This is a genomic window from Acinetobacter larvae (assembly GCF_001704115.1).
Classification (GTDB): domain Bacteria; phylum Pseudomonadota; class Gammaproteobacteria; order Pseudomonadales; family Moraxellaceae; genus Acinetobacter; species Acinetobacter larvae.
This window is the reverse complement of record NZ_CP016895.1, coordinates 634,386-865,071: the sequence shown is the minus strand read 5'-3', so window position 1 is coordinate 865,071 and position 230,686 is coordinate 634,386. Positions and strand designations below refer to the sequence as shown.

General features: G+C 41.2%; 204 protein-coding genes, 10 tRNA genes, 2 pseudogenes and 1 riboswitch (2 of these 217 only partly in view). Of the genes and pseudogenes, 89 read left to right on the top strand and 127 right to left on the bottom strand.

Annotation, left to right across the window (positions count from 1 at the left end; translation table 11 throughout):
* The 20 genes from BFG52_RS03875 to BFG52_RS03780 form a co-directional block, all read right to left on the bottom strand.
* A protein-coding gene (locus tag BFG52_RS03875; protein ID WP_067552869.1) for a hypothetical protein crosses the window boundary here: on the bottom strand, nt 1–824 show its 5' portion. It extends 1,207 nt beyond the left edge of the window; the window shows 824 of its 2,031 coding nt (coding positions 1–824); it begins with the start codon at nt 822–824; its stop codon lies beyond the left edge, outside the window.
* On the bottom strand, nt 824–1,303 hold the full coding sequence (locus tag BFG52_RS03870; protein WP_067552867.1) for a hypothetical protein: 480 nt from the start codon (nt 1,301–1,303) through the stop codon (nt 824–826). The genes BFG52_RS03875 and BFG52_RS03870 overlap by 1 nt, the downstream gene beginning before the upstream one ends.
* On the bottom strand, nt 1,303–1,788 hold the full coding sequence (locus BFG52_RS03865; protein WP_067552865.1) for a hypothetical protein: 486 nt from the start codon (nt 1,786–1,788) through the stop codon (nt 1,303–1,305). Before BFG52_RS03865 ends, BFG52_RS03870 begins: the two co-directional genes overlap by 1 nt.
* Nucleotides 1,785–2,237 carry a GNAT family N-acetyltransferase gene (locus BFG52_RS03860; protein ID WP_067552863.1) on the bottom strand — a complete coding sequence of 151 codons (453 nt, stop codon included), beginning with the start codon at nt 2,235–2,237 and terminating at the stop codon, nt 1,785–1,787. Before BFG52_RS03860 ends, BFG52_RS03865 begins: the two co-directional genes overlap by 4 nt.
* A 2-nt stretch (nt 2,238–2,239) precedes the next feature.
* Complete coding sequence (locus BFG52_RS03855; protein WP_067552862.1) at nt 2,240–4,321, bottom strand: phage nozzle protein; 2,082 nt, start codon at nt 4,319–4,321, stop codon at nt 2,240–2,242.
* A complete protein-coding gene (locus BFG52_RS03850; RefSeq protein ID WP_067552860.1) occupies nt 4,321–4,884 on the bottom strand; it encodes a hypothetical protein in 564 nt (187 codons plus the stop codon). Before BFG52_RS03850 ends, BFG52_RS03855 begins: the two co-directional genes overlap by 1 nt.
* A gap of 61 nt (nt 4,885–4,945) precedes the next feature.
* Nucleotides 4,946–5,263: a hypothetical protein gene (locus BFG52_RS03845; protein ID WP_067552858.1), complete on the bottom strand. Its 318-nt coding sequence runs from the start codon at nt 5,261–5,263 to the stop codon at nt 4,946–4,948.
* Between the two features lie 67 nt (nt 5,264–5,330).
* Nucleotides 5,331–6,236, bottom strand: coding sequence for a phage capsid protein (locus BFG52_RS03840; protein ID WP_067552856.1), 906 nt, complete (start codon nt 6,234–6,236; stop codon nt 5,331–5,333).
* On the bottom strand, nt 6,236–6,895 hold the full coding sequence (locus tag BFG52_RS03835) for a hypothetical protein (protein WP_067552854.1): 660 nt from the start codon (nt 6,893–6,895) through the stop codon (nt 6,236–6,238). The genes BFG52_RS03840 and BFG52_RS03835 overlap by 1 nt, the downstream gene beginning before the upstream one ends.
* Complete coding sequence (locus BFG52_RS03830; RefSeq protein WP_067552852.1) at nt 6,888–7,181, bottom strand: Bbp19 family protein; 294 nt, start codon at nt 7,179–7,181, stop codon at nt 6,888–6,890. Before BFG52_RS03830 ends, BFG52_RS03835 begins: the two co-directional genes overlap by 8 nt.
* Nucleotides 7,178–8,818 carry a portal protein gene (locus tag BFG52_RS03825; RefSeq protein WP_067552850.1) on the bottom strand — a complete coding sequence of 547 codons (1,641 nt, stop codon included), beginning with the start codon at nt 8,816–8,818 and terminating at the stop codon, nt 7,178–7,180. The genes BFG52_RS03830 and BFG52_RS03825 overlap by 4 nt, the downstream gene beginning before the upstream one ends.
* On the bottom strand, nt 8,819–8,995 hold the full coding sequence (locus tag BFG52_RS17145; RefSeq protein WP_169817559.1) for a hypothetical protein: 177 nt from the start codon (nt 8,993–8,995) through the stop codon (nt 8,819–8,821).
* Nucleotides 8,995–9,252, bottom strand: coding sequence for a hypothetical protein (locus BFG52_RS03820; protein ID WP_067552848.1), 258 nt, complete (start codon nt 9,250–9,252; stop codon nt 8,995–8,997). The genes BFG52_RS17145 and BFG52_RS03820 overlap by 1 nt, the downstream gene beginning before the upstream one ends.
* A 299-nt stretch (nt 9,253–9,551) precedes the next feature.
* Nucleotides 9,552–10,142, bottom strand: coding sequence for a hypothetical protein (locus tag BFG52_RS03815; RefSeq protein WP_067552846.1), 591 nt, complete (start codon nt 10,140–10,142; stop codon nt 9,552–9,554).
* The gene (locus BFG52_RS03810) at nt 10,139–10,573 is read right to left on the bottom strand and encodes a hypothetical protein (RefSeq protein ID WP_067552844.1); all 435 of its coding nucleotides are present in this window, start codon (nt 10,571–10,573) and stop codon (nt 10,139–10,141) included. The genes BFG52_RS03815 and BFG52_RS03810 overlap by 4 nt, the downstream gene beginning before the upstream one ends.
* Nucleotides 10,574–10,589: 16 nt before the next feature.
* Nucleotides 10,590–11,009 carry a hypothetical protein gene (locus tag BFG52_RS03805; RefSeq protein WP_067559108.1) on the bottom strand — a complete coding sequence of 140 codons (420 nt, stop codon included), beginning with the start codon at nt 11,007–11,009 and terminating at the stop codon, nt 10,590–10,592.
* A gap of 100 nt (nt 11,010–11,109) precedes the next feature.
* Complete coding sequence (locus tag BFG52_RS03800; protein ID WP_067552842.1) at nt 11,110–11,718, bottom strand: hypothetical protein; 609 nt, start codon at nt 11,716–11,718, stop codon at nt 11,110–11,112.
* On the bottom strand, nt 11,711–12,679 hold the full coding sequence (locus BFG52_RS03795; protein WP_067552840.1) for a hypothetical protein: 969 nt from the start codon (nt 12,677–12,679) through the stop codon (nt 11,711–11,713). Before BFG52_RS03795 ends, BFG52_RS03800 begins: the two co-directional genes overlap by 8 nt.
* 283 nt (nt 12,680–12,962) lie before the next feature.
* On the bottom strand, nt 12,963–13,271 hold the full coding sequence (locus BFG52_RS03785) for a hypothetical protein (RefSeq protein WP_067552836.1): 309 nt from the start codon (nt 13,269–13,271) through the stop codon (nt 12,963–12,965).
* Nucleotides 13,272–13,280: 9 nt separating this feature from the next.
* Entirely contained in the window at nt 13,281–13,532 is a 252-nt protein-coding gene (locus tag BFG52_RS03780) for a helix-turn-helix domain-containing protein (protein WP_067559105.1), read from the bottom strand.
* 114 nt (nt 13,533–13,646) lie between these two features.
* On the opposite strand from BFG52_RS03780, the gene BFG52_RS03775 reads away from it, so the two are divergent.
* From BFG52_RS03775 to BFG52_RS16570, 3 genes are read left to right on the top strand one after another with little or no spacing between them, the layout of a single operon-like run.
* A complete protein-coding gene (locus tag BFG52_RS03775; RefSeq protein ID WP_067552834.1) occupies nt 13,647–14,105 on the top strand; it encodes a hypothetical protein in 459 nt (152 codons plus the stop codon).
* A 21-nt stretch (nt 14,106–14,126) separates the two neighbouring features.
* Nucleotides 14,127–14,750 carry a hypothetical protein gene (locus tag BFG52_RS17175; RefSeq protein WP_179946359.1) on the top strand — a complete coding sequence of 208 codons (624 nt, stop codon included), beginning with the start codon at nt 14,127–14,129 and terminating at the stop codon, nt 14,748–14,750.
* Between the two features lie 42 nt (nt 14,751–14,792).
* The gene (locus BFG52_RS16570) at nt 14,793–15,017 is read left to right on the top strand and encodes a KTSC domain-containing protein (RefSeq protein ID WP_323807459.1); all 225 of its coding nucleotides are present in this window, start codon (nt 14,793–14,795) and stop codon (nt 15,015–15,017) included.
* Here the strand turns inward: BFG52_RS16570 and BFG52_RS03765 are convergent.
* On the bottom strand, nt 14,983–15,171 hold the full coding sequence (locus BFG52_RS03765) for a hypothetical protein (protein ID WP_067552832.1): 189 nt from the start codon (nt 15,169–15,171) through the stop codon (nt 14,983–14,985). The genes BFG52_RS16570 and BFG52_RS03765 overlap by 35 nt on opposite strands.
* A 192-nt stretch (nt 15,172–15,363) precedes the next feature.
* Between BFG52_RS03765 and BFG52_RS03760 the strand changes: the two genes are divergently transcribed.
* The 5 genes from BFG52_RS03760 to BFG52_RS03740 are packed head-to-tail and all read left to right on the top strand — an operon-like array spanning nt 15,364 to nt 18,832.
* Nucleotides 15,364–15,615 carry a hypothetical protein gene (locus tag BFG52_RS03760; RefSeq protein ID WP_067552829.1) on the top strand — a complete coding sequence of 84 codons (252 nt, stop codon included), beginning with the start codon at nt 15,364–15,366 and terminating at the stop codon, nt 15,613–15,615.
* Nucleotides 15,599–16,531 (top strand): PD-(D/E)XK nuclease-like domain-containing protein, encoded by a 933-nt coding sequence (locus BFG52_RS03755; RefSeq protein WP_067552826.1) that lies wholly within the window; start codon nt 15,599–15,601, stop codon nt 16,529–16,531. Before BFG52_RS03760 ends, BFG52_RS03755 begins: the two co-directional genes overlap by 17 nt.
* Before the next feature lie 48 nt (nt 16,532–16,579).
* Nucleotides 16,580–18,187: a recombinase RecT gene (locus BFG52_RS03750; protein ID WP_067552823.1), complete on the top strand. Its 1,608-nt coding sequence runs from the start codon at nt 16,580–16,582 to the stop codon at nt 18,185–18,187.
* 46 nt (nt 18,188–18,233) lie between these two features.
* Nucleotides 18,234–18,569, top strand: coding sequence for a hypothetical protein (locus tag BFG52_RS03745; protein ID WP_081408610.1), 336 nt, complete (start codon nt 18,234–18,236; stop codon nt 18,567–18,569).
* Complete coding sequence (locus tag BFG52_RS03740; RefSeq protein ID WP_067552817.1) at nt 18,566–18,832, top strand: hypothetical protein; 267 nt, start codon at nt 18,566–18,568, stop codon at nt 18,830–18,832. Before BFG52_RS03745 ends, BFG52_RS03740 begins: the two co-directional genes overlap by 4 nt.
* A 92-nt stretch (nt 18,833–18,924) precedes the next feature.
* On the opposite strand, the gene BFG52_RS03735 is transcribed toward BFG52_RS03740, so the two are convergent.
* A tRNA-Arg gene (locus BFG52_RS03735) sits at nt 18,925–19,000 on the bottom strand.
* 186 nt (nt 19,001–19,186) lie between these two features.
* On the opposite strand from BFG52_RS03735, the gene BFG52_RS03730 reads away from it, so the two are divergent.
* From BFG52_RS03730 to BFG52_RS03715, 4 genes are read left to right on the top strand one after another with little or no spacing between them, the layout of a single operon-like run.
* Nucleotides 19,187–20,122, top strand: a complete 936-nt coding sequence (locus BFG52_RS03730) for an ABC transporter ATP-binding protein (RefSeq protein ID WP_067552814.1) — start codon at nt 19,187–19,189, stop codon at nt 20,120–20,122.
* Nucleotides 20,119–20,892, top strand: coding sequence for an ABC transporter permease (locus BFG52_RS03725; protein ID WP_067552811.1), 774 nt, complete (start codon nt 20,119–20,121; stop codon nt 20,890–20,892). The genes BFG52_RS03730 and BFG52_RS03725 overlap by 4 nt, the downstream gene beginning before the upstream one ends.
* Nucleotides 20,892–21,710: an NADPH-dependent 7-cyano-7-deazaguanine reductase QueF gene (gene queF / locus BFG52_RS03720; protein WP_067552808.1), complete on the top strand. Its 819-nt coding sequence runs from the start codon at nt 20,892–20,894 to the stop codon at nt 21,708–21,710. The genes BFG52_RS03725 and queF overlap by 1 nt, the downstream gene beginning before the upstream one ends.
* A gap of 25 nt (nt 21,711–21,735) precedes the next feature.
* A complete protein-coding gene (locus BFG52_RS03715) occupies nt 21,736–22,386 on the top strand; it encodes a hypothetical protein (RefSeq protein ID WP_067552805.1) in 651 nt (216 codons plus the stop codon).
* 128 nt (nt 22,387–22,514) lie between these two features.
* Here BFG52_RS03715 and BFG52_RS03710 read toward each other — a convergent pair whose 3' ends face one another.
* Nucleotides 22,515–23,261 carry an IS5 family transposase gene (locus BFG52_RS03710; protein ID WP_067552802.1) on the bottom strand — a complete coding sequence of 249 codons (747 nt, stop codon included), beginning with the start codon at nt 23,259–23,261 and terminating at the stop codon, nt 22,515–22,517.
* Between the two features lie 271 nt (nt 23,262–23,532).
* Here BFG52_RS03710 and rodA point away from each other — a divergent pair, with 271 nt between their 5' ends.
* The 4 genes from rodA (at nt 23,533) to BFG52_RS03690 (ending at nt 27,178) form a co-directional block, all read left to right on the top strand.
* Entirely contained in the window at nt 23,533–24,675 is a 1,143-nt protein-coding gene (gene rodA, locus BFG52_RS03705) for a rod shape-determining protein RodA (protein ID WP_067559103.1), read from the top strand.
* 17 nt (nt 24,676–24,692) lie between these two features.
* On the top strand, nt 24,693–25,694 hold the full coding sequence (gene mltB / locus BFG52_RS03700) for a lytic murein transglycosylase B (protein ID WP_067552799.1): 1,002 nt from the start codon (nt 24,693–24,695) through the stop codon (nt 25,692–25,694).
* A gap of 284 nt (nt 25,695–25,978) precedes the next feature.
* Nucleotides 25,979–26,590 carry a septal ring lytic transglycosylase RlpA family protein gene (locus tag BFG52_RS03695; RefSeq protein ID WP_067552796.1) on the top strand — a complete coding sequence of 204 codons (612 nt, stop codon included), beginning with the start codon at nt 25,979–25,981 and terminating at the stop codon, nt 26,588–26,590.
* 144 nt (nt 26,591–26,734) lie between these two features.
* Nucleotides 26,735–27,178, top strand: coding sequence for an Mpo1 family 2-hydroxy fatty acid dioxygenase (locus BFG52_RS03690; protein WP_067552794.1), 444 nt, complete (start codon nt 26,735–26,737; stop codon nt 27,176–27,178).
* 93 nt (nt 27,179–27,271) lie between these two features.
* Here the strand turns inward: BFG52_RS03690 and BFG52_RS03685 are convergent, their stop codons facing one another.
* The 4 genes from BFG52_RS03685 to BFG52_RS03670 all read right to left on the bottom strand — a co-directional run bounded on the left by BFG52_RS03685 (nt 27,272) and on the right by BFG52_RS03670 (nt 31,505).
* Nucleotides 27,272–28,156 carry a hypothetical protein gene (locus BFG52_RS03685; RefSeq protein WP_067552792.1) on the bottom strand — a complete coding sequence of 295 codons (885 nt, stop codon included), beginning with the start codon at nt 28,154–28,156 and terminating at the stop codon, nt 27,272–27,274.
* Between the two features lie 14 nt (nt 28,157–28,170).
* On the bottom strand, nt 28,171–29,226 hold the full coding sequence (locus BFG52_RS03680) for a GNAT family N-acetyltransferase (RefSeq protein ID WP_067552789.1): 1,056 nt from the start codon (nt 29,224–29,226) through the stop codon (nt 28,171–28,173).
* Between the two features lie 8 nt (nt 29,227–29,234).
* Nucleotides 29,235–30,614, bottom strand: a complete 1,380-nt coding sequence (locus BFG52_RS03675; protein WP_067552786.1) for an aspartate aminotransferase family protein — start codon at nt 30,612–30,614, stop codon at nt 29,235–29,237.
* A 120-nt stretch (nt 30,615–30,734) separates the two neighbouring features.
* Nucleotides 30,735–31,505 carry a MipA/OmpV family protein gene (locus BFG52_RS03670; protein ID WP_067552783.1) on the bottom strand — a complete coding sequence of 257 codons (771 nt, stop codon included), beginning with the start codon at nt 31,503–31,505 and terminating at the stop codon, nt 30,735–30,737.
* A 514-nt stretch (nt 31,506–32,019) separates the two neighbouring features.
* On the opposite strand from BFG52_RS03670, the gene BFG52_RS03665 reads away from it, so the two are divergent.
* The 4 genes from BFG52_RS03665 to BFG52_RS03650 are packed head-to-tail and all read left to right on the top strand — an operon-like array spanning nt 32,020 to nt 34,368.
* Nucleotides 32,020–32,736 (top strand): MtnX-like HAD-IB family phosphatase, encoded by a 717-nt coding sequence (locus tag BFG52_RS03665; protein WP_067552780.1) that lies wholly within the window; start codon nt 32,020–32,022, stop codon nt 32,734–32,736.
* Nucleotides 32,733–33,593 carry an alpha/beta hydrolase gene (locus BFG52_RS03660; protein WP_067552777.1) on the top strand — a complete coding sequence of 287 codons (861 nt, stop codon included), beginning with the start codon at nt 32,733–32,735 and terminating at the stop codon, nt 33,591–33,593. Before BFG52_RS03665 ends, BFG52_RS03660 begins: the two co-directional genes overlap by 4 nt.
* Nucleotides 33,590–33,952 (top strand): EamA family transporter, encoded by a 363-nt coding sequence (locus BFG52_RS03655; protein ID WP_067552774.1) that lies wholly within the window; start codon nt 33,590–33,592, stop codon nt 33,950–33,952. Before BFG52_RS03660 ends, BFG52_RS03655 begins: the two co-directional genes overlap by 4 nt.
* Nucleotides 33,949–34,368 carry a DMT family transporter gene (locus BFG52_RS03650; protein WP_067552771.1) on the top strand — a complete coding sequence of 140 codons (420 nt, stop codon included), beginning with the start codon at nt 33,949–33,951 and terminating at the stop codon, nt 34,366–34,368. Before BFG52_RS03655 ends, BFG52_RS03650 begins: the two co-directional genes overlap by 4 nt.
* An 8-nt stretch (nt 34,369–34,376) precedes the next feature.
* Here the strand turns inward: BFG52_RS03650 and BFG52_RS03645 are convergent, their stop codons facing one another.
* Both BFG52_RS03645 and BFG52_RS03640 read right to left on the bottom strand, forming a co-directional pair.
* Nucleotides 34,377–35,642 carry a haloacid dehalogenase-like hydrolase gene (locus BFG52_RS03645; RefSeq protein WP_157758065.1) on the bottom strand — a complete coding sequence of 422 codons (1,266 nt, stop codon included), beginning with the start codon at nt 35,640–35,642 and terminating at the stop codon, nt 34,377–34,379.
* A gap of 380 nt (nt 35,643–36,022) precedes the next feature.
* Complete coding sequence (locus tag BFG52_RS03640; RefSeq protein ID WP_067552768.1) at nt 36,023–36,487, bottom strand: Lrp/AsnC ligand binding domain-containing protein; 465 nt, start codon at nt 36,485–36,487, stop codon at nt 36,023–36,025.
* Between the two features lie 137 nt (nt 36,488–36,624).
* Here BFG52_RS03640 and BFG52_RS03635 point away from each other — a divergent pair, with 137 nt between their 5' ends.
* Nucleotides 36,625–37,884, top strand: coding sequence for a D-amino acid dehydrogenase (locus tag BFG52_RS03635; RefSeq protein WP_067552765.1), 1,260 nt, complete (start codon nt 36,625–36,627; stop codon nt 37,882–37,884).
* Nucleotides 37,885–37,967: 83 nt separating this feature from the next.
* Here the strand turns inward: BFG52_RS03635 and BFG52_RS03630 are convergent, their stop codons facing one another.
* From BFG52_RS03630 to nfuA, 4 genes are all read right to left on the bottom strand, one after another.
* Entirely contained in the window at nt 37,968–39,770 is a 1,803-nt protein-coding gene (locus tag BFG52_RS03630; protein ID WP_067552762.1) for an aminopeptidase P family protein, read from the bottom strand.
* 301 nt (nt 39,771–40,071) lie between these two features.
* Complete coding sequence (locus BFG52_RS03625; protein WP_067552759.1) at nt 40,072–41,589, bottom strand: peptide MFS transporter; 1,518 nt, start codon at nt 41,587–41,589, stop codon at nt 40,072–40,074.
* Between the two features lie 294 nt (nt 41,590–41,883).
* Nucleotides 41,884–44,046, bottom strand: a complete 2,163-nt coding sequence (locus BFG52_RS03620; RefSeq protein ID WP_067552755.1) for a TonB-dependent receptor domain-containing protein — start codon at nt 44,044–44,046, stop codon at nt 41,884–41,886.
* Between the two features lie 396 nt (nt 44,047–44,442).
* Nucleotides 44,443–45,081 carry a Fe-S biogenesis protein NfuA gene (gene nfuA / locus BFG52_RS03615; protein WP_067552752.1) on the bottom strand — a complete coding sequence of 213 codons (639 nt, stop codon included), beginning with the start codon at nt 45,079–45,081 and terminating at the stop codon, nt 44,443–44,445.
* A 155-nt stretch (nt 45,082–45,236) separates the two neighbouring features.
* Between nfuA and BFG52_RS03610 the strand changes: the two genes are divergently transcribed.
* Nucleotides 45,237–45,848: a rhomboid family intramembrane serine protease gene (locus BFG52_RS03610; RefSeq protein WP_067559096.1), complete on the top strand. Its 612-nt coding sequence runs from the start codon at nt 45,237–45,239 to the stop codon at nt 45,846–45,848.
* 135 nt (nt 45,849–45,983) lie between these two features.
* Complete coding sequence (locus tag BFG52_RS03605) at nt 45,984–47,501, top strand: hypothetical protein (protein WP_067552749.1); 1,518 nt, start codon at nt 45,984–45,986, stop codon at nt 47,499–47,501.
* A gap of 172 nt (nt 47,502–47,673) precedes the next feature.
* On the opposite strand, the gene BFG52_RS03600 is transcribed toward BFG52_RS03605, so the two are convergent.
* Complete coding sequence (locus BFG52_RS03600; protein ID WP_067552746.1) at nt 47,674–49,299, bottom strand: inorganic phosphate transporter; 1,626 nt, start codon at nt 49,297–49,299, stop codon at nt 47,674–47,676.
* A 591-nt stretch (nt 49,300–49,890) separates the two neighbouring features.
* On the opposite strand from BFG52_RS03600, the gene metH reads away from it, so the two are divergent.
* Nucleotides 49,891–53,586, top strand: coding sequence for a methionine synthase (metH, locus tag BFG52_RS03595; RefSeq protein ID WP_067552743.1), 3,696 nt, complete (start codon nt 49,891–49,893; stop codon nt 53,584–53,586).
* Between the two features lie 163 nt (nt 53,587–53,749).
* On the opposite strand, the gene pnuC is transcribed toward metH, so the two are convergent.
* The 9 genes from pnuC to BFG52_RS03550 all read right to left on the bottom strand — a co-directional run bounded on the left by pnuC (nt 53,750) and on the right by BFG52_RS03550 (nt 61,151).
* Nucleotides 53,750–54,316, bottom strand: a complete 567-nt coding sequence (pnuC, locus tag BFG52_RS03590; RefSeq protein ID WP_067552740.1) for a nicotinamide riboside transporter PnuC — start codon at nt 54,314–54,316, stop codon at nt 53,750–53,752.
* A 217-nt stretch (nt 54,317–54,533) separates the two neighbouring features.
* Nucleotides 54,534–55,733 (bottom strand): peptide antibiotic transporter SbmA, encoded by a 1,200-nt coding sequence (gene sbmA / locus BFG52_RS03585; RefSeq protein WP_067552737.1) that lies wholly within the window; start codon nt 55,731–55,733, stop codon nt 54,534–54,536.
* Nucleotides 55,734–56,694: 961 nt separating this feature from the next.
* Nucleotides 56,695–57,156, bottom strand: a complete 462-nt coding sequence (locus tag BFG52_RS03580; RefSeq protein ID WP_081408608.1) for a YybH family protein — start codon at nt 57,154–57,156, stop codon at nt 56,695–56,697.
* Nucleotides 57,157–57,673: 517 nt separating this feature from the next.
* Nucleotides 57,674–58,015: a zinc ribbon domain-containing protein YjdM gene (locus BFG52_RS03575; RefSeq protein WP_067552731.1), complete on the bottom strand. Its 342-nt coding sequence runs from the start codon at nt 58,013–58,015 to the stop codon at nt 57,674–57,676.
* Between the two features lie 103 nt (nt 58,016–58,118).
* Nucleotides 58,119–58,580 (bottom strand): GNAT family N-acetyltransferase, encoded by a 462-nt coding sequence (locus BFG52_RS03570; protein ID WP_067552728.1) that lies wholly within the window; start codon nt 58,578–58,580, stop codon nt 58,119–58,121.
* Nucleotides 58,568–59,110: a GNAT family N-acetyltransferase gene (locus BFG52_RS03565; protein WP_067552725.1), complete on the bottom strand. Its 543-nt coding sequence runs from the start codon at nt 59,108–59,110 to the stop codon at nt 58,568–58,570. The genes BFG52_RS03570 and BFG52_RS03565 overlap by 13 nt, the downstream gene beginning before the upstream one ends.
* A 147-nt stretch (nt 59,111–59,257) precedes the next feature.
* Nucleotides 59,258–59,659, bottom strand: a complete 402-nt coding sequence (locus BFG52_RS03560; RefSeq protein ID WP_067552722.1) for a ribonuclease E inhibitor RraB — start codon at nt 59,657–59,659, stop codon at nt 59,258–59,260.
* A 205-nt stretch (nt 59,660–59,864) separates the two neighbouring features.
* Nucleotides 59,865–60,530 carry an RluA family pseudouridine synthase gene (locus BFG52_RS03555; protein WP_067552719.1) on the bottom strand — a complete coding sequence of 222 codons (666 nt, stop codon included), beginning with the start codon at nt 60,528–60,530 and terminating at the stop codon, nt 59,865–59,867.
* A gap of 144 nt (nt 60,531–60,674) precedes the next feature.
* On the bottom strand, nt 60,675–61,151 hold the full coding sequence (locus BFG52_RS03550; protein WP_067552716.1) for a hypothetical protein: 477 nt from the start codon (nt 61,149–61,151) through the stop codon (nt 60,675–60,677).
* 316 nt (nt 61,152–61,467) lie between these two features.
* Here BFG52_RS03550 and BFG52_RS03545 point away from each other — a divergent pair, with 316 nt between their 5' ends.
* The gene (locus BFG52_RS03545; RefSeq protein WP_067552713.1) at nt 61,468–63,537 is read left to right on the top strand and encodes an OPT family oligopeptide transporter; all 2,070 of its coding nucleotides are present in this window, start codon (nt 61,468–61,470) and stop codon (nt 63,535–63,537) included.
* A 251-nt stretch (nt 63,538–63,788) separates the two neighbouring features.
* Here BFG52_RS03545 and BFG52_RS03540 read toward each other — a convergent pair whose 3' ends face one another.
* The gene (locus BFG52_RS03540) at nt 63,789–64,472 is read right to left on the bottom strand and encodes a hypothetical protein (RefSeq protein WP_407639240.1); all 684 of its coding nucleotides are present in this window, start codon (nt 64,470–64,472) and stop codon (nt 63,789–63,791) included.
* Between the two features lie 225 nt (nt 64,473–64,697).
* Nucleotides 64,698–67,295 (bottom strand): Fe/S-dependent 2-methylisocitrate dehydratase AcnD, encoded by a 2,598-nt coding sequence (acnD, locus tag BFG52_RS03535; protein WP_067559093.1) that lies wholly within the window; start codon nt 67,293–67,295, stop codon nt 64,698–64,700.
* 259 nt (nt 67,296–67,554) lie between these two features.
* Here acnD and ygfZ point away from each other — a divergent pair, with 259 nt between their 5' ends.
* The 4 genes from ygfZ (at nt 67,555) to BFG52_RS03515 (ending at nt 71,637) form a co-directional block, all read left to right on the top strand.
* Complete coding sequence (ygfZ, locus tag BFG52_RS03530; protein WP_067559077.1) at nt 67,555–68,280, top strand: CAF17-like 4Fe-4S cluster assembly/insertion protein YgfZ; 726 nt, start codon at nt 67,555–67,557, stop codon at nt 68,278–68,280.
* 254 nt (nt 68,281–68,534) lie between these two features.
* Entirely contained in the window at nt 68,535–69,257 is a 723-nt protein-coding gene (locus BFG52_RS03525; protein ID WP_067552708.1) for a DsbC family protein, read from the top strand.
* A gap of 526 nt (nt 69,258–69,783) precedes the next feature.
* Nucleotides 69,784–70,605 (top strand): tetratricopeptide repeat protein, encoded by an 822-nt coding sequence (locus tag BFG52_RS03520; RefSeq protein ID WP_067552705.1) that lies wholly within the window; start codon nt 69,784–69,786, stop codon nt 70,603–70,605.
* 252 nt (nt 70,606–70,857) lie between these two features.
* A complete protein-coding gene (locus BFG52_RS03515) occupies nt 70,858–71,637 on the top strand; it encodes a tetratricopeptide repeat protein (protein ID WP_067552702.1) in 780 nt (259 codons plus the stop codon).
* 120 nt (nt 71,638–71,757) lie between these two features.
* Here the strand turns inward: BFG52_RS03515 and BFG52_RS03510 are convergent, their stop codons facing one another.
* The gene (locus tag BFG52_RS03510; RefSeq protein WP_067552699.1) at nt 71,758–72,879 is read right to left on the bottom strand and encodes an NADH:flavin oxidoreductase/NADH oxidase; all 1,122 of its coding nucleotides are present in this window, start codon (nt 72,877–72,879) and stop codon (nt 71,758–71,760) included.
* 95 nt (nt 72,880–72,974) lie between these two features.
* Here BFG52_RS03510 and mutM point away from each other — a divergent pair, with 95 nt between their 5' ends.
* Nucleotides 72,975–73,838, top strand: coding sequence for a bifunctional DNA-formamidopyrimidine glycosylase/DNA-(apurinic or apyrimidinic site) lyase (mutM, locus tag BFG52_RS03505; RefSeq protein ID WP_067552696.1), 864 nt, complete (start codon nt 72,975–72,977; stop codon nt 73,836–73,838).
* Between the two features lie 28 nt (nt 73,839–73,866).
* On the top strand, nt 73,867–74,151 hold the full coding sequence (locus tag BFG52_RS03500; protein ID WP_067552693.1) for a peptidylprolyl isomerase: 285 nt from the start codon (nt 73,867–73,869) through the stop codon (nt 74,149–74,151).
* Between the two features lie 117 nt (nt 74,152–74,268).
* On the opposite strand, the gene mscL is transcribed toward BFG52_RS03500, so the two are convergent.
* The 7 genes from mscL to BFG52_RS03465 form a co-directional block, all read right to left on the bottom strand.
* Nucleotides 74,269–74,709 carry a large conductance mechanosensitive channel protein MscL gene (mscL, locus tag BFG52_RS03495; protein ID WP_067552690.1) on the bottom strand — a complete coding sequence of 147 codons (441 nt, stop codon included), beginning with the start codon at nt 74,707–74,709 and terminating at the stop codon, nt 74,269–74,271.
* Between the two features lie 315 nt (nt 74,710–75,024).
* Complete coding sequence (gene typA / locus BFG52_RS03490) at nt 75,025–76,863, bottom strand: translational GTPase TypA (protein ID WP_067559074.1); 1,839 nt, start codon at nt 76,861–76,863, stop codon at nt 75,025–75,027.
* A gap of 250 nt (nt 76,864–77,113) precedes the next feature.
* The gene (gene astE / locus BFG52_RS03485; protein WP_323807458.1) at nt 77,114–78,112 is read right to left on the bottom strand and encodes a succinylglutamate desuccinylase; all 999 of its coding nucleotides are present in this window, start codon (nt 78,110–78,112) and stop codon (nt 77,114–77,116) included.
* 62 nt (nt 78,113–78,174) lie between these two features.
* The gene (gene astB, locus BFG52_RS03480) at nt 78,175–79,518 is read right to left on the bottom strand and encodes an N-succinylarginine dihydrolase (protein ID WP_067552687.1); all 1,344 of its coding nucleotides are present in this window, start codon (nt 79,516–79,518) and stop codon (nt 78,175–78,177) included.
* Between the two features lie 62 nt (nt 79,519–79,580).
* Nucleotides 79,581–81,158, bottom strand: a complete 1,578-nt coding sequence (locus BFG52_RS03475; RefSeq protein WP_067552684.1) for a succinylglutamate-semialdehyde dehydrogenase — start codon at nt 81,156–81,158, stop codon at nt 79,581–79,583.
* A 130-nt stretch (nt 81,159–81,288) separates the two neighbouring features.
* On the bottom strand, nt 81,289–82,326 hold the full coding sequence (astA, locus tag BFG52_RS03470; protein ID WP_067552683.1) for an arginine N-succinyltransferase: 1,038 nt from the start codon (nt 82,324–82,326) through the stop codon (nt 81,289–81,291).
* Between the two features lie 67 nt (nt 82,327–82,393).
* A complete protein-coding gene (locus tag BFG52_RS03465) occupies nt 82,394–83,620 on the bottom strand; it encodes a bifunctional succinylornithine transaminase/acetylornithine transaminase (RefSeq protein WP_067552680.1) in 1,227 nt (408 codons plus the stop codon).
* Between the two features lie 528 nt (nt 83,621–84,148).
* Between BFG52_RS03465 and BFG52_RS03460 the strand changes: the two genes are divergently transcribed.
* Nucleotides 84,149–84,583, top strand: coding sequence for an Lrp/AsnC family transcriptional regulator (locus BFG52_RS03460; protein ID WP_067552677.1), 435 nt, complete (start codon nt 84,149–84,151; stop codon nt 84,581–84,583).
* 252 nt (nt 84,584–84,835) lie between these two features.
* On the opposite strand, the gene BFG52_RS03455 is transcribed toward BFG52_RS03460, so the two are convergent.
* Nucleotides 84,836–86,260 carry an Asp-tRNA(Asn)/Glu-tRNA(Gln) amidotransferase GatCAB subunit A gene (locus BFG52_RS03455; RefSeq protein ID WP_067552674.1) on the bottom strand — a complete coding sequence of 475 codons (1,425 nt, stop codon included), beginning with the start codon at nt 86,258–86,260 and terminating at the stop codon, nt 84,836–84,838.
* Complete coding sequence (locus BFG52_RS03450) at nt 86,250–86,432, bottom strand: hypothetical protein (RefSeq protein WP_067552671.1); 183 nt, start codon at nt 86,430–86,432, stop codon at nt 86,250–86,252. The genes BFG52_RS03455 and BFG52_RS03450 overlap by 11 nt, the downstream gene beginning before the upstream one ends.
* A gap of 569 nt (nt 86,433–87,001) precedes the next feature.
* On the opposite strand from BFG52_RS03450, the gene BFG52_RS03440 reads away from it, so the two are divergent.
* From BFG52_RS03440 to BFG52_RS03425, 4 genes are all read left to right on the top strand, one after another.
* Nucleotides 87,002–88,384 (top strand): uracil-xanthine permease family protein, encoded by a 1,383-nt coding sequence (locus BFG52_RS03440; protein ID WP_067552665.1) that lies wholly within the window; start codon nt 87,002–87,004, stop codon nt 88,382–88,384.
* Nucleotides 88,385–88,426: 42 nt separating this feature from the next.
* Nucleotides 88,427–89,446 (top strand): class I SAM-dependent methyltransferase, encoded by a 1,020-nt coding sequence (locus BFG52_RS03435; protein WP_067552662.1) that lies wholly within the window; start codon nt 88,427–88,429, stop codon nt 89,444–89,446.
* Between the two features lie 18 nt (nt 89,447–89,464).
* Nucleotides 89,465–90,940: an amino acid permease gene (locus BFG52_RS03430; RefSeq protein ID WP_067552659.1), complete on the top strand. Its 1,476-nt coding sequence runs from the start codon at nt 89,465–89,467 to the stop codon at nt 90,938–90,940.
* Nucleotides 90,941–91,266: 326 nt separating this feature from the next.
* Nucleotides 91,267–92,472 carry an RtcB family protein gene (locus BFG52_RS03425; protein WP_067552656.1) on the top strand — a complete coding sequence of 402 codons (1,206 nt, stop codon included), beginning with the start codon at nt 91,267–91,269 and terminating at the stop codon, nt 92,470–92,472.
* Nucleotides 92,473–92,641: 169 nt separating this feature from the next.
* On the opposite strand, the gene omp38 is transcribed toward BFG52_RS03425, so the two are convergent.
* Nucleotides 92,642–93,703: an outer membrane protein Omp38 gene (gene omp38, locus BFG52_RS03420; RefSeq protein ID WP_067552652.1), complete on the bottom strand. Its 1,062-nt coding sequence runs from the start codon at nt 93,701–93,703 to the stop codon at nt 92,642–92,644.
* 780 nt (nt 93,704–94,483) lie between these two features.
* On the opposite strand from omp38, the gene BFG52_RS03415 reads away from it, so the two are divergent.
* The gene (locus tag BFG52_RS03415; protein ID WP_081408607.1) at nt 94,484–95,047 is read left to right on the top strand and encodes a GspH/FimT family pseudopilin; all 564 of its coding nucleotides are present in this window, start codon (nt 94,484–94,486) and stop codon (nt 95,045–95,047) included.
* A gap of 277 nt (nt 95,048–95,324) precedes the next feature.
* Entirely contained in the window at nt 95,325–96,500 is a 1,176-nt protein-coding gene (locus BFG52_RS03410; protein WP_067552645.1) for a thiolase family protein, read from the top strand.
* Between the two features lie 69 nt (nt 96,501–96,569).
* On the opposite strand, the gene BFG52_RS03405 is transcribed toward BFG52_RS03410, so the two are convergent.
* The 6 genes from BFG52_RS03405 to BFG52_RS03380 form a co-directional block, all read right to left on the bottom strand.
* Nucleotides 96,570–97,055 carry a DUF934 domain-containing protein gene (locus BFG52_RS03405; protein ID WP_067552642.1) on the bottom strand — a complete coding sequence of 162 codons (486 nt, stop codon included), beginning with the start codon at nt 97,053–97,055 and terminating at the stop codon, nt 96,570–96,572.
* Nucleotides 97,048–98,691 (bottom strand): nitrite/sulfite reductase, encoded by a 1,644-nt coding sequence (locus BFG52_RS03400; RefSeq protein ID WP_067552639.1) that lies wholly within the window; start codon nt 98,689–98,691, stop codon nt 97,048–97,050. The genes BFG52_RS03405 and BFG52_RS03400 overlap by 8 nt, the downstream gene beginning before the upstream one ends.
* Nucleotides 98,692–99,028: 337 nt before the next feature.
* Nucleotides 99,029–99,538: a DUF1543 domain-containing protein gene (locus BFG52_RS03395; RefSeq protein ID WP_067559066.1), complete on the bottom strand. Its 510-nt coding sequence runs from the start codon at nt 99,536–99,538 to the stop codon at nt 99,029–99,031.
* Between the two features lie 200 nt (nt 99,539–99,738).
* The gene (trpB, locus tag BFG52_RS03390; RefSeq protein ID WP_067552637.1) at nt 99,739–100,968 is read right to left on the bottom strand and encodes a tryptophan synthase subunit beta; all 1,230 of its coding nucleotides are present in this window, start codon (nt 100,966–100,968) and stop codon (nt 99,739–99,741) included.
* A complete protein-coding gene (locus tag BFG52_RS03385) occupies nt 100,952–101,593 on the bottom strand; it encodes a phosphoribosylanthranilate isomerase (protein WP_067552634.1) in 642 nt (213 codons plus the stop codon). Before BFG52_RS03385 ends, trpB begins: the two co-directional genes overlap by 17 nt.
* 173 nt (nt 101,594–101,766) lie before the next feature.
* Nucleotides 101,767–103,599, bottom strand: a complete 1,833-nt coding sequence (locus BFG52_RS03380) for a TonB-dependent receptor domain-containing protein (RefSeq protein ID WP_067552631.1) — start codon at nt 103,597–103,599, stop codon at nt 101,767–101,769.
* A gap of 148 nt (nt 103,600–103,747) precedes the next feature.
* Nucleotides 103,748–103,927, bottom strand: a riboswitch (cobalamin riboswitch).
* Between the two features lie 209 nt (nt 103,928–104,136).
* Between BFG52_RS03380 and BFG52_RS03375 the strand changes: the two genes are divergently transcribed.
* The 5 genes from BFG52_RS03375 (at nt 104,137) to BFG52_RS03355 (ending at nt 109,632) form a co-directional block, all read left to right on the top strand.
* Nucleotides 104,137–104,985 carry a siderophore-interacting protein gene (locus BFG52_RS03375; RefSeq protein WP_081408606.1) on the top strand — a complete coding sequence of 283 codons (849 nt, stop codon included), beginning with the start codon at nt 104,137–104,139 and terminating at the stop codon, nt 104,983–104,985.
* Between the two features lie 266 nt (nt 104,986–105,251).
* Nucleotides 105,252–105,860 carry a cob(I)yrinic acid a,c-diamide adenosyltransferase gene (locus BFG52_RS03370; protein ID WP_067559064.1) on the top strand — a complete coding sequence of 203 codons (609 nt, stop codon included), beginning with the start codon at nt 105,252–105,254 and terminating at the stop codon, nt 105,858–105,860.
* Nucleotides 105,857–106,576, top strand: coding sequence for a glycerophosphodiester phosphodiesterase (locus tag BFG52_RS03365; protein ID WP_067552625.1), 720 nt, complete (start codon nt 105,857–105,859; stop codon nt 106,574–106,576). Before BFG52_RS03370 ends, BFG52_RS03365 begins: the two co-directional genes overlap by 4 nt.
* A 303-nt stretch (nt 106,577–106,879) precedes the next feature.
* Nucleotides 106,880–108,046 (top strand): acyl-CoA desaturase, encoded by a 1,167-nt coding sequence (locus BFG52_RS03360; RefSeq protein WP_067552622.1) that lies wholly within the window; start codon nt 106,880–106,882, stop codon nt 108,044–108,046.
* Between the two features lie 143 nt (nt 108,047–108,189).
* Nucleotides 108,190–109,632 (top strand): protein adenylyltransferase SelO, encoded by a 1,443-nt coding sequence (locus BFG52_RS03355; RefSeq protein WP_067552620.1) that lies wholly within the window; start codon nt 108,190–108,192, stop codon nt 109,630–109,632.
* Between the two features lie 553 nt (nt 109,633–110,185).
* Here the strand turns inward: BFG52_RS03355 and BFG52_RS03350 are convergent.
* Together BFG52_RS03350 and baeS are read right to left on the bottom strand one after the other, a co-directional pair.
* On the bottom strand, nt 110,186–110,872 hold the full coding sequence (locus BFG52_RS03350) for a response regulator (protein WP_067552617.1): 687 nt from the start codon (nt 110,870–110,872) through the stop codon (nt 110,186–110,188).
* A 167-nt stretch (nt 110,873–111,039) separates the two neighbouring features.
* Nucleotides 111,040–112,740 (bottom strand): sensor histidine kinase efflux regulator BaeS, encoded by a 1,701-nt coding sequence (gene baeS / locus BFG52_RS03345; RefSeq protein ID WP_067552614.1) that lies wholly within the window; start codon nt 112,738–112,740, stop codon nt 111,040–111,042.
* A 173-nt stretch (nt 112,741–112,913) separates the two neighbouring features.
* Here baeS and BFG52_RS03340 point away from each other — a divergent pair, with 173 nt between their 5' ends.
* The 5 genes from BFG52_RS03340 to BFG52_RS03320 all read left to right on the top strand — a co-directional run bounded on the left by BFG52_RS03340 (nt 112,914) and on the right by BFG52_RS03320 (nt 118,983).
* Entirely contained in the window at nt 112,914–113,474 is a 561-nt protein-coding gene (locus tag BFG52_RS03340; RefSeq protein WP_067552611.1) for a hypothetical protein, read from the top strand.
* Nucleotides 113,475–113,950: 476 nt separating this feature from the next.
* Nucleotides 113,951–115,753: an acyl-CoA dehydrogenase C-terminal domain-containing protein gene (locus tag BFG52_RS03335; protein WP_067552608.1), complete on the top strand. Its 1,803-nt coding sequence runs from the start codon at nt 113,951–113,953 to the stop codon at nt 115,751–115,753.
* Nucleotides 115,754–115,949: 196 nt separating this feature from the next.
* Nucleotides 115,950–117,731: an acyl-CoA dehydrogenase C-terminal domain-containing protein gene (locus tag BFG52_RS03330; RefSeq protein WP_067552605.1), complete on the top strand. Its 1,782-nt coding sequence runs from the start codon at nt 115,950–115,952 to the stop codon at nt 117,729–117,731.
* Between the two features lie 140 nt (nt 117,732–117,871).
* Complete coding sequence (locus tag BFG52_RS03325) at nt 117,872–118,369, top strand: phosphate-starvation-inducible protein PsiE (RefSeq protein WP_067552602.1); 498 nt, start codon at nt 117,872–117,874, stop codon at nt 118,367–118,369.
* Nucleotides 118,370–118,509: 140 nt separating this feature from the next.
* Nucleotides 118,510–118,983, top strand: coding sequence for a hypothetical protein (locus tag BFG52_RS03320; protein ID WP_067552599.1), 474 nt, complete (start codon nt 118,510–118,512; stop codon nt 118,981–118,983).
* 116 nt (nt 118,984–119,099) lie between these two features.
* Here the strand turns inward: BFG52_RS03320 and BFG52_RS03315 are convergent, their stop codons facing one another.
* Together BFG52_RS03315 and znuD are read right to left on the bottom strand one after the other, a co-directional pair.
* Entirely contained in the window at nt 119,100–120,563 is a 1,464-nt protein-coding gene (locus BFG52_RS03315) for a phospholipase D family protein (RefSeq protein ID WP_067552596.1), read from the bottom strand.
* 84 nt (nt 120,564–120,647) lie between these two features.
* Complete coding sequence (gene znuD / locus BFG52_RS03310; protein ID WP_067552593.1) at nt 120,648–122,747, bottom strand: zinc piracy TonB-dependent receptor ZnuD; 2,100 nt, start codon at nt 122,745–122,747, stop codon at nt 120,648–120,650.
* Nucleotides 122,748–123,322: 575 nt separating this feature from the next.
* Here znuD and BFG52_RS03305 point away from each other — a divergent pair.
* From BFG52_RS03305 to BFG52_RS03295, 4 genes are all read left to right on the top strand, one after another.
* The gene (locus BFG52_RS03305) at nt 123,323–124,108 is read left to right on the top strand and encodes a DUF4184 family protein (RefSeq protein ID WP_067552590.1); all 786 of its coding nucleotides are present in this window, start codon (nt 123,323–123,325) and stop codon (nt 124,106–124,108) included.
* A 147-nt stretch (nt 124,109–124,255) separates the two neighbouring features.
* Nucleotides 124,256–126,043 (top strand): aspartate--tRNA ligase, encoded by a 1,788-nt coding sequence (gene aspS / locus BFG52_RS03300; protein ID WP_067552587.1) that lies wholly within the window; start codon nt 124,256–124,258, stop codon nt 126,041–126,043.
* A 168-nt stretch (nt 126,044–126,211) separates the two neighbouring features.
* Nucleotides 126,212–126,433: a hypothetical protein gene (locus BFG52_RS16565; RefSeq protein WP_071890079.1), complete on the top strand. Its 222-nt coding sequence runs from the start codon at nt 126,212–126,214 to the stop codon at nt 126,431–126,433.
* A 29-nt stretch (nt 126,434–126,462) separates the two neighbouring features.
* Nucleotides 126,463–127,614, top strand: a complete 1,152-nt coding sequence (locus BFG52_RS03295; RefSeq protein ID WP_067552584.1) for a glycosyltransferase — start codon at nt 126,463–126,465, stop codon at nt 127,612–127,614.
* 194 nt (nt 127,615–127,808) lie between these two features.
* Here the strand turns inward: BFG52_RS03295 and wecB are convergent, their stop codons facing one another.
* The 4 genes from wecB to BFG52_RS17250 all read right to left on the bottom strand — a co-directional run bounded on the left by wecB (nt 127,809) and on the right by BFG52_RS17250 (nt 132,349).
* On the bottom strand, nt 127,809–128,942 hold the full coding sequence (wecB, locus tag BFG52_RS03290) for a non-hydrolyzing UDP-N-acetylglucosamine 2-epimerase (protein ID WP_067552581.1): 1,134 nt from the start codon (nt 128,940–128,942) through the stop codon (nt 127,809–127,811).
* Nucleotides 128,939–130,318 (bottom strand): glycosyltransferase family 2 protein, encoded by a 1,380-nt coding sequence (locus tag BFG52_RS03285; protein ID WP_067552578.1) that lies wholly within the window; start codon nt 130,316–130,318, stop codon nt 128,939–128,941. The genes wecB and BFG52_RS03285 overlap by 4 nt, the downstream gene beginning before the upstream one ends.
* On the bottom strand, nt 130,311–131,288 hold the full coding sequence (locus tag BFG52_RS03280; protein ID WP_067552575.1) for a glycosyltransferase: 978 nt from the start codon (nt 131,286–131,288) through the stop codon (nt 130,311–130,313). The genes BFG52_RS03285 and BFG52_RS03280 overlap by 8 nt, the downstream gene beginning before the upstream one ends.
* 884 nt (nt 131,289–132,172) lie before the next feature.
* Entirely contained in the window at nt 132,173–132,349 is a 177-nt protein-coding gene (locus tag BFG52_RS17250; RefSeq protein ID WP_228703849.1) for a hypothetical protein, read from the bottom strand.
* 85 nt (nt 132,350–132,434) lie between these two features.
* On the opposite strand from BFG52_RS17250, the gene BFG52_RS17425 reads away from it, so the two are divergent.
* Entirely contained in the window at nt 132,435–133,406 is a 972-nt protein-coding gene (locus tag BFG52_RS17425; RefSeq protein WP_323807464.1) for an O-antigen ligase family protein, read from the top strand.
* Nucleotides 133,407–133,454: 48 nt separating this feature from the next.
* Here BFG52_RS17425 and BFG52_RS03270 read toward each other — a convergent pair whose 3' ends face one another.
* Both BFG52_RS03270 and BFG52_RS03265 read right to left on the bottom strand, forming a co-directional pair.
* Nucleotides 133,455–133,967 carry a transposase family protein gene (locus BFG52_RS03270; protein ID WP_067552569.1) on the bottom strand — a complete coding sequence of 171 codons (513 nt, stop codon included), beginning with the start codon at nt 133,965–133,967 and terminating at the stop codon, nt 133,455–133,457.
* Nucleotides 133,900–134,304, bottom strand: coding sequence for a transposase family protein (locus BFG52_RS03265; protein WP_067552566.1), 405 nt, complete (start codon nt 134,302–134,304; stop codon nt 133,900–133,902). Before BFG52_RS03265 ends, BFG52_RS03270 begins: the two co-directional genes overlap by 68 nt.
* 854 nt (nt 134,305–135,158) lie before the next feature.
* Between BFG52_RS03265 and BFG52_RS03260 the strand changes: the two genes are divergently transcribed.
* Both BFG52_RS03260 and BFG52_RS03255 read left to right on the top strand, forming a co-directional pair.
* Nucleotides 135,159–136,127 carry a glycosyltransferase family 8 protein gene (locus BFG52_RS03260; RefSeq protein ID WP_067552562.1) on the top strand — a complete coding sequence of 323 codons (969 nt, stop codon included), beginning with the start codon at nt 135,159–135,161 and terminating at the stop codon, nt 136,125–136,127.
* A gap of 31 nt (nt 136,128–136,158) precedes the next feature.
* The gene (locus BFG52_RS03255; protein WP_323807463.1) at nt 136,159–137,046 is read left to right on the top strand and encodes a glucosamine inositolphosphorylceramide transferase family protein; all 888 of its coding nucleotides are present in this window, start codon (nt 136,159–136,161) and stop codon (nt 137,044–137,046) included.
* Between the two features lie 70 nt (nt 137,047–137,116).
* On the opposite strand, the gene BFG52_RS03250 is transcribed toward BFG52_RS03255, so the two are convergent.
* The 4 genes from BFG52_RS03250 to BFG52_RS03235 are packed head-to-tail and all read right to left on the bottom strand — an operon-like array spanning nt 137,117 to nt 140,712.
* Nucleotides 137,117–138,169 carry a glycosyltransferase gene (locus BFG52_RS03250; protein ID WP_067559063.1) on the bottom strand — a complete coding sequence of 351 codons (1,053 nt, stop codon included), beginning with the start codon at nt 138,167–138,169 and terminating at the stop codon, nt 137,117–137,119.
* Nucleotides 138,170–138,176: 7 nt separating this feature from the next.
* The gene (locus tag BFG52_RS03245; RefSeq protein ID WP_099092614.1) at nt 138,177–138,938 is read right to left on the bottom strand and encodes a glycosyltransferase family 2 protein; all 762 of its coding nucleotides are present in this window, start codon (nt 138,936–138,938) and stop codon (nt 138,177–138,179) included.
* On the bottom strand, nt 138,932–139,687 hold the full coding sequence (locus tag BFG52_RS03240) for a polysaccharide deacetylase family protein (protein WP_218921020.1): 756 nt from the start codon (nt 139,685–139,687) through the stop codon (nt 138,932–138,934). The genes BFG52_RS03245 and BFG52_RS03240 overlap by 7 nt, the downstream gene beginning before the upstream one ends.
* On the bottom strand, nt 139,687–140,712 hold the full coding sequence (locus tag BFG52_RS03235; RefSeq protein ID WP_067552550.1) for a glycosyltransferase family protein: 1,026 nt from the start codon (nt 140,710–140,712) through the stop codon (nt 139,687–139,689). Before BFG52_RS03235 ends, BFG52_RS03240 begins: the two co-directional genes overlap by 1 nt.
* Nucleotides 140,713–140,883: 171 nt before the next feature.
* Between BFG52_RS03235 and BFG52_RS03230 the strand changes: the two genes are divergently transcribed.
* Complete coding sequence (locus tag BFG52_RS03230) at nt 140,884–142,494, top strand: phosphoethanolamine transferase (RefSeq protein ID WP_228703800.1); 1,611 nt, start codon at nt 140,884–140,886, stop codon at nt 142,492–142,494.
* 91 nt (nt 142,495–142,585) lie between these two features.
* Here BFG52_RS03230 and BFG52_RS03225 read toward each other — a convergent pair whose 3' ends face one another.
* The 5 genes from BFG52_RS03225 to BFG52_RS17525 form a co-directional block, all read right to left on the bottom strand.
* Nucleotides 142,586–144,070: a phosphoethanolamine transferase gene (locus BFG52_RS03225; RefSeq protein ID WP_067552547.1), complete on the bottom strand. Its 1,485-nt coding sequence runs from the start codon at nt 144,068–144,070 to the stop codon at nt 142,586–142,588.
* A 48-nt stretch (nt 144,071–144,118) separates the two neighbouring features.
* Nucleotides 144,119–145,024: an ELM1/GtrOC1 family putative glycosyltransferase gene (locus tag BFG52_RS03220; RefSeq protein WP_067552544.1), complete on the bottom strand. Its 906-nt coding sequence runs from the start codon at nt 145,022–145,024 to the stop codon at nt 144,119–144,121.
* A gap of 117 nt (nt 145,025–145,141) precedes the next feature.
* Nucleotides 145,142–146,071, bottom strand: a complete 930-nt coding sequence (locus BFG52_RS03215) for a branched-chain amino acid transaminase (RefSeq protein WP_067552541.1) — start codon at nt 146,069–146,071, stop codon at nt 145,142–145,144.
* A gap of 26 nt (nt 146,072–146,097) precedes the next feature.
* Nucleotides 146,098–148,848, bottom strand: a complete 2,751-nt coding sequence (gene glnE / locus BFG52_RS03210) for a bifunctional [glutamate--ammonia ligase]-adenylyl-L-tyrosine phosphorylase/[glutamate--ammonia-ligase] adenylyltransferase (RefSeq protein WP_067552538.1) — start codon at nt 148,846–148,848, stop codon at nt 146,098–146,100.
* Between the two features lie 154 nt (nt 148,849–149,002).
* Nucleotides 149,003–149,251 (bottom strand): DUF7079 family protein, encoded by a 249-nt coding sequence (locus BFG52_RS17525; RefSeq protein WP_067552535.1) that lies wholly within the window; start codon nt 149,249–149,251, stop codon nt 149,003–149,005.
* A gap of 59 nt (nt 149,252–149,310) precedes the next feature.
* Between BFG52_RS17525 and BFG52_RS16745 the strand changes: the two genes are divergently transcribed.
* Nucleotides 149,311–150,443, top strand: a protein-coding gene (locus tag BFG52_RS16745; protein WP_228703799.1) for an IS3 family transposase whose coding sequence is annotated in 2 segments (ribosomal slippage) — nt 149,311–149,563 and nt 149,563–150,443 — 1,134 coding nt in all. Because the reading frame shifts where the segments join, the coding sequence is not laid out codon by codon here.
* Between the two features lie 17 nt (nt 150,444–150,460).
* Here the strand turns inward: BFG52_RS16745 and BFG52_RS03190 are convergent.
* Nucleotides 150,461–151,003, bottom strand: a complete 543-nt coding sequence (locus tag BFG52_RS03190) for an Arm DNA-binding domain-containing protein (RefSeq protein WP_071890076.1) — start codon at nt 151,001–151,003, stop codon at nt 150,461–150,463.
* 161 nt (nt 151,004–151,164) lie between these two features.
* Nucleotides 151,165–151,251: transfer RNA gene (locus tag BFG52_RS03185), tRNA-Leu, on the bottom strand.
* Nucleotides 151,252–151,435: 184 nt separating this feature from the next.
* Here BFG52_RS03185 and queA point away from each other — a divergent pair.
* Nucleotides 151,436–152,476 carry a tRNA preQ1(34) S-adenosylmethionine ribosyltransferase-isomerase QueA gene (queA, locus tag BFG52_RS03180; protein ID WP_067552526.1) on the top strand — a complete coding sequence of 347 codons (1,041 nt, stop codon included), beginning with the start codon at nt 151,436–151,438 and terminating at the stop codon, nt 152,474–152,476.
* Between the two features lie 262 nt (nt 152,477–152,738).
* Here the strand turns inward: queA and BFG52_RS03175 are convergent, their stop codons facing one another.
* Nucleotides 152,739–153,446, bottom strand: a complete 708-nt coding sequence (locus BFG52_RS03175; protein ID WP_067552523.1) for a GntR family transcriptional regulator — start codon at nt 153,444–153,446, stop codon at nt 152,739–152,741.
* Between the two features lie 23 nt (nt 153,447–153,469).
* Between BFG52_RS03175 and lhgO the strand changes: the two genes are divergently transcribed.
* The gene (lhgO, locus tag BFG52_RS03170; RefSeq protein WP_067552520.1) at nt 153,470–154,678 is read left to right on the top strand and encodes an L-2-hydroxyglutarate oxidase; all 1,209 of its coding nucleotides are present in this window, start codon (nt 153,470–153,472) and stop codon (nt 154,676–154,678) included.
* Between the two features lie 36 nt (nt 154,679–154,714).
* Complete coding sequence (locus BFG52_RS03165; protein ID WP_067552517.1) at nt 154,715–156,031, top strand: MFS transporter; 1,317 nt, start codon at nt 154,715–154,717, stop codon at nt 156,029–156,031.
* 204 nt (nt 156,032–156,235) lie between these two features.
* Here BFG52_RS03165 and lysM read toward each other — a convergent pair whose 3' ends face one another.
* From lysM to BFG52_RS03135, 6 genes are all read right to left on the bottom strand, one after another.
* Nucleotides 156,236–156,703, bottom strand: a complete 468-nt coding sequence (gene lysM, locus BFG52_RS03160) for a peptidoglycan-binding protein LysM (RefSeq protein WP_067552514.1) — start codon at nt 156,701–156,703, stop codon at nt 156,236–156,238.
* A gap of 248 nt (nt 156,704–156,951) precedes the next feature.
* Entirely contained in the window at nt 156,952–157,188 is a 237-nt protein-coding gene (gene acpP, locus BFG52_RS03155; protein ID WP_067552511.1) for an acyl carrier protein, read from the bottom strand.
* 88 nt (nt 157,189–157,276) lie between these two features.
* Nucleotides 157,277–158,011, bottom strand: coding sequence for a 3-oxoacyl-ACP reductase FabG (gene fabG / locus BFG52_RS03150; protein WP_067552508.1), 735 nt, complete (start codon nt 158,009–158,011; stop codon nt 157,277–157,279).
* Nucleotides 158,008–158,994, bottom strand: coding sequence for an ACP S-malonyltransferase (gene fabD / locus BFG52_RS03145; protein ID WP_067552505.1), 987 nt, complete (start codon nt 158,992–158,994; stop codon nt 158,008–158,010). Before fabD ends, fabG begins: the two co-directional genes overlap by 4 nt.
* Nucleotides 158,995–159,141: 147 nt before the next feature.
* Complete coding sequence (rpmF, locus tag BFG52_RS03140; protein WP_004723964.1) at nt 159,142–159,327, bottom strand: 50S ribosomal protein L32; 186 nt, start codon at nt 159,325–159,327, stop codon at nt 159,142–159,144.
* A gap of 74 nt (nt 159,328–159,401) precedes the next feature.
* Complete coding sequence (locus BFG52_RS03135) at nt 159,402–159,959, bottom strand: YceD family protein (RefSeq protein ID WP_067552502.1); 558 nt, start codon at nt 159,957–159,959, stop codon at nt 159,402–159,404.
* 97 nt (nt 159,960–160,056) lie between these two features.
* Between BFG52_RS03135 and BFG52_RS03130 the strand changes: the two genes are divergently transcribed.
* Together BFG52_RS03130 and BFG52_RS03125 are read left to right on the top strand one after the other, a co-directional pair.
* The gene (locus BFG52_RS03130) at nt 160,057–160,719 is read left to right on the top strand and encodes an elongation factor P hydroxylase (RefSeq protein WP_067552499.1); all 663 of its coding nucleotides are present in this window, start codon (nt 160,057–160,059) and stop codon (nt 160,717–160,719) included.
* Nucleotides 160,720–160,931: 212 nt separating this feature from the next.
* A complete protein-coding gene (locus tag BFG52_RS03125; protein ID WP_067559058.1) occupies nt 160,932–161,549 on the top strand; it encodes an L-threonylcarbamoyladenylate synthase in 618 nt (205 codons plus the stop codon).
* A gap of 194 nt (nt 161,550–161,743) precedes the next feature.
* Here the strand turns inward: BFG52_RS03125 and BFG52_RS03120 are convergent, their stop codons facing one another.
* Nucleotides 161,744–162,487, bottom strand: a complete 744-nt coding sequence (locus BFG52_RS03120; protein ID WP_071890073.1) for a GNAT family N-acetyltransferase — start codon at nt 162,485–162,487, stop codon at nt 161,744–161,746.
* A gap of 360 nt (nt 162,488–162,847) precedes the next feature.
* On the opposite strand from BFG52_RS03120, the gene BFG52_RS03110 reads away from it, so the two are divergent.
* Genes BFG52_RS03110 through rluB form a run of 3 tightly spaced genes read left to right on the top strand, consistent with a single transcriptional unit; the run spans nt 162,848 to nt 165,275 of the window.
* Entirely contained in the window at nt 162,848–163,639 is a 792-nt protein-coding gene (locus BFG52_RS03110; protein ID WP_067552493.1) for a segregation and condensation protein A, read from the top strand.
* A complete protein-coding gene (gene scpB, locus BFG52_RS03105; protein ID WP_067552490.1) occupies nt 163,636–164,226 on the top strand; it encodes an SMC-Scp complex subunit ScpB in 591 nt (196 codons plus the stop codon). The genes BFG52_RS03110 and scpB overlap by 4 nt, the downstream gene beginning before the upstream one ends.
* A 41-nt stretch (nt 164,227–164,267) precedes the next feature.
* Nucleotides 164,268–165,275: a 23S rRNA pseudouridine(2605) synthase RluB gene (gene rluB / locus BFG52_RS03100; RefSeq protein ID WP_071890071.1), complete on the top strand. Its 1,008-nt coding sequence runs from the start codon at nt 164,268–164,270 to the stop codon at nt 165,273–165,275.
* A gap of 134 nt (nt 165,276–165,409) precedes the next feature.
* Here rluB and bioD read toward each other — a convergent pair whose 3' ends face one another.
* The 5 genes from bioD to BFG52_RS03075 form a co-directional block, all read right to left on the bottom strand.
* Nucleotides 165,410–166,051, bottom strand: a complete 642-nt coding sequence (bioD, locus tag BFG52_RS03095) for a dethiobiotin synthase (RefSeq protein ID WP_067552487.1) — start codon at nt 166,049–166,051, stop codon at nt 165,410–165,412.
* Entirely contained in the window at nt 166,048–166,815 is a 768-nt protein-coding gene (gene bioC, locus BFG52_RS03090; RefSeq protein WP_067552484.1) for a malonyl-ACP O-methyltransferase BioC, read from the bottom strand. Before bioC ends, bioD begins: the two co-directional genes overlap by 4 nt.
* A complete protein-coding gene (locus BFG52_RS03085) occupies nt 166,812–167,981 on the bottom strand; it encodes an 8-amino-7-oxononanoate synthase (RefSeq protein ID WP_067552481.1) in 1,170 nt (389 codons plus the stop codon). The genes bioC and BFG52_RS03085 overlap by 4 nt, the downstream gene beginning before the upstream one ends.
* Nucleotides 167,981–169,264, bottom strand: coding sequence for an adenosylmethionine--8-amino-7-oxononanoate transaminase (bioA, locus tag BFG52_RS03080; RefSeq protein ID WP_067552477.1), 1,284 nt, complete (start codon nt 169,262–169,264; stop codon nt 167,981–167,983). Before bioA ends, BFG52_RS03085 begins: the two co-directional genes overlap by 1 nt.
* A gap of 123 nt (nt 169,265–169,387) precedes the next feature.
* Nucleotides 169,388–170,110 carry an alpha/beta hydrolase family protein gene (locus BFG52_RS03075; protein WP_067552474.1) on the bottom strand — a complete coding sequence of 241 codons (723 nt, stop codon included), beginning with the start codon at nt 170,108–170,110 and terminating at the stop codon, nt 169,388–169,390.
* 111 nt (nt 170,111–170,221) lie between these two features.
* On the opposite strand from BFG52_RS03075, the gene BFG52_RS03070 reads away from it, so the two are divergent.
* The 3 genes from BFG52_RS03070 to phoA (BFG52_RS03060) all read left to right on the top strand — a co-directional run bounded on the left by BFG52_RS03070 (nt 170,222) and on the right by phoA (BFG52_RS03060) (nt 174,381).
* On the top strand, nt 170,222–170,794 hold the full coding sequence (locus BFG52_RS03070; RefSeq protein ID WP_067552471.1) for a peroxiredoxin: 573 nt from the start codon (nt 170,222–170,224) through the stop codon (nt 170,792–170,794).
* 252 nt (nt 170,795–171,046) lie between these two features.
* Nucleotides 171,047–172,540, top strand: coding sequence for an alkaline phosphatase (phoA, locus tag BFG52_RS03065; protein ID WP_067552468.1), 1,494 nt, complete (start codon nt 171,047–171,049; stop codon nt 172,538–172,540).
* Between the two features lie 365 nt (nt 172,541–172,905).
* A complete protein-coding gene (gene phoA, locus BFG52_RS03060) occupies nt 172,906–174,381 on the top strand; it encodes an alkaline phosphatase (RefSeq protein ID WP_067552465.1) in 1,476 nt (491 codons plus the stop codon).
* A gap of 121 nt (nt 174,382–174,502) precedes the next feature.
* On the opposite strand, the gene ftn is transcribed toward phoA (BFG52_RS03060), so the two are convergent.
* The 6 genes from ftn to BFG52_RS03030 form a co-directional block, all read right to left on the bottom strand.
* Nucleotides 174,503–174,967 (bottom strand): heteropolymeric bacterioferritin subunit Ftn, encoded by a 465-nt coding sequence (gene ftn / locus BFG52_RS03055; protein WP_067552462.1) that lies wholly within the window; start codon nt 174,965–174,967, stop codon nt 174,503–174,505.
* Between the two features lie 348 nt (nt 174,968–175,315).
* Nucleotides 175,316–177,355 carry an NAD-dependent DNA ligase LigA gene (gene ligA / locus BFG52_RS03050; protein WP_067552459.1) on the bottom strand — a complete coding sequence of 680 codons (2,040 nt, stop codon included), beginning with the start codon at nt 177,353–177,355 and terminating at the stop codon, nt 175,316–175,318.
* Between the two features lie 133 nt (nt 177,356–177,488).
* Nucleotides 177,489–178,622: a cell division protein ZipA C-terminal FtsZ-binding domain-containing protein gene (locus BFG52_RS03045; RefSeq protein WP_067552456.1), complete on the bottom strand. Its 1,134-nt coding sequence runs from the start codon at nt 178,620–178,622 to the stop codon at nt 177,489–177,491.
* A 1-nt stretch (nt 178,623) separates the two neighbouring features.
* Nucleotides 178,624–182,076, bottom strand: coding sequence for a chromosome segregation protein SMC (gene smc / locus BFG52_RS03040; protein WP_067552453.1), 3,453 nt, complete (start codon nt 182,074–182,076; stop codon nt 178,624–178,626).
* A 10-nt stretch (nt 182,077–182,086) separates the two neighbouring features.
* Nucleotides 182,087–182,782 carry a GntR family transcriptional regulator gene (locus BFG52_RS03035; protein WP_067552450.1) on the bottom strand — a complete coding sequence of 232 codons (696 nt, stop codon included), beginning with the start codon at nt 182,780–182,782 and terminating at the stop codon, nt 182,087–182,089.
* 392 nt (nt 182,783–183,174) lie between these two features.
* Nucleotides 183,175–183,984 (bottom strand): sulfite exporter TauE/SafE family protein, encoded by an 810-nt coding sequence (locus tag BFG52_RS03030; RefSeq protein ID WP_067552447.1) that lies wholly within the window; start codon nt 183,982–183,984, stop codon nt 183,175–183,177.
* A 30-nt stretch (nt 183,985–184,014) separates the two neighbouring features.
* On the opposite strand from BFG52_RS03030, the gene BFG52_RS03025 reads away from it, so the two are divergent.
* Together BFG52_RS03025 and BFG52_RS03020 are read left to right on the top strand one after the other, a co-directional pair.
* Entirely contained in the window at nt 184,015–184,785 is a 771-nt protein-coding gene (locus BFG52_RS03025) for a biotin--[acetyl-CoA-carboxylase] ligase (RefSeq protein WP_067552445.1), read from the top strand.
* Nucleotides 184,786–184,797: 12 nt separating this feature from the next.
* Nucleotides 184,798–185,523: a type III pantothenate kinase gene (locus tag BFG52_RS03020; protein WP_067552443.1), complete on the top strand. Its 726-nt coding sequence runs from the start codon at nt 184,798–184,800 to the stop codon at nt 185,521–185,523.
* A gap of 148 nt (nt 185,524–185,671) precedes the next feature.
* Here the strand turns inward: BFG52_RS03020 and ffh are convergent, their stop codons facing one another.
* Nucleotides 185,672–187,075: a signal recognition particle protein gene (gene ffh / locus BFG52_RS03015; protein ID WP_067552441.1), complete on the bottom strand. Its 1,404-nt coding sequence runs from the start codon at nt 187,073–187,075 to the stop codon at nt 185,672–185,674.
* Nucleotides 187,076–187,219: 144 nt separating this feature from the next.
* On the opposite strand from ffh, the gene BFG52_RS03010 reads away from it, so the two are divergent.
* The gene (locus BFG52_RS03010; protein WP_067552438.1) at nt 187,220–188,035 is read left to right on the top strand and encodes a cytochrome C assembly family protein; all 816 of its coding nucleotides are present in this window, start codon (nt 187,220–187,222) and stop codon (nt 188,033–188,035) included.
* 101 nt (nt 188,036–188,136) lie between these two features.
* Nucleotides 188,137–189,078 carry a tRNA dihydrouridine synthase gene (locus BFG52_RS03005; protein WP_179946358.1) on the top strand — a complete coding sequence of 314 codons (942 nt, stop codon included), beginning with the start codon at nt 188,137–188,139 and terminating at the stop codon, nt 189,076–189,078.
* Between the two features lie 140 nt (nt 189,079–189,218).
* Here the strand turns inward: BFG52_RS03005 and BFG52_RS03000 are convergent, their stop codons facing one another.
* Together BFG52_RS03000 and BFG52_RS02995 are read right to left on the bottom strand one after the other, a co-directional pair.
* Nucleotides 189,219–191,651, bottom strand: a complete 2,433-nt coding sequence (locus tag BFG52_RS03000) for a TonB-dependent receptor (protein WP_067552433.1) — start codon at nt 191,649–191,651, stop codon at nt 189,219–189,221.
* Nucleotides 191,652–191,850: 199 nt separating this feature from the next.
* Nucleotides 191,851–192,309 (bottom strand): hypothetical protein, encoded by a 459-nt coding sequence (locus BFG52_RS02995; protein ID WP_067552430.1) that lies wholly within the window; start codon nt 192,307–192,309, stop codon nt 191,851–191,853.
* 670 nt (nt 192,310–192,979) lie between these two features.
* Between BFG52_RS02995 and pgaB the strand changes: the two genes are divergently transcribed.
* The 3 genes and pseudogenes from pgaB to pgaD form a co-directional block, all read left to right on the top strand.
* Nucleotides 192,980–194,995: a poly-beta-1,6-N-acetyl-D-glucosamine N-deacetylase PgaB gene (gene pgaB / locus BFG52_RS02990; RefSeq protein ID WP_407639232.1), complete on the top strand. Its 2,016-nt coding sequence runs from the start codon at nt 192,980–192,982 to the stop codon at nt 194,993–194,995.
* A gap of 8 nt (nt 194,996–195,003) precedes the next feature.
* Entirely contained in the window at nt 195,004–196,263 is a 1,260-nt protein-coding gene (gene pgaC / locus BFG52_RS02985; RefSeq protein ID WP_067552427.1) for a poly-beta-1,6-N-acetyl-D-glucosamine synthase, read from the top strand.
* A gap of 28 nt (nt 196,264–196,291) precedes the next feature.
* Nucleotides 196,292–196,702 (top strand): annotated as a pseudogene (gene pgaD / locus BFG52_RS02980) (poly-beta-1,6-N-acetyl-D-glucosamine biosynthesis protein PgaD); the annotation flags it as partial.
* Between the two features lie 214 nt (nt 196,703–196,916).
* Here the strand turns inward: pgaD and BFG52_RS02975 are convergent.
* Entirely contained in the window at nt 196,917–197,255 is a 339-nt protein-coding gene (locus tag BFG52_RS02975) for an FKBP-type peptidyl-prolyl cis-trans isomerase (RefSeq protein WP_067552421.1), read from the bottom strand.
* Nucleotides 197,256–197,325: 70 nt separating this feature from the next.
* Nucleotides 197,326–197,856, bottom strand: a complete 531-nt coding sequence (locus BFG52_RS02970; protein ID WP_067552418.1) for a YaeQ family protein — start codon at nt 197,854–197,856, stop codon at nt 197,326–197,328.
* A 779-nt stretch (nt 197,857–198,635) separates the two neighbouring features.
* Between BFG52_RS02970 and BFG52_RS02965 the strand changes: the two genes are divergently transcribed.
* On the top strand, nt 198,636–198,878 hold the full coding sequence (locus tag BFG52_RS02965; RefSeq protein WP_067552415.1) for a hypothetical protein: 243 nt from the start codon (nt 198,636–198,638) through the stop codon (nt 198,876–198,878).
* 160 nt (nt 198,879–199,038) lie between these two features.
* On the opposite strand, the gene BFG52_RS02960 is transcribed toward BFG52_RS02965, so the two are convergent.
* From BFG52_RS02960 to BFG52_RS02945, 4 genes are all read right to left on the bottom strand, one after another.
* Complete coding sequence (locus tag BFG52_RS02960) at nt 199,039–199,560, bottom strand: acyl-CoA thioesterase (RefSeq protein WP_067552412.1); 522 nt, start codon at nt 199,558–199,560, stop codon at nt 199,039–199,041.
* 148 nt (nt 199,561–199,708) lie between these two features.
* Nucleotides 199,709–200,650 carry a patatin-like phospholipase family protein gene (locus BFG52_RS02955; protein ID WP_067559049.1) on the bottom strand — a complete coding sequence of 314 codons (942 nt, stop codon included), beginning with the start codon at nt 200,648–200,650 and terminating at the stop codon, nt 199,709–199,711.
* A 275-nt stretch (nt 200,651–200,925) separates the two neighbouring features.
* Nucleotides 200,926–202,263 (bottom strand): DcaP family trimeric outer membrane transporter, encoded by a 1,338-nt coding sequence (locus BFG52_RS02950; RefSeq protein WP_067552409.1) that lies wholly within the window; start codon nt 202,261–202,263, stop codon nt 200,926–200,928.
* Nucleotides 202,264–202,685: 422 nt separating this feature from the next.
* Nucleotides 202,686–203,906 (bottom strand): multidrug effflux MFS transporter, encoded by a 1,221-nt coding sequence (locus tag BFG52_RS02945; protein ID WP_099092611.1) that lies wholly within the window; start codon nt 203,904–203,906, stop codon nt 202,686–202,688.
* A gap of 136 nt (nt 203,907–204,042) precedes the next feature.
* Between BFG52_RS02945 and yccS the strand changes: the two genes are divergently transcribed.
* The 5 genes and pseudogenes from yccS to BFG52_RS02920 form a co-directional block, all read left to right on the top strand.
* Nucleotides 204,043–206,217: a YccS family putative transporter gene (gene yccS / locus BFG52_RS02940; RefSeq protein WP_071890068.1), complete on the top strand. Its 2,175-nt coding sequence runs from the start codon at nt 204,043–204,045 to the stop codon at nt 206,215–206,217.
* A gap of 117 nt (nt 206,218–206,334) precedes the next feature.
* Nucleotides 206,335–206,895: an SdpI family protein gene (locus BFG52_RS02935; protein ID WP_067552403.1), complete on the top strand. Its 561-nt coding sequence runs from the start codon at nt 206,335–206,337 to the stop codon at nt 206,893–206,895.
* 160 nt (nt 206,896–207,055) lie between these two features.
* Complete coding sequence (locus BFG52_RS02930; RefSeq protein ID WP_067559044.1) at nt 207,056–209,782, top strand: PepSY domain-containing protein; 2,727 nt, start codon at nt 207,056–207,058, stop codon at nt 209,780–209,782.
* 105 nt (nt 209,783–209,887) lie between these two features.
* Entirely contained in the window at nt 209,888–211,429 is a 1,542-nt protein-coding gene (locus BFG52_RS02925; RefSeq protein WP_067552400.1) for an IS1182 family transposase, read from the top strand.
* A 174-nt stretch (nt 211,430–211,603) separates the two neighbouring features.
* Nucleotides 211,604–211,735: pseudogene (locus BFG52_RS02920) on the top strand (YdcF family protein); the annotation flags it as partial.
* Nucleotides 211,736–211,893: 158 nt separating this feature from the next.
* Here BFG52_RS02920 and BFG52_RS02915 read toward each other — a convergent pair.
* The 9 genes from BFG52_RS02915 to BFG52_RS02875 form a co-directional block, all read right to left on the bottom strand.
* Nucleotides 211,894–211,969 (bottom strand) — tRNA-Val (locus tag BFG52_RS02915).
* Between the two features lie 54 nt (nt 211,970–212,023).
* Nucleotides 212,024–212,100 (bottom strand) — tRNA-Asp (locus BFG52_RS02910).
* A gap of 46 nt (nt 212,101–212,146) precedes the next feature.
* Nucleotides 212,147–212,222 (bottom strand) — tRNA-Val (locus tag BFG52_RS02905).
* A 40-nt stretch (nt 212,223–212,262) separates the two neighbouring features.
* Nucleotides 212,263–212,339, bottom strand: a tRNA-Asp gene (locus tag BFG52_RS02900).
* Between the two features lie 48 nt (nt 212,340–212,387).
* Nucleotides 212,388–212,463: transfer RNA gene (locus BFG52_RS02895), tRNA-Val, on the bottom strand.
* A 25-nt stretch (nt 212,464–212,488) separates the two neighbouring features.
* A tRNA-Asp gene (locus tag BFG52_RS02890) sits at nt 212,489–212,565 on the bottom strand.
* Between the two features lie 49 nt (nt 212,566–212,614).
* A tRNA-Asp gene (locus BFG52_RS02885) sits at nt 212,615–212,691 on the bottom strand.
* A 29-nt stretch (nt 212,692–212,720) separates the two neighbouring features.
* Nucleotides 212,721–212,796: transfer RNA gene (locus tag BFG52_RS02880), tRNA-Val, on the bottom strand.
* A gap of 227 nt (nt 212,797–213,023) precedes the next feature.
* Nucleotides 213,024–213,419, bottom strand: a complete 396-nt coding sequence (locus tag BFG52_RS02875) for a YbaN family protein (RefSeq protein WP_067559042.1) — start codon at nt 213,417–213,419, stop codon at nt 213,024–213,026.
* A gap of 148 nt (nt 213,420–213,567) precedes the next feature.
* Here BFG52_RS02875 and BFG52_RS02870 point away from each other — a divergent pair, with 148 nt between their 5' ends.
* The 3 genes from BFG52_RS02870 to dapE all read left to right on the top strand — a co-directional run bounded on the left by BFG52_RS02870 (nt 213,568) and on the right by dapE (nt 216,251).
* Nucleotides 213,568–214,578: a DUF1853 family protein gene (locus BFG52_RS02870; protein WP_067552394.1), complete on the top strand. Its 1,011-nt coding sequence runs from the start codon at nt 213,568–213,570 to the stop codon at nt 214,576–214,578.
* 126 nt (nt 214,579–214,704) lie between these two features.
* Nucleotides 214,705–214,845: an entericidin A/B family lipoprotein gene (locus BFG52_RS02865; protein WP_067552391.1), complete on the top strand. Its 141-nt coding sequence runs from the start codon at nt 214,705–214,707 to the stop codon at nt 214,843–214,845.
* 269 nt (nt 214,846–215,114) lie between these two features.
* Nucleotides 215,115–216,251, top strand: coding sequence for a succinyl-diaminopimelate desuccinylase (gene dapE, locus BFG52_RS02860; protein WP_067552388.1), 1,137 nt, complete (start codon nt 215,115–215,117; stop codon nt 216,249–216,251).
* Nucleotides 216,252–216,379: 128 nt separating this feature from the next.
* Here dapE and BFG52_RS02855 read toward each other — a convergent pair whose 3' ends face one another.
* Nucleotides 216,380–216,751, bottom strand: coding sequence for a response regulator (locus BFG52_RS02855; RefSeq protein WP_067552385.1), 372 nt, complete (start codon nt 216,749–216,751; stop codon nt 216,380–216,382).
* A 374-nt stretch (nt 216,752–217,125) separates the two neighbouring features.
* On the opposite strand from BFG52_RS02855, the gene BFG52_RS02850 reads away from it, so the two are divergent.
* Nucleotides 217,126–218,853 carry a proline--tRNA ligase gene (locus BFG52_RS02850; RefSeq protein WP_067552382.1) on the top strand — a complete coding sequence of 576 codons (1,728 nt, stop codon included), beginning with the start codon at nt 217,126–217,128 and terminating at the stop codon, nt 218,851–218,853.
* A 170-nt stretch (nt 218,854–219,023) separates the two neighbouring features.
* Here BFG52_RS02850 and dcd read toward each other — a convergent pair whose 3' ends face one another.
* From dcd to BFG52_RS02830, 4 genes are all read right to left on the bottom strand, one after another.
* Entirely contained in the window at nt 219,024–219,593 is a 570-nt protein-coding gene (dcd, locus tag BFG52_RS02845; protein ID WP_067552379.1) for a dCTP deaminase, read from the bottom strand.
* Between the two features lie 272 nt (nt 219,594–219,865).
* Entirely contained in the window at nt 219,866–220,465 is a 600-nt protein-coding gene (locus tag BFG52_RS02840; RefSeq protein ID WP_067552376.1) for a LysE family translocator, read from the bottom strand.
* 386 nt (nt 220,466–220,851) lie between these two features.
* Nucleotides 220,852–222,075, bottom strand: coding sequence for an iron-sulfur cluster carrier protein ApbC (gene apbC / locus BFG52_RS02835; protein WP_067552373.1), 1,224 nt, complete (start codon nt 222,073–222,075; stop codon nt 220,852–220,854).
* A 251-nt stretch (nt 222,076–222,326) separates the two neighbouring features.
* A complete protein-coding gene (locus BFG52_RS02830) occupies nt 222,327–222,809 on the bottom strand; it encodes a hypothetical protein (protein ID WP_067552370.1) in 483 nt (160 codons plus the stop codon).
* Between the two features lie 454 nt (nt 222,810–223,263).
* Here BFG52_RS02830 and metG point away from each other — a divergent pair, with 454 nt between their 5' ends.
* On the top strand, nt 223,264–225,321 hold the full coding sequence (metG, locus tag BFG52_RS02825; protein WP_067552367.1) for a methionine--tRNA ligase: 2,058 nt from the start codon (nt 223,264–223,266) through the stop codon (nt 225,319–225,321).
* A gap of 152 nt (nt 225,322–225,473) precedes the next feature.
* On the opposite strand, the gene BFG52_RS02820 is transcribed toward metG, so the two are convergent.
* Complete coding sequence (locus tag BFG52_RS02820) at nt 225,474–226,154, bottom strand: DUF882 domain-containing protein (protein ID WP_067552365.1); 681 nt, start codon at nt 226,152–226,154, stop codon at nt 225,474–225,476.
* Nucleotides 226,155–226,165: 11 nt separating this feature from the next.
* On the bottom strand, nt 226,166–226,939 hold the full coding sequence (locus BFG52_RS02815; protein ID WP_067552363.1) for a class I SAM-dependent methyltransferase: 774 nt from the start codon (nt 226,937–226,939) through the stop codon (nt 226,166–226,168).
* 364 nt (nt 226,940–227,303) lie between these two features.
* Here BFG52_RS02815 and BFG52_RS02810 point away from each other — a divergent pair, with 364 nt between their 5' ends.
* The 3 genes in view from BFG52_RS02810 to BFG52_RS02800 are tightly spaced (at most 7 nt apart) and all read left to right on the top strand, a layout consistent with a single transcriptional unit that may run on beyond the window.
* Nucleotides 227,304–227,858: a TetR/AcrR family transcriptional regulator gene (locus tag BFG52_RS02810; protein ID WP_067552360.1), complete on the top strand. Its 555-nt coding sequence runs from the start codon at nt 227,304–227,306 to the stop codon at nt 227,856–227,858.
* Nucleotides 227,858–229,546 carry an MFS transporter gene (locus BFG52_RS02805; protein ID WP_067552357.1) on the top strand — a complete coding sequence of 563 codons (1,689 nt, stop codon included), beginning with the start codon at nt 227,858–227,860 and terminating at the stop codon, nt 229,544–229,546. The genes BFG52_RS02810 and BFG52_RS02805 overlap by 1 nt, the downstream gene beginning before the upstream one ends.
* 7 nt (nt 229,547–229,553) lie before the next feature.
* On the top strand, nt 229,554–230,686 hold the 5' portion of the coding sequence (locus BFG52_RS02800) for an HlyD family secretion protein (protein ID WP_081408601.1). Its footprint extends 103 nt past the window's final position; only the first 1,133 of its 1,236 coding nucleotides appear in the window; it begins with the start codon at nt 229,554–229,556; its stop codon lies beyond the right edge, outside the window.

Below are 230,686 nucleotides of genomic sequence, written 5' to 3'. Positions count from 1 at the left end.
TTTAAGCGCTTGTTTTCTTCAATTTCTTGGCGTTGCTGTAAAGTGCTAATCTTGCTAGAAATCGAAGCACTATAGCGCTGTACTTCCTGCCCACTTAAATATTTTTTCTCATTAAGTGATTCTTGAACTTTACGTAAATTATCAATGCTACCTGATGAAAAGGCACTCTCTATCCCTGATTCAACCTCAAGTTTATCTTGATCTGTTTCATAGTTGATCATGTACTGCTGCTTTTGAGCTTCTGGGATATTTGATGCTAGAAGCTTTTCGCCTAGCCATTGCTTACCCTCTGATCTGTCCATGCGAGTTGCGATGTTGTACGCACGATCCGCAAGCACAGCTTCTTTTTGATCAGCTGCTTTAAGCTGCAGCGGTAGAAAATTACCGATCTGCTTATTAACATTTTGCTGCCATTGCATCCGGTATTCATTTTCTGCATGTCCGGGAAGAGTTGGCATGAGCCGCTGGTACCGTTCATCGGACCATGCTTTAAAATCTTCTGCAGCTTTCTTCGCATCAAGCGCACCATTGCCCACTTGCTGCCGTAATTCTGCAACTTTATCGCTAAAATCTGTTGATAACACCTCATCAACTTTAAGCTGACCGTCACGCTTATCCAGTGAGTTTAAATAGAGTTCAAGATTCTTGGCTTGAACATCTAGTTTCTCTTGCTCACGATCATTCTTTTCTTTGACTTGCTGTGCAACGCCTGAAACGTTTTGCAATGCACCGGCAAGCATTTGACCGCTTTGATCTTGCGGCAAGTTAATCCGTTCGGCTTGTGTACGGGTTTCGCCGAAGTTCCCCATAGGAATACGTGCCATTATTTCCACCCCTTGCCAGTGTTAGCGGACTTCTTACTACTTAGTGCTGTAGATGATGAATTAGCGCTTTTAAATGATGTGGCTGTTGATGCGACATTCAATGCACCTGACAATGCGCCCATGTTTGCATTGCGCTTATATACATTTGATTCAGCCATTAGTCGATTCGACGAGTTAACGCCAGTTTGTCTAGCGACCTCCATATCATATTGACCGTCGCGTTCTATCTGATCGTTGATCGTGATCGCCGTACCCTCATTTACATCTAGTCCGTTCTCTGCTGCCGCCGCACGTGCTGCTGACTGCACTTTTTCCTTTTGTCGTCGTATGCGTTCAGCCTCGACACGACCCTGCGCTTTCTGTGCATCTGCATCTGCTTCGGCTTGTTTGCTCGCTGTTTTGTTTGATGTGTATGATGAATATCCGGCAATCGCCGCCCCTGCTGCAGCCGCAACGGCTGCTACTGCTGCCCATGACATTATTCAAACTCCTTAACTTTCTGAGGAAGCGATGCAAGGAATTGATCTATCTCTGAATCAGGAACAATTACTTGCTGTTCTATTTTTTCTAGGTCCGTTTCTTCAGTTGGATGCACTGTGATCCAGCTACTATCTTCGTGAAAATAACCAATGCGTTTAGTACCGGGCATAGACTTCAAAACTACTGGCGCTTGCAAAAACTCAATGCCATTTTCTGTTGCTACAGTAATTGAGCCTTTTATTAAAATATTCATGTGCTCAGTACGATGCATTTTGCTAACGACTAAAGTGCCTGCCACAGCATCCATCTGACGCATATAAACACCCGGTGCGAAATGATTCACAACTGGCACATCGATCAATTCTGCATTGTCTTGTATCTGCTGCTGTACATCGCGCACAACATCGATATACGACTGTTGCTGGATATCCCCAAAGATTTGCTGCAGTAGTTCCGTGTTATCGGGTTTAATAATTTCGCTCATCGATCTAGCTCCATATCAAATAACTGACCAAACTCACGAAATCCAAAACGCTCATACAATCGCAAGCATCCCTTGGTCTGAATTCCTGTTGTGGTACCGCACTGAATGCGTGAGGCATTCATGCCATGGGACCACTCGATTAGTGCATCGATTAAGAGCAACGGCGCACGTGTAGCGCGGTATTTAGGTTTGACATAAAAGACTTGCTCAAATGCGATCAAATCATCGTTAAACCAGTCTTTCGTAGTTGCACATACAATCCCACCAACAATGTTCTTATGCAGCTCTACAACAAAAATAGCGCCACTCTCGACAATGCTTTTTAGATTGTTTTCTAGTGCACCAACAACCAAAGTACGTTTTCTGTAGTTTGGCGCTTCTTTGATAAAGTCCTGCGCCATTTCAATTAAGTGCGGTAAATCCGCAAGCCCTGCTGTACGTAATTTCATAACTAACGCTCGTTAATTTGAATTGTCATAGACATAGCTTGCATGTGAAACGGCAAAGGTTTGTTGTGTAATATAAGCAGTTCCATTTTGAATAAATCATCCCAATCACCACCCTCATACATATGTCTTCCGGTGAATGGTTTGGGTGGAGAGAATCCGCCGTTAAATGTATAGAGCTGCAAGACTTGATTGTTGAAAATAGGCTCTTGTGTCTTGTGAAAATAAAAGGCTATGGCCGTTAATTTGGCTTTGTTTGATAGTGATGTAGCTGGTGCTTCGCTTAGCTCTGGCGGAAATAAACCGACAATCATATTGATTGGTCTGCCGATATTCAGTGATGCAGACTCGGTGCCATAATCTTTTAGATTTATCTTGTTATCTTCAAGTGAGAAATCCACTGAGTAATGCACATCATCAAAGCGTTGATAGATCGCAATGTCATTTAAAAATGAAAACTCAGTGTTATCTATTGTTGACTGTCCAGCATCTAGCAGGACTTTACGTTCGCAGTCCGTGAATGCATTAAATGAGATTTCTTCAAGTGTTATTGTTGACCCACGATCAATGAGGAAATAACAGTAATCAGAACCAAGTTCACTTGGTAGAGCGCAAACACTTAAAAGCTTGCCACCGAAATCATGGCGCGCCCAAGCAATCACTTCTTGTTCGCGATTGAATGTAATGCTTGCTGCTTTACCATCACCAAGAACCAGCCAGCACAAGCTTTGTGGCTCTTGCTGGTATGTAATTTCTTTAATGCCTTTGTGATTCTCACCGATATGGCTGGATAAGATGCTGATCTCAGGTGAGACCAGGCCATCTACTTCATAACGATAAGATAATGCACGCAAACGCTGACCGCCGCGCTGCACGAACAGCAGCTCATTACCAACGCGGCAAGGTCGTGTGTTATACGCTCCGTACGCTGTGTGCTCGTCTATCTGTACTGACGTTGGTGTTAATACCCCATCCGAACCCACTAAGAACTCTGCACCGCTTGTCAGCGTGATTAGGCCTTTTTGTGGTGCTAAAAATGCAATCGAATCAGATTGATCAGAAGATGAAACAACACTAAATGCGTCTGCATCCTCAGTTGTTTCTAAGAAATTTGTAGGATTGCCGGTGCGACTAAACCAAAGCTTGTTTGGAAATTTTTTAGTGTTAGCAAAGACAAGACGTTGCTTAAAGTACGAGCAGCATTTCGGGTAACCAAGCGCATCATTGAATGCCGATGTTTTTAACACCCAAGACTTTGCAATAGCTTGTACGACTGCAGTTAATTCGACAACAACTTCAGCCATAACCTTTGATGGCTCTACATACTCAACGATACGTGCATAGCCGCCATTGATCTGTACAATCGCGCCAACATGCTCCGGCTTGAATACATTGGCTTCCTCGTTTGTTGTGATAGCCCAGTCTTCTAAGTTTTCCGCCTTAGGCTCTACATTTTTATTATCGCGTAATGCTTTCCAGATCGCATTCGCGTAAACAACACGATCATCTTGAAAGTATGTTGTGGCTGCATTCCAATCAGGATAGTTAGATGCGATCAGAGAAATCTTTTCGCCGACATCCTTGCCCGATGGCGTCAATGCCACGTTTGGCGTTGAGACAACTTCATCGGTCGGCGGCACATCAAATTCCATCGCTTTGAATTGCCAGTTAGTAAAATCTTCTGAACACTCAAGAATGCTTACTTTGTACTCTTGATGCGTGAAGTACATTACATAACGCGAATGAACGTATTGCAGATCTGGAATAGCAGCAGCTTCGTACGATGTATTTAATGTGAATAATTGCTTATCGCTTTTCGGATCATAAACAATGATCTGTTTGGGTTTTAAGATGATTAAATACGCATTCTTGGTCGTTGAAACGAACGGAATTAAGCGAATTGCATCAGTAAATTGGCTGCGGTAAAACGTACCCGGTCTTTTCTTTACGCCTCCTTCAACAAGGGGAATTGCATTAAAAATCTGATTGGCACCATGGGCATACTGTGCAACATCGGTGCGAGTACTGAGCAACGGCGATAACTCACCGCTGCTGAAATTATTTTTTATAATCGAAATCTTAGCCATTAGTAGCGCACCCCAATCAGCTCAGATTGAAAATCGTCACTAAAGTTTTGGCTAGGCCGCTCTTGTCCGTTGATTGCGCGTGCTTGCTTCAACATCATTTGCACACGTTGCCAAGCGCTATCACCCTCAGCGTTGCTACCTGTTATCGCTTTGGCCAGCTTCGACGCAAGATAATCGATCATGCATTGGCGAAATAATGAATCCCAAGTCTGCTCGTTGTCGTTGTCATAAACATAGATCAGATTAATCAGATTTGTATTTGCCAGAATATGCCGATTCTCAATTTCAAATTCTTTGGTGCCAGCACTTACAAGACGCTCAAAGTCCGACGGCAATGCAAAAGCATGCGCGTAACCAAAGCTTGGATGTGTGACCACTGGTGATAGCTGTACACGCTTCTTAGCGCAGGACCACGGATGCATACGCAATAATGTGCGCCGTGTTGAATCGTAAAGAACTGCACAGCGCCGTGCATTTTCAGACTGATCGTCGAATGACAAAATAGACTTAGCACCGATCAAGTTCAGCGCTTCATTACATACTGATATTCTTGTTGCAATCATAATAAAAAACCTCGCTCATTTTCTTAAGCATGAGCGAGGTTTAGTTTCGATTTGTTGGGTGTTAGCGAGACTGCATTGGTGTATAGCCATCATCTGCTAGACATACAGATTCAACAACATCAAGATTAATTTGCTTAATAGTTTCTAGTAACTTCTCTCGCGCCTCATCGTAGATAGCACCATCGCCACCATGATCAATCATTACTTTAGATAAAAATTCACCTTTCTTAATTTGATATTCAAGCGGCAATTTATTACTTAAGAGTCGATCAGTATCAGCAGCTTTAGATTGCAATGCTTTAATATCAATGCCAACACATTTCTTACATTCACTATTCTTTCGCTGTTCATCCAATGCAATAGCATCTGCTCGGTTCATTTTAAAAATCCTTATATCTACGTTTGTTCGGTATGAAAAGCCCCACGCGAACGCAGGGCTATATGGATTATTGAGTTTTATAGTCGATCGCCACGACTTTCATTTCATTGGCACGGCCAGCACCGAATGAATGAACGCCCCCTACTTGCTTGATGTTTTTCTTGTCTGGACGAGTTGAAATATCAAAGCTAGTGATATCGGCATCACCGAAATGCACGGCTGTATTTGTGTACATCGCAATACGCTTCGTACCTTCTGCAGCACCTTTTTTGACTTTTTCGTACGGAATCCAGTTGAGGCCTAACCACTTGCCACTCACAGCACCTTCTTGCAACATTTTCACAGCCATGAAGTCCGCACTGGTTAATGTTGTGTCGCTCAAAATCATTTCGAGCATGTCAGATGTGTAAGTCACATTGATTGTTTCGCCGTTGTGTTCATCCACTTCGTTTGCACGGAAGATTGATTTTGCTTTAATCAATTGCTGTTTGAGCGATCCAAACGTAGATGTAACGATCTGAGAGGCTGGCAACTGCACAGTAGTCACTTCATCGGAGCCATCATCTTTGACAGTTTTGCGAGTGATACCACCGATTAATGCATTGTAAATAATCGCATCGATCTGACGATTACGAGCACTGAGTAAGTTCTTCATGTACTTATCAGTTGGAACTGCTTTCAACTTCGGCAAATCACGCGGTTCAATCGGGATAAATAAATCGTAGTCAGCCATTAGCGCCGTACGTACGCCAGTGTCTGGGATTGTCCATTCAGTATCGCCAAAGCGCTCACCCGACGGCTTCATTTCAACTTGACCCATGTCATTGATCGTGAATGATGCGCCTTCGATTTTTCCGCGATTATGAACTGTGCTTAAGAGTCGTGACTCATTCTGCATTGCTGCAACTTCGTACGAGTCATGAAACTGCTGTACAAACGCTGCAGTAATACGGTTTTGATTAACTGTCGGCATTAATTAGCCTCCTTGTATTGTTTGTTGTAGCTCTGTTGGACTTGAGCATAGACACGTGCATGGTCTGGATGCTTTTCATTCCAGTAGGCTTCTGATTTCATTAATTCTGAGACACTTTGTGCTGCGGTTTGCTGTGTGTTTTGAGGGGGGGTGTCTTCACTGAGTTGCTGGCCAAAGTAAGCAGCCATCTTTAAAACAAGCGGATTGTTACCAAACTCAGGACTATTCACTTCTTCGGCAGTTAGTACGCCGTTCTGAATAGCGTTATCAGCTGCAGCACGTGCAAAGCCAAAGTTCTGATCGGTATCAGCACCCCACACATCAGACATATGCTTGACACATGCTTCATTTTCTAAAGCGGCATTGGCTTGCATAAGTTCAGGAATTAACTGGTTGTATTCACTTAGGAGGAAATTAAGCCCCTTATTGTCCATACCAGCAGCACGTGCGCGCTCTAAGAACTCTTTGTTTTCATCAATAGACTTGAACTCGTCAAAATCAAACCCATCGACATTGACTTCGTAGCCGTCAATCGAATCAGGTGCTGTGCCCACTGGTTGCGGCTCGGCTGGCTCTTGTGGTTCATTCGGTGTTGGTTCACCACCAAGCAATGACTGTGGGTTGTTTTCTTCAACTGGTGTATTAAGTTCTTCACTCATCGTTTAATTCCTCTGTTTTGTAATTTGGATCATTCGCTTGATTGATCTTCGTTAAGATTAAATTCACTACAGATGCTTGCCCTGCGCGATAGCAAGACTCGCGCTCAGCATCTTGGCCACCGCGTACATAAGTTGACTTGCAGAAACGGGCAACTAAATCCTCAAGGACTTTTTGCCCGTTGGCATCGAAATCGAAAGCTAGGCGGTAATGCTCAGGTGTTGCTTGGCTGAACTGTTTACGCTTTACAAAGTTGCCCGTTTCTAAAACTTCCTCTTGTTCGCTCACTGCATCACCTTGCTACCCATTTGCTGTGCCATCTGCCCCTCAAGACCTTTAGCCATAGCTTGGCCAGCCATCTGTTGCATCTGTTGTTGTTGCTGTTCTTCCTGTTGTCGCTGTTGCGCTTCTGCTCGTTCTTTGCGTAGCTCTTGAACCTCGTTAGCACTACGCAGAATAGACGCAGGAACGCCGCGACCTTTGCCTGTGACCTGTGCCACAGCATCAAAGTTGACGTTATCTAAAACGGTTTGATCGATCTGCGCCGCACCAGCGATGCTTTCAATAAATTGCTCAGTTGCAATCACTTCATCAATACGCTGAGCACGCGCCATCGGTGACATAAACTTGAATGAAAGATTGCGACCTTGTAGCTCCTCTGGTGGAGCACCAAGAACACCAGAACGAAAGGCTAAGCCGAAGCATCGATCAAGAATAGGGATTAAATATTCAGCTTGGAAACGGCCATAGACTGGCCCCAATTGCTGTCGAATAATCTCAATCCGTGTATTGATCTCTGTTGCTGTCATTTGCTGCGTACCAATTGGCGGCAATTGATCAGCCATAAGCTTTTTGCGAATGCTACCCTGTAGCCCAGTTAACAGATATTCGGCTACTTGGAATGTAGTTCCATCGTCTAGGCGTTTCATTGAATCAACTGAATTTGCCACAATGACTTTGCGTGGACCAATTGAAACTGTATGCGGATTCAATACGCCGTCATCTTCTGCGATCCACATGCCACCCAGCGACAAATCAGCCGATTCAAGCGTACGACGCATCAATCGATTAGCCGACTTAGCATCAGGCAAAGCCATACTCATTTGACCATTGCCATACAAGCTATTTGGAATACGGCGCATGCGTGGTACCGCACAAGGGAACTCGTGATAACCACTCTCTTTGACTGTGTGCTTGTTTTGAATATCGATGTGATATGAAGCAAATGGCATATCTTTATTGATCTGGCCAGCACCTTTCGATTTACGCGGACAAATCACATGCAGCAAGCTAATCGCATCATTTGGGCTTTTCTCAGCACGATTCACGATAGATGGATGACAGTTATTTGCGCCATAGGTGTTTACCATGGCTTCCGCTGTCATCGTATGTTCTCGATAAATCGTATCGATCAAGCCGTCTGAACGAGTGGAGCCGATAAAACAACTACCAGGTGCCCACGACTCAAACACATAGCCGCCGCCTGCCTCGCGATCGATGTCGATATACAGCACACCCCATCCGGCCACGGTTACATCTGTGACGGTTTCAGGTGCTTCACTATCGAAATTGGCAGCATGAATATTGCGCCACATAAAATTACATACGTCTTCAAGCCAACGCTCACCGTCGGTCATATCTGTAGAGTCCAATCCGTCGGGAACAGCTTTAAACCATAGTGCATTGGCTGGCGTCACTCCCGACATAATCGACGCTACAAGCAATTGCACAGCTTCTGACGCTGTAGAATCAAACAGATCAGCACGCTGTGTTTCTCGCTCTTTACCGCTAAACGTTGGTCCACCGCTAAAAACTTGCTGGCGTTCCGGTGCGCCGTATTGATAGCACTCACGCCAGTGATTTTCATGCTGAGCACGCAATGATTTGAGCTGACTTAGACGACTGCATAACTGATCTGTATTCATCTATCCACCGCCTAATGTTGTCTTTTTCTGCGTTTGGTCTGCACTGGCCAAAACAGAGTTACTGCGTGTCCGATTGCGAAGTGCAGCTTTAGCATTGGATTTAATCGCTGCTTCCTCTGCAGCTTTCTTTGCATCACCCTCCGGGTCTTGCTTAACGATCTTTGGTTTACCACCCATTACACGATCTCCTGCGTCCAACCATTGGGACCTAATACAGTGCGATAGCGCACCGGCTCAGGCGCTTCTGTTTTGTTTGCCTGCGTCAGTTTGCGTTTGAGTGCTGCATTCTCTTTTGTGAGTTCTGCAATACGTGCAAGCAGCTCCGATTGATCATGTTGCTGATCCTGCGGCTGCTGTTCCGGTTGCTCTTGTTCTTGCAGCTCCGATTGATCAGGCTCAGGTGCGCCCGGTGTTTGAACTTTACGTGTAGCCATAAAAAAAGCCCCATCAGTTGTGATAGGGCTAGTATTGAATGCGGTCAGTTATGATTTGTTGGGTGATTTAGACTTAATATCGGTTCCACTATTTGGTGGAGGCGATGGTTTATGCTTGTTTTCAGGCTGAATGGTCATATAAACTACTCAGCTACCCACTTGTTTTTAAAGGTAAACATAAAATTTCGTTTTTAACTTGAAATGTGAAATTAGTTAAAGCAATAAAATAAAACCCTATCTAGTAATAGGGCTTTATCCTTATGTGTAAAAATCTAGTTTTTTTAGTAAATGATCATAATTCACTTTTTACTAGACTTGAAGCTGGTTTCATATAACGAATATTTGAACAAACTATCAATTAATAATTCAACATTTTCAACCTCAATTACGTTGATTTCATCATAACTCCTTCTACCATCCGAATAGAGATTTATACTATTAATGGTTTTTTTAATTTCACTCAATAAGTTAGATAAATCGTTTTCTAAAGCCTTATCATCTAATACTGATTTCAAAAATCGTGTTGATTTAGTGATCTGCCTATAAATTTCCTTAAATTCTAAAAAAATTTTTTCATCTACACGATGATCATTATGTATTTCTAAAGACCTCAACATCTCAACCTGAATCTCCGCCAGTCCAGACAATTGAATAATGCAATGTTTAGCCTCATTGGCTACCACCTCACTACCTTTTTGTCTGTTCCATTGGCTGAATATCCAAAGCATTGCAGCAATACTAACGAATGTTGCAAATGCTGACGTAAAACCCGCTACCGCTCCCCAATCCACGCTCCTCTCCCCACTAAGCTTGTCATAACCAGTAAGAAAACCACAAATTAACCCATAAGCTAATGTTAACCCAAGCACAGCAAAGTTCTTAAACTTCAATTTTCTATCTCACGATCTAATTCCCCCACTATTTGATCACAAAGCCCACCATCTTCAAAGATATCTAGCTGACCAACTTTGTACTGATACGCTCCCCACTCACCGATTAAAGGCACTCTTTGCACTCCCGTTTCTTGTTGCCAGAACATTACAAATGCATGGCCATTGTCGTAATTAGGTACACCACCGCGCGCCCATTCTGAGATTGTAGAAGCGCCCGACACGGGCAGGACATGAGCGATCTTTTCATGCGTCCAGCCCATCTTGCACAAGTCTAAAATCATGCGGTTAAAGTCAGGCCGCTTGTACTTGCTTAAACTCTTTCTGAATGCCCTTGTGCGCTTGTTTATCTCAAGTAAACGCGCGCGTGCGCGAGGGTCTTCGAGTGCAGCATGATCAACTCTCAATTCATCAACGTTAAATAATCCCATCAGACCCTCGCTCTTCTCAGAAATTCTCGTAATCCCAATTGTTATTTTTGCTATTCCATTTCACGGCGATGAATGGAATAGGATGCATTGAAGCTGCTACTTTGATCTTTACCCTGGCATCATCTTCCCAGTGTCCTTTGACCTCATGCGCCTCAAGTTCACCACTGGAACGTAAAACAATAAAATCAGGACTGTAAAAGGTCTTATCAGCGAGTCGAAATTTCATAGAATCAAATGCGTAATACAAAATCTCACCAGCAATTTTTAAGCTTTCTAAGTGCCCTGCGTATTTGCGTTCTGTTTGATTCATAACGCCTTGTTTAAGTCGACCTAGTACCCTTACATCACTTTTGCTTTTAGATGGCTGTACGGCGCTAATTTTGCGCTTATTGTGCTTATTCAAATGTGCTTCTAGCTCGTTTTCACTCATTCGCATCATAAATACCCCATTGCGTGATGTGTGGATTGGGTACCATTGGCAAAAATGAAAAAAATCAGCAGCAGAATTAGAGCGAGTACAAATTTATTTTGATCTTTCACGATAAATTCCCCCGATAAGCGCCTTTGATCTTCGCTGCCAGCTCTGGAGGACACGGCATACCCGATCTATTTCGCTCAGTAGTTTTTTGCTGCTTCACATCGTCACTGGTCTTTGGTTTAACCCACATAACCTGAGTGCAGTTGCGGGCTTTGGCTTGTCGTAGGTTGTACTCGTAAGTATCGATAAACGCTTTGTATGCAGCTTTTTGCCCCTGTCCGTTAAGAACCTCTGAAACTTCGCCTAGCGTCCGTTTTGCAAGTGTTGTGATTGGTTTTGAGCTGTCTTTTTTCCAATTTAATGCAAACGTCCAAGCCTGTTCTGCTGTCCACCAGTCACCATCCTGCAGACATAAAAATCTAAATCCTGGCAACGTCGGGCACCAACGCTCAGATCGCATCAACTTGATTCCGTTTTGCAGCTGCTCTGGTGTAATTCCATCAAGCACCAAACGAGTATTTTCAATCAGCAAATCCGCATCAGTCTTGCCGTGAACGCGTTCAAACTCAGAACCGTAAAGAGATTCCATCAGCCCTAAAATCTGCTGCGCAGCCTCAACTGGAAACGATATTTCAAACGCTTTCTGAAATTTCTCTAATTCAAACATCGCGGATCCCCTGTTGTGGTTTTAGGTATTTGCCAAATCGGCTTTGATTTTGTTTTTGAGGTTTTTCCGTCGACGCAGATTTGCGTTTTGCAGATTTCTCAAGCTCTGCAGCGGTTGGAGTTTTTTTCATCCAGTTCAACCAGATCGACATCCATTTTTGCGGCATGTGATTTGCTGCGCTAAGTGACCACTGCGCTAGTTTTTTTAACTCGGCAAAAATTTGCTCAGGACTGTGATCGGGAAAACTCGCTTTCGCTTGATCGATAAAATCGACTTGAGCCGGATATTTTTTGAAAAGCTCTTTCAGTGAAATCGGAGTGCGGTCGGTTGGGTGATACTCGATAAAATTCAGCTGACGATTTTCTTGCGCCGTGAATTTTTCTTGCGCGCTTTCTTCCTCCTCTTCTCTAATATCTAAAAAAGAATCTATTGATGCATCACTTACTGAAGCGCTAAACGGCTTTTCCGTATCACTTACTGAAGCGGACTGCTTCACTTTCAAAAGCGCTTCACTTATAGAAGCGCTTTCATTACTGATGCGGAGTGCTTTTATTACTGAAGCGCTAAACTCTTCAAAATAGTGCGCTAAGGATATTTCGTTGATCTCATATTTATTGCCAATTTTATTATTTTTCTCAGTGACGGTAATAACGCCAAACCAAACAAGCTCCTTAATCCCATTACTAACAGTTGCTGAACCCAGTTTGTTTGATCCCTTTAATTTTCCACCTTGTATTTGACGATGACTAACATGATCGGTTTCTTTTAACTGTCCATTTATCCACTCCTCAAGACGCTCATAAACGTTATGTGCCGCATCACTTAAGAATGGTCGTACCTCATTGCGATACAAGCGGCTCGACATTACATAGCCCTGCTTAAATCTGTCGCTATACATGCTTTTTGCCTCTTGTGATGTGGTTTGAGGCTTGGTAAAAGGAATAATCGTTGCTGCACTCATGCTGCTGTACTCCTCTCGTGATATGACTTAACAGTATTAACGCCTTTATTTTTATTTCGATTAGGTCTGTAACGCAGGTCATAACAGCACTTACAAGCTGCCTCATAGTAAATTTTTTCAGGTTGGTGCCTATTGCGATATGTGAAATAAAATTCGCTATCTAATGGCCAATATTCATTGCAGTGAATACAAAGCTTTTCCGTACCAAGCTCTGTCTCGATATATTTCGGCAACTTCTTAACAGTTGCATTTTGATGTGATACATTGGTCATCGGTGTTTACCTCATATCAATTCATTGGTATGACAAATCAAGCTCAACTGGTCGCACAGTTGAGCTTTTTTTGTGCCTGTGGTTTTTGGTCGTGGTGGTGGTGATAATTCAAAATTGGGCGGTGACACAGTACTCGTGGTAAGACACATAAGAGATGCGAGATGATTTAACCGTTCTTTTTCAGCGGATATTCGCACCATGTTATTTTCACGAATCAACTCAGATAGAGATTTACCTTCGACCTTAGCAATAGCTTCTAGAAAGTCTTTTTCTTCATATGAGCATCTATGTGTAATCGTAGTTAGATTTTTTTCAGACATTCGACCACCTCAAGACTTTACAAGTTCAAGCCAAATGTCTGACCAGTCATCAGGTCTAAGTTCTTTTCGAGTTATTTCGCCTGATGAAAAAACTTCAATTGCCGTACAAATTGACGGCTTAAATAAGCTAGCTTCTTTACCTGTATTTATTAGAGTTGCTTGTTTGGTTAAGTACCGAACGGATGTCTTACATTTTTCTGCTAAAGCCCTTTTTTCATCTGGATCAAGTCCCCTGAAATAAGTCACGAATTTACTGCTCATTTGAAACTCCAATACATTAACCACCCAAATATTACATTTTTGTATTTTTATTAGCAAGATTAAATACATTTTTGTGTTTATACATTTTTGTAATGCACTGATAGAATCAAACTCATGACTAAAGATATCGATCCAAATAAAGCAGCCTCGGATGCTCGCGCTGACCGCCTTAACTCTTGGGTGACCACTCACTACAGGAATCAGCAGGAATTTATTGAAAAATTTGGATTAAATCAGGGCGAAATATCCAATATCATTAAAAAGAAAAGAGTAATTGGTGAGAGAAAAGCTAGAAAACTTGAATCACAAACAGGTATGCCAGAAATGTATTTGGATGGCATTGAATCAGGTACTACTACCCGCACGACAACATTGTGCGATCCATCACCTGCCAGTATTAGGTATGCAAAATTTATGCATATTTGCCAAACAATCGATAACTTGGAGCAAGATAAGAAGTTATCTAATCAAGATATACAAATGATTGAATTTGTGATCAATCATGCAGAAACAGCACTAAATGATTTATTGGAAAAATATGTAAGACCCTCCTCGAAGAAGAGTGCATCTTAGAATTTTGGATTGAAAGGTGTTATGGAATTTATAATCGTTATTTGTTTGGTGGGTTTAGGGCTTTACTTTTTAAATCAAAACAAAAGTGAAAAAAAAGACCGAACAACCATTACTCATAAGAGGGTTATTAAAACTGATGATGGTGAAGTTCTCATTGAAAGAAAACAAACCATTGATACAGTGCAGACAAAATATACTACGAGCGATACTGCATCGAAGTTAATCTCTAATACCTTAGATTCTACAGTTGTAAACTCATCTTTACCGCAACCGCAACCGCAACCGCAACCGCAACCGCAACCGCAACCGCAACCGCAACCAGTACAGCAAGAGTTAATTATTGACTCAATAGAAAATGATCAAACTTCATTTATATTTGATGAAGGTGTAGATGAGAAAGCGTGCCCAAATTGTGAAAATACACTCCCTTATACATCATTTAGAAAGTCCACAAAACACGAAGATGGTGTGACGAAGTGGTGTATCTCTTGTTTAGATGCACCACGCGTACAAAAACAAAGCAACAAAAAATACTGCCCTAACTGTAAGAAAACAAGATTTAGAACTAGCTTTTACATTAATAGTAAGCGTGAAGATAGTTTAACCAAGTGGTGTAAAACATGTATGGATAAATCCAGAAAATAAGGACAAATAAACCTGCGAACCCGACGCAGACGTGCTGATCGGGTGGAGAAAGTAGTGGAAAGAAAATGTGTTTCGTCGAGCAACATACACTCTATAGGTTATGATGTGAGCTCATCTATACTAGAAGTTCAATTTTTAAATGGGAGTATCTATCAATACTTTAATGTACCCCAAAGTCTTTACTTGGGGCTGATGAGTGCTGCATCTCATGGTGAATATTTAGATGCTTATATTAAAAAAGCTGGTTATCGTTACGCTCGGCTTTAATCAGAGCTAAATTAATCAACTGTAAGGCTTCATTGGTATTTGTGATCCAAGTAACACCAGATTCAATATTATCGGTGACTGTTAGATTGTGCAGCGTGGTTAACTCGTGTTGTGCTGCCAATAATGCTTTTAAAATCACATCTTGATTATTCATAACAAACTCCAAACACCCCATCCCTATGATGGGTTTTCTTATATTTATTAAAACACATTAATGTATTTTATTTTTAAAATATTACATTTTTGTATTGATTAAAAAATACATTATTGTAATAATAATTCTCGTACCCAATAAAAAAGCCCCGCTGGTCTGGACAACTGAGGGGCTTAGTAACGAGGTTTTATTATGCATCAATCCAACTCAAACAGCAATTGTCAGCAGTTCGATGTTAAACGCTCTGCTATCGGCATATTGCGTCAAGAACCTACTGCAGCAGATTTCAAACCCAAGCAATCAAAATCGGGCTTAGTTGCTGCATCTCTTTTTATTATCGCTATCGCATTCTCATTCGCAGTCTTAAAAGGCTGCTCAGATGATGCTATGTGCTTCAAACACATAGCTACGTCAAAGGTGATCGATCATGAATACATTTGTTGATTTACCAATGCTTCAAGGTGCGAAACTCATTGAGAACATGAGCAATGATGAGTATCACGCACAAGCTGAATTTAGCAGTTCACAGCTTAAAGACATTCTACGTTCAGGTGCTCATTTCTATTCACACAACATCATCAAAGAGCATGAAAAAGAATCTAAAAAGCATTTAGATTTCGGCACATTGGCTCATACATTGTTCTTAGAGCCTGAGCAGTTTGATAATGAGTTTGTCGTTGTACCAGTAGATGCACCGCGCCGACCAACGGAAACAATGCTTAATGCTAAAAAGCCTTCCGAAGATACGCTTGCACGTATAGCTTTTTGGAATCAATTTGATGCTGAACATGGCGAAAAATTAATAATTAGTGCAGAGCAGCTAGACGGCGCTATGCGTATTGCAAACAACTTACGCACGCTTAGTACATTCCAATTCATGAGGAATGAGTACGGCATGGCCGAGGCAAGCATCTTCTTTACTGATCCTGTCTATGACTTGCAGCTACGTGTTCGCCCCGATTGGCATATCGCACCGTGTCGAAACTTCCCCAACGGTCTAATCATAGATGTAAAAACCTCCCGTGATGCACGCCCTTATGGTTTTTCAAAGCAATGCGGTGACTACGGATACGATCTATCTGCAGCAATGTACCGCGAGGGATTCCAGCAGTACTACGACACAGAAGATAAGCCCCCTTTTATCTTTCTAGTTGCTGAAAATGATGCCCCGTACAACGTTAAGCAATACAAAGCCTCTGATCTTTTATTGAGTGTTGGGGAGGCACGTTACAACAAAGCTAAGGCACTACTAGCAGAGTCGTTACTTATTGATGAATGGGATGGCTACAGCAAAGAGCTTGAAGATATTGGTTTACCTTCATACATGGCAAAGCAAGCTTTAGAACACGATTTTCACTGATTTTATTCATTTTAAGACCAAATTATTCATTTTAAGGAAATTTTATTCATGAACGTACAACTTCAAAATACGCAAAAAAACCCAGTAGCCTCATTTAATGCATTTATGCAGAAACACAAAAGCCAATTGGAAATGGCTTTGCCAAAGCACTTAAATGCGGATCGCATGGTTCGTTTAACTCTTACTGCATTCAGTCAAAATCCAGCACTACAGAAATGCGATCCTGTTTCAATTTTCGGAAGCATCATCACTGCTTCACAGTTGGGTCTTGAACCAGGTGTTAATGGTCAGGGCTATTTAATTCCTTACGGGAAAAAATGCAACTTTGTACCTGGGTGGAAAGGTCTTGTTGATCTAGCCAACCGTGGCGGTCGTTCATCGGTGTGGACTGGTGCAGTCTATGAGGGCGATGACTTCGATTATATGCTTGGCGATTCACCGTATTGTAAACACAAGCCATATGGCGAATTTGATGTAAATAAGCTTACCCATGTCTATGCGATTGGCCGCGTGAAAGATGCAGAAATGCCCGTTATTGAGGTGTGGCCAGTTAAACGTGTTGAGGCACATTTAAAGAAAAATAATAAAGTTGGCAATGCTCACTATGCTCTTGCTGACAATAAAAAGAACTTTGAAATGTACGCTCGTAAAGTAGCACTACTTCAAGTTTTAAAATACATGCCGCAGTCAATCGAACTCACTAATGCAATGGAAGTTACTCAAGCTGGTGAACAAGGCAAAAGCGTAACTATCGATGGTGATTGGGTTAGCGTAGATAATACCGATCAAGATGTTGACCAAAATCAAAATGTCCAAAATTCCACACAAAATGAGGTTCATGTTAATAACACCCAGCAGCAGGAAGTTGTTGGGCAAGAAGAAATATACTATCCACCCACTTTCGCACAAATTAAGCACGGTATTTTAAGTGCTAAATCCCCTGCTCATTTAGACGTAATGGAAGAACAGGTGATGGACCATGCAGAACGTGAAGAACGTAAACAACTCATGGTTTTAGTTAAAGCCCAATCTGAGAAGTTTAAAGCACCTGCTAAGGAGGCGACTCCAGTAAAAAAGCCTGAACCCAAAACGGAAGTTAAGCCAGTAAAAAAGGCAGAGCCTAAGGCAGAATCAAAACCTGATCAAGAATATCAAAATAAATTAAACAACTTGCTCGGTGATGTGGCTAGTGCTCAAACACCGGCAGAAGTAAAAGCTCAGACCAACTATACGAAGTCATGGACTGCTGAGCAGCGAAAACCGCTTGAAGAGGCTATCGAAAAACGACTAGCTGAACTTGAAGCTGCAAATCAAGAACTAAGCACTGAACAAATCAATGCTTGTAAAACATTAGATGAATTAATGGCTATGTTGCCACAACTCAAAAGGCTGCACGGCGAAAAAGGTCACGCACTTATGACGGCATGGGCTGCACGAAAAGAAATCGTTACACAGGGCGATATATTTAACGACTCTGTAGTAGATGCAGAGGTGGGTTTTGTGGATGGGGTAATTCTTCGTATTCAGAGTGCTAAAACTCAAAACGATATTAATGCAGAGTATATAGACCCAGCTATCGACGAACTTAGTGATCAAGATCGCCAGCGCATCGATCTAGCTGCACAAAAACGCGAATCAGAATTGATGCAAGGTTAAAAGATACGGCCATGTTTATGCATGGTCACAGTTAAGGGGGAAAATAATGGATATTCAAAAAGAACGTGCGGCTTTTGAAGAATTTGAATTTACGAAACGACCTTTCGCAAGCAGAAAAGTTCTTTTTCAAAAATATGATACAGCACGAATCGGTGATGGTAATGAAGGTAAATACTACTGTGCTGAAATGCAGGAGAAGTGGGAAATTTGGCAGCATCTCAAAGCCAGCGCCGTGCCAGAAGGTTTTGTGTTGGTGCCGAAAGAAATTCCTGACCACGTTGTGCAGCGCTTAGAGAATAGTTTGTATCACTGGGGAGATCTTACAAGGGATTACTTTACCCCCATTTATGAAATGATGATCGAAGCTGCGGAGGTCAAATGAGCGTAATGACTAACATGGGCAACTTTATAGTTGCTCTACCACCATCCGATATTTGGTTAACTGATGAACAAGCAGCAGAATTTCTAAATTATGAAAAAGGGTATTTCAAAGCTGCTATTATCTGCCTTAAAGATTTTCCCAAACCAAAGTTTGTGACTGAAACAATAAAAGGTAGAAGATGGAATCTGGGACAAGTATCAAAATGGTTAAATGAGCGACCAGATACACTAAAGAAAACACCGGGAAGACCTCGCAAAATTTAGCGGGGTTTTTTCTATATGAGGATAGAGTTTTTTATTAATTACGCCAATTTTACGCCAAACCCAATATAAGTCATTGATTTTATTAAAAGGTTTGGTGCGCTCAGCGGGACTCGAACCCACGCCACAGGCTTCGGAGACCTGTACTCTATCCAGTTGAGCTATGAGCGCATAAAACAATTCGCACATCATAGCAAAAAAAACAGCAAGGTAAAGCATTTATCCTTATACAGCACACATTGCTGCTCATGCTTTATACAATGTTCTAGTCTTGCAACGATTAGTCTCGGCAATTAAGCTTGGTTTCTGCAACAACTTGTTCCACAATACCCCCCAAATTCAATAGACGAGCTTTTCATGACTAATGCTTTGACATTAACGGATTTATCGAAAACGTATCGCAATGGATTTCAAGCATTAAAAGGAATCAACCTTCATGTTCCAGAGGGGGAATTCTATGCTTTACTCGGTCCGAACGGTGCTGGAAAATCGACGACAATCGGTATTATTAGTAGCTTAACCCGCAAAACCTCTGGTCAAGTTAAAATTTTTGATCATGATCTCGATACCCATCCTTCTAAAGCAAAACGTTGTTTAGGTGTCGTACCGCAAGAGTTTAACTTTGGTCATTTTGAAAAACCTTTCGATATTCTCGTTACTCAAGCTGGTTATTATGGGATTCCTGCGCACATTGCCAAAAAACGTGCTGAATACTATTTGGAAAAATTAGGGTTATGGGAAAAAGCACAAATTCAATCCCGAATGCTGTCGGGTGGTATGAAGCGTCGTCTGATGATTGCGCGTGCCATGATGCATGACCCAAAATTACTGATATTAGATGAACCGACTGCTGGCGTTGATATTGAATTACGACGTTCTATGTGGGATTTCCTCATTGAGATGAATACTCAAGGTACTTCTATTATTTTAACCACACATTATTTAGAAGAAGCTGAAATGCTCTGTCGACGTATTGCCATCATTGATCGCGGTACCATCAAAGAAGACACCAGTATGAAAGCTTTCTTAAATCAACTCAATGAAGAATCTTTTATTTTTGATTTAGCCAAGCCAATTGAGCCCTTACAGATCGAAATTATTGGTCTGACATTTAATCTCATCGACCCACTGACACTTGAAGTCACAATGGATAAATCACACCATTTAAATGATTTATTTTTATTATTCCAAGCACAGGGTATAGAAGTACGCAGTATGCGTAATAAATCGAACCGTTTAGAAGAGCTATTTGTCAAAATGGTTGAAAAAAATCTAGAGGATAGCGCGCCATGAATATGACCCAATTGCAAATTGCGCTTTGGACTCTGGTGCGTAAAGAAATTAGACGTTTCATGCGAATTTGGCCACAAACTTTACTCCCTCCCGCGATTACCATGAGCTTGTATTTTGTCATTTTTGGTAATTTAGTCGGTTCTCGTATTGGTCAGATGAGTGGCTTTAGCTATATGCAGTTTATTGTGCCTGGTTTGATTATGATGGCGATCATTACCAATAGCTATGCCAATGTATCCTCAAGCTTTTTTAGTGCAAAATTTCAAAAAAGTATTGAAGAACTCATTATGAGTCCAGTGCCCTTGCACCTCGTTCTTTGTGGTTATGTGATAGGTGGTGTTTGTCGAGGTGTTTTGGTTGGCATAATCGTTACAGCCATGAGTTGGTTTTTTGTCGATTTTACCATTCACAATCTTGCTGTCACAATTTATACCGTTATCATTACCGCATTATTATTTTCTTTAGGCGGCTTTATTAATGCTGTCTATGCTAAATCCTTCGATGATATCTCGATTATCCCAACTTTTGTATTGACACCATTGACCTATTTGGGTGGGGTATTTTATGCCATGACAGCATTGACCCCATTCTGGCAAAATTTGTCACTATTAAACCCAATTGTATATATGGTCAATGCCTTCCGTTATGGCATTTTGGGATATAGCGACGTTAATGTTAGTATTTCGCTTGGCGTGATCACGCTATGTTGTGCACTACTTTATGGTATTGCATATTATCTACTTTCTCGCGGTTCAGGAATGCACGAATAATGTCTGTAGAACACTCTTTATTAGGTAAAGATACGCAATACCCTACTGAATATCAGCCTGATATTTTATTTCCGATTGCACGTGCTCAATCACGTGCAGCATATGCAGAGATACCAGGCATTTATCAGGGTAAAGATTGGTGGCATATTTTCGAAATTTCTTGGCTGAATGCACAGGGTATCCCACAAGTTGCTATTGGTCGAATGTGTTTAGATGCATCTTCTGAGTTTTTAATTGAATCAAAATCACTTAAGCTATATTTTAATAGTTTAAACTTCACTCGATTTGATGCCCAACAAGATTTTGTTGCACGCGTTGAAAAAGATTTGTCTGCTGCGGCACAGAGTACGGTACAACTGGAACTCTATGCTGTTGATGCATTGCAATGCCATGAAGCGCAAGGGATTTGTCTGGATCAGCTCACTCCCCTTCAACTTTCAACACATCCCGATGCTAGCCTATTAAGACTTGATACTGAACATAATGGGCAGATCTCTGAACATCTTTTATATTCTCATTTATTACGTAGTAACTGCCCTGTTACAGGTCAACCCGATTGGGGAACGGTATTTATACGTTATAAAGGAGAAAAACCTTGTTATGACAGTATACTCGCCTATATTATTTCTTTTCGTCAGCATAGCGGCTTTCACGAACAGTGTGTAGAGCAAATCTATGCTGATCTTTGGCGGATGTTGCAGCCAGAACAGTTAATGGTTTATGCAGCATATACACGTCGCGGTGGTTTAGATATCAACCCCTGCCGTGTTTCAGATTTTGCATGGATGCCCAAACCAATACGTCTAGCGCGACAATAAAATCATAATTTTGAGGTAATTTGTTATGCCTTTTTTTGGCTTTATTCCATCTCAGGAATTACTAGACAATATACAAGCAGGTCTAGAAAATAAAAACTCAAATGAACCACTCTATCCCTTAAGAGACAAAACAGCATTATTGATTAACGATGAAATCATTGATGCAATTTTAACGGATATGATACGTCATTTTCCAGCCAGTGATCGTCGAGATACTGCAGAAAAACTCGCAGGCTATATTAAATCGACTGTTGCTGTTTTATTAAAACAGCTGCTGGGGAAAGCCACAAATACGGTGGTACAACAATCTATCACCTTTTCCGGTCAAAGCTTATTTCAAGATCCTGACGGTCATCAGCGTGTTGGTGCCCCCATGGATCAAGACTTAGTGCGTCAGCTCAAAGCCCTATATGCTGAGATTGCAAGCAATGGCGATGTAGACCGACACCTACTGTCTGAGGCATACCAAAAATTTGCCGATGCCACTATTCAGCATTTTATGACTGACTTCAATAAAACCCTCGACTTAGGACTTATTAAACGTAAAGCGTCCGATATTGGGGTCGTGGCGGTAAGCAAAGCAGTGCATATCGCAATTCATCGTCTTATTCCACATCTAAACCAAGATGAGCTGAAAGCCGTTGCAGAATATCACAATGGTTTGTTCTTTGATTAACATCCTCCATTAACCAGCGCTGAAGACATTCAACAGTCTTTACTGCGCTGGTTTACTGTATTTTTATTTCAAGCCGTCTAACCACATACTCACTAGGGTGTGTTGACATTTACAGTCGATAAATTGATCTAAAGAGGCAACCAAATATAGATACAAGCTAAGGCAACAGCACTTTGATAATTACGCTTTAGCTTGTCATATCGTGTAGCAACTCCTCTGAACTGTTTCAATCTGCAGAATGTATTCTCAACTAAGTGCCTGATTTTATACATATACCAGTCCATATAATCATTACTAGATTTTGTGTTGGATTTTTTAGGAATGTTCGCTTTTGTTTTAGTCGCTTCAATTTGATTTCTCAGACTTTCAGAGTCATAACCTTTATCAGCACATAGTATTTCTGATTCAGTCAAATCCAGTTTTGATACTAGGGCTGGGGCAATTTTTATGTCATGAGATGTCCCGTCAGAAATAATAAAGTCTATTGGATTACCATTAGAATCAGTTGCTAAATGTATTTTAGAGCTATTACCACCGATACTTTTAGAAATGTCTTGATGCTTAATTCCTGCTGAATGTTGATGTGCTCTGACGTGACTGCCATCAATAAAAATCCATTCTTTGTCAGCATGTTTACTAAATAACTTAAATATATTCATGAGCTTATCATTTTTAGACCAACGATTATATTTTTTAAAGATTGAATTATGATTACCAAATTCTTTAGGTAAATCTCTCCAAGGACATCCCGTTCTAATACGAAATAAGATGGCTTCAATAAAATTTCGTAAATTTAATTTGAGATAAATATTAAAATGTCTGAAAATAGATTTTAACTTAGACCAGTGTTGATCATTTAACATTGTACGAAGCATAGCGAGTGTAAAATTATGTTTGGCGATTTGATTTTACTACCTCGCTATTTTTTTAGGCAACAAATGTCAACAGCCCCTAGTGGTTATCGCTATTATCTCGTTATCTGTTTAGTTATCGCTGTTGTTTAGATTTGTTCAACAAATCGAATTGTGTCATATTGAATCACATGATTTTGTGTATCAGATTATGCAACAAAGCTAGATTAAGATTGCCTTCAAAACTGTTTGTGATAGCATGCAAAAAGCATTTAACATAGCCTTTTTTGCCCTCATGCCACCAAGTTCACAATATAAATTTCTTCGACAAGCACCGCGCGATGGTCTGAGCACCGCCATGCGCCCTTCTCGTTGGCAACGCTTACACATCGATCCATGGCTCTGCTTATTTCTGATTTTAAATGCGCTACTTGGACTCACTGTACTTTATAGTGCTTCAGCCAAAGATTTAGCATTGCTGAGCAAACAAGCCATGAGCTTTGGTATTGGTTTTCTCTTAATGTGCAGTATTGCGCAAATTCCCCCCAAAGTCTTTCAAGCCTTTGCACCTTATTTTTATGGTTTTGGCGTATTGTGCCTACTGATCGTCATGGTTTTTGGTGAGGTTCGCATGGGAGCGCAACGTTGGATTGATATTCCTGGTGTCGGTAGTGTGCAGCCCAGTGAATTTATGAAAATTGGTATGCCGCTGATGGTTTCTTGGTTTTTAGCAAAAAATCGCCTACCACCAAGCTTTAAAAATGTCATTATTTCTCTGGTCTTGATTGGTGTACCGTTTATTATTATTGCGGAACAGCCCGATTTAGGCACCTCGCTGTTAGTGCTTGCCAGTGGCATATTTGTATTATTTCTTAGCGGGCTATCTTGGGCGATGATTTTAGCGGCAGCAGGCGCCGCAGCAGCGATTATTCCTGTCGCCTGGATGTTTTTATTACATGACTATCAAAAACAACGTGTAATGACCTTACTGAACCCTGAAGCAGATGCTCTGGGTACAGGCTGGAATATTATCCAATCAAAAACTGCTATTGGCTCTGGCGGCTTAAGCGGCAAAGGTTTTTTAGAAGGCACACAGTCTCATTTGCACTTTTTACCTGAAGGTCATACCGACTTTATTATTGCTGCATACTCCGAGGAATTTGGATTAATTGGCATTTTTGTTTTAATTACTCTATATTTTCTCATTATATTTAGAACATTCCAAATCAGCTTACAAAGCTTTCATAACTTTGGTCGCTTAGTCGCAGGATCATTTGCCTTATCTTTTTTTGTTTACGTCTTCGTAAATGCTGGCATGGTTAGTGGCATTTTACCAGTGGTTGGTGTTCCACTTCCCTTTATGAGTTATGGTGGCACAGCAATCATCACGCTAATGGCGACTTTTGGGATTGTTATGTCTATTCATACGCATCGCTAATGAGGATTAGAATTCATATGCAAAAAAAAGGGTTGTACATCAAATTTAGAAACTTAGCCTTATCTGCTATTACGATGTCATTATCAAGTTTCTGTGTTGCCAATGATTTTGCCCATAATCCACAGTACGACACATTCAAATATAATGCTGTACAAAAATATGGCGTAACAGCAGAGCAAGTTGACCGTGCGATGTTAGGAGCGCGTAATCTTCCAAATATCATCAATATAATGAACCGTCCTGGTGAAAGTAAGCCATGGTATGCTTATCGCGATATGTTTCTCACTGAAGGCACCATTCAAAAAGGCGTACGTTTTAAAAATCAGTATGCCGACACACTCAATCGTGCAGAACAAGAATTTGGTGTACCTCAAGCGGTCATTCTAGGTATTCTTGGCGTTGAAACAGGTTTTGGCAGTAATAAAGGTTCTTTCATCACACGAGATGCCCTAGCAACCTTAGCTTTCGGCTTTCCTCGTCGAGCAGAGTACTTCCAGGATGAACTCGCAGCTTTGATCGCATGGACTTATAAAGAGAATTATCCAGTCCAAAGTATTGTTGGTTCTTATGCCGGCGCTATTGGTTATCCGCAATTTATGCCGAGTAATATTAGTAAATTTGGCGTAGATTTCGATCACAACGGTCATATCGATCTACGTAATTCAGCAGTCGATGCAATTGGCTCGATTGCCAACTATATGGTGCAACATGGTTGGCAACGCGATCAACCCATTGGTTTTTTAGCACGCTATACCGGTTCTAACCCAGAACAAGTCATTGCCAAAGATTTAAAACAACCGACCCCCTATGGCATTCTTAAAGATCAAGGCATTAGCCCTCTCAATTCAGCCATTAAAATTGATGACTTAGACTTGGTGAATGTGATTCAACTACAAGATCGCCAAGGGCCAATTTATTATATTACTTATCCAAATTATCAAGTAATTACTGAATATAATAAAAGCCGTTTATATGCTACTGCGGTATGGCTTTTAGGCACTGAAATTGCAAGTCGATAGACTTGCAATTTTCAATACTCACAAAAAGTCAAGAATTATCTTGAGTAATTTGGTGATTTAAGCCACATTTCTTAATCCTTGTTACAATATTGTATATTTATTAACCACACATGCAGCTTTTTTTGCTTTTTTTTGCGGTTTTTTGAAATAAAGCTAGACACATTTTAGGGTGCATGAATATTATCCTCTACCGTAAATGTAGTTATGCATATCAATTAGAGCGCTACAATGATCCATTTTGCAGCCCGCAAAACAACTCATTGTGACGACTTAGGAGTTAAAGCATGCAGTCTTCGCTGAAATATTGGCTAACACTTGCCATAAGTATTGGGGCCACGCAGACCCAAGCTGAAATGGTGCAATCATCCTATCTAAATAGTGATGCAGACACATCAAGTTTAGCCAACCGTGTTATAAGCAAAGATGCCAGTAGCTTTAATTCACGCTTGTCCAATCTTAATGGCTTATCTATTACTGAAAGTTCTGGCGATAATATCCGTCGCCAAACCATTGCCGCCAAAGTAACGGTTCCAGAAGACGAGCCTTCAGTCATAGATAAACTCAACAACGTAGCATCTAACACTGTCCGTAAATTTAGCCAAACAGGTGTTGCTTCTTGGTATGGTCGCCAATTTCATGGTCGCAAAACTGCCAGTGGCGATACCTTTGATATGAATGATCTAACCGCTGCACATCGTAGCCTACCGCTTAACTGCTATATTCGCGTAACCAATAAAGAAAATGGTAAAAGTGTGGTCGTTAAAGTAAATGATCGTGGACCATTCCATGGTAATCGTGTGGTCGACCTCTCTTATGGTGCTGCCAAACGTTTAGGCATTACCAACTCAGGTACAGCCAAAGTGAATATCGAACGAGTAGACGGTCCAAACTCTTAACAGCATTGCGCATATGCATTTACGTTACAACCACTGTTCTCACAGTGGTTTTTTTATGCGTTAATTTTTATGCGTTAAGCTTTGCAAAAATATTAGAACAAATTACAATCAATAGCTTATATGATCTTTGCGATGGATTGCGCTATGAAAACAATAGAACAATGGTTTGATGAATATAGTGATAGTCACCAAAACCATACCAACAAAATGCTACATTGGATATGCGTACCCAGTATTCTTTTTTCCATACTCGGTATTTTGGCTCATTTTAATCAATTACTGACTGCGCTTGTTATTATTGCCACGTTGGTATTCTATGCGCGCCTAGACATCGTACTCAGCATTGCGATGTCTGCATTAGTCTTAGTGATGGTAGGGCTGATTCTTTATCTCCCCTTCGGGCGCGGTGTTTATATTGCTATTTTTATATTGGCTTGGTTAGGACAATTTTACGGGCATCGCGTTGAAGGTAAAAAACCTTCTTTCTTTAAAGACCTACAATTTCTGTTAATCGGCCCTCTATGGTGCATGGATGCCTATCTCAGCAAGCTGAGCAATAAATGGCATAGTCGCCACAGCCCTTCTTGATATCGTCTGATATAGGCATTTTAGCTGCAAACTAATGATTGAGTTGAGCACCGTCATTTTATACGGTCTCAATTCAATCATGATTGAATCTATTCAGTTAAGCCAAGCTGATGCCATCGCTTCGATTAAACGTTGATTTAACGCGATTTGGGCAATTTGCCATTGTTGAACTTCGCTTGCTGTTGGCTCTATCTGTCCATCAGAAGCACTCAATAAGCGCTTAAAACGGCTTTGATAGTGATAAGCAGAAACATCACCAGTAATATCAGCACCGATTAAACGCCCTTTACATGCTGCAATGAGCTGCTGTACATGTTGTTCCAAAAAATGCCCTTGATCCCAATTGGTTTGCACAACAGTTTCTGACAGTACGTCCTTATCAATCGACAAATAAATTGGCAAATCACTGGATAATTCAGTCAGAAACTCTTGCATCAAATCATCGGCATTGGCAAAACCACGCCATGCATTTTTAGCACCAATCCAACGTGTCCACGATGCAGATTGCTGTATGCTCCAATAATGGACTTTGCCCTGAATTAAAGGCAACCAATGATTTTCCCAAGCATGCTTTAACGCAATATCTTCAGAGCTAATCCCAATCACATCAATCCGCGCCACATGTGCTAGACGACTTGCCCAATACACCCACGAACCACAATGAATACCAAATGGATAACGCATATGATCTGGATGGTTATCGCAGATAATTAAATGAATAGGTTGCGTGGAATCTAATCGTGCCAATAATAACTGGCTTAAGTGATGATAATCACCGCTGCCTAATAATACACACCCTAACTGCTCTACAGCGGGTAATAGAGGGGCAAGATAATGCTCAAGTTGTTTAAATTGTCGCCATTTACAACCAAAGCGAATACGCTCTTGCCAATCATTTAAAGTAATTTCTGTGCTGTGTGCTGGCAAGCCAGTCGAATCGTCAAAATTCAATCGCAAAGGCTGACGTAAAGATTTCATTTACAAAGCACTCCTTATTGCTGTGCATGCCAATGCGCATCAGCCTCAAATACGTATTTAAAGCGATTTAGTGCAAAACGCAGTAAACGAGGCTGTATCCAAACCAAATGTTGGGTAAAACTAAACTTTGCCCCCAAACGCGCTTTGACTCCCGGATCAGTCCAACCCGCAATATAAAATTTTAACCCCTGCTGCTGTGCATAGTCTAAATTGACAAACCAACTGACAAAATAGAGATTAAATTGCAAGGCCAACTGATAATCAAAGCCTATGTATTTATCAACCAAGTTATCGCGATAAAGATAGCAAATGTTATAGCCCACCAATTGCTCGCCATGCCAATAAAAAAACACCCGTCCCGCGGCTTTTTGATCTTGTAAAATTTGCTGGAAAAAATCAGCTGTTAATAAATCAAAATGTATTTCACTTTGCTGATAGACATTTAAATATAGCTGATAAAGTTGCGCGCAGAATAACGCATCATTAAATCGCGCATCTCCTGTCGCAACGATATCGACACGCAATTGCTGTAAATGCTTTAGCTTACGTTTCAGATTTTTACGGCGACTTTTAGAAAAGCGCGATAAATATTCATCTCGATCTTTAAAATCTATAGCAACATAAGCCAAAGCCTGCCCTTCTACCGCAATAAAGCCTTTGCTTTTGGCAAGCTTGATCAACTGCTGACTATATTGGTTTTCCGCCCTACTCAATAGAGGCGAGTTCAAAGGTAAATCTTTTAAAATCGTCAGCGTATTTTTATGTCCGCGTTGCTGAATATCTTCAATGAGCTGCGCTGCTTGAATATTTTTAGGCAAAATACTATATTCACTCACCGTTGTTCCAACGAAACAACTGGACAATTGCAATAACTTAGACCAATAACGATAAGCAAATGCATCGACTATACGTTGCCGTACAGCTGCATCTAATGTGGTTAATAAGTCAAACTGGGTATAAAAAAAACACAATCCATCTGTAGTAGATTGCACTGCAAAGCCGTGCGGTGGATGCGTTAAAAACGCATCCACCAAGCTTTGTGGTTCTAATTGATTAAATTGAGCTGGCATAGGTCAATTTACATTTCACTTTTTGCACGTGTTAATAACTGCTCAAGCAAAACCATCGCCTGATCAATTTCTGCACGGCTAATTTCCAATGATGGTGCAAAGGTAATCACGTTTTTATAATAGCCGCCCACATCTAAAACTAAGCCACATTTTTGACCTTGATAATCTAGGCTTCCAGATAAACCAATATCAACCATTTTATCGAGCAAAGCTTTATTCGGGCTAAAACCATCTGCTTCACAAATTTCAGCACGCAATGCCAGCCCTAAACCATCGACATCACCAATTTCGACATGACGTGATTGTAAATCTTTTAAACCTTCTAAGAAGTAAGCGCCGCTTTCCATGACTTTACGCTCATAATCAACCTCAGCCGTCATTTTCAACACTTCAAGACCTACAGCCGTTCCCAAGGGATTAGATGCAAAAGTAGAATGGGTTGAACCCACAGGGAAAATCTCTGGATTGATCATTTCTTCTTTCGCCCATAAGCCCGCCAAAGGATTTAAGCCATTGGTTAATGCCTTACCAAATACCACCACATCAGGCTGAATATCAAAGTGCTCAAATGACCAAAGTTTACCCGTACGATAGAAGCCCATTTGCACTTCATCGACAACCAATAAAATCCCGTATTGATCCAATACTTTTTTCAGACCTTTATAGAAATTCATCGGTGGAATAACATAACCACCAGTACCTTGAATGGTTTCGATATAGAATGCAGCAAATTCACTTTCGCGCGCCTTAGGATCCCAAACCCCGTGGTATTCTGTTTCAAATAAACGCGCAAAATCAGCGACAAGCTTGTCTGAATATTCCTCAGCAGTCATTCCTTTAGGACGACGGAATGGATATGGAAACGGAATAAAATGTGCGCGATCGCCAAAATGACCATAACGACGACGGTAACGATAACTCGATGTGATCGATGATGCCCCCAAAGTACGACCATGATAGCCGCCTTCAAAAGCGAACATGCGACTCTTGCCCTTACAGAAGTTACGCACCAGCTTCAATGAGTCTTCAATAGATTGCGAGCCACCCACATTATAGTGCACACGCCCTTTCATGCCAGTTTTATTCTGAATGTCTTGTGCAATAAACTTACTCAATTCAATTTTTGTTGGATGTAAATACTGACTTGCAATTTGTGGAAGCTTATGAATTTGATCTATAAGGACTTGATCTAATCGCGGGTTTTTATAACCAAAGTTGACCGCAGAATACCACATTTGCAAATCCAAATATGGGATGTCTTGATCATCATATAAATAGCTGCCCTGACAATTTGTGAAAATCTTAGGTGGATTAACATAATGTACAGTATCACCATGTGAGCAATATAACGCTTCGTCTTCTAAAAGCTGTGCTTCATTAATGGTCATAAGATTTTCCTTTACACGTATAAAATTTATCAATTAAGTATTGTTGCTCACGATCCTTATGCTTAGGTATTGCAATTACAGCAAAGCCTAACGCTTAAAAGCGACTCACTCGCAAATCATTTAAAAAGTATAATTTAGTCCAATATTCTGTTCGATGTCATAACGCGATTTCACCATTGGACTGTTATATTGCTTATCAGAAAGATAATTAATATTGAGGTTGGTAAAAATATCCCAGCGTTTATTCAGTCGATAATCAATCACCAAACTTGCATAGGGCTGCACACTACTCCCCAATTGATAAGGTTGAAGTTTGGCATCTGCCGCTTCGCGAGAATTTACCGCAAAATAATATTGGTTATATTTCTTACTCACCCACTGCACACCAAACTCTGGATAAATAAGCCATGGCTGCTGTTCAAATGCAGCCAAATAACTCACACTGAATACCTGCCCCCGATGGCGCCCTAAAGTATCTTGCGCAGCTTGTAATTTAAATCCACCATAAGGCGTAATATGCAGATAACTCATACCCGCCATGACCGACCAATCACGTCGATCTACCCCCTGAAATTCACCATGTGGAGAAAAACTATTGCCATCATAATAAGCATTCAGGCGCAATTCATTATTCTCATCATTGATTAAATAGATTCCAGCTTCGTCACCTTCGGCATAGAACAAATCATTATCAAAGAAAATCATCGGTAGTACGGTATAGGTGACCGTTTTTCCTTTATAGGCTTGATAATCTATTGAAGTATTTAATCCTACCGTCAGTGTATTTTCTTGTTGTTCTGCATGAGCCCAACGACTACTTAGCGTGGCTACCATCAACGACATCATTAAAAAGATGATATGTGCTAAAAAAAATAGACTTGGCTTAGTCATAAAACATTACTCAGAAGAACTTTAAATAGAATAAATATCTATTAACTACAAGTTTGCAAATAATACTAAAATACTTTATTTCAAAGTGAGCAGTTAACAATAAATAACAATATCAACCCTTAACAGCCAAGTCTTGTATTCCATTGTCCAGATAAAAATACAATTAATTTCTGATTAGATACATTTAAAAACATCATTAAAAATAAAACATTAAATTCAATAAAAACAATATCTTATAATTAATTTAAAATAAAAATACCGTAAAACCATCATAATGAATCGCTTTTTTACTTTTATTCAAAAATTTTAAAAATATACTTGATTACTATTATCAATATATATGCAGTGATCTGCTTAATATTTTCACGCTCTCTCAATTACTAAACTACTATATTAATCTATCTTGATTTTTTTAATTGCTTCTATAGAATTCTCGCGTCATAATTTGTGTATTATTCTTTTGAAATATTACGGACTTTTTAAATATTGAAATTTGTGTACAGTGAGATTGTAAATGCCCTTCTATTGCCAAACCTTTAATCCGAATCTCCCTAGTCACATCATCTGTGATTTTGATGGCACAATTAGCCTCAAAGACACTACTGACTATTTATTATCGTGTTATGGCAAAGATGGCTGGATCGAGATTGAACAACAATGGGAGCAAGGCTTAATCGGCTCACAAAGCTGTATGCAACAACAAGTTGCTTTATTAGATATGTCTGTCCAACAATTCCATCACTGTCTAGATCAAATTCATATCGATGCTGGTTTTATTGATTTTGCCCAAAGTGCAGCTGAAGCAGGTATTCGCCTAAGTATCGTCAGTGATGGTTTAGATTTGGCGATTCATTATATTTTAAAGAAGCATCAACTGTCTCATATTCCAGTGACAGCAAATCAATTAAGTCAGCGTACTGAACGTACATGGCAACTTGATTTCCCTAATCAAAATAGTCATTGCCTTGCACAAAGCGGCACCTGTAAATGTAAATTTACCCACAATAATAATAGCCACAACATACTTTTAATAGGTGATGGTCGTTCAGATTTTTGCATTGCCGAACAAGCAGATTATGTCTTTGCTAAAAAAAGCTTGATTCAGCATTGCCAAGATAAAAATATTCAACATTTAGCTTTTGAGCATTTTTCTGATTTAATGCCCGCACTTTCGCAACTGATACAACATCAATCTGCATCTGTAATTCCTTCAAGACTGGTCATCGCATGAATAATGAGCACGCCTTTTTCCTACCAGGTTGCCGCACAGGTATTTTACTCATCCATGGTTTAACCGGCACGCCCAATGAAATGCGCGGTGTAGCACGTAATTTCCATCAAGCTGGATATAGTGTATATGGTGTGCAACTTGCAGGGCATTGTGGCACGGTACAAGATTTAGTCAAAACCCAATGGCAAGATTGGTATGCCAGCGTACAACATGGTGTTGCACAGTTAAAACAACACGTTGATGAGGTTTTTATTGTAGGATTGTCGATGGGTGCCCTATTGGCTTTGGCCTATGCCAGCCAACATAAGGTTGCCGGTGTTATTTGCTATAGCCCTACTTTTCAATATGATGGCTGGAGCATTCCCACATGGTCAAAATATCTTGGACCACTTTTACTGCCACCGATCCATTATTTAAAGCTTTTCTCCAACCGAACATTTGATGAAGCAGAACCTTATGGCATAAAAAATGAAAACTTACGTGCGCGTATTGTACATGCGATGCATCATGAAGATAGTGCTGAGGCCGGACTACCGGGGAATCCTTGGCGTTCAGTTTATCAATTGCAACGTTTAGCCAAATACGTCAAAAATAATTTATATAAAATTACTGCACCCACTTTATGCCTACATGCCTATCATGATGACATCGCTGCACGTAAAAATAGTCAAATCATCTTCAATCATGTACAAGGACCGAAGAAACTGGTTTGGCTCTACAATAGCTACCATATGGTAACGATTGATAATGACCGTAAACAAGTCATTCAAGAAAGCTTAGACTTTATTCAACGTTATGCCCATTCCATACCATCACCACAGCAACATGATGTTCTAGCAGAGAATCCTACCGAATGAGCCCAGTTGTCATAGCAGTCTGGTTTTTGACCATCGCTGTTGATACTTTTGGTCAGCTGGCTTTTAAAGCAGCGGCCGCCGAAAACCAAGATCATCCCGGTCTAACTTACTGGCGTAAACTCTTTTCCAGACCTTGGTTATGGGCGGGAATCGTTTGTTATATTTTTGAGTTTGTAATTTGGTTAGCTTTTTTATCATTAGTGCCCCTATCTGATGGCGTAATGTTAGGCAGTATTAATATCGTGGTGATCCTACTGGCTGGACGTTTATTCTTTAAAGAAAAATTAACGCGTAATCGTTTGCTTGGTGTTATTTTTATTTCTATCGGTGTGGCAATTGTTGGCATAGGAAGCGCATGAGATACTTTTATATTATTGGCTTTTTGATTTTAATGTCATTCGACACACTGACACAAATTAGCTTTAAAATGGCTTCCATACATGCCATGCCGATTACCTTTGACCTCGATTGGTTACTACGCGTATTTAGCCACCCTTGGATTTATGGGGCTTTTTTTGGATATATTGGTGCTTTTTTTACATGGATGACTTTACTTAAACATGCTCCAATTGGTCCAGCCTTTGCAGCTTCACATTTAGAATTAGTCAGTATTAGTATTTTATCGATTTGGCTGTTTAATGAACCCATGACCTTGGCAAAAATGCTCGGTGCTGCGTTTATTATATTGGGTGTTATTATGCTAGCGCGCGATGAGGATGCTACGACACCAACAGAATCAGATGAAAGAACACAAAGCACATCACCATCCAGCTAATGCGTCAATTATTGAAAAGCCTGTCTGGTACTTTGCCCATAACGAATGCTTTTGGGCGAAGCAATAAAAGCACCGACATTGGCATCGAGTCCTTGTAATAAATAGCGTCCATTTTCTTGACCATATTGCGCAAAAGCCAGTTGTGCCATACGCCCAATTGCGCTATTGGGATCTCTTAACCAATTGATCAACAAGATTTTCTGTGTATCTGGAAAATCTGTTAATAGATCCTGATCCTTTAAACCATTACCAACCATCAAGATTGGGCTATAGCCATAACGTGCGATTAATATTTTCTGTATAAACTGGCTTTTTGCTTTACCATAAGGAAGATTGGCATGATGCAAAGACTGCAACATAATACGCTGTTGTTGGTCTCTACGTGGTTCTATCCCAATCAAATTAGACTCGGGTATATTGAAACCAAACTCTGGATTGCTCAATAACGCTTTTAAAATATCAATTGGCACACTATCGCAGATATAAACATCAAAACCATGGGCTTGCAAACTCTGAATCAAATCACGCATCTCTGCAAACACCCTTAAACCATTGTGCCAGCGGATAGTCACACGCCCAGTCTGACCACTTAACGATGCTGGTGATGTCCACGTCAACTGTTCAATTGCTGCAGATTTTTGCCATTGCATTGCCTGCTTGAGTATTTCATCGATATCATCCTGATGAAAACCATAGAGTAAATTGATGCGCCATAATAAAGCGATTTGTTCTCCATCACGGTCTGCGATTGCAGCATATAGAAAGCGCATTTTGCTGATAAAATTTTCGTAATGTGGATTTAGTTTAATTTGCGCTAAACTTTGCTGACCTTGAAAGCCTTGGTATTGTTGATAAATCCATTGATAACTTTCTACAATATCATGTACCAAGACCTCAATATTGGTTGCTTGACCATTTTGATTATTAAACTGTTGTGAAAAATTACTGATCGCAATATCTTGACGCAATGCTTGTGCAAGCTGTTCGGGTCTATGATTAAACCTTAATTGTTCTAATTGATAGGCAAAAATAATATCAGCAATATCCAATGAAAGAAGGCTCTGATTGACATCCATCACCACATAGGGTCGCTGTTCAGCACTATAATGCGCTTGATCCTTGCCATATGTGGCAATTAAACGATTTAACTCGCTGTAATTAAAAGCGTCCCACTGCCCCCGTTTCAGTATATGAATGACCTGACTCAAATTTGCGGGCTTAGGTTTTTTAATTTTATTGATGATCTTTTCAGTGCTGCCACATGATGTGCTCAACAATATGCTCACAGTACAAAAGATGCCAAAGCAATATTTACCATACAACGAATATTTCATTTTTATAATTAACCTAATTTTATTATGCAATACGGATAAGCCGCTACCCTGAGATATCTGTTTAGATTGGTCGCTTGGTGACCATTGATGCAGCCCCTAGCCACCACAATCTCATGAGAAAAATGAAGAAAGTATCAACGCAACCTCATTAATATAGCTTGCGTCCTTGTGGCATTCTGTTAGCTTTTACAGAAGAGATGTAGAGCTTGCCATAAATGCCCAAGCTTGTTTTGTATTCAAGTAAATAAATATTACTGATGTAAATTATTGATTTAACTCAATCAACACACAGGCGGCTCAGTCATGCAGCCATAGACGCGTTAATCCACTTTTAAATACCAACTTTCCTTAACCTCCTCCATCACCACATAACTGTGTGAAGATGCCGAGGCAGGCAGTTTCTTTAAAATATCCCCCAATAAACGCCGATACGCTGCCATTTCTTTGAGTCTGGCTTTGAGTAAATAATCAAACTCACCAGAAATTAAATGGCATTCCAATACTTCGGGTATTTCACTTAAGCTTTTAGCAACCTGATCAAACACCTCTCCTGACTTGGCTGATAGTTTTATTTCTAAAAAAACCAATAAATTACGATCAACAAAATTGGGGTTTAAACGTGCATGATAGCCCGTGATCACCCCTTCGCGCTCAAGCCGTTTCACCCGTTCAGAACAAGGTGTCGTTGACAAATTGACCCGTGCAGCCAACTCACTCATTGCAATACGTCCATGATTTTGCAAGATGTCTAAAATCATGCAATCAATCCGATCAAGCTTCCGCATGAAGATTTCCTTTTTTTTAACACTTAACCTGAAAAAAACACGAGATACCCTATTATTTTTCAGTTTTTTAGTTAATAACACTATAGATAGCACAATATACTAGTGAAAAATAGCGATGACGCAAGGGATTATTTCTAATGCACGTGATGATATTAGGTAGTGGTGTGATTGGCGTAACCAGCGCCTATTATTTGGCACTTCAAGGTGCAAAAGTGACTGTACTTGATCGCCAACCTGGTCCAGCCATGGAAACCAGTTTTGGTAATGCTGGACAAATTTCGCCTGGATATTCTACACCTTGGGCTGCCCCTGGTATTCCATTCAAAGCCATTAAATGGATGTTCCAAAAACATGCACCTTTAGCCATTAATATGGATGGCAGTTTGTGGCAATTGCAATGGATGGCGCAGATGCTTAAAAACTGTGATGCACAGCATTATGCCATTAATAAAGAGCGTATGACACGTGTTGCCGAATACAGCCGTGATTGTCTACGAGAATTACGAGAAAAAACAAATATTCAATATGAATCACGCTCTAAAGGAACCTTACAAGTCTTCCGTAACCAAGCACAACTTGATGCTGTGCAACGTGATATTGAAGTGTTACGTGAATGTGGCGTCGACCATACGCTATTAGACGCAAAGCAACTCAGCCAAGTTGAACCAGCACTTGCCAATGCACAAGATTTATTGGTTGGGGGGTTACATCTACCCAATGATGAAACAGGTGACTGTTTCTTATTTACCAATGCATTAGCAAAAATGGCTGCCGATCTAGGTGTTGAATTTAAATATAATCAAAATGTAGAACAATTCATCATTGAAGCTGGCAAAATTACTGGTGTTCGAGTCAATCATGAAGTGTTAACAGCAGACCGCTATATTGTTGCTTTTGGTAGTTACTCACGTGACTTCTTAAAACCGTTAAATCTAAATCTGCCTGTTTATCCAGTCAAAGGTTATTCGTTAACCATTCCGATCGTAGATGAAAACTTTGCACCACAATCAACGGTATTAGATGAAACCTATAAAATTGCGATTACCCGTTTTGATGACCGTATCCGTGTGGGCGGAATGGCAGAATTAATGGGCTTTAATCTTAATCTTAAAGAACAACGTCGAGCAACTTTGGAAAAAGTCACCACAGAATTGTTCCCTGGTGGTGATCTAGCTCAAGCCAGTTTCTGGACCGGCTTACGTCCAATGACACCTGATAGTACACCGATTATTGGCGCAACCTCCTTCCCAAATTTATTCCTCAATACCGGACATGGTACTTTAGGTTGGACCATGTCTTGTGGTTCTGGTAAGTTAATTAGTGATCTTGTATTACAACAAAAGCCTGATATCGATACCGAAGGTTTAGCTGTAGACCGTTATCGCCAAAGCGCTTAGCAATATCAATATATTGCTGGATAACAGCACAGTTTCTCCCTCTAACGCAGCTTGCCCAATCAAGCTGCGTTTTAGTCTGTGCTTTATATCATAGCAATGTCCTGAGTTTGCTGTATTAACCAAGCGAGGGCAGCTCCATCAAGATGTGGTGCCAATTGCTGACGTACTTTGCGGTGATAATCATTTAACCATTGAATATCATCCTGACTTAACAGCTCAACCACTATAGGTGCTTGATGAATCGGACATAAAGTCAAGGTTTCAAAGCATAAAAATGTTCCATATTGCTGTTCAGCAAAGGCTTTAATCTGATTGACAACTAAATTTTCAATTCGAATGCCGTATTGACCACTGTGATATAAACCCGGTTCATTCGACACAATCATACCCGGACGTAAACCCGAATAAGCTGTGATTGGCGCAGAATAAGACAGCACCTGCGGTCCTTCATGCACATTTAATGCATATCCAACGCCATGCCCAGTACCATGACGATAATCTAAGCCATGCTGCCATAATGCCTGCCTGCAGATTGCATCCAATAATGGTGCGGCCAAAGCTTCAGGAAATACAGCACGCGCCAAAGCAATATGTGCTTTGAGTACCAAGGTATAATCACGGCACTGCTCTGATGTTGGTATACCAACAGGCACAACACGGGTAATATCGGTCGTTCCATCTAAATACTGCGCACCTGAGTCAATTAATAACAAACCATTGCCTTGTATATGCGCATGATGTTGTTGAGTGGCGCGATAATGTGGCAACGCGCCATTGGCATTAAAACCTGCTATGGTGGCAAAACTCAGCCCAATAAATCCATCTTGTTTGGCGCGATATGCAGTTATTTCACGATCGATATCAAGCTCTGTTAGCGCTTGTTGCTGCGCTAAGACCTGGTCTAGCCAACTAAAAAACTGACATAGTGCAATACCATCTTTTAACATGGCGTGACGAATATGTGCGATCTCCGTTGCGGCTTTTTGCGCTTTCAATAATGTACTAGGATTTAAGTCAAATTTAATCTGACAGCGATTGGCTAATGCACGATAATGCAGCAGAGACACTTTGGCTGGATCGAGTAATATTGTGCTGTGTTCAAGCGTCGCCAAATACGCAGCACTGTGTTGATAATCGACAATCTCAATATGATCTAAGCTTAATGCGCTTTCAACCGCATCACTTAGCTTGGCACGATCGATAAATAACACTACTATTGATGTTGTAATCAATAAATGAGCCAAAAAAATTGGATTATATTCAACATCCTGCCCCCGACAATTTAATATCCAAGCAATATCATCAACAGCCGAAATAAAATGTGCTTCGACTTTATGTTCAACCAATGCTGCGCGAATTTGTGCAATTTTTTCTGAACGGCTACAGGCATCAAGCCCCGGTGCAGTTAAACGTACCGGTTTTACCGGTAATGCTGGGCGATCCTCCCAAATCTCTGCAATTAAATCGAGCTCATGGCAAATTTCAGCAGACTTTTCTTGAGCGACTTGTTCTAAGGCTTGATAATGCTGAATCGAAATACTTTGCCCATCTACCGCTATCCGTGCACCAGATTCTAAATGCTGTGCCAACCAAGCGGTATGCGTCGTTTTTGCATCATGACTCAATTTTTGTAATTGAAAACCACTACCTTGTAATTGTTTTTCCGCTTGTAGCCAATAACGACCATCTACCCATAAACCCGCAAAATCCTGACAAACCACCAAGGTTCCAACAGAACCATCAAAGCCACTCAGCCATTGCCGCGATTTCCAATATTCTGGTAAATACTCAGACATGTGTGGATCTGCACTCATAATAATATAAGCATCGATATGATGTTGCCGCATTAGATCGCGGAGTTGTTGCAGCTTTTCGGCTGTATTCATGTTCTATACCTTCTGTGTTGAGGTCTCATCCAATCATTTATCAGTCATTTATCAATTGCTGCACAATAACCAATAAGCAATATCCTGTCTTTGCCGAACCGAAAATGTTAGTCGCAATGACACATTGCGATGATGAGATCACTGCGTTTCATTCTAAGCCTGTTATTGTTTTTTTGCAGGTGAGTCAATAAGATTTTATTGCAGGATTTCCCACAATAAAATCTTGGTCCTAAAATACTACTTCTCTAAAATACTGCGTCTAAAGTTACCACCCTATCTTTTTAAAGTTGAGTGCAATAATTTAGGAGGATGATTCTTGATATGCTTGCAAACGACCACTCAATAACCATAAGCATAAAGCAACAATTAAAAGCACGATCGCACAATAGATAAACATCATCGGTAGATCACGAATATGCGCACTCGCCATTTGCCCACCAATCAAACTTGCAAGTAGATTCCCCAAAGCCGTAGCGGCAAACCATAATCCCATAATTTGCCCGCGAATTTGATCGGGTGCTAATTTTGTCATACTCGACAAACCTACTGGGCTTAAACACAATTCACCAAATGTTAAAAATAAATAGGTCATCACCAACCACCAAGGGGAAACTTTAACGGCATAGCCCTGCGCAATGATATAACTTGCAATGGCAATAAATAATAGACCACCAATGGTAAAATATAATGCCATAATAAATTTATTAATATAATTTGGTTCTTTATTATTTTTTCCTAAGTACATCCACAACCATGCAATAACTGGCGCAAAAATCACAATAAAAATAGGATTAATCGATTGAAACCAAACTGTTGGTATAATAAAACCCCATAATTCGCGATTGGTATAATCCTCGGCAAATAAATTAAATGAGGTTGCCGCTTGCTCAAATGCAGCCCAAAAAAGTGCAGCAACAATCAGTAAAACCAAACAGTTAAATATTTTAAGTTTTTCTACTTTATTAAATTTCGCAAAAATCAATAAATAGACAAAGTATAATAAAATACATGCAGCAGTTAACACTGTAAAATAACTAACCACGATAACAGGATTGAAAGCTAGCCATTGTTGGCGTATTGCAATAAAGAAAACTGCTACAGTCACAATAAAAATAAATGCCAATTTAGCAGCCCATGGGTGATATTTTACTGGTTGATTCCAATTCGATTGCAATCCCCTTTTTTGATCAAAATCTTTTAATTGCCGCATAGCAAACAAACGGAAAATAACAAGGGCAATCAGCATGCCAACACCACCAGTAGCAAACCCCAAATGCCAGCCATATTGTTGTGCAAAAAAACCTGTAAATAGCGGTGCTAAAAATGCTCCAATATTAATCCCCATATAAAATATAGAAAATCCTGCATCACGTCGTGTATCTTGCGCTTGATAAAGTAAACCAACCATTACAGAAATACAGGTTTTAAATAAACCACTTCCTATAACAATCAATACCAAGCCTAAGTAGAAACAACCAAGTCCCATCCATGGCACGACACCTATAGACAAATGCCCAGCAGCAATAATGATTGAACCATACCAAACCGCCTTTGCTTGACCCAACCAGTAATCTGCTAACCAGCCTCCAAATATGGTAGCCAAATACATAGACCCAGCAAATAAACCAACGATTGCAGCAGCGCTTTCACGGTCAATCCCTAAGCCACCTTGCAATACCATTGCCGTCATATACAAAATAAGCAATGGTCTTACACCATAAAATGAAAAACGCTCCCATAATTCAGTAAAAAATAAACTTTGTAAGGGACGCGGATGACCAAAAAAATAATGATCATCTTTTAGGCTTTCTTTTTCCATGTTATAAATCCTTTTATATTATTTTCAATATTTTATTTTTAATAATTCAACACGATGATTATAACGTATTATTTTATTCAAATAGATGCCTCAGCAACGCCTATAACCAGCAACATCTTTATTATAAATATTTTTTCAAGAAATCAAATACTATACTTTTGCATTAAAATACACAGTATAAATATATTATGAGAAAGCAACGGTGAAAAATTAAAATTTATTAGATCAATTCAATTATTTTATGCAATAAAAAACGCCCCTTTTGGAGCGTTTTAACTATTATCTTATAAAATATTAAAACTTATAAGTCATACCCACAAAAGCAGACTGTCCTTCAACATAATAACTTTGTGTACTACGAGCCATTTGTTTGTTAAACAAGTTATTAATACCTGCGCGTACTGTTACGTCATTACTCACAACATAATTGGTCGATAAACCAAAAATAGTATGTGCTTTTTGTAATGTCTTATCATCAGTGATATTCGTTGTATATTGTTTACCAACATAATCCGCAACTAGATTTACAGTCCATGGATCAGTTACACGGAAATCCAATGATGATGATACTGTAAGTTCAGGGGTATTAATTAAAGCTTCACCAGTATCTAAGTTTTTAGACTTAATAAAATACGTCGCACTATTGGTCCATTTTAGGCGATCACCAAAAGGAATCGCCGCACTAAATTCTAGACCTTCTGTACGTGCTTTTTGAATATTTTTCATTTGAGTCCACCAAGTGTTGTGATAAACACCCCATGGCTCATAATCAATTTTATTGGTAAAATCTGTATAGAAATAGGTCAAGTTTATATCAGAGCCAAAACCAGTATAGTTTACCCCAATCTCGTAGTTGGTACTTTTTTCCGGTTTTAGATCTGGGTTCCCGGCCATATAACAGCCACCAGTCTCATATTTTTTCCATTTTCCATCAGCTTGGTCATACCATTCTGAACCCACTAAGGAATTACAGCCATTACCTCGAGATCCTGTTGCAGCGCCAGCCGTACCTTCTTTAATGGTAGGTGCACGGAACCCTTTTGAGATACCCCCTTTAATAGCCCAATCATCAGTTGGTAAGACCACTAAATATGCTCGTGGGCTATTATGATCACCAAATTTTTCATCATGATCATAACGGTTACCCAGAGTTAATTTGACTTTTTCATGTAACTCTAAAGTATCTTCAATAAATAAGGCCCATGAATCACCAGTTAGCTTAGATTTACCCGCATAGGTACTGCCATCATAACTTGGCACCACATTGCCATCTTTATCTTTGATTACCGTACCTAAAGTACTGCTATTATTGAGCTCTTCACGTTTCCATTGCCCACCGATAACCAACTGATTGGGTACACCGAGCTTAAATGGAATATTGATTTGACCTTCCGCGATGGACTCATTTGATTTAGCAATTGAATCGCCAACAGATTGATCATAGTCATTATAATAACCCGTTAGCTTTGAGCTAATATCATTCGCCCAACGACCATCCCAAGAAATACTATAACCTTGTCTTTCTAATTTTTCTGGTCCCCATGAAGTAGTTGCGTCTGTACTACTTTCCACACCAGTTGCTGCATTTACGTTGGTAATGCCTTTAGACTGTAGGTTTTTTTCTACGCCGTAATTTGCTTCTAATGCAATATCATGATTAGGTGTTGGTTGGAAATTTAATTGCATACCGAAGTTATTTTTAATATATCCCGGCGTACCATTCACTTGATTTAAATCTGCACTACCACCACGTCCAGCAGAATAACTGGTGAAATTATTATCTGATTCACGACGTGTTTGGCTGGCATTGAGTCGTAGACCAACATGATCTGCCAAAGGACCACTTACCGCTACGCCTGCTTGGAAGGTACGTCCAAGATTCCCTGATGTAGTGGGTTGAGTATAGTTATAAGTCGCACTCCCACCCCACTCAGTATTAATCTTTTTGGTAATAATGTTAATCACACCACCCATGGCATCAGAACCATAAAGTGATGACATTGGACCGCGTACCACCTCAATACGTTCAATCATATCTGGTGTAATCCAGTCTAGATCTTGACGTCCTAGATCTGGACGATAGTTGGTATCACGCGATGAACCTATACGCTTACCATCAATTAAAACTAAAGTATAGTTATCTGGTAAACCACGTAGTTTAATCTTAGAACCATCACCATTCGTACTTAAACCACCTGTTACCCCAGGAATGCGTTTAAGCACATCTGCTAAACTAGCAACTGGACGTTTCTCAATCTCTTCTGCAGTAATCACGGAAATAGATGCTGGTGCCTCTCGCACATCCACAGCTTGCCCACTGGCCGAAATTACGATTGTTTCTAATTGCTTAATGTCTTCTTTATCTTGATCAACAGTTGTCTGTGCAGCCTGTACTACATTAATCATCAATCCCATTACTGCGACCGATAATAACGAACGCTTATAACTTATGGACATAATTGGTTCCTAGATATGCTAACGTACATGATTATGTAAAAAATTTTACGTATTTTAACAAAAGGAAATGAGATATCAACTATTATTGATAATTATTATCATTAATTTTCCATTTAAAATCAAAAACAAATTAGTTTAATGCCTATAATTTAATTACTTATTTTAGCGATTCAATCACACTATAGAGTCGATAAATTAACGGTTTAACTGCTATTTTCACAATTTCATTTGTGCAAAATTGTAAGACAGCGAAAAATGATCAAGTGCTTAAAAAACACTCACAATACATAAAAATAATAAAGCCCCAATACATCGGTATTGAGGCTTTATCAAAAATGAAGAAATTGCCGCAAAGCGTAAATCTCTCTTTAAATAACATCTTATTTAAATAACTTCTTATTTAAAGTATGCACCTTCAGATTGGCTATGATCGGTTTGATCGACCACTCGCGCAAGCTCAGGAATAAACTCTTGCAATGTTGACTCAACACCTTGTTTAAGCGTCACATCAATGGCTGAACACCCTTGGCATCCGCCCCCAAAACGTAATACCGCAGTTAAACCATGTTTTTCATCATTGATCACTTCAACCAAAGCACAGTTACCGCCATGTCCAGCTAAACCTGGATTGATCTCCGCCTGTAGAACGTAGTTGATGCGTTCTTCAATACTTGCATCAGGTCCTACACGTGGCACTTTAGAGTTTGGTGCTCGAAACGTTAGCTGACCACCAAAACGGTCTTTATTGTAATCAATCACTGCATCTTTTAAATACGGAATGGATGGAGTATCAATATAAGCAGGAAAATCTGGATATTCCTGCTTATAGTCCGTTGCAACGACTTCATCTGGCGTACTATAGGCCATACAACATTCAGCGCGCGGTGTTCCAGCACTCTCAACAAAGATACGCACACCGATCCCAGGCGCATCTTGCTTAAGCAATAAGTCTTTTAAGTACTCTTGTGCACTTGGGGTAATCAGTAAATTTGGAATTTCTTCTGCTACTGCAGGATTGCTGCTCTCAGTCGACATACATATTTCCTCACACTGGAGTTGCCATTTTACCTGAAGATGAGGCAAATTAACAAAAAATCAAGCCATACTCGCATTAGACTGAAAAATATTACTGTTATTCAGCGCAGCATGGCATTATGTTGCTTATTCATTCGACGGATATCGTAGGTTCTATGCTGCATTTACCATTCGATCATACAATTACGATCATTATTATCACTTTAATTGTCTCTATTGCTGCATTTATGTCTCCACAGCTTAAGGCACGTTTGAGGTTCTGGCCACCCGCAATGCAACGTGGTCAATATGATCGTTTTATTACCCACGGTTTCGTCCATGCAGATGCAACGCATCTGTTGTTTAATATGATTACGCTCTATTTCTTTGGCAGTATTATTGAGATATTTTACCGTCAATTTTTTTATAATATGGGCTTTGTACTGTTTTATTTAGGCGCGCTCATTTTTGCAATATTACCCAGTTATATACAGCATAAAAATGACAGTCATTGGGCGAGTTTAGGTGCATCTGGCGCTGTATCGGCAGTCTTGTTTTCCTATATTTTATTTAAACCTTGGCATATGATTTTTGTGTTTTTTATCCCTGTTCCGGCCATTATTTTTGCAGTGTTATATATTGCTTATAGCGTATGGGCGGGTCGTCGTGGCAACGATAATATCAATCATAGCGCGCATCTATGGGGCGCAGCCTATGGCGTAATTGTGACCTTATTACTAGAACCCAATTTACTACCGCATTTTATCAAGCAGCTCACTGGCGGTTGAGCCTAACGCACATCAGACTAAAATTGACTCCTCCAAACCACCCAGCATTTTGGTAGTTAATGCCAAGTAAAAAATAACGATAGCATTGATACTAAGCGGGGTTTGAGTAAATTTTAAAATGATGAGCACATTGTTATGACGCAGTTATTAGACGGTATTCAGTTTCCTATTCATCCAGAACGTTTAAAACCAACTAGCTCTCAAGTTGGCAAAGATATTATCGCTGCAGCCTTTGCCAATATTGATCAACGCTGTGCAACACAGGTCAGCCAAGAAAAAAAATGGCGTAAACATTATCCATATTATTTTAAAGAACTGCTAAAACACGCTATTCAACATGATGAGCATGCCATTAAAATTGCTGAACAAGGCTTAGAAAAAGCACAACAAAGTTTTTATTTTCATCGAGATGCTAAGCAATATCCACTCGAACAACTCATGCAAATCCCGCGCACAGGTACATTACAACACATCAAAATAACTGGTGATCAGCAGCAAAAAATAGATTGGTACGTGCCCTATCAAGGTCAGCAATTACGTGGAAAAGCCCTCACTCAGCAACTGGAACAATGGCAAGCGCAAGGTATTATCGAAGCGGGTCATGCCCAAGCTTTACAATGGGTCATCGACCACCCAGAATGCTTAGATTTATCGCAACGATATATTGTGTTAATGGGTGCTGGGTCTGAGGCAGGACCACTGTCTTGGCTATGTAAATGGAAAGCCAATGTGATTGCACTTGATCTGGCCAATGAAAAAGTATGGCAGCGCATAATCGCCACGGTTAAAGCAGGAAATGCCACACTCTATGCCCCAAGCTTTACAGCATTGACTGCACAAGATCCAGATATTGCGCAGCATTTAGGGGTCAATTTACTGACCGATACACCTGAAATTATTCAGTATTTACAACAGCAACCGCATCGCTTAGATCTGGCAGCAATTGCTTATTTAGATGGTGAAAAGCATGTACGTTTGTCTATAGCAATGGATCAAATCGTACAACAGCTCTGCCAAGTCAAACCAGATAGCAGCTTAATGTATATGTGTACACCCACCGATATCTATGCAATCGCCGAAGATATTATCGATGCAACACAACAAAAATATTTACAACGTTCGCGTATCGAAAAATTGCTGTGCAATAATCTATCTCGGCTGAGCTTTAAAAAATTGTTTAAACAAAATTCCAATCAACTGATTACTGCAAATAATGGCAAGCGCTATGGTATTGCAGATTGTCTAGTGATTGAACAAGGTCCAAATTACGCACTGGCAAAACGCATTCAACAGTGGCGTGCTATTGTGGCGCGGCAACAAGGACATCTGGTCAGTATCAATATTGCACCTTCGACCACCACCCATTCCGTAACAAAAAATCCGTTGTTAAAAGCAGCATTTAGAGGGGCGGCTTTGTTTGATGTGGAGGCTTTTAGCCCCGATACCACCAACGCTCTCATGGCTGCCTTGTGGGTTCATGATCTAAGCAACCCACAATCTAGTGCCAACCCAAAACATAACTTAGCCCATCCTTTGGAGCTCATCTCAGACAATGCCAATCATGGTGGTTTATGGCGAGTGGCATATCTTGCACGCAGTGCTTTAAGTGCTGCGGCTGTATATGGTCTAGCACGTGAGAAACTTCCCTTTTAAATACGCTACCTTACAGACCATGAACAATCAAAAAAACGCATGCAATCTCAGCATGCGTTTTTTGGATTGGACTTCATTTTTAGCATCACACGTAAATGAGTAAGTGAAGCTAGGTCACTAGACCCTATCGATCACTCAATCAAATACCGTAACTCAAAAAACTCAAAAATAGTTAAACAAATAAATGTAAAAATAGCCAATATAATGCGCCAGATAAACAAATCGTTGCCGGTAAAGTAAAGACCCATGCCGACAAAATAGTTTTCACCGTATTAAAATTCAATCCAGACTTATTGGCAACCATCGTCCCTGCAACCGCACTGTTCAAGACATGGGTTGTAGAAACAGGCATTCCGAAACCATCTGCAGCAGCGATTGTTGACATTGCTACCAGCTCAGCAGACATGCCTTGACCATAAGTCATATGATGTTTACCAATACGTTCACCAACAGTTACCACAATACGTTTCCAGCCCACCATGGTTCCAAGTCCCAGTGCCAAAGCAACCGCAACTTTTACCCAAGTTGGAATATATTGTAAGAAGGCATCAAGATGTTTGCGATAATCACGGATGACGTGCTTTTGTTGATCGCTCATTGCAGGTAATAACTGCTCTTTTTCTAAGCGTTTAAAGCTTGTGGTACTCAAATACATGTCATTGCGAATGCTATTGACTTCTTGCTCTGGAATTTGCTTGAGATCACCATACTTTGCAACACGTTCACCTAAATGGTCTGTCAAACTCGCCAGTGCTGGAATAACCTCAGCATTGCTTTGTTTGGTTTGAATATATTGCGTTAAAATTTGACGTGCTTTCTCATCAGAATACTTTTCATGTTCAGCATAAATCGCCACCGCGGCTTGCTGAGAAAGCTGCTCAAAACCTTGTAAATGGGATTGTTCTAAATTTTTATTCAATGAATAAGCCAGTGGAACTAAGCCAATTAAAATCAGCATGATCAGTCCCATACCTTTTTGCCCATCATTTGAACCATGTGCAAAACTCACCCCAGTACAGGTGAAAATCAAAATGGCACGAATAATTGGTGGTGGCGGTTTATTTCCTTCTGGCGGTTGGAACAGCTCTAATTGGCGTTTAAATATTTTTTTAACCAAAATAAAGAGTACTGCGGCAAAAGCAAAACCAATGAGTGGAGAGAATAATAAAGCTTTACCCACCTTTAAAACTTGGTCCGTGTCGATACCACTGGCACCACTGCCTGCATGCATCAAGTAATTCATGATCCCCACGCCTAAAATAGAACCAATCAGGGTATGAGAACTTGAAGCTGGAATCCCAAAGAACCAGGTTCCTAGATTCCACATAATTGCAGCGATCAGCATGGCAAAAACCATAGCAAAACCAGCACCGCTGCCCACGTTCATAATCAATTCAACAGGCAACAACGCAATGATGCCATAAGCCACTGCACCGCTCGCCACCATAACCCCTAAAAAGTTACAGAAGCCAGCCCACATCACTGCAACAGGTGCAGGTAAGGCGTTGGTATAAATTACTGTAGCAACAGCATTGGCTGTATCGTGGAAACCATTAACAAATTCGAAACCTAGAGCAATGAACAATGCTGTAGACAATAAAATCACTGAATACAGGCTTAATGGTGGTACATGTGCAAGATCTGTACTTATTTGCACCCCAATATAAATCAGCGTTGCAACAATCAAAGTCACAAACACTGGAATAAAAAATTTTGGTGTCGGGACATGAACATTCGTTGATTTAACGGATGGAACACTTGTTGCAGTATCTGGAGCAGGAGGAATATGTGAATTCATGCAGACGGCTAAGTGGATCAAAATCCAGTTATTGTTAAATTAAATTATGACAATTATATGACAAAGCTGTCACAAGAGAAGCCTTTTTTCTGCCTCTATTGCGAAAGAAGATAAAATCTAGTATTTTAGTTGGGTTTTAATTTACATTAAAATTCATAAGCTTATAATATATTTTCAACCATTTTAATCTGTGATTTTTTCCCCATTCATCTGAAATATTTTATTTAAGTTGATGTAACGATATATCTCAAACGCTTATTTTAAACGCAGCAAATGACAATTTGATGAAATTTTAAACAATTTAATTTAAAGCAATTATTCTAAAAATATCAATATTTTTCAGAAATTTAGTGACAAGGTGCAAATATTTTATTTCATTTAGCCAATACACAAGTGAGATATTCATGTGGTGTTGATTACACCACATGAACCGCTGGTAAAACTGCAGCTTGTGCGCCATGATTCGAACTGAAGCGCCAGCATGAGAGGCAGTCTAAAGCATGACAATTGAACATAGGTTTTGAGCCCCTTTCTGCTACTTTCTGCTACTATGAAGCCTGATTTATATTTGCCCATTTTTCGAGGTGATTCATGTCTATTTTAGCCACCATAAAAACATTACTCACTGAAAAAATTCTAATTCTTGATGGTGCAATGGGTACAATGATTCAACGCCATCAGCTCGACGAGGCAGATTATCGTGCTACACGCTTTGCGGACTGGGCTTATGATTTAAAAGGCAATAATGACCTTTTGGTTCTCACACAACCCGATATTATTCAAGATATTCATGAAGCATATTTAGCCGCGGGTGCAGATATAATCGAAACCAATAGTTTCAATGCGACACGTATTTCGATGTCTGATTACCATATGGAAGATTTGGTGGCTGAAATCAACCGTGAAGCGGCTCGCTTAGCCAAAGCAGCATGTGAAAAATACAGTAGTCCAGAAAAACCACGTTTTGTTGCGGGTGTACTAGGACCTACGTCACGTACTTGTTCCATTTCCCCAAACGTCAATGACCCTGCTTTTCGTAATATTCATTTTGATGAACTCAAAAACAATTATATTGAAGCTTGTCATGCACTGATAGAAGGTGGCGCAGACATCATCTTGATTGAAACTGTATTTGATACACTCAACTGTAAAGCGGCTATTTTTGCAGTAAAAGAAGTTTTCCAACAGATTGGTCGTGAACTCCCCTTAATGATTTCAGGCACCATTACCGATGCATCGGGTCGTACCCTTACAGGGCAAACGGCTGAAGCCTTTTGGAACTCGGTACGCCATGCAGATTTACTGTCGATTGGCTTTAACTGTGCTCTCGGCGCCGATGCCATGCGCCCACATGTCAAAACCATTGCCGATATCGCAGATGTCTTTGTCTCTGCACACCCCAATGCGGGTCTTCCCAATGCCTTTGGCGGATATGATGAAACACCACAACAAACCGCAGCTTTCATCAAAGAGTTTGCAGAGAGTGGCTTGATCAATATGGCGGGAGGATGTTGTGGGACCACGCCAGAACATATTGCTGCTATTTATCAAGCGTTAAAAACCATCAAACCACGCCAAATCCCACCCACTCAAACAGCTTGTCGCCTCAGTGGTTTAGAAGCCTTTAATATTTACCCAGATTCTCTGTTCGTTAATGTCGGTGAAAGAACCAATGTCACGGGCTCTAAAAAATTTCTGCGTCTGATCCGTGAAGAAAACTTTGCTGAAGCTTTAGATGTAGCGCGTCAACAAGTTGAAAATGGTGCACAAATCATTGATATCAATATGGATGAAGGGATGCTTGATTCACAGCATGCCATGGTACATTTTTTAAATTTAGTCGCCTCTGAACCTGATATTTCACGCGTTCCAATCATGATAGATTCTTCGAAATGGGAAATTATTGAGGCTGGTTTAAAATGCGTTCAAGGGAAAGCTATTGTGAATTCAATTTCCCTAAAAGAAGGCTATGACGAATTTGTTCATAAAGCCCGTTTATGTCGCCAATATGGTGCAGCAATCATTGTGATGGCATTCGATGAACAAGGACAAGCCGATACTGCGCAACGTAAACGTGAAATTTGTCAGCGTTCTTATGAAATCTTGGTCAATGATGTTGGCTATCCATCGGAAGATATTATTTTTGATCCAAATGTCTTTGCTGTAGCAACGGGAATCGAGGAACATAATAACTACGCAGTCGATTTCATTGAAGCAACTGGCTGGATTAAACAAAATCTGCCAAATGCCATGATTTCTGGTGGGGTATCTAACGTTTCATTTTCATTTCGTGGCAATGAGCCAGTGCGTGAAGCAATCCATGCCGTGTTTTTATATCATGCCATCCAGCACGGCATGACCATGGGAATTGTCAATGCGGGTCAGTTAGCCATCTATGATGATATTCCCCAAGATCTTAAAGATGCGGTCGAGAATGTCATCCTTAATCGGCAACAAGGTGAAAGCGGTCAGGAGGCGACAGAAAAACTACTCGATATTGCAGAACAATATCGTGGGCAAAGTGCTACGCAAAAAACAACAGAAAATCTTGCATGGCGTAATGCGCCGGTTGAAAAACGTTTAGAATATGCTTTGGTCAAAGGCATCACAACATATATCGATGTCGATACTGAAGAAGCACGCTTACAGGCAAAACGCCCCTTAGATGTGATTGAAGGACCACTCATGGAAGGCATGAATGTGGTGGGAGACCTATTTGGTGCTGGAAAAATGTTCCTTCCACAAGTGGTTAAGTCGGCACGTGTTATGAAACAAGCCGTAGCTTGGTTAAACCCCTATATTGAAGCCGAAAAAACTGCGGGACAATCTAAAGGCAAAGTACTCATGGCAACGGTAAAAGGCGATGTGCATGATATCGGTAAAAATATTGTTGGCGTAGTATTAGGATGTAATGGCTATGATATTGTCGACTTAGGGGTGATGGTTCCTGCTGAAAAAATCTTGCAAACCGCTATTGATGAAAAAGTTGATATTATTGGGCTTTCTGGACTGATTACCCCCTCGCTAGATGAGATGGTCTTTGTTGCCAAAGAAATGCAACGTAAAGGCATGCACATTCCCTTATTGATTGGTGGTGCAACCACATCCAAAGCACATACTGCCGTGAAAATTGACCCTCAATATCAAAATGATGCAGTGATCTATGTAGCAGATGCCTCTCGAGCAGTCGGTGTGGCAACCACCTTATTGTCTACAGAAATGAAACCAAAATTTGTTGCAGATCATCGTGCAGAATATGCCAAAGTACGTGAGCGCCTTGCCAAAAAACAACCCAAAGCCGCCAAACTCAGCTATGCCGAAGCCATCAACAATTGTTTTAGTTTTGACTGGGATGCCTACGTGCCCCCTATCCCTAAAATTACTGGCGTTCATGTGCTCAGGCAATATCCCTTAGCACGTCTGGTTGAATATTTTGACTGGACACCCTTTTTTATTTCGTGGAGTCTCGCCGGTAAATTCCCCCAAATCTTAGCAGATGAGATCGTTGGTGAGGCAGCACAAGATTTGTATCAACAAGCGCAACAGATGCTAGACGATATTATTCATCAGCAACGCTTTGATGCGCGTGCGGTTTTTACCATTTCGCCCGCCAGCCGCACAGGTGCAGATAGTGTCAGTGTCTATCATGATGCAACACGACAACAGATCTGTCATAGCTTCCAACATTTACGCCAACAGTCCGATAAAGTCACTGGTAAAGCCAACTACTCACTGGCTGATTTCATTGCACCAGTAGAATCTAATGCCCAAGACTATCTTGGCGGTTTTACTGTATCGATCTTTGGTGCAGAAGAAATGGCACATCGCTATAAAGCGCAAGGTGATGACTATCGTGCTATTTTGGTCCAATCTTTAGCTGACCGTTTTGCTGAAGCCTTTGCTGAGCACTTACATGAAAGAGTTCGGAAAGAATTTTGGGGCTATCAAGCTGACGAACAGTTCAGCAATGCAGAGCTGATCAAAGAAAAATATGTCGGGATCCGTCCAGCACCAGGTTATCCGGCATGCCCAGAACATTCCGAGAAAGCGGTATTATTTGACTGGCTCGGCACTACTGAAAAAATCGGTACGCAATTAACCAGTAACTTTGCAATGTGGCCGCCTTCCAGTGTCAGTGGTTTCTACTATAGCTTGCCACAAAGTGAATATTTCAATGTCGGTAAAATCTCAGAAGACCAAGTGGCAGATTATGCGGCACGTAAAGGCTGGGACATGACTCAAGCCAAACGCTGGTTAGCACCAAACTTAGATGATTCAGTCAATTAAACCAGAACACAGCAGGATGCTCAATGCTCGTCAGCAGATTCCACTGCTGACCACAGCAAACACATCAGCGTCTATCTTTAATGTATATTTGGGTAATAGTTTGAGCAATAAAATGTAGTCTGCAATTAGCCACAGAGCAACTAAAATCACGATAAATCCAAAACTAATAACACTGTTTTCGCCAAGCTTCATGCCATTGCTGCCACCCGACAAAAGCCAGCCCAATAAAAATTGCATAGAGCATGGCAGTCAGCCATAGACCACTAAAAATAAACATGCCGACATAACAAGTATTTAAAATAATCCACATATACCAAGTGGCAATATATTTACGACTACTCCAATAGGTTGCCAATAAACTCAAAGCAGCTAACATCGCATCTAAATAGGGTAAAGCAGCATGGCTAAAATAATGCAGCGACCAACCAAATAGCAGCCCCAGACTGATCGCACAGCACAGTTGCCCTAGCATTTTCAATATACCAGCAGCTTCAATACGAATCTCATGATCCAGTTGTTGACCACGACGCCAGTGATAAAAACCATAGATGTTCATGGCAATAAAAAAGAACTGCAGAATAGTCTCGGCAAATAACCGTGACTGATAAAAAATATAGCTATAAAGCAAACAAGCGATCATATTGATCAGCCAACATGCCATACGACGCTTAATGGTGAGAATTACTCCGAAGATTGCAATGGGCACTGCGATGATTTCTAGGCTAGTCATCTTTATCTATGGTCATGGGCGATAATGAGCATATTATTCAGTGTTCTGTGCAAAAGACCAGTTCTTTATTGCAAGAAAACATTATATTTTCCCGTCACGCAACAACGCGGCTATAACATCGCCAATTCAGCGTCCATTACCCAATCGAGCGACCGACTACTTTTAATGAGCAGCGAAGGTATTCCTGATCAATTGTCGATCGCCCTATTCCATAACTCTATGGTGAATGTAATATCGATTCAAATGCTTTAAGACGTTTATAGATCGATAACAATTCAATAATCGTTTTCCAAGAATCGACCAAATACTGAAAAGCTTCCCGCACTTTGCCGAAAATATTGGTAATCTGCATAAACAGCCCCAATGTTAATAAACCACCTGCAATCGATGGAAATAGCATCACAATGCCAAAAATATTGTCTAATTGGCTATACCAGATACTCACAAGGTTAAAATAGGCATAATGGAAATAAATTCTAAAATAGTTAAAACGGACATTCTTAAATAAACTTTTTAATTCTTTAGGTTGTGCACGATCGCTATGATCTTCCCCGTACACCAGTTCTTTACGATATGCAGCTTCAACCTTTTGGTTATTAAACTCAAGACCAGGCAACTTAATCCCGACCAGTACCAAGACGATGGTGCCAAATAATGCCCAAAGTACCGCTGCCCAAACCAAAGAATACTGCAACTCACCTATTACAGGTAAACTGGGCACATGACTGGATAACTGTACCAAGATCGGTAAAAATGCAATCAACGTTAAAATAGCACGGATAAAACTCACGCCTAATGCTTCTAAGGTCGTCGCAAAACGCATGGTATCTTCTTGTACCCGTTGTGATGCGCCTTCTATCGTTCTTAAAATAGCCCAATGCGCGGTATAGTACTGGTTCATGGCGGTACGCCAACGAAAGATATAATGACTGACAAAGAACAGATTAATGACCGCAACCGTAACATGCACCATCGCAATATATAAAAAGGTTAGGGTACCTTGGTAGAGTAAATTAATATCTCCCCCACCTTGGCTCATCATATCCTGAATCAGATTATAAAAAGGATTATACCAAGCATTGACATTCACACTGGTCTGTACCCCAAACCAGACATTGAAAATAATAAAAGCAGATCCCCAAATAGACCAGTTATGCCATGGATGCCGTGCAACCAAGCGCCAAAACATAGAAAAAATGGCAAATGCGCCGATATACCAAATATAAAACCATAAAAACTGTGGTGACCAAATACGTGTTAGACCAATGGGTAATTCTGCTTGGCTATAACCTTCAGCGAAACCAATCATTGTTCCCCAATCTTTTCCACCATAAAACCAAAGAAATAGATTAAAAATAAACCACAGTACTGCTGATAAAAAAAACCATTTAGGCTTTGGGAAAAAAGCTCTGAACATAGATGACATAACCTAAAACTATTATGGCTACGCTTTCTTTGCATTTAGATTCTCGCTATTCAGATTCTTTGCATTTAGAGTTTTAAAGCGTGCGTAGCGCATCATGTTAGTAATCAGATCAGCAAGATTTGCTGGAACTGTTTATCTTCAACCACCCTCAGTTGCATATATCGCTCAGTTGCGTATATTGAGTTATAAGCTGCCTTAAGTATTTTTGAAGATAGAATTTATATTCAAAATACACCACATTTTTCAGAGATAAAAGCCTTGTTTGTAATGATATTTATCCCTATCCACATGTTTTATACAGCTAAAGAATATTGGCTTAAAAGTCGCACGAAGATTTTAGGTCGCATATAGCTTGTCGATATAGCTCCTACTCTAAATCACTGGGCCATCTGGTGATCTGTTTTTTCATTGTCGCTAATGCAGTGAGCGATAATGAAAATTGCCATCATAGCCGCAGTGATAAAACATCATTTTGTTGTTAAGTGAGCATACCAATGTTATCAAAAGATTTTTAAATAAAAATAAGAACATGAATTTAATAAAAAAATACAAACAATATAGAACAATTAAATATCATTATACTTAACTTTAGGTTTAATAGAACTCAACCAAATATCCCACATCAACAATCCCCTATATTGAGCAACTAAACAATATAAACCAAATAACCAAAACCCCAGCTATAATAAATTTTAAGCGTGTAAAAACGTATTGCATCGCATTAAAATCTCAATGCACACAATACGTTTAAATATTTAGAATATGTATAGGCATAAAGAAGACAGACAAAATCTTAAATCATGTCGTTATTTTGCTGCTCTTCTTATCAAAAGAATATAAATAATTGATATACGCTAAAAATAATAAATTAGTTTCACACCCAAAGCTTTAAACCCAACGCCAAAAAATAAAATACCCATAAAAAATAGATTATAATCAATCAATTATGTAATTAGACAACCATATCTAGCTTTTGTAAATTTTCATCTGCCTTTGCTTTTGAACTACTATTCAATTGCATTGGCAGTGAGATATGTTGATGAATAACACGCCAATGCGCCTTTTGCAGTTGTAAACACATGGTCGTACGACACCATGGCATCATGGCACTGTGATCATCTATATTCTCTATTTTTGAATAACAATGTAATACGGCAATATCATCTGAAACATAGAGCTTCATATCACGTCGTACAATTCTGACTTTATCTCTAAAACAAAAGCAGAACTTTTCCCATTCCTCACGGTAATCTTCAACACCATCAATATGCGATGCTAAATCAAATAAACAAACTTGTTCATCGTACTGTTGCATCAGTGAATCAACTTGTTTATTCACAACTGCATGATCTAAGTACTCAATTTGCCGAATAACATCCGCAGCAATATGCTGATTACCTTTAATATCAATCATAATTAATAACCTTCACCATTAAGCCCTAACTCTTTAAATTAAGATTTAAAATTATACAAAAACCACAATACTTCCAGCCTTTGCATAAAAAAATGAAATGCAAAATCAAAGCTTTCTGAATCTTTTAAGGCAATATATTCTAGCACCAAGCCATTTTAATCAACATATAAACTGTTTTTTTATTTAAACAAAATACAATACAAACCACATAAAATAATAAAAATTAACAAAAATCGTTTTAAATACATTGATTTAATTTTTATGGTTTGCTAAAAAAACTAATATTATCCCAAGTGAAAATTAATATTTTCAACTTTAATCTTCCACGTATAAAAACCGATTAAATTACTAGGTTTATATTGCATAGATATCGCTAAAAACTATTCTTTATTATATTTTCTTATTTGGAAAAGAAAGAAACCTAATTGTTATGACAACACAAACCGTGTTTATCGCACATATTAGGTTTCTATAGTTAAACTATCTACAATATATAATTAAATATACTGGTTATTTATTAAGCTTTCTTAACAAATTCAGATTTCAGTTTAATTGAACCAATGCCATCAATTTTACAATCAATGTCATGCCCATCAGTAGCATCTGCTAATAAACGAATGTTTTTAACTTTGGTACCCACTTTAACAACAGATGAAGAACCTTTAATCTTAAGGTCTTTAATCACAGTGACACTATCACCATCAGTTAAAACGACACCATGCGCATCTTTAATCTGTTGTTGTTCTTCCACAAGTTCTTCACCAGCATGCCATTCATGCGCACACTCTGGGCAGATGAATAAACTCCCATCTTCATAAGTGTATTCAGATTGACATTGCGGACAGTTAGGCAAGGACATAATCGTCTCCCTAAAAAGCGCCCATTATGACAAATGCTAGGATATTTTCAATTCATTAATGTCTTTAGGATTAAATCGTGGTTTCAGAGCGTCAATCGACGGGCTATTTTAGCATGCGAGCCAATACCACTTGATCTAAACAACGTATACCGTTTTCCCAGATTTCTTCTGGATAATTTAAAAAAACATTCTTTTCGATATACTGCATCCGAAAACCCATTTTTTGATAGAGTGCCATTTGTGCCAGACTTGAGTTGCCAGTTTTAATCCAGAGTTTATCGAACTGTTGTGACTGACAATAATCAATGGCTTCAGCAATTAATTGTTTTGCTAAACCCTTGCCACGATAATGTTCCAATACCGCAATATTTTTTATTTCAGCTTCTGTTTGGTTTAGACTACACAAGGTTAACTGAGCAATCAGTTGTTGTTGCACATACATGCCCAAGACACGACTCTGTGCCAAATACTGGCTCACGGTATGCCAATCAGGATCTGCCTCCAACAATAAAGCACGACATTGTAATTTCTCGGTCCAATCCTCTAAATGCTTTATGCTGTACATAATAAATGAATATCCTCTGGTTCAGCGGCAAATAACGTTGGGTCGGGCTGATATAATACTTTAGCCCCTTGGCGCATATAGAAATCAACTGTATTACAGGTAGGTATTGCAGAAATATACAGTGCTGTAGCGTTTAAATCTTTTAGACTGGCTAAGGTTGCTTGCATTAAATCAGCACCAATACCCTGCCCTCGATAATCTGCATCGACATAGAAATAACTTAATAAACGTGCTTGAGGGTATAAAGTAACGGGATGCGCACCGATAACACTGACTGCAATCAAGCGCTCAGCATCCCATAGACCTAAACAGATAGCACCATCTTGATAGGCTTTGCGAATGGTTGGAGGATCTTCAGCGAGGTGTTGCTCATCCCAGCCTAAAACATCATAAAAACAAGAATAAGCATGTAGTTCGCCATGCGTTTGACGATACATTCGTTCAATCACTTCACGGCGATTAATATGTTGCCAAATTAAGGGAATATCAGTTGCAGTTAAATGACTTAAAATATATTGGGGGCTCGACATCCAGTATCCCACTCAAGCTAGTGTATTACGATACGGCCTATTATACGTCGTTGCCCCCACAGTGATAAGCGTTATCACCCTGATTTATAAGATCTGGGTTTATTGCTTCTGGGTTAATTGGTTTTGGATTGATTGGTTTGATATTGATTAGTTACTATATTCATCCTCATCTTGGTCAAACTCATAAATATAACCAACACATCCCCAGCCATCATATTCAGCACCATGTTGTGCTGCAATACCGATGAACCACTGTTCTAATGCAGTAATATCTTCATGGTCAGGAACCATATCGACAAATACCGTCAAAACCCATAATTCAGGTTGAACATCATCTTCAAAAAATGCGAGTTTTTGTTCTTCATGTAATAAAAATAACGCGCACTGTTCTAATTTTTTCTGATCGGTAAATAAAAGAGAGAACTCTATTTGATGTACTTCAGATAAATCATTGCCATCTAAATACATTTGCCAAAGTAATTCACCATTTTCATCCGCTGGAAACTGTAAGTCATTTCGTTCAAGGTTTTGTTCAACATTATTATTCATCTTGGTGCTCCAAAGGCAATTTATCTCATCAAACTAACATGTTTTTATGACACTTTCACGATGAGTTTATACAAACATCCAATCTCCATAGCAGCATGCCAATTTTCCTACTCAGCGACAGGCGTTTCCTTTTGCCAGCAATGCACAGGTATTCTAAAAATGGCAAGCTTAAAATACCACACGGCGCATTTTAAATAACTACACTCTAAAATGGCGTCTGCGCTTCAACCTGCAAGGCTTGCCCTGTTATAGGATGAGAAAAAGTCAGTTGATAAGCATGTAAAGCCATTCGTGTGAAATGACCTGCCTTGGCATTGGGATGATACAACTTATCTCCCATAATCGGATGACCGATATATTGCATATGCACACGTAATTGATGCGAGCGTCCTGTCATGGGCGTGAGTTGTACACGACTGATATCTGCGACCGCATCATAATGTTGTAAACGAAATAGCGTTAACGCGTGTTTGCCAAGCGCAAAATCTACCCGTTGTTTAGGGCGATTATCCCAATCCGTCAGCAAGGGAACATCGACTTGACCCTGTGCTGCAATTTGACCTTGTACCCATGCTATATATTGTTTTTCGATTTGACGCGCTTGAAAAAGTTTACTGATCGCAACCTCGGCTGTACGATGCTTGGCAAACATCAATAATCCAGAGGTCGCCATATCTAAACGATGCGTCACTTTGGCTGCTGGATATTCTGCCAATATCCGTAAATAAGCACTGTCCTGATGCTCAGGCAAACGCCCCATCACAGATAATAAACCGGCAGGTTTATCTATAATAATGATGTCTTCATCCTCGTATATTTTACTTAATGGCTGTTGTGGCGGGCTATAAATAAAATGATCGTTCAGTGCCATGAGGGTATCGTCATTGTTTCTGCTAAATTTGTGCGGCGCAACATAGCAAGCAGCAAAATGACTGTCAATTGAATTTTTAACTGCGCTCTATTCAGCACAGTCCTGTTCAATTTCAGCGTATAAGCAAAGTAAAAATGATCAACATTAAAATATTTTCGTATGCGCTACAAAAATTCGTTTTAGCCCTTTTGAGAATAATAAATAAGGGGTCAACAATAGCGTCATCAGCAGATGGTAAATAATTTCATCATGAAAATACAAAGCATCTTGTAACTTTGCTTGTCCTAAGCTTTGATAAGAAATGAAGATTTTCAGTGTATCGCTAAGCAGTAAAGCAATAAAACTATATATTGCATAGCGCAAAAAACGCACATCCCGATTTGAGTACAATAACGTTAAATAAATTAGCCATAATAAAGATAAAGCATCAATTAAAAAGTCAAATAGCATCGAACGTATATACCAAGGATTATCACTGATCGCTAAAACTTGATGCACCAAGCCCCATTTGGACAAAAATTCATAATTCCACCCAACAAACTTAATGACTAAGCTCAATGATATCGCACTAAGCACGATTGCGATCAGCAGATCGCTTAGACTGATATCGCTATTTTTCATATTTATTCTCCGATTTTTTCTAAGTCTAAAACATCATAATGCTTCATTCTTTAGCTTATTCGCTTGCCGCGGTTTTTAACTGTAAAAAACCTTATGGAGTGGCATGCGGGTATCGTCATTGTTTCCACTAAGTTTGTGCGCTACGACATGGCAAGCAACGAAATGACTGTCAATCCATATCAGGCTAATACTATACTTAAGCACTAAATACGCGGTTCATCAGTTTGAGCACATCAGCAGATTGCTCGACTGAGCGTAACAATTAAAACGCCGAAAATTACAATGATTGGCGTAGTTTTATCGATAGGGATTTTAAATGAAAAATAAACCGATCTATAGTGATCCTTTTGACGGTTATCGCGAACTCACACTGCGTGGTATCGTGTTAGGAATACTCATCACCATCGTTTTCACAGCGTCAAATATCTATCTCGGTCTAAAAGTTGGTTTAACCTTTGCATCGTCTATTCCTGCGGCAGTACTGTCAATGGCTATTCTAAAATGGGCGAAAGATTCAAACATCTTAGAAAATAATCAAGTACAAACCCAAGCTTCTGCTGCGGGGACATTATCTTCCGTCATCTTTGTATTACCAGGACTGTTGATGATTGGTTATTGGCAAGATTTCCCGTTTTGGCAAACAGCCTTGATCTGTATGGCAGGTGGTATTTTAGGCGTTATATTCACCATTCCTCTGCGTCATGTCATGGTGGTCAATAGCCCACTGCCTTATCCAGAAGGTATCGCAGCTGCTGAAATTTTAAAGACCGCAAGCAAAGGACGCATTGCCAATGCGCAAGGAGAGATTATTCAGGAAGCTGAATCAAGCAGCGCAGCAACAACACATCAAAGTAGTAATGCCAAAGAAATTGTTTATGGTGGGCTTTTTGCAGCCCTCATCAGCTTTATGACAGGCGGTCTACGTCTACTCACCGACAGCAGTAGTCTCTGGTTAAAAGCAAGTGCAGCGATATTTCAAATTCCTCTGGGCTATTCACTGGCCCTCTTGGGTGCAGGTTCCTTAATTGGCATTGGCTCAGGTATTGCGATTTTGGTTGGTATTGCCATCACGTGGGGAGTGGCGGTGCCATTTTTTAGCGCCATAGCCCCTATGCCAGAGCAATTAGACATTGCCACCTATGCCAATCAAATCTGGAAAGAAAAAGTTCGTATGATTGGGGTTGGAACCATTGGCATTGCGGCAATCTGGACTTTATTGGTGCTTTTTAAACCCATGTTGCAAGGGGTAAAATTATCCATCCAAGCCTACCAGAGTAAAACCGACCAACACAGCGTTCCTCGTGCTTCACGTGATTTACCCCCCAAATATATGCTGCTCATGATCAGTCTAGTCGCGGTACTGCTCTATGTGACTTTTTATTATTTTGTCGCAAGTTCAGGCTTGGCACTGACTTGGGCATGGGCTTTGGTGGCATTGGTTACAGTATTAACCATGTTGATTGGTTTCTTGGTTGCGGCAGCCTGTGGTTATATGGCGGGCTTGGTGGGCTCTTCTTCTAGTCCGATTTCAGGCATCGGTATATTGGCAATATTACTTTTTTCAGTTTTATTGCTCATGCTCAGCCATAGTGTTAGTGAACAACAAGGACAAAACCTAAATCACTTTCTTACTGCATTGGCTATTTTTGCCACGTCGGCGGTGGTTGCCATTGCCGCGATTGCCAATGACAATTTACAAGATTTAAAAACCGGCTATTTATTACATGCAACACCAGCCAAGCAACAAATTTCCTTGATGATTGGCTGTGTCGTCGGTGCATTGATCATCGCACCAGTATTAGAATTACTCTACTATGCTTATGGTTTTAGTGGTGCTTTACCACGCGCCAATATGGATCTCAGCCAAACCCTCGCAGCACCACAAGCCTTACTCATGAGTACCATTGCACAAGGCATATTTTCGCAGCAGTTACTCTGGGATTATATTTTCATTGGCATAGTTTTAGGTGCTGTGCTGATTTTGATCGATTTCATTCTCAAACGTATCAGTCATGGTCATTTAGCCTTGCCCGTCTTGGCTGTAGGTTTGGGCATCTATCTTCCCCCGAGTGTCAATATTCCATTATTTTTTGGCGCATTATTATTTTGGCTCATCAAACGTCATGTACGTCGTCAAAACAATGGCGAAGCACGACTGCTACAGGTTGAAAATCGCGGTACGTTATTTGCGGCAGGACTGATTGTTGGTGAAAGCCTGATGGGGGTTGTTTTGGCAATGATCATTGTGACATCAACCAGTCTGGGCGGCTCAGATGCGCCACTTGCGATTGCATTGCCCAACTGGGAGCTTATGGCAAATATACTCGGCTTTATGGTATTTATTTTCGCCATGTGGTTATTCTGCAAACGCTGTTTGTCTGCTTAAACCCTAAAACTTAAGCTCTAAAACTTAGACCCTAAAACTTAAGTCCTGAATTTAGGGTCTACAGATCAGCGCTCAAACACAATGTGTGCTAAAAACTGCGTGTTGGATCCACCCGGTATATTGCAGCTGGGCTTGAATAGATGTAAAGCCAATGCAAGCCCACTTACAAATCGCAGCGACCTATGCCATTGAGCATGTGTCGCTGTTTAATATGAACATCATGACAAAAGACCTGACCACCCGCCATCCTTTTAATCAAAACTGAAATCATCAAAATCTTTGATTTTAGAAAGGTAATAACTTGGATAATTGACCTTCGACCACTTTTCTGCAAAACGAGGAGGCTCAACCTCATCTTGTGCTGCATTTAAATTTGTTCGGGTTAATTCGCGTTGCGTTATAAAGTTAATACTGGTTTGACGCCGAATATAGGGTCCAAAATTGTTAGAGCCCTCAAAACCGATCAAAGCTAGATCTTGTCCCTTTAAACGAAAGCTATATCCCCAATGACCATAACGACCATGCAGATAACGGATATTGAGTAAGCCTTTATCAATTTCGACCAACAACTCTGGCGGAAAATATACCCCACCCTCTTCATTTTCAGAAGAGAAGCAATCCAGGTTCTTCAGCACTGGTCTATATTGACCATTTTGATTTAATAGAACAATTAGACCGCGGCGATTGCGATCAAGTCGCCCACGATACTGATCATCCACCCATTGCTTGGGATCAGTTCCTTTGACGATCAAAACCATATCGTCAACCCCATCACCATTTAAATCGCCCGATACCGCAGCAAACAAGGTGTAATGTTGCGGGATATAGCTTTTAAATTCCTGTTGCAGTATTTGCCATTGTGGTTTTTTGGCATCAATCTCTTCGGCATGGCCGTAAAGCCACACGGTACTGCACAGCAATACACTCAAGAGCATATGACGTAGCGCAACTTTGAACATGATAAAACCACTCTGTTGATGGAAGCTTTTTAAGCGAAGTATAAATTTAAGCAAAGTATAAATTAAACAAAGAATAAACAATCAGTGATAGACCGTGTTTATTGCTAGCTCACCTAGCCATAGGTCATATCTCTCACGATAGGTCTGGTCTATCACTGATCTTTAAGGTCAATATGAAAAGCATTCATTCATTGCAATGCTTTAAGCCATGGCACTACTTTCCAAAAAGTCTTGTGCAAAACGCTGTAACACACCACCCGCACCATATACATGTACTTCTTCTTCGGTATCTAAACGACAGGTTACAGGGACTTCAAGCAAACTGCCATCTTGTCGTTCAATCTGTAACGTTAAAGTGGTCCGTGGTGCAAGATGCCCAACCACACTATAAAGCTCTGTACCATCAAGAGCCAATGTCTTACGGTTGGTGCCAGCCTTAAACTCTAAAGGAAGTACCCCCATACCAACCAAATTGGTCCGGTGAATACGCTCAAAGCCTTCAGCCACAATCACTTCCACGCCGGCTAGGCGTACACCCTTGGCCGCCCAGTCACGACTAGAGCCCTGACCATAATCTGCCCCTGCCACAATAATCAAAGGCTGCTTACGATTCATATAAGTTTCAATCGCTTCCCACATTCGCATCACCTGCCCTTCAGGCTCGACACGCGCCCAAGAGCCTTGACGCACCGTGCCATCAGCATTGCGGACCATTTCATTAAATAGTTTTGGGTTGGCAAAGGTTGCACGTTGAGCCGTCAAATGATCACCGCGATGAGTCGCATAGGAGTTGAAGTCTTCTTCCGGTACGCCCATTTTATGCAGATATTCACCTGCAGCAGAATCCAGCAAAATCGCATTCGAAGGAGACAAATGATCGGTCGTGATATTATCGGGTAAAATCGCTAAGGCATGCATATCGGTCATACTGCGCGGTGCTGCCAAAGCCCCTTCCCAATAAGGTGGACGGCGAATATAAGTACTTTGCGGACGCCAGTCATACAGTGGGCTCTCAGACTTTGCCACCTCACCCAAATCAAACATTGGAATATAAACTTGTCTAAATTGCTCTGGTTTGACTGCTATTTTGACCAAAGCATCTATTTCTGCATCGGACGGCCAAATATCTTTTAGATATACAGGTTGTCCATTTGTATCTGTCGCCAAAGGATCATGTTCAATGTCGACGCGAATAGTACCTGCTAGCGCATAGGCAACCACTAGCGGTGGTGAAGCCAGAAAAGCTTGTTTGGCATAAGGGTGTATACGCCCATCAAAATTACGGTTGCCTGACAATACCGCGGTCGCATACACATCACGGTCAATAATTTCTTGCTGAATTTTAGGGTCTAATGCACCAGACATGCCATTACAGGTAGTACAAGCATAAGCCACGATACCAAAGCCAAGCTGTTCTAAGTCGGTCAAGACACCCGCTTCTTTTAAATACAACGCTGCGGCTTTAGAACCTGGTGCAAAAGAAGTTTTTACCCATGGTTTCGGTCGCAAGCCCAACTGATTGGCTTTTCGTGCCAACAAGCCTGCAGCGACGGTATTGCGTGGATTGGATGTATTGGTACATGAGGTAATGGCTGCAATAATAATCGCGCCATCAGGCATGCGTCCATCCTCAGGTTGTTCAACCACTCCGGCAATGCCCTTGGCTTTGAGTTCAGAGGTCGCCACCCGAGCATGGGGATTGGAAGGACCTGCAATATTTCGACCAACCTTGGATAAATCAAAACGTAATACCCGCGGGTACTGTGCCTGACGCATTGCATCCGCCCATAAACCAACACTTTTGGCGTATTGTTCCACCAAAGCAACCTGTTTGGCCTCACGACCGGTCAGATTTAAATAATCAATGGTGTTTTGATCGATATAAAACATGGCGGCAGTGGCACCATATTCTGGTGTCATATTGGAAATCGTGGCACGATCTCCCACCGACATGCTATCTACACCTTCACCAAAGAATTCTAGATAAGCACCAACAACACGTTCTTTACGTAAAAAAGCAGTCAGTTCTAATACGATATCGGTCGCGGTAATGCCAGCTTGGCGCTGCCCAACCAGCTCTACCCCAATGATATCGGGTAAACGCATCCAAGATGCACGACCGAGCATGACGTTTTCGGCTTCTAAGCCGCCAACGCCGATGGAAATAACCCCTAAAGCATCGGTATGTGGCGTATGCGAGTCCGTTCCCACACAGGTATCTGGAAAGGCTATGCCATCACGTACTTGTACTACTGGCGACATTTTTTCCAGATTAATCTGATGCATAATTCCATTACCCGCTGGAATCACATCTACATTTTCAAAAGCCGTCTTGGTCCATTCAATAAAATGGAAACGGTCTTCATTGCGACGATCTTCAATGGCACGGTTTTTTTGGAAAGCCTCTGGATCAGAGCCGCCATATTCGACTGCTAATGAATGATCGACAATCAACTGGGTCGGCACAACTGGATTGACTTTGGCTGGATCACCGCCTTGTGCTGCAATGGCATCGCGTAGCCCTGCCAAATCGACCAAAGCAGTTTGACCTAAGATATCGTGACAGACCACCCGTGCCGGATACCAAGGAAAATCATATTCCTGTTTGACTTCGATAATTTGTCTTAAGGACTGTTGCAATAAGGTCGGATCGCAACGACGCACCAATTGCTCAGCAAGTACTTTGGCGGTATAGGGTAATTTTGCATAAGCGCCTGGCTGTATATCTTCAACGGCTTGGCAGACATCGAAATATTGCAACTGGGTATCATGCAGTGCTTTGCGGTACTTGTTATTCATCATGAACTTGCCCCTTTCGTGTTTTTTTCATCCCTTTCATTGCCAAGTGACTTAGCATGAATTAGTTGGCATTGTACGCTGTGGAAAACCCATTTCCCAAATCTTATATATTTCAAATACTTAACCCACAAAACCCCAGTTTTAGCAATAATTAGTTACACAATTGTTAATTTATCCGTGCAATATCTACTTTTTTAGAGAAAATAGTGGAAAATGAATAGCATTATGATCTAACCTGATGGAAAAACAGCGAGTCTCTATGTCTAGCCTAGCCTTCTCTGCCTTTAGCTTAATCGGTGTCGATGCAGAAAAATTCCTACAAGGGCAAGTCACCCTTAATGTCGCAAAACTTGCTGAACATTCGACGCGTTATAGCGCGATCTGTAATCTCAAAGGTCGTATCCAATTGGGTCTATGGATAAAAAAAATAGCCGATCAACACTTCGAGCTGGTCTGTACCCAAGATCAAGCCGAGACCCTCAGCGCGCACCTAAAAAAATATGGCGCATTTTCAAAAATGCGCTTGGAAGCTTTGGGCACACGCTATCCTGTTTGCCAAGGCATTCAAACCGAGTTCCAAGAACAGGCTACGGATATCACTGCATGGCAACTGCAAGCCATCGATTCAGGACAAGCTTGGATTAATCAAATCAATAGTGAATTATTTCAACCCCAAGAATTACGTTTACATCAACGTGATGGCGTACATTTCGATAAGGGTTGTTATTTGGGGCAAGAAATTATTGCCCGTTTGTGGTTTAAGGCAAAACCGAAACAGTGGTTACATTTGATTGAGGGACAAGGTGCTGCACCACAGTTTGGTGAGCAACTTTTAAAGACCGTGCAAGTGGTCAATAGCATAGCGATTGGTGATGGATATCGAGCCTTGGTGGTGGCTAAACCAGAGTCACTTCGCGAGCTCAATGTTACGGTGATTGATCTACCCGAAGCCCTCAATGGGGATGTCGCCAGACCACAACATTAAGACTAAGACCTGCCAGAAAATCAGCAATCTCAGCTGAAATCCCCTACACCCTACCGCGCCGTAGACCTTATCGCAAATACGTCTACGGTGCTTAGGTCCATAAATATCTTATGGGGAACATGTTTGGGTTGGCGTCAGCTTGGGGCTGCAGCTTTATCAACATCGTGTAGAATTGTTTCATCCTGTAGAGAAATACTTTACTTTTTTTGTAAATTTGGCACTCTCTAAGCATTTATTTTAAATAGAGACTACAGATGAAAATATGGTCAGGGCTAATCTGTGCGGCACTATGGGCAAGCACTACAGCACATGCAGATATCAACACCCTACAAAATAATTTAAAAAATAATTTTCCTGAAATCCCAGTTGAATCTGTCACCCCGACTGCATTTGATGGTATTTATGAGGTCTATACCGGTGATCGTATTGTCTATACAGATGACAAAGCGAAGTATTTTTTAGTCGGTAATCTCATTGATCTCGCTGCACAGCACAATATTACCGATGAGAGACAGGCTTATTTAAATCGGATTGATCCCAAACAATTTCCAATAAAACAAGCTATTAAGCAGGTCAAAGGCAATGGTCAACATATCTTATATGTCTTTACCGACCCGGACTGCCCATATTGTAAAAAGCTAGAAAGTGAATTAGAAAAAGTTGATAACACCACCATCTACACCTTCATGATGCCGATTACCCAACTACATCCCAATGCCTTCAATATCTCCGCGCAAATTTGGTGTGATAAAAAACCTTATCAGGCGTGGAGCAACTATATGCTCAAACAACAAGCACCAACAGCAAAAACAGATTGTAAACACCCGATCCAACAAAATATTGATTTCGCTCAACAGCATAAGATTAGTGGCACGCCAACATTTTTCTTAGCAGATGGCAGTCGTTTTGGTGGTGTACGCAGTGCCGAAGACATTCAGCAATTACTGAAGCAAGTCGCGGCAAAACCCAAGTCATAAGAATATCCAATGAGCCCCTCAAAGCTGCCGTACTGCATGTGCAAGACCATAAAGATCGACATATCATCTATTATGATAATTGGGCTTGGTTGATGGCGCAGATCAGACGACAGCCTGTGGGGATTTAACCTGTGGCGATTTAAATAGCGCGCTAGAAGCATCGAAGTGGCTATTTAGCGACCTGATAAGTTACTGATTAGTGAGCGACCTGATGAGTTAACTGATATTGAGATATTGAAATGCTTGGTTGAATGCTTGGTTAAATATTTGACCATGGATGAGTCGTGATATTTGCTGCAAACATGTCTTTGACATCTTCAAAATTCTCTTTTGAATCTAATGTTTTAGCAGATTAATGAACAATAAAAGGGTTTTTTATTTTTATTTGTAATCAATTGGTTGTAAACTGACTTCACAAATTGCGTCATATCTCATGATGGTGTATACAAAATAGTTATTCAATAAACTATGTTGAATTTTCAACACCTTAATGCATAATACTTCCCCGAAAAGGAATGAAATTACGATGAAAAAATTACTACTTGTAAGCAGTCTATTGCTGGCTTCCCACACTTTATATGCAGCTGAGGCACCACAAAGCAGCGCTGCGCCAGCAGCGGCAGAACAAGTTAAACCTGAATTTGTGAAAGTTCAACAATTGGTTGAAGCTGAAAAATTTCCTGAAGCCTATAAAGAATTAGAACGTCTTTCTAAAGCTGGAAATACTCAAGCCACCTACAACTTAGCCTTCCTCACCCAAGCGGGCCAAGGTACCAAAGCCGACAATAAAAAAGCAATTCAACTATTTGAAAAATCTTCAAATGGTGGCTTTGCCATGGCCAGCTATAGCTTGGCGCAAATCTATGCTGGCGGTGAATTGGGGGTAAAAGCTGATCCCAATAAAGCCAAACAATATCTCGAAAAAGCCTCTACACAAGGTTTAGACGATGCCACCATTGATCTTGCTGTTATGCTGTTTAGTGAAGATAAACCGCAAAGCGATCAACAAGCGCTACAAAAACTGAATCCTTTGATTCAAAAAGGTCATCCACAAGCACAATATGTCAAAGCACTGTATGACCTTGGTCAGGGCATCAAAAATAAAAATCAACAAACCACTCAAACGGGTTTAGCCTCTATCCAAGATTTAGCCAAAAAAGGCTATATCCCTGCAATGTTTGCAGCGGCGAATATCTTTGTAAAAGGCGAAATTGTTGAACAAAACCTAGATGAAGCTAAAAAAATCTTTGAAGTTTTGGCAAATGATAATGTACCAAATGCCAAAGAAAGCCTCGACATGGTAAACAAACTCATTGCTGAGAAAAAACCAGCTGCTGCAAAGAAATAATGTAACTACGCTGATCAAATCGGCGTACTGATCATACTCTTATACCGTCTTGTCTAAGGCGGTATTTTTTATGAGGTACACCGTGTAAAAACCAATACCCCCTTTGAATCCACGTTCACATCTTGTTAGACTCCATCATGATCTCAACACGTTTACTGCCATTTGCTAAATAATGTATGCAAAATAGCTGCTTAGAGATAAACTTTAGCCAAGCACTGCAATGCACATTATTTTCAGAGGATCTTCAATACTATGAAAAAATCACTTCTTTTGGCTATTCTTCTGTTTGCATCCCATAGTATTTATGCTGCGTCCAATACCCAGCCTCAGCACATAGATCCTGCACTGGCAAAAGCACAGCAGCTGATCAAAGCACAAGACTACCATGCTGCTTATCAAGAGTTAGAAGGTTTATCTGAGCAAGGCAATGCCCAAGCCACCTATAATCTGGCCTATTTAAATGAGACTGGTAAAGGCGTCGCCAGCAATCCGAAACAAGCGCTGGCACTGTACCAAAAAGCTGCGGCAGCAGGGTATGCCAAAGCGCATTATGCCTTAGCACAACACTATAGCGCAGGTCGTTTAGGTCTCAATGCTGACCCTGCAAAAGCCAAGCAACATCTTGAGCAAGCCGTACAGCAAGGCTCCCCCGAAGCCAGCATTGAATTGGCCTTTTTGCTATTTGCAGAAGATACGCCGGCAAGCGCGCAAAAAGCATCGCAATTATTGGCGCCATTGATTCAGCAAAAAGACCCTCAAGCGATTCATATTCAAGCGCTTTACAATATCAATCAAGGCTTAAAAAACACCAATCCAGCACTGACTTCGCAAGGTTTAGATCAAATCAAACTCTTAGCTGAAAAAGGCTATATTCCTGCCCTCATGATGATGGCCGATATTTTTGCCAAAGGTGATATTGTCGAACAAGATTTAGCTGAAGCTGAGAAAATCTATAGCTTACTCAGTCAGGACAATGTACCGCAGGCTAAACAACGCTTACAGGAAGTTAAACAGCAAATTGCTGCAAAATAGGTGTTGTACTTGCTGTATAGCGATGCCGACCTCATCGGCATCGCTGTAGCACAATGCCAAACGTAAAAGCGCAGTACGCAACCTTCATTTTGGCGATATAACTTTTACCATAGCAATAGCTTAGGTCTGTGACTTTGTTGCAAAAGCTTGAAATAACGCTTTGTAATGACGTGGTTGTGAACGCAAATACTGCGGTGCAATCGCAATTTCATGGCGCAATGCCGCAGCGGCATGCCAAGGCCAGCGCGGGTCATATAAGATGCCTCGGGCAATCGCAATTGCATCGGCTTGTTGCTGGGTCAAGATTTGCTCGGCTTGCTGTGGATCATCAATCAAGCCCACTGCAATCACTGGGATCGCGACTTGTTTTTTAATCGCGGCAGCAAAAGGTACTTGATAATTCGGTCCAACATCAATCTGTTGTTGTGCCGATAAGCCCGCCGAAGAGACATGGATATACGCCGCCCCCAAAGCTGCCAAATGTTTACTCAGCACAATTGACTCATCGACAGACCAACCACCCGCCACCCAATCTTGCGCAGAAATGCGTATGCCAACTGCAATATGCTGCGGTACACGCTGACGTACTGCCGCAAAAACCTGCAAACATAAACGCATACGATTTTCTAAGCTGCCACCATAACGGTCTTCACGGATATTGCTCAATGGAGAAAGAAATTGGTGAATCAGATAACCATGTGCTGCGTGGATTTCTATCAACTTAAAGCCAGCCTCCACAGCCCGTTGTGCGGCATCGGCAAAATCCTTCACCACACCGGCAATTTCGGCTTCATTTAAGGCATGTGGGCAATGGTCTTGTTCAGCAAATTTTAAAGCACTGGCCGATAGCGTTTGCCATGCTCGCGGATCATTTGAAGCGAGCTGCTCTGCACTCAGCCAGGGTTTATCTTGTGATGCTTTACGCCCTGCATGGGCTAACTGAATGGCAAATGGCATCGGTGAAATTTTCTGAATTTTACGCAGTAACGCGGCCATTTTGTCACGTTGTTGATCATTCCATAGTCCTAAATCGGCATAGCTAATACGCCCCTCAGGCTGTACAGCGGTTGCTTCTACAATACATAGCCCTGCACCAGACAAGGCATAACTCCCCCACTGCTGTTCATGCCAATAATCAATCTCCCCCTGTTCCGTCGCAGAGTACTGACACATCGGCGCAATGATAATACGATTACTCAGTTGTAATTGATCAAATTGAATCGGTTCAAATAATAGTGCCACGATGACTCCTTATAATGCTGTTCAATCATTTGATTAGTATTTCCTAGCAATATTGCCTAAAATAAGGCAGCTATTTTGCAAGTACTCAAACGTTTATGCCTGAATTACCTGAAGTCGAAACCACCAAAACCAGTTTGGAACCTTTATTACAACAACAGGTCATTGCTGTAAAAGTCAGACAGTCCAAGCTACGTTGGTCTATTCCTGACGATATTCAGCAACTCCAAGGGCAACGTCTGCTCTCTTTGCGCCGACGTTCAAAATATATCTTGGCACAATTCGAACGTGACCAAATGATCTGGCATTTGGGCATGTCTGGTAGCTTTCGTTTGGCACAGCCTCAGGACGAGCTGCGCAAACATGATCATTTAATGATAGATTTTGATCATGTACAGTTACGTTACCATGATCCACGGCGCTTTGGCTGCATCTTATGGCTGAATCAAGACACCCAACAAAAGCTGTTAGATCCCTTAGGACCAGAGCCTTTATCTGATGATTTTAATACAGATTATTTATACCAAAAACTACAAAAAAAAGCAGTGGCGATTAAAGTTGCACTGATGGACAATCATATTGTGGTCGGTGTCGGCAATATCTATGCCACAGAAAGCCTCTTTCTCACTGGCATACATCCGGCTCAGGCTGCCCATAGTTTAACCCGCACCCAAGTCGAAGCATTGGTGATTGAAATCAAACGCATCTTACAACATGCCATCCAATTAGGTGGCACGACATTGCGTGATTATAGTAATGCGATGGGAGAAAATGGCTATTTCCAACAAACCCTATTGGCCTATGGGCGCGCTGGTGAAATGTGTGTGCAATGTGAAACGACATTAGAAAACATCAAACTGGGGCAACGTGCCAGTGTTTACTGTCCAGCATGCCAAGCACTTAAAAAAGTGCCTGTACGCCCTACAACAAGCAAAGCTAACAGCACAGCAAACTCAAAGTAAAACCAAGCAAAATTTAGGAAATCCAATCATGAAAACAGCCATAGTGCGGCATATTCTCGTCAAGGAGCACACGCTAGCCGAGCAGCTCAAACAAAAGCTGTTGGCTGGTGCCGACTTTCATAAAACCGCGCAACAACATTCTATCTGCCCTTCAGCACAACGTGGTGGAGAATTGGGTGAGGTCAAAAAAGGGCAATTGGTTGCTGTGATTGATAAACTGGTATTTAGTGCCGAAGAGCGGGTACTGCATGGTCCCATCAAAAGTAAATTTGGTTTCCATTTGCTGGAAATTAAATTTCGGATGGAGTTTTGATCCAGCGCAAGACCTAGAGAGCTAAAGCAAGTTTTACCCCACCCCAAGATAGCGTTTTAAGGTGGGCAAAAGGTTATTCTCCCATACAGTCTAGTCGATGGGAGAATATGTTGTGGCTTAGTGTTCAGGACGTTTTTTCAATTCATCACGTATTTCACGTAATAATGCGATATCTTCTGGGGTTGCTGCAGGTTCAGCAGGTTGTGCTTCTTGCGTACGGCGCATACGGTTAAGCAGTTTCACCATCAAAAAGACCACCCAAGCCAAGATCAAGAAATTAATTAAAATGGTAATAAAATTACCATAGGTCAATACATTGATCCCGGCTTTGGTCAGTTCATCAAGAGATTGGAGTTGATTGGGGTTATCACCCAAGACAATAAATTTCTGGCTAAAATCAACTCCGCCCCCCGTAATCAGGGTGATCAAGGGCATGATAAGGTCTTTCACCAAAGAATCAACAATCTTGCCAAAAGCACCACCAATAATTACCCCGACTGCAAGATCAATCATATTGCCTTTGACGGCGAACTCGCGGAACTCTTGCATAATACTCATAAAATTCTCCAATATTTATCAAGTTACTTATAGGGTTTATAAAGTCTATCGACTGTTCATGTGTTTATCACACTTTGTTTAAGCACTGATTTTGCCTGTCTGCACGATCAAAACATGCGTTATATCGACATCAATACTGTTTCAATGCTGTCTCGACATTCATCATTCATATGGCGAATATATCTCGCATATTTAATATATATTTCAACTAATCTACTGCTTTTTTCAACTTTGCCAATCATTGGTTGAATTTTCTATACAAAAAAACCGCTAACAGCGCGGTTAACGGTTTTTTTGCTACGGCTGACTTAGGGCTTATTGACCACGTGCAGCACGTTTACGTTCGTTTTCAGTGAGGTATTTTTTACGAATACGAACTGATTTTGGTGTTACTTCAACTAATTCATCATCTTCAATGAATTCAAGTGCTTGTTCAAGTGTAAACTTGATCGCAGGGGTTAACGTCAAGGCTTCATCGGTACCAGATGCACGCATGTTGGTTAACTGTTTAGCCTTCGTTGGGTTCACGACCATGTCGTCAGAACGTGAGTTCATCCCCACGATCATGCCTTCATAAACTTCAAGTTGTGGCTCAGCAAATAGACGACCACGATCTTGTAAAGTGAATAAAGCAAAGGCCAAGCAAGTCCCGTTCACCATTGAGATTAACACACCATTTTGACGTTTCGCCACAGTACCTGGTTTGGCAGGACCATAGTGAGAGAAACTAGATGTCATGATCCCTGTACCAGAGGTAATGGTCAAGAACTCAGAACGGAAACCGATCAAACCACGTGATGGTACAGTCGCTTCAATACGGATACGACCTTTGCCGTCCACTTCCATATTGGTCAACTCACCTTTACGGTTGCCCATTTGCTCCATGATTGGACCTTGGTGCTGTTCTTCGATGTCGAAGGTTACGTTTTCATACGGTTCTTGCATGATACCGTCGATTTCTTTCATGATGACTTGTGGACGAGATACCCCCATCTCAAAGCCTTCACGACGCATATTTTCAATCAAAACAGAAAGATGTAACTCACCACGACCTGATACTTTAAAACGGTCTGGACTGTCTGTATCTTCAACACGTAAAGCCACGTTGTGGATTAACTCACGGTCTAAACGTTCACGAATATTACGTGAAGTCACAAATTTACCTTCACGACCCGCAAATGGTGAGTTGTTGACTTGGAAAGTCATCGATACGGTAGGTTCATCCACAGACAATGGTGGTAAAGCTTCTACATTTTTAGGATCACACAAGGTATCAGAGATATTGAGTGCATCAAAACCAGTAATACAAACGATGTCACCAGCAGCAGCAGATTCAACATCCACACGGTCTAGACCATGATAGCCCATGATTTTTAAGATACGACCGTTACGTGTTTTACCTTCTTTATCAATCAAGGTTACCGGTGTATTGGTTTTAATCGAACCGCGCTGAATACGACCTACCCCGATCACACCCACAAAGCTGTTATAGTCTAGCGATGAGATTTGCATTTGGAATGGACCATCGACATCAACTGCAGGCGGTTCAACAATATCAACAATGGTTTCAAATAATGGTGTCATGTCTTCAGCAAGTTCATCGGGCGCAGGACCTGCAATACCGCGTAAACCTGAAGCATAAACGATTGGGAAATCGAGTTGTTCGTCTGACGCACCTAGATTGTCAAACAAATCAAATACTTGATCGATTACCCAGTCTGGACGTGCACTAGGTTTATCGACTTTGTTAATGATGACAATAGGTTTCAGACCGCGTGCAAAAGCTTTTTGCGTCACAAAACGTGTTTGTGGCATTGGACCTTCTTGAGAGTCAACCAACAACAGTACGCAGTCAACCATGGACATTACACGTTCTACTTCACCACCAAAGTCGGCGTGCCCTGGGGTGTCGACGATGTTAATGCGGTATTCAGTATTGGTACGTTTGTCTAACCAAGTAATCGCAGTATTTTTCGCCAAAATGGTAATACCACGTTCACTTTCAATTGCGCCTGAGTCCATGACACGTTCAATTTCACCAGCACGCTCACCGAGCGCACCAGATTGTTGCAGTAGTTTATCGACCAGAGTCGTTTTACCATGGTCAACGTGCGCAATAATCGCAATATTGCGCAAGTTTTTGATATTGTTAATAGAATTTGAATTTGACATAAGACTCTCAGCAAGAAATGTACAACGGCATGTCTACAATTGAACATCCAAGGGCAATTGTGGGATAGCGTATACAATGATATTGGCGCGAATTATACAGACTAGAGAAAATTCAATAAACTTTTTTTACAAAGTTGTTGCAAGATAATGAAAATACTATCTCCTTATCTGGCTGACTTTTCAGTCTGAATAGGCCAAGTGATAAACGATCCACAAAAACAACGTGTTGTTTTTAAACTAATTCGCCTAAAATTAATCCAGCACGTAAACCTTTTTTGACCTGCGCGTTCGGAAATAAAATCCACACCTGTTTTGGCTCGACTTGATAACGTCGACCTGTTTCAGATGCGATAACCTGTCCATGCTGCAAACAACTAAAGTTCGGTGCCTGATCGTGAAGATGAAGTTGGAAATCATCTTGGCTTTTGAGGATAGATTGTAACACTTCAAAGCGCCGAATGCTGCTTTTTTGCCGTCGCGCGAATTGCTGTGCGCTAATTGCTGCGCGAATGACACGGTCAATCGCAGCAAAATCCGTTAAATCATTGTCACCTAATGCTTTGGCTTTACCCAATTCAAGCGTCACACTCTGTGCGCCACAATAATCCTGCGTAAACTGACTAAAAGTGGCGGCTTTTTCACGATGGTAGACCACTGCATCAAGCTCAGCGGCATCTAAACTTTGTCTAAAATGCGCATCAGTAGCCTGTTGCGCTGGCGCAGGAATTAAGGCAAAAGTCGGCAGCAAAGAGGCTCGAATGGCCGTATGTAAATCATAGTGCCAACAAGACTGTGACGGTGTTTGCGCGGTCATCATCGTCATTAAAAGTTGTTCGAGTCTTTGGGCACGGCGGCTTTCATCACACAGCGCAAAGCCTTGATGTGCACCACTAAACATGCGATTCAGATCATTTTCCAGATACCGTCGACCTTGCCGAATCGCTTCTGGGTTGCCTAAAATCAGCAATAAACGTACTTTTAACTGCAGCCGCCCTTCAAATAAATCTTGCAACCATTCTGCCATCAGTTCAATCGGGGCTGTTTCATTGCCATGAATACCGGCAGAGAGAATAAGGTTCTGTTGCTGTTGAGTGTTCTTCTGTTGAGTGTTCTTGCCTTGTAACAACATTACGCCTTCATCTACATGCTCCCAGTGAAAATCCAATTGACGCTCTCGCACCGCGCTGGGTAATTTTCCGGTAAATAAAAATGCTAAATAATCCATTTGCATGCTGCTTATGCTCCTTACACTTGATAAGACCGAATCAAGACCTAGGCAAGGTCTCATAAGATCTAAAGCTGTTGAAATGCATAGACCGAGCCTAAATCTAAAATTTGAGTCAGTTCATCTAAAGCACGATAACTTTCTTGTAATAGCTGGGGATCTACTAAATCTTGTTGTAATAAACGATCCCGATAGTGTCGTTCAATCCATTGGTTTAATTGTTCAAATAGCTCAGCCGTTAAAAAAACACGCGGATTCATCGCCTGTCGTTCAGCAGCATTGACAGCAACTCTTAGACGTAAGCATGCCGGACCGCCACCATTACGCATACTTTCTCTTAAATCAAAAACTTTGATCTCATCAATCGGGTAATCAGCTGCCACCATCTGCTTTAAATACTGCCAGACAGCAATATTTTCTGTTGCCTCTTGCGGCACCACAATGCTCATTTTCCCATCGGGTCGGCTGATCAATTGACTGTTAAACACATAACTTGCTACCGCATCTGCCACCGAGACTGCATGACTCGGCACTTCAATCGCAATCAATTGTTCACCGAGCGCGGCCATCTTTTGTTCTATCTCAGCCAATGCGACAGTACTATTTAAAAAGGCTTCTTGATGATAAAACAAGACTTGCTGATTGCTGACTGCAATCACATCATTATGAAAAACCCCTTGATCAATCACCGCAGGGTTTTGCTGGACAAAGACGGTTTGTGCTGGATTAAGCTCATGCAAACGTGCAATCGCCTGACTGGCTTCAAGGCTTTGCCGTGCCGGATAACGCGTAGGTGCAACACCGCCGCCTAAATGCTGCTGACCATAGACAAAGACTTGCACACTGGGGCGATCATAGCGACCGCCCAGTCGATTATGATTGGCTGCACCTTCATCACCAAACAAAGCCACAGCAGGCAGAGCTTGATGGTGACAAAAATATTCTTCATCACGGAACATCGCAGCAAGAATCTGACTAGTGCTATGATGTTCAATGGAACGGTGAAATTTATTGTTAAGATTGGCAGCAGTAAAATGTAAACGACCATCACGACTATCTGCTGAAGGTCCTACAGTTGCCGCATTGGCGGTCCACATGCTGGAACCCGAACATAGATTTGAGAGTAAATCAGGTGAATAACGATAGGCTTGCTGTAGCATTTGTGCTGTTGTGCCATAAAAGCCAAGCTGCCGTAAGGTCGGAAGATGTGGGCGTTGCTGCGGTGCAAATACCGCTTGGCTCAGTCCCATTTCCGTCAAAGCCCACATTTTGAGTAGCCCTTGCTGTGCTGCAAGTTTAGGATTTGCAGCTTGATAACGATGTGCTGTAGAGGCTTCATTACCAAAGGATAAACCCGCATAATGATGCGTTGGTCCAACTAAACCGTCGATATTAATTTCATAACCAGACATAGTATTCTCGTTTGTTGTTATCGCTACAAAGTAGCATCTAGATCCCCAGTTAGTGCAAAGTGTTATTCCAGCACAATACCTGGTGATAATTGGGTCGGCAGCACAACCTGTTCACTTTCCATCGATGCCATCGGCCAAGCACAATAGTCCGCAGCATAATAGGCACTGGGACGATGATTACCAGAAATTCCCAAGCCACCAAAAGGCGCAGCACTGGATGCCCCAGTGGTCGGTTTGTTCCAATTCACAACACCGGCACGTGCTTCCAGCAATAACCGCTCAAATAATTGGCGATCTGATGACACCAAGCTCAATGACAAGCCATAACGGGTGCGATTGGCCAGCGCAATGGCTTCATCAAAATCTTGATAACGGTAGATGATGCTGAGTGGTCCAAAGTATTCTTGATCAGGCAATTGATCTTGGGCTGTTGCGGTCAAAATACCGGGGCTTAATAAACTTTTCTGAGCATCAATGTGCTGCATCGGCAGTAAAGCCTGAGCACCCTGTGCTAATAGCTGTTGCTGTGCTTGTAACAACTGCTTGGCGGCAGCCACAGAAATCACGCCCCCCATAAAGTTGGCTGGCTGTTGGTCCCAAGCGCCAATACGTAATTTACGCGTTAATGCCACAAAACGTTCAATCAGCCGATCACCAAGAGCACCTGCTCGTATCAATAGACGACGTGCACAGGTACAACGTTGCCCAGCAGAGATAAAGGCCGATTGGATCATTAAATACGCCACAGCATCGATGGCTGCATCAAGATTTTCCTGACTGCTCTGATTACTCTCACCGCTATGATTACTCTCACCGCTATGATTTGTTGCATTGTCATGCGGAGCAAATTGTGCAAGGTCATGAATAATCAGAGCATTATTGCCACCCATTTCCAAGGCTAAGATTTTTTGGGGTTGTGCTGCCCACTGTTGATGCAACAACACACCCGTTTGCGCACTGCCTGTAAATAACAAGCCATCAATCTGCTCAGCTTGTGCCAAATCTCGCCCTGTCGCTACTGCCCCTTGTAGTAAATGGAGTACTCCCGTAGGTAAGCCCGCTTGTTGCCAAAGCTTGACGGTTTCTTGTGCTGTCCACGGCGTCAGCTCACTGGGCTTAAAAATTACACAATTGCCAGCAATCAAGGCAGGCACAATATGCCCATTGGGTAAATGACCAGGGAAATTATAAGGACCAAAAACCGCCAAAACACCATGCGGTCGGTGTCGCAAGGAGGCAACACCATCTGGCATTGCCGTGATACTTTCACCTGTACGTTGTTGATAGGCTTGTAAGGAAATGGCAACTTTTGCAATCATCGATTGTACTTCGGTGAGACTTTCCCATAAGGGTTTACTGGTCTCCTGACTAATCACCGTGGCTAAATCTGTTTTATGCACACGGAGTAATTCTGCAAAACGTTCAACGATAGCAATACGTTCAGCCAAAGAGGTTTTTGCCCAGGTCAAAAATGCGCGACGTGCTGTAGCCACCGCCTCTGCGACATCGGCTGTAGAAGCGCTGGCACCTTGCCATAGCACGTGCTGTTGCACTGGATCTTTTTTTTGCAATAGGCTGCCTTGCCCATCTCGCCATATGCCATTGATATAGAGCTGACCACGCTGCGGTATTGTATTCATTTCGCTCTTCTCCCTTTTTATTTAAGCGCGTTTTTATTGAAAGCGCGTTGTATCTGCATTTAACTTGCATTCATCGATATTTCAGCTTTTGCACCATGATTTACCAGCTATCGGCTTTACAGCCAGTCAGTCAATGGGTCTCGAGCGCATGCAAAGCAAAGACACGAATCCAATCACCATGCTGCACCTGTAATGCAGCGGCTTGCTGTGCATTGATATCAATCTGTTGTTGCTGTAGATCAATTTTTTGCTTGACTTGAATGACCCGGAATTGCTGGTAATGGTCATTTCCCAGTAAATACGCCACCTCATCATGCTGAATATGCGCTGTGCAATTGACCTGTAATAAACGGCTTTGTTTCATTGCACGTAATGTGCTGATCTCAGACTCGATGGTGGGTCCACCATCAAAAATATCGACATGGTTTTGGTACTGAAACCCTTCTTGTTGTAAAACATGATAAGCAGGCATCGTTAACTGATGTACCTTGGCAATCACCTGTTGTGCATCTGGTGGCAATAAATCGATATAAATCGGATAACGTGGCATAAGCTCTGCAATAAAAACTTTTTGCCCAATTCCACTTAAATAATCTGCGGTAATAAAATCCATATTAAAGAAATGATGCCCCAAGGCCTCCCAAAAGGCAGAGCGTCCGTTCTCATCACAATGACCACGCATTTCGGCAATAATTTTCGGTTGAAATAAATGTGGGAATGCCGCCAAAAACATAAAGCGTGCTTTGGATAAAAAATTGCCATTATAGTTTTTACGATAGCGTTCATCTAAAAATAAGGTACACAGTTCAGAACTCCCAGTATAGTCATTGCTTAAGAACAAGGTGTCTAAGGTCTTATAGACCTGCAATGCCTTTGAGGCATGAACCTGTTTACCCACATGAAAACTATAAAATGGCTCATGCAATCCCACGGCAACTTCTAAACCACTGAGACCGATTACACGCCCGGTATCGGTGTCTTCCAATACAAATAAATATCCCTGTTCAGCTTTACTCAATTGACCATTTAAGGTATCGCAAGTGCGGGCAATCCGTGCCGCAACGATGTCTTTATTATTGGGTAATGAGGTCAAGCCGACACCAGACTTTTCTGCCAAGATATAAATATCATCAATATCTTGATGTACTGCATGACGGATGATCATCATAAATTTGTCACCTTTAAACGATATGTTTTTCTCATTAAAATGCGTCGTGCTGCCACTGAATAAAAAGTTATTGTTGAATAAAACGCTGTATCGCCCGTTCCAACCGCAACACACCCTCTAAAATATCCTGCTCGGTAATAGTCAAAGCTGGGGTAAAACGTAATACATTCGGTCCTGCGATCAATGCCAGTAACGCCTCCTCTCCAGCCAGTTGCTGCAATTGTTTGGCTTGTCCGGCATATGCTTCTGCCATGACACAACCGAGCAATAAACCTTGTCCACGAATCTCTGCAAAGACTGCGTACTTTTGGTTTAAAAGCTGAATTTGTTCAATCAATAGCCTAGAGCGCTGTTGTACCGCAGCTAAGACACTGGGTTGACGGACATAATTAAATACAGCCAAAGCAACTGCACTGGCTAAAGGGTTACCACCATAGGTTGTGCCGTGATCACCGACTTTAAAATGTTGTGAAAACTGATCTGTGGTCAACATCGCCCCGATTGGGAATCCGCCGCCAAGTGCTTTGGCAGTGGTTAAAATATCGGGGGTGATGCCAGTTGACATATAGGCATATAAATGTCCGGTACGCCCTACCCCCGTTTGTACTTCATCAAAAATAAGCACCGCACCTGTGGCATCACAACGTGCCCGTAAAGCCTGCAAAAACTCAGGGGTCGCCGCAATAATCCCGCCCTCCCCCTGAATAGGCTCCACAATCACGGCACAAGTCTCCGCATCAATTGCAGCAAGGGCTGCAGCCACATCATTGAATGCAATATGCTCAATATTTGGGGGTAGCGGTGCAAAATCTTGTGAATATTTGGGTTGCCCTCCAGCACTGACGGTAAATAGCGTCCGCCCATGAAAAGCATTATGAAATGCAATAATTTTATTTTTATTTGCGGCTTGGCTTAAACCGACTTTACGCGCCAGTTTTAAAGCCGCTTCATTCGCCTCCGCACCTGAATTACAGAAAAAGACTTTTTCAGCAAAAGTATGCTGAATCAAACACTGTGCCAATGCCAATACAGGCTCATTGCTAATCCCATTGCTTAGATGCCACAGCTTATGTGCTTGATCTATCAATGCATTCACGGCAACAGGATGGCTATGCCCTAAAGCATTTACCGCGATCCCACCAGCAAAGTCGACATACTCTCTGGATTGCTGATCCCAAACGCGGCTCCCTTCACCACGCACAAGAATAAAATCTGCAGGGGCATATAATGGAATAAACCATTCATCAAAATTTTGCCGATTAAATTGTGATGGACTCGATAATGACTGATTCATAATTTGCTCTACTCCGGTACAACTCAGTTTTATGTATGTACACAACTGATTTATGATTTGTTTTACTGAATACTTAGTTTGATCAAAAAGTTTGCTCAAAAAGATCGAAGCAGGCTCTACTGCTGTCTTTCTATACAAACCATACAAAGCAATTTTTCTATACCCTGCAATCCAGCAGCACCCCAGCAATAATAAAGTTGACCTGCTGTTAATCCGCATGCTGTATAAATCTGCTCCTGTTCGTTTCAAGTTACATCCTAGTAACCTACAGCTGCACAATGTGCTACGTTGTTGAATCGCTAAAACTGGGTAAAAGCTTGTTGTTTTGGAAAAATAATTTGCTTTATCCTTGTGCTGTGGACGAATGGTTTCAAAAATGGCTGACCAAAAACATTGCGTCACCCAACATTTCAAGAACAATCTCTACAAATCAGAAACCAGTATGCAAAATTAATTTGATCTGAAAAAGTTATACTTTTGCTACATTTGCGCTAAATCTTGGCATTTTGAAAAAGGGAATATGACAAAATGAATAATACCGACAGCCAAATTCTTGGACTACTACAAGAAAACGCGCGCATTTCCATTACGGAGTTATCGCAACGCGTCAAGGTTTCACGTGCAACCATCCAGAAACGTATTTCATGGATGGAAATGCACGGTATCATTGATGGCTATACGGTTCGCCTAAAACGCGATTATGAAGTTGACGGTATTCGTGCTTGGATGAGTATTATGGTTGAGGGGGCTAAGGCCACAGATGTGGTAAAAATGCTACGCCTTGACCCCGCTGTACAAAGTCTGCATAGCACCAATGGCAAGTGGGATTTATTATTAGAACTCAAATCGCCCAATTTAGAAAAATTCGATCAAATTCTTGATCGTATACGCACCATTCCAGGTATTTACAACACAGAGACCAATATTTTATTAACTCCACATAAGGTTAGAACCTCCCCTTAACACCACCAGACAACACCACCAGACAACACCACATAACACCAGTAGTTACACAAAAAGCCCATCGTTAGCTCAACAAAAAGCCCGCCATTGAACAGCGGCAATGGCGGGCTGTATATCATCAACGATGACTAACTAAAGATTTCCGGCTAGCTATGCCATTCTATGGCAATATGCCAGTGCAACATATGCTCTCAACATGTTGGCTTGATGGCAATATAACGCAGCGCTTTCCAGCTGTCATATGCTGCCGTATTAAGCCTCGACATAAGCTCTCGCAGCATATTGATAGTCAAATTGTTGTTGTCGCTCAATCGCTGCGGCAATATGAAAAACTTGCGCTTCTTGGAATGCTGGACCAATAATCTGTAGCCCAACAGGTTGCCCATCGATGATACCGCAGGGCATGCTTAATGCAGGGAAGCCAGTCAAATTACTTGGACCGGTAAAACGTATAATATGGTTCAACAAATCAACGGTTTCACCGTTTAGATCAACCGTAGCACTGCCGATATCTGGTGGTAAAATCGGTAGCGTAGGCGCAATCAAAACATCGACTTCTGCAAAGATCGCGGCAAATTGCTGTTTCAATTCCTGACGTAATTGCTGCGCATGTAAGTATTCAACGGCTGTTGGTATCTCACCCAATTCAAATAACAATCGAATGTCATCACCAAAATCATCTGGACGTTGCTGCATATCTTGGTGGTGAATCGCTGCGGCTTCAGACAAACTGGTGATCAGTTCAGTATATTCAGCATGATTCAACGCCGGAATACTGACTTTTTTAATGATCGCCCCTTGCGCTTCAAGTTGTGCAATTTGTGCACGAACCAAGTTTTCAATACGTTGATCGACTTGATGGAAGAAGTATTCTTCATTAATCCCAATGACTTTGCCTGCAATATCGGCGGTTAAATGTGCTGAGTAATTTGCAATGTCAACCTGCTGAGAAGTCGGATCACGGGGGTCATAACCCGCAATGACTTGCAACATTGCGGCAGCATCGGCAACTGTTTTTGCCATGGGTCCAATATGATCTAGGCTCCATGCCAAAGGAAAACAACCAAATTTAGCCACTAAGCCATGTGTCGGTTTTAAGCCAACCAAACCGCATGCTGACGATGGAATCCGAATCGATCCTGCCGTATCGGTGCCCAGACTAATTGTCGACATTGCTGCCGCCACGGCTGCACCCGAACCACCACTCGACCCACCGGGGATTTTGTCCAGATTCCAAGGATTATGACATGCACCAAAATGCGGGCTATTATTGCTAATACCCCAAGCATATTCATGCATATTTAATTTACCAATAATAATCGCCCCTGCTTGCTTCAGTCTAGCAATCACACTGGCATCGCTATCGGCAACAAAATGCTGATGAATTTTAGATGCCATCGTGGTGACTTCACCCGCCAAATAAATATTATCTTTAATCCCCATTGGAATACCGTGAAATACGCCACGGTATTGCCCTTGTGCAATCTCAGCATCCGCTTGCGCGGCTTCGGCTAGTGCCTTGTCGGCACGGAAAGAAATATAAGCATTAATGGTGGGGTTACAGGCTTGTGCATGCTGTAACAAGAGCTGTGTCAGATCAACACTACTCACTTCTCGGCTTTGTATACGTTTCGCTAATTCAAGCACGGGCAGTAATAATAAGCTTTTATCTAGCATGCTGATCTCCTGCCACTTGAATCAATGCGATATCTGAATCGGCAGACACCGTGCTTTGTATTTTATTTTTTAAGTGCTGTATTCCCAACCAGCGTTGTTCCAATTCAGCTTGTGTTTTGGGATTGACCTGTATGTTTTGGCGTTGCACCAATGTTGTTGCATTACATTGCATCAAATTTACTCCTGTAAATATATGAATGCAGAATGCCTTGGTAATCTGTCTCGTATTACCCAGTCTGATGATGTTTTAACAATTCATATGATTCATATGATGTTTTCATAATCCATCCAAAGCATCATACTTTCGCATCCTGCACTTTGCACTGTAAAGGCTGAATATTTTCAGAAACATTGGGCTTAGGTCGCATTGCCAGATGTGTTGAATTCAGCTCTCACCCCCTTGGCAAGTTTATACGGTCGCTCTGGCTCTTTTGATATCTTGTCATGCCGTCGCGCATCGCCAAATAGCTTACGCAATATCATCGCAGCGTGTTTGCAAGTTTGGGCAGTGCATTGCAAAAAACAAGGCGCTAATTTTTTAAAAAATAGCCAATATGCTGTAAAAATCTTTTAAAAACCAACTATAAACGACCATTCAGCTTATAGCGCAGAAACTTAAAGACGTTTTTTAGATTTTAAATAATTGTTTTTAAACAAAATATTGCAGCAAGCAAGGTCTAAGTGTTTTCATCCTAGTCACACTCGATTAGAATAGCGCCATCATTTTGGTCCTACTGCAACATGTCGACTCCCAACACCCCTCAAAAAACAGATACAACAATTGATTTAGTCTATGGTCTAAATGACAAACCACGTGCCATTGTGGCTTTTTTTGCAGCACTACAACATCTGCTGGCCATTATTGTGCCCATTGTCACACCCGGCTTATTGATCTGTTTGGCACTTGGTGTTTCAAAACAAGATACCAACATGATTCTGTCCATGTCTCTGATCATTTCCGGGATTGCGACCTTTCTACAATGTAAAAAAGTCGGTCCTTTTGGTGCTGGCTTACTGATTGTACAAGGCACTAGCTTTAACTTTATTGGACCAATCATCGGTATAGGCAGTGCCATGGTTGCGCATGGCACCCCGATTCATCAAGTAATGGCCGCCATATTTGGTGTCGTCATTGCCGGTTCTTTTATTGAAATGGGTGTTTCGCGTATTTTACCTTGGGTCAAAAATTTTATTACTCCCTTGGTGACGGGAATTGTGGTGTTATTGATTGGATTAACCCTGATCAAAGAGGGCTTAATTAGCATGGGTGGAGGCTATGCCGCGATGAGCAGCAACACCTTTGCCAATAGCAGCAATCTCATGATGTCCTGTACAGTGTTGGCGATCATCATTTTATTAAACCGCGTTCGTATTGTTTGGGTGAAAAGTTCCGCTATTCTGATTGCACTATTAATCGGCTATGCGCTCGCGGGTGTTATGGGGCATCTAGATTTTTCAGGTTTACAAGATGCGCCAGTGCTGCAAATTCCACAGCCAATGCATTTTGGTATTAGCTTCGATTGGGGCTTATTTATTCCCATGGCATTTATTTATTTGGTAACCTCTTTAGAAGCCATTGGTGATATTACCGCAACCTCTAAAATATCCAATCAAGCCGTGACGGGGCCACAGTGGATGCAACGCATCAAGGGTGGTGTATTGGTGAATGGTGCCAATTCATTTCTCGCCGGTCTATTTAATACCTTCCCAAGCTCAGTATTTGCACAAAATAATGGTGTGATTCAATTAACTGGCGTAGCAAGTCGTTATGTCGGGATTTGGATTGCTTTTATGTTGATTATTTTAGGGCTATTCCCTGCTGTGGCAGGTATTATTCAAGCTGTTCCGCAAGCCGTCTTGGGCGGCGCAGTTATGGTCATGTTTGGTGCAGTGGCAGCATCCGGTATTAATATCCTTGCTGGCATACAGTTAGACCGTCGTGCGCTATTAATTATTGCAATTTCTTTAGCACTGGGTCTTGGTGTGGCACAGGTACCACAAATTTTAGAACACTTACCCGAGCTCATCCGTAATATTTTTAGTTCTGGCGTGGCGACCGGTGGTATTGCAGCACTGCTACTCAATTTATTATTACCTGCTGGTCATAAAAATGATGATGCATAATATGCATAGCACAATTATTCGATAAGGTTTTGAGTATCTATCATGGATCCACGTAGTGAAGTTATCCTTCGCCAGCAAGATTATTTAACAGGACGAGTGCTGTTTATTAATGCGCCTGCCGATGCATTATTGAGTACATTAGATGTAAAAATTGATGCTGAGATCTGGTGTTGGAATTATGCGGATCATCAAGCGCATATTGGCTTAGGCTATACCAGTTATTTTGCGGTACAACCACCGCAAAATAACTACGATCAAGTGGTTATTTATGTTCCCAAATCAAAGAATCTACTGGAATATGTCTTAAACCAAGCACTCAGCCTATTAAAGCCAACACAGCGCGTGTTATTAGTGGGTGAAAAAAAAGGTGGTATTGAGCGCGCAGCCAAACAACTCAAACACTATGGTCAATCTATCAAGCTCGATAGTGCACGGCATTGCCAACTCTGGTGCATGCAATTAGCACAAGCCGTGATTGCACAGCCCCTAGACAGCTGGATCAAAAAATATCAGGTACAGTATCAACAGCACAACTTAACGATTTGTGCACTACCCGGGGTCTTTAGCCAAGATCATCTTGATACAGGGACTGCGGTTTTATTGCCCTATCTTGAACAAGTGAAATCAGGGCAGTTGGCAGATTTTGGTTGTGGTGCCGGTATTATTGCTTGTTTTCTCGCTAAGTTTAATTTAAACAACATTATATACGCATTAGATGTCGATGCCTTCGCACTTAAGTCTACCGAGCTGACTTTTGCCGCAAACGCAATACACAGCGAGCAATTACACATAGTGGCAGTCACCGGAGTCCAAGATATTCCTGAAAAAATGGATGCCATCATTAGCAATCCACCCTTTCATCAAGGCATACATACCGATTATGATACCAGTGAAGCTTTATGCCACTATGCCCGACAACATTTAAAAAACCCGGGTGAATTATGGATTGTGGCCAATCGATTTTTAAATTATGCAAACTTAATTGGGCAACACTTTACTGAAACCAATATTAAAGCGGATAACAATGGTTTTAAGGTGATTTATGCCCTTGCGCACGAATAGATTGAATAAGGACCTATCATGAGCAGCACAGATCTCAGGAAACTCCAGCGCAAGCTTGGCGCGCGTCACTTAAATATGATTGCGATTGGTGGTTCAATTGGTACCGGATTATTTTTGGCATCAGGAACAACCATCAGTCAAGCAGGCCCTGGCGGTGCTTTACTGGCCTATGCATTAATCGGCATCATGATTTACTTCTTGATGACCAGCTTAGGTGAACTTGCCACGCATAACCCCACTTCCGGTGCTTTTTTTACCTATGGTAATAAATATGTAGAAGAAGGCTTTGGTTTTGCATTAGGCTGGAACTATTGGTATAACTGGGCAATTACAGTTGCCTTTGAATTGGTTGCCGTCCAATTTATTATGAAATTTTGGCTACCAGATATCCCCGGTTTCTATTGGAGTGCCTTATTTTTAGGCGTCATTTTCTGCATTAATGCGCTCACCGTCCGTGGATTTGGTGAAAGTGAATTTTTATTTTCATTGATTAAAGTTATTGCCATTATTTTCTTTATTATTGTCGGCATCTATATGATCGCCAATATTATGCTGTCACCAACAGAAAGTATTGCGAAAAACTGGACCACAGGTGATGCACCCTTTGTCGGTGGTTTACAAGCCATGATTGGTGTTGCCATGGTTGCAGGTTTCTCCTTCCAAGGCACTGAAATGGTCGGAGTCGCGGCAGGTGAATCAAAAAACCCTAAAAAAACCATTCCACTTGCCATCAAACAGATTTTCTGGCGAATTCTATTATTTTATATTGTCTGTATTTTTATTATTGGTACGCTGATTGCCTATACCGATCCAAACCTTAATCTTGCCGCCGAAGGTACGGTTGGTAACGTTACACTTTCACCTTTTACCTTAATTTTAGAGCGTGCTGGCTTTGCTTTTGCAGCAGGTATGATGAATGCTGTTATTTTATCTGCCATTTTATCTGCGGGTAACTCAGGCATGTATTCTTCAACCCGTATGTTATTCAACATGGCACAAAATGGTAAAGCGCCACGCTGGTTTGCCAAACTTGATCGCCGTGGTGTGCCCATGCATGCCTTATATGCAACCACCGCTGTTGCAGCACTGTGCTTCTTAACCACTTTTATTGGTGAACAACAAGTCTTTACTTGGTTACTCAATATGTCGGGTATGTGTGGCTTTATCGTATGGCTCGGCATTGCCATTTCACATTATCGCTTTCGTAAAGGCTATATTGCTCAGGGCTATAAACTTGAGGATCTCGCTTACCGTGCCAAGTTCTTCCCTTTTGCACCGTGGTTTGCATTTATTTTATGTTCGATCATCGTGTTGGGACAAAATTACGAAGCCATTATCGGCGATAAAATTAACTGGGTCGGTTTATTATCAACCTATATTACCATTCCATTATTCTTGGTCATTTGGTTAGGTTATAAGTTTAAATACAGAACCAAATTAGTTTCTTACCAAGACATGGATGTTAAACCAATGAATACTGATCGCGAAATATAAAGCCATTCTATTCATATCAGTAGATTCAGCCGTCAAGCGCGATCAATATTTCGCAAAGCAATTTGCGAGATGACTTGACGGCTTAAAATCTATGTCTATAATAGCCCGCACTAAATTGCAATTTCTGACAATTTAGCCAACAGATAAATGAGGAGGATGTCATGCAAAATTTGGAAATAAACACTTAATAAATAGCATGCGTCAACTCACGGACACGTGCATTTAAATTATCGCATGTGCCCGAATGCAAACAACCTAGCATTTGGCTAGGTTTTTTTATGACTAAAAAACGGGCACAACAACTATAAAATGTTCGAGTAAAAATAATGGGCATACAAATGATATTAAACGCCAAAGCGGTATATGGCGTTCCCGTAAAAATTTATACCCAAGATGTTGATGAAGAAAGTCTGATTCAATTACGAAAAATGGCACAACTGCAATTTGTACATTCACATATTGCGGTGATGCCTGATGTACATGTTGGTAAAGGTGCGACTGTAGGCAGCGTAGTTCCGACCAAAAATGCCATTATTCCAGCGACTGTTGGGGTTGATATTGGTTGTGGTATGAATGCATTACGTTTGAGTTTAAAAGCGGCTCAACTTCCTGACAACTTAAGCGCGTTGCGTAATGCAATTGAGCGTAAAGTTCCTGTGGGTTTTGAAATGCATAAACAAATTAAAGCCAAAGCCTCTACTCTCAGCCCACTCGACAAACAACTACAAGTGATTACACGTAAGCATCCTGCGTTAACGCGTATGCTAAGACACTTTAACAGTACTTGGCAGAAACAGTTAGGCACACTCGGTGGAGGCAATCACTTTATAGAACTGTGTGTCGATGAGAATCAAGATGTTTGGATTATGCTACATTCAGGTAGTCGTGGTTTAGGCAATGTAATTGGTACTTATTTTATTGAACGTGCCAAGAAAGAAGCGCAACATCGTTTTGGACATGTGCCAGATAAAGACTTATCTTATTTTGCTGAAGGTTCGACTAGCTTTGACGACTATGTTGAAGCAGTGGCATGGGCTCAACACTATGCCTATGAAAATAGACGTGAAATGATGCGTTTGGTGCTAGAGGCAATTCGTCCATTGCTACCTAGTTTTCAAATGACCAAAGAAGCCATTAACTGTCATCATAATTATGTGCAAAAAGAAACGCACTTTGGTGAAGAAGTCTATGTAACACGTAAAGGTGCCATACGGGCAGGTTTAGGCGAATATGGCATTATTCCAGGTTCTATGGGTGCACAATCCTTTATTGTTCGCGGCAAAGGCAATCCTGAGTCTTTTTGTTCTTGTTCACACGGTGCTGGTCGTAAAATGAGCCGCTCCAAAGCCAAACAAGTCTTTAGTCAACAAGATCTTATTGCACAGACCAATGGCATAGAATGTCGTAAAGACAAGTCTGTTGTAGATGAGATTCCAGCAGCGTACAAAGATATTCAACACGTCATGGCGAATCAGCAAGACTTAATTGAAGTCGTACATACGCTTAAGCAAGTTCTATGTGTTAAAGGCTAAATAAACACTTTCCATCATCACCCAACTCAGTCACGCCATGTGACTGAGTATTTCTGGTTGATCAATCGTTTTTTCTTTCTTTTAGACTTTTTGCTCTAGTACTTTTTTCATCAATAAAAAAACGGTTCCGAAGAACCGTTTTATATCATCCTAGGGTAATAAGCTAGGCTTATTGACCTGGTTGCGCAAGAACAGTACGGCTACCTACGATTGTCGCGAATACACGACGGTTCATAGCACGACCTTCTTTAGTTTTGTTGTCTGCAATTGGGTTATCCCATGCAAAACCTTGAGTAGACAAACGAGCTGGGTCGATGTTGTACTCGCCTACAAGTGCAGATTTAACAGAGTTAGCACGTGCAAGAGATAGACGTTCGTTCAACTGACGTGGACCAGTATTGTCTGTGTGACCTTCGATTGATGCAGTTGCATTTGGATATTCGTTAAGTTTTTCAGCAACTTTAGCGATTTCAGGTTTGTATTGGTCTTTGATGTTTGACTTGTTGATGTCAAAGAACACGCGAAGTTCCATGTTCAATGTTTCAGTCAATTCTTTCGGCTGTTCAACTACAGGAGCTGGAACAACAGGAGCAACAGGCTCAACCACAGCTACAGGAGCAGCAGGTTTCAAGTGACCACCAAGAACAACGTTCAAACCAGCAAGTGCTGTGTAGTTCCAGAAGTCTTCATCGATGTTATAAGTCGCACGTGCTTCAGTACGTAGAGACAATACATCGTTCAAGCGCCAGAATGCACCGATACCAGCATTACCAAGGGTACCTTCTTCTTTCAAGCCACGGTTTACGCGACCTAAAGCAGAATCACTAGCACCACTGAATGTATATTTATAGTGACCACCACCTAAAAGTACATACGGCTTAATTTTGCTGTCGTAGTTTTTAGTGATTAAATCAGAAGTAACATAGAAGTTACCATTGATTTGTCTTTGCTTGTATTCTGCACCGTTAAGATTTGCAGCGTCTACATCACCTTTAACTTGGTTATATTCAGCTTCAAAACCTAACCATGGAGTTAATTCAACACCAAGCGCAGCACCAACAAATAAATCATCTTGTAGCTCACCATTGTTTGTGAGGTGATCTCGGCTGTTATTGTGTTTAGTGTCTTGGAACGTGTAACCAAGTAACAACGGAGTTACAGTCACACCAGCATTAGCCGCAGCTAATGGCGCAGCAACAAGCATAGCAAGTGCAATACGACTCAATTTCATGGATTTCCTCCAGAGATAACAAATGTTGTTCAAGCTCAGCCTAAAATACGTTAGCTACCTGAGATAAGCTTGCTATATACCCAGTATTTTTTTTAAGCCACTCACGTGAATCATACAAACACTTTTTAGTTTTTCCAAGTGCTTGATAAATTTAATCAAGTAAATTATTGACAAAATTACTTACAATTTCCGTTGTAATTGAGTAAATTTACTCGATGTGAATTACGTAAACGACTTATCCTCATACTTAATCAGGGTTTATTTTAACAGCTTTCGACAATTAGCGTAATACAAAGAGCAAATAATTTGAGAAATATCTCTCTTTCTAAACTATTTTAGGAATTACTTTACTATTTACTAGAGCAGCACCAGATGAATGCGTTTTTCATTTTCGAGCACCATCGCACCGCGTTAAAACCCTTGTAGTATCGCTGATCATGATCAACTTATCAACCATTTATATTTAAGCTTTTGTAATGAATAAATTAATTTTAAAGAAAAAACAAAAACCATAAGACACTGAATTTAATAATAAAAATAAATACCATTTGATCACAAAGTCACTTGACCGCCGTGATGACCAAGCGACTTTAACATTAAATTTCGATATTTTAATTCACTAAATAAACCGTATTTCTGGCAATTTTCTATACTTACAAAATTTAAATTGACATATTTGAATATCACATAAAATTCACTCTAAATACGCCCAAAAGGTATATACATATTTTTTGTCGTACTATACAGTTCAAAAAAAAACATAATAACCAGACGAGAACCATGGATATGCCCGCCACATCCCCCTCATCAAAACATTATCCAGATCAAGGTTTAACATTATTAGAAGTGTTACTGAGCATCACCCTCTTGGTCATCATCGCAAGTATTGCGGTACCTAGCGTATCTTACCAACTACAACGACGAGAATCCGATCAAGTTCAACAAACACTCTCTAAGCTATTGCAACTGGCAAAACTCGAAGCCTTGAGTCGTCAGCAAAATATTGTACTCTGTGCTTCTACCGACCTACAGAACTGCCAAGCTCAAGCATGGCACAATGGACTTTTGCTTTTTGTAGACTATAACCACAACCAACAACGCGATACAGATGAACCTATTTTACAACACAACAAACAACAACTCCGGCACGGTTCACTACAATGGCTCGGTAATGCCAGCCACATCAATAGCATCGTATTTCAAGGAGATAATGCCTTACCCCGTGGTTCAATGGGACGTTTTCGCTACTGTAATAGCCAATATAACAGTTTAAGTCATGATCTCATCCTGAGTGCAATGGGACATCAAAGACCTATTCTTAGACCAAACTGCTCATCGTCTTAAGCCCAACAGTGCTCGTCAGCCTTGAAATTCTCTTACTTGGACAGCCCCCATCTCATCATGCCGCTCATCACACGTATCAGACCGCAATAAAGCCTGTTCGCAAGTGCTGATCTATATTAAATGCAAGATTGAAGCGTTACTGCTGCGTTTAAATCTAAACAACGATTAGGCTTTTTTCTCAGAATATTTTGCATATACTGCATAAGTTGAACAAAATTTTAGTCCATATTGTCGCTAAATTTAGCTTTATCATCTTATAAAACCGGAGAATATAACAATGACTGGCATTGTGATTGTAAATGGTGCACGTACTGCGATGGGCGGGTTTCAGGGAAGTTTATCCGCCGCGACTGCCCCACAACTGGGTGCAGCCGTTATTCAAGCTGCGGTACAGCGTGCTGGACTACAGCCTACAGATGTACAAGAAGTGATTATGGGTTGTGTTCTTCCCGCAGGTTTAAAACAAGGACCCGCCCGCCAAGCAATGCGTCTTGCTGGGCTTCCAGATCAGACAGGCGCTGTAACCATTAACAAATTGTGTGGTTCAGGGATGAAAGCGGTCATGCAAGCCAGCGATATGATCAAAGCTGGCTCAGCCGAGGTCGTGGTTGCTGGTGGCATGGAATCCATGAGCAATGCCCCTTACCTACTGCCTAAGGCACGTGGTGGATACCGTATGGGACATGGTGAAGTGAAAGATCATATGTTTCTAGATGGTTTAGAAGATGCAGAAACAGGGCGTTTAATGGGATCTTTTGCCCAAGACATGGCCAATAGCCGTGAATATAGCCGCGAACAAATGGATAACTTTGCAATTCGCTCACTTGAACGTGCTCAAACAGCGATACGTGAAGGTTATTTCAAAGATGAGATCATTCCTGTCACGATCAGCACGCGTAAAGGCGATGTGGTGGTTGATCAGGATGAGCAACCCTTTAAAGCAAATATTGAAAAAATTCCACAACTAAAACCTGCCTTTGCCAAAGACGGTACCATTACCGCTGCCAATGCCAGCTCCATTTCAGATGGTGCATCTGCGCTGTTGCTCACATCAGAACACTATGCAGCAGAAAAAGGTCTACAACCCTTAGCCAAAATCGTGGCTTATGCTTCTAATTCACAACATCCATCAGAATTTACCATTGCTCCAGTGGGTGCGATTGAAAAGGTTTTAAAACAAACCGGCTGGAATGCACAAGATGTTGATCTATGGGAAATTAATGAAGCCTTTGCCATGGTGACCATGTGCCCAATTGACGATTTCAAATTAGACCCAGCCAAAGTCAATATTCATGGTGGCGCATGTGCACTTGGACATCCTGTAGGATCAACTGGTTCACGGATTATCTTAACCTTGATCCACGCCTTAAAACGCATTGGCGGTCAAAAAGGCATTGCAACCCTATGTATCGGTGGTGGTGAAGCAACTGCAGTTGCCATCGAATTGCTATAATTCGTTATCAGCATGAATAAAAAATCCCCGTCAGTGAATTGGCGGGGATTTTTTATGGTAATCAAACTTTTAAGCGCCCGTCTGATAGTTGGCTTGTGCAATGGCAGTTGAGGCTTGATAAGCTTGGCTAAAGTCATTCAACCCAGCCGCCTCTTCTGCGACATCTTTGCCTTCTTTAATCACAAAGCTATCGAAGCCAGAACGTTTTAAATAGTTCAAGACATCTTTAAAAATATCCCCGACTGCGCGCAACTCTCCCTGAAAGCCCTGACGACGTAATAGTGCGGCAAAAGAATAACCACGACCATCATTAAAACCAGCAAATTCAATAAAAATACAATCTAATTCAGCCAAAGGGAAATGATTGACTTCAGGTGAATCTTCTACGGTAATCAATAAAGCTTTTTTAGTCGCTATGCTTGGCAGTAAATCGAGCTGAGCTGTGCTAAGCAATACATCCCCAGCAGGTAGCTGCCCATCTTCTGCAATCAACTGATAACTATTTGCTGAGATTGAGCCATCTTTGCCGAGTACCGCTAAATCTAAATTAAGCATATGCACGCTCCTTAAACGGTTTAATACCAACACGACGATAAGTGTCGATAAACTCCTCACCCTCTTCACGCAGATCTAAATAAGTATTTAAAATCTCATCGATAATATCAGGCACTGCATCTGCTGCAAAAGAAGGTCCAAGAATATCACCTAATGACGCATCATGGTCGGCATTGCCGCCCAAAGTGATTTGATAGAATTCGGCACCCTTTTTATCGACGCCTAAAATACCAATATTTCCCACATGGTGATGACCACAAGCATTCATACACCCCGAGATATTGAGATCTAGATGCCCCAAATTATAAATGGTATCGAGGTCTTCAAAACGGCGGCTAATTGCTTCTGAAATGGGTATCGATTTAGCATTGGCCAATGAACAGAAATCACCACCTGGGCAGCAAATAATATCTGTCAAGAAACCAATATGCGCTCGCGCCAAGTTATGTTGGTCCAGAATTTGCCACACAGCAAATAAGTCTTTTTGTGGTACGTCAACCAAAGCAATATTTTGTTCATGCGTGGTACGGAGCTCACCAAAAGTATACTGATCAGCCAAATCTGCAATGAGATTCATTTCTTCAGTACTCATATCACCAGGCGCGATACCAGCACGTTTCAAAGAAATGGTCACAATGCGATAACCTGCAACTTTATGCGCATGGGTATTGATGTTAAACCAGTGTTTAAACTTCGGATATTGTGCAAATAGCTCACTAAAGTCTTGATCAGCTAAATCTTGATAGGGAAATGGCGAAAACTCAGCATCCATTTTTGCTAAGATTTCTGGTGCAATTTGCAGTGTTTTTTGCGTATGTAAAAATTCAGCTTCTACTTTCTCTGCAAACACGGCGGGCGTCAAAGCTTTGACTAAAATCTTAATACGTGCTTTGTACTTGTTGTCACGGCGACCATGTAAATTATAAACGCGCAATACCGCTTCTAAATAAGCAATCAGGTCTTCTCGCGGTAACCATTCACGGATGATCGAACCAATAATTGGGGTACGCCCTAAACCGCCACCCACTTTGATACGATACCCCATTTCACCAGCGTCATTGCGAACGATATAAACACCGATATCATGAAAAGATACCGCTGCACGATCGACTTCAGCTAAAGCCGAAACAGCAATTTTAAATTTACGCGGTAAGAAAGCAAACTCTGGGTGAAAGGTACTCCACTGACGAATTAACTCACAAGTAGGACGTGGATCGGCAACTTCTCCGGCCACCACACCCGCATATTGGTCTGTCGTCGTATTACGAATACAGTTACCAGAGGTTTGAATGGCATGCATTTGTACTGTGGCCAACTGCGCCAACATTTCTGGTACATCTTCCAATGCTGGCCAGTTAAATTGGATATTTTGACGTGTAGAGACATGCGCATAACCACGGTCATATTGCTGAGCTAATTCAGCAATTTTACGCAACTGTCTAGCATGCATCAGTCCATAAGGCACTGCGATACGCAACATCGGCGCATAGCGTTGTACATACAAACCATTTTGTAAGCGTAATGGACGATACTCATCTTCACTGAGTTTCCCCGCTAAATAGCGTTGTGTTTGGTCGCGAAATTGAGCAACCCGTTCATCGATCATCTGCTGATCAAAATCAGTATATAAATACATGGCGTGCAGCTAGTAATATAATGCAAAGGCTGACAGCATAACCACTATTGATCTATCAACAAAATGTATTTTTTACATATTTAATAATGGTTTTATTGATAAGGCAGCTAAAAGCTATAAATAACTGCCCTATTACCAATAAATTCAATGATTAAGCTTTAGTTTTACTTTATTTTCAAATACATATCATATTTTTCTATATCTCAGCTCCATGCTCATTCTCGCCGCGTACAGCTCCTCTCTACGCTGCATAAAAATAGTGATTTAAAGATACACACAGCGATCGCTGCATACTTTATCTACAGTTATCTACAACTATCTACAGCGTAATCTTTATCTATAGCGTGATATAGCTATTTTCCCAACGTTGTGGACTAAACTCACCGGGTTGCAGATGCACAAAATGCCCGCCGACTAAGTCTATTGCCAAGCAATCATCTACCTCCAGCACGCGATCGGTATGTTGTTTCTGCCAATGTGTCGCAAAATAAGCCTTGCCTTTGGCTTTGGCAGCTACAGGATTGCTGGCAATCACCAGCACATAGCGATGTAACTCACCAAACTCCCGTGGATCATAGCCGCCTAAATTGATGAGATAAAGTTTCTGCTGCTGCTCTGCGGGCGCAGCATGAGAGAACTGTATTTGATAACTTTTCCCCTCGAAATCCAAGCCATCACATTGAATCCATGCATCGATGTGTAGACCTTGTGGCTCACCAAACCAAGCATTTTTGAGTTGTGAATAGGTGCTGGGTAAATCATCGCCTACAGCAAAGACCACATCATGAACTTCGATATTGGCGCGCGCATGTCGCCCGCCTAACATCACAATAAATAAACTCGGCATGGCTTTACCCAGCTCCTCTCGCTTTGCATAGATCATTCTACTTAGGCTTAGCTCGGCTTTTGTTTCGCCCAACTACTTTCTCCAAGCCACTTTCGCCCAACCACTAAGGCAAGGCAATCAGGCAAAGTCGTATGCTCCAGCAAAACTGTATTAGACCGAAACATAGCGCTGAAAAAATAAAAACATGTAAGCTCTAGCGCCTACATATCAATCATCTCTACCCCATCAATACGTGCCATGGTCATCAGATCTTTATCACCGCGACCAGACACATTGGCAATAATGATTTGATCTTTAGACATGGTAGGTGCCAACTTGCTGACATAAGCCATGGCATGCGAACTTTCTAAGGCAGGAATAATCCCTTCAATACGGGTTAAATCACGGAAACCTTGCAACGCTTCTGCATCGGTAATCGGCACATACGCTACCCGGTGCATGTCTTTTAAGAAGCTATGTTCGGGACCTACACCAGGATAATCTAAACCTGCCGACACGCTATGTGTCTCAATGATTTGACCTTGCTGATCTGACATTAAATAAGTGCGATTACCGTGTAATACCCCAACATGTCCAGCCGTTAAAGGCGCAGAATGCTTGCCTGTATGAATCCCCAAACCGGCTGCCTCTACGCCATAAATTTTAACATCTGCATCATTGAGGAAAGGATAAAACAAACCGATGGCATTTGATCCACCGCCAACACAGGCAACCAATGCATCGGGTAATCGCCCTGCTTGCTCTAGGATCTGCCGACGTGCCTCACGACCAATAATCGACTGAAAATCACGGACTAACAATGGATAAGGATGTGGTCCAGCTACGGTGCCAATCACATAATAGGTATCATCAACATTGGAAACCCAATCACGCATTGCTTCATTCAGTGCGTCTTTTAAGGTGCGTGAGCCACTGGTCACGGGCACAACCGTTGCTCCTAATAGGCGCATACGATAGACGTTCATGGCTTGACGCTTGACATCATCAGCGCCCATATAAACCACACATTCCATTCCTAAACGCGCAGCAATCGTAGCGGTTGCCACACCATGTTGTCCTGCACCGGTTTCTGCAATAATCCGTTTTTTACCCGAAAGCTTGGCCAATAAAGCCTGACCAATGGTGTTATTGACCTTGTGTGCTCCAGTGTGGTTGAGGTCTTCACGTTTTAAGTAAATTTGCGCACCACCTAAAGCCTCTGACCAACGTTCAGCAAAATATAGTGGGCTCGGGCGCCCTACATAATGCGCCAGATCATGATCAAAGGCGGCCAGAAACTGTTCATCCGTTTTCATGCGGTTATAAAGTTTTTCTAGATCATCCAATGCTGCCATGAGGGTTTCAGAAACAAAACGCCCACCATGAATACCGAAATGCCCTTGTGCATCTGGAAATTGGCTATAGTCAATCACTTTATTTTGCTGATCCACGTTGGACTCCTTGCATGAATTGTTGGATACGTAATGGGTCTTTAATGCCCTTTGCTGCCTCAACCCCACCACTGACGTCGACTGCATAAGGCTGAGTTATGGCGATGGCCTGTTGAATGTTTTCTGGTTGCAACCCACCCGCCAAAATCAATGCGCTATCGAGCTTGGGGAATTGGCTCCAGTCAAATTGTAGACCTGTGCCGCCTTTTAACTCGGGATGCCATGCATCGAGCAGTACCGCACTGGCACCCACAGCCTGATAAGCCTGTACTTCGGCTAACACATCGGTATCAGCTTGCACTTGTAATGCTTTATACCAACGGCGCCCTGTCGCTTGGGCAATTGCCTGACAATGTGCTGGGCTTTCATCACCGTGCAACTGTAGCACATCCAATGCCACGCTTTTTAACACCGTGCTAATCTCTGCCGCAGTCGCATTGACAAATAATCCAACCACAGAGACATAGGCAGGAATATGCTGTAGCAATTGTTGCGCTTGTTCAAGCGTCACATGGCGTGGGCTGGGTGGATAAAACACCAAACCAATGGCATCCACACCAGCAGCAACAGCAGCTTGAATGTCTTGCACACGGGTAATACCGCAAATTTTGACTCGGGTACGCATGATCTTGGATGCTCAATCTAAAATAGAGTAACGGAAAGAATCATATTATATGACCTAGGTCGATTTCCATAGCAGATGAAAATCAGCCTTCTATAACTCGCTCTGCTAAAACTCGCTCTACTAAAACTAGGTCTTCTAAGACTCAACCCCAAAAGTCGTTCTGTCTAACGCTATTATTGCATGGCATAGCGCAATGTTAGCCAAGCCGTACGCCCATCTTGATTATAATCGGCGGTGCTTTGATAGGTCTTATCAAACATATTGGCCAACTTGGCTTGCACACTCATGGTCGGTGTCAGCTGATAGGTCACACGAACATCTGCCGTGGTGAAATCACTTAATTGCTGGGTATTGGCAGCATTGACAAAACGTTTGTCTTCATAATGTACTGCACCACCGATCAGCCATTTATCTATTTTATAATCGGCAGAGAAATTTAATAATTGTTTAGCGGTATAGACGACCTGCTTGTTTTTATATGCTCCACTACGATTTTTAGGGTCTTGATAAGTATAGTTGAGATTCCAAACCCACTGATGCAAATTTTGTCCCAATACCAGCTCTATCCCTTTTACCCGAGCTTTATCGACGTTTTGTGCTGGCCAACCGACAATCATATGGTCGATATTGTTCATAAAAGCATTTAACTGCCAATCCAAATACTGACTGCCTTTCAAACCGATTTCAAGGTTTTCCGCTTGCTCTGGTTTTAAATCTGGATTACCCCCACCGCCAAAAACAGGATCGGCTGGCCAATATAGCTCATTAAAGGTCGGCATTCTAAAGGCTTTGCCCCAAGTAGCATAAGCATGATAATGATCATTTAAATGATAACCAAGCGTGGCATTTCCAGTGCTATGCTGCCCATACTGTTGATTATCATCAAAACGAAACGCTGCCTGCACATTCACTGCGCCAAAACCCGCGAGATACTGTACAAAGTAGCCGGTATTATCGCGTTTATTCTGGGTATAGTTTGTGCTGCTATTGACTTTATCATGTTGATAATCAATACCAAGCATCAGCAACTGATTGGGTTGTAAGGTCAAGCTGTTCAGCCATGAGATATTATCGCGCAAGGTATCGATTTTGGATTTCGTACCATATTCAACACTTTCAAGTTTATCCTCAGTACGCCCAACTTTCAGTTCGCTCTGCCAACGATCCACGGGTTTATATTTGGCAGCAAGACCATAAACATTTTGTTTAATATTGCCATGTGCATCTGGACCATTATCATATTCATTCTTCGCGTCGACGCTGAGAAGATTGCTGCTGATCTCAAATTGATCACTAAACTGGTGCCCCGCTTTTAGGGCGAAAGCACTGCTCTCATAACCATCACGATCTGGATCATGCCCCCATGCCGTTGGCCGTGTGGCATTGATACCTTGGGTTTTTATAGCTGTGGCATTTAAATTTGCCCAACTTGCACCTTGGCGCAGATTGACACCGATATTACCTTTATAGCTTTCATGTGAGCCATAGCTTACTGAGGCATAAGGCTTCATACCATCAGCATGACCAGCTTGACGGGTAAAAATCTGAATCACCCCAGCAATTGCTTCAGCCCCATAAAGACTTGACCGCGGACCACGTATAATTTCAACCCGTTCAATTTGGTCTATCGGTAAATGCTCAAATGCCACTGTGCCCGTGGTCGCAGAAGCAATTTTTTGTCCGTCAACCAACACCAAAACACTTTGTGAGCTGGTGCCACGCAAAGAAATTCCCGTGGTTTTCCCCATCCCGCCACTATTTCGAAATGACAAACTCGGTACAGTCTTGAGCAACTCCTCTAGCGTTTGAAATTGCTGTCGTTCAATCTGCTCACGATCAATCACCGTCAGCCCTGCCATGGTGTTTTGATCATTCAGTACTGTACGGTTTGCGGTCATATTATTTGCGGTCATATGAATGGTGGGTAATTGCTCTACGGCCCACGCTGCCGAAAATGGTGTCAATAATAGTAGTGCTTGATATAACGTATTGGATTTATAAGACATGAAATTCCTCTATCGCACCACCCGTGCGTTGATCGCTGAGTAACGCGTTCTTAAAAACTGTCGCGCATTTGGCTCAGCCCTGAATAACAATTTTTTCGCTATAACGATAGAAATGCTATAACGATAAAAATAAGGTCATAGAGATCAGGTTATAGGACTACAACAGGCCGGTCTCCGGACTTAAGTTATCGCTAAAATAACTATTCACCGTTGCGGGGGCAGTGTTAGCTTTTGCATAAGATTTACACGATAAATCCTATAAATACTCAGACAGACTAACTTCCCAGTTTCACTTTTTTGATCAAGCACCTGAAGCAAAGGCAGATTAATTTCCAGCCGAATTGAAGTCAAGCAATAAGATCGCTTTGCAGTCGGTACATTTAAAAGGTTTTGCTTTATTAGCAATGAGCAACATAAATAAATAGCAATCATTTTCATTTATGCTAAATTAGTATACAGGTACTAAACTTATTGCTTCATTGCAACGGCAATAAGCTTGATCTGACACTGACTAAAATGATTGAAAAGGTAATCACTATGGATAAAGCAAAAGTGCTCGAGCAAGATGACCACATGAATGGCATGCAACAACTAAGCATGACGGTGGTAGAGATGACCCGACCTTATGCTTCAATCTGCCGAATACGCGGTAAAATTGATCCGTCCCATCCCCAACTGTGGCAACTTCCCAATGTTGCCATTCGCTTGGATGTAGAACAACATGACCAGCAACGTCCAAGCTCTCGCATTTATACCGTGCGTCATTACGATATTGCACGAAATGAAATTGAAATCGACTTTGTGATCCATGCCGATGCCAGCCCAGCAATGCGTTGGTTACAACAAGCGCAAGTCGGCACTGAAATTCTACTCACTGGTCCACGTCCACACTTTAGCCCTGATTTTCAAGCGCAACGCCATAATGTGATTTTTGCAGATGATACGGCTATTCCAGCGGTCTATTCGATGTTGCAGCAATGGCCCGACCATGTGTCTGGCGACATTTATATAGATAGCTTGCAACCTGAACAGTTACAAGAACTGCCACGTCCCCAACGGGTTAATTTCCATTTTATTCAACATGATCAAAAACTCGCAGCCGGTCAAGGTCAGTATTTATCACAAGCTGCTGCCCAGATTCGCCCGACAGCTGATCTGGGGGATCTCTATGTTTGGGCAGCCTGTGAACGTAGCGAAGCGCGACGTATTCGTGAGATTTTTCTACAGCAACACCAGTTGGATAAATCACACGTTCATGTCATGGGCTATTGGAAGGCTGGTGTAAGTAGCTCAGTGATTGATGAATTACGCGTCGATTACTACAACCAATTATTAGCACAAGGTGAAGGGCTAAAAGATTTTGATGACTTAGATCTCAATATCTGACCGCGGCATATAGCACCCTGATCTGATCTCCCCTCGCAGCGATTGCACCTGTGATGTTTAACTGAATGAGACATGCACAGCATAGTTCACATCTATACCTTGCGTACATTGGCTGTGGGGGGTGAGGGATTACGGCAGCAAAAGCATGTTGAATATGAAATAACGTGCAGTGTCCATCTAGATCATACAAACTACAAAATATTTCAGTGCAATACTACAATTTCTATAGCATGATACAACTGTTGCACAGCATGAGTTTTCAGCAGATGGGACATCGTTTAAGTAAAATCTATACGCGTACTGGTGATCAAGGTGAGACAGGACTTGGTGATGGTTCACGACTGAGCAAAGATGATTTACGCATACATGCCTTAGGGGATATTGACGAGTTAAATGCGCTTATTGGGCTCTTGGCAGCCCATATTCAACAGGACAACTCCGATCAGCAAGGCTATTGGGCTGAGCGTTTGCGTTATATGCAACATGCTTTATTTGATTTAGGCGGTGAAGTGTGTATCCCGAACCATCATGTGCTGAATGCTGAGAGCATTACTTTTTTAGAAGCCGATATCGACCAAATGAATCAGCAGCTGCCGATGCTCAAAGACTTTATTTTACCAGCAGGCAGTCTGAGCTGTAGTTATGCGCATCAAGCCCGTGCCGTATGCCGTCGAGCAGAACGTCAGTTATGTGCTGTACAACAACGTGATCAGAATATTCAGCAGAATGCCTTACAATTTTTAAATCGGTTATCGGATTGGCTCTTTGTTGCAGCGCGCTGTTTACAACGGCAGCAAGCCGGTCACGAAGTACTTTGGCAGAAAAATATCACAGCACCAGTTTTAGCCAGCAATACACAGGAGTCAGCTTCATGAGAATTATTGGTCATCGTGGTGCGCGTGGCGAAGCACCAGAAAACACCCTTGCAGGATTTCACTACCTGAAAGACTTAGGAATACGTGCAGTGGAATTTGATGTGCGCCAACTCAGTGATCAACAACTGGTGGTCATACACGATGATCATTTTCAACGGACTGCACAACAAGCGCTCAAACTAACTGGCTTAGCTTACCAAGACATACAACATATAAATCAAGCCGCGCTGTGGTCCGATCATGCACAGCAAGCTACGCCTTTATTGAGCGATGTACTGCCCATACTGGCTGACTTTGAGCATATTGAAGTCGAAATTAAAAGCGTAGAAAGTAGCGCCGCAGCGGAACAGCTGATTGAACAACTCTCGCCTATGCTAGATGCTTTCACACAACAAGTTGTGGTGACAAGCTTTGATCCCAAGATTTTGATTGCCTTGCAGCTGCAACGCAGCACACTACGACGAGGTTTGCTGGTCGAGATGGATATAGCAACACAAGCAATTGATTTTGCATTGCAATTAGGATGTTGCCAGATTGGCTGGCAAGATCAATTGGTCAATAGCAGCATATTGAATGCCATGCAGCAAGCTCAGCTGAATTGCAGTGTTTGGACGGTCAATGACGTGGAACGGGCTAAATTACTAGCAGACCACGGCGTGCAAGGTTTAATTACCGATTACCCAAAGCGCATGCAACAGTATTTATCCACTACATAAAAGATTTATCCTGTAGATAAAGCACTTTTGCAAATCTCACACAATGCCGCAGCACCGTAAAACATCATCGGACACTTAGAAATAGTTACAGCGCAAACAAGTATTTAGCGTTAGAATAACCGCAGATATAGCGCAACAGTCGCCATAGGATAGAATATGTTACTTTTGAATACTATACAGCTGTAAAATATTGCTAGTGATCGCGCCTACGTGCATGCTACTATGTCTTAAAAATAGGCTATATCTTTGCTTATTATTCTAAAATCCACCTTGTATTTTAGGTTTTTAGGAGTGCTGTTGGAGATGAATCCTCCCCTACCTCAAGCCCCATTAAACTGGACCGCTATTTTTGCATTGGTTGTTTTACCCATTGTTGCTGTCATTGCAATTCCGCTATATGCCTATCATCACGATTTTAGCGTAGCGGCTTGGATCAGTTTATTTGTATTACTTGGCGTGAGTAGTCTCGGTATTACTGCAGGCTATCACCGTTTATGGGCACATAAAGCCTATGATGCCAATTTAGCATTGCAAATCATTTTGATGATTGCTGGCACTTTTGCGGTTCAAAATAGTATTTTATATTGGGCTTCTGGACATCGAACCCACCATCGTCATGTCGATGATATCGAACGTGATCCTTATTCAATTAAAAACGGTTTTTGGTATGCACACTTGGGTTGGATGTTGCGAGATTATCCAGCAGCAGAACCCAATTTTAAAAATGCCCCCGATCTACAAAAAAACAAATTAGTCATGTTCCAACATCGCTACTATGTTCCCCTTACCATTCTTGTGCACATTGCCATTCTTGGTAGCATTGGCTGGGCTGTGGGTGACCTCTGGGGTGTGGTGTTATTGGGTGGTTTATTACGCCTGATCATTAGCCACCATGTGACTTTCTTTATTAACTCACTCTGTCATATGTGGGGTAAACGCCCATATACCGATGAAAACACAGCACGTGACAACTTCTGGCTTGCCATTGCTACATGGGGCGAGGGTTATCATAACTATCATCATATCTTCCAATACGATTACCGTAATGGCGTAAAATGGTGGCAATATGACCCAACCAAATGGTTAATTTGGAGCTTCTCAAAACTCGGTATGGCGACCAATCTACGTCGTATCCCGAGCTTTAATATTAAAAAAGCAGAACTGGCTATGCGCTTTAAATATGCAGAGCAAGATTTGGCGGTCTATGGGCATGATATGAGTGCTGATTTATCGGCACTGAAACAAAAAGTCGCACAAGAATATGAGGCTTTTACCCATACCCTCAATGACTGGACTAAACTCAAAGAGCAAGAGTTACAAGCGAAAAAAGCGGCTGTTGCAGAGAAAATCCATCAAATGGATATCAAGCTCAAAGTTGATTTTCAATTGGCAGAACAAAAACTGACTTATCATCGTGAGCGCCTAGAAACCTTGATGCGCAATATCAAAAAAAATACTGCTGCTGAATAGTCAACTGTTCCGTTGCACCCCAACGCACCCACGCTTGATTGCTGCAAAACAAAGTTCAATCAAGCCCTCATGGGTGCGTTTTTGTTGCCATTCGATCAATGCTATAGTTAGTGTCTCCACGTGCTCTGTGCAGATGATCAACTATGCAATTTATCCAACGCTATCCTACGCTGGATTCCCAGCTCTACCACCACCAAGCTCCTCAGCCCTTAACACAAACCATTGCCGGGCATTTTAACCAAGCCTTGGCAGAACAATTACAATGGACTGAACAAGAGCAAGCACAATGGCTCGACATCTGTAGTGGTCAACGCTGCTTTGATGAATTCCGCCCCTTGGCCATGGTTTATGCAGGGCACCAATTTGGACAATGGGCGGGGCAACTTGGCGATGGTCGTGGTCTTCTCATCGCCCAAGTCCAAGATAAAAATGCTCAAGTGATTGACCTACACCTAAAAGGTGCAGGTAAAACGCCTTATTCTCGTATGGGAGATGGTCGTGCTGTACTGCGCTCTGTGATTCGTGAATACCTTGCAGGTCATGCCCTCAATGCCTTAGGCGTTGCCTCAAGTAATGCCGTGGGTTTTAGCAGCTCCACGCAAATGATACAGCGCGAACACTTAGAACCTGCAGCCATGTTATTACGCAGCGCAGATAGCCATATTCGCTTAGGGCATTTTGAGTGGATTAATCAATATGCGCCTGAACTACTTAAAGATTTTACTGAGCACTGCATTGCATGGCACTATCCACATTGTTTAGCCGCACCGTCTCCCATATTGGCATTTGCGCATGAGGTCATTCAAGCGACCGCCAAAATGATTGCCCAATGGCAACTCTGTGGTTTTGCCCATGGCGTGATGAATACAGATAACCTCAATATTACCGGTTCTACTTTAGATTTTGGACCTTATGGTTTTATGGAGCGTTTCAGACCCAACTGGATCAATAACCATTCTGACCAACAAGGTCGTTATACCTATCAACAACAACCCAGTATCGGTCACTGGAATCTATGGATCTGGCTGAATAACCTCATGCCACTTGCGCCTGCCGCAGCAAAAGAGCAATTCAAGACACAACTTGTCGACTGTCTAGAAGGCTATGAAACAGCTTTTCTCACCCACTATCAGCAAGGGCTCTGTGCCAAGATGGGCTTACCCGATTTTCATAAAGATAGCTTTGATTGCGCACTACGTTTTTTAAGAATTCTACAAGCAGAACAACTGGACTACACGCAAAGCTTCCAACGCTTACAGCACCAACACTACACGGCTTTACGTGATGACTGCCTTGATCTACGCGAATTTGATGAGTTTTTACAGCAATACCACCAGATCCGTGAATATCAAGACCATGATGCCTTAACCCGCTTGATGCAGCAAAATAATCCTATTTATATTTTACGCAACCATATGGCGCAAACGGCTATTGAAAAAGCAGAGCAAAATGACTTCAGTGAAGTGGATCGCTTATTCCAGTTATTGGCTCAACCGTATAGCCGACAAAGCTCGCTTGAACGACCTGAGGATCTTGCACCACTCCCTGCAGATCAAGCTGCAGTATCGGTGAGTTGTTCTTCTTAAACTGATTCTAGCTAAAGGCGTTCTGCTTTCATCTACGTCATCTTTAAGCTGTTAATATTTCATCAAAGTTATGCACATTTTCTGTGGATAAACTTGTGTTTATCCACAATTCTGCATGATTTAACACAGCCTAGAAAGCCCACAAAAGTCTGCCGAAAAATCAACCATGACATAATACAGCAATAGATACCTGCAACGTGCTACACCGCATAGGCTTTATTTCTTATTTATTATCTATCAGTGACTTATTATAAATACAACCAACGCATTGCCGTACAGACAGACATCTGCACGTGCTTATTTTGAGAACATTTGCTATACAGCTTGGTTGTACAAAGCCTAGACAGGGACAATTGTTGAAAACGCTGCATGTGGTATACAGCCGTGCTGTCGAACAAAATGCTTTGATAATGTGCAGCAAGACTAATTTTAAATCAGCAATTTTTGCGAGCCACAATTTTTCAAGCCACGGAAATTATTCTCCAGCGCAAAGCTGAACAGAGGCTGCTTTTGCCATCATCGCATGACGATGGCAATTCAACAGACTTAAATCTTATTCATTGGGATATTCAAAACGATAGCCCACACCATACACGGCTTGTACCCATTCATGGCGGTTACCGGTATCGGCAACATCTGCAATTTTACGGCGTAAGTTTTTGATATGGCTATCAATAACACGGTCAGCAACATCAAAACTATCAGGGTTGATGTGATCGAGTAACTGAGCACGCGAATAAACTTGCCCAACATGCTCAATAAACAACTCAAGCAAACGAAACTCTGTAGGGGTCAAATTCAATACTTTTTGTTGATACCAGATCCGTTGCTGAGCTTTGTCGATACGGAATAAAGTATTTTCTTCGGGTTGACTCTTACGCTCTAAACGACGTAATACAGCCTGTACCCGAGCCACCAATTCTTTGGGGCTAAAGGGTTTACAAACATAATCATCAGCGCCCATATTGAGCCCTAAGACACGGTCAATTTCTTCAGTGCGTGCAGTGACCATAATAATCGGTAAATCAGTTTGCTCGCGGACTTTACGACATATGGTCAAACCATCCATACGCGGCACCATCAGGTCTAAAATCATTAAGCTAGGCTTACGTTGTTGATAGCTTTGGTAAGCCTCTAAACCATCATAAAATACACCCACTTCATAGCCTGCAGCTTCAAGATAATCACGGACCAAATTGGCAAGCTCGGTTTCATCTTCAACCAGCATGATATATCGCATAAGATTATTTCCTTTTGATTCATAAAGTTATTAATAACAATTTTATATCGAGCATCGCGTTGTCGAACACAGCCAATACTATTTAAACCTGTTAAAACTCAGTTAGCTTTCTAAAACTAAGCTACCTTTCTAAAACTCAGCTAGCTTTTTAAAGCTAAGTTAAATTTTTAAAGCTTAGTTAACTTTTTAAAGCTGAGCTTACAGCGCAATCCACCCAATGGGGAATGATCAAAACTCAAGTTCCCTCCCATGGCTTGTGCAATTTTGGCAGAGAGCGCCAAGCCTAAACCCGTTCCGCCGGTACTACGCGTGCGCGAGTCATCTACCCGATAGAAACGTTCACCTAAACGCTGTAATTGTTCATCACTAAGACCCAGCGGACTATCATCGACCAACAAAGACCAACTATCATCATCCTGCTGAGTATGGATTGAAATCTGACCGCCTTGTTCGGTATAGCGCACACTATTGCTGAGTAGGTTGACCACGATTTGTTTGAAACGATCAACGTCTAAACTCAGTTCAGCGCCTTGCCCACTGATCATGATCTGTAGACCCGCTTGCTCAATTTTAGGTTTAAAATATTCAACCTCTTGTAAAACCACATGCCAAGGATCAACAGCGGCCAGATAGCACTGTAGTTGCAATGCATCTGCCTGTGCTAAATCGGCAAGGTCTTGGGTGAGTTTTTTCAAACTATTGACTTGACTCATCATCGCAGCCAAATGCTCTGGGGTCGCTTTACGGATACCATCTTGCATGGCTTCAATTTGTGCTTGCAGAACCGCCAATGGCGTTTTTAATTCATGTGAGGTATCGCCGACCCACTGCTGCCGTGAACGCTCATGTTGATCTAAGATTTCAGCCAATTGGTTTAACTCATTGGATAAATCGCCCAATTCATCATTGCGGTTAATCTTTACTTGATGACGATAATTACCATTGGTCAATTCACGGGTTGCTTGTAATAAGCGTTGAATCGGTTGTTTAATATAAGTTGCCAATAATAACGCTGCGATTAAACTCGCCAAGAAAGTCGTCAAGTAAACAAAGAGTAAATAACGTTTTTGATTACTAAAGAAGTTAATACTCAATGCATCTTCTTGATCTAATACGGGTCTCAAACCTAAATAACCCACTATTTCTTGATTGACCATAATCGGGCGAAAAGACAATTGCTGATTACTCGGTTCACCCACGATAAAATTTTTCTGCGCATCATATAATGATAAACGTGAGCTTAATCCTAAGCGATCAGGCATGGCGATAATACGCTTGGTCGGTTGTGCAGTAACACCACTCGTCAGCAACTGCTCATCTACTTTATGCTCTTTTTCATCAGCTTTATGACGTTTATCATTGTCTTTATTTTTGGTTAAATAAAAACTCTGGTTGGCACTTAATGGAAAACGTATGCCTTCAAAAGGTCGATATTCTGAAGGCAGATTATCTTGTAAAACTTTTAAGTCCTGCTGATCTAACCAAACATTGTCTTTGTCATCGTCACTGGGCGCCACACCTTGCATCATGGCGTGTTCGCTAAAATAACGCTGCTGTAGGGAAATATCATATTGGCGTCGTAACCACCAATGCGACAATTTATCATAATCATCTGGTGCAGCATCACCTTCTATTTGCAAAATTTGCGCTTGAATGGCATTGCCCCAATCTTGGTAAACACCATAAACACCAGCGAGATTATCAATTAATGGATCAAGTTTTTGCATTTCGACATCAGCAACATACTGACTAAAATTACGCTGCATCGTCCAATGCAATACCCCTAATCCCAAGGTGATAATCAGCAAGGTGGTCAATAACACTGTAGAAAACAAACGTAATGCAATCGGAATGCGTCGTGTACTCAAAACTCATCTCACATTTTTATTCTATTTCGGCATTCTAAACGACATTGCGCCAAATTACCCTCCATTGTTTCTACATGTTTATTAATTAATTTTAAAAATAATCTCATTGCCTAAATGACTGTTCAAGGCAATGTCTTGTGTCATCATTTTTTTATTTTAAAAGGCTCAATAGAATGAAGCAGTTTTCCGCAACGATTTTAAAAAAAATAACCCTTAAAAATACCAGCATGCTACTACTCGCTTGCAGCGCATTGGGATTAGCCGCCTGTCAAACCAATAGCAGCAATCCACAAACGCATAAGCGTGGGTATCATGGTGGACCACATCATCAAGGCATGAAACCGAATGATCGTGCTGGCATGTCAGCACGTCATCATCAACGCCAGCCAGGTGCTCAAGCATGGCGCGAACAAATGCAACAAGCATGTTTGAATAAAAACAATGGGGCAACGGTCAATGTAAAAATCGATGATAAAACCCTATCAGGACAATGTCATCTCGTCTTTCAACCCGACCGCAACAGCATGCAAAGCCGAGTAAATCATCAAAGTGTCAGGCCTCAGCAGCATGCTGGTAGCAACCGTCGTGGGGCTTGGAGCGATCTAGACCGCCAAGCTTTTCAGCAAGCTTGTATTGGCAAATCTGCCGATCAGAAAACCACGGTCCAATTCAATGAACAAAGCATCAATGGTCGTTGCCAATTACGCTTTAAACGTACCGCACCCAATGCTTAAATTATGCTCCAGCGATGATTTTTTAAAAGCGCTAAGAACATCGCCAAAGTGCTAACAACACCTTTTTCCCTGCGAATAACCCGACTGAATTTAACACAATATTCTTTCTAAAATCAATATTATATCTTTAGAAACCACTCAGCGCGATTGCTAAGACAAAATGTCTGTAGGATCAACAATAAAGCGTAGCCATGGCTACGCTTTATTGTTCAAAGCAGTTGAATATTCGCTTAAAACAAGCCTATTCGATACAGGTGTATTTGTTTTGCAACACAGTTGTGCAATAATCTAATTTAAAATTTTTTAGAATATTCTTATATGTTTTTTTGACTTTACAGTCACATAGAAAATGCGAAAGCACGCTTGTACCGCGGCAACAGATGTAGCAGGATGTAGCAGAACTATTCTGTGTCACTGGCACGACATTAACATTTTTATAATTTGAATCTGGTTTATCCAGTATTGAGGAATCATCTATGCCACAATACAAAGCCCCCTTACGTGACATGCAATTCGTATTGCATGAATTATTAAATGCTGAACAACACTATGCTAATTTACCCGCATTCAAAGACAACGTAAGTCGTGAGCTAGTTGATCAATACTTAGACGCGGCAGCAGATTTTTGTGAAAATGAATTATCTCCACTGAATCAAGTGGGCGACCGCGAAGGCTGTCAATGGAATGATGGTGAAGTCACCACACCAACAGGCTTTAAAGAAGCCTATCAAAAATACATCGAGCTTGGTTTCCCATCACTTGCTGTGCCAGAACAACATGGTGGTCAAGGCTTACCAAGTTCATTAGCAACCACGATCTCTGAAATGGTCGGTGCTGCCAACTGGGCATGGGGCATGTACCCTGGTTTATCTCATGGTGCTGTTCGTACCATCGAGCATCATGGTTCTGATGAACAAAAAGCCATTTACTTGCCAAAACTCGTTACGGGTGAATGGACTGGTACCATGTGCTTGACTGAATCGCATGCAGGTTCAGATCTGGGGATTATTCGTACCAAAGCAGAACCAAATGATGATGGCAGTTATTCGATCACAGGCGAAAAAATCTTTATTTCCGCTGGTGAACACGATATGGCAGAGAACATCATCCATATTGTTCTTGCACGTTTACCTGGCGCACCCAAAGGCACCAAAGGTATCTCGCTGTTTATCGTACCAAAATTCAATGTCGCTGCTGATGGCACTTTACTTGACCGTAATGGCGTACGTTGTGGTTCGATTGAACACAAAATGGGGATTCATGGTAACGCAACCTGCGTGATCAACTTTGACAATGCCAAAGGTTATTTGATTGGACCTGAAAACCGTGGTCTACACTGCATGTTTACCTTTATGAATACCGCACGTATTGGTACTGCAGTACAAGGTTTATCAGCTTCTGAGAGTTCATTCCAAGGTGCTTTGGCCTATGCTAAAGATCGCTTGGCAATGCGTTCATTGTCTGGTCCTAAATTCCCAGAAAAAGCAGCTGACCCAATTATCGTACATCCCGCTGTACGCAACATGCTATTAACCCAAAAAGCATTTGCAGAAGGTGGTCGCGCACTGGTTTACCTACTTTCTCAATATGCCGATATCGTTGAATATGGCAGTACTGAAGAAGAACGTAAGTTTGCCGACAACATCCTGTCATTACTGACCCCGATTGCCAAAGCATTCTTAACTGAAACCGGTTCTGAAGCTGCCAAACATGGTGTTCAAGTATTTGGTGGACATGGCTTTATCTCTGAGCATGGTATGGAACAAATTGTTCGTGATACCCGTATCTCTTGCTTGTACGAAGGGACAACAGAGATTCAAGCGCTTGATTTGCTTGGTCGTAAAGTATTGCAAACTCAAGGTGCGATGCTACGTGACTTCACCAAAATTATTCATAAATTTGTTGAAGCCAACAAAGACAATGCCGACATGAAAGCCTTTATCGAGCCACTTGCTGCGCTCAATAAAGAATGGGGCGATCTCACCATGCAAATTGGTATGCGTGCAATGCAAAACCCAGATGAAGTGGGTGCTGCGGCAGTTGACTACCTCTACTTTGCTGGTTATGTGACACTTGCTTATCTCTGGGCACGCATGGCATTGGTTGCACAGCAAAAATTGGCTGAAGGTACTGCTGAAACTGAGTTCTATAAAGCCAAAATTAGCACTGCAAACTTCTACTTCAAGAAAATCTTGCCACGTGTACGTTCTCATGTAGATGTGATTGCCGGTGGCTTAGAGCCATTGATGGAATTAGATGCAGAACACTTTGCATTCTAATGTGGGCTAAAGCCTGTATGTAAATTAGAAAAAGGACAGTCACGCGATTGGCAGTCCTTTTTCTTTATGAAATTGCTCGATATCTCCCTTAGCATCCTTGCGAAATAAATTTGCCTCATGCAATTTTAGATGTCGAACCGTACAATGGATTTTCGTTTCTCAATTCGACAAACTTCAACAATAATAGGTGGACAATATGCCAATTTATCATGCACCTCTTGCAGATATGCGTTTCATTTTAAATGATGTTTTTCAAGCTGAGCAATTTTGGAGTGCCAACGAAAAACTCGCACATTTAGATGCTGCAACAGCTGAAGCGATTTTAGAAGAAATGGCTAAATTTGCGCAAAATGTAACTTTAGAAATCAACCGTAGTGGTGATGAAGAAGGTGCCCATTTTCAAGATGGCAAAGTCACTACCCCAGCAGGTTTTAAAGAAGCATTTAAACAATATGCATCAGGTGGTTGGATTGGCTTAGGCGCAGATGAGGAATGGGGCGGCCAAGGCATGCCAAAAATGCTCACCGTTCTAGCAGATGAAATGCTTTTTGCAACCAACCCATCTTTCATGCTGTATCCATTATTGTCTGTAGGCGCAGGTATGGCGCTCAGCAGCTATGCTTCACAAGAACAAAAAGAAACTTATTTACCTAAAATTTATAGCGGCGAATGGTCAGGTACCATGTGCTTGACAGAACCACATGCCGGCACAGACCTTGGGATTATCAAAACCAAAGCCGAGCCCAATGCTGATGGTTCCTTTAACATCACTGGCACCAAAATCTTTATTACTGGTGGTGATCATGATCTTGCGGACAACATCATTCACCTAGTGCTCGCCAAAACGCCAAATGCGCCTGCGGGTTCTCGTGGTATTTCACTGTTTATTGTGCCGAAATATCTGGTTAATGCCGACGGTAGCTTGGGTGAACGCAATGCCGTCAGCGCGGGCTCCATCGAGCACAAAATGGGGATTAAAGCCTCAGCGACCTGTGTCATGAACTTCGATGGTGCCAAAGGTTTCTTGGTTGGCAAAGAAAATGAAGGCTTAGCTGCCATGTTTGTCATGATGAACTACGAACGTTTATCGATGGGGATTCAAGGCTTAGGTGCATCTGAGTTTGCCTACCAGAATGCTGCACAATACGCCACCGACCGTTTACAAGGTCGTGCTGTTACCGGTGCACAATCACCAGAAAAACCAGCTGATAGCATCTTGGTACATGGTGATGTGCGTCGGATGCTGCTCAATGCGCGTGCTAATAACGAAGCATCTCGTGCTTTTGCCGTATACGTTGGTCAACAACTGGACATCACTAAATTCTCAACTGATCCAGAAGCCGTTGCCAAAGCCAATAACCGGGTTGCATTATTAACACCGATTGCCAAAGCATTCCTCACCGACACAGCATTCCAAGCTTGTTTAGATGCTCAAATGTGTTTTGGTGGTCATGGTTATATTCGTGAATGGGGCATGGAACAATGTGTACGTGATCTACGTATTGCACAAATCTATGAAGGAACCAATGGTGTTCAAGCACAAGATTTAATCGGACGTAAAACCATTAAATGTGAAGGCCGTTATTTAGCCGAATACCTCGAAGATATTCGCGACTTTGCCAATGGTTTAGATCCAGAATTAAACTTCATCAAAGATGTCACCTTAGACGTGGCAACTGAAGTAGAAATGATTACCCAGTTCATTTTAGAACGTGCACAAGAAAATCCAGAGTTCGCCAACTCGGCTGCGGTTGATTATTTACATGCTGTAGGACTACTCAGCTTTACCTATATGTATGCGCGTATTGCCAAAGCGGCATTTGCCAAACCCGGTGAGTTCTATCAAAATAAATTAGCCCTCACCCATTATTTCATCCAACGTGTATTACCCGATATCAATGCACGGATTAGCAAAATCAAAGCAGGTTCAGAGATTATCTCTGGCTTTAGTGAACAATACTTCACTGCACAGTCTTAAGCCTATTTGACATGTACTGATTAATCACAATCAACTTTGCAAAAATCAATGCAAAACCGCACGCAAATCTACGTGCGGTTTTTTTAATCTTTCATGATGATTGGTTATAATCAGTGGCATACCTCTGCTGAGCGCACATCATGACCGAATCAAATCGTAGTTCAGAAAAATTAGAACAATTTTTAGATCGCTTAGGCAATATCGCTGTTGAGGCTTTTCATTACCTCGCGCTATTTATTATTGGCTGTATGATTGCGTGGTCTGCGCTACATACGGTGGTTGAAATTTTAACAGTAAAACAATATGCCAGCATCGATGACATTCTCTTGCTGTTTATTTATTTAGAGCTCGGTGCAATGGTTGGGATTTATTTTAAAACCAATCATATGCCAGTACGCTTTCTGATTTATGTTGCCATTACGGCTTTAACCCGATTATTAATTTCAGTTATTCAGCACGATCATCAAGCCAGTATAGATCAGCTCATTATTACCGGTTCTATTCTGATTTTGGCTTTATCCATTTTGGTGGTGCGTTATGCCTCTTGGCACTATCCTTCTGTAATTCGCGACAAGCATAGTGAGCGTAGCTTAAAACGCGGGCAAAAACCGCAACCACAAGATGATGAGCTGGCTTAAACACCATTGTCACCGTACTAAGCGTCGAGCGCCTGCATCATACAGGGTAACGATATAAACACTTTGCCACTGCAAAGCCATGTGCCAACGATGTGAATCTGTTATATTTCACCTCATGATTGAATATTTGAGTACAGCGCATGTCTGATTTAAGTTTTGAACGCTTGCAACAGTTCTTTGCAAAAATACCCAGCGTACAACAACAAGGCATTGAAGCCTATGGTAGCAATGGCAAACATGCATGGTGGTTTAAATTTCAAATTGATATTGATCACCCACTTGCTTGGCAAACCGTTCAAGAACTCGGTCATGTGCTCAATTATCTATCGACCAATGAGCGTTTACCGACATTATTCTTTCCAGTATCGCCTCCCCCTTATATGAATGGTCCCGCCAAAGAATTCTTGGCCTGGGTCATTCAATGTGATCATGCCGATTTTAGCCCAGATATTATTTGTGACTGGCTGAGTGCGCGCTTACCCAATCCTGTGGATGATCAGGAGAAATGGCATATCAAAACAGATCTGAGTGAGCTCGATCAATTAAGCGACAAAGAACTTGATCAAATCATAGCCCCAATCGCTAAAGGTCCGTGTCGTAAAATAAGTCATTAAAGTAATAAGTAAACAACATTAGGGTATCTCTTCGAGATGCCTTAATGTTGTATGGTGTTATGACTTTCCAGCTATACTCAGGTATGAGCCGCTATGACTGCCGATGCCACAATGGACTAAAATGTTGAAATCCCAGACCATTCCATCAGACGATAGAGAGCATATTTAAAGCTCGAATCATCCTGATAGACCGTATAATCTACGGTATATTGCTCACCATCTTGGTTAAACCAAGCCCGTTTAAAGTATTCGCGGGCATCCCGAAAAACCTGATTTTCACTGGCACCAAGCGCACGAATATTGGTTTCCAAATTATAATTTTTTAAATTACGCGCGGTAAAATTGGCGGAGCCTAAAATTAACTCTGTTTCTTTATTATTGTATTTCATAATCATTTTGCTATGACACTGTTCACCATGGGTATCACACCACCGAATATCAATTCCTGCATTGTCGAGCTCTGCAGCAACCTGACGATTCGGTATACCATTTTTTTGTCGTCCAAAGGCATCTTTGTTCGGATCTAAAATAATACGTACTTTTACCCCGCGTGCTTGAGCGGCCATAAGTTTTTCAATAATTTTTCGTTCCGACAAATAGAACATCATTAAATCTATGCGCTCACCGGCTTTGGCACTATCGAGTAAATGGAGTACAGCCTGATAGATTGCACCCTCTGTCAATACCTGCGCCTTGGGAAGATGGTCAGCGAAACTGTCGGCACCCGTGACCAGCAATGGACTTGACCCAGCAGATAATGCCGCTACAGCTTGTTCTGTGTTCAACACATCCACTGCAACTTTGCCTTTGATCAACACACCCACATTACTATGTCTCGAACTACCATCATGTGGATTCATTGAAGTCACCACGGCTTGCCAGCCTTCGTCAGTATCGACAGCAATGACTTTACGATGATTGGCTTTAAAATTAAGTAAATTGAGATAACTTCTAATGGTTATTTTTTCAGTGCCAAAGGGGTTTTTTAGCCAGCCAGCTTGTTGATTATTACCTAAATCCTTACAACATAAGTACCATAAGCCAGACCACATTGGGTTCGATGCACGTAAAGGTCTTAAATCCGTCTCAATCACATCCACACCCGCCTGCCGCAGTTGCCGGAATTGCTCAGAAGCGACTCCGCCATATACGGTATTAATAGGGTCAGTAATAAAAACGATTTGTACATTAGGTTGTTGGATACGTTTTTGCATCAAGGCATCGGTCAATTGCTGTGACAAAGCTCGATGTTGAAGGGTAGAGCCACCCACTTGCTGATTGAATAAAAACATATCCAATACAATGGTTGTTTTCGCTTGCTTCACTAATGTTAAAATTTGATCGAAAATTTGTTGGTTAGATTGTTGCTGACCATGACGATCGAGATAGGTCTGATCGGCCAAAAAAGTTAACTCAGCACGCTGCAAAGGGCTCGCATAGTTTAACCCTTCAGCTAAAGGTTTAACGGTTTGATAAATGGCTGAAGCCACATAAGCCACGCCAAATAAAGTCACAATAAGCCCAACATAACGTTTTTTTGACCAATTGAGCTTTTGATGAACCTTTCGAAAAATACGCATAAAATAAAACCTAGTCCAATCTACTCAGACTAGGTGTTATCTATCTATTTTTCAAGGGACAATTGGTGACAAAACACGTGATCACTAGAATTTAAAATCTACCCCCATCATGAAATTACGCCCCATCTGCGGAATTTGAGACAAGAAAGAAGCATGTTGATAGACATCGCTATCTAATAGGTTATTGGCATTCAAGAATACACGGTACTGATCAAGCGCTTTATACTGACCAGTATAAGCCACGCCTAAATTAAGCATATTATAGCCAGCAGTTTCGTGCTCATAAGCGCTAATTTTATCTTGCTTAAAGACTCGGTAGAACTCAGCACTTCCACTCCAATGATCATCAAAGTTAGCCTTAATCTTGGTGCCGAGTCGACCAGCAGGCACGCGAGGTGCATTTTCAGCATCTATTTTGCCGCGAACATAATCACCAAATAACCCAATATTATACATTGGTGTGATTTGATAATTGACCTGCCCTTCTAAACCATAAAATTTGGCATTGTCTTGGGTATATTTGATCAGGCGAAAATCTTTATAACGGTCCAAAGTTTCGGCATAAATATAATCATCAAACCATTGGTGATAAACATTTACATCATAATGCAAACGGTCATTATCATAGTTAAAGCCTAATTCAATTTGATTGGATTTCTCTTTCTTTAAATCCTCTGTGCCTTTTTCATAGGTATTGGTCGCAAAATGTTTACCGTCGGAATACAGTTCTTGTGCCAAGGGTAAACGTTGCTGATGTGAAGCCGTTAAGCTCAGATTATAATTCGGCATGAATTCCCAATGCGTTGCGGCTGCAAGCGAGTAGGCATTCCCGTCATAATTTTTTTGCTGGCTGTTGTCGATATCAATCTTCTGATGGTCAAAACGCCCGCTCAATTCCAACTTCACTTGATCGATCTGCTTTTGTTCTAAAGCAAATACACTATATTTTTGAGTTTTTGCTGGTGCCATAATCGCTTCTTCACCACTCAAATCGAGTTTTTGTTGGCTATACTGCGCCCCCAAACTACCATCCCAACCCGCGATGCTATGATGCTGTAATTCCACACGACCATCATATGCTTTGCTTTCAAACCGCGTCGAAAGTGCATCACCTTCTAATTCATTATGATAATAATCGGTATAGCCGGCTTGGAATTTTAGTTTTTTAAATCCAGCAAAAGGATCGTTGAGTTCAGAACGGAAATCATAGCGTTCTGAAACCATATCAATCCATGGACCACCATGCTCGTGATCATCATCATGGCTGTGTCCATGATCGTGGTCATGGCTGTGTCCATGATCGTGGCTGTGTCCATGATCGTGGTCATCATCATGAGGGGCACAATAGAGCGTTAAACCATGGGTATGACAGCTTTCATATTCGTGGCTATGACCAGGCAAACCGTATTTGTCTTTGCGTTTAGCATAGGCCACCCCAGCAAAACCACGGTCACCGATCCAGGATAAGCCCACATTAAAGTTATCAGATTCAGAGAAACTATCCGTTACACGACGATTTTTATTGTAATGTACATGATCCCCATGATCTTCTGTCACCACATAATTTGGTGCAATATAGTTATTGGCCTCACGCGTCACCCCTTCAACTCTTAGGGCAACATGCTCACCGAGACCAACTGTCACACCAGCGTGTGCCAACCGTTCATCATTACCGGTGTTATAACGCACGCCAATTTGCCCTTCATAACCGCGTTCAGGCATTTTACTTGGAATACGTTGGTCTATAACATTCATCACCCCACCGGTCGAACCAGCGCTATAGAGCAAGCTGGCTGGACCGCGAATCAATTCAACTTTTTCAGCGAGCTGTGGATCAACGGTAATCACATGATCTGGCGATAAACTTGACACATCCATGCTATCCCCGGCATTGCTGAGTACTTTGGCACGTACTGCATCTTGACCACGAACCACAGGGCGACTTGCGCCCGCACCAAAACCACTACTTTGAATACCAGGTTGGTTTGCTAATACTTCACCAATAGTCGTTGCACTTTGTTTTAATTGGTTTTCCCCAAGGGTTAGTACTGCACCCGCTGTATTTTGTGTTGTGGCATGCAGTTGTATTGTTTCTAATTGCTGTGGTTCAGCCTCATGTGCCCAAATACTATTACTCAGTGCAGCAAATATTGAAAAGGATAAAATTGTTGGGGTAAATTTCATGTTTAGTCCATGAGTTCCATTGATTTTTTGTTATGTTATAACATTTCTTGCATTTTGCAATAGTTAATTTAACGCGAATGCATGAAGAGATTATGACAAGCATTTGGGATAGATTGGTTAACCCAAGTTTTATCTAAACTTTTTAACTTAGTTTTAACTTGGATTAACTTAGTTTTAATTTGGATTAACTTAGTTTTAACTTGGTTTTATTGTATTTTTCTGATTAATTTTTTTGTTTGCTCGATTGTCGTTTGCATGATTTTGGTTTGACTGAGCGTGGTTTAACTGAGTGTCGTTTGAATGGTTTTGGTTTAAAAAACTATGCCGATGAATAGCTCTTGCAGCGTAATAGCGTTCAATAGAGCATCCAATATCGATAGCGTTCTGGACTATATCCCATCAAGCACTCAATAAACCTTGCTTAAAATAATACAAAAAGCCTTATTCACAATACCTGCAAATCTCTTTTATACTGCGGCGAGCTTCAAAAAAAGTGAAGCAACCCTGTTTATTCAAACTTAAAATCAAACACTTAGGTCAATCGATATACCATTCGTGCGACTTGGTTTTTTAATATGCCTTTTACCTTGTCTCATACCGTACTGGTCCCTGTTTTTCACTATGCAAGCCGACGGCAGTTACCGATTGCAGCGCTCGCCATTGGCTGTATGATTCCCGATTTAAGCCGTTTATTTACCAATCTTGATGTTCACTTTAGTCATCAATGGGCGAGCTTAATCAGTAGCAACTTGATATTAGGCTTGCTCTTTTGCTTATTATGGTATCGGTTATATCGCCCCGTTTTATATATTTTTTTAAAACTAGATGATCCAATATTACTGCCCACGACAGCTAGCATGCTAGTGTTTATATGGGCATGTACGCTGAGTATTATATTCGGTGCAGCCAGTCATATTCTTTGGGATGGCGTCACACACGCCGATTTTAGAACCTTTATGTTTAAAGATGCTTTACAACAAAGCTATTTCATTTTAGGTCAGGATTATCCCCTACACTTTATTTTACAAATATCCAGTTCAGCCATAGCACTGCCGATGGTGTGCTGGTTATGTTACCGTTATATTCAAGCGCACCAGCAACCCCAATATTTTATTGAAAATACCTTGCGCTATGCCCTCATCCTGACGCTATGCGCTATATGTGCAGGCAGTATTTATGCCGCTACTTTTTTAATGTCTTGCAGTCAAGCACAATGGCAACATCATTTATATTGGCTTACAGGCGTGAGTATTAATTACTTTTTTAGAGCATTTTTAGTCACTTGGAGTATTGGTTGCCTCATCTTTTTAAAAAGAAAAAAATACCAGACCGCACTCAATCGATATAGAGGAGCGCGCTAAACGAAGTGATTAAATCTTAATGTTTTTTGATCTAGTTCTTGAGACTCATCACTCAACGAGGCATAATTGAGTGTTTCCAAAAGTAAGTCAATGTGGGCTTACTTTTTTAATGATTTTTTAAATAATATAAGTTGGACTTAGCACGCCATGATGCGAACTCATTACTGCGGCTCTTTAACAGAAGCCCAAATAGATAATACAGTGACTTTATGCGGTTGGGTACACCGTCGCCGCGATCATGGCGGTGTAATCTTCCTTGATATCCGTGATCGTGACGGTCTCGTTCAAGTGGTTATTGACCCAGACACCCCTGAAGCATTTGCAACAGCAGACAAAGCGCGTTCTGAATACGTGCTTAAAATCACTGGTCGTGTACGTCGTCGTTATGCTGGCACCGAAAATGCCAATATGGTGAGCGGTCAAATTGAAGTATTAGGCAAGGAAATTGAAGTTCTTGCAACTTCTGAAACACCGCCATTCCCATTGAACGACGAAACCGTGAACGTTTCTGAGGATGTGCGTTTAAAATATCGCTTCCTCGATATTCGTCGTCCAGAAATGCTGGATCGCCTACGTTTCCGTTCAAAAGTCACGACGCTTATCCGTAACTATCTCGATGAACACGGTTTTCTAGATGTAGAAACACCAATTTTAACCCGTGCAACACCAGAAGGTGCACGTGATTATTTGGTACCAAGTCGTGTATCGAATGGTAGTTTCTATGCATTGCCACAATCACCACAATTGTTCAAACAATTACTCATGGTCGGTGGTATTGATCGCTATTATCAAATCGCAAAATGCTTCCGTGATGAAGACTTGCGTGCTGACCGTCAACCAGAATTTACCCAAATCGATATTGAAACATCATTCTTAAATGATGATGATATTATGGATTTGATGGAAGGTATGACCGTTAAATTATTTAATGATTTACTTGGTGTACAATTCGATAAATTCCAACGCATGCCCTATTCAGAAGCAATGCGTGATTATGCATCGGACAAACCCGACCTTCGTATTCCACTGAAATTAGTTGATGTTGCCGATCTTATGCAAGACGTTGAATTTAAAGTCTTCGCAGGTCCAGCCAAAGATCCTAAAGGTCGCATCGTTGCCCTTCGCGTACCAGGTGCAGGTGCACTACCACGTAGCCAAATCGACGAATACACCAAATTTGTTGCTATCTATGGTGCAAAAGGCTTGGCATACATCAAAGTCAATGAATTAGCCAAAGGTATTGAGGGTCTACAATCACCCATCGTAAAATTCATCGAGCCTATTGTCCTTGATCTATTAAAACGTGTGGGCGCTGAAGACGGTGATATCGTTTTCTTTGGTGCTGACAAAGCAAAAGTTGTTAATGATGCTATGGGCGCATTACGTGTCAAAATCGGTCATGATCTCAACTTAGCAACCTGTCAATGGGCACCATTGTGGGTTGTTGACTTTCCAATGTTTGAAGAAACTGATGACGGCAAATGGACTTCTGTACACCATCCATTTACCCTACCTAAATCCAGTGTGGAAGAGGTTAAAAATAACCCAGGTGAAGCACTTTCAGTCGCCTATGATATGGTCCTCAATGGGACTGAAATCGGTGGTGGCTCGCTACGTATTTATACACTTGAAATGCAAAAAGCTATTTTTGAAGCACTCGGTATTGGTGAAGAAGAAGCTGAAGAGAAATTTAGCTTCTTACTCAATGCTTTAAAATTTGGTGCTCCACCCCATGGTGGTCTAGCATTTGGTTTAGACCGTTTGGTTATGCTGATGACTGGTGCTTCATCTATTCGCGACGTCATCGCCTTCCCGAAAACCAAAACAGCCGAATGCCCTCTAACCCAAGCACCGGCGCCTGTTGAAAGTACTCAGTTACGGGATCTTGGTATACGTTTGCGCGAAAAGGCAAAAGCTGAAGAGCAACAAGCTTAACAACTTTTAGCCCAACACCCCATTAAAAAGCCTTGTTTATACAGGGCTTTTTAATGGGTGATTGTTAGGCATCGCAAATGAGAATCAATTATATTTATCAATTTTAACATTGAGATCAATGGGTGAGACTGGCATAATAAGCGGTATTCGTATTCAAGGTAATTTAAAATGGCGATGCGTCCCGAAGTCCGTCGTAGAGCACTTGTTCTCATAGCTTTCTCCGTTATTCAATGGGGATTCATGCGCTATATTCTCGCCACGGAACTTTTTAATTTACCTACCAAATACCGCATACTTTACTTCTGTGTGAGTAGTTTGGTTGGTGCATTACTTATCTTCTGCTCTTTAATTTATATGGTCTTGAAAGGTAATCCCGAGAATCCTAACTAAACCCTATTTCTGCTAGCTGAATACAGCAAATGAATCCTAAGAAAATACTAATCATTGGGGATTATTTCAGCGGCCATGGAGGTACTGAAAAAGTTCTCCATGATTTTTATTGGCATTTCTATAAAAAGTATGACATTGGTTTGTTATGTATAGACTCAGATATCAATGAAAGGCAATGGTTAAATGATATCAATGATGTTCACTTTTTAAATGTCAGTGAATATCTCAAAAAAATTTATTCTAAAAATATATTTTTAAAAATCATCATGCAATTGGGGCTTAAAAAATTATTTAAAAATAGCATATATTATAAACTATTAAAAAAATCTATTGCCTCAAAAAAACCAGATCTCATCATCTCCACATCTTATGTTTTTTTAAAACAAATTAGAAAAATTATTTCCCAAGAACAACTTAATTGTAAAGTCGTATATTGGGATCATATGGCAAATAGCTACTATTTAAAAAATGATAAGCTTTTTTTAAATAATATTTACCAACCCGATTATTATTTTGCTATTAGCTCAGGAATAAAAAATTCTTTATCCAACCTCAATATATCTCATGAAAAATTATTTTTAATATATAATCCAATATCTGCACAATCTGAGAATAAATTTTCGTTAACGCCTATAAAATTTATCTATATAGGTCGACTAATGCTCGAAAAACAAAAAAGATGTTTAGATATAATTCATGCAGTAAAAATAATTGAGCATTTAGATTTTAGTGTTGAACTATACGGTGATGGTGAAGAACGCGCTCTATTAGAGAAAGAAGTAAAAAAATTAAATCTAATGGATAAAATAAGCTTCAAGGGGTGGGTAAATAATCCATGGCACGAGATAAACCAAGCGAGTTGCTTATTACTTAGCTCGCAATATGAAGGTTTTGGTCTAGTTTTAGCTGAAGCAATTTCTTATGGAATCCCAGTTATTTCATCCAATTGCAAATATGGTCCAGAAGATATTATCCTCCCGCAAATAAATGGACAATTATACGCAACTGGCGATATCCAACAGTTAGCATCATCCATGGCATTATTTATAAAACAGCCTAGTCTTTTTTACCAGCCAGCAGTCATAAAATCATCAATTGAAAAATTTTATACCGCAAACTATTTTGAAAATTTAAATACGATCTTGCAAACAATACTAAATGATCATTCAGATGCTTCATAAAGCCACTTAAATAGATCGTTTATGCCATACTTCAAGTTTTTGAGTGAGAGCCCACCTTAGCTTTAAGCCTATCTCAGCCTTAATAATAAAACTCTTATAATAGTTTCAAAATAGAATGATCTGCAGTTTAAGTACTATCATATCTCAAATCAAAATAAAGAGTCCAATTGAACTCTTTATTTTAAATAACATCCTTATAGCACATGTTTGGCTATAAAAAATTTATAAATTTTTTGACTCGCTTGTCCATCACCAAATGGGTTTCCAGCATTACTCATCTGATCATATAACAAATGATCAGATAACAACCTTACACAGTTCGCATATATATTTCCTTGAATATGGGGATTAACTAAAATGGCTGCCCCATTTTCAATAACTTCTGGTCTTTCTGTGGTATCTCTTGCAACTAAGAGAGGCTTTCTTAGGCTTGGCGCTTCTTCTTGTACCCCACCACTATCACTTAAAATAAAATAGGCATGATTCATCAACCAGATGAAACAGGGGTAATTCAATGGTTCTAGCAATTTAATATTATTTATTCCAGATAATTTAGCATGAACCACCGTTCGGATATTTGGACTCATATGCACAGGAAAAACGATTTCAATATCATCATATGCCAATGCCAATCTTTTAAGATCATCACAAATTTGCGTAAGCAATTCACCTTGATTCTCGCGCCGATGCAATGTTATTAAAATAATTTTCTTTTTTAAATCTAACTTATCCATCAGTGCTGCAACATCAGGAATACGATGTGCACTTTGCTCTAATTTCTGCACCCCGATCAAAAGTGCATCAATAACAGTATTTCCTGTAATAATAATATTTTCTTCATCAATATTATCTTTTAAAAGATTAGCTTTGGCTTGCACTGTTGGTGCTACGTGTATATTGGCCAATTTACATGTTAATTGGCGATTAGCCTCTTCAGGGAATGGCGAAGTGCTATCCCATGTTCTTAAACCGGCCTCTATATGCCACACTTTAATATTTTGATAAAAAGCAGATAGAGATGCCGCAAAAGTCGTGGTGGTATCACCATGCACAAAAACATATTCGGGTTTAAAATCAGTCAAGATATGATCAATACTCGAAACGATTGAACAAGTGATTGAGGCTAAACTTTGCTGTTTTTTCATAATATTAAGATCATAATCAGGTTCAATTTCAAAAAAATCTAAAACCTGATCCAGCATTTCTCGATGTTGCCCCGTTACACAGACCCTAACATCAATCTTGGGATTACGTTTAAACTCAATCACGAGAGGCGCCATTTTTATCGCTTCTGGACGCGTACCAAAAACAAATAAGACCTTACTCATTTATGCTCTTCCTGAACTTTATTATGTGGTGTTACAACCCAAGTATTTTGCTTTTTCCAGCGAAAGAAAGCTAAAAATTGAACAAATACAAAAGATATTCCAAAATACAAACTTGAAAAAAATAATTTAAATGGATTTAAAATGATCCCTTTATCCATCCAAGTCGCATATATTGGCAATATAAACATGCCATATAGAATTGAAAATAGTGCGAATAAGTTCATGTGGGTAACCACTGACATCCAGTTACCTAGTCCCATAAAGCCGGCTAATTTAGTTCCAATGGCAAACTTCACTATGAATAAATTGCTAAGCATGCTTGATGAAAAACCATCACTTGATTCGTTATAGGCTCTTAATAGCGTTAAAATAAAAATATTGACTAAAATAATAAGAACCTGAAGCGCACGCCCCATAGAAAACAAATAAAATAATTGATCAATATACTTCCATTTAAATTCTGTAAATGTAAGTTTTAGCAAAGAAAAGAGATTGGTAAAAGCAACATACCAATGTCCCTTAGACCAACGATAGCGTTGTTTTAAACTGGTTTTAAGATTATCAGGCTTCTCATCATAAATACGGGTATTATGATTCCACAAAACCCGCCCCTGCTGTTTTACGATTTCAATTTCTAACTCAATATCTTCGGTTAGAGATTTAAAGCAAAACCCTCCAATGTTAATTAAAAAATCACTCCGTACCACAAATCCAGTACCACCAATTGAATTAGGTAGACCTAAACGATATTTAGATAGCTGGAAAAAGCGGTTCATCATCCAATAAGATGTACAGTAACCAAAAGAAAGTATGCTATTTGAATTTTTACAATCTAGATAGGTCTGAATCGCCTCTGGTTTATCTTTGGCTAACCATTGAGAATTCAGTTCAGTCAGAATATTGGCATCTACAAAATTATCTGCATCTAATATCATAATTAGATCATAATCAGCTTTAACCTTTTCAAAACCTAACTTGCGTAATGCATATTGAATACCGGCAGGTTTACCAACACCTTCACGTTGAAACTCACCTTCAATTGTATCAACATGCGCAACTCCATATTGATCACAGATTTCACCTGTTCGATCTGTTGAGTTATCATTTACAACAACAATCTTATATAAATCTCTATCATATTGTATTTTTTTAAGATTTTCTAAGGTAGCCCCAATAACGACCTCTTCATTGTGTGCTGCAATAAGAATAAGAAAGCGAGCTTCAGGCTTACTATCAGGATAATCTTTTTTAAACTTAGCAAAACCAAATAAACTTAAAAAAATACTGTAAATAGACAAACAAAATAAATATGCTGTCATCCCAATAATGATGATATAGAGTATAGCCTCTATACTATGAACAATATAACTACTCATACTTTCTTAATACCTTGGTATAAAGGATAATAAACAATTTTTTTGGCAATAATCGAGCAAATACTTTTACCATCACGATAATGATAAAGTTCCACAGAGAAATATCACCTTGACGTAAAAAAATACGATGTAACTCAATTTCTCTCGCCAATATAGATATGCCACTCCTTTTTTGGCATAACCTACTTCTATTACCAACTCTAAAATTTACTGTTACATCAGATATATTAGAGACAATTTTCCCATGACGAATAAAGCTCATCACTAAGCTATAATCTTCACCATATTTAAGTTTAGGGTTATATCCGCCGACTTGTAATGCATCATTCTTAAAATAACAAATTGTTGGATTATTTATGGGGGATCTATATTTTGCATAAGAAATAATTTCTTCAAAATCACATGGAACATGACGTAAAATTTGTTTATCTCCTGGATTCACATTAAATTCACGTATCCAAGAACCAATCATTCGAATTTCACTATTTAATAATGGTATTAATTTTTCAAAACGATCAAGCTCATTAATATCATCTGGGTCAGCTAGTGCTATAATTGGATAATTTGCTTGGTGTAATGCTATATTTCTTGCCTCACCCACCGTAAGTAATACATCTGTTTTTATTATTTTTAATATAATTCTTTTATGGATAGAATGAATAATCTCATAATGATCTGGGCTAAGCCCCCCATTATCAATCAATAGTAATTCTGATGGTTTTAAGCTTTGTTCAACAATAGAAAATAACGCCTCCTTTAAATGAGATGCATTATCGTTTAAGGTAACAACAATACAAACTGTAAATTTTTTATTTGCAGAAGATAAATAATTTTTTTCTTGATATACAGACTTGGTATTTAATCTTTTTTTATTATAAAAATTTGGTTTAGTTAATACAATTGAGCAATAACTATCAGCCAAGGTATAGGAATAATTCTTTTGTAGATGAATATCACTCTTCTGAATCACTTTAAGGTACCAATTTAACAATCCTAATCATCCCTATCCAATTAGAGATTAATTAGTACAAATAATAAAATTACCATTTTTTAGCAAACATATTAGATCTATCACTTTGTTAAAATGCTACAAAAACAGGCTTTCAACATAAAAACGATAAAATTTATCCCTTAATTTTCAATAAGAAAATCTAAACAGTATCATCTTTTAACTCAAGTTCCATCAACAACTATGTTGTAAATTAGATATAAGATAATTAACTTAAGATTTTATGATAGAGATACATTCTAATCTTTAAACTTTAATAAAACTAAAATATGTATTGCTAACATCCGAATATTATAAACATAGTGTTTATCAATATTTTCGACAATGATGCGGCTTACAAAAACTTCAAAATTATCACACCAAGAGAAAATTAATTCAACTTTTCATTACAAGAATACCATAAAAATAATTCAATGAAATTATTTGGATTTTTAACTATACAAATCAATTTAATAAATTAACTTTAAAATAAAATACTAAAATCAACTCAATACTTATATTTTTAATAACTCATAATTATAAAATAAAACCAAGAACAAATAATTAGTCTTTATAAATCAAATAGATACGGCGTAATTATATCTAAAAATTAAACCCTAAAAATAATTTTATTATATGGCTCGCTCTTTAAACTCAAAGTATTAACTCTCAATAAATACCAGAACATGTAAAAAATATTTAAAATATATTTAACTATTGATATTTTCTGAGCTGCAAAAACTGTGCTAAAATCGCAAAAAATTCCAGCCATATCAATAGATTAAAACTATTGAATATTAAATACTTATGCGAATGTTTATGACCTACATTAACAAATACTCCGATCAAATATGTTGCTTTTTTATTCAATCTATTTTTTGCTTATTATTTTTTAGAATCATCATTGGCAAATCTTCTATCGAAGGTGGAATTATTTTTCTAATACTCACTTTGCTCATCGCTTTAACCACATATACTAAAAAGTTAAATATTAATGATATTATTCCCAATAAAGCAATAATCACCATCATTATTTCAGCCATAATAATTATATGCACTGAACTTATTTTCCACCCCTATCCGACGAAACAAGTTTTAGACAGCTTAACCAACAAACAAATATTCATTATGTATAACATAAACTATATTTATATTGGTGCTTTTTTATTTATCCCCGCTCTAATTCAAGCTACAAATTATAAATACACCACTTTCTTTAATACCATAACTTTCTTCAACATTATTTACATTATATTTAACATATACCTAAGCTTTATTTTAGGTCTAGACCGATTCCAGATAAATAGCAAGCTTGGCGCACTGATCAACTATGATAACATGTGCATAGTATTTGCTATATTAAGTTTTATCTATAGCTTTCATTTGAAGAGCAAGTACTCAAATGTTATTCTGATAATTTCATTCCTAAGTATTTTATTAAATGTTAATCATGCCACACGCTCCACTTGGATGCTATTGCCATTTTTATTTATGACTATCTTTTGGGTTTATCGCTATAAAGCAAAAATATTTATCGTTATTTCACTATTTTTTTCTATTTTAAGTCTAATTTTCTTATTCACGACTAAAAACAATTTTATACCAAGAATATATGACACAATCTATGATATAAATGCCATGATTCATCAATCAGACAAAGCCACCAGTATAGGCTCAAGAATTGATATGTGGCGCATTGCACTAGGAGATTTTTATCAATCACCAATTTACGGTAAAGGTACATTTAATATTGCAGAAAATCTTTGTTATCTTAGCCAGCAAGGTTTTTTAGCTGGTAACTGCCTTACTCATATGCATAATATTTTTTTCCAAGAACTCTCAACGCATGGTATATTAGGCTTTATTTCAATATGTATAATTATCTTTCTTCCCCTTATTTACTTTATTAGAAAATATTTCAATACAGACAATTCTACGATAAAATTTTTAAGCTTGAGTGCATCTTTTTGTGTTTTATCATTCTTAGCGAGTAGTACGACAGACTTCTATTTTATTAGTAATATAGCTGCTGCCTTTTATGGTCTAATAATATTTACACTCTATGGGCTTATAATTTCTCAGGAAAAAAATCATATATGAACATCTTTTCAAAGTTTGCTTGCTTTTAGAATCAATAGACTTCCTTCATTAATCATTTTTTAAACAGCCATCTTTTTGATCTCCCGCCCACTCAAGGTTATATATACCTGCTAATAAATTGAATCTTAAATTTATTCTTTTTCGCCGATTTCTGTACACACAGGATAAGATTTTAAAGATTTTCATTCTTCCAAAAACATGCTCAATACCAATTCGTCTACGGCTGATTTCTTTATTGAATTTTTTCAGCTGCTTATCTAGAGCACACCCTCTTTTAGCCTTAAAAGGAACCAAGCAACCAAATCCAAGTTTTTCTATACCTAAATAGCCCTTGTCAACTATAAAAAATGGTTTAAATTTAAGATATTTAATACTTTTATTAAATATCTTAAAATCATGAACTCTACCTTTATCGCAACAAACACTCAGTATTTTACCGGTCATATAGTGCATTGAAACTTGAAATTTAATCGTGTGACGTTTCTTTTTGCCGCTATACCATTTTTTCTGTTTTTTTTGGACGTTGCACGAAAATCTCTGTTGCGTCAACGACAACAACATCCCAATTAGCTTCTTCTCGATCAGGCATTTGTTTGGGTAGACTAAATTTCCCTGATTTAATCAGAATATCTTCAATCTTACGGGTGGTTCGGAGTGCACTGGTTTCTGAAACACCATAATTCATGCCGACATGGAATAGCGTTCTATATTCCCGCCAATACTCTAAACACAAGAGAAGACGGTCTTCTAAGGGCAATTTTGGAGGGCGACCCTTGCCAGTATTGACTGGTAATTGAACTCTTAATTCATCCATCATTAAATTAAATGTGGACCAACTAATGCCTGTAAGTCTGCGAAACTTATCATCAGGTAACTTTTTAACGTCTTTATATCTCATTGAGATATTATCGCTAAGAATTAGATTTTTAGCTGTATAGTTGGTAATCAAACAGCTGTGTATTTTTTAATTTATGAAGGAAGTCTAATACTTTGCCAGCTAAAAAATTAATGAAGACAGCCCTTCTCTATTCAGAATACCATTGCGTAAATCCTGAGTAATTAAATACTGAATAACATAGCCTGTCCGCTATGAAAAGCCAAAATCGCTTGGGCGATGATTCAGGCAGGCATGCTCTGTTGATTCAGTTTTGGTAATAGTGTCTTAGATATTCTAATTCACTATAAACGTTTTCGACATCTAAAGTTTAAGAGACAAGGGGGTCAAAAAAGCACAAAATTAACTCTAAGCTCAATCACATTCGATTAGATAAGAAATGCTAAAGATTGTTGTAGACGTAAATAAGTAGATGTAGCATTTCAAATCTTAAGCTTCCTTTCTAAATCCCGTCACACTTCATGTTTGCATTCATCCAGTAACGAAGATAGTTTTTCAGGTCTTTATAGAATGTGAGCATCTATTTACGGTATTAATTTAAAAGAAATATCAATTAGTTAAATATATTATAACGCCAAGCATAGGCGATAGCCTTTTAAAGCAGCACAGCATTTGATGGTATTTTCACCAATTTCAATATTTTAGATGATTTAACATGTAAAATTCGTTACTATAAAACCTTCTAAACTAAGTCATTGGAATTGACTGCTATGCCTTAGCCGCTGTTTTTATTTAAAAGGTTTTGTCATTTCAAATAAACTTTATGATTCAACTGTAGCTCCTTCATCGCATGGCAATATTGAGCCTAACCATAAGCAATTTCACTTAACGTTATTAAGTGTTTAAAGGTTTTATTAATGTCTAAAAATTTAAATAGCAAACACTTAGATAAACAAAATCAAACCGATTTAGTATCTGACTTTTTTTCATTATCTAATGTTGCAGACGATTTTTCTCCCAACTTAAATATTGCATTTGCTATTGATAAAAACTATTTAAAGCCCTGTGGAATATTAATTTTTTCAATTCTAAAAAACAATCCACATATAAAATTTGATTTTCATATTTTTACAAATTATTTTGATAGTTTTGGCTTCGATGAATTATTAAAGCAGTATAGTAATTTTAGAATCCATGTTTATATTGTCAATACCAGCTATTTTGATAACTTACAAACAACTGGACATTTTACTACGGCAATCTATTATCGTCTCTCTATTGCACATATTCTTAAATCCAAAGTAGATCAATATTTATACTTAGATTCAGATATTCTATGCTTCGGTAAAATGGATGATTTATTGCAAATAGAAATAAAAGATCATGTTTTAGCCGCGGTTGAAGATATATATGTAAGAAAAGATTATATACAAGACCTCGGTCTTAGGAGTGACAGTCAATATTTTAATTCTGGTGTGCTCTTCATCAACATTGAAAAGTGGCTTGATTTTGAAGTATTAGAAAAATTTAAACAACATATCAATCTACGAGCATATAAATACCCTGATCAAGATGTGTTAAACATGATTTTAGAAAATAAAATTGTTTTTATGAATGAAAAGTTTAACTACTTTACAGATCACAATATTCAGCCTGTCTTTAAACATTTTGTTAGTACGCCAAAACCATGGAGTATATGTGTTAGTCAAAATGAAGACTACTTACAATATTACTATGCATCACCTTGGCGTGATTGCCCACTCAACCCTCCGCGTGATGCCAAAGAGGCTAAAAAATTTGCAATAAAACTATTTAAGTCGAATAAGATGATTGAAAGTTTTAAATGGTTTTCTATCTATTTACGTAGAAAATTAAATCGCAAGTAATCGTTTTTGTACTAGAAAAATTCAATTTAAGATATTATTTATGCGTTATCTTCTCAAAAAATGGTATAAATTTCAGCAAAAACGTCAAGCTCGCCAATATCACTCACATTGGTATATTCGTTTTGTTTTTTTAGATCGCCCATTTAATAGCCTAGAGCAGCTCAAAGATAGTTTTGAAATTCACTCTCCTCACAAGTTTACCTTTGCAGATTGTTTTTATGCAGAACACAATCATCGGCATTTTATTTTTTTTGAAGAAGTCGATGCACAACATCCTGTAGGCTTTCTCTCCGTTTTAGAGATATTTCAAGATGGGCGCTACACAGAACCAACCCCCATTCTAAAGTGTGATTATCATCTATCCTATCCATGTATTTTTAAAATTGAATCAGATTGGTATATGATTCCTGAGAGTGCTTCAAATAAAAATATCGAATTATGGAAGTGTACTGAGTTTCCTTATCATTGGCAGAAACATAGTGATTTAATGACGAATATCGAAGCAGTCGACAGCACACCTTTCTTTTATAATGGACTGTGGTACTTATTTACCTCAACGCGGCGTGGATGCAAAAAATTTGGTGATCGCTTAGATATTTTTTATACCAAAGATATTTTAAATCCCAATTGGCATGAACACCCTAAAAACCCAGTCTGTCGCGGTCAACAACAGTATCGTATGGCTGGTAATATTTTTAACTATCAAGGAAAACTGGTGCGCCCAAGCCAAGATTCATTAAAACGTTATGGTGGTCATATCGAGCTAAAAGAAATTACCCTACTCACTCCTGATGATTACCAGGAAACACTGCTTGACACTATTTTACCGAATTGGGATAGCCGAGATGATGGCTGCCATTCTATTGATGTAAACAATCAAGTGGTCGTTATTGATGCCATCCGACTCACAAAGAAATAAATACGGCTTGTAATAATAATGAAGCCGAGTCAGTAGTGTTTTTTATTTTATAACGATTGTTCTACGATGACTATTTTTCTAGATCATGATGTTTTTCTAGATCGTTATGTTTTCCTAGATTAGGATATTTGACTAAATCATGATAAAGACTAAAAGTTTTTTCATACATTCTATGCAAGCTTAATTCATGCTCAGCCTTAGTAAAACTACCCAGAAAATCTAACTCAAGCTGAGCCAAGTTATCAAGCGCAGACTGTATGGATTGTTTTAAATGTTGTGAATGTGCAGATTCAACAATATATGGCTTTGGTAGAAACTCAGCAACCATACCCACATTGGTTGCCACAACAGGAACCTTTAGCAGTAAGGCTTCCGCCAATACAATTGGTCCACCTTCTTTATGCGATGAAATTACCAATAGTTGGCTATTATTAATTTCAGCTAAAATATCTTGCTTATAACCCAGTAAACGTACTTTATCTTGTAAACCCAACTTTTCAATGAGCGCTGTTAACATTGGACGCTGACTTCCTTCACCAATAATATCCAGTGGATAGTCAATCTCCTGCCATGCAATGATTAATTGATCAAATGCTTTTACTGGATCTAAGCGTCCAACTGCTACAACACGACGCTGTGAGTTTATATTTGGCCTAAATGTTTGGCTTGGTAACTCTATTCCATTATAAATGGTATGAACATTTTTAAACTGATGAAAGCGATCCGCTACGCGCTGACTTACCGCGATAATTGCATCAAAACGACGATAACTATAGAGATGATTTTTCATACCATGAACGGTCACCACACTAGATATCTTTAAATAAGGTAATAAAATAGAAATAATTTTTGCAGCTTTTCCGCCTTGTACGTGGATAATATCTGGCTGAATTTTCTTAATCAATCGAAAAATGTGCAAAATAAAACATGGATTCAATCTGCTTTTAGAAAAATTTACTGCATGAAATACTGTTAATGGTTGTTGCTGGAAGTATTGTTGATAATGCTGATCAGCAATAAAATGAACCTCATGTGATTGACTCATTAAACGGCTCAAATTAAAGCTATGCTGCTCTAAACCACCTATACCACTACTCGTTCCCATTACATATAAAATTTTCAAATGATAATCACTTTTTGTCTTTGAGGTGCTGTTCAAATAACTTGGCTTCTTTTAAAAATGCGTAAAAAGCATTTACCATGCTATTTACAAAACCTCGCCAACCATTGAGACAACTACGACGGATAAAATATGATTTAAAAAAAGTAAGAGGCATGACCAACATCAATTTTAAAATACTTGCTTGTTTACCTTTTTCAAATTTCTCTTGTGCTTTGAGTTCAGAATATTGATTATTCTTTTGCACCTTAATAAAGATACTAGACTCTCCATGGTGAAAAATATCGCCTTGGGCACGTTGTGAAATCCCATCAACAATAACCTGCTCATGCACCTGATTGGCTAAGTCATAATGACCTTTTGCTTTACGAAAAAACCGTGTCTTAGCATGTTTTTTGGTATGTTTACTATTTGCCACACCTAAAAAAACGTCATTGATCGGTGTAATTAAAGCATCAATTTTATTTTCAGCAATTGTTTGCATAATTTCTAATTTTAATTCTGTAGATAAAACCTCATCACCATCTAGATTTAACACCCAATCTTGTTGACACTGGGCTAAGGCTAGGCTTTTCTGGGCAGCATAACCTTGCCAATCCTGATGAGATATTCGTACATTTTTAAATGCTGCGGCAATTGCATAAGTTTGATCGGTACTTCCAGAATCTAAGATAATGACCTCGGCAAAGTCTTGCACACTTTCTAAAGTTTTCTGCAACCATGCTGCACAATTCAAAGTCACTATATATACACTACAAGCAATGGTCATAATTTATAACGTCCTTTGGCTAAAGCAATACGCATTTGTAATGCATTCATTGCACCATGTGTACTAACACGCGGGATATTAAATTGATTCTGCATGGTCAATGCTTCAATCTTTTTCCGAGTCGATACTGCATTTTTAAAACCAATTTGTTTCGCCATCTGTTGATGTTTTTCATTAAAACGACCAAAGGGATAAGCAAAGCTTGGGCAAGCTCCGACCAATTGTTCTACATCATGTTTAGAGGCTTGCATCTCACGAAATGCGTCCTCATCTGATAACTTGAGTAAATTGACGTGATGTTGAGTATGGGCACCAAATTCAATTATGCCTGAAGCAGACATTTCTTTAATCTGTGTAGGCGTGAGTTTTTCAATACCATCTATTTCTGTAGCAAGAAAAATTGTTGCTTTTGCCTGATATTTTTTCAGTAATGGATAAGCATATTGATAGTTATCTAAAAAACCATCATCAAAAGATAATGCGACGACATTCTTTTGGTTTTTAAATTGATCTAATTCTGATACAAAGCAAAATATACTTTTTCTATGCGTTAAATAACGCAATAACTGCTCAAATTTAGCAGGAGGCATATTCATTCCAGATGCATCAGCATGTGGTGTCACTTGATGTAACATCACCACACGCGGTAATTTAGCACTACGATAAGGTAACCAAAATGTATAATTGCCCAATAGATATAACACAGCAGCCAATACCAGCAAGCCAAGAAATATATAAAGTACCCACATGATTAATATACCTCATCTGCCCATTCGTAGGCTTGTGAAAATGGCAAAGCGAAAATGAGCTCTATCATAAACTGTGTTATACGTTGTGCGTTAAAGCTATGACGTGTTTTTAGCCAACCTAATTCAGCAATCCGCTTGGCTTGTTCAGGATGGGTAGAATAGTATTTAATCTTCTCTGCCAGATCAAATTGATCATCAAAATAAACCACTTCATCATCATTGTAGAGCTGTTTAAATTTGGGAATCCGAGGGCTAAAAGTTAATAGACCATTACCCGTTAATTGTACAATTCGATCTGAGCTATATAAACACACATCATTACGGCGAGAATAATTTAATCCCATTTTAGCATCAGATAAGGCCTTATAATAATGCTTTCCATATACGCCAGCTTGCCCGAAGCAACCATAAAAATGATGTTGGATATGAGCTTCTGTTAAAATATGATCTAAATCAGTCAGGAATTTTTCACGCTCGGGTTCTTTATAGACCACGCCACAAAAAATAAACGTCTGCGTGGTTTTTGCTTTATCAAATTGCTGCAACTGTTCAACATTGCGATGCCCAACATTCGGAAAATACGCAACTTTTAAATGTGGCTGTTTGAGTTTTTGTAAATATTCCCCTCCGGTCGTGCAAAATATAGCATCAAGATACGGTGCGAAATCATACACAAAATTAAGTTTATGCTCTAAATACAGTGGATCGACATACCAGAATGCGATCTTAATTGTTGGATAATCTTGCTTGATTTGTTTAAGAACCTCAGCACTCATTAAATCGGTGTGACCAATCAGTATCAGTTCGGGTTCTAGATTTTGCACAATTTTTAAGACTTCTCGATTAGCCCATTTTGCACCCAATTTTTTGGTTTTAAAAATTGTTCCCATGCGTGCCATATCACGAAAGCTGAAATCATAAACAAAATGTCCATTTTCAATTAAACCAGCAGAAATTTTACGATCTGTACAATAAAAATGCGCTGCTTGCTTATTAAAACCAAAATTCGCAATATGTAGAATTTTCATATACTTAATAACTAAACAATCCAACCAGATATTATCACATAACTTAATTTTATGATCATGATGTTTTTAGTAGTTTTAAAATAAAAATCAAACTTCATCTATATATAGACTAATTGATCAATCCGTGTATGATTACCACTTCCGAAAATATCGATATTTTTGAACAGTACAATGTCATTCTTTCAATCAATAAAACCCAAAACACAGACTATTACTTTTATTGCGTACTGCATTATTTTATTAATTCCTTCTGCGATTATTTCTGGGGATGGTTTCGTTAAAGCGCTCTACCCATTACTGTTTTTATTGGGATTGATTGCACATACGCGACGTTTCTTTTGGATCACCCTACCTTTTTTTATTCTTAGTCCTGCGGTGATTTATTATGAAATCGTTTATGACTCTCCGACAGACATTACCTTATGGTTCACCTTATTAGGCAGTTCTCAATCAGAAGCCAGTGCCTACTTAAGTTCCATTAATATTGCTTTAAGTACAACGCTATTACTGGCTTATGCCTGTATGCTGGTTGTTTTTATCCGCTTTATCCCAAATCAAAAAATTAAGCTACCGATTTGGTTACGTATTCTATTCCTCTGTTTGGTCTTTATTCCAATTGCACGCTATATAAAAACCGAAGGCGACTCTCAACAAAAGTTTCTCAATGTTTATCGACATTATAAGCAATCTTATCCACTCAATATTTTGTTTGGTTATCAAGCCGCTCATTTAGAAGTTAATCGTGTTAAACAGTTCATTGCCAATCAAGACAAAATTCAATGCAGTATACAAAGCTCAAATACCGCAGCCCCTGCCACAACGACTGTGGTGGTGATTGGTGAGAGCGCGCGTCGTGATCGTTTAAGTTTATATGGTTATCAAACCAATAATACTACGCCGCGACTCAACCAACGTCGAGATGATTTATGGGTCTTTGATAATATGGTCTCTGGTGCTTTTATTACCAGTCGTTCTGTTCCTGCCTTACTCACAGGTCGTGTAGAAGATAACGATCATCTCTATCCATCCTTTATTAATGCGATGAATGCTGCAGGTTATAAAACATATTGGTTTAGTGCACAGGCAAAATTCGGCGAGTTTGATTCTTTAGTTTCTGCCTATGCCTCAGCAGCGCAACAACATAAATTTCTAAATCAGCACTCATATTCAACATCTTTGCATGACTTTTATGACGAAGAATTATTACCTGATTTAGACCAAGCGCTGGCCGAAAACAAAGATCAAAATAAATTAATCGTGCTACATTTCTATGGCTCACATGCCGATTTTAGACGACGCTACCCCAAACAATTTGATATATTTAAAGACCCCTACGATAACTCTATTGCTTATACCGACTATCTTTTAGATCAAGTGATTCAAAAATTAGAAAAACAAGGGGGATTAAGCAATATGCTCTATGTATCCGACCACGGCTTAAATCTGGGTCAATGTCAAGATAATCCTAGCGGTCATTTGGATATGAAGTCCAATTATGATGTGCCTTTTATTATGTGGGCATCTCCCGCTTGGAAAAAACAAAATCCCACTTGGAGTCAACAGCTGAAACAAGCCGAGCAGCAAGCCTTATCTGCTGAGAATATCTTTCCAACGCTATTAGATAGCGCGGAAATACACTGTCAAAATCAAAGTAATCAGTTGTCTATTTTAAACCCTCAAAGACCACAGCATGCTCGTAAAGTCCTTACCCTGATGCAAACAGTAGACTACGATCAAGCCACTGATGATGATGAATGTCACTTAGTACCCCATACCAAGTAATGCTGCTGTGCTATTACTTTGGTAATGTAGAGTAAAACATTCGGTGCTGTTTTACTCTATATGGTTTGAATCATAACAAGCTGAACATTATTTAATCTAATAATTGGTTATATGGAATAAGCTCATCCCAATTAAATACGGTGACATTAGGATTATCCGGAATATGCTCTAAAGTATAATTGGGCTTTAGATAAGGCGTAGTGACACCTATTTGTGCTGCAAAAATATCAATAAAATCTTGTGCACTGACCGTCTTAGCTATTTTAGTTTTTTGTTTGGCATCACTACTCAAGATAATATAAGGTACTTGATAATTATGCTTATACTGGTTATCCACCACAATGCTGTCCTCATCAACACTCATACCATGATCTGAAAAATAATGAATTTTAAAACTTCTGTTTTGTTGTTTTAAAATTTCATAAACACCTTCAATAAAATGATCTAGCTTATAAATACTAGATAAATAGCAGCTCAAAGCTTTGTGATGCTCCGTATACAGTAATGGACTATTGAATAATCGCTCGCAACTATCTGGATGTGAGCCCATCATATGTATAAAAATTATATTATTTTGCTTAGGATACTTTTTTAACTGCTGTTGTAATAGAGGCAACATCTCATCATCATCTATATTATTTGAGCGATAATTACCTGTTTTCAAAAATAGCTTATGTTGAGCATGCTGTGCTGTTTTAGATACAGCTGTATCATTCTTCCCCATAAAACCTTGATTTGAAATCCAAATCGTATTGTAACCCGCTTGATTGGCTAAACGCACAACATTCATGGCTGGCTGAATCATCTGCTGTCCATCAGATACCGCCAAGGTACGTACCAAACTTGCAGCCGTATTGGGAGCTGCGGCAATATAATTTTCAATATAAGTGAGCGGCATCTGGTCTAAAAATGGTGTGGTTTTATATTGATAACCATAGAGTGATAAATAATTACGTTGCACACTTTCACCAATAATAAAAACCTGCGTTTGGTAATCAACATTGACTTGCTTTATTTTCCAGTCAAAATCTTTTTGATTATATTCATTCAAAAATTTTTCTTCTTTTTTATATAAATAAATTGCCCGTGTGGTTTCTAATGCAAATACTGTCGTGGCATTTAAAAACAAAGCCATAGCCAATATAATTTTATGTAATTTACTATTACACTGAAATACATGATCTTCTTGTTTATAGAACAAAAAAACCAATAACAACACATAACTTAGTACTGCATAAAAAATAAATTTATAATGGACAACAGATAAAAATTCTAAGGCTTCATTCTGATCTGACTGAAAAACTGAAGCGATGATGCCCAAAGACATATGACCTTGTTGAATACCAGTCCCTGTTGCAATATAAAGACTTAATAGTAAAAAAATAGCTGCATAAATAATGCGATAAATTATTCGCATATTTTGTAAATAACATAAAAAAAGTGTACTCAATAAAGTCACAGCCAAATAAGGTAAATATTCTTTGGGGCGATTAAAAGCATCAAAAAAGCCTAAACCGTAGGCGTAAATAATAGAGATTAAGAGTGCAAAAGATATTTTTATAAAAACAGCAAACACCGAACAACCTTTTCTTAATATAAAAAAGAAAAGGATTATAAATAACTTTTATGTGAAATTCGACACATTTTTAAGCAGTAAAGCTGCAACACGATGTGCTTCATTTAAATCTGTCGCTTTAGGCAATTTTTCCAAATTATAATCTGCTGAAATAGCAGAGGATTTTAATAATTTATCGATTGCCAGCGTAATACGATCACGACGAAGCCGCGGCATAAAAATCACACCGACACGACACCCAGCAGTCATTGCCTCATACAACATCGAAACGCTATCTTCGGTTACCCAGGCCGCTTCGGCGTGTTGTAATTGCTCTGCCAACCATCCCTGCGGTGTTTGTGATACAGGAAATATCTCAATATTTGCATAGTTTTTTTGCAATGCCGATAGTTGCGTCAGGATAGAACTGGGCGTGCGTCTTGAGGTTGTCAGTTTAATCTGTGCCTTTGGATTAGCACAAATAATCCCTTCAACAGCCTCTAAAATGTTCTGATCTTGCCATTGATAACGCTTGGCGGGACCGCCTAAGGCAATCAGAAGATGGCTGGCTTGATGACGCTGTTGATTGCTTAATGTATTTAAAGCCCCCAATGTGGTAATGACCCGTTGTGATGCCGTGATCGCATCATGTTCGGGAACAATCACATAATCGAAACACCACAGCGGTAAATTGGGCTTCATTATAATCACGCTTTGGGCTGCGGGAAATATTTTTGCCAATAACCAAACTTTGAGCTGTGTATGACTTCCGACACCCACAATTAAATCTGGAATTGCCACCAACCCAATGCGGTCAATACACTGACGCGCACTCAATATTTTGAATACAGATAAATCATCAATAGAAACTTCTTGATATTGAATCCCTGCAGATTGCTGTTGCATGGCATAGATCAAACCTAGTGCTTGTGAACGATGACCCGCTTTTCCATCACTAACAGATAGTATATGCATAGATTGATCCTCATTGAGCGTAGCATTGCGCTGTATCAGATTAGAATGCTAATCAGCATTCATCATCAATAAAAAGGCGAAACTCGTGTTCCGCCTTTCGCTAAGCTGCTTCGTCAGTTAGGCATTGACATAGGTCAACCAATGCGCATATTTAGGATTTTTCCCTTGTACTGCATCGAAGAATGCTTGTTGCAATTTTTCTGTAATCGGTCCCCGTGTGCCTGCACCAATTTCACGATCATCATATTCACGGATCGGTGTAACTTCAGCTGCAGTGCCAGTAAAGAAAGCCTCATCCGCAATATAAAACTCATCACGGGTAATACGGCGTTCGATCACCTCAAAGCCAAGGTCTTTGGCTAACGTAATGACCGTTTGACGGGTAATACCATCTAATGCGCCACCCGCCAAATCTGGCGTATGTAAGACGCCATCTTTAATTAAGAAAACGTTTTCACCAGAACCTTGGCATACAAAACCTTGCGGATCCATTAACATTGCTTCGTCATAACCTGCTTGGGCAACTTCTTGATGCGCTAAAATCGAAACCGTATAGTTACCAGACGCTTTCGCTTTACACATGGTGACATTCGGATGATGGTGGGTAAAGGATGAGGTTTTCACACGAATCCCCTTACTCATCGCTTCATCGCCTAGATAAGCTCCCCAACTCCATGCTGCAACTGCTGCATGAATAGTGTTGTCTGTGGCAGCAATTCCAAGCTTTTCTGAACCGATAAAAATAATAGGACGAATATAGCAAGATGCGAGTTTATTTTCGCGTACCACATCGATCTGTGCTTGCTCGAGCGTAGCTTGATCGAAAGGTACTTTCATTTGATAAATTTTCGCGGAATTTAATAACCGTTTGGTATGGTCTTGTAAGCGGAAAATGGCAGGACCTTTGTCAGTTTCATATGCTCTGACACCCTCAAACACACCCATACTATAATGCAAGGTATGCGTCAGCACATGAATTTTTGCACCACGCCAGTCAACTAATTTTCCATCTTGCCAAATAAAACCATCACGATCAGCCAAATTCATGGCACATACTCCAAATATTTACATAGTTATTCACATTCCAAAGCATCATTTGCATTTGGATCTATTAATCTTTGCCACAACGTATAAACGACCTGACGGGTATCTAGCCAATCTGCAGCGCGTACTTGCATCGAATGATTTGCAAGGGCTAAGCGATGGCTCTCGGCACGTTCACAGAGATAAGCACGAATCAGTGCTGTCGCATCGTCACTGGATAAGCGACCTACACGAGCAGCATCTTCTAGGATTCTGACATTGTCGGAATAATGGGCGAGATCATGATTCGTCCCACTCCAAGCTAATACTACATACTGTGCCATAAATTCAATATCAACGATACCACCTGCGTCTTGTTTTAAATGAAAAATTCCATGTTTTTTCTGCTCTTTTGATGATCCCAAATGATCTTTCATTTTTTGCCGCATATTGAGCACTTCACGGCGTACATCTTGTTCTTGGCGTGGCATGGTTAAAATACGGCAACGTAACTGTTCAAATTTTTCACGTAATTCTTGCGTTCCAGCAATCGAGCGTGCTCGCACTAAAGCTTGATGTTCCCATAGCCAAGCACTTTTGAGCTGATATTGTTCAAAAGCTTTAAAGCTGGTCACCAATAAACCCGCTTCACCAGATGGTCTTAACCGTGTATCGACTTCATAAACACGACCGTCCAATGTCTGTGTGGTCATAAAGGAAAGGAATTTTTGCGCGACTTTCATGGCAAATTCAAAACCGGTAATCGGCTTTAAACCATCGGTATCTGCTTGTTCATCAAAATAATGAATAAATACCAAATCTAAATCTGAACCATAGCCCAGCTCAATCCCCCCAACCTTGCCATAACCAATCACCACAAAGGCCAAATGCTGTAAATGACAGCGCTGCCCCTCTGCATCGAGCGGATAGCCATACTTCTTGGCAACTGTTTGATAAGCCAATCGTAACGTCGCTTGTACTGAAACCTCTGCAATATCAGTCAAGGCATCCGATACTTTCATGAGTGGACTTTCTGCCAATACATCACTTGCTGCTACAGCCAAGACATTGGATTTTTTAAATAGACGCAAAACCCGCATCAGATCTTCAACTTGATCGATCTCTATTCGTAATAATTGCTGCCTTAAAGCATCTTCTAAATCTTGACGCTGTGGCAATTCAAAATCCATCGATAAAAATTCATCTAACAACACAGGATATTGCGTCAACTCCTCACAGATCCATGGACTCACCGTTGCCATTTTGACCAAACGCTGTAATGCACCTTTACTTTCAATCAGCATGACCAAATAAACGGTACGCCGCATGACCGACTCAACCAATGGCATTAATCTAACCAAAGCTATTTGTGGTTGCTCAGACTGTAAAATTGCTTCGACTAAGTGTGGCCAAAATTCTTTTAAACGCTTAATGGCTTTGGCTGTAAGCTTTTTAATCGCATGACCATAGCGAAACTCATGTAATAAATTGCGGGCATCTTGGTCCAATAAGGCATCGAGTTTTTGCTCCAATAGGCTCAGATTTTCATTGGGTGAGTCATAGGCCTTGTCTTTGATCAGATGATCAAACTGATAAATAACCCGTTGTCTCTTTTGATTTAAAATAGCAATAAACTGATCCCAATCTTCAAATCCCAGATGGATCAATAAACGTTGTTGAAGCTCTGGCTCCTGTGGTAAAGACTGTGTTTGTTGATCATTCAGCGCTTGAATTGCGTGTTCCACACGACGCAAAAATAAATAGGCATCAGCCAAGTCATTGACCGCATCTGGTTCTAGTAGTTCGACCTCCCCCAGATGATGCAAGCTTTGCAAACATTGACGATCTTGTAGCTCGAGTTTTGAACCACCATAAATCAGCTGAAAAACTTGCACGATAAACTCGACTTCACGAATCCCGCCTGCACCCAATTTAATATCATCAATAATATTGCGACGTTGTACCTCACGCTCAATCATCGCTTTCATTTCTCGCATGGCTTCAAAAGCGGTGTAATCGACATATTTACGAAACACAAACGGTCGGGTCATCGCCAGCAAAGCCTCACCATCTGCCCCACCCGTGACCACCCGTGCTTTAATCCATGCATAACGTTCCCATTCACGCCCATGCTGACTAAGATATTTTTCTAATGCCACATGACTCAGTGCCAATGCCGAACCATCCCCCCACGGACGAAGCCGCATATCCACCCGAAATACAAAGCCCTCAGACGTTATATGGTCAAGCAAATAAATAAGCTTTTGCCCCCATAAAATACAGAACTGTTGCACATCGATACATTTGCGTCCATTGCTTTCACCTTGCTCATCAAAGGCAAAAATCAGATCGATATCACTGGACAAATTAAGCTCTTGCGCCCCAAGCTTACCCATTGCTATAACAATTAAATCTTGCTTTTCACCACCATAGCCTATTGGTTCACCGTACTTGGTCGCCAAAGGTGGATAGGCAAATGCTTTGGCTGCAACAATACAAGCATCAGCAAAATCGGATAACTCTCGTGTTAACTGCATGACGGCGATTTGATTATTGACATCCTGCCAAATCCAACGAAACATCAAACGGGCACGTAATAATCGTACCGCTTGCATCCACTGTTGTTCGTTATCAATCCCCGCGATTGCATGAGCTAAAATGCGCTGTATTTCTGCCGTACTTAAGCCATGCTGAAACTGATCAACTGCATACTCTTGCATTAAAGCATCTTGTTGTAATGACCATACCAATTCTGCGTATTGGCTGGCGGCTAAAGTTCTATGCAATTGTTCATGATTCATCTGGCAACCTGTGTTTGATCTAGCCTATTTTCAGGAGCTTATAGTTATAGCAGGTGTATTGGTGCTTTGAATAGCATAAAGATTTTTTTATAATTTACCTTCAACAACTTAAATCCTAAATAATAAGATAGGATTGCAAAATAATGATAATATTTCATTTATCATTCAAAAATGACTTTAATAACTCCCAATCTTTCCTATACTTAAACTTATACAATTTTGCTGCCAATTTTCTCTGCCAAGTGATCTGATGTATTGAGCGAATCCCACGCGCGCCAATCTCCCTAATGAGCTCATCTTTACTAAACCCAGCCCAAATAATGGGGATCGTTTGCTCAAGATTGATTGAGCAAACTGGCGCGACATTATAAAACAGAAGTGGCCCAGGAAATTTGAACAACACGTATAAGTGATAAACTGCTCCCTAAACGATGTGGGAAACATCTAAAAATGGAGCATTTCATGGCGCGTAGACCAAGAAGAAATCATTCAGATGACTTTAAAGCAAAGGTAGCACTTGCTGCAATCAAAGGTGAAAAAACACTTGCTGAGCTAAGTGCTGACTTTGATATTCATCAGAACCAAATTATAGACTGGAAGAATCAACTCATCGCTGCGTCAGCACAAGCCTTTGCAAACCCTAAAAAGGACACAGAGCCGCAAGTCGATTTAAAAAAGCTACATGCTAAAATTGGTGAACAAGCTTTGGAAATTGATTTTTTAGAAAGTGTGTTGAAGAAACTGGGCCGCTTCAACCACAAAAGTTAATAGACGATTCACAGCAGCTTTCAGTGACTAGGCAAGCCAAGTTACTGAAGGTCTCTCGTGGTAGCTATTACTACCGCCCTAAACCAACAAGCGATTCAGATTTAAAGCTGATGCGTCGTATTGATGAGTTACATCTCATGTACCCCTTTGCAGGGAGCCGAATGATGCGTGATCTATTGCGAGGAGAAGGTCATCATATTGGCCGACGTCATACTCGGACACTGATGAAAAAAATGGAGATACGTGTGCTGTATCGCAAGCCTAATTTGAGTAAGCCAAATAAGGCTCATCGAAAGTACCCTTATTTACTTAGGGGGCTTGAAATTACGCATAGCAATCAGGTCTGGGCAACCGACATCACCTATATCCCAATGGCGAAAGGATTTGTGTACTTATGCGCGATTTTAGACTGGCACAGTCGTAAAGTGTTGGCACATCGAGTATCGATTAGCATGGAGTCAGATTTTTGTATTGAGGCTTTAAATGAAGCTATTCAAAAATATGGTGCCCCAGAAATATTTAATACGGATCAAGGGAGTCAATTCACCAGTGATGCATTTATCAGTGTTCTTACAACACATGAGATTAAAATCAGTATGGATGGCAAAGGCCGTTGGATGGATAATGTCATGGTTGAACGCTTATGGCGAAGTGTTAAATATGAGGAGGTTTATCTCAAGGCGTACAGCAATGTTGCTGATGCAAGATGCCAATTAAAGCTGTACATTGATTTTTATAATCACAAACGACCTCACTCGAGTCTAGACAAATTAACACCGAATGAGTTTTACTATGACCAGTTACCTAAACAAAAACAGGTAGCTTAACTAAAGCAGAATATCACTTATAAAAAGACTTTTAGTTGTTCAAAACATCGGAGCCACCGCTGCATACGCATTGTAGAGTTTGCCTGTGCTTTACTGCCTTTTGAAATTTCTTTAAAAATATCTACAATGTCTTGGCGTGTAAATTGATCTAAGCGCCATTTATGATATGTGACCAAGTATCCATACATCTGTTTTCGATATGAATTGATGCTACTTTTTTTTAAATTTTTTTCTTCAATATATTCATTATATGCTTGCAGCAGCATTGGAATATCACGACGTGTAGACTTTGGCTTGCGTGGATCTTCACCACTCGCTATCTGAGCAAGTAGAACTTCAGCTTTCGTTCGAGCTTCTGCAGCTGTGATTTCAGTATGTTTAGCCATTACTATACGATAGAGTGTGCCGTCTTTTCGACGTTCAACAATGTAGACTTTTGAGTTTTTAGTGACACGTAGAGCAAAGCCAACCAGCGAAGAATCTCTGTATATTTTCTGGTCACTTGAAGCAAATTCTGTTTTATCAACGAAAGACTTATTGATTTTAAATGTGTTTGACATCTAAATACTAACAATTGAAAGCATGTGAAGATATTAGATTACTTTGAAAATTAATCAAGAAGTCTACAACAGAGCTACAAAACTGAATTTAGATCTACAAAAGAAGAGTATTACGAGAATTTTTATATCTTGTAAGTTAATGAAAGTATTAACTTAAATAGTGGTCCCGAGGGTCGGACTCGAACCGACACGTCATCTCTGACAGCGGATTTTGAGTCCGCCGCGTCTACCAATTTCACCACCTCGGGAGAGGAAATGCTTGATGAGGTGTATAATAAACTGTTTCAGCTCGATGTCAACGCCATATATTCGAGTTTGCGTATTTTTAAATCAGTTAGCTCTCTATCTGCTGTAGAAAACAGCAATATCTGGGAATTTATCTAAAAAAGTCTATACTAAGCACAATTTTTAAGACGCTATCCCCCTGTTCTCATGCAACTCTCCGACTTTAATTTTGATCTTCCCGATGAGCTCATCGCCCGCTATCCACTTGAACAACGTAGCGCATCAAAACTGCTCTATTTAAAAGCCGATGGCCAATATGAGGATCATCTCTTTACCGATATCTTAGATTTACTAGAACCTGGCGATTTGCTCATTCTCAATGACACCAAAGTCATGAAAGCTCGTTTAAAAGGTAAAAGAGCCAGTGGCGGTCAGATTGAGGTTTTGGTCGAACGCTTACTCGACGCACAGCATGCGCATTGTCATATTAAAGCCAGCAATGCCCCTAAAGCTGGCGCAGCGATCTTTTTAGGTGAAGGTGAGATTCCTGCAACAGTGACGGGTCGACATGAGAACTTGTTTGTGGTGGAATTTTCAGAACCGATCCTTTCTGTTCTAGAACGTTATGGACAATTACCGATTCCGCCTTATTTTAATCGCGAGGCAGAAGATATTGATAATGTACGTTATCAAACAGTTTTTCATGATCCCAATAAACTCGCCAGTGTCGCTGCACCAACAGCAAGTTTACATTTTGACGAAACACTCATGGCAAAACTCGCTGCTAAGAATATTCAGCACAGCTTTGTAACCTTACATGTGGGGGCTGGAACCTTCTTACCAGTGCGCAGTCAAGATATTGAACATCATGTTATGCACAGTGAATGGTGTGATGTTCCAGTAGAAACTGTACAACGCATACAAGAAACGCAAGCACGTGGTCATAAAGTCATTGCCGTTGGGACTACTGCCACACGCGCCTTAGAAAGTGCCGCACAAGCGCATGGTGGCAACATTGCAGCATGGAGTGGTGACACACAAATCTTTATTTACCCAGGTTATCAATTTTGTGTCGTCGATCGGCTGATTACCAACTTCCATCTCCCAGAATCAACCTTGTTGTTATTGGTATCTGCACTATCTAGTCGCGAACATATTTTAAAATGCTATCAACATGCCATTGAGCAACATTATCGGTTCTTTAGCTATGGCGATGCCATGCTTATCGATGCTAAATTCTCAACTTAATCACTAGAACACCCAGCGCTGTCCAACTACAGCGCTTTTCTTTAGATAAAAATACAAATAAATCAGTCTATTAAGATAAAACCACAGATTAGTCGTCTCGTTGTTTAAAATTTGCATTTCAACATCACACCATATACTTATCCTTTTTAAGCGTTATTGCTCTACATTTCCATAGAAAATACTAGACTAAAGTCTTATAAAAAACGCAATTTCCCTAAATCGGACAACATTTACACGTTGCATGCAACATGCTAGTATCGCCTCAAATCCAATTGAGATAGTCTTTGGATGCATAGTCAGACCAGCCTTGCCTTTTGGCCGATTCTTGTTGAATCAATAAGGTAGCAGTATTGATAATATGCGCTTTCATCAAGTCCGCAGCTTGTGATGCCTCACCCTCAATAAAGGCATGATGCAACTGCAAATGATCTTCAAAGGTTTCAACACAACTCCGTGAATGCGGAATGGTTGCAGAACCTGCGATCAAGACTTGATTGCGTGAATTACTAATAATGTCTATCGCTTTTTGATTCCCCACAATCTGCAATAGCGCCAAATGATAATCGCGGTCTGCCCTAAGCGTTCCTGTGATATCTCCTGAAGTTGCTTTTTGCTTGAACTCCTCAAATATCTGGTTGAGCTGCTCTACATCTTGTTCGCGACGTAATTCAGTGGCTCGACGTATTAAGGGAACTTCCAACATCAAACGAATCTGAAAAGACTCCATCATGGTGGCAAAACTGGTCGGTAAAATTCGAATACCTCTATTTTTTTCGATTTTTACAATCCCTATTTTTTCAAGCATTTGTGCAGCTTCACGGACTGGGGTTCGTGAGATCCCACCGAGCATCTGACCAAGCTCTGTTGCGGAGTACAGCACATTGAACTGCAATTGATTGCGAATAATGGCATCTTGCAAAATTTCAAATGCTTCTTCGGTCAGTGTTTTAGGTTTTTGGATCAATTTCATATGGTTTGAACAAGGGAATAGCTATGAATAACAAGCATTATGCCATCATCGGGGGTGGAATCAATGGACTGGCCGTAGCACGCCAGTTATTGCTTGATTTCCCAGATGCCAAAGTAACCGTTTTCGAAAAAGAAAGTGACGTTGCAATGCATCAATCCAGTCATAATTCTGGTGTGGTACATGCTGGGCTATATTATGAACCAGGTGGCTTAAAAGCACGTCTTTGTCGTCGCGGTGCAGAACTGGTCAAAGAATACTGTTTAAGCAATAACATCGCTTATGATGAATGCGGCAAACTGGTTGTTGCCCTCAGTCAAGAGGAAGAAGGTCGTTTAGAAGCGATTTATCAAAAGTCTCTTGCCAATAAAGTTCCTGATGTTCGTATGCTCAATGCAGAACAAATCAAAGAAATTGAACCCAATTGTATTGGTACACGTGCCCTACACTCACCACGTACTGCCATTGTCAGCTATGGGGATATCGCACGTCATATTGCCAAAGAAATCAAACAACGTAATGGTCAAATCTGCACAGGTCGTGCAGTGGCACAGCTGACTGAAAAAGCAGGAAAAATCACTGTACATTTTGACAATAACGAACAATACGATGCGCAGTTTGACTATGCTGTTTCTTGTGCTGGTTTACAGTCTGACCGTTTAGCCAAACGCTCTGGTGATATTGAAACACCAAAAATCGTACCTTTTTTTGGTCAGTACTATGTGATTGATAGCCAGTTTAAAGATCATGTCAAAGGTTTAATTTATCCTGTTCCAGATCCTAAATATCCATTCTTAGGTGTGCACTTTACCAAACGTATCGATGGTCAAATGACCATTGGTCCAAATGCCTTTATTTCTTTTGGTCGTGAGAACTATAGCGGTAAGAAATTTAATCTTGGCGATGTCTATGACTTTTTGACCTATAAAGGTTTCTGGAAATTCTCTTCTAAAAACATGTCTGCTGCTTTACGTGAACTCAAAACAGTTGCCAGTCAAACCAACTTTGTTCAAGAAGCTGCCAAATATGTACCAAGCCTAGCCAGCGTTAGTGTTGCACCTGCAACTCGCGGTATTCGCGCGCAAGCCATGGAGTCCGACGGTTCTTTAGTGGATGACTTTGTTATTCGTAAACAAGGCAATATCACCCACATTCGTAACGCACCCTCTCCTGGCGCGACATCGTCGCTTGCCATCGCAGAATACATCGTCAGAGAAGTGATGAGTCATTCATAAGGATAGCGTTTCACACAGTTTATAAAGGAAGATAAAATGAGTCAGCACGTTGAAAATACGCAGGAAGAAAAGACCCGTTTACGCAAAGTTGCCACTGCGACGATTGTTGGGTCTATGTTGGAATGGTATGACTTCTATCTCTATGCCACGATGGCATCTATTGTATTTAGTAAGGTCTTTTTTGACACCAACGACCCGAGTAATGCAGCGTTAAAGGCTTTTGCAACCTTTGCCATTGGTTTTATTGCACGTCCGATAGGCGGCATTTTCTTTGGTTATTTTGGTGACAAATTTGGCCGTAAGAAAATGCTCTTTGTTACCTTCTTATTAATGGGGCTCTGTACCACTGCAATTGGCTTGATTCCCACTTATGAGACCATTGGTATCTGGGCACCGATCTTATTGGTTAGCTTCCGCATCATTCAAGGTCTGGGTGCGGGTGCTGAATTTGCAGGTGCGGCGATCACTTCTTATGAACATGCATCTGAAGCCAAACGCGGCAGTCAAGGGGCATGGCCTGCTCTCGGTTTAAACTTAGGTTTATTACTATCATCTCTCACCATTTTCTTACTCACACTCAATGGCGATGAGTTTCTCGTGAATGGCGGTTGGCGTATTCCGTTTATTCTTAGCTTTGTTTTGGTCATCATTGGCTTATGGGTCAGAAAAAGTCTGCCAGAAACCCCTGATTTTGCGCATGCACAAGATGAAGTGAAACAGCAAGCAACTGCAGAAAACCCATTCAAAAGCATCTTACGCACCAATATGAAAGGACTGTTGGTGGTGTTTATTATTGCGATTGGTTATAACGCGCTGAGTTATATTTTCAAAACGTTCTCATTGGCTTATCTTACACAGTTTAAAGATGTTAGTGCTCATGTAACCTCTTTATCTGTCACCATTGCCAGCTTGGTTGCCATCGTAACTGTTCCATTCTTTGGTTGGTTATGTGACAAATGGAATAGTAAAACAGTATTGATCATTGGCGGGATATTGTCCATTTTGTTTGCCTACCCATTTATGATGCTACTCGAAACAGGCAATAGTACAATGGTTTACATTGCATTGGCGATTGGTACTGGTGTTTTGGCACCGATGATGTTTGCTCCTCAAGGTTCATTCCTCAGCCGCCAGTTTGCTGTCGAAAACCGTTCGACTGGCGTTAGCTCTGGACGTGAAATTGGGACTGCAATTGCAGGTGGTTTAGCACCACTGGGCGCATTGGCGATGGTGGCGGCATCCCCCACGCATTCCACCTCTAGCGTCAGTATTATTCTGTTGATTGCAGGGATTATGGTGGTGGTTGCTGCCTTTTATGACCAAGGTCGTAAATTCTCTAAACATAAAAATTAAAAGCCTATTGATAGGTAGCATCATTGCGTTGTCGCGGTAACACGACAACAACGTATCTAAGGCTGTAATTTTCTCTCCCCCAATGGCGCCACTTGGCGCCATTTTTAATGGGTCATATCTTTTGAGATTTTATGCTCCAATAGACAAACAACAAAGGCCACAAGACTGTGACCTTTGCATAATGACGCTGAATCTGGCTCAAATTTATTGTGGAACACGTAATACTTGACCAATAAAGATGTCATCCACATGATTGAGCATTGGTCGATTGGCCTCAAATAGTTTAGTGAAATATTGAGTATCGCCATAAAAATAATGAGCAATTTTACGTAAGGTATCACCAGATTGAACGGTATAAAATGAGCTTTCAGGTTCAGGGTATAACACCTTCATTTGATCATTTACTTGCACGACATGGTCAATATTTCCCACCAATAAAATAATTTTTTCACGCTCAGCTTGCTTTGAAACTTGACCGTGAATCGTGGCAACATCATTGATGCTATTATAGTCCACAACAAGATTTGCAATATTGAAGCGTTGCTCTCGAATCAGCTCCTGCAACATCATAGATACTTCTGATTCCGCGAGCTTACGCGCGGCTTTGGCTTTCTTTGATTTAAACGAACTAAGTTTCTTACCAATACCTTGTACAAAGTCAAAACGTCCCATAGTCATTCTCCTGATAGGCATTTCGTGGTTTTACGCTCAGCGAAAAACATTCAAAGGATAGATTCCATTCATTAGATTATTTTATAATCAATATCCAAACCAAGATGTACTGACAAAGCGTAAATATCGGCGTTTACTTTGTAACCTCATATTGAATTGTATACAAAGCATCTTAGCAAACACATTTAAAAAACATTAAAAAAGCCGCCAAAATGGCGGCTTTCTCTACTAGAAATTATTGGGTTAAATTAACCTAATTTCTTAGTAATATAGTCAATCGCAGATTGAACTGTGGTAATTTCATTTGAATCTTCGTCAGGGATCGTAACGTCAAAATCATTCTCGAAAGACATAACAAGCTCAACGAGGTCTAAAGAGTCTGCACCTAAGTCATCCATGAAAGATGCTTCGTTTTTAATCTCTTCAGCTTTCATACCCAGTTGTTCAGCTACAGCTTGCTTTACACGTTGTTCGATATCGCTCACAGGAATTCTCCTCATTGCTTGTGGCGGCGTTTTTAATTGCCTATAGTTTAAAATGAATATTACTTTTTTTCAAAGTTTATCCGTAGCATTAAGCCATGAATAAACCGCCATTTACATGTAATACTGTACCAGTGATGTAACTAGCTTGATCAGATGCTAAAAAACTGACCGCATTGGCAATGTCCTTTGGCTCACCAAAACGATTGAGGGCAACTTGATCATTCATCTTTTTACGGATGTCTTCACTTAATTGCTCAGTCATTTCTGTGGCTATAAATCCAGGTGCAATACAGTTTACAGTAATTTGGCGACTGCCCATTTCTTTAGCCAAACTACGGCTAAATGCTTCAATCCCAGCTTTAGCAGCAGAGTAGTTGGCTTGCCCTGGGTTGGCCAAATGCGCAACCACAGAGCTAATATTGATAATGCGGCCAAAACGAGCCTTGGTCATCCCCTTTAACACCCGCTTAGAAAGACGGAATACTGCCTTAAGATGTACCGTTAAAATATCATCCCAGTCTGCTTCAGACATACGTAGCAATAAATTATCTTTGGTAATGCCAGCATTGTTGACCAAAACCATCACAGGACCATAATTTTCTTCGATCTGCGTCAGTAAAGCATCAATGCCTTCTCCATCACGCACATCCAATAAAGCACCTGTTCCATGATCAGCAAAAGCTGTTTGCAACTGCGCAACACCTGCTGTGCTTGTTGCCGTACCCACCACAAAATAACCGTCATCAATTAAACGTTGCGCAATCGCAGCGCCTATGCCACGACTCGCGCCTGTCACCAAGGCGACCTTCTTTTCTTGTTTCATGCAATCTTCCCTTCAGCCAATAAAATGGCATGTAATGCATCTTCTATGCGACTCTTGCTATCTATTGGGAAAGCTTTCTCAATAAATGTTAAACGCTTCGCTAAGTTACTCAATACATTACCTGGACCGCATTCCACCACATACTGTATATCGTGCTGTTGTAGGTACTGCATCGTACCGGTCCACTGTACGGATTGGTATAACTGCGCTGTTAGCGCTTCACGTAACTGAGACGCATCAGTTGCTACTGCCGCATTAATATTTTGTATTATAGGAACCTGCGGTAGCTCAATGGCAGTTTGTTCCAACGCTTGCGCAAATTTTTCTGCCGCGGGTTGCATCAAACGGCAATGCGATGGCACAGAAACCGGCAATGCGATGGCCTTACCAGATTGGGCTTTAGCCGCTGCCATCACCTGTTGTACCAAGGCAGCACTACCTGCAATCACCACCTGACCTTGGGCATTGTAGTTGGCTGCATCAACAAAACCTGTCCCTGCTTGTGACGCCTGCTGGCACATTTCAACAACTTGCGCATCATCTAAGCCCAAAATTGCTGCCATAGCACCTTCACCTTGTGGCACTGCATCTTGCATCAATTGACCACGTAAATGGACCAATTTAACGGCATCAGCCAAAGTCATTGCCTCAGCTGCAACCAAAGCACTGTATTCTCCCAGTGAGTGACCGGCAAAAAATTTAGGTACAACCCCACCTAACTCCAACCACAAACGCCATAATGCAATACTGGCCGTGAGTAATACCGGTTGGGTATATGCTGTTTGATCAAGTTTTTCACCACTTTGCGCAATATGCCAAAGGTCAAAACCGACCGCTGCAGAAGCTTCTGCAAATGTATCTTCTATACCACGAAACTGTTCTGCAAGTTCAGCAAGCATGGTAGCTTTTTGCGAACCTTGACCAGGAAACAGAAATGCTGTTTTGGTTGCTTGAGCAGCTTGCTCTAGTCGTTTGGCAGACATATAAGAGTCCTTCAATTGTTTTTGCTTTCGTTTCCGAAGCGGCACTTTAACATGGAAGCTCAGTCATTTTAATTGCCAAATACAACAAAAAAAAGGGAGCTTATGCTCCCATTTTTTCACTAAGCGTATCGCTTAATGCATCAACAATTATTCAGCGTCTGCAGCTTTGGCGAATAATTGACGACCACGATAGAAACCGTCTTTGGTTACATGGTGACGACGATGTGTCTCACCTGTAGTTTGGTCTACAGTTAATGCATTCTCGGTTAAAGCGTCATGTGAACGGCGCATGTCACGGCGAGAGCGACTTTTACGGTTTTGCTGAACGGCCATGATGGCTCCTTACAAAGATCGAAAAAATGGATCAGAACAAAGTCAGTTGTTTTAACTTAACAATACAGTATATATTAGTTAAGTTTGCCTTTCAAACCTGCCAAAACGTCAAACGGGTTTTCCCGCTTTTCTTCGGCAATGTCTTGAGCAGCTGGTTGATGCTTGTGCACACAAGTTTGATGCTTAGGTGACAACGGCAACATCAATAACAATTCATCTTCTATCAGTGTGCGTAAATCAACAGTAGCAGGAACGACATAGTCTCCCTTCTTTGTTGCTTCACTCTCACCTAAGACGATGAAATCAGCATCCTCATCCAAGCGCTCTATCAGTGACTCGTCATCAATCAAAGCCAGATGAAAATCTGCAGCAAAAGCTGTATCCACTGGCTCCAAGCAACGCTGGCACTCCAAGGGTACAACGGTTTCTACACGACCATCTAACCAAGCGATACGATGATACGTATCCATTGATAGTTTACAGTCTATTTTGATCGATTGATGATCAATCGATCCAACAGCTTCATGAGCAACACGAGTAAAGCTTGATAATGGCAGTGTTCCTGACCATTGAAAGCCTTGCTCTGCCCATTTAAACGGCTCTATCTGTGCCGGAAAGGTATTTGCTGACATAATTAAGGCGGCAATTCTACAAATTCATCGCTATTCTGTCAAAGATTAAGATACAATTTTGTACTTCTTTAGACAGTTCAATTGGTTCAATTAAGTTATGCATCTGTTACAACTGCAACCTGAAGTCACAGGCTCATTACTTATTCAACCCCAGTCAACTCAGGAATGGGCATTGAGTCTAGATCAAATACAGCTGACCCAATGGGTCGATCAACACTCAGAAGCACAACAAGTCGATTGGCTTATCTTACACTTTAATCACTGGTTTTCCTACCACAATGTTATTTTGTACCGCGGCATTGATGAACCTGAATATTTTCCAGCAACCGCAACCGAAGCAGCCAAAATCCAATTTGCCCACGGCTTCTTTAATAGTGCTTTACATGAGATCAGTCATTGGACGATTGCAGGACCACAAAGACGTTTATTGCCCGACCTTGGCTATTGGTATGCGCCAGATGGTCGCGATGCAAATCAACAAGCATTATTTGAGCAAGTTGAAATCAAACCACAAGCCATCGAATGGCTCTTTGCTACAGCTTTTGGTCGTAAGTTCCGCGTTTCACTGGACAACCTAAACGGTCAAGGTAGTGATGGTACCCAATTTAAAGACAATGTTTATGCCCAAGTACAGCGCTTTTTTACGGGCATAGATCGCCTACCTGGCGATGCTCAACGCTTTTTATATGCCATTGTGCATTGCACTCGGGGTGGCAAAAAACTACAAGCCGAAGAGTTTTTACGTGAAAACCTAAATTAAATTATTAAATGATAATCTGCTGTTGCACTTAAAATAGTGCTTCTATTTGTATAAATGCCATAATCCTTGTATGAATACACTATCTTAGACCTATACGAGGATTATAATCGCTATAATAGTGCCCGACATCAACAATAAGCAGTGACAGAATAATCAAGGTCATCTGGCAACTGATGCCAGACCCCATCTTTATTTCAGGAGATCATGACACCATGCTGCATTTAAGAATTCATCCTGATAATCCACAAGCACGCTTAATCCAACAAGCGGTTGAACGCATTCGTGCAGGCGATGTGATCGTCTACCCTACAGATGCGGCTTATGCCATTGGCTGCCAAATCGGCAATAAAAATGCCATGCAACGCATTGCACAGATTCGCGGGCTAGGTGAGAAACATCAATATGCCATACTCTGTGCCGACTTATCTGATATTGCTACCTATGCCAAGGTCGACAATGCCATGTATCGCCTACTCAAGGCCAATACGCCAGCTGTCACCACCTATATTTTACCGGCAACCAGTGAAGTGCCACGCCGCCTCATGCATCCCAAGAAAAAAACCATTGGTTTGCGCGTTCCGAGCAACACGATCTGCCAGCAGTTACTCCAAGAACTGGGTGAACCCTTATTGACCAGTACTTTGATTTTACCCGGTCAAGAGCATCCACTCGATGATCCTTATGACATTGAACAGCAACTGGAAAAGCGTATAGATGTATTTATTGATGCCGGCTTAGGCTCTTTAAATACCACCAGTATTGTCAACCTGGCAGGTGATCAACCAGAAATTATTCGCCGCGGTGTGGGCGATGTCAGTGCTTTTGAATAGCCCTACTGAATAAAGCATCAACAGCTTTTGCAGCAATAACGCAGTGCTGTTGTATAAAGCGCTTTTACCTAAAGCTCAGTTGCTTGACATGACTAATTGCCAGACTATTGGTGCCAAAACCCTGCACTAAAACAAATAAGTTCAAGCGCGCAATTGACTGCGCGCTTGAACACTATGCGTGAGATACCAGAGTTCTAGAACGCTGCATACAATACCTTAAAATCTTGTAAGCGACCTTTTTGTTGTCCCTGTGGGTCAAAATTATCAGCTGCGAGCCAAGCCTGATAAGCCAATGCCAGACTCGACCACTCATGATCTAACATCGAAAACCATGCCGTATTGCGATTACGCCCTTTAGTGATTCGATCTTGACGAAAAGTCCCTTCATATTGAAAACCAAAACGTAAAGCGGCCGCTTTAGAAGGCGCATTCAATTCATCACATTTCCATTCAACGCGTCGGTATCCTTGTGCAAAACAGTGCGCCAGCAATACATAGAGTGTTGCTGTTGCCGCGATAGAGTGTTTTAAGCGCGGTGAGAAATACACATTGCCAATTTCGACCACTGCATGCTCTGGTCGAAGATTTAACAATGCAATCCAGCCGACCGCGCCCTCCGCAGTGACCACCACATAATGCTGTGCTCCAGCCAAATAAAATTGCTGTGTCAGTGCTTGCTGTAATTCTGCTTGGTGAGCAAAGCCTGTATAAGGTAGATAAGTCCAACAACGCTGATCAGGTTCTTGTGCAATACAAGCCCAAAGCTCCGTCAAATGTTGATCTGCTAACTGTGATACCGGCAATAAAGTCAGCCCACTGACAGCATGTGCTAAGCGAAGGGACGGCTCAACCGTACCAATTTTGGCAGCTACCGCTAATCCAACTTTTTGTTGAAATTGATTGTATTCATAGGATAAATCATTGGCTGAATGCATCATTACTTCCTGGCTTATTTGCTTTTTACTGGATTTTTAAAGTTTTATGAGCAGGGCTCAAAATGGTGTGCCAGACTGGCACAAGCAGCTTAAATATAGTTGATTTTACGGACTATTTTAAAAATATATTATGCTCTAACAATGATCATTTAAATAAATATTTAACATTTATTTTCGCGTTTTCTGTTTTTTTCCCGATTTAGCAATTTATTCATCCTACGTTTTACTTTAGAATAGCCGTACTTTCTATATGCTTTTCGATGCTCATTTATGTACTGCCATTGGTCAGACCAGCTTCTGCCCTTTGCCTTAGCTCGATTGGCCACAACTTTTGTATGTTGATTCGAGTACGCATCCCTGATCATGACTGAAACTGCTCCAAATCTGCCGGATAATATGCCGCACATCCGCGTTTTAGATGAGTGGCAGGACAGTATTCCCGAAGATTTATATATTCCGCCTGCAGCATTCAAAATTTTACTCGAACATTTCGAGGGACCACTCGACTTCCTGATCTATCTGATTCAAAAAAATGGTTTTGACTTGCTGCAACTTGATATCGCGCCGATCGCCACACAATACTTAAGTTATATCGACAGTATGAAGTCAATGAATATTGAGCTCACAGCAGACTATATGGTGATGGCGGCACTACTCGCAGATTTAAAATCGCGCTTATTATTGCCCAAACCCAAAAGCATGCACCTAGAGCAAGACCCGAAACAACAATTAATCGATCGCCTAGAGACTTATTTAAAAATCAAAAAAGCTGCCGAACAGCTCAATCAATATGCCATCGTCGAACGTGATAGCTTTAATAGCTATGTAAGCCTTGGACAAATTGAACAGAAACTTGAAGGCTTTGCCATCGAACAACTCAAAAATGCCATGTTGTGTATTTTTAACCGCCCTGAACCCATCATCCACAGTATTCAACAAGAGCCTGTACTCTTGGAAGAACGTATTGATTACATTGAAAAAATGCTAAGTAGCGGGGCGGTATTGCATTTTGACATGTTGCTCAAACCCAGCCAAGGGCGCATGGGAATGGTGGTCACCTTTATGGCTATTTTAGAATTGGGTCGACAACAAAAATTAAACTTCATTGCCACTGGCGTCGACGCCCCACTCGCCATACAAGGAGTAGCCGCATGAGCCAAATGACGACTGAAGATTTTTCCACGCAGCAACAACAGCATGAGCTACTGATGCAGTTAGAAGCCATTATTTTTGCAAGCGATGCCCCCGTTTCACTTGCACGTTTAAAAGAAGCACTGCAAAATAAGTATAACAATCAGCAATTACGCCAATATTTACAGCAACTTGCTTTGTTACAACACAATCGTTCCGTGGAATTGGTTGAGACAGCACAAGGTTTTCGTTTTCAAGTCCGTGCACAATTTCGTGCACTCATTGCTCAAGCTTGGCCAGATCGCCCAATTAAACTTTCAAATTCATTGTTGGAGACCTTGGCCGTGGTTGCTTATCACCAGCCTGTTACTCGGGCAGACATTGAGCAAATTCGAGGTGTCTCTAACAATAGTCAGTTGCTAAAAACATTATTTGAATGGAACTGGATTAAAGAATCCGGATACCGGGAATTACCGGGTCGTCCTGCGTTGTTGATTACAACACCACAGTTTTTAAACGCTTTTGGTCTAACGTCTTTAGACCAATTACCACCCTTACAGGATGCCAAGGAAGCTTTTAAGGCTTTAGATGCGCACGCAGCTAAATCTTAAATAGGCGAACTGTTGATCATTATTTCTAAGGTTAGACTGTCATGAGTGAAAAATTACAAAAGGTACTAGCGCGTATAGGTTTGGGTTCTCGCCGTTATATGGAGGAGGTCATCGCTGCCGGCCGCGTCAGTGTCAACGGTCAAATTGCTCAAGTCGGTGAACGTATTGAGCCAGGCGATGAGCTTCGCATCGATGGTCGTAAAGTTCAATTTCAAATTGAAGACGAAATTCGTCGCCGCGTATTAATTTACTACAAACCCGAAGGGGAAATCTGTTCACGCAATGATCCAGAAAATCGCCCCACTGTATTTGACAACCTCCCCAATATTGCCCATGACCGTTGGGTAATGGTCGGTCGTTTAGATATTAACAGTACCGGTTTATTGCTGTTTACCAATGATGGTGAATTGGCAAACCGTCTAATGCACCCATCCAATGAGATTGAGCGCGAATATGCGGTACGGGTAATGGGTGAAGTGACCCCTAAAATCCGTCAAAACATGCTCAACGGCGTATTACTTGAAGATGGTATGGCAAAATTTGAATCATTTACAGACATCGGTGGTGAAGGGATTAACCGCTGGTATCAAGTGGTGGTAAAAGAAGGTCGTAATCGTGAGGTCCGTCGTATTTTTGAATCACAAGATTTAAAAGTAAGCCGCCTATTACGTACCCGCTACGGTACAGTGATTTTACCGCGTGAACTGCGCACCGGGCGTTGGGTTGAACTTGACAAGGCAGATATCGACAACTTAACCAAATTGGTCGATCTTAAACCACGTCAAGGTACTGGATTATATGGTATGGCAAAACGTCGTACCGAGCGTATGCAAGACAAGCCCCTAGCAGCACGTCGTGGTGGCTATTTACGTCAACAACGTCGTGACCATGAAGCCGAAGCACAAGGCTATCAGCAACAACAAACGGGTTATCAGCAACAAGCTGGCCAACAGCAAGAAGCCAATGGCAACCGTTTTGATCAGCAGCATGATCATAAATCACGGGTACGCCGCCCATTTGGTCCCAATAAAGGCTTTAAAAAATTCTAATCCACTTCGTCACAGTACCCACAGCCTGTGATGAAAGCAAAAACCACCAGATTGATGCTGGTGGTTTTTTTATTGCTTTGAGCATGCAATGTACTATTTATTGCTCGTATTCTTGGTCATATATCACAGGCATATCACAAAACAGGAATATCAATCCATTGCGCTGTAGGGAAGTCGCGCGCAACACACGCTGCTAAATATTGTGCAGTGTCCTGGCTAATGACTGGATCCTGCGCTTGATCATTTAAGTTATATGCCAAGGCATGCAACTGAATCCCGCGCTGCTGTAATGCCGCCAAACTTAATAGGGTATGGTTAATGCTACCTAAACGCCCTGAGGTCACTAAAATCACTGGATAATGGTGTTGCGCAATATAATCGATGGTTAACATTTCACGGGTTAGTGGAACCATTAGCCCACCAGCACCTTCTAACAATACCACCTCATAGCGCGCAGCTAGCTGTGCTGTTGCTGCGTTGATCTTGGCAAAATCAATGGCACGTCCAGCCAATGCGCTGGCTAAATGCGGCGATGCTGGGTAAGGAAAAATTTCTGGCATGGTCAGACCTTGTCGGTCTTCAATCAGCAAATCGCTTTGCATGAGACGGCGGTGCTGTTCAATATCTTCCGAATAATGTTCATTCCCCGTTTGCACCAATTTTTGTGTAATACAATGACAGCCCTGCTGACGCCATTGCTGCGCCAAATAACCGGTTGCATAGCTTTTACCAATGCCGGTATCGATACCACTAACAAAATACACCTGCCCACTCATGCTTGACTCCGTGCAATCAGATAAATTGGATGATAACGCAATGGATAATGCAACTGGCCTGCCGCATCGAGCACTGCAAACTGCTGATAGTCTGTATAAAATTGTGCCAGACTTTGCTTGGTCCAACGAAAACCATCGGCTGTTGCCGTTACCCCTGTTGCACGCAAATGTTCCAAAACCGCTTTAGGACTATTAAACCTGAGTTGCTGAATATGCTCCGTGGCATGCAAAAGCTCAAAGCCCGCATTGCGCAGCATCGCCACCACATCATTTAAAGCATAATAGTGCAGCCCCTGCTTAGTCAGTTGTTTAATTTCAATCAAGTTTTCTACAGAGAAACTGGAAAAACATAAATAGCCCTGCGGCTTTAAATGGCTGCGCAATTTGCCCAATAATGTCGGCAGATCATGCACCCATTGCAATGCGGCACTCGATACAATCAAATCAAGTGCATGTGGTAAAGCAATCTGTTCAATATCGCCAATACAGCTTTGTATCCGTGGATCTAGGGGAAAATGCGCCTGAACCTCTGGACATAAATCATTTAAATATAGTTGGGTAATTGCATGTTGTTGCACTAAAAGTTGGCTCAGATTACCACTGCCGCAACCGATTTCAAATACACGACCATAGGCAGCTTGCGGCACATAATGCTGGATATCCTGCATTAACTGCTGACAAATTTGTTGCTGCAACACCGCCGCATCGGCATAACTCTGTTGTGCCTTGGCAAAGCGTCTCGCCACTTGGCTTTTGTCAATCAAAGCGAATCCCCTAGAAGAGCTTGCAGCAACAGTTCCAAATCCCCTTGCCGAATTAGGCTATTTAAGCAAATACGTAAACGCGCACTATGCTGCGGTACCGTCGGCGGTCGCACTGCCATCAAATAAAATCCTGCTTGCTGTAGTTGTTTGGCGCGTGTAAGCGCAGCATGAGATTCCCCTATGATCATCGGCACAATATGACTCGTCGATGGACAAGGATAACCAGCTTGCTGCAATGCCTGATGTAGTTGATCACTGAGTTGCGCCAAATGCTGACGTGAAGATTGCAAGCTTTGCATATGCTGCCAAACAAAGTTGCTCCATGCGATATTGATTGGTGCCAACGCAGTACTAAAGATCAAAGGGCGCATATGATTGATCAAATAATCTTTAATAATGTCATGACAAATCAGATAGCCTCCCACAGAAGCTAAGGCTTTCCCAAAAGCCCCCAACAAAAAGTCGATCTGTTCAATCACACCAGCCTGTTCAGCACACCCCAAGCCTGTTGCACCACGGACAGCAACTGCATGTGCTTCATCCACATACAGCATGACCTTACTATATTGTTGTTTTAGTGCGACCAAAGCCACTAAGTCAGCCTCGTCACCATCCATACTAAAAATAGATTCAGTCACTACAATAATACGTGTATAGCGTGCATCATCCTGATATTTCGCCAATAATTCAGCCAAATGCTGCATATCATTGTGGCGATAACGCAAATATTGCGCTGAAGATAAACGTATACCATCAATCATACTGGCATGGACTAACTTATCTGCCAAAATCAAGCTATGACGATCAGCCAACGCAGGTAAAATACCAATATTCATGTGATAGCCGCTGTTAAATAACAAGGCAGCTCGCCCCGCAAAAGACTGGCTTAAGTTGTGTTCTAATTGGTTGTAAATATCAAAGTGCCCAGTCAATAAGCGCGAAGAAGAGGCACTCATACGTTTCATGCTATTGGGCAGTTGTGCTAGAAATTGTTCGACCAAGCTAGCATCTGCAGCAATGCCTAAATAGTCATTACTAGACAAATTCAACATTTGCTGTTGAGCAATTTCAATATAACGACCATATTGCTGGCTCGTGCGAAACTGTCTAAAGTTTCCTTGTTGTTTTAAGTGCGCTAACTGATCGGCAAAATGTTGATAAGGCATTAGATAGACTCCTGCGGCAGCGCATAAATCACAGCACAGAGCTGTTGCAATAAGAAGTCAAGCTCTGCCTGATCCATAATATAAGGCGGCATCACATAGACCAAACGTCCAAAAGGACGCACCCAAATGCCTCGGCGTACGCACTGTTGTTGTATGCTTGCCAGATCAACAGCATGTTTTAACTCCACCACCCCAATCGCCCCTAAGACCCGCACTTCTGCGACATGTTCTAGTACAGCCAAAGGCGTTAAAGCTTGTGTTAATTGCTGTTCAATGCGGCGAATATTACTTTGCCAATCTGATGCCAAAAGTAATTGTGTGCTTTTCAATGCCACTGCACACGCCAACGGATTTGCCATAAAAGTTGGACCATGCATAAATACCCCAGCCTCACCCTGACTAATCCCTTCCGCAATGCTTTTGCTGGTTAAGGTCGCAGACAGTGTCATGTAGCCTCCGGTTAAAGCCTTACCTATGCACATAATATCGGGTTCTATTCCGGCATGTTCGCAGGCAAATAAACGCCCTGTCCGAGCGAAGCCTGTGGCAATCTCATCCAGAATGAGTAGCACTTGATATTGATCACATAGAGCGCGTGCCTGACGTAGATATTCAGGATGATAAAAACGCATTCCTCCCGCACCTTGCACAATGGGTTCAAGAATTAGTGCGGCTATGTGCTGATGTTGGCTTGCCAGTACAGCGGCTAAAGCATCAATATCTTGCGCCTGCCAATTTTGATCAAACGCTGTAGTCGGTGCTGGAATAAAAATACGACGTGGCAAACTGCTACCAAAGACTTGATGCATCCCGGTAACAGGATCACAGACAGACATGGCATTCCATGTATCACCATGATAGCCGCTACGCGGGGTAACAAAATTGGTTTTTTGCGTTTGCCCTTGTGCGGTCCAGTATTGCACTGCCATTTTTAAAGCTACTTCCACAGCCACTGAGCCAGAATCGGCATAGAAAATTTTATCCAAACGGGACGGCGTGATTGCTAACAGTAATTTGCCCAACTCAATAGCTGGTGCATGGGTTAAACCACCAAACATCACATGCGCCATATCTGCCAATTGTGTAGTAACAGCTTGATTGAGCTCAGGATGGTTATAGCCATGGATGGCGCACCACCAAGAAGACATACCATCTAAGACACGTTGACCATCCTCAAACTCGATCCAACACCCTTCAGCACGGCGCACTTTATAACTGGGCAAGGGTTGCGTCATAGAGGTATATGGATGCCAAAGGTGGTGCAAATCAAATAAATCGGTCATCCAGAACTCCTGTTCATCCAGCAAGCTATCGCATCATATTGAATATAAAGCATGGTAACGCTGCACTCGATAAAAATAAATTGCAAATCTGAACATTTTTATTTTGAGGTGTGCTTTTAATCTTCAAATATAATTTTCTTTTAAAAACCGCACAAGCATGCAAGATATTTCTTCACTGGCAAATACTGGGCAAGCATGACTGCCTTCTATTTCGGCACAATTTAAAAACTTTGTAGATAAATTCTGGAAATAACCGAAAACTTCGCAAGGAATTAAAGCATCTTGTTTTGCAAAAACATGATAACTCGGTGCTGGATATTTTTTTAAGATATCTACCAGATTTAATTCATCCAGCAATATTAGACCCTGCGACAGCAAGCGATGTTCTGCTGGCTGTGCCAAATCTTGCAAGGATCTCCATGCTGTGCGTTGTGTCGCACTCCCCTGACTCATCAAATAATAAAACCGTTTCAGGCACTGTGCGCTATCCTGTTGCCAAAGCTGCTGAAAAGACTGAAATAACTCAACCGGCATGGCATGCTGCCAATGCGCTCGCTGTACAAAACAGGGATTACTGGCAATGGTGATCACCACTTTTGTTTGCTGCAACCGCTGATAGAGCTGATCTGCCAGCAACACTGCAAGATTGCCTCCCAAAGACCACCCCAGCAAGACATCATAATGCTGTGCATCTTCAAGTTCTGCTTGTAATATGGCGGTATCTTGTGCTGCAAAAATATCCTTCAGCTTGACCAGATACCCGTGTTGCTGCAACTGTTGTGCCAAGGGCTGCAAAACCGCCGTGCCAACACCCCAGCCGGTGTAGATTAAAATTTTCCTTTGCATATCGTCTCTACTATTCACTGTTCGCCGACATGAATCAACCAACATCAGTGCCTGATCTTTTGCTAAGATCAAGCATATCTATCGCTTATTGCAAAATATATTGAGAACAATATGACGCTAAAACCTGCCTATGTCCCTTTACTCTGTGCCACCCTACTCTGTAGCGCTAGCGCTATTTTAAGCAGCACGCCTGCATTTGCAGCTGATCCATTTCGTACAGATCAGCGCCAATGGGTAGGACAAGCAGCGCCACAGTTTAAATTACAAGATCAAAATCAGAAATGGCATCAATTACAACAATATCGTGGTAAATGGTTGGTGCTTTATTTTTATCCGAAAGATGATTCCCCCGGCTGTACCCAAGAAGCCAATCAGTTCAAAAGTCTATACCCACAATTTTTACAGCACAATGCCGTAGTGCTTGGCGTCAGTGTTGATGATGTGCAATCACACCAGCAGTTTTCCAATAAGCTGGCTCTTCCCTTTGCCATTCTGGCAGATGAACAACAGCAGTTAGCCAAAGCACTGGGTGTATTGGCGCAATTTGGGAGCAAAAACTATGCAAAACGTGAAAGTTTTTTAATCGATCCACAAGGTACAATTGTCTACCATTACAGCAGTGTCAACACCCAAAGCCATGCAGCAGAAGTCTTGGCGGACATACAAAAATTGAGCCAAAAGTAAAAAGCTGAGCCGAACGTGACCCAAACATCACAATAAAAAAGGCGCAAAAAAATAGATAAATCAATACACCCTACACTGCAATATCGCCCGCTTGGGCGGTATTGCTTCCTCAACATTCCAAGGCAACGTCAACCCAAGCCAACGTTAAATATAATTTAATAAAATTAATCTCAATTTATTTTTACTTCGCAATATACTTGTCATATCTCATGGTTAATTTACCTACACTTTATAATGCTATGGAACATTAACGTGAAATTTAAATTATTATTATTGCCAATGTGCATTTCCTTATTGACGGCTTGTGGTGATGACAAAGACAACAATAGCCCCCCTACTCCTGCTCCAGCAGCGCCTACCACACCGAAAGAAAGCAAACCCAAAGAAGCAGCACAAGATAGCTTATTAACCCCGCAATCGAAAGGTGATGTGAGCCAATTTGGCGGTGCGACCCGTTTGCAAATCGAACGAACCGCCGCAGTCAAAGCATCTTTAAGTGATGCGAAAGTCAAACACGTGATTTTATTTATTGGCGATGGAACCAGTGAGTCTGAAATCACGGCAGCTCGAAACTATGCCGAAGGTGCGGCAGGCTATTTTAAAGGCTTAGATGTATTACCTTTTACTGGGGCCTATACCACGTATGCCCTCGGTAAAGGCAACAGTTCGATCAATTATGTGACCGATTCTGCTGCATCGGCAACAGCTTGGGCAACCGGCGTTAAAACCCATAATAATGGCTTAGGCATTGATACTTATGGGAAACCGCATCAATCTATTTTAATGCTTGCCAAACAAGCCGGCTTTGCCACAGGTAATGTAACCACCACAGAACTTCAAGATGCTACACCTGCTGCGCTGGTCTCACATATTGCCCATCGTCGTTGTTACGGTCCAGTTGTCACCCAAACACGATGCAAAGAAAATGCTCTAGACAATCCAGCAGGTAACGGTTTGGGTTCGATTACAGAACAAATGCTCAAAGCACGCGCCGATGTCACTTTGGGTGGTGGACGTAAAACTTTTAGTGAGCGTGTAGTCGGCGGTCAGTACCAAGGTCTCAGTCTGCTAGAACAAGCTAAACAGGAAAAATACCAAGTCATCAATACCGCAGCTGAATTGAAAAATATCAAAAAAGCGGATCAAAATCAGCCCGTGCTGGGTTTGTTTGCAGAGGGTAATTTACCGACATTATGGTCAGGACCTAGAGCCGTACTCAATGGACATAAAGGTGAAGCCATCCAATGTCGTGCCAACCCAAGCTTCGGTGCCGATGTCCCAACCTTAAAAGAGATGACCAGCAAAGCCATTGAACTGCTAAAAAGCAATGAAAAAGGTTTCTTCTTACAAGTTGAAAGTGGCTCGATTGACAAAGCCAACCATGCTTCTAATCCTTGTGCACAATTTGGTGAAACAGTACAACTGGATGAAGCGATTCAAGTCGCGCTAGCTTTTGCCAAGGACCATCCCGACACCCTCATCATCGTGACAGGCGATCATGCGCATACCAGTCAAATTATTCCAAATAGCACCAATAGCCCTGGTAATACCCAAAAATTGCTGACCAAAGACAATGTGCCAATGAGTATTAACTATGGTACTTCAACAAGTTCTAGCCAAACTCACACTGGGGCGCAAGTTCGTACCGCAGCCTACGGTCCTCGTGCTGCCAATGTGTTAGGTCTGATTGATCAAACTGACTTATTCTTTATTATGCGTGATGCGATGGGATTGCCTAAATCCTAAACTCTAAATCCTAGACTCTAAATCATAAGCCCTACATTCATTAGGGGATACATCCATATTGCTATCCTCATCGATATTGACCTTGTGAGCGATAACCCTTGTGATCTATAGTCCTTATGATCTATAGCCCTTATGATCTATAGCACATGTAGTCTAGAACAGGTGTAATCTACAACAACAGCAGCAGATTAGCGTGCTATCGACCCAATAACGGGTAGATAGCATGCAGCAAAATGCGAAATAATCATGCCCAATTCAATCAAAATCAAGCTGACTTAAAATAAAAATATTGTCGCTAGCAACACGGTTGTCATATTGCATGGTTATTTTGTCTGTACACAAAACAGTTGCAATGGAACTTCGCCGTGAAATTCAAATTATTACTATTGCCTTTATGTCTGTCATTGCTCACAGCATGTAATGATGATAAAGACGATACCAGCGCAAGCACTCAGCCAGAGAAACCCACCACACCGACGACACCAGCCAATTCAAACGGTGAACTCCTTAAGCCTGCTGCCAAAGGGGATATCACGAAATTTGGTGGTGCAACACGTTTACAAGCTGAGCGCACAGCAGCAATCAAAGCATCGCTCAGCGATCGCCAAGTAAAAAATATAATTTTGTTTATTGGTGATGGTACCAGCGAATCTGAAATTACCTCTGCACGTAACTATGCCGAAGGTGCGGGTGGCTATTTCAAAGGTCTAGACGTATTGCCCTTTACCGGTGCTTATACCACTTATGCGCTGAACAAAGGCAATGGTCAAATCGACTATGTGACCGACTCAGCGGCTTCAGCTACCGCTTGGGCAACTGGGGTAAAAACCTATAATAATGCCTTGGGTGTCGACACTTTTGGTACACCACATAAATCTATTTTAGAACTTGCCAAACAAGCGGGCTTTGCCACAGGGAACGTCACCACCACTGAACTACAAGATGCAACCCCAGCCGCTTTGATTTCACATATTGCGTATCGCAGCTGCTATGGTCCAACAGCAACCAAAGCCAAGTGTAATGAAAACTCATTGGATAACCCACAGGGCAATGGCTTAGGTTCAATTACCGAACAGCTACTGAAAGCACGTGCTGACGTGACCTTGGGTGGTGGACGTAAAACCTTTAGTGAAATTGCTGTCGGCGGTAAGTACAAAGGTCTCAGCTTGCTAGAACAAGCTAAACAAGAAAAATACCAAGTGATTAACAGCGCTGCTGAATTGAAAAATATCAAAAAAGCGGATCAAAATCAGCCTGTGCTAGGTTTATTCTCAGAAGGTAATTTACCAACATTATGGTCAGGTCCAAAAGCCGTACTCAATGGACATAATGGTGAAGCCATCAAATGTAGCGCCAACCCAAGCTTCACTGCCGATGTCCCTACTTTAAAAGACATGACCAGCAAAGCCATTGAGCTTCTCAAGAGCAATGACAAAGGTTTCTTCTTACAAGTGGAAAGTGGTTCTATCGATAAAGCCAACCATGCATCTGACCCATGTGGTCAAATCGGTGAAACAGTACAACTTGATGAAGCGATTCAAGTGGCTTTAGCCTTTGCCAAAGAAAACCCAGATACGCTGATCATTGTTACCGGTGACCATGCCCATACCAGTCAAATTATTCCAAATGAAACCAAAAGCCCGGGCAATACACTCAAACTCATCACCAAAGATAATGTACCCATGAGCATTAACTATGGTACATCAACAACGTCAAGCCAAGAGCATACAGGTGCGCAAGTGCGTACCGCAGCCTATGGTCCTCGTGCGGGTAACGTCTCCGGCTTACTGGATCAAACCGATTTGTTCTTTATTATGCGTGATGCATTGGGTCTAAAATAACCTTAACCCTATATAAAATCTAATATAAACATTAAATAAAAAAAACAGCGCCGAGGCGCTGTTTTTTTTATTCTGCTGGCGATAACAGTCCGTGCTGTTATTGGCTGGCGAACCTGGTTGATTACATTTGTGATTGGATATAGTTCTGTAAACCAATCAGCTCAATCAGACCAATCTGTTTTTCCAACCAATAGGTATGATCTTCTTCTGTATCATTCATTTGCTGACGCAACATGTCACGGCTGACATAGTCACCTTTTTCTTCGCATAATTTAACACCTTGCGCAAGTTGCTCACGCACATGGTATTCCAATTTTAAATCGGCTTTTAAGCAAGACAATACATCTTCACCCACTTCAATATCATCGCGATGCATATTGGGGGTACCATCTAAAAACAAGACACGGCGAATCAAAGCATCGGCGTGTTGGGCTTCTTCTTGCATTTCATGATCAATACGTTCATAAATTTTACTTAAGCCCCAGTCTTCATACATACGAGAATGGATTAAATATTGATCACGCGCCGCAAGTTCGCCACCGATCAACATGTTCAGATAGTCAATGACTTCCGGATTGCCACGCATAGTACTTACTCCTATTTTTGTTGCGGCTATTATGGCGAGTTTCTGAGGAATTTGCAAAAGTAAAAATCACGTAAGTTTATGATTTTTATAAAATTAAAATGAGAAACATACGCATTTGCAATTTTGATTAAAAAAAATTCATATACAAAATAAGCGCTTGCAAATCGGATCCCTTAGAAAAGCCATGCCAAATAGCACTTTTTAAAAAATATTAATTTTTGTAAATTTTTAAAAAATATGGGTCGCGCCGCACAAAACAGCAACTTTTAAGAAAAACTGCATGTTACTGGTTTAAAACCAATAACATAGCGCAGTGATTCTCAATTACATTGTGTGTAAATTTACCCGCTATTGACCGGCATTATGGCTGGCGATAAAGGCGATAAATTCTGCTTCCGTCATAATGTCTATCGCTAGTTTTTGTGCTTTTTCTAATTTAGAGCCGGCTTTTTCACCCGCAACCAGACATTTGGTTTTACTGGATACACTACCACTGACACGTGCCCCCAAAGCTTGTAAAGCTTGCGTGGCGTCGTCACGACTCATTTGACTCAGTGTGCCGGTAATGACCCAACTTTGTCCATTTAAAGGTTGTCGTGATGGTGCCAACGGTGCATCCCAATGAATCCCAGCAGCAATGAGACGATCTAAAATTTCAATATTATGCGGTGCTTTAAAGAAATCATAAATCCACTCCGCGGTAATCTCTCCCACATCGGGCGTACGTTTTAAAGCATCAATATCGGCGGCTTTCAATGCGTCCAGACTTTGGAAACAGTTGGCAAGCATACGTGCCGTACTTTCACCAACACCGCGAATGCCCAAAGCGTAAATAAAACTTCCCAGTGTGGTTTTTTTACTCTGCTCAATGGCATCCAATAAGTTCTGTAATGACTTCTCACCCATCTTGTCAATTTGTAGCATCTGTTCACGATGTTCAGACAACTGATAAATATCTGCCACACTATCGAGCAAGTTTAAATGCAACAAAGACTCTACCCAACGATCGCCTAAACCTTCGATATCCATAGCTTTACGCGAAACAAAATGGCGTATGGCTTCGATTCGTTGTGCTGAACAATACAAACCACCGGAACAACGTGCTAAAGCTTCGCCTTCTGGCATAACCACGGGCGAGTCACAGACTGGGCAATGGCTTGGCAATTGCACTGGCGCATAGATTTGCTCTGGTTTTCTCAGCTCTGTCCAGACTCTTTCAACTTTGGGAATAACATCGCCACTGCGATAGACACTCACTGTGTCGCCAATGCGTACATCCAAACGATGAATTTCACCAATATTATGCAGGGTTACATTGGATACCGTTACCCCACCGACCGCAACCGGTTCTAAGCGTGCAACCGGTGTGATGGTACCAGTACGTCCAACTTGCCAATCAATCTGTTCTACCGTGGTCAATGCTGCAATCGCAGGAAATTTATAAGCTGTCGCCCAACGCGGCTCGCGGCTTAAAAAGCCCAATTGTTTTTGTTGTTGTAAATTATTGACTTTAATCACCATACCATCGATTTCCACCGATAAATCTGGACGCTGTTGATTGATCTCAAGATAAATCTGTTGCACTGCTGCAATGCTGTCACACACAAAATGTTTTTCACCAATGGCAAAACCAAAACCAGTTAACCAGTCCAAACTCTCAGACATGGTTTCTAGCCCATGATGCGGAACACATTGTGCAATACCATACGCATAGAATGCCAAAGGACGAGATGCAGCAACCTCTGGATCTAACTGTCTTAGGCTACCTGCCGCAGCATTGCGGGGATTGGCAAATACTTTTTCACCTTTGGCTTGTTGCTCTGCATTGAGCCGTAAAAAGCCGGCTTTGGGCATCAGCACTTCACCACGCACTTCTAACAATTCCGGTACCGCCTGTTGGTCGGCATAAAGGACTTTGGGCAAATTACGGATGGTTTTGACATTTTGCGTAATCAACTCACCAGTTTCACCATCCCCACGGGTCACACCACGGACCAATACGCCATTTTCATACCAGAGGGAAATCGCTAAACCATCAAACTTGAGCTCAACATCATATTGAATCTGTTGTTGCGCTAAACGCTCCTCAATACGACGTGCAAAAGCATAGAGTTCTGTTTCATCAAAGACATTGCCCAATGACAGCATCGGTACTGTATGGGTCACGGTTTCAAACTTACTTAATGCTTGCCCACCCACTTTGCTGATTGGGCTATCGGCTTGAACACAGTCGGGATATTGTTGTTCTAAGCCTTTTAACTGATGGAATAATTGATCATATTCACTGTCTTCAATCTCAGGCTGATCCATAACATAGTAGGCATGGTTATGCTGGGCAATGAGTTGAATCAGCTGACGCATTTGCGTGATGATTGTCGATTTATCCATGTTTTATTCACCAGTTAAAAGGGCGGAAAATCCGCCCCAGAAAAATTGCAAAGTACTCTATGATCATCGTAGATGGATCGTGGCGCCATTATAAAACAGTTTTTTGCTTTAGATGGCATCTGTCTCAGATGTTTTAAAGTGCTTGACCTGCCCGATAATCAATCGCCTTATGACGCCAGTGCTCTTTAAGCTGTGGGGTAAATTCCAGATTGTTTTCGTCATATACTGCACCATCAATCTCACGTGCAATTAAACCTGCAATACTCACCATGGTATCAAAGCCTTTTTGCACATTGCGATGCGGTAATGCCAAGAAAAATGCCAGGCCTTGTACTTGCTCACCCGATAAACTTTCCAAGTCAAATCCGGTTGGACCTTCATCGGTAATCCGTAGCACAGAAAACATTAACGGACTGACTTCTTCTGTATTTTCATAGCGATGAAAACAAGATAGCTCACCAAAACGCAGACCATATTTAAGCAAAAGCTTTAAGGTCTTATCCCCAGAAAGGGCGCGGCGTGGATTGGGATAAACATTGAGCGCAATCAAGGTCTCGGCATTGGCCAAAGTGCTTTCATCATCGAAACGACGCTGCTCATGTAAGTGCTTATCTAAGATACTGCTTTCTTCTTCAAAGTCGGCGATTTCAGCTGTCTCAATATTGGGATTTAATTGAAAAGACAGCACATCATCTGTGCTAGATGCACTATCTTGAGTCGCCGCAGTCACTGTAGCAGTTTGAGTCGATAGGCTGTCATTCGACTGGGTCGGCAAAGCCGCTCCGCTATCGCGCGTTACGGTCGTACTGTCGAATACGCTGCTTGGTGTTGCTGTGCTGTCTATTGCAGTGCTTTGTATTGTGGTGCTTTCTTCTACAGCAATGCTTGCGTCTGCCACAGCTGCGGAGGTTTCCGGAGTTGTTGCGCGTTCGGCTTGTGCTTCATCGCGACCAGCCTGAGCAAAAACCGTAGCATCTGGTGAGCTTGCCTCCACCTGAACCTCGGTTGCTGCTGTGGTTTTGGCTTGCCCTGCATCTGGCACAGCAATAGCTGGCTCAGTAGCAACATCTACTGCGACAGCCTCGGCTGCTAACTGCAATTGATCACGTACATGACGTGGAATAATAGGCAGTTGTGTTTCTGCATTCAATTGTAATTCTGACTCCAAGGAGGGTGCGGCATCATTGGGTTTACGAAATATCAGGATTAAACCAAATAGTACGATCACCGCTGCGACCACGATTCCCACAACTGTAGTAATTTGCATATTATGACTCCGCCACTAAACCGTATTCTTTTGCTTCCTCTAAATCCACCCGTACCAACTTGGATGCACCAGGTTCTGGCATGGTTACCCCCAATAAATCTGTTGCCATCGTCATAGCAACCTTATTGTGTGTAATGTAAATGAATTGCACCTGCTCAGAAAGCTCTTTTACTAAATTACAAAACCGACCGACATTGGCATCATCCAAGGGGGCATCCACTTCATCCAAAACACAAAAAGGTGCCGGATTCAATCTAAAAATCGCAAAGACCAAGGCCAAAGCGGTGAGCGCTTTTTCCCCTCCCGACAGCAATGCCAATGAGCTATTGCGTTTACCAGGTGGCCGCGCCATTAACTTCACCCCAGATTGCCAATCATCCTCTAAACTCAACTGCGCCTCACCACCGTTGAATACCTTGGGAAACAAATGTTGTAATTCATGATTGACCTGATTAAAGGTGGTCATAAACAACTTCTTGGTTTCTTGGTCAATACTTTTCATCGCTTCTTGCAATTGCAATACCGTATGTTCGATATCTTCAATTTGATGGGTCAATTCAGCATAACGTTGCTGTACTTCTTGGTATTCTTCTGAGGCTGCTAAATTGACCGCACCTAATTTTTGGAATTGTTTTTGTAACTGCTCTAATTTACGCTGATGGTCTGCCACATCAATGTCTAGTCCCATTAAAGCCTCGCGCTCTAAAGCGTTCAGCTGTTCAGTATAATGTTGTAAATCTGATTGAGCAGCTTGCCATGCCAAACGTTTTTGTTCAAGCTGACTGCGCAGCTCTTCATCACTAAGTTGTTGATTATGTCTCAGTTCTGTTAATTCTTTTTGCTTGCTTTGAACATGGTTTAATTCAGTTTGCCACTTTTGCCATGTCGCTTGTAACTTGGCTGTTTGCTCGGCCTGTTGCTCATAATCTTGCTGTAGCTGCGGATGATCCTGCTCTAAACCGTGTAACTGTTGTTGCGATTGCTCAATTTGCGCACTAGCGACAGCATATTGTTGCTGTTCAAAGCTCAGATCTTTTTCCAGCAAGGCAATCTGTTGCTGACGTTCAGTCACATGTTTGATGAGATCTTCACGTTGCTGTTGGGTATGACGATGTTGCTGTTGGATGTCATCATAGCGCGTACTGACGTCATCAAGCGCATCTTGCAGACCATTAAAGTGTGGTAGCGTTTGTTGCAATTTCAGCTCTAAGGCATGCTGGTCTATTTCTAGATCATCTTTTTGCATGGCATCTTCTTCAAGCTGTTCATCTAGCTGTTGTAATTGTTGTTGTAACTGTGTTTGCTGTAACTGAAATGCCTGTGCAGCAGCTTCCTGCTTGGCCAAATCTAGCGCATAGTGTTGCAGTTGTTGCTGTAGTACTTGTTGCTGCTGTGCTGACTGCTTAGACTGTTGTTGTAAGTCCTGTTGCTGCTGTTGTAATTGCTGAATCTGTTGTTCCAGCAACGTCATATGTGGGTTAAGCTGGGCGAGTATATGTTCAATTTCATCCAAGCGCACGCGATGACTCAATGCCCCTTGTGCCTGCTGACTGTCTTCATCAAAGTTCAGTGCTAACATCCAATCCGGACCAAGATGATAAGCATCCAAACTTAAAATCGACTGCCCTACCGTTAAATCTGCCTGTAAAGACAATGCTTGGGTCAGGTCTTGGGCAATAAACACCTGCTGATACAAAGACAATTGCGGTGCAACAATCCAGTCTGCTAAACAGCTTAGCGTAGCAAAACTTGCGCCATGTGCGGACTTGCCTGGCGTGACTTGTCTTGCGACATCGCTTTGGAAATCGGCTATAGAATGATGGACTTTGGCACTGAGCCATTGCGCCAAAAATTTTTCAATCACCACGGCGTGCGCCTTGGCTGAGGGATGTAATTGCAGCTGGTCTAACAACTGTTGTACACCATACTGTTGCGTGCCTGCTGCCTTTACCATGAGCTGTTGTAAATGTTTTTGCTCCGTCAACAAAGCCTGCTGTTCTGCCTTACTGGCAGCATACTGTTGTTGATGTTGATCTAATTGTGTCTGCAAAAGGGTAACTTGCTGTTGTACCGCACTATGATCTTGCGTTAACTGCTGCAATTGTTGCTGGACATCTTGTTGCTGCGTGAGAATAACCGTACTTTGCTCATCGCAGTAGCGTTGTTTAACCTGTTCGCTCTGTATCAGTAGTTGCTGTTTTTGCTGGCTCAGGCGGTCGATATTCTTCTGCAGTTGTTGCAGTTGCTGTTGCATTTGTTGCTGTTGCTGTTGTTGTTTCTGCAACAATGTTTTGGCCTCGTGGTACTGTTGCTGTACCTGTTGTTGCTGTTGCTGCAAATCTTTGACGCTTTGCTCATCCTGTTGTAATGCTGCGTCTAAGCGATGCGTTTGTTGTTGATATTGCTCAAGCTGTGCATGTAAATCATCTAAACGAAGCGCCAACAGCTGAGTACGTTCTTTACTTTGTTGTTTTTGCTGTTGCAAAGCGCTCAACTGCTGCTGTTGCTGTGCCACATTGCTCTGTTTTTGCTGTAACTTGGACTGCAATTCAGCCAAGCTTTTTTCTGCTTGTTGCCATTGCTGTTGTAAGGGGGTGGACTGCTCAATCAAGCGTTGAAAAAGATCATTGCTGCTACTGAGCTCATGTTCTAAAGTAGTCATTTCCGAACGGACCAATTTAAAACGCTCACCTAAACTGTCCATTTCTACATGATATTGCTGTTGTAAGCGGCTACTACGCTCACACTGAAATGATAAGATCTCGACTTTTAGCCCCACTATTTCTTGTTCTAATTGTTTATAGCGTACGGCATTTTCTGACTGATTTTTGAGGGTTTTGAGTTGTGATTTCAGCTCTCCTGCTATATCTTGCAGGCGATCCAAATTTTGTGTGGTGTGTTCCAAATGCGTAAACGTTTCGCGGCGGCGTGCTTGATAACGTGACACCCCAGCAGCTTCTTCAATAAACACACGCATTTCATCAGGCTTGGCATCCACCAAACGATTAATCATGCCCTGCTCGATAATGGCATAAGAACGTGGTCCTAAACCGGTACCCAAGAAAATATCGGTAATATCACGGCGACGACACTTGGTGCCATTGAGAAAATATTCAGAACGTCCATCACGATTGACCTGACGGCGTACGGCCAGTTCTTGATAGGCATTATATGCGCCACCCAATTTGCCATAGGTATTTTCAAAGCGTAATTCAACACTGGCAACGCCGACTGCTTTTCGTTTATGAGTCCCGGTGAAAATCACATCTTGCATGCTACCGCCACGTAATTGGCGCGCACTCGATTCCCCCATGACCCAGCGAATCGCATCGATGACATTGGATTTACCACAACCGTTGGGTCCAACCACAGCAGTTCGGTTGGCTTTAAAATGTAAAGTCGTTGCATCGGCAAAAGATTTAAAGCCGGAAAGTTTTAAGCTACTTAAACGCATAATGTCCTAATTATCGACGCGATCTACGCGCCCAGGCGAGTTCAATCTGTTTCATACGTGTTAGCGATTCCAACACGAGATTACGCAAGTGTCGACAAAAATCTTCCATAAATAAAGCAGCTTGTTGTGATTTTCGGATCAAAATCGCATCAATCACCAATTTAAAGAGTTCAAAAGCTTCCTGTAGCTCTCGTTTGGAGGTATTTAAAGCTAAAAAGTAACTCCGTCGAATCGAAGGTAATAATTCTTGATAAAACTTCATGATATACGGATTTGCTACCATATCATGTTGTAAAGCGAGATGCTTAAAAACACTATCATAAAATTTTTCACTATGACCTTGTTCGATTAAGTTGACCAAATCCAAACTCAACTGCTGTAAACACTGTGCCTCATGACTGCGCCATGTTTCACTCATACGTTGTACTTGATAGCCCAACAACATGGCACTGGTATCAAATAAGGCGCGTACTTGTTGTGCCGACATCTCGGTCACAATGGCACCACGCCGTGGATAAATATGAATTAAATGCGTACGCTCGACCAGTAACAAGGCTTCTCGTACAGAGCCACGACTGACATCGAGTGCTTTGGCAATGCGTATTTCTTGAATACGCTCACCTTCTACCAGCTCGCCACAAATAATCTGTTCGCTAATATGGCTGGCGATTTGCTCGGATAAACTCTCTTGCTGTTCCAATTGCATTACGTCCTAGTTTATTATCGTAGCAGCACACGCTGTTGTGTTCTGTGCAAAAGCAATTCAATCACACAGAGATACACAAGACAGCCGACCGTTCTGGGCTGATATCACTTTAATCATTTTTTAATGTTATAGCTTATGAATAACAATTTTAGTTAAAAATACTAGAGTATCATGTGATTTTTCAATAGTTATTTGGATTCTTGCCGAGAAATCAGTAAACCAAGCGGTCAAATCTACAGCATCACGGGTGCAACGCACCCGCAAATCGACCTAGCCATATCGATGGTCTGGTATGTCATCGCAATACAGCGTATCAAGACAATGTTTCAATATAGCGTTTCAATACAGCCTTGCAATAGCTGCAATAAACGTTAGACAGTAGGCGCTATGCTTTACAGCATGGCTTGTGCTGCTTGCACAATAAAATACGTTCCTATACACAACAGCATGACGGCAAAACATTTTTTCAATTTAGCCGGTGATAAGGCATGCGCCACTTTAGCACCGAATTTTGCAGTAATAAAACTCATCACACTAATTCCAATAAAGGCATAGAGATGGACATAACCAATGGTATGTGGCATCGCGATCGCTTGGCTACGACCAAACACCATAAAGCCCAAAGCACCGGCAATCGCAATGGGTAAGCCACAAGCCGCCGAGGTCGCCACCGCTTTTTGCATCACCACGCCATTTTTACTGAGATAAGGGACAGTCAGACTGCCACCGCCGATTCCAAAAATCGCTGAGGCAATGCCTATGCCTGTGCCCGCAAACAATTGTTTGCCTGTTGACGGTAATTGTTGTGAGATAGACTGCGCTTGTTGGGCCCCTTTAAACATACGATAAGCCACCCAACACGCAAATAAACCAATAATCAGCTGTAATACCGCACTCGGTAACTTATCGGCAATAGCCGCGCCTAAAAACGCACCAACCACCAAACCAGGCGCGAGATTTTTAAAGACCGACCATAAAATTGCCCCTCTTTTCTGATGTGCCATGACCGAGCTGATTGACGTTACCATAATCGTTGCCAAGGAAGTGCCCAGCGCTAGATGCATAATGACGGCTGGATCATAGCCCTGTTGGGTAAATACCACATAAAGAATAGGTACAATAATCAAGCCACCACCGACACCAAATAGACCTGCAGCAAAACCAGCGATTGCACCAATAGCCAGATATATGATTAACTCCATAACTCTTTTACACTCTTGTTTAATTTGAAAATGGATGTAGCTACCCGTAACGTACAGCAACGCTTATCTGCTGCAGGGCATTATCCGGAAGTCGTGCTACTCAAACCGAGTACCACCTCTACCAATGATGATGTAAAGCAGTTAGCAGAAACTGGAGTCAGCAGCATATTGGTCTGCAGTGAACAGCAAACTCAAGGACGAGGGCAACATCAAAAGAATTGGCTTTCGCCTGTTGGGAACATTTATTTAAGCACATTGCTAGAAACACGAACAGCTTTAAATGGCTGCCTAGCCCTTGAAATTGCACTTAATATTTTACAGATGCCAGCACTGAAAGGCTTACATGGCTTGCAAATCAAATGGCCGAACGACTTATATAGTGCGCAAGGAAAATGGGGGGGAATTTTAGTTGAACCCTTAAACCAACATCAAGTCGTAGTTGGTGTAGGCATCAATTTATACCCGCTGCCAGATACTTTGGACCAAGCCAATACCAGTTTAAGTCAACTGGGACTATGCCAGATCGACCGGCTCACCTTGATCAGCGAGTTATATCTTGCCATTCAACATGCTGGGCAATGGTTTGATCATGGCTGCTACCGCTTGGCAGAGCGCTTCAATCATTATGCTGCCTTTAAGGATCAAGCGGTGCAATTCACCACCCGAGATCAACAATACATCCAAGGTATCTTCATCGGTATTGCCAGTGACGGCAGTGTTAAAATACAGACACAGCAAGGCATTGAGCAGTTTTATCTTGGACAATTACGTCTACAACACAGCAATGAGACAAACAATTAAGGTGGTCATGCCATGAAACAACTTTGGCTAGATATCGGTAATACGCGATTAAAATACTGGATTACCTTAAATGGCATGATTGTTGAACAAGATGCCGAACTGCATTTGCAATCACCGGCAGATCTTTTACTGGGCTTGATTCAACACTTTAAAAATTTAGCGCTGGACTGTGTCGGAGTCTCTTCGGTACAAGACCCACAAAACAATAAACGTATTGCCAAGATTCTGGCTTTATTACAAATTCCAATACATTTTGCGCAAGTACAGCATGAATTTGCCGGGTTACGTTGTGGTTATGATCAACCACAAGCATTGGGGATCGACCGTTGGTTACAAGTCTTGGCCGTCGCACAACCGCCGCTCAATCTGTGTATTATCAGTTGCGGAACAGCGCTAACCATTGACTTAACGGAAGGTATGCAGCATTTGGGAGGCTATATCTTACCCAATCTCTATTTACAGCGTGATGCACTGATTCAAAATACCAAGGGCATTAAAATTCCAGATGCTGCTTTCCATGAATTGAGTCCAGGTCGCAATACCATTGATGCTGTGCATCATGGCATCTTCTTTGGCTTATTGAGCACAGTCGAAAAAGTTTTACAGCAGCAACCGCGACAGTTGATCCTGACGGGGGGAGATGCACAACTCTTTGCCAGCCATCTACAACAGTTTCAGCCGCAAATTGAGCCCGATTTATTGCTCAAAGGTTTGCAGTCTTATTTGGCCAATCTCTAGATGACCCTGTATTGTACGCGTAGTATGGTATTGCACGCGCATGAAAGCAATACACGCCATAATGACTGACCTGCAATAAGACGGGCATATCCCCCACAAAAAAACAGGCTCAATACCATGAGCCTGTTTTTTTGTGGGGAGAAAAGGACTATTTTTTGTCATTACTGCCAAATAATGGTCCCATACTGCCGCCACCGAATTGCTTTTGCAGCCCACCAAATGAACGCATCATCTTGGCAATGCCAGATGGATTGGCAAATTTTTTCATCATTTTCGCCATTTGGCTATGTTGTTTAATCAGCTTATTGATCTCAGCAACATCCATACCACAGCCTGCCGCAATACGTTTTTTACGGCTAGGGTTCATCAGTTCCGGATTACGACGTTCTTTGATGGTCATCGACTGAATAATCGCTTCCATCTTTTTCACTTGCTTCTCTGGGTTGGCTTGCTCAATGGCGTGTTGAATACCACTGTTGCTCATGCCAGGCAATTTGTCTAAAAAGCCCATCATGCCGCCCATTTTATTCATTTGTTCAAATTGCATGAGCATGTCTTCAAAGTTGAAGTTACCGCCCTTCTGCAATTTTTTCGCCATTTTCTCCGCTTTTTCTTTGTCGATTTTGCGTTCAACTTCTTCGACCAAAGATAAAACGTCACCCATCCCCAAGATCCGTTGTGCCACACGTTCAGGATGGAATGGCTCTAGGGCATCGAGTTTTTCCCCCATACCCAAAAATTTAATGGGCTTGCCGGTAATGGCGCGTACAGACAATGCCGCACCACCACGCGCATCCCCATCGGTTTTGGTGAGAATAACACCAGTCAATGGCAAGGCATCATTAAAGGCTTTGGCGGTATTGGCGGCATCTTGCCCGGTCATGGCATCCACGACAAATAGTGTTTCTGTCGGATGAATCGCTGCATGCAATTCTTTAATTTCGCCCATCATGTCGTCATCGATATGCAAACGACCTGCAGTATCGACAATCAAGACATCAGCAAACTTGATCTTGGCTTGCTCAATGGCACGATTCACAATATCAATCGGTTTTTCTGACGCATCAGAGGCGATGAACTCGGCACCCACCTCTTCAGAAACAGTTTGTAACTGTTTAATGGCCGCAGGACGATAAACGTCGGCAGACACTGTCATGACTTTTTTCTTTTGACGCTCTTTTAAGAAACGTGCCAACTTCGCTGCTGTGGTGGTTTTACCCGCCCCTTGCAAACCTGCTAACAACACCACTACAGGTGGTTTTGCAGCAAGATCAAGACTTTCGTTGGCTTCACCCATCATTTTGGTGAGTTCATCATGAACAATTTTAACGAAAGCTTGCCCTGGAGAAAGCTGGGTCATCACTTCTTGACCTAATGCTTCTTCCTTAACTTTGGCGATAAATTCACGGGTAACAGCTAAGGCAACATCGGCCTCAAGCAGTGCCATACGCACTTCTCTTAAGGTGTCTTTAATATTGTCTTCGGTCAGTTGCCCTGAGCCAGTAACATTTCTTAAACTTTGCGTGAGGCGTTCTGTTAAGGTATCAAACATTACAAAATCCGCTTAAAATGGCTAATTGCAAAAATTCTTTCATTAAAATAGAAATTTTATGCATAAGATGCTATAGGATACTGTAGTTCACATGGAATTTATATCACAACACATGAATTTTCATCATCCTGCAAAAGGTTTGACATGATTAGTCTTAGTCTACCCTTGGTTTACACGATTTTAGCACTCATTGCATACAGCACAGCGTTTTGGTATTTGCTTGCTCATTTGATCGCTAAGCAAAGCCCAAACCATTGGTTTATAGGATTACTATCGAGTTTAGCGCTGGCCTTACATGCTGGAGTGCTTTACCGTGATATGTTAACACCAGTCGGACTCAACTATGATGTCTTTAATATGTTGTCCTTTACTTCAGCTTTAATGCTGCTGTTTAGTTTAATGTATAGCACCTACCGCCCAGTCATTTCATTGAACTTGATTGGTATTCCTGTGGCAGCGCTGGGTTTGATTGCAGGTTATGCCTTTAGCCAGCCCTATCTATTTGTAGAGCAGCATTCTTATTGGCTTGATATTCATATTATTTTATCTTTATCTGCCTATGCAGTGCTATTGATGGCAACCATTCAAGCAGTGATTTTATGGTTGCAAGACCGTGAGCTAAAAAATAGACAGAAACGGCGAATATGGGTCAATTTACTGCCCTCGTTCCAAGCCATGGAAAATCTACTTTTTGATATGCTCATCACGGGCTTTGTCATGCTTACCGTTGCTTTAGCCTGTGGCTTCTTTACCATTGATAACTTCTTTGCTCAGCATCTGGCACACAAAACCGCCTTTAGTATTATTTCTTGGTTTGTCTATGGTGCATTGCTGATCGGGCATTATAAATTTGGTTGGCGTGGCCAAAAGGCAATCCGTTTTACCATTACCGGTTTTCTACTCCTCGCCTTGGGCTTTTTTGGTAGCAAATTTGTATTGCAGTTGATTTTAAATCGCTAAGTCGCATCGAAAATTAAGCAATGGGCTAAATCGCATACGTCCCACTAGACAAATGCCAGCATTATGCGTATAACCCAGTTTTTTGTTTTGAGTAGGCACCATTGAAACTCATTCTTGCACCTATGGAAGGCTTAACCGATCCCATCATGCGTGATGTGCTGACCCATGTCGGTCGTTTTGATTGGTGCGTGACTGAGTTTATTCGGGTCACAGACAGTGTCTTACCCGACCATATCTTTTATCAATATTGTCCAGAATTACGCCAGCACGCCAAAACCAATGCTGGCACGCCAGTCCATGTGCAATTTTTAGGCAACAACCCTGAGATGCTCGCTGCCAATGCCTTACGTGCTGTGGCACTTGGTGCTCCTGCCATCGATCTAAACTTTGGCTGCCCAGCCAAAACTGTCAATCGTCATCGTGGTGGTTCTATATTGCTAGATGAACCCGAAGTAGTACATCTACTGGTCAAAGCTGTACGACAAGCTGTACCAGCGCATATTCCCGTATCGGCCAAGATGCGCTTAGGCTATATGGATCGCAACTATACTTTGGACAATGCCCATGCCATTGAAGAAGCAGGTGCAGCATGGCTCACTGTACATGCACGAACCAAAGCCGAAGGCTATACACCGCCCGCATTTTGGGATCAGCTTCGCCCTATTCAAGATGCTTTAAAAATCAACGTGATTGCCAATGGCGAAATCTGGAACTACCAAGATGCACGCACCTGCCAGCAACAATCGGGCTGTGAGGATCTTATGCTTGGTCGTGGTGCTGTGACCACCCCGGACCTCAGTCTCTGTATCCGCCAACACCGTGACCACGCGTGTTTGAGCTGGGCAGAACTACTAGATCTACAAATTCGCTTTATACGTGGTCCAAGCAAAACCGAAATCGCCATGCTGGGCAGATATAAACAATGGCTTGGGATGATGTCAAAACACTATCCCGAAGCACAGGCTTTATGGACGCAAATCAAACGCTTAAAGAAAATTGATGATGCCATTCAAATTCTCTGCGCAGCACAGCAGCAGCGCTAAGCCCACGGCAATATCTGCTGAGTCAGAGCGAACCACGACGGTATCTCTCTTTTGACTCAGCTCTTGCAGACTTAGCTCTCTTGGCTTAGCGCTCTTGACTCAGCTCTCTTGACTCAGCTCCAAAAGATTATCACGCTCCACTACAAGGTAAATTGCACACCGATCTGAAATGCACGTCCGGGTAAAGGTGCAATGTATTTCAGCGGTGACTGATGCGGGCGCGCTTCTTGATTTAGTAAATTAGACGCTTGAATAAACAGATCAAAGACAGCATTTTTTAATACCATTTTTTTACTCAGCGATGCATCCATGAGACTGTAGGCTGGTAATGCCACCTCAGAACTGACATTCTTCCCTAAATATTCAGCTTTATCGTAATACACCGTTGACCAGCGAGCTTGCCAAGTATCTTTTTGCCATTCTAAGCTGAGCCCATAGCGATTGGTCGGCATATTGGGCAAATACACCCCATCATTGGCTAAGCGGATAACACTCGGATCAGTCGCCTTATTTTTAACCCAATCGGCAAAGACTGAAAAAGTCAGATCTCCATAACCTTGCAATGCCAGCTGATGACTTAAATCGACTTCAAAACCATCAATTTGCGTATCTGTTTGCTGCCAATATTTCAACGGTAAACGATTCGCCATAGCCGCCCCCGAATGGCTTAGAAACAAATAATCATCAAACTTCATCCGATACAGCGTGGTACGAAGAGCTGTTCCGCGCCAATCTATACTACTGCTTAACTCTAAACTTTTGGCGACTTCTTTACGCAGCTGTTGATTGCCTTCTTCTTGGGTCATAATCGAATAATGCGGATTACTGGCATATAACTCATTGATTTCAGGCGCACGCTGTGAATAGCTGTATTTGAGTTGCAGCCCCCAATGGTCAGTGACTCGCACTTGACCGCCAATAAAATAACTATTTAAATCAAATTTTTGATCTTCTAATTGCCGATTACTCGCATTACGCGCCAGTTGAAAAGTATCATCATTGACACGATGCATAAGCTGCTCAACCCGATAACCCGCATCGACCGACCACCGTGAAAAGTCTAATTTTTCAGTGATAAAAAACGCTTGATTTTCGGTCTTAACATTGGGTAAATAACGCTGAGGTCCCGTACCACGCACATCACGTAAAGCATAGTTTAGCCCTAGCTCACCGACTAAATGCTGTAATGGCTGATGTTTGATCGCCAGCTCTATAGCGTTTTGTTTAAAATGATAATGATTGGCCTCGCGTCGCCCTAAATATTCACCAGAACGATTATCCAATTGTGAGGCTTTGAAACTGAGCTGTTCTAGAAAAGGCAAGGGTTGTTCAATGACCGATTCTAAGGTCAGTTTGTTTTGCTTTATTTTGACACCGACCGGCAGCATATCGGTGTAGTTGCTTTGGAATGATTTATTTTCCATCGAAAAACCCGGTACGCCATAATCACTTTGTTTGTGGTCTAAACTTATCCCAATATAACCTTGATCAAAAAAATAACTCGAACCAATTGCAAGGTTTTTATTTTCCATATAGCTATTTTCAAGTTTTTTGCTGTAATTCGGAGTGACATCTCGCTTAATATATTCTGTGCGATATTTTTCACTGCCCTCGACATAATCTGGATTTTCAGGATTATGAAAAGTCTCCAGTCGACCATTAACAAAATACTGTGAGCTGGCCTGATCGGTATATTTGAGTGATTCTAAACCATCATAATAATCATAAAAATGTTCTGGATTGGCAGCAATATCATCCAGTACATATTGGTTTAAATACTTTGGACTGGCTTTATTAAACAGCTGATTTATTCTGGCATCGCGTTGACAAGCATCTGCCAAAGCACTGTTCACACCACCACCGGTAGGGAAAATAAGTGTGTCACACACAGCGGCTTTACTATTGCCAGGTATCTTATACGAAGAAATATGCTGGTTAGAATACTGTACATTGGTCGAAAAGTTTTTTTGATTATTGATATTTAACTTAAAGCCCTTGGCATCAAAATCATTAAAACCTTTTTTAAAGACCACATCCAAACGATGATCTTCATGCTCTAAAGATCTGGAAATCAAACCAGTATCGATATCGACTCGCCCACCAATCGCGGCTCCGCCATAACGCACAACATCTGCCGATTTATTGACCGCAATAGAGCGACTAAATAATGGCTCAAAAGGAATATTCACATTCCCACTAAAAGCATTCATCGCATTCACGGATTGACCATTCTCTAAAATACTAACCCGATGCCCGCTTAAACTACGAATAATCGGCGCCCCAGCATTGGGTCCAAAGGCACTACTTTGTATTCCAGAAACATGTGCCAATGCTTCACCCAAGCTATTGGCGGTTGCAATACGCTTCGGTTCGACATGGACCAGCCCGCTTTGTAGCAGATCGGTATCCACTGTAGATGCATAATAAGACAATGTTTTTAAGGGAATAATCTCCCCATCCTGCGGCTTATTTTGTGCCAACAATACAACTTGTTGCTGCACATCTGTTTGTGCATTGGCATATTGACCGCGTATCGCGAGAAGCACCAATAACATGAGCCCCGAATAACGCATACTTACCCCTTTTTTAAACATCTTAAAATTTTTAACCATTAAAATGAAATGTTATAACATAACATTAATATGGTTTTTAAGTGATATTAAAGACATTTTTTTTGTCACGCGATGCGATGCTGTATTTTTATACTGGATGCGAACTTAGCGAGCGAGATACGCTATAAACTGAGCTTCAAAGACAAAATTTAAAAAAAAATTAATGCTGTACCATATGCTCTAGATTAAAGCGATCGATATGCACATAGAAAACCCCATAACGTCCAACATAATATTCCAATGATTGCTGTTGGTAACTCCAATAAATACTCCATTCCCCCAGCTCTTTATCTTGAATATAACTCAGTGCGGCAGCAGGCATTTTATTGAGAAAATAGACTTGAATCTGATCTGCCTGGGTTCGTATGCGCATGTGTAGTTGCTGTTCAAATAATAATGCCGCCACTTGATCAAATAGAATTTGATTAAAAGCATGGTCGAGTTCTTGTAATTCACGTTGTTGGCTCGCATCAACATGGACTGGCTCAGCTACAACTTTTTGCAGGCTTAAAATTTTAACAAAAGGCAAGCTCGCTGTATGATGACGAAGCAGCATCAGCAGTTTATATCCGAGCCCAATCATTAGCGCAGCAGCTATAATGATTTCTACAAGTCCCATAATTCACCAATGCATCATTTAATCAATTGTTATCATTTATCAGGTTATCGATCGAAGCAAACGACCATGCTATTTTTATATGACAATTCAGTACATAGCATATGGTTTTTCATATTTAAAACAAATTGTAACTCAATTATGCCTCGCATAGACATCATAAAAACTTATAGTTCTTTTTTAATACTTGTTTGCCAGCCAATCCTAAACTAAAACTTAACAATATGACCCAAGCACGATAAAATCAACCTATCATCTACATCTTGCAGCACTGGGCTTTCCGTTATACTGCACTGTTTTTTGGCATGTGGTTTTTTGGTATGTCATTTTTTCGCATGTAGCTTTTTCGCATGTCGTTTTGCCGTGTATATGCCTGCATCATCTGGTGCACTCCCCAATAATGATGCCAGCAGCAATACAAAGCACATTATTTTTGGCTGTTATGCTTTTGAACTTTGCTTTTGAACTTTGCTTTTAAACTTTGTTTTTTAACTTGCATCATTTTTAAGTTTTGCAATTTTTAAGCAAATTTTCAGTTTTGTTGGATAGATTATCTTGGTATCGACCATGATGGTCATGCTTTATTGGTCAGGATGTTCAAACAACATGCAATATTTCATGCATGGGCGATGCCAACGCGGATGGCAATATTTAGGTTCTAGAGAAATTAGCTATGTTTAATCAAACATTATTATTGCGCAACCTATGTGTTGCTTGCATGTTGATGCTACAGAGTATCAGCAACATGCTATGGGCTGAAACGCCTACAGAAACAACACCTTCAGCAATAGACTTAAATACCTTGACCATTATTGGCTATCACGAGATCAGCCCACCAGCACAGGCCCTCATTGCCGATTATGCAGTTAGCCAACAACAGTTTGAACTGCACCTCGATTGGCTCCAAAAAAATGGCTACCACTTTATTAGCGTCGATCAGCTCATTCAAGCCAATGCCGCTAAGATTAGCCTACCCACGAAACCAGTACTGCTGACTTTTGATGATGGCTATCAATCTTTTTATCAAAATGCTTTTCCCATCTTAAAAAAACGAAAAATTCCAGCACTAGTCTCAGTGGTCGGTTCATGGCTTAAACCCAATGCAACACAAATGGTCAATTTTGGTGATAGTCATATACCACGCCGCCAATTGCTCAGCTGGCAAGAACTAAAAACTATGCAAGACAGTGGTTTAATTGAAATTGGCAGTCATAGCTATGACTTACACCGTGGCATCATCGGCAATCCACAGGGCAATTCAGAGCCTGCGGCAACCACACGATTATATGATCCACACACGGAAAAATATGAATCCGATAGCCATTATGAAAAACGTATTTATCAAGATCTCAAACAAAACAATCAAATTTTAACTGCTCACGGCATCCGCTCACCACGCGTTATGGTCTGGCCTTATGGTCGCTATAATATGAAAACTATCGCTATTGCACAAAAATTGGGTATGCCCATTACCATTAGTCTGGACGATGGTCCCGATCATATCCACAAATCACTGGGACAATTAAATCGAATTCTAATCGAAGGTGGCATGAGCACAGATGATTTGGCACAAGAAATTCAAAATCGCCAAATGAATCTAAGCGACAATAATCGCCCACAAAAAATCATGCATGTCGATTTAGACTATATTTATGATCCAGACCCCACCCAGCAGGAACGCAATTTAGGACATTTACTTGATCGTATCCGCGCAATGAATGTAAATACCATTTATTTGCAAGCCTTTTCCGATCCTGATGCCAATGGTTCTGCCGATATGGTGTATTTCCCGAATCGCTTTGTACCGATGCGTGCTGATCTCTTTAACCGAGTCGCTTGGCAAATTCAAACACGAACACAAGTTTCACGTATCTATGCATGGATGCCACTTTTGGCATGGGAACTCCCAGCAGACAATCCCGTAGCACAGCAACGGGTACTCACAGAAAATAGCCAGCAAGGCGATCACCTCAATATGGGATATATTCGTCTTAGCCCTTTTTCCGCCACTGCACGTCAAACCATTCGCGGCATTTATCAAGACCTAGCAAAGTCTGCCAGTTTTAATGGCATTCTTTTTCATGATGATGCCACTTTATCTGACTATGAAGATGCCAGCCCAGAGGCATTAAAGGTCTATGCCCAACAAGGTCTAGGCACAGATCTTGCCGCTATTCGCCAAGATGAAGCCCTGTTACAACAGTGGACTGCACTCAAAACCAAGACCATTGATAACTTTGCAATGGAGCTCGCGGCTGAAGTTCGCCAATACCAACCGTTCTTACTCACAGCACGTAACCTCTATGCCCAAGTCGCCTTGTCGGCTTATGCCGAAAATTGGTATGCACAATCCTTAGAAGAATCACTCAAAAAATATGACTTTACCGCGATCATGGCCATGCCTTATATGGAGCAAGCCAAGGATCATGATCAGTTTTACCAAGACATGGTTACGCGTCTTAAACAATATCCAGCGGGCTTGAAAAAAACAGTCTTTGAATTACAAGCCACCAACTGGCGTAATAATGAAAAGCTTCCATCAGCTGAATTATCGCGTACCATACAATCCCTTTATCAACAAGGCGTATTACATGTCGGCTACTATCCCGATGATCCGATTCAAGATCATCCAGATCCAGCAATTATGCGTAAAATATTTGATCAGCAGCCTTCACGCTTAATTCCATAGGCCACACCATGATGCTTACACATAAGCTTTGGCAATCGGTTCTGAACTTTATTTTTTATTATCCATTATTTATGTCTTATTTATGGATGATCGGCGCACTGATTTTTTATTGGCGGGAACGGCGTGAACCGAGCTATCAGACACCGCCTGCGCTCAGCGATTATCCGCTCATTGCAGTGCTGATCCCCTGCTTTAATGAAGGTGATAATGCTGAAGAAACCATTAGCCATGCCTTAAAATTGGATTATCCAAATTTTGAGGTCATTGCCATCAATGATGGTAGCCGTGATCATACCGGACAGGTCCTAAATACGCTTGCAGCACGCCACACACGTTTAAGAGTCGTGCATCTGGCTGAAAACCAAGGTAAGGCAATGGCATTACAAGCGGGTAGTTTAGTAACAGATGCTGAGTTTTTATTGGGCATCGATGGGGATGCCCTACTTGACCCACATGCGGCACGCTGGATGTTACGACATTTTAAAGACCCCAATATTGCTGCGGTCACAGGCAACCCCCGCATTCGTAACCGTTCCACCTTATTGGGGCGTATTCAAGTTGGTGAGTTTTCATCTATTGTTGGAATGATCAAACGTGCTCAACGTAGTTTTGGTCGACTTTTTACGGTTTCTGGGGTGATTACTATTTTCCGTAAAAGCGCCATTCATCAAGTCGGCTACTGGTCTCCCAATATGTTAACTGAAGACATTGATATCACTTGGAAGCTCCAACGCGCTGGCTGGAATATCCAGTTTGAACCGAATGCTTTGGTCTGGATTCTCATGCCCGAGACCTTAAAAGGTTTATGGAAACAAAGACTAAGATGGGCCATGGGCGGAGCACAAGTACTGATTCAAAATATCGATATTTTATTTAAGCCTAAACTTAATTTTTTATGGCCACTCTTGATTGAATTATGCCTCACCCTCATGTGGTCTTATTTAATGTTATTCACGACTGTACTGTGGTTATTGCACTGGTTTATACCCACGCTCAGTCTATACAATTTGTCTTCTCCCCTCATTCCAACAGGTATGGGCATCCTACTTGGTGCAACTTGTTTAATTCAGTTTGCACTCAGTAAATGGATGGACAGCCGTTATGAACCAAATCTTGCCAAAAATTATTATTGGATGATTTGGTATCCTTTTGTTTTTTGGCTAATTACTGTTTCTGCCACCATTATCGCCTTTCCTAAAGCCTTAGCTCGTAGCCAGCAACAACGTGCGCGTTGGACCAGCCCCGACCGTGGTTTTAGAAAAGATTAGCGATATAATGTCATGCAGGAGTATATTCATGAATAGCAATGCTTTAATTATCGACATCCGTAAGCAATTGCCATGGCATCGTCGTTATGCATCCACCACCTCGACGGCAATGCTGTGGCTGATTTGGTTATTGTTGTGGCGTCCCATCATGCTGTTGTTCGGTTTTCTGGGGGTTCATAAACCAGAATTAATCGCCAAATTTTTTAATTCTTTTTTTCTTGTTGTTGAAAATGGTTTTGTGGCTTTAATCGCTTGTGCAATTTCCCTATGTTTATGGCGCAGTTTAAGTGCACGCCATCCACGAGCATCGGCACAGCATTTATCTTTAAATGCCACAGCACAACATTTTCATCTCAACCACCATAGTCTGGCGCAGGCGCGTCAACAAAAAATTTTAACCCTACACCATGATGCGCAGGGGCAAATTATTTTACTTGAAAGTGCAACAACGCCAGCACACAGTAAAGCCATCAGCACAGTAGATGCAGCAATCGAGGCACACCCCTTAACCGTTTAAAACTAAATCAATAACCACCATAAAATTTTAAATAAACCTATTATAAAATAAGCAAAATTAAAAAGCGGTAGCATGAACTACCGCTCAACTATAGCGAGCATAAGCTTTGCTCTAGCATGTCATCTTATACAATGAGTTAATCTCTGGTTTTGACATCAAATAATTCTATTTCAAATACCAAATTGGCATTGGCTGGAATAATATTGCCAATTTTACGCTCACCATAAGCCAAATGTGCAGGAACGATTAACTTACGCTTAGCACCCACTTTCATCCCGATGATGCCTTGATCCCAGCCTTTGATCACGCGACCTGTTCCGATTACACATTCAAAGTATTGCCCCCGGTCAAGCGAGCTATCAAATTTGGTTCCGTCTTCTAACCACCCAGTATAATGCGTGGTAATCAAAGCACCTTTGACGGCTTCTTTACCTTCACCAACTTTTAAATCTATTATTTCCAATTGTGCTGACATATCAGTTACCTTTTATTGCATCTTTAGCTTTGACGTATACCTTTTATTGTAGCGTTATTATAGCGAAGTCTTATTGTAGTTGGGTCCAATGGACTTCAACTTCACCATCATCACTGAGCAAATGACAGCTACCATCTAAGGTATTGAGCTGTAACTGCATACTGCGTTGTACCAAAGCTTCTAATTGTGCAACGGTACTCGATGCCAGTTGCCAAATTTCAACATTACGTAAGCTTTTCAATTTACTGTTTTTTTGATACCAAGTTTCAACCGCATTGCCATAGCATATAATAGCAACTTGTTCACAGCGGGCGCTGGCTTTCTTAATTTTGTCTTCATCTGGGCAACCGACTTCAATCCATTTGAGACACTGACCCGTCAAGTCTTTTTGCCACAAAGCGGGTTCATTGCTTTCAAATAAATCCTGTGTAAATTGTAAATCCTCCGCGGCATAACGGGCAAAAGCCAAAATACGGATCATCATACGTTCTAAGGTTTCCGATGGATGTAATGCTACCGTCAATGCATAATCGGCATACTGATGCTGATCCATCTCTGCGATATTTAAATTTACTTTATAAATGGTTGCTTTTAGTGCCATAAATTCATCCTCAATCTTGGCGCTAAGCATAAGTGATTTAAGACAATGATGCAGTTTATATTTTCAGTGATCATGCCAAGTAATCAAAACAACAAAACCAGTTACTGAGCTGCAAACCAGTATCAGATGGTGATCATCTTCAGCTCCACGAACAGCCCTCTCCAACCGACCAAGCCAATTGCGCCATATAATCCATCAACTTGCTGAGTTTTGAATTGCACAACAGACTTTATTTGCAAGCAGCATTGAAAAATAGTCCGTTTTCTTCTATTCCTCCTAACCAATATATCCGACAAAATAGTCGCAGTAGCTTTGGCATAAAGAAGTGCTTTCCCATAGGTTACTCCTCGAAAAATATAAATTTAGTGATATAAATCACAATTATAATTAAATTAACAAGTTAACATCTTGTTTTTGATTTAAAACTTCAATTATGCCATTTTCGCAATATATGCCATGTTGTTACCATTTGGTAAAAAACTAGCTGTTTTTTTGCGCACACAAACATATTTAAATACATTTAATTGGGCGCTCATCCAGATTATTTCACACAAAAACAACAAAACAAGCTTGTTTGTTTACTTTTGTAAATGTGAGTGTTTCGCTTTGTTGCTAACCTTGTCGCATATCCTGAGCAACGTTAGCATAAATTTTCTTCTTGATCGTACGGCTTTACTTGCTGCAAAGCCACATCACAAGATCAAGTCGATGAGAGGTTTATTTTAAATACTTCTCTTCGTTGTTTTAGAAACGTTATAGAAATACATAAGGATGCCATTATGAAATTAGTTAAAACCCTACTTGCCACTACTGTTCTTTTAAGTGCAATGAGCACTTTTGCTGCGACTGAAGATGAAGCATTAGCTGCTGCACCTGCAGACAACGCAACTGTTGCAACTGAGACCACTGCACAAGACAACAACGCTGAAGCAACTGCTGTTCAACCATCTGCTGCTATTCCTGCGCCAGAAAGCGCTGCTGAAGATGACAGTGCAGATCCTGCGATTCAATCTGAGCAATAATCAAGGTATTACACCTTAATACCGAATACCCAAACAAAAGGCTAAACCCTCCAGAGTTTAGCCTTTTGTTTATTTGCGATCATCGATTTAGATTAAACTCCAGCATGATTAGACCTTAAAAACTCAGCCTCACCACAAGAATAATCTCACGTCATCAAGTTTAAGATGAGGTCTCATGTTTATAAATACTACAAGAGGGTTGATGATACTCTTTTAAACGATTGATCTTACGTTGCTCTGCCGCTTCAAAACGACAACGCTTCCAGTCATTATCCAAATTTAACTCAGGTACTACCGTTGGCTTACCCTGTTCATCCACTGCAACCATGGTGAAATAGCAGCTATTGGTATGTCGTACCGTACGCTTTTGAATATTCTGTGCTTCAACACGAATCCCGATTTCCATCGAGGTCCGCCCAACATGATTGACACTGGCTAAAAAGCTAACCATTTCCCCAACATGAATAGGCTCTTTAAAGGTAACTTTATCGACAGACAGCGTGACCACGTAGCTGCCTGAATAGCGGCTGGCACAGGCATAAGCGACTTGGTCTAATAGTTTTAAAATGGTTCCACCGTGCACGTTGCCTGAAAAATTTGCCATTTCTGGTGTCATCAATAGCGACATGGTCAATTCAGACTGGTCATCCGCAATGGCAACCATTTTATCGAGCTGAGTCATAATTCATCCATAAATGTTAGAACAAACTAAGTTTAACCAATTCTGAGTGAGATGACGCACAATGCGAAGCATAATTTTCAGTTAAAGCTCAGGATAGCACCCATTACACCCTGCTATTGGGTAAATGGATAAAGTCGATAAGGAAAGCTTAAGGGCTGATGGCTTGTACCTGCTGCTGTTCAGCCAGATGCTGTAATTGTTTTAATTTTAATTGTGCCGCCTGATGCCCTGCTTCAATGGTTTCTTGTCGCATAGACACATCAAAAATGTGTGTTTTAGACTGTAAATCGGGTTGAATGACAATATCTGCTTTGCCTAGCTCTTGTTCTGCCAATTGACTCTGCATAATATTAATATTTTGATTGAACAAACCCCACATATTACTGGTCTGTGTATTGACAGGCTGTGCCAAGATATCAACAGCAATCACAATATCTGCGCCGAGCTGCCGTGCAACATTGACAGGTACCGGACTCACTAAGCCCCCATCAACATATTCTTTATCTGCAATTTTAGTCGGGATAAACATACTGGGAATTGCAATCGATGCACGCACGGCTTGTCCAGTATTGCCACTATTAAACACAACGCGCTTACCTTCTTTCAGCTCTGTTGCAACCACATACATCGGAATACGCAAATGCTCTAAAGTCTGTGCATTGACTTGTTTATTGACATAATCTTCAACTTTTTGACCATCAAAGAAACCTTTTAAGCCGACTTTAATATCACGCACATCGGCCGCTTTCATGTCTAAGGCAATTTGTTCGAGTTGTTTGGAGTTTTTACCACTCGCATAAATAGACCCGACTATACTTCCGGCACTGCTGCCCACAATAAAATCTGGTTTAATTCCGGCTTGTTCTAAGACTTGGATTACCCCTATATGCGCATAGCCACGTGCTCCCCCACTGCCTAAAACCAAAGCAATGATCGGTTTATTTTGTTTTTGTTGAATACGCTTTTCGGCTAAATTGCGATTTTCTGTTGCATCAGGTAATTGCGGGCGCTGTTGTTTTGTGGGCGCCACTGTCTGACAAGCACCCAAAGCAAATATACTGCAGAACAATCCAACTTTAAGCCATTGCATAGGTCTAACATCTTCACTTAAAAACAACAGCATAGATATAAACATAGTTCACGATGCATTGTTGTAATTTTTATTTAAATTGTCATAAAGATGCGCTAGCTGAATAAATGCGGGATGAAGAAACGAAGCATGCATCGACTAGGGATAAGTGGTGGGCTAGAGATGAATGCTGGACTAAAGATGAGGGAAATACATGCACTATGTGGTTAAAGCACGGGTCGTGGGCAATGACTTGCCCACGACCCGAATGCATTTGATGTCAGAGATTACACGAATTAGAAATCGTATTTCGCCATTACACCAATACGGCTATCACGACCGATACGGTCATCAATGGTTTCGCGCTCACCATAAATGTATTCAGCACCCAAGGTAATTGGTTTAACGGGGTTATAGAACACGTTAATCCAACCTTGTTGTAATTGATCATTTTTGTGTGCCGCACGATTGGCTGTAGATTTTTCTACGCCATCATAGAACAATGCGCCATAAGCAATATTGGTACGCCATTTTTCATTGATTTTATAACCCAAGCCAACAGATACTGCGTCTTGATCAATCAATGAAATACCGCGACCATTGTTGTCTACATCATAGGCTTGATCACTATACAATAAGTATTTGTCATCACCTGTTAGATGCGTATAGTCGGCAGTCAATGTAAGTTGATCATTAAATTTATATTTGGCGCCTACCCCGACACCCCAACTAAATTTATTTTGATCGTTATATTCACGACCTGCACCATCCACTAAACGTGCACGAGTTTCTTGTGCCAAAACACGACCCGTCACTAAAGCTTTGTCATCGGCAAAGCTATGTGAAATTTTTGCCGTTGCCGTTGGTAAACGGTTGGCACTACGACCTTGTTCTAGACCGACAAATGCTTGTGTTTTGTCAGCAAGTTTTTGGCTATAACGAACCATGGGTGTACGGTAAACCCCTGCACCTAATGGAGAACCAAAATCTAGCATTTCAGGCTGTGTATCTAAAGACAAGAAAGATGATGTGGTTTGACCCAAGAGCCAGTTATTATAGGTCAAGTAAGCATGACGAATACGAACGGTATCGCCATTTGAACCACCGCGGAAATCTAACTCAATTTTACCGCCAACATCCGCACCGTTTACTGGTGCAACAAAATCTAAACCAATACGGGAAGCACCGACGTTGCTATAGAAACGGTCTTTATTGGGGTTAAGCACACCATTCTGTGCCACGCCATTAAGATCCACCGTGTTGATACGGTTATAAATACCATCGCCACCTTTAAATTGGTATTCAGAGTCCAAACGAACCGAACCGTAAAGTTTGACACTAGCACCCGCTTTGGATTTTAACTCGCTCAAGACCGACTGAGGCTTGGCTGCCGCAGTCTGTGCAGGTACTTGCTGCAAGTAAACCTGTTGTTGCTGTACCTGTTGCTGCACTTGTTGTTGTTGAACTTGTTGCTGTTGAATCAATGCTTTCAACGCTTCAACTTCTTGACGCAATTTTTGAATTTCAGTTTGCTCGGCAGTCGCTGCATGAGCAGTTCCCATCATTGCAGCCAGTACTGCGACCGCAATACCACCTTTCATAAAATTCTTACCATTCACCGTACGATGACTCATTGGAGACTCCTCAATTGTTTTTTCTACGTCCTTGCAAGCTTGCACTACATCGTTGTAAATTTGGGCTTACATACCCGCATCAATGTTTCCTAGGCTAACCGAAAATGCGGCTTAACAAATAATTATTAAAAGAAAATGAACTTCCTTTTAATAAAAAGTAACTTAATGTGTAAAACACGTGAATAATTTAACAAGTTATTTCACAATTGAAAATCATTTTATTGCACTTACTTATAACTCTTTTATTTATACCCTTATTTTAATGTGCTATTACGATAGCGTTATGCTGCAGCATGTCGTGATATCCATCAGAAAGCAATAGTTAAATACATGTTATATCGAACAATATTGATGACAGGTCGATTAGATGAAAATAAATCTTAGACCTGCCACACACTGTTCTAAAAAAGCTGTGATCTTATTCAGCCAAGGTTTTTAATTGTTGTTTTTTTAAGCTCTGACGCCATTTTCCAGATCACAACACTGCCAAGCAAAGTGAAGAAAAACAATAAAATCCCCATATTGAGCAGCGCACTCCAAGCGAGAAAGTTGAGCACCAAGCCACCCAACAGCCCACAAGCAAATTGCATACTGCCCATTAAGGCACTGGCACTACCAGCACGCTCACCTTGTTTAGACATGGCTAAGGTCATACTGTTGGGACCTGTCAAACCAATACCCGCCACGGCCAAGAACATCCCTAACATCGCCCACCACAGTGCATGCGCACTAAAGCTTGCCAAGATCACAAGCACCGCACCTGACAATTGCACCAAGGCACCTAACTTCAAACGTGTCATTATTGCGGTATGTGGAATCAAACGTTTATTTAAGGCAGACAACAACATAATGCCAAAAGCATTTAGGGCAAATAAATACGCAAAATTTTGCTCAGAAATCTGAAATTGCCCCATCATCACAGCGCCCGCAGAGCTAATATAAGCAAATAGCGCACCGCCCGTTAGACTGCCTGCCAACATCGGTTGTCTAAAGCTTTTATCAGATAAAATTTTAAAATACAGTCCAAAGACCTGCCCAACCGAGAGCGCTAAACGATGCTCTGAAGCAAGGGTTTCTTTAAACCAAAAATGCACACTCAAGAAACAAAATAGACCGATCAACATCAAGGCAATAAAAATTGCTGGCCACTGCCAATGCACAATAATTTGTGCACCAATAATCGGTGCCAGTATAGGTGCCAAGCCCATGACCATCATCATGCTGGAAAAAGCTTGGGCTGAGCCCTGCACATCCAAACAATCTCGAATTGCAGCACGCGCCATCACGACCCCAACACAACCACCCAATGCTTGTAACACACGGAAAATCATCAAAAACCATTCATTTGGTGCGAGGGCACAGCCCAAGCTTGCAACCGTAAAAAGTGCCATGCCAAAATACAGCGGTTTTTTACGCCCAATACGATCACTGAGTGGACCATAAATCAATTGACCGATAGCTAAACCCAAAAAATAAGCTGGCAATGTATTTGCCATCATTTGTATGCTGACCTCATAGCTTTGCGCCATCAATGGCAAGGCCGGCAAATACATATCGATGGATAATGGACCCAGTGCGGTGAAGAGCGCCAATAATAAAATCCATGCCGTAGCATATTGGCGCTGATTGCTTGTCGTCATAATAGAAATTTAAACTTATTCATGAATACTCAAAGACAAGTGTAATCACAGCATAGTATGATTGATAGCCCCTAATACACCATTCTTGCGATACTGCAGCGATGCAATCCATTCACCTTCAAATAAAAGGACAAAAAACGTGAATGCTTGGTTAAAGCAATTCAAAAAAGCAACCTACAATAGCTCCTTGATGTACAGCCTCAGAATGAGCATTGCTTTTGCCGGCACAGCATTTGTACCCTATTTTTTAGGGCAGCAACTTTGGACCATCCCCTTAACCCTTGGTGTTGTTGCTGCCGGTTTAAGTGATATCGATGACCGCTTTAGCGTCCGTATTATGAATCTGGTCTATACCTATATCGGCTTCTTTATTACCGCAGCATCCGTACAACTGTTATTTCCTTATCCATTTGCATTTGCACTCGGCTTAATCAGTTCTTGCGTCTTGTGGATTTTACTCGGTTCACTGGGGCGTCGTTATGCAACGATCTCTTATGGTTGTTTGGTGGTCTCGGTTTATTCCATGCTGGGCGTACATCTGTTTGATCACTGGTACCAACAACCGATCTTATTGGTCATCGGTGCCATTTGGTATGGACTCATTTCTACCATCAGTTTCTTACTGTTCCCGATTCGCCCTGTACAAGATAAATTGGCGAAGTGCTATAGCACAGTAGGTGATTTTCTCTATGCCAAATCCAATTTATTTGATGTCGACATGACCCCTCAAAGCTTTGAACAAAGCACTTTTGGGCTGTCGATGGAAAATGGCAAACTGGTCACCACCTTTAATGATATGCGGACTGCATTATTAACACGTTTAAAAGGTGACCGTGGGCAACGTGATACACGACGTAGTCTACAATACTATTTTGTCGCGCAAGATATACACGAACGTGCCGATTCAGCTCACATCGATTACCAGCAACTGGCACAGGTCTTTGCCCATAGCGATATTTTATTCCGCTTTCAACGTATTTTGTCCTTGCAAGGCAAGGCCTGCAAAGATATGAGTGAAAGCATCTTACAACGCCGCACCTATCAACATAACCCACGCTTTGAACATGCTTTTAACAATTTACGCAAATCCTTAGAGCGTCTAAAACAACGACAAGATTATGATTTAATTTGGATTAATGCATTATTTGCACTCTATCAAAACCTGAAGTCTATCGATGTACAATTGCGCAACCTCGAAACTGAACGTCACATTAACCTCGATAAAACCCATACCTTAGAACAACAGCTCAGTGATGATGACCTCAAAGGATGGCATGATATTGTGGTGCGAATTCGGCAGAATCTCAGCCCGGAATCGGTACTCTTTCGCCATGCGATACGGGTTTCAGTGGTACTCTTAATTGGTTATATCTTTGTTCAAGTCACGCATATTGAATATGGCTACTGGATTTTACTCACAGCACTTTTTGTGAGCCAACCTAACTTTAACGCCACCAAACGCCGCTTAAGACTGAGGATTTGGGGGACTTTGGTGGGGATTATTTTAGGCTATGCCATCCTGTACTTTATTCCCTCGTTAGAAGGTCAGTTATTATTACTGATTATTTGTGGTGTGCTGTTCTTTGAATTACGCAGTAAGCAATATGCACAAGCCACTGCATTTATGACGATTTTAGCGCTGATCAACTTTAACCTAGATGGTATGGGCTTTGCTGCCGTGATGCCACGTTTTATTGATACCGTAATTGGCTGTGCATTAGCTTGGTTTGGCGTCAGTTTTATTTTCCCAGACTGGAAGTTCCGCCGCCTCCCCCGCAATATTCGCCGTGTCTTTGAAGCCGAATGTCAGTACTTAAGCGAAGTTGCCCAGCAATATCAAGAAGGTCGCAATAATGGTCTCAATTATCGTATTGTGCGACGTGCAGTCCATCGTGCGGATGCCGATGTTGCTTCGCTCATTTCAACCTTAGTCACTGAACCGGATGTAGACCGTACACAAAAGAAATTGGCGTTTAAGTTTCTCTGCTTAAACCATACTTTTATTAGTTATATTGCAGCTTTAGGTGCACATCGAAATAAAATTGATGATCCTGAAGTCCTTGAGCTACTCAAACACGCCATTACACAGATTAAAGCAATGCTGTTAAATGATGAAAATCATCATTTTAATACAGCGCTTATTCTGCAACAAATCCGTGAACGCCTACAGCAGAATGAGCAAGACAACGCAGAATCTTTGATTATTTTGCAACAACTTTCACTGATGTTTGGCTTACTAGAACAATTGTCCTACTTAAAGCAAAGTCTAAGTCATGAAAGTGATGAACATGCCAATGCATGGGCATCGTTATAGTCCGCGATCATTGACGCTACGCAAATAATTCAAGGCTGAGCAGCTGAATATACTCACGTGCTCAGCCATTTTAATGTTAAACTCTGAGAAGTTTCATTCTTCGATATTGTTGATGCTATGACCACAAAAAATTTTTACGCCTATACTTTAAAACCTGTTCCCTATGAAATTAGCGAAGCAGAGCAACGACAAACCCAATTGCTCATTTGGCGTAGTACCAATAAAATCAGTCTAAAAGTTTGGATTATCATGGCTGCTGTGGTATTGCTTTCTATTCTAGGCCTCGTCTTGATTAAGAACTATTCCACCATTATTTTTTGGGTCCTCATTGCCTGTGTGGTTATTTTCTATTTGGTGCGCCGCTTTGGACTAGAGTTTTATGTAAAACGTAAAATGAAAGAGTTTCCTGTTCAAGAGATCAAAGGCTTACAATTAGGCGTCCAACCGCATGGGATTGTGATGCGTCAGCAAATGGGCATTCAACATGGTGTAGCCACCATTGCCTGGAAAGAAGTCTATGAATGGTATGATCATGCCGATTTCTTGTTGATTAACTTTAAAACCAAAGGTCAACAAGGCGCTTATATCTTGCCAAAACGTATGAATAGCAAAGATTTCTCTTTCGACACCATTCGCAAACACCTCAACGAAACAGTCGGTGCAGCCAAAACATTATAATAATCATGCGTTGAGAGACTGAACAATCAAAACCTCCTTTTTCAGGAGGTTTTTTGTTTTTCAAGCACTTAAACAGATAAATGATAATGAGAATCCATACTATCTGCAAAATATTCAGCTATACTTGCCAGCCAACGAATTAGCCGACATTTTATACGCCATGCTAAAAAAAACGTTTTTCCAGATCCACTGGTTTTTAGGGATAACCGCAGGACTAGTCCTGTCCATTATGGGAATTTCTGGGGCAATTTATTCTTATGATCAACAAATTTTAAAGTTGATTAATCCGCATAGTTATACAGTGACTGTGCCAAATACCGAGAAACTAAGTCCTGAACAGATTTATCAGCATTTTGTCAGTGCTGACCCCAATATAAAAATTAATAGCATCACCATTGCTGAAGCAGCCGATGCCTCTTCCAGTATCAATATTGTTCGAGAAGGCGAACGTCGTGGTTATACCATGATGATCAACCCTTATACCGCCGAAAAATTACCCGAGGTAAAAGGTCGCGACTTCTTCATGTTTATCATGCAATTACACCGCTACTTAACCGCGGGAGAAGTGGGTAAACAAATTACTGGGGCATCAACCTTGATGCTGATTTTCTTTGTCCTCAGTGGCGTCTATTTACGTTGGCCAAAAAAACACTCGTGGAAACAATGGTTCGCAATTAAGCCCAAACTCAAAGGACGTAACTTCATCTGGGATCTCCATGCCGTTGTTGGTACATGGGTTGTGGTATTTTATTTGATCATTGCCTGTACTGGTCTATATTGGTCTTATGATTGGTGGCGTAATGGCATGTTCAAAGTCATGGGCGTACCCTCCCCGCAAGCACAGCAAATGCAAAACCGAGCGAATGCACCAGCACAGCAACAGGGTGGACAAAATAATAACCATGCTGCTGCAAATCCCCCAACACAACGTGATCGCCAAGGCGGCAATCCGGCTGGCACAAATACAGAACGTGCTAGACCTGCGGCGGATCGCGCAATGCAAAGCAATCAACCACAAGAACGACAGCAAGGACGGGGTCGAGATCATCAGGATCAACACGATGCACCAAATCCAGAGCAAATTCAAAACATTCTACAGCGTAGCTGGCAAGGCTTTCACCAACAATACAGCACAGCTTACTCAAGCATTAGTTTTAGCATTCCCAAACAAGTAGATGGAAAAATTGAAATAAGCTTTGTCGACAAGCCTGCTCAACACGATCGAGCACGCAATAAAGCCGTCTATGATTATCAACAACAAAAACTGCAAGATATTGAGTTATATAAAGACAAAAAACTTAATCAAAAAATTATGAGCAGTATGCTGCCCGTACACCGTGGTAGCTTCTTTGGACCTGTGTTCCAATTCTTATTTATGTTTGCCTCATTATGCATGCCTTTATTCTTTGTCACAGGATGGATGCTCTATCTTAAGCGTCGTAAACAGAAAAAATTGACCCTCGCTGCACGCCAACACATGCAAAGCAGTATTAACAATAACGACCAAGGCGCAGTAGATTGGATCATCTGCTATGCCTCACAAACTGGTGTGGCGGAACAACTGGCTTGGCGTACCGCAGGCAGCTTACAAGAGGCACAACAAAGCACACAGGTGCTGGCACTGCAAAACTTAAGCACAGAAAGTCTAAACAATGCACAGCAAATCTTATTTGTTGTCAGTACCTATGGCACAGGAGATGCACCAGACAGTGCAATGAGCTTTGAAAAGAATGTCCTCAGCAAAACATTTGATCTCAGTCAGTTACGCTATGCCGTACTGGCATTAGGTTCTAAAGAATATGCTGATAGTTATTGTGAGTTTGGTCATCGTGTCGATGCTTGGCTCAGTGCGAATGGTGCTCAAAAACTATTTGACTGCATTGAGGTCGACAATGCCAACAATGACGATATTGCGCGCTGGAATACAGCGTTGGCAAGTAGTACACAATTAGAGCTACACAGCATGAAACTTGAAAAAGTTTTCGATCAATGGCAGTTGCAACAACGTGACTTACTCAACCCCAATAGTCTAGGTGCACCAGCTTATCTGATTACGCTACAAAGTGATGCAGATATACTATGGCAAGCCGGTGATATTGCAGAAATACAACCCGCCAATAGCGCCGCAGATATTGCCAAGTTCTTAGACAGCCAGCAGCTTTCTGCTGATAGCATGGTAACGCCAAGTGCTCAGCGCCTCGCTGATGCCTTATGGGATCGTAACTTACGTGGAGACATCGGTAAAAGCAGTGATCCAGAACAATTGTTGGCACAGCTTCCTATCCTACCTAGCCGAGAATACTCAATTGCCAGTATTCCCAATCAGGGGGATTTAAAATTAGTGGTCCGTCAGCAACGAGATCCACAAGGTGAGCTAGGTCTAGGCTCAGGCTGGCTAACCCAGCATTGCCGTCTTGGCGGTCAAGTGGCTTTAAGAATCCGTAGCAATCCGTCATTCCATCTTATTGATGATAATCGCCCAATTATTTGTATTGGCAATGGTACTGGCATCGCAGGTTTGCTGAGTTTATTGTCTGAACGCATGCATTTGGGTTATCACGATAACTGGCTGATCTTTGGTGAAAGACAACGTGCTCATGACTTCTTTATGCAACAACAGTTAGAGCAATGGCAACATGCCCATATGTTGAAACGTTTAGACCTCGCATTCTCTCGCGATCAAACTGAAAAAATTTATGTTCATCATCTACTACGCCAGCATGCTGAGCATGTTAAAACATGGATCAGTAATGGAGCGGTAATTTATGTTTGCGGTAGTATTCAGGGCATGGCAAGTGATGTCGATCATGCATTGATTGATATTTTAGGTGCCGATCTGCTTGAACAGCTTCGTGCTGAACAGCGTTATCGCCGTGATGTCTACTAGTCACAATCTCTGCTAGATATCTAGCACCTCATCGTTAAAAGAGGCTGTCTCAAAAGGCAGCCTTTTTGCTGTATAATTAAGCCATCTTAAAAAAGGATATTTAAGATGGCTATAAAGACATATCACCAAAACCAACTTCACTTAATTCCTCATAGCTTTGATGACTTGATTCCTGAGAAACACCCTGTTCGCTTAGTGAATAAAGTATTGGATCAAATTGACAGTAGCCCATTAGTAAATGCGTATGATGAATCTGGTCGACCAGGTTATCACCCACTACTCATGCTTAAAATCATGGTCTACGCTTATATGACCAATACCTATTCCTCTCGTAAAATCGAAAAAGCTCTACGTGAAAATATTAATTTCATGTGGTTAAGCAATATGACCATTATTGATCACAATACGATTAATCGCTTTAGAAATTCAAAGTTAGAGCAATGCTTTAAAGACATATTCAAACAGATCGTATTGATGTTAGCTGAAGAAGGAGTCATTACTTTAAAAGAGATTTACACAGATGGCACCAAACTTGAGGCACAAGCCAATCGCTACACCTTTGTGTGGGGTAATGCAATTAAAACCAACAAAGCTAAGATGCTTAAACAGCTAGATGAACTATGGAAGTATGCTCACCAAATCGAAGTTGGCGATCAAGAACCGAGTAAGCTTGAAATCACAGAAATATCATCGCATACGATAGATCAAGTTTTAAAAGCGATAGATGATCGTTTGAATGAACATTCGATTCAACCGGATCAAGCGACTAAAAAGAAATTAGGTGCGGTAAAAAAAAACTTTAAGAATCGACTAATAGACTACGAAGAAAAAGAAAAGATCCTTGATGGGCGCAATTCGTATAGCAAGACTGACCATGATGCAACTTTCATGCGGATGAAGGAAGACCATATGAAAAATGGTCAACTTAAGGCTGGTTATAATGTTCAAATAAGCACTGAAAATCAGGTAATTGTTAATTATAGCGTGCATCAAAATAGTAATGACTTTCCTACATTAAAGCCCCATTTAGAGCAAATGCGTGAACTTTATGGCGAAGAACAGTTTCAAGAACTTGAAGTTATTACCGCTGATGCAGGTTATGGTAGTGAGGAAAACTATCAATATTTAGAACAGCAAGGGTTATTAGCGTATATCAAATACAGCACCTTTGACTTAGAACGTCGTCAACAACGTGGTAAAAAAGCCAAACAGAATTTAAAAAATAAGCAATATCTACATTACAACGCGATTGATGACTATTATGTTTGCCCAATGGGACAACATATGACGAAGATCAAAGATAAACAAACAAAAACCAGTAGTGGATTCATTCAACATATCAGTATTTATGAGGCACAGCGATGCGAAGGATGCCCGCTTAGAAGTAGCTGCCATAAGAGCCAGGGCAATAGACGAATTGAGAGAAACCATCATTTAGAGCATTACAGGACGTTAATGTATGAACGCTTACTAAGTGAAGAAGGAATCGAAAAGCGTAAGCGACGAAGTATAGAAGTTGAACCGGTGTTTGGACATATAAAGTCGAATCGAGGCTTTAAGAGATTCACGCTTAGAGGGATGCGAAAAGTGAATTTAGAGTTTGGATTACATGCTTTAGCACACAATATGATGAAAATGGCAGCTTAAAAGGCTGCATTTTTACTTTTAGAAGTAAAAAGAGGAATAATAAAAATATTTTAAGGATCAAAAAAGAATATGGTGAAAATGAAGATGACTTAAACAAAAAGCCGCCCCATTGAGTTAATGGGACAGCCTCTTTTATTGGGCAACAGTCAACGATTGGCTATACTCGAACGCCAAGCCCTCGCCCATAAACAAGGCTATAGCAATATTTATAGTATTGCTGCTCCCACACCAATCAGTACACGCTATAACGCATGGCTACGTGAATACTTTGCTTATATCAGTGCTTGGCTACTTGATGAATATTAATAATATATAAGAATCAAAGAATTAAAATAACAATAAAGTAAAAAATAAAGACCGGCCTAGGCAATCAGTTAAGTTGCTAAATGCCATGCCATAAAGAATAGAGCAAAGAATGCTTCAGAAGAAATAAATATAAAAAAGATTATACAGCAGAAGGGATATGGTGGGCGCTGACGGGATCGAACCGCCGACATTCTGCTTGTAAGGCAGACGCTCTACCAACTGAGCTAAGCGCCCTTTGTCTGTAGACTCATTGCGAGACCACAAAAAGGATATCAATGCATTGTGAAATGGCGCAGCGGACGGGACTCGAACCCGCGACCCCCGGCGTGACAGGCCGGTATTCTAACCAACTGAACTACCGCTGCATCAAGAGATACTTTGACGTACCGTCACTGTTTCACAGATGAACTGTGGTGGGCGCTGACGGGATCGAACCGCCGACATTCTGCTTGTAAGGCAGACGCTCTACCAACTGAGCTAAGCGCCCTTTTACATTATACAAATGTATAATATTTTGGGGTATTTGATGGCGCAGCGGACGGGACTCGAACCCGCGACCCCCGGCGTGACAGGCCGGTATTCTAACCAACTGAACTACCGCTGCATCAAAAGATACTTTTTCAAGTATTGTCACTATTTCACAGATAAACTGTGGTGGGCGCTGACGGGATCGAACCGCCGACATTCTGCTTGTAAGGCAGACGCTCTACCAACTGAGCTAAGCGCCCATAAAAGCAATATTCTTCATTAAAATGGCGCAGCGGACGGGACTCGAACCCGCGACCCCCGGCGTGACAGGCCGGTATTCTAACCAACTGAACTACCGCTGCACTTTAAATCAGATCACTTTCGTGGCAAACACAACTAAAACTTTATAAATGGCGCAGCGGACGGGACTCGAACCCGCGACCCCCGGCGTGACAGGCCGGTATTCTAACCAACTGAACTACCGCTGCACTTATAAAACTTTAACATTCAAGACATATGGTGGGCGCTGACGGGATCGAACCGCCGACATTCTGCTTGTAAGGCAGACGCTCTACCAACTGAGCTAAGCGCCCATACGACTTTAGCGTTTGTGTGGTGCATTATAGAGATTCTTGAGACACTGTCAAACGCTTTTACCGTACTTTTGGTCTTTTGAGGTCTGAATGATTAAAAAATAGATCATTTTAGCAAAATAGTTTAAAAAACTGAGCCGAATCGAGATCTACATATAGAAAATAAGAATAGTTTTTTAGTTATTTCAAAGACATATATAGAACTTGCCGCCTTAAACCCGGACATTTCAGTGCAATTTTCCATGCTTTTGATCCTTTTTAAGCGGTTGCGGTTCGGGTCTTAACCACAACCAGATCGCGACACTACACATGCAGCTTATAACAATAAGCTTTGCCCAGAGCACGAAAGGACTGAAAGATAAGATCATCGCACTACAGCTCATCATCAGCGTTGCCATCCATTTGGCCATGCGTGGCACGGCACCATGACTGCGCCATTGCTGAATACTGTCACCATATTTAGGATGCTGTAATAACCAAGCATCGACTTGTGGCCAACCTTTAGATGCGACCCATGCAGCCAAAATCAGAAAAATTGTGGTTGGCATACCTGGTAAAATCGCGCCGATCACAGCCAGTATCAGAAAAAATATCACCAGCATACGGTAAAATATAATGCGCATATTATTATCTTTAGCACCTTCTGGCATCATCGCATGATCAAATCAATCCGCTATAGTGCATGTAAATACAGAAGTACGTGTAAATACAGACCTGTACAGCATATTATTTAAATGTTTTGATTAAGTGTTTTGAGCGTTGAGTGATTTCATGCAAATTGAATATTTTGAGCCTTGGCTAAACTACAGACATTCTATTGTTAGGCAATTGGCTTTTTGTATCGCAAGTCCCAATATCTTGCGGTATAGCCCTGACACCCTAGAAAATAGCCAACACTTTCAGTGGCATGACACCAAGTTCTGGCAACAACAGTACCAATATTATCAACCCCGCTTAGCGCAATTGGACCGTGATCCACAGCCCTTAATCGCCTTTATGCAACAATTAAAAAGCACTCGTTTAGGCTTGCGTTTCGAGTATCTACTCTGGTTCTGGTTAACAGAACAAGACTATCACCCCTTTCAGCTATTGGCGCACAGTTTACAGCTAATCGACGGTCGCTACACATTGGGCGAACTCGACTTTGTACTGTATAACCAAGAACAACAACGTATTGAACACTGGGAGGTTGCACTCAAATACTATCTTGCTGAGCAAGATGCGTCACTCAAACACTGGTATGGATTGAATCGTGATGACACCCTACTCAAAAAACTAACCCATTATAGTCAACAACAATTCCAATTTAGCCATGCAGGTGAACATGCTATTGAGCAACGTTTTGCCATCATGAAAGGGCAGCTATTTCTAGCAACAGATATGTCGCAGACTACTATTTCAGATATTTCACAGCGCACTATTTTACAGGCTACGCTACAGCAAACAGCAGACCTTCAGGCAAAAAAACTGAAGACAAATACGGTGAACATTGAGCCGCTCAATAGCAACCCTCTTAACAACAGTACACCACCGCCCCTATTGCAGCACAATGCGTTGCCCACTTGGGTCAATCCGGCCAGACGCTTGGGTCATTGGGGGCATCATCTTTATACCCAGCATTATCGTCGTCTGCATCGGCATGAATGGCTTTGTATAGATGCTCATAGCACAACACAAGACAGTAAATATTGGCATAATGGTTTGTATTTCAACCAGATAAACCAAGACTACTATATGTTCCGACAAAAACCACGCCACCTGATGAGTTTTAGTATTATTTAATAATTTTAAAACTTGGTGATCAATTATACAATAATTAACATTTATGCTATAAAAGAATAGTACCTAATCGATGGGTATTTACATAATCTAAAAAAACATCAGAATAACTTACACTTGGAGATGATGATGAAGAAAGTTTTAGTTGCTTCTTGTATTGCTATGTTTGTACTCGCGGGTTGTAATACCTTTAAAGGTGTGGGTGAAGATGTTTCTTCAGCGGGTAAAGCTGTGACCAAAACTGCTGAAAAAACTCAAGATAGACTATAAGTCATTCACTTAAGTTCGCCATACCGAACCCCATGACACGCCTTCGCGACAGCGTGCCCCCATGGGGTTTCCTGCTTCTTATGTTTTATATTGTTGTTCTTATTCTTGCTTTATTCTGCTAAACCGTGTTGAGCATAGAGGATATTATGTCTAAAAATCAAACAACATGGGCAGTTTGAGAAAAATCAGTCATGAACCACATTTTAATCAACTGACGCTTGCTCTATGATAGTCATCAATATTTCCTCAATGATGCCACACGATCCAACATGAAGCATTCCGATACTTTAGCGCTTAGCTTAGAACTTTTACAGCAACCCTCTTTGACCCCAAATGACCATAACTGCCAAGATATTATGGCTGATCGACTCCGTCCATTGGGCTTTAATATCGAAAAAATGCGTTTTGATGATGTCGACAATTTATGGGCGCGTAAAGGTACTTGTGATCCGGTATTTTGCTTTGCTGGACATACCGATGTGGTTCCTGTTGGGCATGCCGATGCTTGGCATAGTGATCCTTTTGTTCCAGAAATCCGTGATGGCAAACTCTATGCGCGTGGTAGTGCGGATATGAAAACCGCTTTGGCTGCCATGGTTGTCGCAACTGAACGTTTTATCAAAAAATACCCCAATCACAACGGTTCTATTGCCTACTTGATCACCTCAGATGAAGAAGGTCCATCCATTAACGGCACGGTCAAAGTGATTGAGACACTCGAAGCACGTCAAGAAAAAATGACTTGGTGTCTCGTCGGTGAGCCCTCAAGCACGCATCGTTTAGGTGATGTGATCAAAAATGGACGCCGCGGTTCTTTAAATTCAGTGCTCACGATCAAAGGCAAACAAGGTCATGTTGCCTATCCACATTTGGCAAATAACCCGATTCATTTAGCTACTGCAGCCTTAGATGAACTCTGCCGTACAGTGTGGGATGAGGGCAATGTCTATTTCCCTGCAACCAGTTTTCAAATTTCCAATATTCATGCTGGAACAGGTGCAACCAATGTGATTCCAGGTGCATTAGAGGTTACTTTTAATTTTCGTTATTCTACCGAAGTGACAGCCGATCTCCTCAAACAACGTGTGCTAGAAATTTTGGATCGTCACCAACTACAATATGACATCCAATGGACTTTATCTGGGCTACCCTTTTTGACACCCGTCGGCGCTTTGGTGAATGCTGCAAAAACGGCGATTCAGCAAGTCACCGGTGTTGAGGCAGAGTTATCGACCAGTGGTGGCACCTCAGATGGTCGCTTTATTGCCCCCACTGGCGCACAAGTACTCGAACTCGGTGTACTCAATGCCACGATCCATCAGGTCAATGAACATGTTAATGTTGATGAGCTTGAAGCATTGGCTGAAATTTATGAACAAATTTTAGTACAACTCTTGGCAGCATAAGCGCTCAAAAGCACTCAGCGAGTGTACTCTCCCCTGCAATACAAGCTGTTGCACCTTGTATTCGTTAGCTTTTATATATACTTATATATAAGCTATATAAAAGGGAAAGGGACACTCTCTGGGTTGTGCTATGAGACTTGATGGGTATAACGCGCAATAATGTCTAATAACTGTTGCTCATCTACAGGTTTAATGAGGTACTCCACAGCTCCTTGCCGTGTTGCCCACTCCCGATCTACAGCCTGATCTTTCGTACTGACCATCACCACAGGAATCTGTTTTTGCTGTTGGGCACGTACAATTTGCCGAGTGGCTTGATAACCATTCACCTCAGGCATCACCACATCCATCAGCACCAAGTCAGGTTGCTCAACCAAGGCCAAAGTTACCCCATCTGCACCATTACTCGCCTCAAGCACCTCATAACCATGTTGTGAGAGTATTTCTTTGAATCGAAACATTTCTGTTGCAGAATCATCTACCACAAGAATACGTGCCATCATGCCCCCAAATTAACCAATGCATCTCTGTATGATTTAAAAATTTATGCGTTCTACCAAGTTCAATACGCAACAAAACAACCCGTATACCATAATACTAAAACCTTGCTAGCAGTGTAACGAAATCAATGCAGCCTAGGGGTAAATCTAAACTTTTTATTACTTAATTTTTGGCTTCATCGGCACGGGCTATGTTGTGGGCTACAGCTGAATACAACATTAAAAATAAGCTTTTAAATTTTAAACCGACCAATAAGCAAAGCAAATTTAGGCTACGCTTCAATTTACATTTCATGTCATAATGCCCAGCGATCTAATGCGATCACCACATCGCATTTTTATTTATTTTATCACTCATAATTAGGACAGTTTCCATGCGCGCGAGCCGCTTTTTATTTGCTACGTTAAGAGAAACCCCCAATGATGCTGAAGTGATCTCACATCAGTTAATGCTACGTGCGGGTATGATTCGTAAATTGGCTTCAGGCCTGTACACGTGGTTACCGCTGGGTGTTCGTGTGCTAAATAAAGTCGAAGCGATCATCCGTGAAGAAATGAACCGTTCTGGTTCGCTTGAAGTGCTTATGCCGGTGACGCAACCTGCCGCCCTATGGCAAGAGTCTGGTCGCTATGTGGAATATGGTCCTGAACTACTTCGTTTTAATGACCGCCATCATAATCCTTTTGTGTTGGGACCCACTCACGAAGAAGTGATTTCTGACCTCGCACGCTTGGAACTTAAAAGCTATAAGCAACTTCCTATCAATTTCTACCAAATTCAAACCAAGTTCCGTGATGAAGTTCGCCCACGTTTTGGGGTAATGCGCTCACGTGAATTTGTCATGAAAGATGCTTATTCATTCCATATCGATCAAGCCTCCTTGCAAGAAACCTATGATGTGATGTATGAGACATATAGTCGGATCTTTACCCGTTTAGGACTGGATTTCCGCGCAGTCCAAGCGGATACAGGCTCCATTGGTGGTTCTGGTTCACACGAATTCCATGTTCTAGCAAGCAGCGGCGAAGATGATGTGATTTTCTCGACTGAATCTGACTATGCTGCCAATATCGAAAAGGCTGAAGCAATTCTCGTCGGTGAACGTGCTGCACCCAGCCAAGCATTACAGATTGTTGCAACACCTGAGCAAAAAACCATCGCAGATGTCTCAGCTTTTCTAGGCACGGCGGCAGAACAATCGGTAAAAGCTATTTTAGTGCAGGGTAATAACGACGCCGATGGCAATACGACTGTTGTCGCGTTGTTCTTACGTGGTGATCACGAACTCAATGAGATTAAAGCAGAAAAACATCCTGCTATTGCATCGCCGCTCACATTTGCCACAGAGCAACAACTACAACAACTGGCGTTGCCTGCTGGTTTTGTTGGACCACAAGGCTTAGTTGAAAAAGGCATTACTGTCATCGTTGACCGTGCAGCGTCTGTACTGTCTGACTTCGTTGCTGGCGCGAACCAAGTCGATCACCATGCTACAGGTGTGAACTGGGAACGTGATGCCAACTATACTGAGGTTTATGACTTGCGTAATGTCGTAGAAGGTGATCCATCACCAGATGGTCATGGTACTTTACAAATTAAACGTGGTATTGAAGTTGGGCACATCTTCCAACTCGGGACCAAATACTCTGAAGCGTTAGCCTGTAAAGTATTGGGTGAAGATGGCAAACCCAGCACCATGCTCATGGGTTGCTATGGTATAGGCGTAACCCGTGTTGTTGCTGCTGCCATTGAACAAAATTATGATGACAAAGGAATTTTATGGCCTCAAGGGATTGCACCATTTGAAGTTGCCATTGTTCCAATGAATGCTCATAAATCACCTCGCAGCTTACAAGCTGCTGAAGAGCTCTATGCTGAACTACAAGCTGCTGGTTTTGATGTGTTATTGGACGATCGTAATGAACGCCCTGGGGTGAAATTTGCAGACTTAGAACTCGTCGGTATTCCACACCGTATTGTGATTGGTGAAAAAGGTCTAGACGCAGGGACTTTTGAATATAAAGCCCGTACTGATGCGGAATCGAGTAACCTCGACAAAAGCGCACTGCTAGCGCGCTTACAGCAAAGTCGTGTGAAGTAATCAAGCATTATAAAATAAATATTTGCATAAAGAACACCATTCCATCATGCTGTTTTTTATGCAAAATAGCTAAAAAAATGCACTGTAAAAACAGTGCATTTTTTATGCGTATTGAATCGCTATATCTGCAGCAGGACATGCCCCATTCACATAACGCTGTACAACACCGCTTAAGCTTTGGGTAAGGTCACACCTGTCTGACCTTGGTATTTGCCACCACGGTCTTTATAAGAAGTTTCACACACTTCATCGCTTTCAAAAAAGAGCATTTGGGCAACCCCTTCACCTGCATAGATACGTGCCGGTAAATTGGTGGTATTGGAGAACTCTAACGTGACATGCCCTTCCCACTCTGGCTCAAGCGGCGTGACATTCACAATGATGCCACAACGTGCATAAGTAGATTTCCCTAAGCAAATGGTAAGCACATTGCGTGGAATACGAAAATACTCAACCGTACGCGCTAAGGCAAAAGAGTTGGGTGGAATAATACAAACATCCGATTCAATATTGATGAAGCTATTGTCATCAAAATTTTTGGGATCGACAATTGCCGAATGCACATTGGTAAAGACTTTAAACTCACGTGCACAACGGACATCATAACCATAACTAGATACGCCATAGGATACGATTTTTTCGCCCTGCTCATTCACACGCACCTGATTGGCCGCATAGGGTTCGATCATGCCGTGTTTTTCGCTCATTTCTCGAATCCAACGATCGGATTTAATTGCCATTCAAATTTCCCAAAATAGCTAAACACAAGTATTGCGCTGTACTTTAACTGAAAAAGTCAATGAAGGAAATGGGTAGCACGTTTGCAAGCGATGCAATTATAACGCCGCACTACCGCTATCAGCTCACCGCGGCTCTGCAGTACCCCGCTTAAATCTGCGGTTTAGATGCTCCTAAGTCATAGCGTATATTTACATGATAAAAAAGCCATCTTGTGATGGCTTTAGATGATGGCATGGGCTTAACCTTGTCCGCGCTCAGTTGTAAGCCGTGCTCAGAGCTGTAAATTGTTAATGGCTGAGAAACCCAAAGGGATACAAAAAATCATTAATACAATCGATGCCATTTTCTGTAAATTATTCTGATTGAAAAATTTATGTTGTCGTTTCGCCAAGATGGAACCCAACGTGATCCAAAAAAAAGCGATTGGAAGAATGAGTAAAATAAAGACCAACATATGCAAGCTATAGGCAGTGAAATTTTGCCACGCATAAGCTGGAAAAATTGCAGATGCAAATAACAATGCTTTAGGGTTGAGCAAGGTCGCAAAAAATAACTCACGTGGCTTAATAGCCACTGCTACATTGTCGATGTCTTCTACTGGGCTACGCCATAACTTAATCGCCAAATATAAAATATAAGTCGCACTAAACAGCTTTAACACATCTGGAATCAGCGGATATTGCTTGGATAAAGTCCCAACCAAAGCTCCCCACAAGGTAATGGAAATAATATATCCAAATGCTTCTGCAGGAATCAAGTTCAAAGATGGGCGCACACCGATTTGAATGCCAGACGATGCCAGTAATGTATTGGTCGGACCGGGTGTTAACAGGATTGTTACAACTAAACCGATGAATAACAATGAAATCATCCATTGACCTCAAAAACAAAATCGATTCAGCTTAGAATATTTTGCCAATCGCCGCCAAGTCTTTTTATATAACAAAATATATTTAAAAGTTTAATTTAAGGGCAAACTTTACCAATCATTCAAACTGCAAAGCCACTATATTCCTGATATACAACAGAGAACTAATGATAGATTTTGCCAGTATAATGCTGAGCACAATCATAGCAACAACTGTTTATTTTTTGTTCTAATTACATGAAAATTCCACTTTATCTAACAAAATACACCTCACTTTGGGATTATTTTAAACAAATACCGTCTACAAAACCCGTATACAAAAAACGCAGTAAAAGATACTGCGCATTAAACAGAGATAGGAGCAGCATGCCCCCAACTCTCACTAAAAGCTAAAAGATACGATGTTGATCTTTGGCTTTAAGTGGCAACTGCTGTTTAATCTTTTCCGCAATCGCCAAGTAATGCTCGGCTGCATCATCTTGCGCAATCACCGAAGGTCGCCCTGCATCGGCGTTTTCTCGGATATTCACTTGTAAGGGTAATCTGCCCAATAATGGAATATGGTATTGTGCTGACAATTGCTCACCGCCGCCCATCCCAAAAATCTGTTCTTCAAAACCACAATTCGAACAAATATGAGTCGACATATTTTCGATCACGCCCAATACAGGAATCTGCACTTTATTAAAAAGCGCAATACCTTTGGTGGCATCCATCAAGGCTACGTTTTGTGGAGTGGTAACAATAATTGCCCCCGTTACGGGAATACGCTGTGCCATAGTTAGCTGAATATCGCCAGTACCTGGTGGCATATCAATCACGAGAACATCAAGATCTGGCCATAACGTCTGATTAAACAACTGCATTAATGCGCCAGTTGCTTTGGGACCTCGCCATGCCACTGGGGTATTATGATCACCAGTTAAATGACCGATCGATAGCACTGGCATCCCGTAGGCATCGAGCGGGACAAAATGTTCTGATTCAATCATTGGGGTTTGTCCAGCATTGCCTAACATAGTTGGAATACTTGGACCATAGATATCTGCATCTAATACTCCCACCTTGAGACCTAACTGTTTTAAAGCAAGTGCTAAGTTGACCGTTGTGGTTGATTTACCCACGCCACCTTTGCCCGAAGATACCAACAACACATGTTGAATACGCGGATGTGGCGCAATATCTCGTTGTTGTGGTGCAGTTTTAGCAATCGCTGGTTGCTCTGCTTGCTTAAGTTGTTGTTGATAGTCTGCTGTGGCGTCCACTACAGGCGGAATATTCCCCGCTTTGCCCGTGCTTTGCGGTGTAGCGTTTGCTGAGGAGCTACTGCTCTGAGTAGCTTTCTTTTGAATAACATGTAGATTGAGTTCATCAATGCCATAAGGCTTTAATGTGAGTGCCAGCTCATCATGAATACGTTGCAAATACTGGGTTTCATCGGCAAAGCAGGTCAAAGTCAATTGTAATACACGACCTTCGATATTGAGCTGAGTAATACGTTGTTGTAAAACAAAATTGCTATTTTCAAGGCGGTAACTTTCTAAAACTTGCTGGACTTGCTGAGCATCGACCTCAGCAGAAAAAAGCGATTTAAGTGATGCAAGCCATGACATAATTTACTCCACACTACGCTGATGCAGTAGCCTTAGATGTTCGTTCAATACCGCTTTGCAACCAAGTTCAACCCCACGATCTCAGCAGCAAAATTCCCAACTATGTTACTTGGATTTCAATGAAATAGCCAAGCTCTAACGAACAAAAAAGCCCCATGCTATACACCGGTATAACATGAGGCTGCTGTTCATCAAGAAGCTCCGATTCATCTTGGGCTTAACCCAAGGTTGTCGTGCCCTCAAATGAAGACTTATTGGTCTTCTTTCTCGTCTTTATCATCATGCCCTTTCAAGCTATTGAGTTTTTCGCTGGCAGCATGCTTTAACTCATCAAACTTACTGACTGCTTGATTTTTTAAGGCATCTAACTTTTCTTCAGCCTGATGTTTTAGCTCACTTGCCTTGGCTTTGGCTTCTTCCAGTTTATGTGCCGCATCATCTTTTAACTGACCCAATTTATCTTCAACTTGTGTTTTGGCATCATGGGCATGTTGCTTTAAGGCATCGACTTTATCTTCAGCATCTTGCTTATGCTGTTGATAGTCACTTTGTGCATCGTGTTTCAATTGATCAAGCTTTTTTTCACCGTCAAGCTTTAACTCTTCGACCTGATGTTTCGCATCATCAAGTTTTTTCTCCGCTTGTAGTTTTGCTTCTTTTGCCTGATGTTTAATGTCATCACCCAATTCTGATGCTTTGTTTTTGAGATCATCTAATGGTTGCTTATTTGTCATTATAAAACCCTCATGATTTACGATATTGTGAAAAACAATTTGATAAACAATGTGATAAAAATTCTGATGAAAATTATTGAGGTCTAAGATGCATTGCCTGAGTCACCAAGCACCACATCATGATTGATTGCCTCCCACACCCCTTTAAAACTCAGAGATTAAAACCCAGATATAACGCACGATTTAAAGTGTTAATAATACCTGTAAAAATAAAGTATTGGCTGCGCTCTGCAACAAAGAACATACAGAATATAGGCCAAGCACACCTAGAGAGATGAGCGACCTAAAACCTAGCACTGCATCTGTACAGCACTTATAGCATGCTTTTTCTTAGCTGTTTATCTCAATAAAATCATACTTTTGATGAAAAAGCGCGGATTCCCTTGTGCAAGTCACAGTCAACTCATGTAAAATCAAAAACCTTGTTATCACTAGCGATGAGAGTGTTCTTTCCGTGCGTAAAATATTAGTCACCAATGCCCTCCCTTATGCCAATGGACCAATCCATATGGGTCACTTACTCGGTTATATCCAAGCAGATATCTGGGTTCGGGCCATGCGCGCAATGGGACATATGGTCACTTATGTCTGCGCAGATGATGCACACGGTACCGCAATTATGTTGCGTGCTGAGGCAAACGGCATTACACCAGAACAATTGATTGCCCAAGTGCAACAAGAGCATGAACGTGATTTTTCACAGTTTGCCATTGAGTTTGATCACTATGATTCAACCCATAGCCAGACCAACCAAGACCGTGCTGCTGAAATCTATATCAAGAACCGTGATGCAGGGCATATTGCAGTACGTCCAGTCAGTCAATTATTTGACCCTGAAAAAGGGATGTTCTTATCCGATCGCTTTATTAAAGGCAGCTGCCCTAAATGTAAGGCTGATGATCAATATGGTGATTCCTGTGAAGTCTGTGGGACCACCTACAATGCAACCGAATTGCTCAAGCCACGCTCGACCTTAAGTGGTGCAACACCAGTTGAGAAATCCTCTGATCACTACTTCTTTAAACTACCTGATTTCAAAGAATATTTACAAAAATGGACCCGTGATGAAGGGCGTTTACCCACCTCTATTGCCAACAAATTAGATGAATGGTTTGAAGCAGGTTTGACGGATTGGGATATTTCGCGTGATGCGCCTTATTTTGGTTTTGAAATTCCTGAAGCACCCAATAAATACTTTTATGTCTGGGTCGATGCACCAATTGGCTACATGTCCAGCTTTGAGAACTACATCAAAAGCAAACGTCCAGATCTAAACTTTGATGACTACTGGAAAAAAGACAGCCAAAATGAGGTATATCATTTTATTGGTAAAGATATTGTCTATTTCCACGCATTATTCTGGCCGGCGATGCTAGAAGGCGCCAACTACCGCACGCCGAGCGCTTTGTTTGTCAATGGTTTCTTGACGGTCAATGGGCAGAAGATGTCAAAATCGCGCGGCACATTTATTAAAGCGGAAACCTATGCCCAGCATTTAAACCCAGAATATCTACGCTATTACTTTGCATCTAAGTTATCTGATAAAGTCGAAGACTCTGATCTAAACTTAGATGATTTTGTACAAAAAGTTAACTCTGACTTGGTTGGTAAAGTCGTTAATATTGCCAGCCGTTGTGCCAAATTTATCAATAAAGACTTTGCCAACACCCTTGCTGCCGAAGTAGCAGAACCCGAACTCATCCAAAGCTTTATTGATGCAGGTGAAGCCATTATTCGTGCCTATGAACAGCGCGAATTCTCAACTGCAATTCGCGACATCATGGCGTTGGCTGATCGTGCCAACCAGTATATCGATGAGAAAAAACCTTGGGCATTGGCGAAGCAAGAAGGTCAAAGCGCACAAGTCCATGCGGTATGCTCCGTTGGCATTAACTTATTCCGTCAATTGGCGATCTATTTAGCCCCGGTACTACCGAAACTGGCTGCCCAAGTACAAGACTTCTTAAAACTAGAGCGTTTTGACTTTGCATCACGTCAACAAATCTTGGCAAAACATGAGATTGCTACCTTCCAGCCCCTAATGCAACGTGTTGATAAAAAAGCTGTTGATGCCATGGTTGATGCCTCTAAAGATTCATTAACCCAAGCAACAACAACAGAAAACAGCAGTCATAAAAAACAGAAAAATACTCAAAACCCTGCTAAAACCCCTGCTGCGACCACAGAGCAAATTCAAATCGATGATTTCTTAAAAGTCGATTTAAGAGTGGCCGAAGTCATTGCGGCCAATCATGTAGAAGGTTCAGATAAGTTATTACAACTGACCCTGAACGCTGGTGAGGCTGAACCCAGAAATGTATTGAGCGGTATTCGTAGCCAATATGCTGCAGAAGACTTGGTCGGTAAATTGGTGGTATTGGTCGCCAATCTCGCGCCACGTAAAATGCGCTTTGGGACGTCAAATGGTATGGTCTTAGCAGCGGGGAATGGCGAAGGGATCTTTATTATTTCGCCAGACCAAGGTGCTCAACCTGGTGATAAAGTCAGTTAAAAGCAGTTACAGCCAGCAGTGCAAAACAGCAGCCCCACCAACGGGACTGCTGTTTTTTTATCTATTTTTCTATCTATTTTTTATCTGTTTGAGCGTAAAACCCTGTCCTTTAGACCATTGCGCCATAGGGCATAAGCCTATAGAGCGTAGCACTAAGCCGGTTTAAACCAGATCGTTTCACACGGGACACTATTGCGACCATAGTCCTGCCCCCAAGCGCGAAAGCCAGAAGTATCGATATGAATATTATGCTTTGGATAAATACCTAGCCCCATCTTTAATGCTTCACCAGATGCTTTCCAGAATTGACAGATCTTTTCTTCAATTTGTTTATATTCTACTTCGCTATAAGGTTGTAGCTGGCTATTGAGCATTTTAAAATCGACTGCATTGTTGATTTTATGCTTAGAGTTTTTCGCACCGCGCACACATTCATTGCTCTGATCATTACGATAAGTCGAAATAATTTTATAATTGGCAAAAATTCCTTCTGCTTTCATACGTTCAACCAACTGTATACTGGCGATAATATTCGGCCAGTATTGTTGTGGCGGCAGCGAAAAACGCAAAGTTTCACATTGCATCGGCATGCGATGCGCAGTATAGGTTAAATCTAATAATGTCACGGAGTGCTGTAGCGACTTTGAGACATAAGCTTGATAATCATTCAATAATTTTGGATCTTGCTGTTTTTTCCAGTGTTCAAATTGCGCGGGCAACTGCGTATTTTCCGAGCTTTGCTCGTCATTCGTTTTGCCTAGGTCAGGTTGATCTTGATGACAACCCACACCGAATATCACGAGGGTACTCAGGCAGATTTTCAGTATTTTCATTGCTCTAGTATTTAGATTTTCGTCAGCTCTAAATATACAGCTTGCGAAACAAATGTTCCATCCTTTTGAACTTTATAATAATCTCGAACTAAGTCCGAGACCTTATTTTGTAAATTCAAAATCGTCGCGACAGCATCGGCTGGACTTTGCATCCGTTGTACCCAGCTTTGAAAATCCAATGTGAGACTTTGCCGTTCAATCTGTTGTGCATGAAAGCCAGCTTGCTCGGTCATTTGTATCCATTCCGCCAAGCTATAGTCGCGCACATGGCTAGGATCTCTTATAAATTCAATGCTTTGAATAAATGTATCTAAAATAGGATGACTACTGCCTACAATATCAAAAATCACCACACGACCATGATCACGTAATACCCGATGAATCTCAGCCAAAGCTTGCGGTAAATTTTGCCAATGATGCGCAGAATAACGACTCACCACCAGATCAAAACGCTGTGCGGCAAAGCTTAAGTTTTCAGCAACACCAACCTGACCTGTGACATTTGCAAAGCCTTTTTGTTGCGCTTGTTGTACGACTAGATCGACCATTTCAGCACTCAAATCATAGGCGGTAATGGCTTTGGCATAGGGGGCGAGATGATAACTGACATGACCACCGCCACAGCCTAAATCGAGAATCTCTTGATATTGATGTTGCTGCACTAACGCTTGCATTTTGCCAAACTCTAGCCCTTGTGCATGTACCTTACTTTTTAAATACGCTTCTGACTTGCCTTGATATTGCTGCTCGTTCAGCTGATGTTGGCTGACCTGTGGCTTAGACATTTACCTTGCTCCTATATGCTTAAGGTCTAACATAGCGTTTTTTATGGCAAAATATAATTGATGAATTTTTATAGGTATGATTACTTATTTTTATAAATGTTGTTTTTATAGATAGTGCATCCAAAAACAAGTAAACGCCAAACCTACATGCTGGCAAATACTCATTTAAGTTTTATATTGCTCCATCCAAACGATTCCTAAGCAAACTGATCATAGACCTTCCAGCTTATTTTGCCTCTTTTATACACATAAACTTTGTATTAAAATAAGCACATCGGACAAAAGTGTCCGTCAAATATACAACATGCGCATCACCTCATCACAACACAAGATGGGTACTATGCGCTTAAGGTCATCTCGCCCCATGAATAAACGACTAGATCAAGCACAATATAATCGTGAACAATTATTAAATGCGGCACTACATGTTTTCCGCCAGCACGGTATTCATGCTCCGTTGCAACGCATCATCGATCAAGCGCAAGTTGGTCGTGCTACTTTTTATCGGAACTTCGCAGACCGACGTGCCCTCGTGCTTGCCATGATGCAACATGCCTTGCAACGTTTGGACAGCAAAGCACAGTATTATTCACAGTTTCCAGATGGTTTTATCCGTTTAATCGAAAGCCATGTGCATAATTTGCCCTACCTCACCGCACTGATGGAATACTGGCGTGTCATCCCGCGTGATGATCCTGATTTACAGCGCTTATTTGCACAACGTGATCAAATTCTACAACCTTTGATTGAACAAGCCATCGCCCATGGTGTTTGTCGTCCAGACTTAACGACTGAAGACTATGGCATGATCAGTGCAATCCTAAGAGCATCGTTTCAAGGGTTGAATGAACCCGAACAAATCCAACTGGCAAAACGTGCCTTAGAGCTGCTCATTCACGGTATACGGGCGTATCCTTAATGGCACAGCAACCACGCTTATTAGAGCCAGCACCCGACTGGACGGCGGACGAACGCCCAACTTTACCGGGCTCGCCAGCAGCGATTCAACATGCACCACTGAAACGGCTGTGTTATTTACTGACAGGGATTTTTATTGCCATTGCTGCCAGCTTGAGTAATGGTTTTATTAGCGCCAACCTCAGTCTCATTCAAGGCGAATATGCCCTAACCCCCAGTGAAGTGGCATGGCTGCCTGCCGTCTATGTTATGGCAAATGTCAGCTCTAACTTAATTTTATTTAAAGCACGTCAGCAATATGGTTTACGGCTGTTTTCTGAAATTGGTTTGTTATTGTTTATTGCCGTGTTGCTCTTGCATCTTATGGTACAGACCTTTGAAATGGCGCTCTTTGTGCGATTCATGAGTGGTTTAGTGGCCGCACCGCTCAGCTCACTGGGCATGTACTACATTATGCAGGCTTTTAGACGGGTGCATTTTGGTAAAGGCATTTATTTAGCCTTGGGCCTGCAACAGCTGGGGGTGCCCTTGGCGTGGATTATTTCCCCCGCACTGGTCGATATCAACAACTGGTCTATGCTCTATAGTTTTGAGCTAGGCTTGGCATTGTGCTGTTTTGCGATGGTGGTTGCACTCAAACTACCACGTAGTCTAAAAATTGCGGTATTTGAAAAACAAGATTTTCTGACCTTTGCCCTATTGGCACCCGGTTTTGCCTGTTTATGTATTGTTCTGACCCAAGGACCTATTGTCTGGTGGTTGGATGCACCGCAATTGGCTTATTGGTTAATTGCAGGCTTGAGCTTAGTGATGCTGGGACTTTGCTATGAACATTTTCGTGTTAATCCATTGATTATGACCCGTTGGATTGGCACGGCATCGGTGATTAATTTTGTCTTTGCAGCATTGGCGATTCGGATCATTATGTCTGAGCAAAGCTTTGCTGCAGTCAACTTCCTAAAAACCATGGGCATGGGACCAGACCAATTTGTTCCGCTCTATGTCGTCATCTTTTTAGGCATTACTGCGGGTACATTATTTAGTGCACTCAGCTATGCCAGAGAACGAATTTTCCTCAATCTACTGTTGGCTGAAGCATTGATCTTAATCGCCTGTGCTTTGGACTACCATTTGACCAGCGCAGTAAGACCAGAAAACTTTTTTCTCAGTCAATTTCTGGTTGGCTTCGCAGGCGGTGCCTTTATTGGACCGCTTTTGCTCACGGGTATGATCAGTGCTTTACAAAAAGGACCAACGCATATTGTCACTTTTATTGTGTTATTTTCTGCGACACAAAATTTTGGTGGGCTAATCGGTAATGCTTTTTTCTCGACCTATCAGCAATATCGTAGTCAAAACTATAAAATGCAAATCATTAGTGATTTATCACCGACTGAACCCTTATTGCAACAACGCTTACAAAGCGATCAACAACGCAATCTCGCCTATCTTAGTGATCCACAACGACGGCAACAACAAGCACTGCTCACCCTCAATCAAAAGATGACTCAAGAAGCACAAGTACGTGCCTATAACGACGTCATCGCGCTAAATGGCGTATTTGCTTTAATTTTATTACTCTGGGGCAGTGCCAATATTGCTTGGACAAAGTATCGCCTGAAAAAGTTAGCCTCAACATTAGCCGCTAAGCCATCCACCAATCCGTCTTCTATTTCCGTGAAAAGTTGAGTGTATTATGTCAGAAGATAAAATAGCATCGACTCAGCCCGATCGTGGCAATGTCACAGCGCAACCGCAAGCAGTGCCTGCAAGCAATAGCCGTCACAATGAGGGCGCTACTGATCCCAACAACAATACCGCAGAAGCAGTCGCATCTGTACCACACAATAGCGCACTGCTGGCTGCACCGAGTAAGTTAATTCGCACCCCCAAAGCGGTATTACTGCTCATGCTAGTGGTATTTTTACTGGGGATCACGGTGATTTTATGGGCATGGCGGATTGGACCTTTTGCCAGTGCCATTGAACGCACCGACAATAGCTACATCAAGGGGCAAACGACGATTTTATCTTCGCAAATCAATGGCTATGTCCAAGATGTCTTGGTCAAAGACTTCGACCGTGTACATAAAGGTCAAGTGCTGATGCATATAGATGCAACGCCCTATCAGCAAAAAGTCACACAGGCTGAATCGGGCTTGGAACAAGCCAACAATAACTTCGCCAATCAAACACAACTGATTGCACAGCGACAGGCTGATATCCGTGCAGCACAAGCCAAAGTTGAACAAGCTCAGGCCGCACAACAATTGGCTTTGGCCCAGTTACAACGTTATCAACAACTTGGCGATAGTGGTGCCGCAGCCAAAGCGGAACTTGACCATGCACGTGCCGATGCACAAAACACCACCGCCCTACTGAGACAGGCGCAAGCAAATGTTGAGGTTGCCCAGCAAGCACTTAAAACGGCACAAGTTGCTGCAACAGGTTTACAAGCGCAGGTCAACAGTGCCCAAGCACAAGTCGATCAAGCAACCACCACACAAGACTACAGCATCATTCGCGCACCAATGGATGGGCAACTCGGTGAAGTAACACCGCGCATTGGCCAATATGTGGCTGCGGGGACACAATTGCTGTATTTGATTCCCCCTAAAACTTGGGTTTTGGCCAACTTCAAAGAGACCCAAATCGCCCATATCAAAATCGGGCAGGCCGCTTCATTTACTGTCGATGCATTGCAACATCAAAAATTTACCGGGCGTGTTGAGCAAATCGCACCTGCCGCAGGTTCAGAATTTAGTGTGCTCAAGCCAGACAATACCACCGGTAACTTTACCAAAGTGGTACAACGCATTTCTGTCCGTAT

What these genes read in the sequence shown, in the direction of transcription:
- BFG52_RS03870 (WP_067552867.1), bottom strand. Translation starts at nt 1,303, where the DNA reads ATGTCATGGGCAGCAGTAGCAGCCGTTGCGGCTGCAGCAGGGGCGGCG.
- BFG52_RS03865 (WP_067552865.1), bottom strand. Translation starts at nt 1,788, where the DNA reads ATGAGCGAAATTATTAAACCCGATAACACGGAACTACTGCAGCAAATC.
- BFG52_RS03860 (WP_067552863.1), bottom strand. Translation starts at nt 2,237, where the DNA reads ATGAAATTACGTACAGCAGGGCTTGCGGATTTACCGCACTTAATTGAA.
- BFG52_RS03855 (WP_067552862.1), bottom strand. Translation starts at nt 4,321, where the DNA reads ATGGCTAAGATTTCGATTATAAAAAATAATTTCAGCAGCGGTGAGTTA.
- BFG52_RS03850 (WP_067552860.1), bottom strand. Translation starts at nt 4,884, where the DNA reads ATGATTGCAACAAGAATATCAGTATGTAATGAAGCGCTGAACTTGATC.
- BFG52_RS03845 (WP_067552858.1), bottom strand. Translation starts at nt 5,263, where the DNA reads ATGAACCGAGCAGATGCTATTGCATTGGATGAACAGCGAAAGAATAGT.
- BFG52_RS03840 (WP_067552856.1), bottom strand. Translation starts at nt 6,236, where the DNA reads ATGCCGACAGTTAATCAAAACCGTATTACTGCAGCGTTTGTACAGCAG.
- BFG52_RS03835 (WP_067552854.1), bottom strand. Translation starts at nt 6,895, where the DNA reads ATGAGTGAAGAACTTAATACACCAGTTGAAGAAAACAACCCACAGTCA.
- BFG52_RS03825 (WP_067552850.1), bottom strand. Translation starts at nt 8,818, where the DNA reads ATGAATACAGATCAGTTATGCAGTCGTCTAAGTCAGCTCAAATCATTG.
- BFG52_RS17145 (WP_169817559.1), bottom strand. Translation starts at nt 8,995, where the DNA reads ATGGGTGGTAAACCAAAGATCGTTAAGCAAGACCCGGAGGGTGATGCA.
- BFG52_RS03820 (WP_067552848.1), bottom strand. Translation starts at nt 9,252, where the DNA reads ATGGCTACACGTAAAGTTCAAACACCGGGCGCACCTGAGCCTGATCAA.
- BFG52_RS03810 (WP_067552844.1), bottom strand. Translation starts at nt 10,573, where the DNA reads ATGGGATTATTTAACGTTGATGAATTGAGAGTTGATCATGCTGCACTC.
- BFG52_RS03805 (WP_067559108.1), bottom strand. Translation starts at nt 11,009, where the DNA reads ATGCGAATGAGTGAAAACGAGCTAGAAGCACATTTGAATAAGCACAAT.
- BFG52_RS03800 (WP_067552842.1), bottom strand. Translation starts at nt 11,718, where the DNA reads ATGTTTGAATTAGAGAAATTTCAGAAAGCGTTTGAAATATCGTTTCCA.
- BFG52_RS03795 (WP_067552840.1), bottom strand. Translation starts at nt 12,679, where the DNA reads ATGAGTGCAGCAACGATTATTCCTTTTACCAAGCCTCAAACCACATCA.
- BFG52_RS03785 (WP_067552836.1), bottom strand. Translation starts at nt 13,271, where the DNA reads ATGTCTGAAAAAAATCTAACTACGATTACACATAGATGCTCATATGAA.
- BFG52_RS03780 (WP_067559105.1), bottom strand. Translation starts at nt 13,532, where the DNA reads ATGAGCAGTAAATTCGTGACTTATTTCAGGGGACTTGATCCAGATGAA.
- BFG52_RS03775 (WP_067552834.1), top strand. Translation starts at nt 13,647, where the DNA reads ATGACTAAAGATATCGATCCAAATAAAGCAGCCTCGGATGCTCGCGCT.
- BFG52_RS17175 (WP_179946359.1), top strand. Translation starts at nt 14,127, where the DNA reads ATGGAATTTATAATCGTTATTTGTTTGGTGGGTTTAGGGCTTTACTTT.
- BFG52_RS03765 (WP_067552832.1), bottom strand. Translation starts at nt 15,171, where the DNA reads ATGAATAATCAAGATGTGATTTTAAAAGCATTATTGGCAGCACAACAC.
- BFG52_RS03760 (WP_067552829.1), top strand. Translation starts at nt 15,364, where the DNA reads ATGCATCAATCCAACTCAAACAGCAATTGTCAGCAGTTCGATGTTAAA.
- BFG52_RS03755 (WP_067552826.1), top strand. Translation starts at nt 15,599, where the DNA reads ATGAATACATTTGTTGATTTACCAATGCTTCAAGGTGCGAAACTCATT.
- BFG52_RS03750 (WP_067552823.1), top strand. Translation starts at nt 16,580, where the DNA reads ATGAACGTACAACTTCAAAATACGCAAAAAAACCCAGTAGCCTCATTT.
- BFG52_RS03745 (WP_081408610.1), top strand. Translation starts at nt 18,234, where the DNA reads ATGGATATTCAAAAAGAACGTGCGGCTTTTGAAGAATTTGAATTTACG.
- BFG52_RS03740 (WP_067552817.1), top strand. Translation starts at nt 18,566, where the DNA reads ATGAGCGTAATGACTAACATGGGCAACTTTATAGTTGCTCTACCACCA.
- BFG52_RS03730 (WP_067552814.1), top strand. Translation starts at nt 19,187, where the DNA reads ATGACTAATGCTTTGACATTAACGGATTTATCGAAAACGTATCGCAAT.
- BFG52_RS03725 (WP_067552811.1), top strand. Translation starts at nt 20,119, where the DNA reads ATGAATATGACCCAATTGCAAATTGCGCTTTGGACTCTGGTGCGTAAA.
- queF (WP_067552808.1), top strand. Translation starts at nt 20,892, where the DNA reads ATGTCTGTAGAACACTCTTTATTAGGTAAAGATACGCAATACCCTACT.
- BFG52_RS03715 (WP_067552805.1), top strand. Translation starts at nt 21,736, where the DNA reads ATGCCTTTTTTTGGCTTTATTCCATCTCAGGAATTACTAGACAATATA.
- BFG52_RS03710 (WP_067552802.1), bottom strand. Translation starts at nt 23,261, where the DNA reads ATGCTTCGTACAATGTTAAATGATCAACACTGGTCTAAGTTAAAATCT.
- rodA (WP_067559103.1), top strand. Translation starts at nt 23,533, where the DNA reads ATGCCACCAAGTTCACAATATAAATTTCTTCGACAAGCACCGCGCGAT.
- mltB (WP_067552799.1), top strand. Translation starts at nt 24,693, where the DNA reads ATGCAAAAAAAAGGGTTGTACATCAAATTTAGAAACTTAGCCTTATCT.
- BFG52_RS03695 (WP_067552796.1), top strand. Translation starts at nt 25,979, where the DNA reads ATGCAGTCTTCGCTGAAATATTGGCTAACACTTGCCATAAGTATTGGG.
- BFG52_RS03690 (WP_067552794.1), top strand. Translation starts at nt 26,735, where the DNA reads ATGAAAACAATAGAACAATGGTTTGATGAATATAGTGATAGTCACCAA.
- BFG52_RS03685 (WP_067552792.1), bottom strand. Translation starts at nt 28,156, where the DNA reads ATGAAATCTTTACGTCAGCCTTTGCGATTGAATTTTGACGATTCGACT.
- BFG52_RS03680 (WP_067552789.1), bottom strand. Translation starts at nt 29,226, where the DNA reads ATGCCAGCTCAATTTAATCAATTAGAACCACAAAGCTTGGTGGATGCG.
- BFG52_RS03675 (WP_067552786.1), bottom strand. Translation starts at nt 30,614, where the DNA reads ATGACCATTAATGAAGCACAGCTTTTAGAAGACGAAGCGTTATATTGC.
- BFG52_RS03670 (WP_067552783.1), bottom strand. Translation starts at nt 31,505, where the DNA reads ATGACTAAGCCAAGTCTATTTTTTTTAGCACATATCATCTTTTTAATG.
- BFG52_RS03665 (WP_067552780.1), top strand. Translation starts at nt 32,020, where the DNA reads ATGCCCTTCTATTGCCAAACCTTTAATCCGAATCTCCCTAGTCACATC.
- BFG52_RS03660 (WP_067552777.1), top strand. Translation starts at nt 32,733, where the DNA reads ATGAATAATGAGCACGCCTTTTTCCTACCAGGTTGCCGCACAGGTATT.
- BFG52_RS03655 (WP_067552774.1), top strand. Translation starts at nt 33,590, where the DNA reads ATGAGCCCAGTTGTCATAGCAGTCTGGTTTTTGACCATCGCTGTTGAT.
- BFG52_RS03650 (WP_067552771.1), top strand. Translation starts at nt 33,949, where the DNA reads ATGAGATACTTTTATATTATTGGCTTTTTGATTTTAATGTCATTCGAC.
- BFG52_RS03640 (WP_067552768.1), bottom strand. Translation starts at nt 36,487, where the DNA reads ATGCGGAAGCTTGATCGGATTGATTGCATGATTTTAGACATCTTGCAA.
- BFG52_RS03635 (WP_067552765.1), top strand. Translation starts at nt 36,625, where the DNA reads ATGCACGTGATGATATTAGGTAGTGGTGTGATTGGCGTAACCAGCGCC.
- BFG52_RS03630 (WP_067552762.1), bottom strand. Translation starts at nt 39,770, where the DNA reads ATGAATACAGCCGAAAAGCTGCAACAACTCCGCGATCTAATGCGGCAA.
- BFG52_RS03625 (WP_067552759.1), bottom strand. Translation starts at nt 41,589, where the DNA reads ATGGAAAAAGAAAGCCTAAAAGATGATCATTATTTTTTTGGTCATCCG.
- BFG52_RS03620 (WP_067552755.1), bottom strand. Translation starts at nt 44,046, where the DNA reads ATGTCCATAAGTTATAAGCGTTCGTTATTATCGGTCGCAGTAATGGGA.
- nfuA (WP_067552752.1), bottom strand. Translation starts at nt 45,081, where the DNA reads ATGTCGACTGAGAGCAGCAATCCTGCAGTAGCAGAAGAAATTCCAAAT.
- BFG52_RS03610 (WP_067559096.1), top strand. Translation starts at nt 45,237, where the DNA reads ATGCTGCATTTACCATTCGATCATACAATTACGATCATTATTATCACT.
- BFG52_RS03605 (WP_067552749.1), top strand. Translation starts at nt 45,984, where the DNA reads ATGACGCAGTTATTAGACGGTATTCAGTTTCCTATTCATCCAGAACGT.
- BFG52_RS03600 (WP_067552746.1), bottom strand. Translation starts at nt 49,299, where the DNA reads ATGAATTCACATATTCCTCCTGCTCCAGATACTGCAACAAGTGTTCCA.
- metH (WP_067552743.1), top strand. Translation starts at nt 49,891, where the DNA reads ATGTCTATTTTAGCCACCATAAAAACATTACTCACTGAAAAAATTCTA.
- pnuC (WP_067552740.1), bottom strand. Translation starts at nt 54,316, where the DNA reads ATGACTAGCCTAGAAATCATCGCAGTGCCCATTGCAATCTTCGGAGTA.
- sbmA (WP_067552737.1), bottom strand. Translation starts at nt 55,733, where the DNA reads ATGTTCAGAGCTTTTTTCCCAAAGCCTAAATGGTTTTTTTTATCAGCA.
- BFG52_RS03580 (WP_081408608.1), bottom strand. Translation starts at nt 57,156, where the DNA reads ATGATTGATATTAAAGGTAATCAGCATATTGCTGCGGATGTTATTCGG.
- BFG52_RS03575 (WP_067552731.1), bottom strand. Translation starts at nt 58,015, where the DNA reads ATGTCCTTGCCTAACTGTCCGCAATGTCAATCTGAATACACTTATGAA.
- BFG52_RS03570 (WP_067552728.1), bottom strand. Translation starts at nt 58,580, where the DNA reads ATGTACAGCATAAAGCATTTAGAGGATTGGACCGAGAAATTACAATGT.
- BFG52_RS03565 (WP_067552725.1), bottom strand. Translation starts at nt 59,110, where the DNA reads ATGTCGAGCCCCCAATATATTTTAAGTCATTTAACTGCAACTGATATT.
- BFG52_RS03560 (WP_067552722.1), bottom strand. Translation starts at nt 59,659, where the DNA reads ATGAATAATAATGTTGAACAAAACCTTGAACGAAATGACTTACAGTTT.
- BFG52_RS03555 (WP_067552719.1), bottom strand. Translation starts at nt 60,530, where the DNA reads ATGGCACTGAACGATCATTTTATTTATAGCCCGCCACAACAGCCATTA.
- BFG52_RS03550 (WP_067552716.1), bottom strand. Translation starts at nt 61,151, where the DNA reads ATGAAAAATAGCGATATCAGTCTAAGCGATCTGCTGATCGCAATCGTG.
- BFG52_RS03545 (WP_067552713.1), top strand. Translation starts at nt 61,468, where the DNA reads ATGAAAAATAAACCGATCTATAGTGATCCTTTTGACGGTTATCGCGAA.
- BFG52_RS03540 (WP_407639240.1), bottom strand. Translation starts at nt 64,472, where the DNA reads ATGCTCTTGAGTGTATTGCTGTGCAGTACCGTGTGGCTTTACGGCCAT.
- acnD (WP_067559093.1), bottom strand. Translation starts at nt 67,295, where the DNA reads ATGAATAACAAGTACCGCAAAGCACTGCATGATACCCAGTTGCAATAT.
- ygfZ (WP_067559077.1), top strand. Translation starts at nt 67,555, where the DNA reads ATGTCTAGCCTAGCCTTCTCTGCCTTTAGCTTAATCGGTGTCGATGCA.
- BFG52_RS03525 (WP_067552708.1), top strand. Translation starts at nt 68,535, where the DNA reads ATGAAAATATGGTCAGGGCTAATCTGTGCGGCACTATGGGCAAGCACT.
- BFG52_RS03520 (WP_067552705.1), top strand. Translation starts at nt 69,784, where the DNA reads ATGAAAAAATTACTACTTGTAAGCAGTCTATTGCTGGCTTCCCACACT.
- BFG52_RS03515 (WP_067552702.1), top strand. Translation starts at nt 70,858, where the DNA reads ATGAAAAAATCACTTCTTTTGGCTATTCTTCTGTTTGCATCCCATAGT.
- mutM (WP_067552696.1), top strand. Translation starts at nt 72,975, where the DNA reads ATGCCTGAATTACCTGAAGTCGAAACCACCAAAACCAGTTTGGAACCT.
- BFG52_RS03500 (WP_067552693.1), top strand. Translation starts at nt 73,867, where the DNA reads ATGAAAACAGCCATAGTGCGGCATATTCTCGTCAAGGAGCACACGCTA.
- mscL (WP_067552690.1), bottom strand. Translation starts at nt 74,709, where the DNA reads ATGAGTATTATGCAAGAGTTCCGCGAGTTCGCCGTCAAAGGCAATATG.
- astE (WP_323807458.1), bottom strand. Translation starts at nt 78,112, where the DNA reads ATGCAAATGGATTATTTAGCATTTTTATTTACCGGAAAATTACCCAGC.
- astB (WP_067552687.1), bottom strand. Translation starts at nt 79,518, where the DNA reads ATGTCTGGTTATGAAATTAATATCGACGGTTTAGTTGGACCAACGCAT.
- BFG52_RS03475 (WP_067552684.1), bottom strand. Translation starts at nt 81,158, where the DNA reads ATGAATACAATACCGCAGCGTGGTCAGCTCTATATCAATGGCATATGG.
- astA (WP_067552683.1), bottom strand. Translation starts at nt 82,326, where the DNA reads ATGATGATCATCCGTCATGCAGTACATCAAGATATTGATGATATTTAT.
- BFG52_RS03465 (WP_067552680.1), bottom strand. Translation starts at nt 83,620, where the DNA reads ATGAATCAGTCATTATCGAGTCCATCACAATTTAATCGGCAAAATTTT.
- BFG52_RS03460 (WP_067552677.1), top strand. Translation starts at nt 84,149, where the DNA reads ATGAATAATACCGACAGCCAAATTCTTGGACTACTACAAGAAAACGCG.
- BFG52_RS03455 (WP_067552674.1), bottom strand. Translation starts at nt 86,260, where the DNA reads ATGCTAGATAAAAGCTTATTATTACTGCCCGTGCTTGAATTAGCGAAA.
- BFG52_RS03450 (WP_067552671.1), bottom strand. Translation starts at nt 86,432, where the DNA reads ATGCAATGTAATGCAACAACATTGGTGCAACGCCAAAACATACAGGTC.
- BFG52_RS03440 (WP_067552665.1), top strand. Translation starts at nt 87,002, where the DNA reads ATGTCGACTCCCAACACCCCTCAAAAAACAGATACAACAATTGATTTA.
- BFG52_RS03435 (WP_067552662.1), top strand. Translation starts at nt 88,427, where the DNA reads ATGGATCCACGTAGTGAAGTTATCCTTCGCCAGCAAGATTATTTAACA.
- BFG52_RS03430 (WP_067552659.1), top strand. Translation starts at nt 89,465, where the DNA reads ATGAGCAGCACAGATCTCAGGAAACTCCAGCGCAAGCTTGGCGCGCGT.
- BFG52_RS03425 (WP_067552656.1), top strand. Translation starts at nt 91,267, where the DNA reads ATGGGCATACAAATGATATTAAACGCCAAAGCGGTATATGGCGTTCCC.
- omp38 (WP_067552652.1), bottom strand. Translation starts at nt 93,703, where the DNA reads ATGAAATTGAGTCGTATTGCACTTGCTATGCTTGTTGCTGCGCCATTA.
- BFG52_RS03415 (WP_081408607.1), top strand. Translation starts at nt 94,484, where the DNA reads ATGGATATGCCCGCCACATCCCCCTCATCAAAACATTATCCAGATCAA.
- BFG52_RS03410 (WP_067552645.1), top strand. Translation starts at nt 95,325, where the DNA reads ATGACTGGCATTGTGATTGTAAATGGTGCACGTACTGCGATGGGCGGG.
- BFG52_RS03405 (WP_067552642.1), bottom strand. Translation starts at nt 97,055, where the DNA reads ATGCTTAATTTAGATTTAGCGGTACTCGGCAAAGATGGCTCAATCTCA.
- BFG52_RS03400 (WP_067552639.1), bottom strand. Translation starts at nt 98,691, where the DNA reads ATGTATTTATATACTGATTTTGATCAGCAGATGATCGATGAACGGGTT.
- BFG52_RS03395 (WP_067559066.1), bottom strand. Translation starts at nt 99,538, where the DNA reads ATGCCGAGTTTATTTATTGTGATGTTAGGCGGGCGACATGCGCGCGCC.
- BFG52_RS03385 (WP_067552634.1), bottom strand. Translation starts at nt 101,593, where the DNA reads ATGCGTACCCGAGTCAAAATTTGCGGTATTACCCGTGTGCAAGACATT.
- BFG52_RS03380 (WP_067552631.1), bottom strand. Translation starts at nt 103,599, where the DNA reads ATGTCTTATAAATCCAATACGTTATATCAAGCACTACTATTATTGACA.
- BFG52_RS03375 (WP_081408606.1), top strand. Translation starts at nt 104,137, where the DNA reads ATGGATAAAGCAAAAGTGCTCGAGCAAGATGACCACATGAATGGCATG.
- BFG52_RS03370 (WP_067559064.1), top strand. Translation starts at nt 105,252, where the DNA reads ATGGGACATCGTTTAAGTAAAATCTATACGCGTACTGGTGATCAAGGT.
- BFG52_RS03365 (WP_067552625.1), top strand. Translation starts at nt 105,857, where the DNA reads ATGAGAATTATTGGTCATCGTGGTGCGCGTGGCGAAGCACCAGAAAAC.
- BFG52_RS03360 (WP_067552622.1), top strand. Translation starts at nt 106,880, where the DNA reads ATGAATCCTCCCCTACCTCAAGCCCCATTAAACTGGACCGCTATTTTT.
- BFG52_RS03355 (WP_067552620.1), top strand. Translation starts at nt 108,190, where the DNA reads ATGCAATTTATCCAACGCTATCCTACGCTGGATTCCCAGCTCTACCAC.
- BFG52_RS03350 (WP_067552617.1), bottom strand. Translation starts at nt 110,872, where the DNA reads ATGCGATATATCATGCTGGTTGAAGATGAAACCGAGCTTGCCAATTTG.
- BFG52_RS03340 (WP_067552611.1), top strand. Translation starts at nt 112,914, where the DNA reads ATGAAGCAGTTTTCCGCAACGATTTTAAAAAAAATAACCCTTAAAAAT.
- BFG52_RS03335 (WP_067552608.1), top strand. Translation starts at nt 113,951, where the DNA reads ATGCCACAATACAAAGCCCCCTTACGTGACATGCAATTCGTATTGCAT.
- BFG52_RS03330 (WP_067552605.1), top strand. Translation starts at nt 115,950, where the DNA reads ATGCCAATTTATCATGCACCTCTTGCAGATATGCGTTTCATTTTAAAT.
- BFG52_RS03325 (WP_067552602.1), top strand. Translation starts at nt 117,872, where the DNA reads ATGACCGAATCAAATCGTAGTTCAGAAAAATTAGAACAATTTTTAGAT.
- BFG52_RS03320 (WP_067552599.1), top strand. Translation starts at nt 118,510, where the DNA reads ATGTCTGATTTAAGTTTTGAACGCTTGCAACAGTTCTTTGCAAAAATA.
- BFG52_RS03315 (WP_067552596.1), bottom strand. Translation starts at nt 120,563, where the DNA reads ATGCGTATTTTTCGAAAGGTTCATCAAAAGCTCAATTGGTCAAAAAAA.
- znuD (WP_067552593.1), bottom strand. Translation starts at nt 122,747, where the DNA reads ATGAAATTTACCCCAACAATTTTATCCTTTTCAATATTTGCTGCACTG.
- BFG52_RS03305 (WP_067552590.1), top strand. Translation starts at nt 123,323, where the DNA reads ATGCCTTTTACCTTGTCTCATACCGTACTGGTCCCTGTTTTTCACTAT.
- aspS (WP_067552587.1), top strand. Translation starts at nt 124,256, where the DNA reads ATGATGCGAACTCATTACTGCGGCTCTTTAACAGAAGCCCAAATAGAT.
- BFG52_RS16565 (WP_071890079.1), top strand. Translation starts at nt 126,212, where the DNA reads ATGGCGATGCGTCCCGAAGTCCGTCGTAGAGCACTTGTTCTCATAGCT.
- BFG52_RS03295 (WP_067552584.1), top strand. Translation starts at nt 126,463, where the DNA reads ATGAATCCTAAGAAAATACTAATCATTGGGGATTATTTCAGCGGCCAT.
- wecB (WP_067552581.1), bottom strand. Translation starts at nt 128,942, where the DNA reads ATGAGTAAGGTCTTATTTGTTTTTGGTACGCGTCCAGAAGCGATAAAA.
- BFG52_RS03285 (WP_067552578.1), bottom strand. Translation starts at nt 130,318, where the DNA reads ATGAGTAGTTATATTGTTCATAGTATAGAGGCTATACTCTATATCATC.
- BFG52_RS17250 (WP_228703849.1), bottom strand. Translation starts at nt 132,349, where the DNA reads ATGGCTGAAATAATGATGGTGATTATTGCTTTATTGGGAATAATATCA.
- BFG52_RS17425 (WP_323807464.1), top strand. Translation starts at nt 132,435, where the DNA reads ATGTATAACATAAACTATATTTATATTGGTGCTTTTTTATTTATCCCC.
- BFG52_RS03270 (WP_067552569.1), bottom strand. Translation starts at nt 133,967, where the DNA reads ATGTTGTTGTCGTTGACGCAACAGAGATTTTCGTGCAACGTCCAAAAA.
- BFG52_RS03265 (WP_067552566.1), bottom strand. Translation starts at nt 134,304, where the DNA reads ATGAGATATAAAGACGTTAAAAAGTTACCTGATGATAAGTTTCGCAGA.
- BFG52_RS03260 (WP_067552562.1), top strand. Translation starts at nt 135,159, where the DNA reads ATGTCTAAAAATTTAAATAGCAAACACTTAGATAAACAAAATCAAACC.
- BFG52_RS03235 (WP_067552550.1), bottom strand. Translation starts at nt 140,712, where the DNA reads ATGAAAATTCTACATATTGCGAATTTTGGTTTTAATAAGCAAGCAGCG.
- BFG52_RS03230 (WP_228703800.1), top strand. Translation starts at nt 140,884, where the DNA reads ATGTCATTCTTTCAATCAATAAAACCCAAAACACAGACTATTACTTTT.
- BFG52_RS03220 (WP_067552544.1), bottom strand. Translation starts at nt 145,024, where the DNA reads ATGCATATACTATCTGTTAGTGATGGAAAAGCGGGTCATCGTTCACAA.
- BFG52_RS03215 (WP_067552541.1), bottom strand. Translation starts at nt 146,071, where the DNA reads ATGAATTTGGCTGATCGTGATGGTTTTATTTGGCAAGATGGAAAATTA.
- glnE (WP_067552538.1), bottom strand. Translation starts at nt 148,848, where the DNA reads ATGAATCATGAACAATTGCATAGAACTTTAGCCGCCAGCCAATACGCA.
- BFG52_RS03190 (WP_071890076.1), bottom strand. Translation starts at nt 151,003, where the DNA reads ATGTCAAACACATTTAAAATCAATAAGTCTTTCGTTGATAAAACAGAA.
- queA (WP_067552526.1), top strand. Translation starts at nt 151,436, where the DNA reads ATGCAACTCTCCGACTTTAATTTTGATCTTCCCGATGAGCTCATCGCC.
- BFG52_RS03175 (WP_067552523.1), bottom strand. Translation starts at nt 153,446, where the DNA reads ATGAAATTGATCCAAAAACCTAAAACACTGACCGAAGAAGCATTTGAA.
- lhgO (WP_067552520.1), top strand. Translation starts at nt 153,470, where the DNA reads ATGAATAACAAGCATTATGCCATCATCGGGGGTGGAATCAATGGACTG.
- BFG52_RS03165 (WP_067552517.1), top strand. Translation starts at nt 154,715, where the DNA reads ATGAGTCAGCACGTTGAAAATACGCAGGAAGAAAAGACCCGTTTACGC.
- lysM (WP_067552514.1), bottom strand. Translation starts at nt 156,703, where the DNA reads ATGGGACGTTTTGACTTTGTACAAGGTATTGGTAAGAAACTTAGTTCG.
- fabG (WP_067552508.1), bottom strand. Translation starts at nt 158,011, where the DNA reads ATGAAACAAGAAAAGAAGGTCGCCTTGGTGACAGGCGCGAGTCGTGGC.
- fabD (WP_067552505.1), bottom strand. Translation starts at nt 158,994, where the DNA reads ATGTCTGCCAAACGACTAGAGCAAGCTGCTCAAGCAACCAAAACAGCA.
- rpmF (WP_004723964.1), bottom strand. Translation starts at nt 159,327, where the DNA reads ATGGCCGTTCAGCAAAACCGTAAAAGTCGCTCTCGCCGTGACATGCGC.
- BFG52_RS03135 (WP_067552502.1), bottom strand. Translation starts at nt 159,959, where the DNA reads ATGTCAGCAAATACCTTTCCGGCACAGATAGAGCCGTTTAAATGGGCA.
- BFG52_RS03130 (WP_067552499.1), top strand. Translation starts at nt 160,057, where the DNA reads ATGCATCTGTTACAACTGCAACCTGAAGTCACAGGCTCATTACTTATT.
- BFG52_RS03125 (WP_067559058.1), top strand. Translation starts at nt 160,932, where the DNA reads ATGCTGCATTTAAGAATTCATCCTGATAATCCACAAGCACGCTTAATC.
- BFG52_RS03120 (WP_071890073.1), bottom strand. Translation starts at nt 162,487, where the DNA reads ATGATGCATTCAGCCAATGATTTATCCTATGAATACAATCAATTTCAA.
- BFG52_RS03110 (WP_067552493.1), top strand. Translation starts at nt 162,848, where the DNA reads ATGACTGAAACTGCTCCAAATCTGCCGGATAATATGCCGCACATCCGC.
- scpB (WP_067552490.1), top strand. Translation starts at nt 163,636, where the DNA reads ATGAGCCAAATGACGACTGAAGATTTTTCCACGCAGCAACAACAGCAT.
- rluB (WP_071890071.1), top strand. Translation starts at nt 164,268, where the DNA reads ATGAGTGAAAAATTACAAAAGGTACTAGCGCGTATAGGTTTGGGTTCT.
- bioD (WP_067552487.1), bottom strand. Translation starts at nt 166,051, where the DNA reads ATGAGTGGGCAGGTGTATTTTGTTAGTGGTATCGATACCGGCATTGGT.
- BFG52_RS03085 (WP_067552481.1), bottom strand. Translation starts at nt 167,981, where the DNA reads ATGCCTTATCAACATTTTGCCGATCAGTTAGCGCACTTAAAACAACAA.
- bioA (WP_067552477.1), bottom strand. Translation starts at nt 169,264, where the DNA reads ATGACCGATTTATTTGATTTGCACCACCTTTGGCATCCATATACCTCT.
- BFG52_RS03075 (WP_067552474.1), bottom strand. Translation starts at nt 170,110, where the DNA reads ATGCAAAGGAAAATTTTAATCTACACCGGCTGGGGTGTTGGCACGGCG.
- BFG52_RS03070 (WP_067552471.1), top strand. Translation starts at nt 170,222, where the DNA reads ATGACGCTAAAACCTGCCTATGTCCCTTTACTCTGTGCCACCCTACTC.
- ftn (WP_067552462.1), bottom strand. Translation starts at nt 174,967, where the DNA reads ATGCGTGGCAATCCGGAAGTCATTGACTATCTGAACATGTTGATCGGT.
- ligA (WP_067552459.1), bottom strand. Translation starts at nt 177,355, where the DNA reads ATGGATAAATCGACAATCATCACGCAAATGCGTCAGCTGATTCAACTC.
- BFG52_RS03045 (WP_067552456.1), bottom strand. Translation starts at nt 178,622, where the DNA reads ATGCAAATTACTACAGTTGTGGGAATCGTGGTCGCAGCGGTGATCGTA.
- smc (WP_067552453.1), bottom strand. Translation starts at nt 182,076, where the DNA reads ATGCGTTTAAGTAGCTTAAAACTTTCCGGCTTTAAATCTTTTGCCGAT.
- BFG52_RS03035 (WP_067552450.1), bottom strand. Translation starts at nt 182,782, where the DNA reads ATGCAATTGGAACAGCAAGAGAGTTTATCCGAGCAAATCGCCAGCCAT.
- BFG52_RS03030 (WP_067552447.1), bottom strand. Translation starts at nt 183,984, where the DNA reads ATGGAGTTAATCATATATCTGGCTATTGGTGCAATCGCTGGTTTTGCT.
- BFG52_RS03025 (WP_067552445.1), top strand. Translation starts at nt 184,015, where the DNA reads ATGGATGTAGCTACCCGTAACGTACAGCAACGCTTATCTGCTGCAGGG.
- BFG52_RS03020 (WP_067552443.1), top strand. Translation starts at nt 184,798, where the DNA reads ATGAAACAACTTTGGCTAGATATCGGTAATACGCGATTAAAATACTGG.
- ffh (WP_067552441.1), bottom strand. Translation starts at nt 187,075, where the DNA reads ATGTTTGATACCTTAACAGAACGCCTCACGCAAAGTTTAAGAAATGTT.
- BFG52_RS03010 (WP_067552438.1), top strand. Translation starts at nt 187,220, where the DNA reads ATGATTAGTCTTAGTCTACCCTTGGTTTACACGATTTTAGCACTCATT.
- BFG52_RS03000 (WP_067552433.1), bottom strand. Translation starts at nt 191,651, where the DNA reads ATGCGTTATTCGGGGCTCATGTTATTGGTGCTTCTCGCGATACGCGGT.
- BFG52_RS02995 (WP_067552430.1), bottom strand. Translation starts at nt 192,309, where the DNA reads ATGGGACTTGTAGAAATCATTATAGCTGCTGCGCTAATGATTGGGCTC.
- pgaB (WP_407639232.1), top strand. Translation starts at nt 192,980, where the DNA reads ATGTTTAATCAAACATTATTATTGCGCAACCTATGTGTTGCTTGCATG.
- pgaC (WP_067552427.1), top strand. Translation starts at nt 195,004, where the DNA reads ATGATGCTTACACATAAGCTTTGGCAATCGGTTCTGAACTTTATTTTT.
- BFG52_RS02975 (WP_067552421.1), bottom strand. Translation starts at nt 197,255, where the DNA reads ATGTCAGCACAATTGGAAATAATAGATTTAAAAGTTGGTGAAGGTAAA.
- BFG52_RS02970 (WP_067552418.1), bottom strand. Translation starts at nt 197,856, where the DNA reads ATGGCACTAAAAGCAACCATTTATAAAGTAAATTTAAATATCGCAGAG.
- BFG52_RS02965 (WP_067552415.1), top strand. Translation starts at nt 198,636, where the DNA reads ATGAAATTAGTTAAAACCCTACTTGCCACTACTGTTCTTTTAAGTGCA.
- BFG52_RS02960 (WP_067552412.1), bottom strand. Translation starts at nt 199,560, where the DNA reads ATGACTCAGCTCGATAAAATGGTTGCCATTGCGGATGACCAGTCTGAA.
- BFG52_RS02955 (WP_067559049.1), bottom strand. Translation starts at nt 200,650, where the DNA reads ATGCAATGGCTTAAAGTTGGATTGTTCTGCAGTATATTTGCTTTGGGT.
- BFG52_RS02950 (WP_067552409.1), bottom strand. Translation starts at nt 202,263, where the DNA reads ATGAGTCATCGTACGGTGAATGGTAAGAATTTTATGAAAGGTGGTATT.
- BFG52_RS02935 (WP_067552403.1), top strand. Translation starts at nt 206,335, where the DNA reads ATGACCACAAAAAATTTTTACGCCTATACTTTAAAACCTGTTCCCTAT.
- BFG52_RS02930 (WP_067559044.1), top strand. Translation starts at nt 207,056, where the DNA reads ATGCTAAAAAAAACGTTTTTCCAGATCCACTGGTTTTTAGGGATAACC.
- BFG52_RS02925 (WP_067552400.1), top strand. Translation starts at nt 209,888, where the DNA reads ATGGCTATAAAGACATATCACCAAAACCAACTTCACTTAATTCCTCAT.
- BFG52_RS02875 (WP_067559042.1), bottom strand. Translation starts at nt 213,419, where the DNA reads ATGCGCATTATATTTTACCGTATGCTGGTGATATTTTTTCTGATACTG.
- BFG52_RS02870 (WP_067552394.1), top strand. Translation starts at nt 213,568, where the DNA reads ATGCAAATTGAATATTTTGAGCCTTGGCTAAACTACAGACATTCTATT.
- BFG52_RS02865 (WP_067552391.1), top strand. Translation starts at nt 214,705, where the DNA reads ATGAAGAAAGTTTTAGTTGCTTCTTGTATTGCTATGTTTGTACTCGCG.
- dapE (WP_067552388.1), top strand. Translation starts at nt 215,115, where the DNA reads ATGAAGCATTCCGATACTTTAGCGCTTAGCTTAGAACTTTTACAGCAA.
- BFG52_RS02855 (WP_067552385.1), bottom strand. Translation starts at nt 216,751, where the DNA reads ATGGCACGTATTCTTGTGGTAGATGATTCTGCAACAGAAATGTTTCGA.
- BFG52_RS02850 (WP_067552382.1), top strand. Translation starts at nt 217,126, where the DNA reads ATGCGCGCGAGCCGCTTTTTATTTGCTACGTTAAGAGAAACCCCCAAT.
- dcd (WP_067552379.1), bottom strand. Translation starts at nt 219,593, where the DNA reads ATGGCAATTAAATCCGATCGTTGGATTCGAGAAATGAGCGAAAAACAC.
- BFG52_RS02840 (WP_067552376.1), bottom strand. Translation starts at nt 220,465, where the DNA reads ATGATTTCATTGTTATTCATCGGTTTAGTTGTAACAATCCTGTTAACA.
- apbC (WP_067552373.1), bottom strand. Translation starts at nt 222,075, where the DNA reads ATGTCATGGCTTGCATCACTTAAATCGCTTTTTTCTGCTGAGGTCGAT.
- BFG52_RS02830 (WP_067552370.1), bottom strand. Translation starts at nt 222,809, where the DNA reads ATGACAAATAAGCAACCATTAGATGATCTCAAAAACAAAGCATCAGAA.
- BFG52_RS02820 (WP_067552365.1), bottom strand. Translation starts at nt 226,154, where the DNA reads ATGAAAATACTGAAAATCTGCCTGAGTACCCTCGTGATATTCGGTGTG.
- BFG52_RS02815 (WP_067552363.1), bottom strand. Translation starts at nt 226,939, where the DNA reads ATGTCTAAGCCACAGGTCAGCCAACATCAGCTGAACGAGCAGCAATAT.
- BFG52_RS02810 (WP_067552360.1), top strand. Translation starts at nt 227,304, where the DNA reads ATGAATAAACGACTAGATCAAGCACAATATAATCGTGAACAATTATTA.
- BFG52_RS02805 (WP_067552357.1), top strand. Translation starts at nt 227,858, where the DNA reads ATGGCACAGCAACCACGCTTATTAGAGCCAGCACCCGACTGGACGGCG.